This is a genomic window from Acetivibrio mesophilus, assembly GCF_004102745.1.
GTDB lineage: Bacteria > Bacillota > Clostridia > Acetivibrionales > Acetivibrionaceae > Hungateiclostridium > Hungateiclostridium mesophilum.
Genome location: NZ_RLII01000003.1, coordinates 57,672 through 269,563, shown reverse-complemented (window position 1 = coordinate 269,563; position 211,892 = coordinate 57,672). Strand labels below are relative to the sequence as shown.

The following is a 211,892-nucleotide window of genomic DNA, read 5'->3' as shown; positions in this document are numbered from 1 at the left end:
TCACTAATATCCCGGGTGGACATTCCTCTGGCATACAGAGCAATAACTTTTTCTTCAATTCCGGAAACATTCCTCTGATACTTAGGTATAATTTGGGGTTTAAACTCTCCTTTGCGATCCCTTGGTACTTGGATTTCAACTTCTCCAAATTCACTTTTTATGGTCTTTGGTGAATATCCGTTTCGGCTATTATCTGTATTTTTGTTTTCTACATCATCTTTTCCATACCCCAATTTAGCTTCAAGTTCTGCTTCAAGAAGTTCTTGAATAATGTCCTTAAAGATATCTCTTAGGTATGCACTTACATCGGCAACACTTTGGAAATTATTGCCCTTAATTATTTCTTTCACTTGCTCTTTTGATAATGTTGACATAAAAAATCTCCTCCTTGGATATTATTTTGTAATTCTTGCCAAGAAGGAGTCTTTTCATTCTCTTATACACAAAATTTTCAACATTCTCGACAAAAGCCTGAGGTCAACTATAAATGTTTCCAGTCTTATATTGTAGTAATTCAGGAATACATTCACTAAAATGATAAAACTATTGAAATTAAAATGCTGAAATTGCATAAAAAACTTTCCTGTGAGAGTATTAGCAGGGATAATATTCGTGCTTAGCCGTGCTATAAGAACCTTTTGTGATTTACATTGAATTATAGAAATGCTATAATTTATTTATACTTCTGACAATTTTAGCGTTCAAGCATATAGCATTTTACAAAATTCTTCATACTCAATATGAACTTTTTCTCTAAATATTAATCCATACGCTGAAATTTTGCTTTTTTCGCAGTATTTTTCGTAAGTTACATAGAGTAAAGGATGAGGGGGTTCGAATAAAAGTAGAATAAAGGAAGAGTATGGCAATACCAAATACCGAATTTTAATTGAGGAGGCTAATTAGCAATGGAGAACAAAAGACTGATATCATTATTGTTGGTGGTTTTTATTGCTGTTGTATGCTTGCCAGCAGGAGTTGCGCAGGCGGAAACAGTACCGAGCATCGAGCTTAAATTTGACCGTAATACAGGAGAGGTAGGAGATATACTAATTGGTACTGTAAGGATAAATAACATCAAAAATCTTGCGGGATTTCAAGTGAATATCTTATATGATGAAAGAGCATTAAGCCCTGTAGATCCTGAAACAGGAGAAGAATATGATTCCTCAACTTTTCCTTCAGGAGGTACTTTACTTAAAAATAAAAATTATGGGCCTATACAGGTGGCCGTAAATCACTTGGATAAAGGAAGGCTAAACTTTGGAGTTGGATATTCATATCTTAAGGAATACAGAGAAGCAGGAAACGCAGAGGAGAGCGGTGTAATTGCGAAAATTGGATTTAAGGTGCTCGAAAAAAAGAACACTGTTGTTAAATTCCAGAGTGTGGCGAGTATGCCTGATTCTATTTTAGGGACATATCTTTTTGACTGGAACGGAGATACAATTACTGGATATGAGGTAATACAGCCGGATGAACTGAATTCGGATGCTGAACCTGCACCGTCTGAAACCCCTAAAACAGAGACTCCAACACCTGACACATCTTCAGCACCTGTGGAATCCAGTATTCCTACAGTAGCTCCATCGAATATACTGGCAGTGACAGCTTCACCGGTAGTCACAACTTCACCGACAATTAAGCCAACTGAGACACCTGCGCTAACAGGGGGATCTGTGAAAGTAGAATTTGAGCCCGAGATAGATAAGGCAACAGGAGCAGCAAAGGCTGTAATAGATACGGAGGGGTTAAGCAAAGCCATAGAAGAGGCAGAAAAATCGAAAGATACAAAGACGGTTGAACTGAATCTTAAGAAGGTTGAAGATGCCGATACTTATATACAGGAGCTTCCGGGCAAATTCCTTCTGAAAAATAGCGACGAATATAAATTGAAAGTGTCTACAGAACTAGGAACTATAGAGATTCCAGCCAACATGCTTAACAACCCGAATATATCCAAACTTATAAAGGATGATTCCGTTGTTGAATTTATTATTAAAGAAGTAAAAGTCGGGGAACTGAGTGCAGAACTGAAAGAAAAGATAGGCAACAGACCTGTGATTGATATAAGCATAGTTGTAGACGGCAAGAAGGTTGAATGGAGCAATCCTAGCGCAAAGGTGAAGGTATCAATACCATATAAGCCTGATGCAAAAGAGCTGGAAAATCCGGAGCATATTGTTGTATTCTATATTAATGATGCCGGTAATGCCGTTTCCGTACCTAGTGGAAGATATGATGCTTCTTTGGGAATGGTTACATTTGAGACAAATCATTTTAGCTTATATGCTGTTTCATATGTTCATAAGACCTTTACAGATATTGGTTCATATGCATGGGCTAAAAAGCAGATAGAGGTCTTGGCATCCAAAGGCGTAATTAACGGTACATCGGATACAACCTTTACACCTCAGGCAGATATAACAAGGGCAGATTTCATGATACTTCTTGTGAAGGCACTGGGATTAACAGCCGATGTAACCTCTAATTTTGCTGACATATCAGAAAAGGATTACTATTATGAATACGTGGGAATAGCAAAAGAGCTGGGAATTACAACAGGAGTTGGTGACAACAAGTTCAATCCGAAAGCCAAAATTACAAGGCAGGATATGATGGTACTCACAACAAATGCCCTTAAGATAGCGGGAAAAATATCAAGCCCAGGTACTAGTGCCGACGTTGACAGATTTTCCGATAAGACACAGATAGCTTCATATGCAGTTGAGGGTGTTGCAACCTTGGTTAAAGAAGGTATTGTTGTGGGAAGCGGCGACGTTATAAATCCAAGAGGAAACGCTTCAAGAGCCGAACTTGCAGCAATCATATACAAAATTTACAACAAGTAAAACTGATGTTTGGGTTGAGATAAATATGGGGGGCGGCCGTTTGATGCGGGTTGCTCCCCTTAATTTCGTTTTTTCCAAAATATTCCTTCGTTTTTTTTTAGATTTTTGCAAAAAATATCGTTGCATTTAAAAAACATCTGTGTTATAATACTTTTTGCAAAAGCATTGCGGGATTGTGTAATGGTAGCACGAATGACTCTGGATCATTTTGTGAGGGTTCGAATCCTTCTCCCGCAGCCAATTGTATACAAAAGACGTCTATGTTTTATACATTAGGCGTTTTTTTATTCTCAAAAAAGCTTATTAAGTTTTCACCTTTGAAGATTCCTAATGGTTGCACAAAAAAATAGAAGGGCTCGATGGCCCTGTGATTGATGAAAAAAGTATTCTTCTGCGGTTATCTTACGGATTTTTAGGAAGATTGTCAATAATTATAACGGTGCTTCCCATAGGCTCAAACCCTGTTTCGGTAGCTAGATAGAATGTAATAGTGTGCTCTCCAAGCATTTTAAAGTGTACATTATTCCAAATAAGGACATTGGAAAAGGCATTATCCTTTACATCCACTGCATTTATTTTTGTCTCATGCATTATTTCGTTCGTCGGATCCATAATTCGGAACTTAAAGTTGTTTATACCGTTTGGAACGTTTGAGACCATTGTATAGGTTACAAACGACAGAGTAATGGGCGGTGCTTTAAAAAAAGGGTTGAATAATAGGTCACGCCCGTGAAGCTTTGTAATTTCATCAAACACCAGAATATTTACAATTGCTGGGGATATATTCATTATGCTAATCACCACCTTTGCACACAGTTCTTATTTATTTTACTCCATGAAATGGTATTATTCAACCGGTATAAGTAATTAAAGAGGAAAAAAGCATGAAGATGTGAAGTGTATTACAAGGTGGCGAAGATAATCTTATTGTAATGTTTATTACGATATAATAAAATAATATATATTGAAAATATAGAAAGTTTATCTATATCAAATATTTTATAAGAGGTGATTAAATGATTAAAAGAGAAAAGGACATGGTTAAGGAAATAAAGGAGCAGATGAGGGGTGGAAAGGGCTCGGTTGAGCTTTTGCATGTTTTCAAACAGGAAGAGCTTATGGGAAAGGCCAGACTTTGCGCCAGAATTACTTTGAATCCAGGGTCATCAATAGGTCTGCATGAGCATGTTGGCGAGGAGGAGATATTCTATATAATAAGTGGAAAGGGTTCGGTAAATGATAATGGAGCTATTACCGAAGTAGGACCCGGTGATGCGGTAATTACGGGCAACGGTGCCTCTCATTCCGTAGAAGCTGTTGGAGATGAACCCCTTGTAATGATGGCAGTGATTCTCCTTTACTGATATACAGTGATTTTTATTTAGCCTCTTGGAGTGAAATGAAAGAGTCAAAAGCGAAGGAACTTGATGTCCCGAGCTTTTTTCATTGAAAAGATAGAAAAGGGTTCTACTTCAGAACCCTTCAATGTTAAAAAAGCTTTAATTTTTATCCGGGTTTAAAAAAAGAGAATCGTCTTTCAATGACGAATACTTTAATTATACTTTAATTTTACTTTTGTTTTCTTCTCGCGTCAAGGACTAATTACCTATCAATTCCAGCAGTTGTTTGCGATTTTTTGGGTTTGTGTTTAAAAATCGATAAAAAGCACAAATAATATCCTGATTAATCAACAACATTTATTTTTTCCCTGGCATATTAATATTAAGGCAAAATAATATGAACTGTGGTTATTACATACATATCGCCCGACATATTTTATTATAGGCTTATTTTGCCGATATTTATTATGTATAATTCATATAACTAGGCGGTAGGCGAATACAAAAATCCAAAATGAATGGGAGCGATTAATATTGAAAAAAACCTTCGTTCTTGACACAAACGTATTGCTGCAGACTCCATTTGCTTTGTACTATTTCGGGGATAATGATGTTGTAATACCTGAAGTTGTACTGGAGGAACTGGATAAGTTTAAGAAGGACAATACCGAATTAGGTGCCAATGCGCGGCATGCGGCAAGAATTCTGGACGACTTAAGAGCAAAGGGAAAGTTAAATGAAGGTGTAAAGCTTGAAAATGGAGGGCTGTTAAGGGTTGAATTAAACTGCAACAGTGTTGAGCTTCCGGAAAGCTGGGATAATTCAAATAACGACAACAGAATACTTAAAGTTTGCAAGGGACTGGTCGAAAAGGGTGAAAATGTCTTTTTGGTTACAAAGGATATTTTCGAGAGAATCAAGGCTGATATTTTAGGGGTTGTAGCCCAGGACTTCTTTGCAGAACAAGTTCCTGTCTATGAAGATCAATATAAAGGAAGGATGGATGTATATACCACAGAGGATAAATTGAATGAATTCTACAGTAAGGGGTTTTTAAATCCGGGGGACATTTTTTTGTTTAACACCGATTACAGCAAAAAGGTGTATCCTGACCTGGTTGTAAATCAATTTCTTTTAATACACTCTTCTGTAAATAAGAAACAGACGGCTCTCGGACGATTTGACGGCAAAAACATAGTACCTCTGAAGTTTTTGAATGAACATCCTTTTGGGGTTACTCCCAGAAATTCAGGGCAGAAATTTATGCAGGAGGCCTTGATGATGGATGCGGACAGAGCTCCTCTTGTGATAATCAAAGGGCCGGCAGGGACGGCAAAAACCTTCTATTCCCTTGCGGTGGGGCTGCATAAATTACTGGATGACCCAAGCAAGCTATACAGGAAGATTCTTGTGTGCAGGCCAAATGTGAGACTGGATGAGGATATTGGATTTCTTCCCGGAACAGAGCAGGATAAAATAGCCCCATTTTTAAGACCTGTTATAGACAATTTGGAGGTGCTGATTGACAACGATGATAATGAGAGATATTCCAGTGAAAAAGAGCTTAGAGACAAGATTGACGAATTATTTGACAGAAAAATTATTAATGCTGAAGCTATTGCCTTTATAAGAGGAAGATCCATAGTAAAGCAGTGGGTAATAATAGATGAAGCTCAAAACCTTACCCCAAAGCAAGTTAAGGGCATTATAACAAGAGCGGGCAAAGGCACCAAGATAATACTTATCGGAGACCCGGAGCAAATAGATCATCCTTTCCTTGATATCAGGACAAATGGATTATGCTACGCCTCTGAAAGGATGAAGGGAAGTAGTCTATGCTTCCAGGTTTCTTTGTACGACGAGGAATGTGAACGTTCGGAACTTGCATATGAAGGTGCAAAAAGAATGTGAGGTATTAGGAAAAAAGCAGGAATTTTAATTGGCTTGACGAATAATAATAGACTTGTATATAATAATTTTAATTTCTGCATGTTAAAATACGGTAGTTGAATTTACCAAATATTTTTTTGATTAAGTTGAAATCTTTCTCTATAAAAAAGATTATATTGCGTATACTAGATATAAATACAACACAGCAACAATTGCAGAATTTCCGATGGAGGAGAGTTATATGCGGATTCTAATGCTTTCATGGGAGTATCCCCCTAGAATTGTCGGAGGGATTTCCAGAGTTGTTCATGGCTTGGCGCAGAAGCTTGGAGCGCAGGGCTGTGACGTTCATGTTATAACATGTTGGGATATGGGAACTCGAGATTTTGAAAGGGATGGAAATGTCAGTGTACACAGGCTTCATTCTTATGATGTAACCCCGAACAATTTTGTTGACTGGGTTCTTCATTTGAATTTCGCTATTGTGGAGCATGCTACCAAGCTTATAAATCAAACGGGAAAGTTTGATATTATACATGCACATGACTGGTTGGTTGCTTTTGCTGCAAGAGTTTTGAAGCATTCCTATACAATACCTCTTGTTGCAACAATACATGCCACAGAACACGGCAGGAACTGGGGCATACATAATGACACCCAACGATATATAAATAATGTGGAATGGTGGCTGGCTTTTGAGTCTTGGAGGCTGATTGTCAATAGCGATTATATGAAGAATGAAGTTATGTCCATATTTAAGATTCCCAATGACAAAATAAACGTGATTCCCAATGGGGTTAATCTCGAAAAGTTCAGGGGCTACGAGAAGGATATGGATTTTCGCAGGCGGTTTGCAAACGATGACGAGAAAATTGTATTCTTTGTGGGAAGGCTGGTAAACGAAAAGGGTGTACATGTACTGATAGATGCACTCCCGAAAGTATCCCAGTATTATAACAATGTTAAGTTCGTGATTGCAGGAAAAGGTCCGCAACTTGACCATTTGAAATGGAAGGCTAATAGTATGGGGGTAGCGCACAAGGTGTACTTCACCGGATACATAAGCGATGAGGATCTCTTAAAGCTGTATAAGTGTGTTGATATTGCAGTTTTCCCAAGCCTTTATGAGCCCTTTGGAATTGTAGCCTTAGAAGGCATGGTTGCAAATGTTCCGGTTGTTGTTTCCGACACTGGAGGTCTTGGAGAGATTGTAGAGCATGGTGTTGACGGTATGAAGTCCTATACGGGAAATGCAAATTCCCTTGCAGACAGCATTTTGGAAATACTTCATAATCCGGATAAAGCGGAGAGGATGAAGAAAAAAGCATTGGAAAAGGTCAACTCAATTTATAATTGGGATAAGGTCACAGAGAAGACGCTAAGTGTATATAAAACTATTTTGGATGAAAGTAAGCATGTAGAATGGGGCACTCCAATAATGAGGGAAGAAATGGGGAGGCTCAACTGATATTGTAAACTTAGGTTGTTATAATTAAAGGAGCTGGCATGTCATCTGCCGGTTCTTTTCATATATATTTGTCGGTGCTTGCAGCAATTTTAATTAGAAAGTTTTAGTTCTTTTTAAGTAAATTATTGTTTATATTAATTAGAAATATGCTATAATAATAAAGGTTTGGTTAAAGGATGAAATATATACGATATGTTTTAAATATAGTGTAAAGAATATATAAAGTAGGGACAAACAGGGGTTTCAAGGAGTCTTTTCTTCTTGAATTATTTTGTTTGTCTGGAACGGACTATAGGATTTAAATATGAATATGATTTAAATACAAGCTATCAATGGCTCAAATTGCAAACTTGCTAAAAAGCTATATTTTCTATCATATGGCTTTTGGGGCGAAATAATAATAATCAAGCGCTCTATAAAGCACTTGTCTTTTTAGAAATATGCTAAAGCATGAGAACGGATTTTTTGAGTCTATTGTCTGGTTGTTATTTTAATATAATAGAATACAAAGAAAGCGGAGGTTAAATTGTGGCAAAAAAGAAGAAAAAACTAAAGATTATACCCCTTGGTGGACTGGGGGAAATTGGGAAAAACATTACTGTTTTCGAATATGGAGATGATATATTTGTAGTTGACTGCGGTATTGCTTTCCCGGAAGATGATATGCTGGGAATTGATCTTGTTATACCGGATATATCATATTTGACTAAGAACAGGGAAAAGGTAAGAGGTATTGTTCTTACTCACGGACATGAGGACCATATTGGTGCTTTACCCTATGTTCTAAAGGATTTGAATGTTCCGGTATATGGTACAAAGCTTACTTTGGGACTTCTGGAGCAGAAGCTTGGGGAACATGGACTTTTGAGCAGTGTAGATCTTAATGTTGTTCAACATTCTGATGTGATAGAGCTGGGTTGTTTCAAGGTTGAGTTTATCCGTTCAACTCATAGTATAGCAGACTCAACAGCTTTGGCTATTTTTACCCCTGTAGGTACAGTTTTCCATACTGGCGATTTTAAGATTGATTACACGCCTATTGAGGGCGATCCGATCGATCTGGCAAGGCTGGCCGAGCTTGGAAAGAAGGGCGTATTGCTCCTTATGTGCGACAGTACCAACGTTGAAAGACAAGGGTATACGATGTCGGAGAAAACCGTTGGGGAAACCTTTGATGAGATTTTCATGAATGCAAAGAACAGGATACTTGTTGCAACCTTTGCATCCAATGTTCATCGAATTCAGCAGATTGTGAATGCCGCCGTTAAATTCGGAAGAAAAATTGCCATATGCGGAAGAAGCATGGTGAATGTGGTAAATGTCGCTATGGAGCTGGGATATATGAATGTGCCCGAAGGGGTAATGATTGATATAGACCATGTAAACAAATATCCTTCTGATAAGCTGGTCATAATCACTACGGGGAGCCAGGGAGAGCCGATGTCTGCCTTGACAAGAATGGCTTCCGGCGATCACAAGAAGGTTGAAATCATACCCGGTGACCTTGTGATTATTTCGGCCAATCCTATACCCGGAAATGAGAAGCTTGTCTCAAGGGTGGTCAATGACCTCTTTAAGAAGGGGGCAGAAGTTATATACGAATCCTTGGCAGATATTCATGTTTCAGGTCATGCAAGTCAGGAAGAGTTAAAGCTTATCCACAGACTGATAAAGCCGAAGTTCTTTTTCCCGGTGCATGGAGAGTATAGGCATTTAAAGCGCCATGCAAATCTTGCTGTTGAGCTGGGAATGTCGCCGGAAAACATCTTTATTATGGACATTGGAAAGGTTCTGGAGCTTACCAATGATTCCGCAAAGGTAAACGGTAGCGTAAACTCCGGAAGAGTGCTGGTTGACGGCCTTGGAGTGGGAGATGTTGGAAACATAGTTTTGCGGGATAGAAAGCATCTGTCACAGGATGGTCTTATAGTTATAGTTATTACCATAGAGGGCGATACCGGCAATGTGGTCGCAGGTCCCGATGTCATTTCCAGAGGTTTTGTATATGTGAGGGAGTCGGAGGACCTTATGGAGCAGATAAGAGAGGTATGTAAGGCTGCTCTTCAAAAGTGCGAGGATAAGAAAAAGAATGATTGGTCTACGAAGAAGAGTATTATAAGGGATGCTCTGAGGGATTATCTCTATGAGAGAACCAAGAGAAGACCGATGATTCTGCCTATTATTATGGAAGTATAATAATATTATATTAATTTTGCTAATTAAAACGATGAGTCATAAAAAGAGCCTGGCATGAAGAGGTATAATACATGTCGGGCTTCTTTATTTAGCTTTTCTACATAATAATTATATTTTGAGTAAACTCCTGACCGGCTTTTCTAAAGGTAGAATCCTTATAGCACATTACGTAAAGGTCAGTGGAGAGCGACTCTAATTCGAGCTTCCTTTTAAGGACCGGATTGCAGGATTTTATGAAATCTGAGGTTTTTAGCACCAGAGGTATGGAAGACTTTTTCTTTATTTGAGACAGAAGCTGTTTTCCTTTCCGGTTAAAGCCTAAAATCCTGGCATATTGAGGACTGTCAAAGCGGCTTAGAATGTTTATATCCTTTGAGGTCACTCCCATAAGTATGCCCATCAGCATTCTCTGTACTCTGGTTTTGGTGTATCTTCGGGTGCATATGCCTTCTAATAGCTCCTCGTATGTACCTGCGGCATCGGCAGCACTTTTTATCCTGTTTTCAAGCCCTTCTGAAACATAGGCAAAGTCTTTGATCTGTTCCGGCATCATTTTTCGGATAAGGGAAGTGATAACGGGGTAAAAATCCTCTTTAAAAATAGGACCTCTTCCGGCATGAAATTCTTCAAAAAGTACATCGATGCTTGCTTTTGGCAGTGTTGTAGAAAGAACATCGTCTGCAGAGGATAGATTGCCGGTAAAAATATATTTTCTTATGGATGAAGCACTGGAAATGCTACCTGTTATATTCTCTGTATTATAATCATTATTAATGCGCTTTATTGTAAGGGGCATTATACTGCTTTTTATGCGTTTTAAGGCCTTAAGATATTCTATACCTAAGATATTGTTTGACGAACCGATGATTTCTGAAATATTAATGTCTGACAGTGCGTCAGATACAGCGTATTTATTTAGGGCAGATTCGCGGGCAGCAGGGTATGACAATCCCTTGCCAAGTTCCTCCTTTAGAAAGGCTCTATAGGCTTCGGGCTCGTCCACAAGGATTTGGGCTATAAAGTCCAGCTCTGCAACACCTCCGTGTTCGCTTCCAAAACAGATATAGTCCACTATCCCTATGTCATTGAGAATTCTAACGGCCCCGGAAGCAAAATATTCGGCGCTGGCCATGGCACAGGTAATGGGCAGCTCTATTACAAGATCTACACCCGAGGACAAGGCCATCTTTGTCCTTGCCCATTTGTTTACAATTGCCGGCTCTCCGCGCTGAATGAAATTTCCGCTCATAACACATACGACAAAGTCGGCTCCACTTATTTTTTTTGACTCCTCAAGATGATAAAGATGTCCGTTGTGAAAAGGATTGTATTCCGCAATCAAACCCAGAACCTTCATTGGTGCCTATCCTTTCGATTAGTTTATTATTTAGTATATTATACATCAATGTTCCGGACAAAAAAAGATGGGCCAGGCTTTACAAATAGGCTTTTTATAATGTCAATTTGCAAATCCTGACCTTGTTTAGCCTCTTTTTTTACTGCATGGATTCTTCAAGGGCTTGAATATTGGACATAACTACCCTTCCTTTTATGTCGCACAGCGATTGATTCTTATCCGACAAAACCTTTTCAAATTCTTGTATCGAATAGTCCAGTTGGCTGGAAAGTTCCTTTTGCTCTTCAGGTATAATATTTTTATACATATTCCAGATGGTTTTGAGGTTTTTTACGTCACTGTCTGCCTGTTCCCAGTTGGCTGTCATTGCATTAAGCATTGCATTTCGGGTGTAATACCGTACCCTCTTTATTTCCGGCGAGGTTTCGGTTCTATAAAGAGAATAGAAGTCCGGTACATAGGCGTATAAGTAGCTTGCAGCAAGCAGGGTATTGGTTTTATTTTTGCTAATTATAGTATCTGTAAGGCTGTTTAGAGCCGTGCTAAATCCATCTATAAGATCACTGCCGGCATTCTTTTTTGCAGCTAAGGGTGTATAGCTGTTCCACTGGTAGTGTAAGATATTTATAGTTTTATCAATTTCTTTCCAGGGATCTTCCTTTTGTTCTTCCATGCCGGTAGCAGATGGCTCATTTCCTTGGCCTGTACCCTCCTTGTTGCTGCCACCGCTCTCTTTTCCTTCTTTTTCACCGCCTTTATCCTTATCACCTTCATCTTTACTGTCTTCGTTCTGTTTGCCTCCATTGCCCTCTTTAGTTGAACCGTCTTTTTCCTCGGCTTGATTTTTGCCTTGCCCGCCTTGTTCCTTGTCGGTTTCCTTTTTTTCATTTTCCCGATTTTTCTCTTGCTGTTTGCCTTTTTCCAACTCTATTGCCGGTCCGTCCAAAGTCAAAATTATTTTTTCAATACTGTTTTCCAAGCTTTCGAGCTGCTCAGGAATTTCATCACCTTGAGTTTCAGCCCCCAACTGCTGTTGCTTTGGCTCTGGATTTTCAGTATTTTTCTTGTTTTTCTCGTTATTGCTGCAACTGCAAAGGAGTAAGGATATGATTATAGGAGCTATCCAGAGGCTTTTGGCAGTATCTAGTACTTTTCTCATAAGCATCAAGCATTAAAACATAGTTTAACGCTTTTTCCTCCATTCTTTATAGATTTAAGATATTTCAAGAATGCTCAATTTATAGAAATTTAAGTTCAATTTATTTATTAAGCGAAGCTATTATTTATATTATTTCATAATAATAATTAAAAATACTGATATAGCTAAGCTGTGAATAATGAAAAAATTACATAAAGGTTTTTCGTTACTTCTGTTGAAATCAATATTGTATTATGCAATTGTTTTATATTTAAAAATGAAAAAGCGAGGGGAAGTTTCTCAATGTATGTTACTGTAAATCTTTTGTCAAAAAAAACCGGTGAAATCAAAGACTTTTTGGAAAGCTATTATCAAAAGGAGTTGAAAATGGATAATGACATTGAGCAGTGGATTTATGTCTACAACAAACCGCTTCAAGCAATTGATTTGATAAGCACAGTAATCGACAACAGCGACAAATACAAAATGACACTTCTAATACAGGTAGACAGAGGTGACATCCATACAGTAACATACGAAAATTGCAACGATATTATAAAAGCCTTATTATATTTATGCTATAAGGAGAATGATACATATCAGTCCGAAGAAATGTAGAAGTTTCAATGGAATGAATGCATTAACGGTCATTTTCTTGGTAATACTTTGTTAATATAAAGCTGTTGTGGTAAACAGTGAAAATATTAGCAGAGGAGAGGGTGTTATGGAGGAATTTGAACTCAATATTGAGAACAGAACAAAACTGGGAACATCGGCATCGAAAAAGGCCAAACGGAAAGGCAGGGTTCCCGGAGTTCTTTATCAGGGAAATGAAAGCATTCCAATAAGCTTAATAGAAGAAGAGATTAGGCCTATTATCGGCAAAAATAGCAGAGATGTATTGGTGAATGTGAACTTAAATGGAAAGAAAATTAAGACAAAGATTCAGGAGGTTCAGAGAGAGCCAATTAACGATGTGATTCTTCATGTAGACTTGATGCCTCTTGATAATATCAAAGAAGATGCGTCAAAAGTACATTAGCATAAGATTCATATAGAGAGCACAAAAAAAAACACCTTAAAGACATTTTAGGGTGTTTTTTGCGTATTTTTAACCTATATTCAGCTTGCTTGCTTTATCAGGAATATTACAATATAATTTTATTTGCAAGCTTGTAGAATACAAGTGGTCTTTAAAGCTTATAGGAGGAGACATTATTATGCTTTATAAAACATTGGAGTCTATAGGGGAATTATATGCAGAGCCTATGGACGAAGCACAGAAAAGACTCGACAGCCTTACAAAGCCTTTGGGGAGTTTGGGAAGATTGGAGGACATTGTAAAACGGCTTGCGGGTATAACTGGAGAAATTTTCCCATGTGTCGATAAGAAGGCGGTTGTTATAATGTGTTCCGACAATGGGGTTGTAGAAGAGGGCGTGAGTTCTTGTCCGAAGGATGTAACCTCTAAAGTAACCAAAAACTTTTTTAGAGGGATAACAGGGATAAATGCTTTTACAAAACATACAGGTTCGGATATTGTAGTTGTTGATATCGGGGTGGATGATGATATTGATTGCGATGGACTTATACAGCGCAAGATCAGGAAGGGTACATGGAATATCGCAAGAGGACCTGCAATGACCCGAGAAGAAGCTGTAAAGGCCATAGAGGTTGGGATTTCTACTGTGGAGGAATTAAGCAAGAAAGGGATCAATCTGCTGGGTACAGGGGAAATGGGTGTCGGTAATACTACAACCAGCAGTGCAGTTTCTACGCTTCTGACAAATTCAAAAGTAGAGGATATGGTAGGAAGAGGTGCAGGCCTGTCGGATCAAGACCTTATGAAAAAGATTTCAATCGTTAAAAAGGCAATAGAGGTGAACAAGCCTGATTTAAACGACCCTATAGATGTTCTTTCAAAAGTAGGCGGATTTGATATTGCAGGTCTGGCAGGTTGCTTTATTGGTGCTGCCGCCTATAGAATTCCTATCTTGATTGATGGCTTTATTTCTGCAACAGCTGCGCTGGCAGCGGTTAGGATAGAGCCAAAGGTTATAAATTTTATTTTTCCTTCCCATGGTTCGGCAGAACCGGGAAGCAAGAAAGTTTTGGAAGCATTGGGATTTGAGCCTATGTTGAATCTAAAGATGAGGGTTGGGGAAGGCACCGGTGCGGCACTGGCATTTCATATTTTTGATTGTGCTGTAGCAGTATACAAGGATATGGGTACATTTGAAGATGCATCTATTGAACAGTACCGGCCCCAGGTGTGATTAGTATAAATTTAATATGGTGTGAAGGATTTTCATTGGTGTTGAAGAATATTTACTTAGGGCAGTTTAGATGTCAGTATACTTACAAGGAGGATTAGATATGGACAACATTGGTAACAGTAGAAAGATGTGTAATTTCTGTGGCGAAAATATTGCTTCCGATTTTAAGCGTTGTCCTTACTGTGGCAGTTTACTTGAGTTGGATGCAAGCTATTTGGATGCTGGTTCTCAAGGTATAGTTGATACGATAGATGAAGATAGTGAAGTCGATACTGCCGATAGTGCATACAGGTTTGAGAAATCAATCAACGACAGTAACTCTGTTACCGATTTTACTGGAAAGCCGGTCTCTAGTGAGCAGTATTTAAATTATGATGACGATGACTTTGCATTAAGAGAGGCTTTGGCCAACAGAGAAGCTTTGATTAACAAGGCGGATGCCCCTATAGAGAATAATAATCCTGAAAAAAGCAGTAGCATGAAAAAGCCCGAGATTCGACCCGGTAACTTAGCTGCTACTAAGCCTATTAAAGCTGAAGTGAATAACATATATAGCGACAATTTAAAACAGCCCTTAGGAAACGGCATGAAAGTTTTCATGGTTACACTGTCCAATCTTTTACCGGGAATAGGACAGCTTTTTGGAGTGATTGCGGCTATAGTGTTAATGAATACAGAAGGGGATAAAGACAGAAAATCCTTTGGGGTAGCCCTTTTGGTTTCATCTGTTATTGCCTTTGTTGTATCGATTGTCGCTTTTGCTTTTCTGATATTATGTTTTTTCAGCTTAGATTTTAGCTAGTAAAAGGATGAGGTTTATGAAAGATAAGAAGAAGCTTAGAAAGGAAGTACTAAATATTAGAAAAGGACTTTCGGAGGAAGAAGTTATCCGAAAGAGCAAATTGATTACAGAAAAGCTGATATCCTTTGAGGGGTTTAATAATAGCAATTTCATAATGGCTTATATGGATTTTAAAAATGAGGTTATGACTAAGTTCTTGATAGATCACTGCTTAAATCTCGGCAAGACTGTAGTTTTGCCTCTTATTGATTCTGAGGATGGCACGAAGAAAATATTTCCATACGAGTTAAAGGACAGAGAAGAGAGTGTCAAGCCTGGTACTTACGGTATTTTAGAACCGGTAAAGCAGTTTTCAAGAAAAATTGATCCTAAAGAAATTGATTTAGTTGTAGTGCCGGGGGTTGCCTTTGACGTAAAGGGAGGCAGGATTGGATATGGCGCAGGCTACTATGATGTTTTTCTAAGAGAAGTGCGGGATGATTGCTTGAAAGTAGGAATTGCTTTTGACATTCAGGTTTTTTCAAGTATTCCTAAAGAAGAACATGATATGCTAATGGATGCGGTTATTACCGAAAGCAAAATCTATCGCTAATTATCACAGTGGTTGATATCGGTCTATGTTTTAAGAATACGAAGTTGTCCGGATTAAAAATGATCCGGACAATTTTTATAATATTTTCCTTTCGCATATATATTAGTTAGCATCAACAAAACGAGGTACCCGAGGATGGAAAACAGGGACTCAAAATCAAGGGTAATTGTAAAAAGATATAAGGGTCAGAAAAAGGTTGAAGATGTTTTGACTAAAATCATTCAAATGTTTCTACAGAAAATCGGTAGATAATTCAAGCTATAATAATGAATTGGTATAGAAAAGCGAAAGGCAGGGGTGATGTGCTTATTCGAAACGATGAAGTCTTTATTGTCTACAAAGCAGGTATTTATGTTCGGGAGAGCAGGGATGACAATGAGGAAAACTATGAGACCATAGAGACCCAAAGAGATTTGCTCATTGATTATGTAAAGAAAAATGAGTTGGGTGAGATTAAAGGCATTTATATTGATGATAATGTTTCCGGCTCCGGCTTTGAGAGAAAGGGGATTGAAGAGCTAAAACGTGATGTGTTGGAAGGAAGGATAAATCTTCTGGTGCTAAAGGATTTGTCCAGACTAGGGAGGAATAACGCAAAAACCCTTTTATTCCTTGATTTCTTGGAGGAGAATGGAGTGAGGGTGGTTACCTTTGATGGAAGGTACGATAGTCTCAAGGATAATGACATTGTAGGAATTGAGACATGGTTTAACGAGCGTTACATCTTGGATATCTCCAGAAAAATCCGAACCAACTTGAGATTTAAGATACAAAAAGGGGAGTATATTGGGCATGCGCCCTTTGGATATGAGAAGTCGCCGTATGAGAAGAACCGACTGATTGTAAACAAGGAGCAAGCGGATATTGTAAGGAGAATATACAGTCTTTATAGGGAAGGATATGGCTATAGCTACATCGCAGGTATATTGAACAGTGAGGGGATAGCATCGCCTTCAAAGGGGCTTTGGAATTCCATAGCTATAAGAAGGATACTTTTAAGCAGGGTTTATACCGGAGATACTGTACAGGGAGTAAGTGAAAAGATTAGTTTTAAGAGCAAGAAGACCAGACGCCTGCCCGAGAATCGATGGGTGATAACTGAGAATACCCACGAACCTATTGTTTCAAAGGAGGAATATGAAGAGATACAAAGGATAAGGAATAATAAAAATGTAAGAACAGGTCCTCACAAGGGGACTATACATGTATTTCGCAGTAGCATATTTTGTGGAGCCTGTGGAAGCATTATGTTTGCAAGAAAGCGAGATAACCGGCCTATGGGCTATATTTGCAGCAGCTACGGCAAGGATGGACGAGCTGCATGCACAAGCCACAGTATTAGAGAAAAGGATCTTTGTGAAGTTGTTTTAGAGGATATTACAAGACTTTTAAAGGATGAGAAAGCAGTAAAAAAAATAATGCAAAAGCTTGAAAATAATGAGATGATGGAGGATTATGAAGCATTACGAAAAAAACTTTTAAAGCAGCTGGAAACAAAGCAAAAGCAGCAAGAGATTCTCTATCAAGATAAGCTTGAGAATAAGATATCTGAAAGTCTTTTCTTGAGGATGAATCAGCAGATTGAAAACAGAATCTCTGCTATAAAGCAGGAAATTTCTCAATTGGAGGCAAGAAAAACAGAATCCCATGACTTATGCGACAGGGTTTTTGAATTAAAGAATTACATTGCAAATAATGGTATTACAAATGAGATTGTCAAAATAATGATAAACAGGATAATAGTTTTTGATAAGGGTGATAATTATGAGGAAGAAAAGTGGAAATTGAATCTTTCCTCTATGGAAAAAGGGTATATAGAACTGTATGGTGCGGTTTTAATCGAATACAGTTTTTGATATAAAATTCTATTTTATGGAGATTTGCCAAAAAGAATTTTTGCTTTTCATGTGACAGGAAAAAAAACTTTTTTGTCGAATATATTATTTGCAAACTGTATTTTATAAAGAATTCAAAATTCATATACCACCTTGTGTTATCAAAATATAGATAAAGAAGAATATGAACGGAAAGCCATGGATAGGAGGTCCTGGCCTTTAATAATTTTCGTACATGGAGGTAAGCAATGAGACTTGTCGGCGTAAATTCATTAAAACCTGGGGACGAGTTGGCAAGGCCTGTATTAACCGCGAGCGGCAAAATCATCTTAAACTCTGGCATGGTTCTTAAGCAAGCTTATATAGAAAAATTCAAAGAATTGGGAATAAATAGGGTCTATATAGATGATGTCAGGTTTGAAGATGTTAAGGCAGTTCAACCAATTGACATAACGACAAGAAATGATGTTGTTAAGGTATTGAAAAAAGCACATGCAAATTTACACAACTCCGAGGAAATAGACGAGTATACTATAAAGGATGCTGCAAAAAAAATCGTTGATTATGTCAGAGAGTACAGAGACAAGGGCATCAGCATGCTTTCCATGGATGTTGTTGATGAGTATGTTGTCGAGCACAGTGTCAATGTGGCGATAATAACTGCCTATATTGGAAACCGATTGTCATATACATTCAACCAGCTTTGCGATCTTGTTGCAGGGGCTCTGATACATGACTTGGGTCGGGAAAACTGTGAGGAAGAGAAGCCGGAACATGTTGAGATGGGTTTTGAAATGATGCGCAAGCTCAGAGGCATGAGCTTGAATTCTTCCAAAGTATGTTATGAGCATCATGAAAACTTTGATGGAAGCGGCTATCCAAGAAAGCTGAAAGGCACCGGTATTTCCGATTATGCTAGAATTGTGAGGGCGGCAGATTACTACGATAATGTCCTGCATGGTAGCCAAAACAAAGGTGTTTCCATTATGCCGCATCAAGCATTTGAGGTTATTCTGGCTGTTGCGGGGACTATTCTTGACCCTGAAGTTGTGCAGTTGTTTCGCGATACCATAGTGTTTTACCCTGATGGGTGTACTGTGAAGCTCAGCAATGGACTGTGCGGTGTTGTGATACGGCAGAACATGGGAAGCCCCCAAAGGCCTGTAGTGAGGACATATAACGATAATAATAACGATATAATAGGAGATATTGACCTTTTAGAAGATCTCACTCTGTTTGTTGAAGATATTATTCTGACATAAAATAAAAGCTCGGGATATCGAGGCTCTTCACTTTTGCCTCTTTCATTTTATTCCAAGATCCTAGAAATCGCCCGGAAACTTTAAATCCGAGCGATTTCTAGGATTATTCAAAGGAAATATTTAACAGTGATCAATCCAGTATAAAATGATCCATAAGTTTGTAACCTTCATTAATCATGATGCCTGTTTTGCTGGCTTGCAATTCGTCATATCCTGTAACACCGGATTTTTTTGCCCTTGACTTTTGATATAAAAGAAAGGGAACAGGCTCGGAGGTATGGGTCCTCAAGGACAGGGGAGTAGGGTGATCCGGTAAAATTAATATCCTGTAGTCGTCATACTTTTCAAGTCCTTTAATAATCGTACCCACAACCTGATCATCTATTAATTCAATTGACTTAACTTTATTTTCAATTTCATGTCTGTGACCGCATTCATCCGGTGCTTCTATGTGAAGATACACGAAGTCTTGTCCGGATTCAAGCTCTTTTAGTGCTGCCTCGGCCTTGCCGCAAAAATTAGTATCGATGTTTCCGGTTGCGCCTTCAACTTCAACATTTCTAAGCCCGGCCAGAATACCTATTCCTTTAATAAGGTCAACGGCAGAAATAACGGAGCCATTTAGCTTATACTTATCATAGAACTTCGGAATGCTCGGCTTTTTGCCTTCTCCCCAGAGCCATATGGAATTGGCAGGACGAAGTCCTCTACTAACTCTAGCCTTGTTAACGGGATGATCCTTTAAAATATCATAGCTTTTAATCATCATATCCAAAAGTATTTTAGTGCTTTCTCCAGAGGGGAGATAGTCGGTGATTTTCTTTTCCAGTATGTCATGGGGAGGAGTAAGCTTTAATCCCGTAGAACCGTTATTCCACACCATGCAGTGGCGATAGCTTATGCCGGGATAGAAGCACATGCTGTCACTCTTAAAATGCTTGTTTACCTCGCCAATAAGCTCTTTTGCTTCCTCAGAAGATATTTCATCGGAACTGTAGTCAATCATGGTTTTTTGGTCATATTTTTCATCTTCCGATAGAGTGACCAGGTTGCATCTTATGGCTACATCCGTGTCCGAAAGGTCAATCCCCATGCTTATTGCTTCAAGGGGCGAGCGCCCGGTATAATAAATCTTTGGGCTGTAACCCATGACCGAAAGATTTGCGGCATCACTTCCCGGGGGAATACCTTCCGGGATGGTCTTTACCATGCCAACCTCAGCGTTTTGCGCAAGAAAATCGATATTGGGCTTTTTTGCATATTGCAGAGGTGTTTTATTGTCCAGTTGGGAAAGGGGATAGTCAGCCATTCCGTCTCCCAGTATTAATACGTATTTCATAAAATCAATTCCTTTAACATTATTTTATATGGTTTTAGATATATTAACCATTTAATTATAGCAAACTTTAAAACGTATGCAAAGAATTGACGACATAAATTTGTTGTTTGATTTGACGGCAATAATAATCTATAATTACCTTATGGCAATAAAGAAGCAGATGCAATTTTTATAAGTAAAATTCTCATATAGAATAAGAGGGAGTAGTAAGAAATGATAGGTAACTTTACAATTGTAGATGGGCATGTACATACTTTTTCGTCAGAAGAGGTTTCTTCTAAAATATTGCAATCTTTTAACAAGATGTACAGTATAGAGTTTGAAAATCCTGGAACAGGTACTATTGATGATGTCCTAAAGAGCATGGAAAATGAGGGTATAGACTATACCGTTATGGCTAATTTTGCGCCGGCCAAAATTCTTCACAGCAACAACAAATGGACTCTTGAAGAATCACGGAAACATCCCAATCTGATACCTCTAGTAAGCTTCCATCCGGACATGGATGTGTCCTTTGAAAGCTTGCTTAACGAATATATTTTAGATGGGGCAAAGGGTATTAAGTTGCATCCCATGGCCCAAGGCTTTGACCCTAAGGATAGAAAATTGGAAGGCATATATGAGTTTTGCAATGACATTGCTTTTCCTATAGTATTTCATTGCGGCAGGGTGGCAAATGCAAGGCTTAATGAGTTTTCTGATGTAGAAACCCTCGAACCGCTGATAGCAAGGTATGAAAATATACCTTTTGTACTTACCCATATGGCCGACGGCAATGTAAAGGATGTTTTAAGGCTTTCAAAGAGTTATAAAAATGTTTGCTTTGATACATCCATTGTTATTTCCGGTTACCCTCAAATAAGAGAAACAAATGAACCCAGTTGGCTTGATGATAGTATACCCGAGGGTGTCATAAGCGAAATCGGAGCCGATAGACTGGTTTTTGGTTCTGATTACCCATGGGGAAGCCCTGCATGGGACTTAAAAAGATTCATGGGAATGAATCTTACTGATGAACAAAAGAAGATTATTTTAGGGGAAAATGCTATGAAATTGTTCCTAAATAGAGTGTATAACTAAGTTGTTGTAAAGTAATACACTGGTCTACAATAACTTAGAGCTTGTTGGAAATATATTCTTTTCTCCCTACAGTATTCCAAATTGGCGATGTCTCAGGTACACGTCTGAAAGAAGTTACTCTTATTTTTATGTCGGGCCTGTTTCCCATACTTGCAAGTACTGCGGCAGTCAATACCGCTACAAGGGCATCGTCATCGGGAATATTGCTATTGTTTTTTTTAGTCCTGCCTGGGGTGGCGACTAAATTAGCGGAAGGCTGATTGTTGTCAGGTGTGGACGAATCAGACTTTCTGTTTAGAAACATAAACAGACAAATAACGAGAACGAGTGCTACCACTGAAGCTAAAACGATGACAAAAGCTAATCCAATCATTTTTTGACCCCTCCTAAAAAGATAAAATATTCTATTACTATAATAAATTATGCATATCTAAAACTTATCATAACACTGTTGGCAAGTCAACAGATATTCTATGGTAAGAAATAGCTTATATTAAATTTGGTATTCACAAAACAATAAATTTGCTATAATATACAGTAACAAATAATGTATTCTAATATAATAGTAATAGAGATTAAATAATATTATTTTATATGCATTTGTTTCATAAGAATATACATTAATTGATTAGGGGGGGATATCTATGAGACAGGAGGACAGGCTTGCTATCAATGATATCAGGGAAATGATAAAAGTCTTGATTGAAGAGAATGAAAGACTTGTAAATACCATAAACGAGTTAAAAGAGGAGCAAAAAAAGCTTCAAGAGGAAATAAAGATACAAAACATAGTACTGAACAGTTTGCCTATCCGCAATGAAATATTAAACTGACATGTTGTTCATATTAATGTACGATTGTGTATAGGCCTGCGCATTAAAATTATTGGGGTGATAGAATATGAACAATAAAACCAGAGTTCTTGTAATTGACGACGATGTAAATATCTGTGAGCTTATAAGACTGTATATGGAGAAGGAAGGTTTTGAGGTTTCTACAGTATACAATGGCAATAAAGCTCTGGAAGTATTTAGAAGTACTACTCCAAACATAGTTATTCTTGATATTATGCTTCCCGGGGCAGATGGATGGCAGGTTTGCCGGGAGATTAGAAAGATCAGCAATATTCCTGTAATTATGCTCTCGGCCAAGGGGGAAACTTTTGACAAGGTATTGGGACTGGAGCTTGGCGCCGATGATTACCTTGTAAAACCCTTTGAGCCAAAGGAGCTGGTGGCAAGGCTAAAGGCGGTGCTTAGAAGATATGAGCATAAAGACAGTGATGTTCAGGAGATAGTTTATCCGAATCTAATTATAAATAAGACGAATTATACATTGAAAGTAAACGGCAAAGATATGGAATTTCCGCCAAAGGAGCTGGAGCTCCTCTATTTTCTTGCATCAAACCCCAATAAGGTGTTCACGCGGGAACAACTTCTAGAGCAGGTTTGGGGGTTTGATTTCTATGGAGATTCAAGAACTGTGGATGTTCACATAAAGAGGCTGCGGGAAAAACTGGACAGTGAGGGTCAGAACTGGCAGCTTAAAACTGTTTGGGGTGTTGGATACAAATTTGAGGTGAAATAATGCTAAAAACACTATTTAGCAAAATCGTTGTTATATTTATTGCCATTTTGATTGTGAGCACATCCATAACCGGCGCTATGCTCTATATTTTTCTTGGGAATTTTGCATCGGAAGAAAAGGAAGATTTGCTTAGTGATACCGGAGACAGCATAAATAGTATGCTGAACGATTATTTGACAGCTTATTACAATAACTATAATGATCCTATGTTTGCATTCTGGGATGAAATATACCGGAGTATGCTGGATAATGCCCTCGAGAGAGACAGTCAGAGTACCGGTTCCATCATATGGATCGTATCTACCGAAGGGGAAATTGGTGTTATCAAGGGTAATCAGGCGGTGGTCAAGGAGATAATCCAAAAGCTTACCGATAACAACGGCAGGGTAAGGCTGCAAAATCCGGCACAGTATAAAGATGTTTTGAGCGGAAATGTGCCTCTGGTAAAAGAGATGGGCGATTTTTACGGCCTGTTTAAGGATACCAATGTATCGTGGCTGACGATTGAAAAGCCCTTTGTGTATGATGGGAAGGTCTTGGGGGCTGTTTACCTTCATACTCCTGTTCCTGAGGTTCAAAGGGCAAGAAGCAGTGTTTTTAAGTTCTTTATGTTTGCGGTGGCTATTTCTATAATAATATCAATAGTACTGGTTTACATTTTTTCACTAAGGCTATCAAGGCCCTTGAAAAAGATTAATAGTGCTGCAAAGAAGATAGCAAGCGGTAATTTTGACGAGAGGCTTGATATTTCATCGGAGGATGAGATAGGTGAGCTTGCGAAAAGCTTTAACAACATGGCGGGGGAGCTTCAGAATCTGGAGAATATGCGAAGAGGCTTTATCGCCAATGTGTCCCATGAATTGCGGACTCCAATGACTTCAATACACGGGTTTATAGAGGGAATATTAGACGGTACCATTCCCCCGGAAAAGGAAAAGGAATACCTGTTTATCGTCCGGGACGAAATAAGAAGGTTAAACAGGTTGACTACAGACCTTCTTGACCTTGCCAGAATGGAGTCCGGTGAAGTCAGTATAAAACCGGTTGACTTCAACATTAATGAACTCATTAGAAGGTGTATCATAAAGCTTGAAAACTTTATAACACAAAAGGATATTGATGTTGAGGCAAGTTTTGAAGAAGAGGATATGTATGTGAAAGCGGATATAGATTCCATTGAAAGAGTATTGATAAATCTCATGCACAATGCTGTCAAGTTTGTCCGCCAGAACGGAAAAATCAGAGTATCTACATCAAGGTATAGAGGCAAGATACTTGTTTCTGTAGAAGACAATGGTATAGGGATCGACAAGAATGAAATTGACCTTATATGGGAAAGGTTTTATAAGTCAGACAAATCTAGAAGCAAGGAAAAGGGAGGCACAGGACTTGGCCTTGCTATAGTCAGAAACATAATAAACGATCACAGTCAGGAAATCTGGGTCGAAAGTGATGTCGGAATGGGAACAAAATTTTATTTTACCTTGGATAAGGGCAGTAGCAGTGAAAATATATAACGAGCAATCTTAACAATTTATTCACAAGTTTTTAAAATTCATTTTCTATAATAAAAATAACACAAGAAAAAATAACACAAGAAAAAATAACACGAGAAGATAAGTCGAAATGAAAGGAGAGTTAGGTATGGACGAATTTAATTATAACGGTTTTAACAATGAAGAAAATGAAATAAACAGTTTCGGACAGTCAAATAATGTAAATGGTATGAATATTAACGAAAATGTGATTGAAACTATAGCCGAAGATGTTAATGAAAATATGATTGAAAATGTAGCTGTAGATGTAAATGAAAATGTAATCGATAATGAAAAGGTTTATGATAATGGTTCTGCAGATTTGAAGGCGGCTTCGTATTATTCCGAAAGTTATACAAAACCAAAGAAGAAGAAGAGCATTTTGATGCAAATGATACTTGTTGCTGTTATGAGTTCTATATTAAGCGGATCGATAGTTGGAGGGTTCTTCATATTTGGAGTTCCTGCACTCAGTCCTTCGGTTCAATCTATTTTCAGAAACAACACTAACGAGCAGAATGGCGTAAGTGGCTCTGCAAATGGAGTAGGCTCGGATTATTACAGGAAGGTTGTTATTGAGAATTCCGACTCTTCTGTAGTTGTTGCAATAGCTGAAAAGGTTGGTCCTTCCGTTGTTGGAATAAGCGTAAAATCAACAGCAACGGTTAGTGATTTCTGGTTTTTTGCACCACAAGATACAGAATCCCAGGGTTCAGGCATCATAATAAGAAGTGACGGGTATATAATGACAAACAACCACGTTATTGAGTCGGCTCTGAGCGGTTCAACCAATAATCTCATACAGAATGCAAAGATTGAGGTTATTTTACCAAGTGATCCGGATACACCCTATCCTGCTACTGTTGTAGGAAGAGACTCAAGGACAGATTTGGCAGTACTTAAAATCGAAGCAAACAACTTACCGGCGGTTGAATTTGGAAATTCGGATGATATCAAAGTTGGTGAGCTTGCAGTTGCCATAGGAAACCCCGGAGGGCTTGAGTATATGGGTTCGGTTACTGTGGGTGTAATAAGCGGTCTTAACAGAACAGTACCTGTAACCGACGGCAAGGAATTGAAGTTGATACAGACGGATGCCTCCATAAATCCCGGAAATAGCGGAGGAGCTCTTGTTAATGCCGAAGGAAAGTTAATTGGTGTTAATACTGCAAAAATCGGTGGTGGTGGTTATGAAGGTCTTGGGTTTGCAATACCTATAAACAAAGCAAAGGAAATCACCGATAGCCTTATTGAGTACAAGTATGTAAAAGGAAGACCATCCATTGGTATACAGATAAACAGCGGGTTTAATAAGGAAATAGCCGACCGCTACGGACTTCCTGAAGGAGTGCTTGTATACAACGTTGAAATATTCAGCGCAGCTTATAAAGCCGGTATTCAAAAAGACGACATAATTACAGAGTTTAACGGTGTAAGGGTAAAGAATTATGATGAATTGGAAGAGCAAAAGAATAAGTACAAACCCGGAGAAAAAGTTAAGTTGAAAATACACAGGGATGGAAGAGATATCACTGTAGAAGTAACACTGGATGAGCAAAAATAGAATAAAATGCTGCATATGAGGGGAGGCCTTTAGGGTCACCCCTTTTTATGTGAACTCATGCCAAATTTTATTAAGTGGCAGGATTTTTGTGACGATATGTAGAATGATAATATAGCGAGGCCAGAAATGTCCCTCGCAACTGTCAAATCATCTTGTCCTTCTGAATATTGCCCGGAGTGGAGGTTTTTTATGCGAAATAAATCTGTGGCTATATTGATAATTAAGTATTTTCTCATATGCTCTATACTTGTGTTCGCAGCAATTGAATTTGTTCACACTTCAGACTTCAGGTTTATTATTATAATGGGCTTTATTTTGATGCTGATATTTATTGATTACCTCTCAAAGACTATATTCAATAAAAAAAATGAACGAGAATTGCTAATACGCAGTGAAAAAATTGAGAAAATGGAAGCAGAGTTGGACTCTCTTCATGAAGTATCAAAAATTATTACGTCTACTTTTGATGTAAAAATAATAATGGAACATACATATAATGAGCTGATAAGAATCACTGGATGTAAATGGTATCATGTTTGCTTTGTTGACAAAAAGTCTCTCCAACCTGTATTGAATTATGAGTATGGGAATCAAACTTTGAAAAATGCAGAAAATATTAATTATGAACAGTACATACTGAGCCTTATAGATAAGAATTCTTCGTCAGAGCCGCAAATTGAAATGCTTTCCAATGAGAAAAACGGTGAAATTATGGCACTTTCATTAAATGTTTCCGATGAATTAATAGGTGCGATTTTCATCGGCAGCTCAAATCCAGAAACTTTTTCAAGAGTTGATTTGAGTTTTTTGAAAAGTCTTGCATGTTATGTTGCCATAGGTATCAGAAATGCTGAAATGTTTAATAATATATACAGTCAGAAGGAAGAAATAGAAGCTCTATATGAGGAAGCTGCTGCAAGCAATGAAGAACTCAACACCTATATTAAAGAGTTGGATGAGACGAAAGAGGAGCTTAATGTAAAAAATGGTGAGCTGATGAAGCTTTTTGATAATATTCAGTACGGTTATCTCCAGACCGTTATGTGCCTTGCCAATTCAATTGAGGCAAAGGATGCTTATACAAGGGGACATTGCCAGAGGGTTATGGAAATATCCTGTGAGCTGGCAAGGGCATTGAAGTTGACCGAGGAAGAAATAAAAGATTTAAGGTATGCAGCGATATTGCACGATATTGGGAAAATAGGGATTTCAGCAAGTATATTGAATAAGACGGAGAAATTAACGAATGAGGAATTTGATGAAATAAAGAAGCATCCGATTATAGCATATAATATTCTTAAGGATGTTGAATTCTTAAAAAACGGGTTAAACGGTATACTGCAGCATCATGAGAGGTATGACGGAAAGGGATACCCCAATGGAATCAAAGGAAATGAAATTTGCATTTTTGCAAGAATAATGTGTGTGGCCGATGCTTTTGACGCTATGACAAGCGACAGGCCCTACAGAAAAGGTATGGATATGGAATCCGCCCTTAAGGAGATAAAAAGGTGTAGTGGAACGCAGTTTGATCCTGAAATTGCGGATTTGCTTTTGAGGTTGGCCGGTGAGGGTAAAGCTTAGGATGAACATTAAAAATTAATTTTGACATAATGATGTAAACTAATGTTTTGTACACGAATAAAATGGTTATTAATATAAAATGGTTATTAATAATATCTAGTGTTGTTTAAGCTGTATTTTTATTTAACCAAAAAAGACAAGATGGAGGTATATGATGAGAGAGAATGATAACTTGAAGGTGTTATTTGTTTCTGTTGAAGTAGCTCCATTCGCTAAAACGGGAGGATTGGCAGATGTAGCAGGTTCTTTGCCCAAATCACTGCTTTCCATGGGTTATGACGTGAGGGTTGCAATGCCGAGGTATCAGCAGATAGAAACTAATATGAAGTATGTGACAGATTTTCCGGTTGATATGGGAGGCAGGCAGTCAACCTGTATTGTAAGAGAAGGTGAAATTGGCTTTAAATCAGACGGGAAGGATATGAGTGTGCCTATTTACTTCCTGGATAATTATCATTATTTTAACAGGGGAGGAATATACTGCTATTTTGATGATGCGGATAGGTTTGCCTTTTTCTGCAAGGCAGCATTGGAGATGCTCCCCAAAATAGACTTCAAACCGGATATAATCCACTGCAATGACTGGCATACTGGGCCGATGTGCATGTTTTTAAATGAGAAATATAAGACTTATCCTTTTTATAAGAACATAAAGACCATGTTTACAATTCACAATCTAGAATATCAGGGCAATTTCTCAAGAGATGTTATGGGAATTATGGGAATGCCGGATGAAATATTTGTGCCTGAAAAGGTTGAGTTTTATGGAATGTTCAGCTTTATGAAAGCAGGACTGGTTTATTCGGATATTATTACTACCGTTAGCGAAACCTATGCAAAAGAAATTCAGACAGAAAGATATGGTGAGAAACTGGAGGGTTTGTTAAAAAACAGATCAAAAGATCTTTACGGAATAGTAAACGGTATTGACTATGATGTGTTCAATCCGGAGACTGACCCAAGAATTTACAAAAACTATACTGTTGACACATTTAAGCTAAAAGCAGAAAACAAATATGCTCTTCAAAAGGAAATGGGGCTGCCGAAAAAGGATGTGCCTGTTATCGGATTGATATCCAGGTTGACCGGGCAGAAGGGCTTGAACCTCATAATGGATGAGATTGACGAGATGATGAAGGAAGATATTCAGTTTATCCTGTTAGGAGCGGGAGATGAATACTATGAGACAGGATTTAAGAAGATTCAAGAAAAGTATCCTGACAAGGTAGGCGTATTTATCGGGTTTAATGCTCCTTTGGCTCAGCGGATTTATGCGGGCAGTGACATGTTCCTCATGCCGTCAAGATTTGAACCTTGCGGATTAGGACAACTGTTTAGTTTGAGGTATGGTACAATACCTATAGTAAGGTCGACAGGAGGTCTGGCAGAGACGGTAATTGATATCGATAAGGATAAGAAAAACGGAAATGGTTTTTCATACCAAGACTTTACATCTAAGGATATGATGGATACTATTAAGCGTGCAATAAAGTTTTACAATGAAAAGCCTCTTGAGTGGGAGGATATGGTAAAACGCGCTATGATTTCGGATTATTCATGGAACAGCTCGGCGAGCAAGTACTCTGATTTGTATTTGAAGCTTGTGAAAAAGAAGAAGTAATATATGCTCAACGCATATCCTAGGAAAAAAGTCCGGTTTATCTGGACTTTTTTTCTGTAAACTAATATTAAAAAAATAAATTTATTTTTAATCTTTTGCTATGCAATACATGTATTTATTTGTTATAATATAGTGGAGGACAGTATTATGGACAGAAGAAAAAGAGTAAAAGAAATAATAAAGGTCTTTAATCAATTATATAAGGATGCTCAATGTACTTTGGATTACGAGGATCCTCTTCAATTGCTCATATCCACACAGCTTGCCGCTCAATGTACCGATGCAAGGGTTAACATAGTGGCAAAAACGCTTTTTAAGAAGTATAAAAATGCTCATGATTTTGCCAATGCTGATTTAAAAGAGCTGGAGCAGGATATAAAACCAACAGGGTTTTACCACAATAAAGCCAAGAATATTAAGGAAACCTGCAGAATCATCATTGAGAAATATGGTGGTCAGGTTCCGGGAAATATGGAAGATTTGCTAACTTTACCTGGAGTTGGAAGGAAGACTGCGAATTTGGTTTTGGGTGATATCTTTGGTATACCTGGTATTGTGGTTGATACCCATGCAAAAAGATTAAGCAACAGAATAGGTCTAAGCAGCAGCAGCGATCCGAAAAAAATAGAATTCGAATTGATGGAAGTTGTACCTGAAGAAAGCTGGTCTGTGTTTTGCCATCAGATGGTCTACCATGGAAGAGCAGTTTGTAAGGCAAGGAAGCCTGAATGTGACAAATGCGAAATTATTGACTTTTGCGATTATGGAAAAGAGAATTCAAAATGACGTAATGTGAAAAGGAAGTGGGCTTGTGAACAAAGTCGAAAAATATGAGCTGGTGTTTATTCGCTTTACGTGGATTTTTATTACAGTTATTGCTGCTCATATTATAGTCCAGGATATTGGAATGCAAACGGGAAAAAATACGTACTCCAGTACTGTTGTTAAGCTTTGCTTCTTTACGCTTATAACTTTATTGAACCTTATCAAGTATGCGCTAGTGAGAAGAAATTTATTTTTTAGCAAAAAAGTGTATATACCCCTAAGACTGACGGAAATACTCTTAATATTGTCAGCCATAGCTCTTATGGGAATGGGGGAATGGGTGTATATTGTACTCATGTTCCTCATACTGATTACCAGCTTTTATATGGGGAGAAAGTTTTCCCTTGCACTAATGGGATATGCATTTTTTTCGAATGTTATTTTGGAGCTTTTATTCCATCTCTATATAGAGAAAGATAGCTTTATTAATTTTTACAAATCAACGGAAGATATTATTCATATATTTTCAATTTACCTTGTCTTTTTTCTCTTTACAGTTTTTTGTTCTATGCTGTACAAAGACAATTATGAGAATGAGCAGCAGAACAAGAAGCTGTTTATGGAGATTGCAAACAAATATGATCAGGTAGCAGCAGCCCAAGAAGAGATTAAGTCTCAAAACGATAAATTAAGAGAGTGCAATTCGAAGCTGGAAGAGGCAAATAAAAAATTTATGACCAGTCTGGCAGAGCTTTTCACATTGCAGCAGATAACCCAGGCGATAAGCTCAATACTCGATATTAAGGAGCTTTTAAAGAGTGTTAATGACATAATAATTGGAGTTATGGGAGTAAGCAGTTCCACAATAATTCTTTATGATGAAAAGAAGGGAAGGCTCAAAGTACATACTACAAATATTACCAATCGCAAAGAGCTTATTATATTAAATGACAATATAAACTGCCAAAAGCTCCTTAGCACGTTGCAAAATGGAGAACCTATATTTGAGAATTTCGTGGATATGGAGGAGTATCCTTTTGTCGAGGGGAGAGGTATTAATTCTCTGCTATGTGTACCCCTCATTACAAAAGCTAAGAAATTCGGTTTGGTACTTATCGAACATAAGTATTTCAGTGCTTTTGATGACAACAATCTAAGGCTTTTAAATATAATAGGCCAGCAAGTTGGAATTGCCATGGAAAACGTGGAACTGTATCAGAGGATGCACGAGATGGCTACCATAGACAGCCTTACAGGAATATACAACAGGCTCTATTTTCAGGAAAGGCTCAAAGAAGAATTTGCAAACGCCAAGAGGGAGAAATATGATCTATCTCTGGCTATTATGGATATTGACCACTTTAAGCGTTTTAACGACACCTTTGGACATTTGTTTGGCGACAAGGTTTTACAGCATATCGCCAATCTTATGAAAAAGTCCTTGCGAAGCGGAGATATGATTGCAAGGTACGGTGGCGAAGAGTTTGTCATATTACTGCCAAGAACGGGAATTAAAGAGGCATATGATAAGGTAGAAAGACTCAGGAATATTATTGCAAAGACGTCGATAAAGGATGAACTGGTAGTCGCTTCGGTTACTGTAAGCTTTGGAGTTTCATCCTATCCCGAATTCTCAAATAGTGAGTCTGAGCTTTTAAAAATGGCGGATAATGCGCTATATGAAGCAAAGGAATCCGGTAGAAACTGCGTAAGGATTCCATGCTAGTGCTTTTAGGTGGAGCTATTTCTAATTTTGCATACTATCGGTCTTAAATGAGAAGACAATACTCTCAAATAGTTTTGATTCGTTTTTGCTCCAGAGCTCTTCGGGAACAAAATAGCTTATTCTATACATTTTGTCATCCTTCTTCAAAAAAACCTCATTGCCTTTAAAACTCTTATTATCCTGTGTTATGATTGTGTAGTCCCAGAATATACCAGGAACAGAATTCACTGTAACTTCCTTCTCTTCAAACCGCTTATATTGCTGATTTGAAGTTGACTTTGATTTTGAAAGAAAGTCATTTAAGTCATAAGGAAGATTCCACACCTGCACGAATCCATGGTTGATGCCGGTCTTATCTTTAAACCCAACGTGATAGAGAATCTCAGTGCCTTCAAATTCCTGTTCATCCAGCAAGAAGGCAGAGGGATACTTAAAGCTGAATCCGCCTTCTATTGACTCATAAGTAGAGAAATTTTCGGCCCGGGGTTTTTTGAAGTTTTTGCCGGTTTCGACGGAACTGTCTTTAATTATTTCATTCACATACACATTGTCAATATCGTATTTGGCAGGGCATGAAAAGGATAAATAGTTTTCAATTGTAACGTTCATGGTAAGATTGTTGTTGAAAAATAATCCTGTAAGAAAGAATAATGAAATCCAGAGCCCAATAATAATTGAAAGATACACAAGCCTTCTTTTATAGTTGCGAATATAGATTATATACAATTCTAAAACCCCCTGAAAGTTCAAATAAAAAATATATATATATTTTATTCGGCGATTTAGCAAATAAAACATTTTTATGGAAATAATATTTGTGAGAATCTTTTATTTACTAGGAGGAGTTATTAATGGGTGGATTTATTATTACAATTATAATTGCACTAATTGCAGGATGGCTGGGAAATAGTATAACCGGAAAACAGATGTCGGGAGATATCTGGGGAGTTTGTGTTGTTGCACTTCCGGGAGCTTGGATAGGCGCCTATATGCCCTATTTTAATACCTTTGGTCCAAAACTTATGGACATTGCTTTGATACCGGCATTTTTGTGCGCGCTGGTAGCTGCTGTGATTTTCAAAGTTGTACGAAGGGTAGCAAAGCAGGCAAGCTAAAGGTAAAACGGAATAAGTTTTATGGAATAAATGCAAAATCACAAAAAAACGACATTATGAATATACTATGTATTGGGGAGCGTTTTACCGGGGAGGAGTGTTTATATATGAAAATAGTGGTGCTAAAAATGCCAAGGTTTTTTGGAAACATTATCAGAAAGGTTTTTAGAATGGATTAACTTATTTATTGATGGGCAGAGAAATAAAAAAGTGTATCACATAATCTAAAACAATGTGGTACACTTTTTTCGCTATTAGTAATATTCGATAAATCATTATATTGCTCTGGTAACCTTGTTTGAACGTAAACATCTTGTGCAGATATTTGCTGTCTTTGGGGTACCGTTATCAATAATTCTGATTTTCCTGATGTTTGGCTTCCATGATCTATTGGTTTTCCTATTGGAGTGACTGACCTTTAAGCCAAAAAGCATATCTTTACTGCATATATCACACTTTGCCATTTATATTACACCTCCTTTGAATCTGGAGAAATTAATTCTACTATATTTTTTCTTGCGCATTCAAAACAATACCTATTTTAACATATAGATGGCACTGTTCGCAAGTTTTTTTTGCATATATAGCAAAAAAGCTTGATATATATTAAAATTATATGTATTAGATGCATATTACAAGGGATGAGCATAATTATGAATAGCGATATAAAAGAGATGCTGAAAAAATCCATAATGAATATTAAAGGTGTGGGAGAAACAAGGGCAAGACTGTTTCAGAAACTGGGTATTTTCAATATCGAAGATATGATAACCCATTTTCCTGCTGATTACGAAGACAGGAGCAGTTTTAAAAAAATATGCCAGCTCACAGAAGGGGAAAGCTGTACCTTTGAGGGAATTATTATGTCAAAGGTCACGGAAAAAATCCTAAGGCGCGGATTGACTTTATATCAGGTATATATAAAGGACGATTCAGGAACCATAATAGGGACTTGGTACAATCAGCCTTACCTCAAAAAAGTATTGTGTGTTGGCGAAAGCTATATCTTCTACGGAAAAATAGTGCGGGGCTTTAAAACCTTGGAAGTACAGAATCCCATTTATGAGAAGGCTGACAGAGGAGAACATAAAAAAACAATGAAAATTGTACCGGTTTATCCTGCGACAGCGAATCTTTCGCAAAATACCATAAGAGCTGTAATGGAAAAGGCGCTGGAGCAGGTTGTGGGAAATCTGGAGGATGTATTGCCTTTGTGGATTAGGAAAACCTATTGCTTGAGCGATATAAATTATGCTTTTTCCAATATTCATTTTCCACGAAGTGATGAGGATATTAAAAATGCCAGGCATAGGCTGGTGTTTGAGGAACTTTTGTTGCTGCAGTTGGGGCTTCTTAGTATTAAGACTGTGCTTGCCGATGGCAAAGAAGGTATTGCCTTTAAGCCAAACCGGAAAGCTATCCAAGATTTTATAGGTAGCATAGGTTTTCAGCTTACCAATGCCCAGAAAAGGGTATGGGAAGAGATAGAAAAGGATATGGAAAGCAGCAGAGTAATGAACAGACTTGTTCAGGGAGATGTGGGCTCCGGTAAGACAATTGTTGCGGCGCTGGCGCTGATTAAAACAGTAAAGAGCGGATATCAGGGAGCAATGATGGTCCCTACGGAGATTCTTGCAAAACAGCACTATGAATCGTTAAGGGATATTATGGACAAGCATGGGGTAAGCACTGCCTTGCTGGTAGGAAGCCAGACAAAGAGGCAAAAAAGTGAGATTCTTTCAAAAATCGAATCCGGTGAGGTCAATATAGTGATAGGAACCCATGCACTTATTGAGGACAAGGTCAAGTTTTTGAAGCTTGGAATGGTGATAACCGATGAACAGCACCGTTTTGGAGTAAGGCAAAGGACCGTGCTTTCCAACAAGGGATTAAATCCCGATGTTCTTGTAATGACGGCTACTCCTATTCCCAGAACTCTTGCCCTTATACTGTATGGTGATTTGGATATATCCATAATCGACGAGTTGCCGCCGGGAAGAAAGGCTGTAGAAACCTATGCGGTTGATAACAGTATGAGAGAGAGGATAAACAGCTTTATAAGAAAAAATGTACTTGAGGGACGGCAGGCTTATATAGTATGCCCTTTGGTGGATGAATCTGATGAAATAGAAGCAAAATCTGCGCTAAAAACGGCAGAAAAGATAGCGAAAGAGGATTTTAGGGACTTTAGAGTAGGTTTGCTTCATGGAAAAATGCCCTCTAGGGATAAGGAGGATGTCATGCAGCGCTTTTTAGGCAGAGAAATCGATATTCTTGTATCCACTACAGTTATCGAGGTTGGAGTAAATGTACCCAATGCAACGATGATGGTTGTAGAAAATGCCGAAAGGTTTGGACTGGCCCAGCTTCACCAGCTAAGGGGTCGAGTGGGAAGAGGTTCACACCAATCCTACTGTATTCTTTATAATGAGGGTAAAAGCAAGGTCGCAAAAGAGAGAATGAAAGTCATGCAACAGACTACAGACGGCTTTATCATATCCGAAAAGGACCTTCTGCTAAGGGGGCCGGGGGAATTCTTCGGAACAAGGCAGCATGGATTACCTGACCTTAAAATAGCAAATCTTTATAGGGATATGGATATACTAAAAAAAGCCCAGGAAGCAGCCCAGGAGATTCTAAAAAGAGATAAAAACCTGTGTTTGAAAGAAAATCTAAAGTTGAAGGAAAAAATTGCCGAGAAATTCAAGGGAAAGCTAAATGACGTAAGTTTGAATTAAAAGTCGAATTATGATTGACAATTGTATCTGATAATATAAAATATCATTATAAGCGATAATATTCAATATCAACTGGAGGAATTTGTTATTTTAAGGGTTATAGCAGGAACGGCAAAGGGACATAAGCTTAAAACAATAAAGGGACTTACCACAAGGCCGACATCGGACAAGGTAAAAGGATCTGTGTTTAACATTTTAGCCGTTTTGATACCGGAGGCAAAGGTTCTGGACATATATGCGGGCACGGGAAGTCTTGGGATAGAGGCTTTGAGCAGAGGGGCTGATTCTGCTGTGTTTGTGGATAAAAGCAGTGAATGTTCACTCACAATAAGGGAGAACCTCGCTCACACAAAGCTTGAAAGCAAAGCTACAGTTATTGCCGGTGACGTTTTTGTGATATTGAATAAAATTTCGAAAAATAACAAAAAATTTGATATAATATTTCTTGATCCGCCATATGGCAAAGGACTTGTTGGGGAAACGCTTAAGAGCATAGTTGAAAATGATATAATTGTGCCGGAAGGAATAATTGTTGCAGAGCATGATGTTGCAGACATGGTTCCGGAAGAAGTGGGCAGTCTCAAAAGGTACCGTTGGCAGAAATACGGTGATACCGTTATATCCTTTTACAGGTCAAATCCTGTATGAGTGGACAATGATTTAATCTCTACGGCAGGAAGGTATGTATAGTGAGTATATATGTATATCCCGGAAGCTTTGATCCGGTAACAAATGGTCATATGGACATAATTCAAAGGGCAGCAAAATTGTGTGACAAACTTGTGGTTGCAGTACTTGTAAACAGCAGTAAGAATCCTATTTTTACGCTGGACGAGAGGGTAGATTTATTGAAATGTGCCGTTAAGGGTATAGATAATGTGGAGATTGAAAGCTTTTCGGGGCTTTTGATAGATTATATGAAGAAAAAGAATTCTAAGGTTATTATTAAGGGCTTAAGAGCTGTTTCGGATTTCGAATACGAACTGCAGATGGCTCTGTTGAATAAAAACCTTGACTCGGATATCGAGACATTATTTATGATGACCAATATCCACTACTCGTTTTTGAGTTCTAGCTCTGTAAGGGAGCTTGCAAGAAATAAAGGCAAAATTGACGGACTTGTTCCGGACTGTATAAAGGACAGAATTATAGATAAGTTTGGCAAATAGTATTGCTAAAAACCCTGGGAGGGATAAATATGGAAATGCTTTCAATTCTGGAAACGCTTGAGGATCTTGTTGAAAGAAGTGTCAGTGTACCGTTTTCGGGAAAGTGTATGGTGGATAAGGAAGAAATCCTTGAAATTATCAAAGAAATCAGGCTGAAGCTTCCCGACGACATCAAACAGGCAAAATGGGTAAAAGAGGAGAGGCAGAGAATACTCCTTGAAGCACAGAAGGAAGCCAATAATATAATAAAGGATGCGGAGAACCAGATTGCATCCTTGATTGATGAACATGAAATTACAAAAAAGGCATATGAGCAGTCCAATGAGATTATTTCCAATGCGCAGAAAAATGCGAGAGAAATCAGGCTTGGGACCAGGGAATATGCTGACAGTGTCTTAATTAAGGTTGAAGAGATCTTAGAAGAAACATTGGAAGTAATAAGGTCAAACCGGGAAGAACTGAAGTAATAGGCAAAAGTTTCACGCCGCTTTAACCCATGGAGCGGCCGAGAAAAGTCTTGAATATGCATCTTATAAAGTAGAATACCAGTGATATTGCTGTCAAAATTAACAGGATGATAAACGAAATAAATACATTCTGAGCCGAGTATATTAAGGCATTGTACCATGTAAAGTTTGAAAAGGGTGTTATAACACTAAGAACACTTTTGGCTATCAAAGGAGCCGTAAATGGTAGTCTCAATGCGATTGATATATATATTGCGGCAAATACTCCCTGAAGCATTTTACCAATCAAATAAGGCTTTATGCTTATATCGGTTTTGCTGACAATGCTGTAAACTTGAAAGTGCACCGAGAGGCCTGCCCATCCGAGCAACAGGCTCACCGCTGCCAGTTGCCCTTGGAGCGTTGTGCTTGCTGCTTTGCTTATCATACTCGTTCCTGTAGTCATTTCAATAAATCCGCTCAATATGGCTGAAATCATTTCTCTGCTTATTCCTAAAGGTGACAGGAGCTGAGAAACAAAAGCCGACAGGCTGGATATAAATCCGATTTCAATCAAGATATTGATAATAACCGAGAAGAGAATAATAAACCCTCCAATGGAGAGCATTACATTAATTGAGTTTCTTATGGCTTCTCCCAGGATTGTTCCGGGGTTTAGTTTTTGTTTGCTGTTATGAATTACTTCTTTTTTGAATCTCGTCCATAGCTTTTTGTCATCTCTAAACTCCCTGTTGCGATTGCTTCTGCCATAGAATCGGAAGAGAATCCCTACGGTAATACTTGAAAGTATGTGACATACAAGAAGCAGAAGCCCCAGTTCGGGCATTCTGAACATTCCGACTGCAACAGCGCCGATAATAAAGAGAGGGCCTGAATTATTGGTAAAAGATAAAAGCCTTTCGGATTCTATTTTGCTAAGGAGTTTTTCATCCCTCATGCTTGCTGTGATTTTGGCGCCTACAGGATAACCGCTGGTTATTCCCATAGCAAAGGCAAAGGAGCCGCAACCGGGCACGTTAAAGAGAGGACGCATGATGGGTTCTAAGAGGATTCCTATGGCTTTAATGAATCCTGTTCTATAGAGGATTTCGGATACAACGAAAAAGGGGAAGAGGGAAGGAAATACAACATTAAGCCATAGGTTAAGCCCGCTACCGGCGGATTTTACTGCAGTGTCGGAAAAAATAATAAGCAGTAGGATAAAAAACATACAGACCGCCGGAAGTATGAGGGACTTTAGGTAAATAACCCTGGTGGATTTTATATTAATGATTAATACCATTGTAATAAGTACGATTATTGTCAGTGCGTAGAGGTTCATAATTCACCCGCTATAAAAAGTCTGCTTTTTAGATTATATTGTACGGGTGGTAAAATTATACTTGCTGCAAAAAGTAATTTACAAAGGCTACTCAGCTTTAATTCCAATATATGTGGAATCCTTTTTACCGAGATCGTTTTCTATTTCTTCTATATAAATATCAAAATCCCTATGCCTTATATATCTTGAAGGATAATTGAATGACTGAAAAGAAATCATGTTTTCATCAGCCAAACCCGGCACAACTTTAAAAGTTGCATCTTCTTTGTACAAATCCGTATCTTCGTATTTTTTTAGAATAACTTCGAAGTTTTCATGTTTTAAGTAATATCCCGGATAGTTCTTTGACTCAAAGGAAATACAGCTCGGGTCTGCAAGACCGGGAACTATCTTAAACATAGAATCCTCAATAGGCTCTACATATGAAGAGATACAAGCACTAAATGATTTAACACGTATAAAATACCCGCGATAGTTGCTGGATTCAAATCTCATAAACTGTGAATATGCTATTTTAGCAGTAGGTGTCAATGTTGGTGTAGGCGTTGGTGTCGATTTTGGCGATGCCGTTGGTGCTGATGTAGGCGTTGATTTTGGTGATGCTGTTAGTGCAGATGTAGGTGATGATGTCGGTTGCAATGTAGATGAAGGAGTCGGTGCCGATGCTGCTGGAGTTGTCGGTGTAGATGTCGATGCAGGGCTTGACGTTTTTATTGGAATTTCTTCTGGAGTTTCATTTCCTGATTCGTCGTCCAATATACTTTTTATCAGCTCATTGACATTAGCTTCCTTAACTTCTTCAAAAGATAAATCGCTTTCTAGATCTTTGTACGTATTATACAATACGTATCTGCCGGTAGACATCCCTTCAGTGCGCGCAGCTTCTCTTTCCTCCATATCTGCATGCACGATATATACACTGGAGTTACTGCTCTTTTGAATACTATCTTTCAATGAATCTATAATAATATCAAGTTTTTCTTTTTCCCTCTGAAATTCTTCATTATGATCCCTTTCTTTGCTGTTTAATGTACTTGAAATCAATACACAATCTTTTTCGGTGTCACTAATAGCATTGCTCTTTTTTACCTCATTTATTATTTTATCAATAGCCATAGAGACGTTAGTTTTGGTAACCTCCAATTTACTAACAAGTACCTTTGCATCCTCATTTAAAGGAACCAATTTCAAGACATTTCCAGTGCCATCAATTTCAATCTCAAGGCTAGGATTTATATCGACACTAATGTAAGCAAAAACTTTGGGGTTGTATAAAATATTATTTAAATTTATTATTCCTGCAAAGTTTAATAAGCAAGTTATCACAAATAGAAAGCAGGCAACACTTAAAGCCGGTTTTATTAGAACCGTCCTTTTCTGAATAATTTCTTGCTTTGTAAATTCAATTTCCTTTCCTACATAAATTGTAGGTTTCCTCTTGATATAGTAGCACTGAAAATCATCAGTACTTACTATCGCTTTGTTTTTTGTCAGTTTCAATATAACACCTTGATATTTCATTTCCATCCTCCGAAAAGTGTAGATTACACAAATTAAAACTGTATATTTATGAGCTTTTAAATATATTCGTATGTATACGGATTTTTGTGCTTTAATAATACATTAAAATATTTTGCTTAAGTATGCTTTGAAGTTTCCATAATCATTATCAAATATTATACATAAACATATAATAAATGCTCTGTTTCTTTCAACAGTCTTTGGATGTACATCAATTATTTTTGAAAGCTCTTTCATTTGTATGTACTTTTTTGTTTTTAATTTATTATAAATACTCTTGTTTTCAATTATTTTTTTAGCGATATCTATACACATTTGTCTTGAGTCCTTGTGCTTGGGCATGTAGTCAGGTAAATTATTTATACTTAGACCAAAACTCTCTAGTTGTTTTGAAAAATCCTTCAATTCGCAAATAAATTCGTAGCTGCCTGGCGCTTGATCAGCCTCAGCAAAATTTATTATTTTCTCAAATTCGGTTTCACTTTTACTGTTAAAATACGAAAAAGGAATTTCTTTTCTACCAATTGATGATGTTTTTCTGAAATAGTCTATCATTCTCTTTTTTATCACCAATTCTGCGAATTTGAGGAAACTTCTACCCCTATTAATGTCAAACTTCTCAATGGCCTCATTAAATGCCATTAGGCCAACGCTATATTCATCGCTGCTTTTTAAATCTATCGTTTTTGAGGAATAGAAGCCTGATACAATATTTAATATAAATGGGATATAGTCTTTTATAAACTTTTCTTTTAAATGCTTATCGCCATTTTTGATTTTTTGAACAATGTGGGTTGCTGTTTCACTAGTATAATCTACAATAGCAGAAATAAATAGCATATCTCTCTTCCCTCATTAATAATATTCCATAAAGTAAAAAATTGATTTTAACTCGAGCATAATTTTTTATGCCCGAGTTAAAATGTATTGCTTAATAATTACGTATCGATATCAATAATAACTTTCCTTTAGCTTTTAGAATTATATAATTAATATCGGAAAATCTATATCGGGAATGTATCAATTATTTTCAATATATATCGCATAAGCAGTGTAAGATCGGTAGAGGTTACATTTCCGTCTCCATTAGTATCGGCATTGGAAAGATTCTCTCCCGTAAGCGGTGCTATTTTAAGCAAATGTCTCTTCAATACTGTGATGTCCGTCGAATTAACCTTTCCATCACAGTTTACATCGCCTATCTTATTTGTATCACTACCTTTATCGAATGTAAACCAGTCAATATTTACAGCACCTGTAAATACAAGATACAAGTCATGCTTTCCGGTAACTTTGCTAATACTGCAGCTCTGCTCTTCGTAGGCATTAAAGCCATCGGTGGATGCCACCGATAATGTACCTACAAGAGTACCGGTTGGACTATCCAGTCGCAGTTCTATATTAGGAGTACCGGTAGTGGCAACTAATGCTTTAAACGAGTTTGCTCCGGTTCCGAAGTCAATATCTTTATATACCAAGTAGTCACCTTTTTCAATATATCCTATACCGCTTCCTCCACCCGCGGTACCTATTTTTTGCATCGTCGAGGATTTAATGTCATTAAACTCTTCGACCTCTAATCTTGAGAAAGCACTTCTTTCAGTTACGGGTACCGGTGAAGGTCTTGGTGAAGTTGTAGGCGTCGGTTGTGTTGTAGGAGTTGGTTGTATTGTAGGAGTTGGCATTGCATCGGAAGTGAATTTCCACCAGCTGAAATTGAATAAATAATCATTGCCTCCTGTAAATTTAAAAAACAAATCATGAACGCCGGTCGCTCCACTAATTGAACAGGACTTTGTTGTCCATTTCTGCCAACCTCCGGTTCCTTCTACCTTACAGGTTCCAATCAATTTCCCTGTAGGGCTGTCCAATCTCACTTCAATATTTCCACCCTCTGTATTACTTGCTACTCTTGCCTCAAAACTTGTTGCGCCACCACTACCGAAATCAACTCCTTTAACTTGGATCCAATCACCATTTTGTATAAATCCAAGATTACGTCCACCTTCACTGCATTCTTCAGTTTCAATACCGGATTCTTTGTGTATATTTACGGCAGTATTTTTAACGTACGGATTTACATATTTGAGCTGTTTCAAACCATCTGTTGTCGGAACTACCTGCTTAATGGTACCGTCAGAGTTGTAAAACAACTGATCAATAGCTACATTCCTTTGGTATGCAGGTTCTTCTCCACGTTGTTTGGCCAAAGTTCTGTTATGATACACACAATACCAATTGCCGTTAAACTCAACAGTAGTATGATGATTATTGTTATTATAATTATCAGGCGGCTGTGGTAATATAACCCCTTTATATGTAAAACCGGTGGTAGGACTATCACTCATCATATATTCAATCTTAGATGCACCTTGGGAAAAATCGCTGGCATATGAGAAATAATACTTTCCTTTATATTTATGCATCCATGCTGCTTCAAAAAAACGGGGAGCACTCATTGACATGGCAGAGCCTACTGTGCTTATCATATCGTTGCCAAGCTTAATAACTCTGATATTGTTTTGTCCGTTTCCGCCAAAGTACATATATGCCTGACCATCATCATCAACAAAAACACCGGGGTCAAACAACCACATATTGGGTGCAGGCTGTACTCCCGGAGTGCTTCCGGTTATTAATGCCCGCGGTAGAGGATCTTTGAAAGGTCCTGTTGGACTGTCACTTACTGCCACTCCGATTCCGTTTCCTCCATTACCGTAATACAAATAAAACTTATTGTTGCGATACACAATTGAGGGCGCCCAGGAGACCGAGGCCCAACTGGAATCTCTTTTTGCATTAAATACTTCTCCATGGTCGGTCCAGTTTTTCAAATCATCTGTGGATATACAAGTTATATCCGGAATATTGTAGGTTGACTGACCGGGGGTAGCATCCGAATCATGAGAACAGTAAACATAAAGTCTGCCGTTATACACTACTGCGGTTGGGTCTGCTGTATAACGCTGAGTGAAAATCGGATAGTCTGCAAATCCTTTTTCTGGCAGTAACAACATTAAAAAACCAATAGCAAATGCCACCACCCATACCTTACTTATTTTTCTTAACATAACACCACTCCCTCTTAAAATTCATGTTCATTATTAAATTGCTTTTACATTATTTTTTCTCTTCGAATTACTTGTACGAAACATATGCTCAGTTTGGATTGGGAATTTTGATTTTTTTCTTTGCACAACTGCATCAATCGTATACTTGATTTAAGTTTAGATTGACTAAGAAAAAACAGGTATACTCATAAATATATACCTGCTTTCCGATTTATGTATATCTTTTTTGATCAATATTTTTCACAATCATATAGCTTACCCATAAATAGTATAGTACCTGTGATATCCTCGGTTATGAAGAATAAAAACGGTCTATCCGCAATAAATGAAGGCGCGTCAAGCATTGCGGAAGCATCTTTCACTTCAACCAAAGTAATGCCTGCAGCCGTGCTTCCTTCTTCATTAACCTCAATTACGGCTTTATGAAGTACATTGCTTATATACAGATCCTTTTCACTTATTCCGGAAAAATCTGCTTCATTGGAAAATGCCTTTTCCATCCCCATCGAAATAAGACAGTCATTTAAATTTTTAATTCCGTACTCCATCTTAAACCTTGGAATATTTAGCTTTACATCATCAACTTTTGAAACACTGTTTTTTATCTGTTCCCATTTATCTGCATCAAGAGTCTTTATAAAGTCATTTATAGAAATACTTTCGTCGGGTAGAACACAATACATTGATGTTTTGCCATTTCCGTAGGGAAGCCTTACAACCTTAAAGTCATCTCTAGTTCCGTATTCTATTTCACCTTTTCTCTTCATCATCATGACTTCTTTTGTTTGGCCATTTCCTGAGTGAAACTCTGTGCTGAAAGTGTCTCCTTTTTTAAACTTCTCAGTCCATTCTCCTTTAAAATAAATGGCATTTATAAGATACATTGCAGTATTTTGGGGTATCGGTGGTTCAACCACTTTTGTGATCTTTTTGCTTGTTGAGTCCGAAATCCATTTATTAATCTTATCTACTGCATTGGCTTTTGAGAAATCCAGTTCGGTAACATAGGCGTTAAACACATCTTTATTAATATCAATGAAATCCTTTTTAATCTTACTTTCTTGTCTAATCCAGATTGAATTGTTGATATCGAGTTCAACCTTTCTATCAACTTTGTTTAAATAGTCAAGGGTATACCTATAACATTCATTAACCTTATCGAGATCTATACCTTCATACTTCAAAGACTTCATCATGCCGTCTTTAGTCGTAGCTTCTGCACCTTGAACGGTCATGGAAAGTGCGGTCGAAATGCTGAGAGGAGAGATAAAAACATTTTTATCGTGATCCTCTTCATTAAGCCTTGAAAATATATCAAAAGAGAATTCGATATTGCTCTTTACAACATCCATATTAACCTTATTCACATCAAAAGCTGTATCACCTGTGCAACCTGTCAATATGCTTATTAAAGTAAATATGGATACAGCTATACAAATCATTCTTTTCATTTTATCAGCCTCCGATTTAATTCGATTTAATTTATTATATCCTTTTGACGCAAAGGCTGCAATTATGTTCCAGTAATCAGGACTAATTTAGCTTTTTTTATTTCACAAGATTTTCACTTTTTATTCATGTTTTTTGCACTCTTTTTTTTAGAGCATACTCTATAATAGAAATGATTTCTAAAATAATAAGAGGAGGAGTATATATGAAAAAACAAAAAAGAATTTCGATAATGATTGCAATTTCCTTTATTATTCAATGTTTAAGTTTAGTAACTTTTGCATCAAATTCATTTGCATCAACAGCAGGCATAAGTGTTCAGATGTATAATTCAAATACTCAGACATACAGTAACACGCTATCTCCCAATTTTAAAATTTATAACACAGGTACAACTTCAATCGATCTATCAACCATAAAAGTTAGGTACTACTATACTTCGGACGGAATCACGGGACAAACCTATACTTGCGATTATGCAGGACATTATTCAAATATTACTTCCAGTACAAAAGGTCAAATAGTAAGTATGGCTAATCAGACGTCAGACGCGGACACCTATCTTGAAATTTACTTTACAAGCTCTGCCGGTGTTATTGCTCCTAACTCATATGTTGAAGTGAAGGGAAGAATAATAAGTTATAATTATCAAAACTATACACAGAACAATGACTATTCCTTTAATCCGACAGCAACAAACTATGCGGATTCAAACAAAGTAACGATATATGCTGATGGAGTTCTTCAAGCGGGAACAGCGCCTGTAACCGAATCAACACAGGCAATTACTCTCAGATATGAGGCGGAAGACGGTATTACTACTGATAGCTCTATGATAAAGTCAGATCCATATTGCTCAAACGGAGAATATGTCGGTGACATAGGACAAAGTAATACATTGACCATAAATGCAGATATTCCTGAAACAGGTACTTATACTATGACGATATATTATCGCTCTGCTACCAATAAAGCAGTTAGATTCACTCAATCGAATGGCAGAAGTTATGGAATAGTATGTCTTGGAAACGGAAACGTAAGCAATATCGGCAGTGTAAGCACAGAGGTTGAGTTGAATGAAGGTACTTGTGACTTGGTATTTTCAAATCCATCAACCACTGCGCCTGAGATAGATTTTATAACAATAACAAAAGACCTTGTCGCCAATACTAATTTCGAATTGGGTACGAATGGCTCTCCTGTCGGTTGGACTGCACGCAAAGTAGGCAGTGACATTTGCTCATGGGATGCAAATGGTGGCGTGGATAATTCAAAGGCATTATCAATAACCTCCAGTTCATGCAAACCGATTTATGATTGTTCATATTTTGAATCTGAAGAGATAGAACTGGAACCTTATAAGTATTACAGAGCCGAAGTTTTAGTACGTACTGATATAACTTCTTCTGTAGGACATGAAAACTTCCAAGGGGCAAATATTAGTGTGAGGTTTAAAGCTACAAGTAAAAGAAACTATGAAAATTTCTACTGGGGAATGGTAAGTCAAGGTGTAATTAATAATAATAATGGCTGGACGACTGCCGTTATCAATTTCCAGGCTCCTTATGACGGAAAGGTAATATTCAGGTTGAATAACTGCAGTGCTATAGGGACTTGCTGGTTTGACGATTTTAAGGTATATCCTGATGATGAGATGGTTAAAATGGAAAGCAGCAAAGTAATGATTGGCTTGGAAAGATCTGCGATAATAGATAGTGGGATAACAGAACAACGTCTTGATCAGTTTATTAGCGCTTATGATCAATTGGTTAATGAAAATGAAGAATTTACAGGCCTTGATTATGCAGATCATTTCGAAAATGAAAAATTGAAGATTTTATCGAGGATTAACTTACCTTACGGAGGGGAGGCATCCACAAAGGCGTTTATATGGTGGAATGGTGATGGCGTTAAAGATGAGCTTGAACGATACAATAACCTGCGGGCACTCTCATGGACACTTCCTCATGAAATCGGACATCAATTCGATATTGCTAGATGGAACTTTGATGGTGAGTTCTGGGCAAGTTTTAAAGCCTTTGCAACTCTAACGACGACGAGAAGCACTATATATATTGGTGATAGTTACTATGGAGCAAATGGAAGACCCGGTTTGTGGCAATATTTTGAAGATAGAGACTTGGATAAGTTTAATAATAACGAGTATGCAGGAGATTATATAATAGGCGTATTGGGTGTTAAGTCAAATACATCTTGGAGCTCATTTACAAAAGCATTCCAATACTTTGCAGACAATAATAATAGTATCCCATACAGCGGTTACGACAAGTTCTGCTTATTCCTCGATAAATTGGATGAGTATGAAAATAGAGATATAGGCACTACACGTTCTCTCTTTACAAATCAACAGCTTCAGGTTATTAAGAATCAATTAAGATGATAAACATAGCGGCAATGCACTAAGTATAGATTGTATGGAAGTACGGAAAAAATATGCTGGGATTTAGTAGAGTCAGTAAAGATCTACTCTGTCTATAAAATTGATCCTTCTAAGTAGATATGTAGAAGTGATTGCAGATGTAAAGAAATGAATTGATCTGAAGTATTAGCCTCGACTGTAGAGATACAGCTTCGGGGTTTTTTTTATATATTTTAATATCCTACCGGTACAGTATTATGCCGGTAGGATATTAAACAATAAAATTACATTTTACCTAAAAACGATTCTAACCATGTATAAGTTTTCGATATATGGAATAATAGCTTAAGAGCTATAAGTTATTGCTTTTTAACCTTCTTGGCATGAAATTCCGGAGCTTCCTTAATTGCAGTTCCAAGAACCCTGAAAGCCTTGCGCATCATTTTTTTTGTTTCTTTGTCAAGCTTTAGTGGTTTGTCTCCAACATCACTCCAGCCTGGGATGGACAGATCATCGGGAGGTAGTTCCAATTGTTCCCAGTTAGCAAACAGTCGTCCCCAGTCTGAATTTAGGATTTCCCGGACTCGGTTGTAGTTTTTGGGATACCAGTACATATCATGGTAAATAACACTTGCCATGTAGGACCACGGCGCCAAAATTGTTTTTAGTGACCATTCTACCGGCTTTTTCAATGGACCCCAGTAAATTAAATGCTGACATTTGCTGGCGAAGGTCATTTTATCAAAGGGACCGACAAAATTCCACTTTTCATCTAAAGCATCCAGGTCTCCGACAATTTCAATCTGCCTAACATCTCCGCAGCCTAGACCTGCATCATGGGCCAAACGTATATATTTGCAATCCTTTAGCGGGTCGAAACCCATCAGTTTTGCTGCTACGGCGTCGATGGCTACCTGATCCGCTGAAGCCAGAAGAACATTTTTTACGTGAGGAACCATGCAGCGAGGACCCGGTCCGTCTCCGGCGAAAGTTCCGTCCATAACAGCGAAAACCCCGCTGTGGATCTTTTTTTGTATCATAAGTAAATCCACCAAAGTCTCATGTATCACTGGGTGAGTCCAATGCCTTTTTTCATTTAGGAGTCCTCCGAAAGCGTTTTTCATTGCTCCGGTAGTGGTGGTGAATACATGGGTCTTTACAGTAGGGAGGTGTATAATGTTCTCACCAATAAACCTTTTTGGAATGGAAAAGCCTTTTGGATAAACTTCATTCAGGCATAAAAACTTCTTTGAAAGATCCCCGACCGCATCCCTAATATCAATCCATTCTTCGCCCTCATAGAGGTGAATATTTCGAAGATTATGGGAGTTTATAACGTTAATTTGTTTGTTTTCCCTCTCTCCTAGATGAGAGTCAATTACCACTGTTCTATTATGGCAGCCGTGAATAAGTTCGGATTTGAACCCGTCACGCTTTAAAGCACGGATAACACCTTCTAGCTGCCACGGTGTCGTTGAACTTCCCGGATAGAAAAAGTGCCAGCTTATATTTATTTTGAGTGCTGTATCGATATTTTTGGAAATATAGTCCTGATAGTCGGCAAGATTCATCAATCTATGATAATCCTCTAATACTGTAGAGGGAGTGGTTTTAATAATGGCTACTTTTGACTTCATCTTTTGCTTGTCCTTTCTTCTTTTTTTAAAACATTATAACACATTTTATATTAGATAAGTAGGGGAATAAAATGCATTTTGATAAATTGAATTTAATAATGGGGGAATAGGGAGAATATAAATGTTGACGAATTTTCAAAAAAAATCTTATATTAACAGAAAACAACAAAGGATTTTGCGCCTCTATGTAGAATATAAATACTAGTCAAAAATATGGTGAGGTATCGAAGTGGCCAACAATAGAGTAGATACATCTAATTTGGATCAGATAATTAAGAAGACAGTTGAAGCCATAAATAACAGCAAAGCTGAGTTGTTTGATATTGCTGAAGGTGCAAGGAAAGAGTGTGTGAGACTCGAAAAGGAGTTGGAAGAGCTAAAACTTAAAACGGCAGAAGTTATTGAAAGTGTGCAACTGCTAGAGATTGCCCTTAAGGAAAGCAAGAAACAGCTAATGTTTGTAAGTAAAAGTTACGATAAATATTCTGAGGATGAGATAAGAAAAACCTATGAAAATGCTGACAATATCCGTGTCGAGCTTGCCGTAAAGCGAGAACGGGAACAATATTATATCAGAAGAAGAAATGAATTGGAATTACGACTAAAGGAAGCCTATAAGACTGTTAAGAAAGCGGATAATCTTATTTCTCAGATTGGAGCATCACTGAGCTACCTAACGGGAGACCTTGAGAATGTGAGCTTACAGCTTGAAGATTTGAGACAGAGACAGCTTTTGGGCATTCAGATAATCAAGGCTCAGGAGGAGGAGCGTCAGAGGGTTGCAAGGGAAATTCATGACGGACCTGCCCAGTCGATGTCCAATATTGTTTTAAAGGCGGAAATATGTGAAAGGTTGGTTGACTCCGAACCCGAAAAGGCAAAGGATGAACTTAAGATTTTAAAGTCTGTCGTCAGGGACACCCTTGGGGATGTTAGAAAAATAATATATGATTTAAGGCCCATGTCACTGGATGATTTAGGTTTGATACCAACCCTTCAAAGATATATAGAGACCTATCAGGAAGAATCTAAAATAGCAGTATCGTTTAAGACGAGAGGTACTTGTGATCAACTGAAGCCTGTAGTATCGTTAACGGTTTTCAGACTTGTCCAGGAAGCTATCAACAATATTAAAAAGCATGCTCATGCAAGTAAAGTTACTATAAATCTTGAATTTTTAGAAAAGGAACTAAAACTTTATATAGTTGACAATGGAGTGGGTTTTGATATTGATTCTCTAAAGACAAGAGGACATAACAATAACGGAGGCTTCGGTCTTATAAGTATGAGAGAAAGAGTGCAGCTTTTGGACGGTAATTTTGAAATTAATTCTACTATTGGTAAAGGAACCAGACTTTATATTACTGTACCTTTAATACCGGAAGAGGGGGTCTCAGATGGATAAGATACGTGTTGTGATTGCAGACGACCATGCTATGGTAAGAGAAGGACTTAAGCAAATATTAGAGCTTGAGAAGGATATCGTTGTGGTGGCACAGGCATCAAACGGAGAGGAAGCTGTAAAATTGGCAAAGGAGCACCAACCGGACGTTGTTCTTATGGACATTAATATGCCGGGGATGAACGGTTTGCAGGCAATAAAGGAAATAAAGACTGAGAATATCCCTACCAAAATTATTGTGCTTACCATTCACGAAGATAGAGAATATTTGTTTAAGACCCTTCAGATGGGAGCAGAAGGATATGTGCTAAAAGATGTGGATTCTGCAGTGTTGGTTGAGGCTATACGAAGTGTAAACAAAGGACAGTCATATATCCAGTCGAACATGACCAAGGAGCTCGTCAAGGAGTTTAACAGGGTAACGATAAATGAAAAGGGTAGAAATCCGGAAAACAATTTAACAGCAAGAGAACTAGAGGTTTTAGAGCTGATAGCAGAGGGTCTCATTAATAAGGAGATAGCCAGACGCCTTTTCATTAGTGAGAAAACTGTCAAAAATCATGTCTCAAATATTTTCAAAAAACTCAATGTATCGGACCGGACACAGGCTGCGATATATGCCTTCAAGCATAACATTACCAATTAACAATTGAATACCTTCCCCTTATAGAAGTGGGGGATCTCTATCTCTTTGTTATTAATCTCTTTAAATAGAATAACTGAGGAAATAAGTATGATACATGCTGTAATACTTGTTTCCTATTTTATTTAAAGGATTATTTAATTTATTCTTCAATAAATCCAATTTTCTATAAAGTTAATAAAAGTTTAGCACGATAAATCATAATAAATAGTATATGTTGCTATTTGCTGTATATATTATCCCGTTTTAAATATTCTAATATGTTTTAAATTGTTGCATTTCAACACAATTTTTGTATGGTATTTTGCACAAGCATGAATTTCTTTTATGTTAGCATCTTAAAAAAAGCAGATAGAGGTGGGAAACTATGGGGTTTGATTCTTTGGGCAGAATAAAAGCTGTAATTGTTAAAGCAATGAGGAAGGTCAGAAAATTAATCCAATTCAAACCAAAGAGAAAATCAATAAAAACTGCAAATATCAAAGGGAATAAAGAAGAAGTGTCCTATACTTATGCAGTTAATGACAAAAACTGGTTTGAAAAAGTGGTTCGGTTGTCAAAAATGAATAAAATAAAAATAGGTATAAAAATAAACCTTTCCTTTGCCATAACAATTATTCTGCTGTCGGTGGTCTTAGGATATTCCCTTATCACTCTATCAAATACCATGATAGAACAGGCTAAAGAGAGTACTTTGGGACTTATGGAGCAAACGGGTAACAATATAAAAATCGTTCTTGAGGAAATCGATAATTTAGCCATGTCTATTACCAGAGATATTACAATTGCTCCTGCCATAGATGAAATTAACAAGACAGACGATGAACATATGCGTGCTCGCTTGGCCAGCATTATAAAACCCTACCTCAATGCATATTACAGCTACAGGGTTGATACAATTGCAAACCTGACTTTGGTATCTAATACTGGCTATGGAATTATTGGAGGTGAGGGAACCTTTGAAGAATTGAGGTTTGATTACCGTGATTCCATAACGGCCAAGGAATTTGCACAAAGCGGAGTAAACTCATTATGGATTGATACACATATCAGCGATATTGCCTTCTTAAGGAGAAAGGGCGGCAACACAACGATTTCTCTTATGAAGTCGGTTTATACCGCAACGAGCATGAAAAGTGTTGGAAGCCTGCAGGTAAACATCAGGGAAGATTCCATGGAGCGTATACTTGAGAACGTGCAAATTCCCCATAACGGATACTTCTTCATAGTGGGCAATAAAGACAACATGATATTTAATCCTCAGAATATAAAAGATAACGGGCTCTTGATTGAGGACCTCAGCTATGTAAATGGAGAGGGGAAAACCAAGGCTGATTTATTGAAGAAGACGGAGTTGCTTTCTTTACAAGACAAGGACGTGAGAGATCTCTTGTATAAAATGGATACAGAAGTGGAGCTTGATGAAAAAACTCTCAAGGACCTCCATGAAAGGGACGGATATATAAATCTCCGTGTTTTTGAAAAGGTAAAGGAAAGTATAAACAAGATTCAGATGGAAAACAAACAGGCTACTTCCTTTGGTGGTATTATTGAAGAGGATGTTACTATCAATGGTAAAAGAATGCTGGTTACTTTTTACACTATAAGAGAAATTAAGAATACACCCCTAGAATGGACTTTGGTATCTATAACACCTTTGGAAAACATTACCCGAGATGTAAACTCCATAGCCGGGTTTATAGTACTTATCGGTATTGTATGCGTTATAGTAGGGTTACTTCTTTCGGTGCTGATTACCGGAGATATTTCCTTGGGTATTGGGAAGCTGATAAAATCGATGAATAAAATAAAAGAAGGAGATCTTGAAGTAAACAGCGATACCGACAGAAGAGATGAGATAGGAAGGCTCGGAGTAAGCTTCATGGACATGGCAGAAAACTTGAAGAAGCTTATCGGAAGCATAAAAAATGCTTCTGACATAGCAGTTGAATCATCCCAATCGGTATCCGCGACCTGTGAGCAGAACTATTCTTCTATCCAGGAATTTTCGGCAATGCTTGAGGAAATGAAGGATGAAATCAACTCACAAACACAAGAAATTGAGAATAATGATATTGTGGTTAATCAACTTTCGGAGCAAATACAAGTTATTATCGATGATTTCACAAATGTCAATAATATTGTTACTGGGGCAAAGAGGCTAAGTGAGGACGGAAAGGATACTGTCAATACATTAAAGATCAATGCTGATGAAGTAAAAAAGACTATAGTAGAATTCTCAGAGCTTATCGGCAGCCTTAGAAAAGAGTCGGCGGAGATTTCAAAAATTACTTCGGTTATTAAGGGTATTTCCAGTCAAACCAATCTCTTGGCACTGAATGCAACTATTGAAGCGGCAAGGGCGGGAGAGGCAGGAAAAAGCTTTAGTGTAGTTGCATCCGAAATTAAGAAACTTGCCCAACAGTCGAGAGTATCTGCAAATTATATTGAATCCAAGCTTAAAAACATAGGTAAGACTATTGAAAAGACCAATGAAGCTGTTAAATCTTCCAATGAGGTAATCAGTGGGCATGACCATGCTGTTATCGAGACAATAAATAAGCTTGACAACATTGTAGTTTTTATGGATAACATATTCAGCGCAATTACGAGTGTTACCGATTATGTGCACAATATAGAGGATGCTCGCTGCAATATTATTAAGTCCATGGAAAGGTTGAATGGCAGTACAAAGAACAATATTAGGGAGATACAGAATATTTCTGCCGCCATGGATGAACAGGTGGATTTGATAAAGCATCTCCTTTCCCTTTCGGAGGATTTGAGTACGTTGTCTTCAAGGCTTGAACAGACCATTAATATATTTAGAATATAGAAATTTCGATTGTGTTAGCGACTAAAGAGCCACAGGAAAGACTTGGACAATACGCTCATATGCGGCATATCGGTGGAAATAATCTTAGACGGGCTAATCTATGATTAACAAGAAAACAGGATACCCACAATTGGGTGTCCTGTTTTCTTATAGCCTCTTTGAGTGAAATGAAAGAGGCAAAATTTATTCCGGACATTATGTTAAATTTGTAAGAGTAAATTTCACTTGCACAAAAATTGAGGGGATTTTAGTTTTGCAATTAAGGAGTTCATGCCTCAGCTATAATTTTTAACCAAGTAAATTGACATCGGCCCCAAATTTTGTTATGATTTATTTGTTATATATTAGGCAATTAAATGGGTAAGCGTTCATATTGCTTGCATATGATTTGTACTTTGAAATGCAAAAATAGAGTATTATTACTGCTTTATAAACCACCTTAGTTAGAATGAATGGAAATTGCATGGCGAAAAATGTTCGATTTCTTGCTAGGATTAACATGATAGTAATAGGATGTGACACATCTTTTTAAAAGAAGAAAATGGCTGACATTTATGTTAAGCTTCGTTATAATGTTTTTCTTTATAGTCAATCCCAAGCAAATAGAGTTTTGATACACATCTTTATACTGCAGAACAGTATCCTTATCAAATTCATACAATGGTAGAATTTTTTTCAACAGATGGCTTTGATATTCATTCAATAGCTTAGCATTTGCAACGCGTCTAAAATTAAGTAGTCTGGTCAAAAAGGCCAATCCACTTTGATCTTAGAGGTGTTTCAAGAATGCGAAGATTTTAGTAATTGCTTGAATTTCTGGTGGTTTTTAAGGGGTGAGCTAAAAATCAATTTCTGAAATGCGATGATATCAATAAATATGGGTTATTAAAATTACTATATGAAAGAATGAGGTTGAATTGATGGAAACAATCCAAAAAGCCATAAGGGAAAGTAGTATCAGCATTATTTTTAAATTGGCAGGAGTATTGATAATGCTTGCGATTATTTTTTGCTGTCTGATTTTTAGTCCGGCAGCAGAAGGTTATACAAAAGTTCAATGGAATGTCGTTCTTGCGTTGTTTGCTATAATTGCTGTAACTATTTCTATATTTTTAGTAAAAAAAATAATGGAAAGTGTAAATATTAAAAAGAGCAAAGTTTGGCAGGCTTTACAACAAAGGGGATATGCTGATGAGTTTATTTCGTCGATTGATTCTGAATTAAAGAATAATCTTCTTATAAAATTCGAAGATAAGAGGTATAAACTCCATTTATTCGTTACTCCTACTTGGTTCGTATTTATCTCTAGGAATGGTTCAACAATAAGGAAAACTGAGGAAGTAGTTTGGATATATTCTAAAATGCCTCAAGGTGTTACCTCTGCTAATAATAAAGATATACTGATTGTCGGTTTTCGAGATGGAAGCGTCTTTAATAACTTTTGCTTTTTATCTTGCGCTAAAATTATTGAAGTTTGTCAAGATAAGCTACCGAATATTTCTTACGGTTATAGCAAAGAAAAGGAAGTTTTGTTTAACAATGATCCTAACGCATTATTAAAAAACTGATTTTACTGGTAAAGCCATTAAAATACATATTTTTAAAGGAGTAGTGATAGAGAATGAAATTTAAAACACAACGCATAGTGGCAACAATTCTAACTTTATGTATGTTTTTAGCGTTGCTTCCAACAGCCACTTTTGCAAACACAAATTCTTTTGATGAAAGCGAGATTTGGCTGGAAGAAGAACAGCTTGAGGCCATCGTTGACGAAATAACCCAAACGGATGTTACATCGATAGCATCAAATGAAGCTCCCGAGGGATATGTCCCTCAAAATACGCTTATGCAAAAAGCCGTTCGACTATTTGCGGAAGAATCTTCAAAAAAGGTTTTATTGGTCGAAGATGTTCTCCCGTGGAGTTCAACAGCAAATCAAGTGGTATTAGGGTCATTAACCCAATATCAGAAGGTTACAACATCCCAATTTTTATCTGTGGATCTATCCGAGTATGGCGTAATTGTTTTTGCGAATGACCAACCTTTTGCTACATATGAAAATTATAGCATGTTTAAAGAATATATGGAGTTGTTTGCAAGTATTGGAGGCGTTATTGTTTTCGGCGCTTGTGATGCAGGTTGGTCAAACGGTTCTTTGATTGAGAAACTGCCTGGCGATGTAACTAAACAAACACACTATGTGGTAAAAAATCATATTGCAGATTATAATCACCCTATTGTGACTGGATCATTATCTGATAACACAGCTTTATTGGACGGAGATTTGACCGGGTCGTATTGTAGCCATGTTTCTTTTGATGAAGAATCACTGCCGGTAGGTAGTAAAGTAATTTTGAGAGAAGATGATACAAATCGCCCAACATTAGTTGAATATCCGCTAGGAAAAGGTCGAGTTATAGCATCAGGGCTTACTTGGGAATTTACATATGATAGGGCAGGAAAAAGTGGTTCATATGGGCCTATTGGCTATTTTGCTCAGAAAGCAATGGATGATATGTTCCGCTATGCTATTCGCGTAAGTAGCATCGATGTAAATGATTTGAACGCACTTAAACAATATTATATGAACAAAAATGGTCATTACATTGTAGTAGGTGATAAACAGGCACCAAATAATCCTCCAATAGAAAATGCAACTGTATCAGTCGGAACGAAAAAGTACACTACTGATGCTAATGGAATGGTCACGTATACTGATGCTTTTGGTGTTAACACGGTTACAGTTACTGCTGAAGGATACAGAACCAACAAGCAGTATTACGATCTAAAACAAAGAACCTCCCGTATGATATTTATGGAGCCGATTAAAAATGACGGACGTCCTTATATATCTATGGTTGCTGACACTAAGCTGTATTACGACTTAAGAACTCAAACAAGGCAATTTACCGAAGGTGATTCCACAATGCTCAATTTAAAAGTGGATGGAGTTTGGGGCTCACATTTAGGCGGTAAATACATTATTTATCAAGATAGTGTAGCAGGAGGGGCTGCCGGGAAATCAATTTCAAGTTCCACTGGATACTTTGCGTTTGCACCGGGCAAATCATTAAATCCCGGAGTGCCAGTAAAATTGAAAATGGTTTCCAATGGAGGAATAGAATCAGAGCCGATTGTTATCAACCTTGCAATCAATAAAAAGAATAATGTTTCAAATCAATTTAATAATGCCTATAACATTAGCAAAATTAGTAAATTGAAATTAGGTGGAGACAGCAATGCAAGCGCCCCTAACGATGACTTCAAAAAATTGTTCCCTATTGATTTATCTGTAGAGGGCGCGGAAGTTCCTGTTGAGATAAGTATTTCAGAAGATGCTGACGGATATACAATCAAGGGTGTCGTTGGCTTTGCTTCAGGCGAGTACACCAAAGGGCTTTTGAATGGAAAAAGTGAAGATAATAAAAAAGAATGGAGCAATCTCAAAAAAGATATACAAAACGCTAAAGAACGTCTTGGTGATAGATCAAAATTGTTTAATGATAGGAAGGATAAATTGGCAAAAACGCCGTGGAAAAGCAGTGTTTCTTTTAATGTGCAAGTATGCGGATTTTTGGAGGTAAAACTCGATAAAAATGGTAAAATAGTAAATGGTAGCGGTGGAATCATTGTTGACGGCGGTGCGGAATTTAATATTGGAAAAACATTTGCCGCTGGTCCTGTTCCTGTATATTTTGAACTTAAAATAGGGGCTGGAGCCAAATTCCAAGGTGACTTTACTTTCTATACAGCAGATGAAGGTCTAGGCTTTAAGTTGGGAGGTTCAATAAAGATAACACTTCCATCGATATCAGCAGGCGGTGGTGTTGGCGTCCGTGGTGTTGCGACTGTTGGTCTTGAAGGAGGCGCAGAATTAGAAATGGAAATAGTACCCAATTGGGCGGGTGCTATAGAAGCATATGGTGCAGTTAGTATTAAGGTGCTTTTTGTTATAGACTTTAAATGGAAGTTCGCCAAAGGAAATTGGCAACTTTGGCCAAACGCTAATAAAGCTAGAGCATTTTCCTTGTTTGGTAATGAATATGAATATTTGCAACCTGAGCTATTGATAACATCCCGTGATTATAACCAAAAAACGACTATGTGGAATAATGGCCGAAACGCAAAATTATTTCGAATAGTTGATGAAGTTGACATTATATCTTTGCAAGACTGGATTATGCCGAACTCGATGCCGCAAATATCCAAAGTTGAGGATAAAATGGTAATGCTTTTCCATGCAGACGATTCCACAAGAGCTACAGGCGACAATATAGTACTTATGTATTCTGTTTGTGAAAACAATGTATGGAGTGAGCCGGAACCTGTGTGGGCAAGCGATACCGCAGATATGTTCTTTAATCACATAGTAGTAAATGATGAACTTTATGTTGTTTGGCAGAAACAAAAGAGCAAGGTGACAAAAGTTACAGCGGAGGATTTATTGGCGGAAGTAGCGGAGAACTCGGAAATTTGCTATGCGAAATGGAACAAGGACAATAATTCTTTTGAACAGCAACAATTTGTTACTGACAATGCTGTTTTGGATATGTATCCAACATTAGCAGTGAAGGATGATGAAGTTTCTGTTGTTTGGGTTAGCAATAGCGAAAGCGATCCTTTGGGAACTTCAGGGGAGTATTCTGTTATGAAATCTTCTTTGATAAGCGAAAACTTTGATACTCCGGCTAAGTTGTATGAAACAAAGGATTATATCTCAGACATAGCAACTGGATATGTAAATAATAAATTGGCTGTTATAGCTTCAGTTGGATTTGACAGCGAAACAGCTGAGGTTATTTACATCGACGATGATGGCACAAAGAATTTATCAGATTCTGTTTCTGCTAGTGCTCTTAAATTCAACAATGAGAGATTTTATTGGCAATTAGAGGGCGCAATCTATGAGTATGATTCGACGGATAACTCGACAACGAGAATTACTGCCGGCGATGCAAAAGTTATTTCGTCCTCATATAAACTTGTAAAGAACAAAGATAAGTCCGCTATCGTTTGGATAGATGTAACAAATGGTATTTACAGTGTAAAGGCCTCAGTATTATCAGGTAATAGCTGGAGTGCTCCAATTACATTGTTGACGCTTGATGACAGTATCATTCAATATATGGACGTTTGTTTGCTCGATAGTGGGAATTGGCAAGTCATTATGAATAACTTGAAAAAAGACAGTGATATGTATTCGCTTGTGTTTGCCAATATCAACACCAAAACGGATATTGCGTTAGAATCAGTATATGCTGACGAGCATAATAAATCTGGGGATTCTCTGCCAATCAATTATTCGGTCACAAATTTGGGCGAAAATACGGTTGAAAGAGTGAATGTGAAAATTTATGCAGGCGACAATGTCTACACTGATAAATTTGTTGATTGTAAAATTGAACCGGGAGCAACAGTCGAATTTACAGAAAATATTGACACTTCTAATGTAGATTCTGTTACAGATGTAACGGTATTTGTTGAATCCGAAGACGAAAGTGATTTAACTAATAATAGTGAAATTATTAAAATAGGACTTGTTGATGTCTCGGTATCATTGTCACAATATCAAATTGATGAGAACACTATAATTGTAAATGCTCATATAAAGAATGAGTCGAAAACACCAGCCAATGTTGCGATTAGTGTTGTTGAGGATTCATTGGATGGCATCGTATTAGACGTGAAAAATCTTGGGGCGTTGGATGATGAACAGGATTATGTTTATGTTTACACTATTGATGCTACTCAGATAGACTTTGGAGAAGAGGGCAGAAAGTCTTATTTCTTCAATATAAATACCCTTGAACCGAATTTAAACGGCGATACAACAGACCTTATTATTGTTTATCCTGCAGTTGAGGAAAACATCGGAACGGCAGAAATAGAGGAAATTGCTATTGAGCCTGTTACAGGATTATCCCTCGACAGAAGAAACGTTGAACTTACTATTAGTGGAGAAACATATGAAACTGCTCAGCTTTCCGCTTCTATAGCTCCGCAAGATGCTACGTATAAAGATGTTATGTGGGAAGTGGAAAACGCAGATATTGCATATGTTGACAGCGAAGGTAAAGTTACTGCAAGGAGCGTTGGGCAAACAAAAGTAATAGCAACAAGTTATGATGGGGAATTTGTTGATGAAGCTATTGTAACCGTATATGATGGCGATACAAAATATCAGTTAACAATAAACGCGGGTACTGGCGGTTCTATTATAACCGGAGCGACAGGGGAATATTTTGCCGGACAGAGTATAAATATTTCTGCACAAGCCAATAGTGGGTATAAGTTTAAAAATTGGACTTCTTCGGACGGTGGCTCCTTCGAGGATGAAAACAGTGAAACCACTACGTTTGCTATGCCATCAAATGCTACTACTATAACTGCAAATTTTGAGTCAACTGGTAATGGTGATAGTGGTAGTGGTGGAAGTGGTAGTGGTGGCAGTGGCAGTAGTGGTAGTAGTGGTAGAGGTAGCACTGGTAGCAACACAACCACCTGCATCGTAACTTTTGAGACTAATGGAGGTAGCAAGGTTGACAGCCAGCGCATTTCACAAAATGGAAAAGCAACACAACCCACCGCACCGAAAAAAGACGGATTTACTTTTGCAGGATGGTATTTGGATAAGGAATTGACAAAAGAGTATGACTTTGATGCCGGTGTAAAATCTGATATAACTATTTATGCTAAGTGGACAGAAGATACGGTAATGCCGACACCTCCAATTGAGTGGGTAAATCCGTTTGAGGATGTTAAGACCTCCGACTGGTTCTATAGTGATGTAGAATATGTTGTCCAAAATGGATTGTTTAGTGGTACATCTGCTACAACCTTTGAGCCTAATAACAGAATGACTCGCGCAATGCTAGTAACGGTGCTCTGGCGGTTAGAAGGAAGTCCTGTTTTAGGTAATAATCCGTTTGAAGATGTTCCAAGTGGACAATGGTATAGTGAGGCGGTCGCTTGGGCAGCACAAAACGGCATTGTAAGCGGCATGGGTGATGGTCTGTTTGCTCCTAACTCTGATATAACCCGTGAACAAATGGCGACTATTCTATATCGTTATGAGCAATTCAGTGGTAAAATCCCACCTGATATTGTGGCAGATAGAGAATTTTCGGATTGGGACGATATCAGTGATTATGCAAAAAATCCTGTTAATGTGCTTACGGCGCAGGGGATAATAAATGGTAAACCCGGTAACCTTTTTGATCCAAAAGGCACGGCGACAAGAGCGGAAGTTGCAGCAATGCTTCATAGGTTTTTAGAAGTAGTAAAATAGCAAATGTACTAATTTGACAAAGGCTCGGAAAGGATTGGTTTTTCATCCCTTCCTGGCCTTTTAATAATATTTTTTATTTTAAATATGGAACAATCTTGACAAAGTAGCGCATTATTTTTTGCATAATATATATGTTGTAATATGGATAAAATATGTTATACTAGGGAATGAGAAAAATACTTTTAGGAGAAATCTAATTTTAGTCAGTTTTTAATAGAGGGAGAGAAATATATGCAAAGCAGCGAACTTTATAAATTTTGGTTGGAAAATGATTACTTTGATACCGAGACCAAAGAAGAGCTTTTAAGTATTAAAGATAATCCAAAGGAAATTGAAGAAAGATTCTATAAGGATTTGGAATTTGGTACCGGTGGACTTAGAGGAATTATAGGTGCCGGAACCAATAGGATGAATATTTATACCGTCAGGAAAGCTTCTCAAGGACTGGCGGATTATATAAACAGCATGGGACTGCAAGAGAGAGGAATAGCAATTGCTTATGATTCCCGTTACAAATCACCGGAATTTGCTTTGGAAGCAGCAAAGGTTTTTGCAGGAAACGGTATAAAAGCGTTCCTTTTTGACGAATTAAGACCGACACCGGAGCTTTCGTTTGCAGTTAGGCATTTGAAAGCAGCGGCCGGTATAGTTGTTACAGCAAGTCATAATCCAAAAGAGTACAATGGATACAAAGTATATGGAGAAGATGGGGGACAGCTTCCTGTTGAAGCATCAAACGAAGTTATATCATACATAAGCAAGATTGAGGATATGACGAAAATCAGGATCATGGAAAAGGACGAAGCAATAGAGAAGGGCTTGCTCAAAATAATAGGCAAGGAAGTCGACGATGAGTATATTGCAAAACTGAAAACTCTTTCTGTAAACCCTGAACTGGCTGCAGAAATAGGAAGTACCTTCAAAATTGTATACACTCCTTTGCATGGATCGGGTAACAAGCCTGTAAGAAGAATACTTGACGAAATAGGATTTAAGAATGTGCTCGTGGTCAAAGAACAGGAGCTGCCGGATAGCGAATTCTCCACAGTAAAGTCACCTAATCCGGAGGAGAAGGAAGCATTTAAGATTGCCATTGAGCTGGCAGAAAAGGAGAATGTAGACCTTATTATAGGTACTGACCCTGACAGCGACAGGGTGGGTATTGTCGTAAGGAACAAAGAAGGGGAATATGTAGCTCTGACGGGTAACCAGACTGGTTGCTTGCTGCTCGAGTACATATTATCTCAAAAGAAGCAAAGAGGAGAGTTGCCAAGCAATGGCTTTGTTGTAAAGACAATAGTTACAACAGAGCTTGCCAGAATTATTGCTGAGGCTTACAACATAGAGCTCGTAGAAGTTTTGACAGGTTTCAAGTTCATAGGTGAGAAAATTAAGCAGTTGGATGAGTTTGGAGACAAGAAGTATCTGTTTGGCTTTGAAGAAAGCTATGGATACCTTGCAGGAACCTTTGCGAGAGACAAGGATGCTGTTGTTGCCTCTATGCTTATTGCTGAAATGGCAGCTTATTACAAATCAAGGGGCTTGACTCTTTATGATGGATTGATAGAAATACTTGAAAAATACGGATATACCCTTGAAGGAATTACTTCATTTACTCTTAAGGGAAAAGATGGAGTAGAAAAAATTAAGTCGGCTTTAACAAACCTCAGAGAAAAGCAGGTTGTGAAGTTTGGAGAATATGAAGCTGTTGCGGTGAGAGACTACCTAACAAGTGAGCGGTATAAGGTGGCAACAGGTGCAAGGGAGAAACTAACCCTTGTTCAGTCGGATGTATTGTATTATGAATTGAAGGATAAAGCATGGTTCTGTATAAGACCTTCCGGTACCGAACCAAAAATAAAGATTTATTACGGTGCTACAGAAAGCAGTATGGGAGCTGCAAAGGAAAAACTCAAACATCTGCAGGATAATGTACTTTCAGTGATAGAACCGCTTCTTAAAGACTGATTGTAAAATATATCGCATATTTTTACATGACTGATAAATGTGCATGCATCATCCGTTGATTTTATGGTGATGTATGCACATTTTTTGATTTTGGCCTCTTGGAATGAAATGAAAGAGGCAAAAGTGAAGGGACTCGATGTCCAGAGCTTTTATTTGGCCTAATTATTTTACGAAGTAATTTGTGTAGCTTGTCTTATTGTGTGTTATAATAATTAATATATATGTGTATATATGTGTGAAGTTTATACTGTGTTTTAAGGCATAGGTTTTCATGAATGTTCATGAAAATATTTTTTAGTATGCCGAAAGCTAATGATAAGAAGGGTGATAAGGTTGCAGAAGTTTGTACACCTTCATGTCCATACAGAGTACAGTCTCCTTGACGGGGCAAACAGAATAAAGCACCTCATAAAGCGTACGAAAGAACTGGGAATGGACAGTATAGCAATAACTGACCATGGTGTAATGTATGGAGTTATTGATTTTTATAAGGAAGCTGTCAATAATGGAGTAAAACCCATACTTGGCTGTGAAATATATACTGCCAAAAGGTCAAGATTTGACAAGCAGGGAGGCTGGGATTCAGATCCAGGCCATATGGTGCTTTTGGCAAAAAACAACACGGGATACAAGAATTTGATGGAAATTGTGTCTATAGGGTTTACCGAGGGGTTTTACTATAAGCCTAGGGTTGACATGGAAGTCTTAGAAAAGTACAGCGAAGGTTTGATTGCCACAAGTGCTTGTCTTTCGGGAGATATACCCAAAGCGATTTTAAGCAATAATTATGAAAAGGCAAAGGAGATTGCCTTGAAGCTCAACAGTATCTTCGGACAGGATAATTTTTATCTTGAGCTTCAGGTAAACGGTATCGAGGAGCAAAACATAGTCAATCAGCAGATAATAAAGCTTAGCAAGGAAACGGGAATACCCCTTGTTGCCACCAATGACGCCCATTATCTTAGAAGAGAGGATGCGCGTGCCCATGAAATCCTTCTTTGCATCCAAACCGGAAAGAATATTAATGATGAAGATCGAATGAGGTTTTCCACAGACGATTTTTATGTGAAGTCTCCTGACGAAATGGTTAATATGTTTAAAAATATTCCCGAAGCAATTTCCAATACTGTCAGGATTGCAGATATGTGCAATGTTGAGCTTGAATTTAATAAGCTGCACCTGCCTAAGTTTGACGTACCCGACCAAAAAGATCCTTACGAATATTTGAGATTTCTTTGCTATCAGGGCTTTGAAAGAATTTATGACAAAGTAGACCAAGATGAAGACAAGGTAAACAGGCTGGAATATGAGCTTTCGGTAATAAAGCAAATGGGCTACGTGGATTATTTCCTTATTGTAGGGGATTTTATAAGATATGCAAAGGAAAAAGGGATAATGGTGGGCCCGGGAAGAGGTTCGGCAGCCGGCAGTTTGGTGGCCTATTGTCTTGGAATTACAAATATTGACCCAATAAAGTACAACCTACTTTTTGAGAGGTTTCTAAATCCCGAAAGAGTTAGCATGCCCGATATTGATATAGACTTTTGCTTCGAAAGAAGACAGGAGGTTATAGATTATGTTGTCGAAAAGTATGGCAAGGACCGGGTTGCACAAATAATTACCTTTGGAACCATGGCGGCAAGAGCTGTTATAAGGGATGTGGGAAGAGCTCTTGATATACCCTATGGTGATGTCGATGTCATTGCAAAGATGATTCCTTTTCAGATTGGTATGAATATTGAAAAAGCCCTGGAGCTAAATCCTGAGCTTCGCCAGTGGTATAATGAGGATGAAAGGGTAAGGGAGCTGATTGATACTGCAAAGCTTCTTGAAGGTATGCCGAGGCATGCTTCTACCCATGCTGCGGGAGTGGTTATTTCCCGGGATCCCCTGACAGAATATGTTCCCCTTCAAAAGAGTGAGGATAGTGTAACGACTCAGTTTACCATGGGGCTTTTAGAGGAGCTTGGACTTCTCAAAATGGACTTTTTGGGACTGAGGACTCTCACCGTAATAAGGGATGCAGTAGCTCTTATAAATAAGATTCACAATAAGGATATAAAAATTGATGAGCTAAAGATGGATGACCCTAATGTGTACAAGCTCATAGGAGAAGGACGGACAGCGGGGGTGTTTCAGCTGGAAAGCGCGGGTATGACCCAGTTTATGAAGGAGCTTCAGCCAGCATCTTTGGAGGATATAATAGCCGGTATATCCTTGTATCGACCGGGACCCATGGATCAGATTCCAAGATATATCAGAAACAAAAGTAATCCTCAGCTTGTAAGGTATGATCATCCTCTATTGGAAAATATACTGAACGTGACTTATGGCTGCATGGTTTATCAGGAGCAGGTAATGCAGATAGTCCGCGATCTTGCCGGGTATTCGATGGGAAGGTCGGACCTTGTGAGACGTGCAATGTCCAAGAAAAAGATCAGTGTAATGGAGCAGGAAAGAAAAAATTTTATTTATGGAATAGATGACGATAATGGAAATATTATAGTAAAGGGAGCTATTAGAAACGGTGTTGATGAGAGAACCGCAAATAAAATATTTGATGAGATGATGGACTTTGCAAGCTATGCTTTCAATAAGTCCCATGCCGCAGCATATGCAGTTATAGCATATCAAACTGCGTGGCTCAAATGTTATTACCCTGTGGAATTTATCGCAGCATTGTTAAACAGCTTTATGGGAAGTAGTGACAAAATATCCCAGTACGTACATGAATGCCGTAAACTGGAGATCGAGGTACTTCCGCCGGATATAAATGAAAGCGATGTTAAATTCACCGTTGTGAACGGAAAAATAAGGTTTGGACTTGCGGCGGTTAAAAATGTTGGTGAGAATGCAGTTAAGTCAATTATTGATGAAAGGAACAAAAACGGAAACTATAAAGGTTTTAGGGAGTTTTTAGAGAGAGTTGACGGAAAAGATGTAAACAAGAGGTGCATTGAGAGCCTCATAAAAAGCGGGGCCTTTGATTCACTGGGCATATATCGTTCAAGGCTTATGGCGGTTTATGAGAAAATGATGGATGGAATATCTAGTTTGAGAAAAAAGAATATGGAAGGTCAGCTTTCTATATTTGATGTGCCATCAAATGCTGTTGATGCGAAAAAGGGTGAAAAACACCAACTTTATTCGGAAGATAAAGATATTTATCCCGATAGGGGTGAGTATTCGGCGAAGATTCTTTTGTCAATGGAAAAGGAGATGCTGGGATTGTATATATCGGGACATCCTTTAAGTGAATTTGAGGAGGAAATTGGTGAAATAGTTACGCTATACAGCAAGGATATGGCATCCGGTTCGGAGGAAAGCAATGAAGGAATAACGGTTGACGGAACTAAAGATCTAAAAGATGGTATGAATGTGATAGTTGGGGGAATAATTACTGCTAAGAAAACAAAAACTACGAAGAATAATAATTTGATGGCTTTTCTGACGCTAGAGGATTTGTACGGCACAATGGAGGTAATAGTTTTTCCTGCGGTGTTAGAAAGGTTTTCAAAGCTCGTAGAGGTAGAAAATATTGTTTTGATAAAGGGAAGTATAAGTATAAAAGAAGAGGAACAACCTAAAATAATATGCGAAGAAGTAAAACCGTTACGAAAAGGTGATATATCAAGTCCATCAAAGAAGAATGGTCTGGAAAAGCTTTATTTGAGAGTAGAAGAAAACATGGATAGTGGGCTAATGGAATCTATGTTTTGCATGTTGAAGTTTTTTAGCGGAAATACTCCAGTATGTCTGTACTATGAAAATCAAAAAAAGCTTAAAGTATTGGAAAGGGACTGTTGGGTAAGCATTAACGATACCGTAATTAATGAGCTGAAATTGCTAATAGGACAGGAAAATGTAAAAGTCTCGTAAGCTTTACCTAAAATTCATATTGATTTTTGGTGCAAATTAATATATAGTTATGTCGAGGTGGTTCTATTTGGATTGGGATATTGAAAAAGCATTTGGGGATTACGTTATAATAAAGGCTGAAGAAAATGGTGTGAATATTATTGGCCTTACCAGAGGTAAAGATACAAAGTTCCACCATACCGAGAAACTGGATAAGGGTGAAGTTCTCATAGCCCAGTTTACCGATAATACTTCTGCGATAAAAATTAGAGGAAAAGCTAAGATAATAAGTCGGCACGGAGAAGTTTATTCCGGTGAATAACGTAAAAAGGGGCGTGTTTTATATGTGGACAGTGGTGTATATGGCTCAGAGTAAAGAGATCGCCACTACTATGCAGGATTTGTTGACCAGTGAAGGCATTCTGGTTAAATTAAGACCTATAAGTAAAAATCATGAGAATAATGACAACTATTATGAAGTCTTAGTCCCTGAAGCTGAAGTGGAAGAGGCCCATAGTGTTATTATTGAGAAGGGATATTGAATTAAAGTTAATATAGTTTTTTTTATTATCCCGTGTTTAGCCTCTTGAAACACGGGTTTAATACTGTTAAGGAGGTTATCGGGCATGAGTAATATTAGAACAATTGGTGTTTTAACAAGTGGTGGAGATGCTCCCGGAATGAATGCAGCCATAAGAGCGGTTGTCAGAACAGGACTTTATTATGGTTTTAAAGTTATGGGAATAAGAAAGGGCTATAACGGCCTTATTCATGGAGATATTGAAGAAATGACAGCAAGGTCGGTAGGGGATATAATTCATAGGGGAGGTACTATCCTTCAGACAGCTAGATCCCCAGAATTCAAGACAGAGGAAGGCCTGAAAAAAGCTGTATCCATGGCCAAGGTGTTCGGCATTGACGCAATTGTAGTTATAGGCGGAGACGGATCCTACAGGGGCGCTAAGGATATTAGCAAGCTAGGACTTAATGTTATAGGAATACCGGGTACAATTGATAATGACATTGGTTGCACCGATTATACCATAGGTTATGATACAGCCATGAACACTGTTCAGGATGCAATAGACAAAATAAGAGATACTGCTTATTCCCACGAGAGATGCAGTGTTTTGGAAGTTATGGGAAGACATGCCGGGTACATTGCCGTAAATGTCAGTATTTCGGGAGGCGCTGAGGCTGTCGTTCTTCCGGAAAAGCCCTATGATATGGAGACTGATATTCTAAAGCCTATTATTGAAGGAAGAAACAGAGGTAAAAAGCATTATCTTGTTATAGTTGCTGAAGGGGTGGAAGGTAAAGCTATCCAGATAGCCAGAGAAATTACGGAAAAGACAGGCATTGAAGCTAGGGCTACAATACTCGGACATATACAAAGAGGGGGTAGTCCTACTGTATATGATAGGGTAATGGCAAGTCAGATGGGAGCCAAGGCTGTTGAAATCCTCAGGGAAAACAAGAGCAACAGAGTCATTGTCTTTAAGGACAACCAGCTGGGTGACATGGATCTTTATGAAGCTCTGGAATCAAAGAAAACTATTTCTGAAGATTTGATTCAGTTAAGCAAAATGTTATCGCTATAAGTATTAATAAGTTCTACAATGTGGATTTTATTGCATGGAGGACCAGTATATAACAGCAAGGTGGATAAACAGTGTTTACATCAGAGACAGAGATTATTGTAAGATATGCTGAAACAGATCAGATGGGAATAGTTCATCATTCAAATTATCCTATCTGGTTTGAGGCAGCGAGGACGGAATTTATTAAGAGTATGGGAATGCCCTATTCAAAAATAGAAGAAAGAGGTTTTATGCTTCCCCTGATTGAGCTTACATGTAGATATAAAGGCTCGGCGAGATATGAGGACAGGGTCATTGTAAAAACCTGCGTTAAGCAAATATCCTATTCGAGGGTGACGTTTTCCTACGAGGTTTTCAAAGGCTGTGATAATTCGCTTATAACGACGGGACAGACTGTTCATGCATGGACAAACAGGAGTCTTAAGCCTATAAATATAAAAAAACATGCGCCGGATATATTTGAATTGTTGAATAAGGCTATTTTGTAGATTATATAATTTCTTTAAGGTGGTGGATGGGTGAATATTCCAAACATATTAACTGCTATAAGGTTTGTGTTCGTTCCTTTCTTTGCTTATTATCTGTACAATGAACAGTATACGGTTGCGGTAGTTTTATTTCTTTTAGCAGGAATTACTGATGTATTGGATGGATTGATTGCCAGAAAATTCAATATGATAACGTCTTGGGGCAAGCTGGCGGATCCTTTGGCCGATAAAATGATGCAACTAACTGCACTGACTATCCTTACTATGCAGGAGATTATACCGTTACCGGTTTTGATAATTGTTGTTGCAAAAGAGTCTTTTATGGTTGTCGGTAGTATTTTAATATATAAGAAAGTAAATTTCGTTGTGCAGGCTGACTGGTATGGTAAGTTTGCCACAGTTGTTTTCTTTCTTGCAATTGTATTAACTATAGCCATAAGATCAGGAAGATTTATAAATCCTTACACTGATGTCGTAGTAAATATTGCTGTGATAATTGCAGTTGTATCTACGCTGTTTGCATTTTTTATGTACACAATCCAGTTCAGAAAGCTCACAATAAAATCAAAGTGATTAGTTTTTGCTATTAATTATATTGTTAGATATATGATTATGCTGTTTTATTCAAATCTGCCTCGTGTAAAATATGTCAATATAATTACAAAGTGTTGTGAAAAGTTGACTCAATGACCAATTTCGTTATATAATTATTATATGAGGGAAAATGTAACTTTATATTATTAGATAGAATTTTTCAACGTGGTATACATATTTTTTCATTTCTGAGTTACTTCTTTCAATGGTAAGGACATATTCTAGATTTCTAATGCATGTAATAATTTCAAATTATTGAGGTGGAGGAGAATGCTTATGAAAAAAATAGGTGTATTTTTTTCATGTCTGATGATTTTTTGCACTTTAATTGTATTTAATTTCACAGGAGAATTTTCGTTTGCGGCCCAAGACAACTCTTTAGCAGCAAGCGATATAAAGGTTTTTTTGAATGGGCTTGAGCTTAAGTTTGATGTAGCACCGTACATAAAAAACGGAAGAACGATGGTACCTTTTCGTGCTATTTTTGAAGCCCTTGGTGTGGATATAAGCTGGAACGGAGAAAACCGTACTATTATGGCAACCAATGATACTACGCAGATTTATATTGAAATAGGAAAAGCCTTTGCCTATGTCAACGGATACAAAGTAAACCTTGATGCTGAAGCGGAAATATTGGGGGGAAGGACTTTTGTCCCATTGAGATTTGTAAGTGAGAATACGGGAGCTGATGTTTCTTGGGATGGCTCAAGAAGAGCGGTTCATATTTCTTATGTAGACCAAGTACGGGATTTGGGGGAGATATCCTATTTTAGAGAATTGGAGTTTACTGTGGACAGATGGGAAAGCAAGGCTGATGGAAAAATATTGACGGTACACGGAAGGGTAAATTTGGATGATAAGATGCTTATGCTTGAGATGTATGACAGCTCAAGAAGGTATTCGAGCGCCATAGCTCAAATAACAGGAAAAGACGGTGGAATGAATATATATGAAGCTGATATTTATCTGACCTCTTCTTTTAATCCTAAAACTATTCTTGTAAAGACATTGAGTGACTCTAATAAACCAATAAAAATTTCACAGTATGATTTATGATTTGGAATTGACATAATCTACACAAAATTGCTTCGCACCTATCAACGTAATAATGAAGGAGGAAGGATGTAATATGATAAAAAGATTATTATATAAAGAAAGTACATTGCTTCTTATAGTTTGTTTTCTAATGCAAATCATATCAGCAACTGTTATCGGTGGGGATGTCTATGCAAGTTCTGAAGGAATTAGAGTAGAATTTTATAATGGAGATGTTGGTGATTCTGTTGGTGCTTTGTGTACAAATTTCAAGGTCATCAACACAGGCTCTTCAACAGTTGCCCTTTCGGACATTAAGTTGAGGTATTATTTTACTGATGACGGGGTATCGCCAATAAGCGTTTTTATCGATTATGCTGAAAATAGCGGCAGTGGAATTAATAGCTGTATTACATATACCATAAAAGATACCAATTCATCCGATGCAAACAAATATATAGAATTCGGATTTAACACTGCAGCAGGAAGTCTTGCTCCAGATACATATGCATTAGTAAGAGCGAGAGTCTATCAATCCGGCTACAATCAGGTTTTTACCCAAACCAACGATTATTCTTTCTGTAAGAAAAACATTAATTTTGCAGAATGGGACAAGGTTACAGGATATTTGAACGGGGTTCTTTTTAGTGGGAAAGAGCCGGTAGAGTTGATTTCTACTCCTTCGCCGGTGACACCGACTCCGCAAATGAGTCCAATACCTACCATAACACCTTCACCTAGCACGACCCCTGAAGTTACACCTACACCTTCAGATTTAGTGACTCCTACAAATTGGATGGATCAAGCGGTTCCAAATGGAGATTTTGAAGACGGAATGGCATTTTGGAGTTTTTATTTTGACAATGTATCCGGTGCAAATGCCAACAATCTGGTTCATACTGAGCCCTCGGGTAATAAAAGGTCGAAAACTGCTATTAAAAATGTTGGATCGAACAATTGGACTATTCAATTAAAGCATACAGGAGTTGAACTTAAAAATTCTAAAACTTATAGGCTTACTTTTGACGCAAAGTCGACAATTCCAAGGGATATAAGGGTATCGGTACAGGATGCCACAAATAGTCTCATTGAATATTCTGGCAGTGTTGTAGGAATTGATTCACATATGAAAACTTATACCTGTGAATTTGCGATAAGCAGCTCGAAAGATATTACTGCAGCTATTGTGTTTGAAATGGGGAAAGTGGGCACAACGGCAAATCAGCCCCATGACATCATTCTTGATAATGTAGACATAAAGGAGATTGCTGCTCCTCTGACCCCACCATCACCTGGAGGGACAGATGATCCTTTGGGAGTTGGTATTACTGCTTCAAGGAATTCTATAATTGAAGCAGAACTTGGAGAAGAAGGCGATATATTATTGTCCCAAGGCGGTGAAATCTCTGTAGCAGGCACAATAGACACGGAGAAAGAAGTAGTGCTAATATTGGATAACTCAGGGGCATTAAACTCCTATGTGCATGATATATTATCGCCCTTAGACTTTGGAATATATTCAAACCGTGATTTAACTATACAGGGAAATAATGCTACAATTAATGGAAGTGTACATACAAATAATTTATTTACATCCACAGCTGAGACGATAAAAATTTCGCAAACTTGTTCTGCTGCTAGCTTTGATATTACAAGTAAAAAAGTAGATATTAAAACGTTTAAAAATATTACTATTCCGATAGAGATGCCATATTTTCATACAGAACTGCTTGCTGATGCATTGAAGAATTCTATGGTTTTCAACCCCGAGGATTATCCCCCCAGTTGGTTTCCTTATCCAATGCCGGGGCAGAAAGATGTTTTTATAACTTATAACCTATTTGCCAATCGTTTTGAAATATTCGGAATGGGTAAACTTGTCATAAACTCTTCCATGTATTTCAATGGAGATGTTCTAATATCATTGACAGAAACCAATAACGTCAACGATGGATTTATTGTTGCTAAAGGAAATATAATTATACAGGGAGAAAATTTAAAGCCCAAAGGGCCAAAAGACAAGTTGTATGTTTACTCCATAAATGGCAATATAGAGTGCCAGACGAAGGACTCTACTATAAACGGGATAGCTTATGCACCTGGAGCCCCTGGGAACCCTAACTCCGGAAAAATTATCTTTACAGGTGATAACAATACCATTAACGGGGCTATTGCAGGAAACGAACTTAAATTTAATGGTAGTGGTCTTAAGGTAAATCATACAGAGGGACAATTTAATACTATTGAAGAGAAGTATATGGAGAACTCCAGTCATTTGAAAATGGTAAAAGATGCTGCAAAGAGCTTTGTAGATAAGTTTGCAGGTTCTCAAACAAAAGTGTCCATTATTAAATATTCCGACTCTGCAAATGATAATCACTTTACGCAGTATGATTTATCTTTGAGCGACAATGCAACTATTCTAAAGGATAAAATTGATAAAATCGTACCCGGAACTACAGGTTTTAGCAATATGGGAGATGCCATGAGAAGGGCATATCATATTCTTAATAATTCAACAGAAAGTTCGTCTGCAAAGTATATTGTTGTCCTTACAGGCTCCGCACCGAATCGATGGACGGGTATTAGCGATATAACAAGTGAGCCTAAGACAGAGAACGGAAAAGCTGATTACATAAAAGCTGATGATGTGTCCTACAGTTCGTCAGATTATGCAAAGGATATTGGGAAACTCATTACCTCAAGCGGTATAAATCTCATGTTTATAGATTTTTCTGAGGAAAGTATAGGTACTGTGTTGGAGGATATTGCAGCAGTAAGCGGAGCGAAAGTAGTAGAAGCTACCGGCAAGCATTATTACAGGGCAGACAATTTTATGGAACTTATAGATATTTTCGACAGCATACGTTTGAAGATATACTATGATGTTATACTTAATAATGTCTTGTATCAAGAGATTCTTCCTGCAGGAGTGTTGGTGGTAGAGGTTCCTGACGGGATGAGCACTCAAAGTGTTCTGATAGACGGAATAACCAGGACAAAGATTACTGGTGTGATAAATAACATTCCGCTTACATATACTGGCACAGGTTATAGTTTTAATATTGACAATTTCAAAATAAAAGTAAAATTCTTGAAACCGGGTACAATAATATTTGATGGGGCGGATTCCAAGATAAGATACAATATAGATTACATTGATAGTGGAGGCAACAGTCAATCAAAGAGTATTGACAAACACTTTGATGACATGACGGTAAATGTTACAATGACAGTTGATATAAACTGATATGCCGTTGCAAGAAAACTTGCGGTTGGTTTCCACTTTGGGAAACCAGCCTTTTTATTGGAAAGGAGTTTTTATTGTTTGTATTGCCTATAGTTGGTGGTAATATAATACTAGTATTAAATACTAATACTTTACTAGCAAACAATTTTTTGTCTAACTAATTCACATATAAACGCAAAAAAAATGAGGAGGAGAAAAATGACAAGGGACATTAAAAAAATAATAAAGCAGATGACCCTGGAGGAGAAGGCTGGGTTATGTTCGGGGCTTGATGCTTGGTGCACTAAGCCTGTTGAAAGGCTGGGCATTCCATCAATAATGATGACCGATGGTCCCCACGGATTGAGAAAACAGAGGGAAGATGCAGATATGGTTGACATCAACAACAGTATTCCTGCAACATGCTTTCCGTCTGCCGCTGGTTTGGCATGTTCATGGGATAGGGAACTATTGGAAAAAGTAGGTGTTGCATTAGGAGAAGAATGTCAGGCCCAGAATGTTTCAATACTGCTTGGCCCTGGTGCAAACATAAAACGCTCACCTTTATGCGGGAGAAATTTTGAATATTTTTCTGAAGATCCTTATCTTTCGTCGGAGATGGCCTCAAGCCACATAAAGGGTGTACAGAGCCAAGGGGTTGGGACATCTCTTAAGCATTTTGCGGCAAACAATCAGGAGCACAGGAGAATGACCGTCAATGCAGTTGTGGATGAAAGAACATTAAGGGAAATATATTTTGCAAGTTTTGAAAATGCCGTAAAAAAGGCGCAGCCATGGATGGTTATGTGTGCATACAACAAACTCAACGGAGAGTACTGTTCGGAAAATAGATATCTCCTAACGGATATCATAAAGAATGAATGGATGCATGAGGGTTTTGTGGTATCGGATTGGGGAGCGGTAAACGATAGAGTTAAAGGATTGGATGCCGGACTTGAACTAGAAATGCCTTCTAGTTTTGGAATTACAGATAGAAAAATAGTTGAGGCTGTAAGAAGTGGAAAGTTATCCGAAAATATTCTGGATAGAGCTGTAGAAAGAATTTTGAAAGTTATTTTTAAGGCCATTGACAATAAGAAGGAAAACGCGGACTATGACAAAGATGCCCATCACAGACTGGCAAGGAAAGTTGCAGGGGAGTCAATGGTGCTCCTTAAGAATGAGGACAATACACTTCCTCTTAAAAAGAAGGGAACTATAGCTTTGATAGGAGCTTTTGTAAAAAATCCCAGATATCAGGGTGCAGGTAGTTCTCATATTACACCAACAAGACTTGATGATATTTATGAAGAGATAAAAAAGACTGGCGGTGATGGGACAAGCATCATATATTCGGAAGGGTACAGACTGGGGAACGACGATATTGATGAAGGATTGATAAACGAGGCTAAAAAAGCGGCTTCGGGCTCAGACGTTGCGGTAATATTTGCAGGTCTACCGGATGAATATGAATCCGAAGGATTCGACAGAACTCATATGGATATGCCGAAAAATCAAAATAGGCTGATAGAAGCAGTGGCTGAGGTTCAAACCAATACTGTTGTGGTATTGCTCAACGGATCACCAATTGAAATGCCGTGGGTTGATAAGGTAAAAGCTATACTTGAAGCTTATCTTGGAGGTCAGGCACTAGGAGGCGCATTGGCAGATATACTATTCGGTGAAGTTAATCCATCGGGAAAGCTTGCAGAGACTTTTCCAATAAAATTAAGTCACAATCCGTCTTATTTGAATTTTCCCGGGGAAGATGACAGGGTTGAATATAAAGAAAACATCTTTGTCGGATATAGGTATTACGATACAAAGGGAATTGAGCCATTGTTCCCCTTCGGTCATGGATTGAGCTATACTCAATTCGAATACAGCGAGATATCGGTGGATAAAAAGGATGTTTCCGATAATAATGTCATAAATGTCAGCGTAAAAGTTAAGAATACCGGAGAGGTGGCCGGAAAGGAAGTAGTACAGCTTTATGTAAAGGATGTAAAAAGTAGCGTTCTAAGACCTGAGAAGGAGCTAAAAGGATTTCAGAAGATTTTTCTTAATCCGGGAGAAGAAAAGATTGTTACGTTTACCCTGGATAAGAGAGCTTTTGCGTATTACAATACTCAAATCAAGGATTGGCATGTTGAAAGCGGAGAGTTCTTGATATTAATTGGAAAGTCCTCAAGAGACATAGTTCTCAAAGAATCGGTGAGGGTAAATTCAACAGTGAAGTTAAGAAAAAGATTCACTGATAGTTCCACGGTTGAAGATGTAATGGCTGATCCTTCGGCGGCTGTTATTTTTAGTCCGATACTTAAAGGAATAACTGATACATTGGGAATAGATATGAATAATACTCATGATATGATGGTTGCTAATGTAAAGGCTACGCCTTTGCGTGCACTTCCAAACTCGTCTCAGGGAAGATTGAGCGAAGAGATGCTGGATGAGTTGCTTAATAAAATAAATGGCATAGATTAAACAGCAAAAATAAAGGGTAATGTGGGCTGTGTATAAGACAGTCTGCATTACCCTTTAGTATGGGCACAGAAGTTTATTATAGGAGAGATTGAACGGTAGAGGGATTTTGCTTTACGGAAGACACACTAGTTACGGTTAAGGATGATTCAAGGCAGATAAAAGATATTGAGGTTGGAGATGAAGAGATAAAAACTACTCAATAACATCCGTTCTGGGTTGAAGGAAAATATCTTGACGAAGCTATTTTTGAAGAATGCTTAGAAGCACTAGGTAAAGATGCAAAGGTATTATCTGAAGATGATACTACAAAAATCTTCACTCAATTTGAAAGTTGTTTTCCAATGATTTGCGTAGCTAGAATCATATGGAACAGGGTTGGTTGGGGTAAAGTTAACAACAAGTATAGAATAAATGATATTTACAGAATTTTAGAAATACTGAAAAGTAATCTATTGGATATAAATGATAATGTTTTGATATTGTGGAATGAAGCAACTTTGCCTGTAGTAGAAACTAAGTTGAATAAGGTATTAGAAAATATACATGATGTTACTGCTGTTGGCTTTGATACGTGGATATGTGGATCAACGTATTAATCGCGATTGTGCCATCTTTTCAATTTTTATACTATGTGATAAAATATTTGATGCTTACATAATTTTGGATAACAAGGTTACTGAATATAATAATAACCTTTAATTGATTATATATTATTGACAGATTAATTGAAATTTGAACATAAATTATATAATGTTTATCAGTAAATTGTTAGGGGGCGTGAGTGGTGAAACGGATTATATATGGTATCATAAATATATTTCCATCTGTTTTTATTATTTTGGTCACAATAATCTCGTTATATATTACAACAAAAGTTGAACCAGATTCTATAATTCCTGTGGAATATAGAATTTATGTTGTTCTAGGATTGTTGTTGACGTTTGTTTCAGTTATAACTGAATTGGTGTTGATGATTGTATATATAATTCATTCTTTTACTAATAACAATCGTTTAACTATGCCATATAAAATGGCTTGAGTATTATGTTTATGGCTCTTTAATATTTTTGCAATTCCTGTATATTGGTATAAGTATATTCTAAATAAATAAAATTGCATATGCATAATTAAATAAGTAACTAAAACTTTGCACTTGTAATAGTACACCTGTACCTTGGAAATCAATAATTATTGCCAATAAAAATAGCATGAGAGCTTCATTCTTGGTATGTCAGCCTGATTTTTACCAATCGATCGACGTATATGAACATGCTCATGGGTACAAATCAAGTTGGCTTCGGAAAAGATACGGCTTACAGGTTTACTAACTCCATCCACATAAACTGGATTCCATTTACTACTTAGGTCAGCGCAAGATTATTAACGAGACAATTACCAAGCTGACAGATGATAATCGAGTAAATGCTCTTATTGTAGATGATACCTTATTTGATTCTACTCAAGAGAGATTGACTTGAGGAAGATATGAAAGGATGCTGTAATAACTGTTGCTGTAGGCAAGATAGGTCGCAAATTGACTGGTGAATCCGAATTCATAGGTATAGATGTATGCTTTACAGAAGACGCACTGCAAAGGATAAATTTTCAAAGTGTCACAGATGTAAGTGCATACTTAAATGATATTTTTAAAGACAGCATTCAAGAACTTCTGGTAGCAGGCGTGTATGAAGAAAAGTCTGTAAATACAGATCTTCTATGATAATTAATGGTCTGAAGGCATGTTAAAACGCTTTCAGACCTTGTTTATGAGTTATCTATTGTCCTATCCAATACCGGAATATCTGCAGGAGGGACAATCCTCACGCCACCTTTTAGTCTATAACTTTCTATGATATATGCATGATGAAAAGTCTGTCCAGTATTGCTGTTGTTATTACTATGTCGTTCATAAGTTTATCACGATTTCCCAAATATTTATTGTTCATAAGGACAATATTTCCGTTTTCATATTTTGAGTATATAATTTTGAATACCTCAAAAATAATCAAGTTTTAAGCCACGCTATTGATCATAGATATTTGTATATCCATACAAATAGTGAATATGACCATCCTCAAAAGAGGTTGCAGCATAGTAATAATGTGTGTGTCCGCCGTTAACGGGTATACTGGGACCTGTTCGTAAACTATAACGGTGTATATGGCCATCTTCGAAGGTGGTTTGACCAACCATGTAATGTATGTGACCAGGAGTATCGGGATTTGCACTGGTTGTACCTGAATATTCATGAATATGACCATCATTAAGAGTAGTTCTTCCCACGAATCTATGACTGTGCAATCTATTTTGCATAATAATCACCTCAATACATATTATGTTAACTATGCAAAGGTTGCTACTTCTGCAATATTGTATTTTAATGTGAAATTTAGACGGTTAAATACTCTTAAGTTAACACCTATTCTTGTCAAGCGAGCGAGAGGAGAGGCAAACTTGAATTTTTTATGAGGTTTTTTGGTGCTTGTTCTAAGCATTATATAATAATAAATTTAAATAAAATGTTATAATAAATATACATATAAAATAACCTGCTTTTTGAAATTGCTTTTGGCCCGTTTGATAATATACTTGAAGAAAGGAATAAATATAGTTAAATAAACTATACTGGTGGAAGATATGCCGGCTTTTGAAAGGATTAAATCAGGTATACCGAGTTTGGATAAGGCCCTTGACAACATCAGACTTGGAGACAATGTGGTTATTCAGGTAACTTGTTTGAATGATTTTAAAAGAATAGTACATCCCTTTGTAAATCAATCTATAGAAGATAAAAGAAATATCATTTATATTCGGTTTTCCAACCATGAACCTTTATTGGAATACAGGGAAGGTCTTAAAATCTATCAGCTAAATGCCAATCATGGTTTTGAGGCCTTTACGGTTGAAGTTCATAATATAATCAAAAATGAAGGAACAGAAGCCTTTTATGTATTTGACTCTCTCTCTGACTTGCAGGTTGCCTGGTCTACAGACTTGATGATGGGAAATTTCTTTTGTGTAACCTGTCCCTATTTGTTTGAACTTGATACTGTGGCGTGGTTTCCGGTATTAAGAGGACATCACGATTTTGCAACAATTGCCCGAATTCAGGAGACAACTCAATTATTCATCGATGTGCATTCGGATGAAAAAGATACATTTATACATCCTATAAAAGTATGGAACCGCTATTTGCCGGATATGTATTTGCCTTACAGGCTAAATGACGATAACCAATTGGAATCCCTGACTAATAGTGTGGACTTGGCTGATTACTACAACCTAATTCATAATGAGCAAATGGAGCATGCAGAGCAGAATATTGACAGTTATGACAGGTTTTTTAGAGCGGCCAAGGAATCATATTACAGGGGTGAAATTACAGACTGGACTCTTAATAAAATAACCCGTAGTATGATGACCCACGATCATAAAATGGCTGCTTTGATAAGGAGGGAATTTAGTCCGGAGGACTACTTTTATGTCAAAGAAAGAATGATCGGGACCGGAACAATTGGAGGAAAGGCCTGCGGTATGCTTTTGGCAAGGAAAATGGTTGCAAATTACTTACCTCAGTATGTAAAGTATTTGGAGCCTCAAGATTCCTATTATATTGGGACAGACATTTATTATTCATATATTGTTGAAAATAAACTTTGGAAACTGCGTATTTTACAGCGTAGTGATGAGCACTATTTTGACAAGGCAGAGGAATTAAGAAATGCGATATTAAACGGTAAATTTCCTGAGTCAATTCGAGCCCAATTTAGAAGAATGTTGAACTATTTCGGGCAAATTCCTATCATCGTACGTTCCAGTAGTTTCCTTGAAGACGGATTTGGAAATGCCTTTGCAGGAAAATATGAGTCGGTCTTCTGTGTAAATGCGTGTAGCCCGGAAGAAAGGCTGTTGCATTTTGAAAATGCAGTGCGTAGGGTATATGCAAGTACAATGGATAAGTCTGCTTTGGAATACCGCAAACAGCGGGGATTGGATAAAATGGACGAGCAAATGGCTATTTTGGTACAGCGCGTCAGCGGAACGAAATTTGATAAATATTATATGCCTTGTGCTGCAGGGGTGGGTTTTTCTTACAGTATGTACCGCTGGAGTGATGAACTTAGTGCAGATGCGGGACTTTTACGTTTGGTTGCAGGTTTAGGTACAAAGGCAGTTGATAGGACGGGTATCGATTATCCCAGACTGGTAAACTTGGATATTCCTGAAAGCACCACTTTGACTAATTCAAAAGACAAGCATCGCTTTTCACAGCGAAAAATAGATGTTATAGATCTGGAGAAAAATGAAGTAAGGGATGTTTCTGTAAATGATTTGATTCCGGAACTTCCGGATTGGTATTTGAAACTTATCTGTGAGCATGATTATGATACTGAGAGAATGTTTTATGAAAGAGGGCAGCGAAGGAATATTCTTTTTGTTTCGTGTGATGAGATTGTTAAGAAGAAAGAGCTTATGAAGATGATGAAAGATATCCTGTCCACTCTTGAGGAGCGTTATGGAAATCCCGTAGACACAGAATACACAATTAATTTTAGAAAGGACGGAGCGTTTAACGTAAATATTCTTCAGTGCAGACCTATGTTTGTATGGCAGAATGCTATCAATCGGGAAATTCCAAATATTGAAGAAGATAAAACTCTGTTTAAAGTAAATCAGACCTTTATGGGGAATTCTGCAGAGTTAAATGTTGATGTAGTTGTGTGGATTGATTCTAAAAAATATTATTCCTATCCTTATAATCAGAAAAGTTCTATATGCAGTATAGTGTCTAAGATTAACAAATACTATGAGAGGAAGGATAAGAAACTTATGCTTGTAAGTCCGGGACGAATCGGTACTTCATCGCCTGATTTGGGTGTCCCGGTTGTGTTTTCCGATATATCCAATTTCAAAATCTTATGCGAATATGCGGATACGGAAATTGGATTTGTTCCTGAATTATCTTATGGCAGTCATATGTTTCAAGATATAGTTGAGACAGAAATGTTTTATGTGGCAGTAATGGATACCGAACAAAGCGGTACTGAAATATTTAATAAGGAGTTTTTCAAAAGTGATGTTTCAGTTTTAAAGGACATTGCTCCTGATGCTGAAGCATACGAAGATATTATCAAAGTATATGAATTTGATGCTTCAAAATCACTAAATCTTTATGCCGATTTTAAGAAAAGAACTGTTATTTGCGGTATAAGCTCTTAACCGCCGCATGATGTTAATTTTAGTTCCTTTGAAATAATTCTTGGGGAACTTTTTGGATTTGATTTTCGGAAAAGAGGATGAATTCATATAAAAGCCAAAATGTGCTTAGGAATATATGGCAAGACACAACGGGGGAATGAATTAATTATTGAAAAGGTGCTATTAATGTGGTATTATATCAGTCGGTCAAACTGCTGAAAAAACGTCGATACAACTGAAGGGATACGGCTTATCATAAAAACTGTGTATCTCATTGCAGTCTGATAATAATTTGTGGGAGTCTTAAAAATGATCGAAATTCAAAGCCTTACAGAGCAAATACAGACTTTAGTCAATCAAATTTCTATTTTAGTAATTATGGCACTTATAGGGTTCATTGCGGGCAAAACCCGTTATCTTCCCGACAACTCGGGAACAGTGCTTTCAAGGACAGTTATAAAGCTTACAGCACCGCTTCTTATCTTCACGACTCTGGCAGGTCGTAATTTTACGAAAGACATTCTGATAAACGGAATGTTGATATTCCTGTTGGGAGTAGTATTTATAATGTTTTCCTTTGTTATAGGGCATTTTACGGGTAAGATATTGGGTCTTAAAGGAGCAACTGAGAATGTATTCAAAATGCATTTTATGTTTGGAAATGTAATTTACCTAGCCTTTCCCCTTTTAAGATCACTATATGGAGACGGCATTTTAATCTATGCCGTATTTTACAACCTGGCAAATGATGCTATTTTGTGGACTTTAGGAATTTTTCTTGTAAACAGGCATAACAAGGTGAGTGTGAAGGAGAATTTAAAGCACCTTATAAATGCCAATACCATAGCCTTTGCATCAGGCCTTATTATTATGCTAATAAAGTCGAATTTCAAGGGTTTTATAGACAGTATTCCATTCGTTTATGATATAGGCGGCTTTATATCCAGTGCATTTATTCCTATTGGTGAAGCTACAGTTCCTTTATCAATGCTTTTTATAGGTCTGATATTGTCAGAGACGAAAATCAGCAGTGCAAAGGATTTATTGAAGAGATACCCTATATTTATTTTAGCCCTATTTAAACTTATTTTAGTTCCATGCATTGCTTTATTCCTGTTTTCTTTTATAGATTTTGTAGATCCTCTTGTGAAAGCAGTAATTATTCTGCAGCTTTCCATGCCATGTGCTACAATTGTTCCTGCATTGGCGGAGCAGTACGGCTCGGACTACAGATTTGCAACGGAAAACGTTTTTATCACTACAATATTGGGAATTGTAACAATGCCTTTTGTAGTCTATTTGCTAACTGCGATTGGATAGATTTATTGTAAACCTATAATTTCATAAAAAAACGAATATTAACCTCAAAAACTTAAAATAATGTTCGTAATTTTTGATAACTTTCATTGACAACCTGTACTTTGTTTTGATAGTATTATTTATGTGAAAAGCAGGTTTGCTTTGAGCAAAGACTTCGTGTAAACATCAAAGTTTTCTATTTATCGACTTAAAATTATATTTGCGTGATATAATAATATTGTTTCAATTAAGAAGCAGAAGTTTTGGCGGTTAATGGCATCGTTTTGTTGTATCGGTTTGGAAGGCTGGTTCTGCCAGCCTATTTTTATTTCAAACGTTTATAAATCCGAAAGGATGGAGGGGTTTTATGGAAAAGTTTTTTAAGCTTAAGGAAAACGGCACAAATGTCAGGACAGAATTTATAGCAGGTCTAACTACTTTCGTGACAATGGCATACGTTATTTTTGTCAATCCCAATACCCTAGAGGCTGCAGGGATGGATAAAGGTGCTGTGTTTGTTGCGACAATACTTGCAGCAATAATCGGTACATTGATAATGGGATTGGTAGCAAATGTACCATATGCTCAGGCACCTGGTATGGGACTAAATGCATTTTTTGCGTACACCGTTGTTTTAGGACAGGGATTCACTTGGCAACAGGCTCTAGCGTTAGTATTTATTTGCGGATTAATAAATATACTTATTACTGTCACTAGAGTCAGAAAGATGCTTATAAAAGCAATACCGGAAACACTTCAGTATGCGATAAGCGGTGGAATAGGCCTGTTTATAACATACATAGGAATCAAACAGGCACATTTACTGGATTTTACGGTTAGCAGCGGTACTTATACTACACTGCCCAATGGAAATGTAATTTCAGGGGATATTGTTCCGGCTCTTGCAAACTTCACCGACCCGGTGACTCAATTGGCATTGATCGGACTTGTAATCACGGTTGTTTTAATGCTTTTAAAAGTCAAGGGAGCAATACTTTGGGGAATAATATCAACCACTATCGTTGGATTGTTTATGGGAATAACTCCTGTTCCGGAGCTATCGGCATCAAGCTTTTTGCCGCCATCGATGTCAAGCACTTTCTTAAAGCTTGATTTGGCAGGGCTCTTTAGTGAACCAAGCAAGATACTAACGGTTTTGGCAACAATACTTGCCTTCAGCCTATCGGATACCTTTGATACGATAGGAACCTTCCTTGGAACGGGCAGAAAGACCGGGATTTTTGACGAAGAGGATGAAAAAGCTCTTCATGCAGGAAAAGGTTTTAAGTCAAGACTGGACAAGGCCTTATTTGCAGATTCAACAGCTACATCCATAGGAGCACTTTTAGGTACAAGCAATACTACCACCTATGTTGAAAGTGCTGCAGGAATTAGTGTAGGGGGAAGAACCGGTCTCACATCAGTTTTCACTGCATTATTCTTCTTCCTAGCGTTGTTCGTATCGCCGATTGCCGGTATGGTAACAGCTGCCGCAACCGCTCCCGCGCTTATTGTGGTAGGTATTTTAATGATGGAGTCTCTTGCAAAGATAAAGTGGGAAGATTTTGAAGAGGCGGTTTCGGCGTTTTTCACAGTTGTTATTATGCCTTTTACTTATAGCATTTCAAATGGAGTTGCAGCCGGTTTCACATTCTACGTAATAACAAAAATTGTAAAGGGTAAAGCAAAAGAGGTGCATCCAATCCTTTATATAGTAGTACTGCTTTTTGTACTGAATTTTGTGTTTGGAGCTTTAGGTTTCTAAATAGTGAACATAAAAGTTTGGTCCCATGGGGCCAGACTTTTATGTTTTCTACTGGCTAATTTTGGGACACGATAATTATGTAAGAATATATTATGTTAACAATATATCAAATATAGAAAATACAATATAAAATTTTCATGGAGGTTGAACTATGGCTATGACAAAAGTTGAAAAAAAACCAAAAGTAGCTCTCGTGATGGGAAGCGATTCTGACTTTTCAGTTTTAAATGACTGTATCAAGGTTTTAAAGCAGTTTGATGTTGAAGTTTCCGCAATAGTATGTTCGGCTCACAGGACACCTGATAAAGCGGCGGAATTTGCCAAGGGTGCTGAAGAGAACGGTTTTGATGTTATAATAGCTGGTGCAGGAAAGGCTGCTCATTTGCCGGGAGTTCTGGCAGCATTTACGCCTCTTCCGGTTATCGGTGTACCCATTAAATCATCTACATTAGATGGGCTGGATTCATTACTTTCTATAGTTCAAATGCCATCGGGAATTCCCGTAGCTACAGTTGCTATTGATGGGGCAGAAAATGCGGCTCTGCTTGCGGTTCAGATATTATCAACCGCTTATAACGAACTCAGGGATAAGATGAAGGAATATAAGAAGCAGCTGGAAAAGAAGGTTGGAGAGAAGAACGAAGCACTTCAAGAAAAGATAAAGAGTCTATAACAATTCATTTTATTAATTATACAATAAGGAGATTAATTATGTTTGGCATGGAAAGGGAAAAGCATTTTAATAATGTACAAGATGTATTTTTGACCGAAGACAAGTTTGCATTTGACAAGCCAAAAGAGGAGTGTGGGGTTTTCGGCATTTACAATAAAAGCAATTTGGATAGTGCACGCTTGACTTATTATGCTCTGTATGCGCTTCAGCACAGAGGACAGGAAAGTGCAGGGATTGCTGTCAACAATAACGGACAACTGCTTTTTCATAAGGATATGGGACTTGTTCCCGAGATTTTTAATGAAAAAATTCTCAATAGTCTCAAAGGAAAGATTGCAATAGGACATGTGAGATATTCAACTACCGGTGCAAGCAGTAGAGAAAATTCTCAGCCTATGGTTATAAAATACAAGGATGGCCAGATGGCTATGGCGCACAACGGCAACCTTGTGAATGTGCCAAAAATCAGAGAAAAGTTGGAAGAAGAAGGTATAATATTTCAGTCAACAATTGATTCCGAGGTAGTTTTGAATTTGATTTCAAGGTTCAGATTGTCCAGTAAAAATATTGAAGAGGCAATTATAAAGACGATGCGAGAGATAAAAGGCGCTTATTCGTTGGTTATTCTTACGCCAAATAAACTTATCGGAATCAGAGACCCTCATGGTATAAGACCTCTTTGCATTGGTCGTATAGATGATTCCTATATCCTTGCTTCAGAGACTTGTGCTCTTGATGCGATAGATGCTGAATATGTAAGAGATGTAAATCCGGGAGAGATAATTGTTATTGAAGAAAGCGGCATGACTGCAATTCAAACAGAAGCTCATAAAGAGTCGGCGCTGTGTATTTTTGAGTATATTTATTTTGCAAGACCGGACAGTTATATTGAGGGAGTTAGTGTTCACAGGGCAAGAATTGAGGCTGGAAGAAGGCTTGCTCAGGAGCATCCTGTAGAAGCAGATCTTGTTTTTGGAGTTCCGGATTCGGGAATATCTGCAGCATTGGGTTACTCCATGGAGTCGGGAATACCTTATAATTTGGGACTTATTAAAAATAGGTATATCGGAAGGACCTTTATTCAACCGGAGCAAGGTCAAAGAGAAAACGGTGTAAGGATTAAGCTTAATGCCTTGAAGGAAGCTGTTAGTGGGAAAAGAGTTGTTATGATAGATGACTCAATAGTTAGAGGTACTACCAGTAAGAGACTCGTTCAGATTTTGAGGGAAGCTGGTGCGAAAGAAGTTCATATGAGAATTAGCTCTCCGCCTTATGTATACCCATGTTTTTTTGGGGTGGACACATCGAGCAGATCCCAGCTTATTGCAGCAGAATGCTCCATTGAGGAGATTAGAGCGATGACAGGTGCAGACAGTCTAGGCTATTTAAGTCTTGAAGGGCTCTTAAAAACACCTGTTGGAGCAAAATGCGGTTTTTGTACCGGATGCTTCACTGGCAGATATCCGATGGAAGTGCCTGAGGATGCCAATAAGTTTTGCTGCGGATAGTATTTGTTAATTGCTAAAATTTATTATATAATTATTTTATTTGTAATTAGGAGGTACTTTGATGACTACGTATAAAGATGCGGGTGTTGATGTTGAAGCAGGTTATGAAGCCGTCAGGCTTATGAAGGATGATGTGAAAAGGACATTCAGGCCTGAGGTGCTTACTGATATAGGAGGCTTTGGTGGATTATTCAGCTTAAACAAGGATAAATATTCGGAACCTGTTCTTGTATCGGGTACTGATGGAGTGGGCACAAAACTGAAAATTGCTTTCTTGATGGACAAACATGATACCATTGGTATTGATTGTGTGGCTATGTGCGTAAATGATGTTGTGTGCAGTGGTGCAGAGCCGCTGTTTTTCCTCGATTATATTGCTCTTGGTAAAAATCGTCCTGAAAAGGTCGCTCAAATTGTAAAAGGTGTGGCCGATGGATGTGTTGAAGCAGGATGTGCATTAATAGGTGGGGAGACGGCAGAAATGCCTGGATTCTATCCTGAGGATGAGTATGATTTGGCTGGATTTGCTGTTGGAATAGTGGATAAAGCGAAGATTATAGACGGTAAAAAAATTAAGTCGGGAGACAAGCTGATAGGCCTTGCGTCATCAGGTATCCACAGCAACGGGTACTCTTTGGTAAGGAGAATTTTGGCACCAAATCCCAAGAAGCTTTCAGAAGAGGTTAAGATGCTTGGAACCACTATAGGTGAAGAGATTATAAAGCCTACAAAATTGTACGTTAAGACAATCCTTGATTTAAAAGAAAGGTTTGAGCTTAAAGGAATATCCCATATTACAGGTGGAGGATTTATTGAGAATATACCAAGAATGTTGCCTCAAGGGCTGGGAGTTAAGATATTTAGGGGCACTTGGCCGGTGCTTCCGATATTCAACCTTTTGCAGGATCTTGGCAACCTTGAGGAAATCGATATGTACAACACCTTTAATATGGGAATAGGTATGGTAATTGCTGTGGACGCTGAAATTGCAAACAGTATTGTGGATTATTTGAACAAAGATAAAGAGCAAGCCTATATAATTGGAGAAATTGTATCGGATAAGGCAGGGCTTGAACTATGCTGAGAATAGGTGTACTGGTTTCCGGGGGAGGAACCAATCTGCAGGCAATTATTGATAAGATTGAAAGTGGCTTTATAAAGGACTGCTCGATTGTTACCGTTGTATCGAGCAAGGCAAATGTATATGCTTTGGAAAGAGCAAAAAATCATAGCATTCCTGCAGTTTGCATTGCCAGAAAGAACTATGCTTCACTGCATGAATATGGGGAAGCGCTGATAGAGCATTTTGAGAGCTGTGATGTAGGGCTTGTTGTGATGGCGGGATTCTTGTCCATACTGGGAGAGAACTTTGTAAAGCGATTCGAAAACAGGATAATTAATATTCATCCGTCTTTGATACCCGCTTTTTGCGGCAAAGGCTATTACGGTATAATTCCTCATGAGAAAGCACTGGAATACGGGGTCAAGGTGACTGGGGCTACTGTTCATTTTGTTGAGCTCGAGGCCGACAGCGGACCGATTATTTTGCAGAAAGCTGTATACATAAAAGACGATGATACTCCGGAAACTCTTCAAAAGAGGGTAATGGAAGAAGCAGAGTGGGATATTCTTCCTGAGGCCATAAAGCTTTTTGCTGAAGGAAGGCTTGAGATTGAGGGAAGAAGGGTCAGGATTAAGGATAAGTAAGTTTTTGGAAAACTAATATAAGTGAAATAACGATAGGTAAACGATATTAATATAAAAATAATTTTGTTATAGAATAAAAAAAGGAGTGATAATGTGATTAAACGTGTGTTAATAAGTGTATCCGATAAGACAGGAATTGTTGAAATGGCTCGTGAACTTCAGAATATGGGTGTTGAGATTATTTCTACCGGAGGTACTGCAAAGACATTGAGTGATGCCGGGTTAAAGGTAATAAATATATCCGATGTTACCGGTTTTCCGGAATGTCTTGACGGAAGGGTAAAAACTCTTCATCCTAATGTCCATGCGGGAATTCTCGCAATGAGAAGTAATGAGGAACATATGAAACAGCTCAAGGAGCTTAATATAGAAACAATAGACATGGTAATAATCAACCTCTATCCGTTTAAGCAGACTATACTCAAGGAGAATATAGAGCTGGAAGAAGCAATTGAGAATATTGATATAGGCGGACCTACAATGATAAGGGCTGCGGCAAAGAATTATCAGGACGTGGCTGTGATTGTGGATCCTTCAGATTACAGCTCAGTATTAGAAGAGCTCAAGTCCTCAAAGGATATATCGCTAAAAACCAAGTTTAAGCTGGCATATAAAGTATTTGAGCATACAAGCCACTATGATACTTTAATCGCCAAGTATCTGAGGGACAAGATTGGGGATGAGATTTTCCCTGAGACCCTTTCCTTGACCTTTGAAAAGGTTCAGGATATGAGATATGGTGAAAATCCCCATCAAAGAGCAGTATTCTATAAGGAAGTGGGAGCAAACGTCGGCTGTATAACATCTGCAAAACAGCTACACGGAAAGGAACTGTCCTATAACAATATAGGTGATGCAAATGGTGCTATAGAAATCATTAAGGAATTTGACGAACCTACTGTAGTTGCTGTTAAGCATGCAAATCCGTGCGGTGTGGCAAGTGCTTCAAATATATATGATGCATATGTAAAGGCATATGAGTCGGATCCTGTATCCATATTCGGCGGCATTATTGCGGCCAACAGGGAAATTGATGAAAAAACAGCAGAAGAAATAAGCAAAATTTTTGTAGAGATAGTTATTGCACCGTCCTTTACGGAAGGAGCATTAAATATTCTTACTCAAAAGAAAAATGTTAGATTGCTTCAGCTTGAAAACGTTTCTGCAAAGCTTCCTGAAGGAACCTATGACATGAAGAAGGTAGCAGGAGGCTTGCTGGTACAAAATTACAACAATGAACTTCTTAATATGGACGATTTGAAATGTGTTACGGAAAAGAAACCTACCCAGGAAGAGATGGAATCTCTCATTTTTGCCATGAAGGTTGTAAAGCACACCAAGTCCAATGGTATTGCACTGGCAAAGGGTAAGCAAACTATCGGAGTAGGACCGGGTCAGACCAATAGAGTAACAGCTTGCAAGATTGCCATTGAATATGGCGGAGAGAGAACAAAGGGAGCAGTTCTTGCATCGGATGCCTTTTTCCCATTCGCTGACTGTGTTGAAGCAGCTGCGGCTGCAGGCATTACTGCAATTATCCAGCCCGGAGGCTCGATAAGAGATCAGGAATCCATTGATGCATGTAATAAGTATGGCATTGCAATGGTGTTTACAGGAATGAGGCACTTTAAGCATTAATGATGTAGACTAAGGAGGAATAAAATGAAGGTATTAGTTGTAGGAAGCGGCGGCCGTGAGCATGCACTGGTATGGAAGATTGTTCAAAGTCCCAAGATAGATAAAGTGTATTGTGCGCCCGGCAACGGAGGCATTTCTGCAATAGCCGAGTGCGTTCCGATAAAGGCAATGGATATAGATGGAGTTATAAACTTTTCAAAGGAAAAGGAAATCGACATGGTGGTGGTTGCGCCGGATGACCCTCTGGCAGCCGGCATGGTCGATGCCCTTGAGAATGCAGGAATCAGAGCCTTTGGGCCTAATAAGGCGGCAGCTACAATTGAGGGAAGTAAAGCTTTTGCGAAAAACCTTATGAAAAAGTACAATATACCTACTGCCAATTATGAAGTTTTTGAAAACAGTGCCGATGCCATAAGGTATTTGCAGAATCAGCAGTACCCGTTGGTTGTGAAAGCCGATGGTCTGGCGCTTGGCAAGGGTGTAATAATTGCACAGAATTTTTCTGAGGCAAAGGAAGCAGTTGAAAGTATCATGGAGGATAAGGTTTTTGGTGAAGCCGGTAACAAGGTGGTAATCGAAGAGTTCTTGGTGGGGCCAGAGGTGTCAATGTTGGCCTTTACCGATGGCAAAAGCATAAAGACTATGGTTTCATCCCAAGACCATAAGAGAGCCTTGGACAATGACCAGGGACTTAACACCGGTGGTATGGGAACATTTTCGCCAAGCAGAATATATACAGAGGAAATCGACAGTTACTGCATGGAGAAAATCTATAAGCCAACAATTGAAGCTATGGAAAAAGAAGGCAGAAAGTTTAAAGGGGTGTTGTACTTTGGGCTTATTATAACAAAGGACGGCCCGAAAGTATTAGAGTACAATGCCAGGTTTGGAGATCCGGAGACCCAGGTGGTGCTTCCGAGGCTTAATACGGACATAATTGACATATTTGATGCAATTATTGATGAAAGATTGGATGAAGTTGAAATAAGTTGGAATGACAATGCCTGTGTATGTGTAATCATGGCTTCGGGCGGATACCCTAAGGAGTATAAAACCGGCTATGAGATATCAGGGCTTGCAGATGCAGAAAGAGATGCAAACGTTGTAGTCTTCCATGCAGGTACAAAGCGTGAAGACGGTAAATACTATACTGCTGGAGGACGTGTGCTGGGAGTGACAGCCATGGAAAGCAATCTGGACGAGGCAATAAATAAGGCTTATGAGGGAGTCGGAAAGATCCAATTTCAGGATATGCACTATCGAAAGGATATAGGAATAAAGTAGGAGAGCGTAATGCTCTCTTATTTTATTTGCCTCTTGGAATGAAATGAAAGAGGCATGATAAGCAAATAACTGGAGGATGATTATTATGGAAGGCTTTATTAATAAGGCGACAAAAGAAGATTTGATAGATATATTGAATTTACAAAAGAAAGCATTTGAAAGGGTCGCAATAGCAGAAAACAATTTTAATATTTCTCCTATGACACAGACGCTAGAAAGCATTACTGAGGAATATGAAAAAAGATTGTTTCTAAAGTACACATTAGACGGCAAAATCATTGGAACAGTGCGCGCACATTTGGATAATGATAATGTTTGTCATATAGGTAGGTTGATTGTACAACCTGAGTTTCAAAACAAAGGTATTGGAAAAGCCTTAATAAAAGAAATTGAAAACATATTTAGTAAGTGTGAAAGGTATGAAATTTTTACTGGGTTAAATAGTAAAAATACACGAGCTTTATACACAAAGTTGGGATATGTGGAAACGAGCATAAAGAATATCGATGGAGTAGAGATGGTTTTTATGAAGAAGGATAACAAAGGAAGGATATAAATCTTGAGTGTTGAACTTTTTAATTGGAATGGATTGAGATGTTTTATTTATTTCAAAGATAGCAATAATATGCTATAATAAATTCTTGAAAAAGAACTTTAATCACCGTAGCTGATTTTTGCAATGAAGGAATTGATTATGGAAGAGAATATTAAGAGGATAGGCATACTGGGAGGAACCTTTGATCCGATTCATAACGGTCATTTGATAATGGCAGAAATGATAAGAGGGACTTTTGAACTCGACAAGGTGCTTTTTATACCCTCAGGTAACCCTCCCCATAAAAAACAACAGATGGTAACCGATGCACAGCACCGATATAACATGGTCTGTGAAGCTTTAAAGGGCAATCCTTATTTTGAGGAATCAAGGATTGAGGTTGACAGGGAAGGGTATACTTATACCATAGATACCCTGAGCGTTTTAAATGAACAGTACAGAGGAATTGCCACTTTGTATTATATAATTGGTGCAGATGTTTTATATGATCTTCTTACATGGAAGGATTACGAGAAGGTATTTAAAACCTGCAAATTCATTGCGGCCTTAAGGCCGGGGGCCGACAGAGAGGGATTCAGGGAGCGGATAAGGTATCTTGAAGCGACATTTTCAGCAAGCATACTGGAGGCGGAAATGCCTTTGATTGAAATATCCGCAACAATGATAAGAGACAGGGTAAAGGAAGGCAAATCCATAAGATATCTGGTTCCTGATGCAGTAGAAAGCTATATAAAAAAAGAGGGACTATATCTTAAATAGTATCGGATTAAGGTTGCTTAGTACTTTAATACAGGGGAAACAGTAATGACGATTGAAGAAATGAAAAAGAAGCTTGAAGAAGTTCTTTCACTTAAGAGATTCAAGCATTCATTGGGTGTAATGGATACGGCAGTAAGTCTTGCGAAAGAATATGGAGTGAATGAAGAAAAAGCAGCCATAGCAGGGCTTTTGCACGATTGCGCAAGGGAAATAAAGGGACAGGCTCTATTTGAATTGTGTGAAAAGTATCATATAAATGTAGACTATATTACTTTGGCGCAGCCTGAGCTTTTGCACGGTCCTTTAGGAGCGGTTCTGGCTGCTAAAGAGTATGGAGTTGAGGATGAGGATATAATAAGGGCCATTGATTGCCATACTACCGGCAAGGAGAATATGACATTGCTGGATAAAATAGTTTTTATTGCGGATTATATTGAACCGGGCAGAAGGTTTACCAGATTGGATGAAGTAAGGGAGCTGGCTTATCGTGATTTGGACAGGTCCATACTAACTTCTCTGGATAATACAATAAGACATATAATGAACAGGGGAGTGTTTATTCATCCGGACACAATTGGGGCGCGGAATTTTATTATCAAGGAAAAAATGCCGTAGATTTTTGTCACATGGGAGGCTGATTTTTATGGCAAGGAGAAAAATGAGAAGGAAAAAAAGAAATAAAGGCTTTGGGCTGTTTAGTATGATGCTGGTTTTATTACTAATAGCAGGCGGCTATTTCTACTTTTTTAGGAACCCTGGAGACAGTAATGATAATTCCGATGCATCAGTGGCAAGTATCGCAAACACAGTGCCTACACCTTCTGCCACCGTCACTTCCACTCCCGTAAACACTGCAGAAAGCAGCCCCAATACAGAGTCGGTTGTTGCTGCAACACAGAATTTAACCACGGATACTCCGCAGAAAACCGAGGATGTACAGGAAACACCGATTGTTATTCAGCAAAAAGGTGCGAGTATTCAAGTGATAAACTATACCGGACAAAAAAATCTTGCGGAGGAAATCAGAGCGACCCTTGAAGAATATGGATTTATAGTAAGTTCGGGCAATGGAAGCTCTTTAAAATATATTAGTACTGCAATTGTCGAAAAAAAAGAAGATGTTTCAGGAGAAGAATTGGGAAACCTATTAAATATAAAGAAGATAAGAAAAGAAATTGACCACGGATCACGATTTGATTTTATAGTAATACTCGGGGATGACTTCAATCCTTGATTTTTGGTAAGTTTTTATTCACAAAACCATTATTTTAGTGTTATAATTTAAAACATGTAAAGTTGATTTAATTGGATATATTAAGTAAATAATATATAAGAAAAAATATATTAATAATTATGAAAGGACGGAGGATTATTGGAATCTAATGAAATGGCCGCAAAGATTGTGAGTATTCTGGAGGAAAAAAAGGCCAAGGATTTGAACACTATTGACATAAGAGAAATTTCGATTCTCGCAGATTATTTTATAATATGCAGCGGAACATCTACAACGCATATAAAGACTCTTGCTGATGAAGTAGAAGAAAAAATGGAGCAGGCCGGTATAGAACTTATTCATAAGGAAGGCTATAATAGTGCAAGGTGGATATTATTGGATTATGGAGATATTGTAATTCACATTTTCCATGAAGAAGACAGGGGATTTTATAACCTTGAAAGACTGTGGTCTGATGGAGTAATGAAGCACAGGCAGTAGAGGCCAATCCGTCTGTATTTTTATAATTAGATGTAAAAGGACCCCATTAAGGGGACGTTTTTTGGGGTTTTGATATAATATAGCGATTGTTAATTGAATCTGGAGGTTGTATTATGCATTACAATTTTATGGATATTGAAAAGAAGTGGCAGAAAAAATGGGAGGATGACAGGGCCTTTTCTGCTAAAGAAGACAAAAGCAAAAAGAAGTATTATGTGCTTGAGATGTTTCCCTATCCTTCTGGAAATCTTCATATGGGACATGTAAGGAATTATTCCATAGGGGATGTTGTAGCAAGGTTTAAAAAAATGAACGGCTTTAATGTTCTTCATCCAATGGGGTGGGATTCTTTTGGTCTGCCTGCTGAAAATGCTGCCATTAAGAGGGGAGTCCATCCTAATGACTGGACATGGTCCAATATTGACAATATGAGAAGACAGCTAAAAGAGCTGGGTATTAGTTATGATTGGGATAGAGAGGTTGCTACCTGCCATCCTGATTACTATAAGTGGACTCAATGGATGTTCCTTCAACTTTATAAGAATGGCCTTGCGTATAAGAAAAAGTCCTATGTAAACTGGTGCCCATCCTGTGCAACGGTTCTTGCCAACGAACAGGTTGTAAACGGAGCTTGTGAACGTTGTAAATCAACGGTTGGCAAAAAAGACTTGGAGCAGTGGTTCTTTAAGATAACCAATTATGCTCAAAGACTTCTGGACGATATTGAAAAGCTCGAAGGCTGGCCTGATAAGGTTAAAACTATGCAGCAGAACTGGATTGGCAGAAGTGAAGGTGTTGAAGTTGATTTTAAGGTGGACGGAATGGATAAGTCCGTTAGAGTATACACTACAAGACCTGATACCATATTCGGCGTGACTTATATGGTAATTGCGCCGGAGCACCCTATTGTAAAGGAATTGATTAAAGGAACAGAGCAGGAAGAGGCATGCAATGAATTTATAAAGAAAATGCTGTTTTTGAATGAAATAGACAGGACATCAAACGATGTTGAGAAGGAAGGGGTTTTTACAGGAAGGTATGTCATTAATCCATTAAACGGAGACAGAGTTCCTTTATACCTTGCCAATTATGTTCTTGCAGAGTATGGAACCGGTGTTGTTATGGCAGTTCCTTCCCATGACCAGAGAGACTTTGAGTTCTCAAAGAAGTATAACTTGCCGATTAAAGTTGTAATTCAGCCACAAGGCCAGGAGCTTGATCCTTCCAAAATGACAGAGGCCTTTGAAGATATAGGCTATCTTGTGAACTCCGGAGAGTTCAACGGTGTGAGAAGTGATGAGGCTATAGGAAAGATAATTGATTATATTGAGCAAAAGGGCTATGGTGAAAGAAAGATAAACTTTAGACTTAGAGACTGGCTGATTTCCAGACAGAGATACTGGGGCGCGCCCATACCGATAATTTACTGTGATGATTGCGGAGCTGTGCCGGTTCCCGAAGAGGATTTGCCGGTTATTTTGCCGACAGATATCAAATTTTCCGGTGTAGGGGAATCGCCGCTTTCCACAAGTGAGTCCTTCTTATCTGCTCCTTGCCCGAAATGCGGTAAGACGGGAAGAAGGGAATTGGATACCATGGATACCTTTGTGTGTTCTTCATGGTACTTCCTGAGGTATTGTGACCCATGTAATGAGAAGGCTCCCTTTGATAAGGAGAATATAAAGTACTGGATGCCCGTTGACCAATATATAGGCGGTGTCGAACATGCAATTTTGCACCTATTATACTCCAGATTCTTTATGAAAGTTCTTTATGATTTGGGTTATGTGGATTATGATGAACCCTTTACAAACCTTCTTACTCAGGGAATGGTGCTCAAGGATGGCGCCAAAATGTCAAAATCTCTAGGCAATGTTGTAAGCCCTGAGGAGATAATTGAGAAGTATGGTGCCGATACAGCAAGATTGTTCATACTCTTTGCATCTCCACCGGAAAAGGATTTGGAATGGAGTGACCAAGGAGTTGAAGGTTGCTATAGATTTATCAACAGGGTATGGAGGATAGTAACCGAGTTTATTGGTGCGGTGAAGGAAGACGCAAGCATTGATACTTCTGTGTTTACCAAAGCCGATAAAGAACTTTGGTATATGCTGAACAACACCGTAAAGCGTGTGACGGATGATATCGGCCAGAGGTTCAACTTTAACACTGCTATTAGTGCTGTCATGGAGCTGGTTAATTCGCTGTATTATTATAAGGATAAAGTGGCTGACGACAGCAAGAATAAGGCGCTTATGAAGGATTCTGTCGAGAAATTGATAATAATGCTGGCTCCCTTTATTCCTCATGCGGCTGAAGAGCTCTGGGCGGCAACAGGAAAGGAAGGCAGTGTGCACGAGCAAAAGTGGCCTGAATTTAACCCGGCGGCTCTTATAAAGGATGAAATTGAAATTGTACTTCAGATAAATGGAAAGGTAAGAGATAAGCTTGTTATAGCATCGGATCTGACGAAAGAGCAGGTTGAGGAAAAGGCCTTGAATAGTGAAAAGATTAAGGCTGAAATATCCGGAAAAAATGTTGTCAAGGTTATTTCTGTTCCGGGTAAGTTAGTTAATATTGTTGTGAAATAAAGTTTAATTAATAAAGTAAGAGCTATTCATTTGGAGAGGGGTAGTTAATGGATTTCCCTGATTCATATGGATAGCTCTTTATTATTTGAAGATACGGTATAGTTTTAGTTTTTCAAGACAAATCCTTGGAGCTTCTTTCAGTATGATAGAACACTATCTAAGTAATAGTTAAGAAAAATTAACAAAAACCGATAATTATAGTAAACAAATAGGAGGGAGAAATGATGAGCAAATTTGGTGAGCAGACTGGAGATGATTTGGCGAATGCGAAAGCTTATACGGATAGAACTTTACATCCTCACAAAGGGAACTTTGACTCTTTTGGGCCAACCAAAATGCCCCGACTGTAGCCGTACAGTTTCGGGGCATTTATTATTTTATTTATCAATATCTAACTTATACACGGGTTTTTTCAAGATATCGTTTAATCTTCTTTGAGGATGTTTTGGCAAATTCATTTTCACGAATAGTAATATCAACAACTCTTTTATAAATGGGCATATTCTTGTTTATAGCTTTAATCTCTGACTTGATCAGATTGTACACATCTTCAGGAGATGGTTCTGTATCTATTTTTAGTCTTGCTTTAATTGCGTCAATATCCGGCACAATTTGGGCTACTACTATTGTTTCATCGTTTTTATCGTTTTCCCTTCCTGATACTAGGGATTCCTTGATAAACGGGCTTTTGTTAATATAGGCTTCAACTTCCTCAGGAAAAATATTTTTGCCGGTTTTGGTTACTATAATGTTTTTCTGACGTCCGGTAATATAAATGAAACCATTTTCATCCATACGCCCAAGGTCTCCGGTATAGAGCCATCCGTTTTTTAGAACTGCTTTTGTGGCAGCTTCATTATTGTAATAGCCAAGCATTACGCTGTCACCTTTTACTATTATTTCACCGAGGCCGTCTTTGTCAGGGTTACTTATTTCAACATCAAGCCCGGGAATTGGAAGACCGATTGAGTCATGCCTGTATTGCTTATCTCGGTTAACTGCCACTATTGGTGAAGCTTCCGTAAGGCCATAGCCCTGAAGGACTTTTATACCCATGGACTCAAAGCCCTTTGCCACTTCAGGATCAAGAGCTGCGGCACCTGAAATGACCAGTCTTAATTTACCGCCTACATTATCAATTACAGATTTAAACAGCTTTCTTCTTATATCAATTTTAAAAACATTGTATAGCAAATTACTGATAAAAAGTCCGGCTTTTAGTTTAAATTTAAGGCTTTTCTTTTTTGAAGCCTGTTCCCATATTTTATTGTACATGCTTTCCAAAATAAGAGGTACAAGAATAAGAATCGAGGGCTGTGCCTCTTTAAGATTTTTTCCAATGTATTTAAGTCCCTCGTTGAAGGTTATTGTTGCACCATTATATATCATAGTAAGAAAGCCTGCAGTACATTCATAAGTATGGTGCAGGGGAAGTATTGAAACCACTGAGTCGGTGCTGTCCATATAAATAGAAGCTGAAACAGCCATAATATTTGAGCAAATATTTCTATGGGACAGCATGACGGCTTTAGCATGATCTGTGGTTCCGGAAGTAAAAATCATTGCACTCATTGCATTCTCATCAATGGAAGCATTAAGATAGTCCTTTTTTCCTGACTCCAAAAGCTTCTTTCCTTTTCGAAGGAGCGCCCAGAAAGATAAAAAACTTTCATTTTCATGTTCATCAGTATTCATGTTGATAAAGTATTTGATATTGCTTAAGCGAGGGGACATTTCTTTAATCCCGTCATCAAATTTTCCCGAGTATACGACGACATTGGCGTTGGACTGTCTTAATAGATTTTCCAGTTCGGGGAGAGGAAGCTCTTTGTCTAAAGGTACAACTACTCCGGCGCCGTTTATAGTTGATAGATAGGTAACACACCATTCATACCTGTTTTCGCCAATAACGGCAATAAAGCCTTTTCCTATGCCCAATTCAAGCAAGGCGGTTCCAAAGGAGTCAATATCATCCTTGAACTCGGAAAAAGTGATTCCTTTATATAAATTATCTTTTGTTTTCACACAAAAAGCATTTTTGTTGGCAAACAGTTTGCTGCTTTGCTCAATCATGTCTTTTAAGTTTTTAATTGTCCTTACTTCAAGAACCGGGGAAGTTTTCATAAAATACCACTCCTTTAGGGCTAAATAAAGCAAATTTAGTCCCTTGAAATTTGACATATAAATTATACATTAAATTAGGCGCTTTGTAACGATATTTTTACAAAGCAAACCACAAAAAACAGTTATATTATAGTTATATTATAGTTATATTATAGTTATATTATAGTTATATTAAAATCGTAATAGTTTATTATCTTTTTGAACGGAGACTTCGTGAAATTCTACGTAAGGTAAATCGTAGCATAAGAAACATTAACAGGAAGATTAATGCTCCTGTTGTGACTTTTTTCAAAACAGGGTCGTTTATAGTTTTAATAATCACGTTTTGAGGTTCGGATGGAGCCTCAAGTTTTTCAACATCCCTTGAAGCAACTGCATCTATCTTGCCAATGGAAACACCGTTTCTTTTGATTTCTAGAAATCCGAGAACATCCCCTTTTTTTACCGGAGCTTCAATGCTTTCCATAATATATCTCTCAATTTCATAATCCGTATTATTCGAGTCGTTGGGCAGCAAACATTTGAGCCCTTCCGGCGATGCTATAACATCCAGGTTGTAATTACCCGAAGCATTAGAAACGGGTACAGAGGTTATATAGGAATTTGGTGCAACAACAGGCTGAATGGAATAGTTTTTAAAACCGTACTCCAATAGCTTTTTGGAATATTCGAATACCATGTCATAATTCTCCACACCAAGGACTACAGCAATCAATTCTGTTCCTTCATCGTTCATAGCGGAAGAGACAAGATTATTAAGGGCCCTGTCCGTATAACCTGTTTTTATGCCGGTGACTTTGGTAAAATAGTCCGACTTGTATTTTGAACTGCTATAAAGCAGCAATCTATTGGTAGTGCCGACGATAACCTCATCAGAATGCTTATTTGTAGGTGGTATTTTGATAATAGTTTTTTGAACAGTTTCTCTGAAATAAGGTATTGTCATTGCATATTGAGCCATTTTTGCAAGATCCCTTGCGGTAGTAAGATGATTTTTTCCCTTTTCTCCATTATCAATACCACAGGGGTTTACAAAATTTGTGTCAGTGGCTCCGAGCTCTCTTGCTCTTTCATTCATGAGGTTATAGAATTCCTGACGGGAGGAACAGAGATTTTCAGCAATGACGTAAGCTGTTTCGTTTGCGGATCTTACCAGGAGGGCATCCAGCAAATATCTGAGTTCCAACTGCTCTCCGGCCAATAAGCCTATATGCATACCGCCGGGGCCTATATCATCTATGGCAGTCTGATTAACAGTCATTATTTGATCGAGATCTCCAAGCTCGAGTGCTAATATTGCAGTCATGATTTTGGTGGTGCTGGCGGGATAAGTTTTAAAATCAGGATTGTATTCGGCGAGAACCTGACCGGTTTTAGAATCTATCAAAATATATGCTCGTGCATCGATATCTAATGGCTGTGCCTTTACAATTACAATGCTCGAAAGCAAAATGGTAGTCATAATTAAAAATATCAGTAGTTTTTTCATTATTTCCTCCAGTTAATCATGATGTTTTTATAATGGTAATAAAAGAAGAAACCAACATTATTTAAAGTATAACAAAAAAATGTTGAAAAAAGTAGATATGTTTTAAAAAAACTGTAGGTAAATAAAGGAACAAGTATTTACATTTATATGTATAATTATTATTATATATATACAATGAAATAAGTATTTACATATTACGACATTATATGTCATATAAGAATGTGAATTACCATCTTATTAATGAATTTGTTAACAGGGATTATATAGTGGAGGGATGTTTTTGTTAAGGGATATTTTCAATCAGGAAGTAAATATAAAAAAAGGAGTAATTGCGCTCATGATATTGGGACTGGTCGGGACTACTTCGATAACAGGCTTTCTACTTGCGAATGATAATAAAGATATAGTTATAAGCAAGGCGGGAGATAATCAAGATACGAAGGGAGCAGAGACTAGTGGGGAGAAGACCTCCGATAAATCCGATGAGAAGCCGGAGGAAGAGCCAGTGGACGAGATAAAAGTATATGTTGTGGGAGAGGTTAATAGACCCGGTGTCGTTACGCTAAAAAAAGGGCAAATAATAGAGGATGCCATTGAGCTTGCCGGAGGGCCTACACAGGACGCAGATATTGAGAATATAAACTTGGTTTTTGAGTTGGAAGAGAATGTTATGTTAAGAATCAGATCCAAAAGTGAAAAGATACAGCAAGATACTGCTGAAAGCAGCAGTATACAGGCTGTTGCTTCGGGGGGAAATGCTGAGAGCAAAAGTGCTGCTAAAGAAAACAACTCAAACAAGAGTATGCCGGCAAAAAACGTATCGGGTAGCAAAGACAAAAATAATTCGGGCTCAGCTCCTTCGGAGAATAAGCCAGGACAGAACGGTCATGATGAGGCTACTGCAGGAATAACCATTATTAAAGACAGCGGCGGGGCAATAATCGGAGAGAATGAAAATAGCAAAGCTTCGAGCGCAAAAATCAATATAAATACTGCAACTTTGGAGGAACTTGATTCTCTTCCGGGAATAGGTCCGTCCACTGCAGCCAAAATAGTATCCCATCGCGAGCAAAACGGCGATTTTAAAGCAATAGAAGATATAATGAATGTATCTGGGATAGGTCAGAGTAAATTCGACAATATTAAAGAGTTTATTACAGTAAAGTAAGTGACATTTATTGCATTAGTTGAAATGGTCTTACGTAAAGTATAATTTTAAAGTATAATTATTATGCAGTTTTAGTTTTGCCAAAAAGCGAAGGGGGTGAATTGTCAGACTTGAGTATTTATTATAGAGTCTGATGAGAACATTAATGAAAAGAGTTTTGATATCGATTGCAGCTCTTACAATTCTTATATTTGTTGCCGGATGCAGTTTATTTGGAGGTTCGAATACGGGTTCTCCCGGCAATGAACAGCAAAATAGCCCAAATATCAACAATGAAATAAAAGAACCGGATTCGGAGAAAAGCCCGGCAGAAAACGGAACCATGACTGTGACGTTGTATTTTGGTGACTTTCAAGCCGAAAAGGTGGCTCCTGAGACAAGAACTTTGGAAATAAAGGCAGAAGACAATATCGAAAGAGTAATTTTTAATGAGCTGGCTAAAGGACCTGCGTCTGAAGAGTTGGACCCTGTCATTCCTGAAGGTACACAACTATTGTCCATCAAAACCGAAAAGGGAGTCTGTACACTGGATTTATCGAAAGAGTTTGTTGAAAATCATATTGGCGGATCTGTCGCGGAACTAATGACCATTAGCTCTATTGTTGCTTCCCTTACAGAGCTTCCTGAGATAGACAAGGTTCAGTTCCTGATAGAAGGTGATGTCAGGGAGTTTTTTATCCATGAAGCACTGGATACTCCAATTCAGAGAAATGAGAGTATTATTAAAAAGTAAATGTTAAAAAAATATATAGCTGGCGAACAGGCCAGCTTTTTTAATTATTGCCCGTCATTATGGGAATAATAATGATGGTTGTAAATAAATATCCTAGAAGAATAAAAGTAGTTGGCAGAATGAGGGTATATATGATACACTTTTTAATTTTTTTATGTCTGAGTTTTTTGAATCTTCTCGCTCTAGTTGTTCGCATATATAGTTCCCTCCAATCAATTCTAATCCATATTATACCACGAAATATGATTTTTTATTATTTCCAGGAAATGAAGAGGTATTTGGTGGACTTTTACGAAATTTTTTCCGAGGTTGACATTGAGAATATATAAATATATAATTATCTTTAATATGAATTGATATGGCATGTCGACAATGAAGAGAAGAGTAGGCTGAGTTATTCCTTTAAGAGAGAAGGTATCAATGGCTGGAAGTACCTTTAAGGAATTTCGGTTGAAGACCGCCTCGGAGTTGAAACGGTGATTACGTTATAATCATAATGAGTAACAATTAGGGTGGAACCACGGGAGATAGCTCTCGTCCCTTTCGAGGGATGGGGGTTTTTTTATTTAGCTTAAAGGAGGTATTTTTATGATTAAAGTAACACTTAAGGATGGAAGCGTTAAGGAATATGATAAAGGTATTACGGTAAAAGAAGTGGCAGAGAGCATAAGCGCGGGGCTTGCAAGGGTTGCTCTTGCAGGAGAGGTCAATGGACAGGTGAAGGATCTGGACTATCGTCTTGAGGATGATTGTGTCCTCAGTTTGTTGACTTTTGACGATGATGGAGGAAAACATGCCTACAGGCATACTTCATCCCATATAATGGCGCAGGCTGTTAAGAGGCTATATCCTGAAGCGAAGCTTGCGATTGGACCATCAATAGAAAACGGCTTTTATTATGACTTTGATGTAGAAAAGCCTTTTTCTGTCGAAGAACTAGAAAATATTGAAAAGGAAATGCAAAAAATTATTAAAGAGGATCTGAAGCTTGAAAGGTTTACTCTTCCGCGAGATGAGGCTATAAAGTTCATGGAGGAGAGGAATGAACCGTACAAGGTTGAATTGATTCGAGATTTGCCTGAGGGTGAAACAATTTCATTTTACAAGCAGGGAGAATTTGTTGACCTGTGTGCAGGCCCCCATATAGAATCTACTGGCAAGGTCAAGGCCTTTAAGCTTATGTCGGTTGCTGGGGCATACTGGAGAGGTAATGAAAAGAATAAAATGCTCCAGAGGATTTATGGTACTTCCTTTAACAAAAAAAGTGAATTGGATGCATATATTACAAGGATTGAGGAAGCAAAGAAGAGAGATCACAGGAAGCTTGGAAGAGAGCTGGATTTGTTTGATATTTATGAAGAAGGTCCCGGTTTTCCTTTCTTTATGCCAAAGGGTATGGTTTTGAGAAATACCTTAGAGGAGTATTGGAGAGAAGAACACAATAAGGCAGGATATCAGGAGATAAGGACTCCCATAATTTTAAATGAAGAGCTCTGGCATCGTTCCGGGCACTGGGATCATTACAAGGAGAATATGTATTTTACCAAAATAGATGAAGGAGATTATGCTATTAAGCCGATGAACTGCCCCGGAGGTATGCTGGTATATAAAAGAAAGCTTCACTCTTATAGGGATTTGCCTCAGAGAATGGCTGAGCTTGGACTGGTACACAGACATGAGCTTTCCGGAGCTTTGCATGGATTGATGAGGGTTAGATGCTTTACCCAGGACGATGCTCACATATTTATGACTCCGGATCAGATTGAAAGCGAAGTTGTAGCTGTAATAAATCTGATTGATGACTTCTATAAGGTTTTTGGCTTCAAATATCATGTAGAACTGTCCACAAGGCCGGAAAACTCTATGGGGTCGGATGAAGACTGGGAAAGGGCTACCAATGCATTAAAGAATGCCCTTGAACAGAAAGGAATAAATTACAAGATAAATGAAGGGGACGGAGCATTCTACGGACCTAAGATAGACTTCCACCTCGAAGACTCCATTGGGCGTACTTGGCAGTGCGGAACAATACAGTTGGATTTCCAGATGCCGGAGAGATTTGATTTAACATATGTAGGTGCCGATGGTGAGAAGCACAGACCTGTTATGATTCATAGAGTTGTGTTTGGCAGCATAGAAAGGTTTATTGCTATTTTGACCGAGCACTTTGCGGGAGCTTTCCCTGTATGGCTTTCACCGGTACAGGTTAAGATACTGCCTATAGTTGAAAAACAGCACGAGTATGTGGATGAGATTAAGAGGGCGTTAGAAGAAAAAGGCATTAGGGTGGAAGTTGATTTGAGAAATGAAAAGATAGGCTACAAAATCAGAGAAGCGCAGCTTGAAAAGGTGCCTTACATGCTTGTAATAGGTGACAGAGAAATGGAAAACAGAGCTGTTGCGGTAAGGTCAAGAAAAGATGGGGACTTGGGTTCTATGCCTCTTGAAGATTTTGTTAACAAGATTGTTGAAGCTGTCAAAAATAAAGAAAATTAACATAGCTATTAGAAAGAGGGCAAACTTGGGTTTGTCTTCTTTCTTTATGGGCTAATTATTTTAAAATGAACATTACACATTAATCTATATATTGGGAAAATAAGGAGTCTTTTACTTCAAATCCAGATAATCCATATGAATTTCTTTATGTAGATTCTTTTTTTCAGAAAACAGTTATATTATTTTAGATGATATGTTAAAATATATTTTGTATTTTTCAAATCCAAGGGTATTTTTTGTCAAAATTTATGCTGATCTTAGCGAAGACGATTTATAGAATAAAATACTAATATAAACTATAGATGATAAGTGGGGTTAGTTTGCTTATGAGTAAAGCGGATGAGATTTTTATTAGGATGTGTAAGGATATTCTTGAAAACGGGATATCTTCCGAAGGAGAAACGGTAAGGGCCAAGTGGGACGATGGAACGTTAGCCCATACAATCAAAAAATTTGGTGTCATTAACAGATATGATCTATCAGAGGAATTTCCGATTATTACCTTAAGACCGACAAACTTGAAAGCAGCAATTGATGAATTGCTTTGGATATGGCAAAAAAAATCGAATAATATAAAAGAACTTAACAGCCGTATTTGGGATAGCTGGGCTGATGAAGAAGGTTCGATAGGCAAGGCGTATGGTTATCAGTTGAGGATTAAGCATAAGTATAGAGAAGGGGATTTTGATCAGGTAGATAGGATTATATATGACTTAAAGCATAATCCCTATAGTCGAAGGATTATTTCCAATATGTACAATCATAGCGACCTGCACGAAATGAATTTATATCCTTGTGCATATAGTATAACTTTTAATGTTACCGGCAGAAAACTAAATGCAATACTTAATCAGCGTTCCCAAGATGTTTTGGTTGCGAATAATTGGAATGTGGCTCAATATGCAATTCTTGTCCATATGTTTGCCCAAGTGTGCAATCTGGAAGTGGGAGAGCTTGTGCATGTCATTGCTGATGCCCATATATATGACAGGCATATACCATTAATAAAAGAGCTTATACAAAGGACTCCATATCCGGCACCAAAGTTATTGATTAATCCCGATAAAAAAGATTTCTATGACTTTAAGGTTGAAGATTTTGTGTTGGAAGGCTATCAAGCCGGGGCTCAAATAAAAAATATCCCTGTTGCCATCTAAATGAAGGAGGACAAGATGAAAGCCATTGTTGCAGTTGATTTGAACTGGGGAATTGGATATAAGGGTAATCTGCTTCAACGTATTCCGGAAGATATGAGATTTTTCAAGCAGATGACTTTGGGCAAAGTTGTAGTAATGGGAAGCAAAACATTTGAATCGTTGCCTGGAAGAGAACCTTTAAAGGATAGAATAAATATTATATTAAGTAAAAGTAAAGATTTTGAAAAGGATAAATTAATAGTTTGTCCTTCCCTTGATGAACTTTTTTGCGAGCTTAAGAAGTATGATTCTGACGATGTTTTTGCCATAGGCGGAGAAGTGGTGTACACACAGCTGTTGCCATATTGTTCCGAGGCCTATGTAACTAAAATTGAAAATAAATATCCCGCAGATAAATATTTTCCGAACCTGGATGAAATTGAAGAATGGGAGCTGGTATCCATAAGTGATTCAAAAGAATTTAATAATATAAAGTATAGTTTCTTGAAATATGTAAACAACAAACAGAGAATATACTAAAAAATATTATAAAAACTATTGACAAATATACTATCATCTGATAGTATAGAAAAAGCAAAAATAAAGAAGAAGTTATCCACTTCTCACCTTACGGATTTAGTTTTGTAGGGTTAATACTTTAAGATTACGGTATATGAATTACAGTAATGTTTATTAGTGTTGTAAGAGATAAGTGGATCATTTCTATGATTCACTTTTTTGCATTAAATAACGCGAATCTCGAAAAACCCGGAGGTGTTTTCTATTAACAAAAATGAATTAATGATCAATGAGCAAATAAGAGATAAGGAAGTAAGACTAATTGATACTGATGGTTCAATGCTAGGTATTATGTCTTCAAAAGATGCGCAGAAACTTGCGAACTCTAAGAACTTGGATTTAGTCAAGATAGCCCCTCAGGCAGTACCGCCTGTATGTAGGATAATGGACTACGGCAAGTATATGTTTGAGCTTGCTAAGAAGGAAAAAGAGGCCCGTAAGAATCAAAAGGTAATTAATATAAAAGAGGTTAGACTGTCTGCTTCAATTGAAGATCATGATTTTAACTTTAAATTGAAGAATGCGGTGAAGTTTTTAAAGGACGGAGATAAGGTTAAGGTCAGTGTCAAGTTTAGAGGCAGGGAAATGAACTACACCTCATTAGGTCAGCAGGTGCTCGAGAAATTTGCGGAAGCAGTTGAAGATGTCGCAACAGTTGAAAGAAAGCCTAAGTTAGAAGGTAGAAATATGTTTATGATTCTTAATCCTAAACAGTAATATAGAATTTAAGGAGGAAGTCTTATGCCTAAGATTAAAACACACAGCTCTTCCAAGAAGAGATTTAATTTAACAGGTACAGGTAAGGTTAAAAGATCAAAAGCTTATAAAAGTCACATATTGACGAAAAAAACTTCAAAAAGAAAAAGAAACTTGAGGAAATCAACAATTGCATCTACTGCTAATGAATCAGTAATCAAAATGTTGATTCCATACAAGTAAAAAGGAGGCGTGTGACTATGTCAAGAGTTAAAGGTGGGGTAAGAACCCGTGCAAGACATAAGAAAGTATTAAAGTTAGCAAAAGGTTATTTTGGAGCTAAGAGCAAAAACTTTAGAATTGCAAACCAGGCAGTAATGAAATCACTGGTTTATGCATACAGGGATAGAAGAGCTAAGAAAAGAGATTTCAGACAGCTTTGGATTTCAAGAATTAATGCGGCAGCAAGAATGAACGGTCTTAGCTACAGTAAGTTTATGAATGGACTTAAGAAATCCGGTATAACTTTAAACAGAAAGATGCTAGCTGAAATGGCTGTCAATGATGCAAATGCTTTTGCTCAGTTGGTTGAAAAAGTTAAAGCAGCGAAATAAATCTATATGAGAAAAAGGGGAGCTTAAGTAAGCTCTCTTTTTTTAGGTATATTAATTCTGACATTCTAATTTTGAGGTGATGAAATGAACTACATAAGCAGTGCTCAAAACCCGGTTATAAGAGAAGTTAAGGCCTTAAAGCAGAAAAAGTATCGTGAAGAAAAAGGCATGTTTTTTATAGAAGGGATAAGGTTTGTGGAAGAGGCACTAAAAGAAGGAGTCCAAATACACAAAATTCTTGTATCCGACAAGCTAGCCGATACAACTTCCGGTAGTGAAATTTTAGAAAAGGTGAATAACGGCGGATATTCGGTTTTTGAGTTGCCTCATAAGCTTTTTGTGGAAGTATCCGATACTCAGAATCCTCAAGGGATACTGGCGGTATTAGACATAAAAGATTACAACATTGAAGATATTTGGGATAATAAGAATTTTTTTATAATTTTAGATTCAATTCAGGATCCGGGAAATATGGGTACAATAATTAGAACCGCTGATGCAGCAGGGGCAACAGGAGTCATAGTATCCAAGGGATGTGTGGATGTCTATAATCCAAAGGTGCTAAGATCCACTATGGGTTCTGTATTTCATGTTCCTATATGCTTGAGTGAGGATATTTTTAAAGTAATGGACAGCATGAAAAAAAGAGGGGTTAAAATTTGTGCTTCCCATCTTGAGGGCAATTGCGATTATTTTGAGCTTGGATATAAAAAAGATATTGCAATTATTATCGGAAACGAGGCCAACGGCATAAGTGAAGAAGTAAAAAACTATGCCGATGTTTTGGTCAGGATACCTATGCCGGGAAGGGCTGAATCATTAAATGCATCAGTGGCTGCAGGTATATTGATGTATGAAGTTCTGAGAAAAAATATCGGTAAACAATAACTTTTATATAAATTATATTTGTTAAATCATTCTTTAAGTGGTATACTTATCAATAGCAGTTCTTTATCAATATATTTTAGAGTACTTATGTTTTGAAATTTTCTATTTGGCATATAATAAAGTATGCTCCTATAACGAATTCTTTTTTATGTTAATATTTGCAGAATAATAAGCTTCAAAATATAAAAACAGGAGTTGATAGATGCAAATGCAACTACACATTTTATTTGTTTTAGCTTTATCAGCTATAGTATTGTGCTTGTTTTTGCTATTGATTTCAAAATGTAAGGATGGACAGCAACAAATAAAAGTGAGGGATGCGTCTTTGACCTTTGATGAGCTGCAAGCCTATGCAAAGGAAATAGCGATTGAGCATTCCGTATCCGGGAAAAAGAGTATGTGTTTTTGGCCAATACCCAGGCTGAATGATAATTACAGGTATATAATGTCTGTATATAAAGAAATGAATGAAGATGTACAGAAGGGTATCGGCACTACACCTGCTGCAGAATGGCTTTTGGATAATTTCTATATAATCGAAGAACAGGTAAAAAGTGTAAGAAGGGATCTTACGAAGGAGTTCTATGCAAAGCTTCCTGTGCTGAGCAGCGGACACCTAAAAGGCTATGCAAGGATATACTCCATTGCTCTTGAACTGGTTTCCCATACCGACGGCAGGATTGATGAAAAAGTGCTGATCAACTACATAAACGCATATCAATCCAATAATGTGCTCACCGGAAGGGAATTATGGGCTTTTCCGATTATGATCAAGCTTGTGCTTATAGAAAACACAAGATATATCTGCGGGAAAATTGCGAAGGCTCAGCAGCAAAGACGCAAAGTAGAAGAAATACTCAAAAATTTTGATGAAAATATTGAGAATACCTATGAACTGATAACTGCTATAGATAACGAGCTAAAAGGAAAATACGAGGTAAATTCGGCATTTATCGAGTATCTTGCGTACAAATTCAGAAAGATGGGCAGAGCCTATACCCATGTTCTGCGTTATATAGATGAAAGGCTGAGTGAAACCGGTACCACCGTTGATGCCATTACTCACAAGGAGCATAACGAACAGACGGCAAGCAAAGCCTCTATAGGTAATTGCATAGTGAGCCTGAAGTTTATTTCAACTGCCAATTGGGTGGATATTTTTGAACAACTCAGTAAAATAGAGGAGATTCTGAGGGCGGACCCTGACGGTTCTTACTCCTTGATGGATTTTGACTCCAGAAATTACTACAGAAACAGGGTGGAGGAACTGGCCTTAGAACACAATGTTTCTGAGTCTCATGTTGCCAAAAAGGCTGTCGAACTTGCGCGGAACGCTACGGAAGGAGAAGCGGTCGATAAACGTTTGACCCATGTAGGATACTATCTTATTGGAAAAGGCACTTGTGAACTGGAGAAGGAAATAGGGTATGAAAAGAACTTCATCAAGGGAGTCGTTGAAAGGATAAAAGAACATCCTGCATTTTTGTATTTTGGTTTTATAGCTCTTATTACCCTTTTAATGTCGGTATATGGGATGAAGCACTCCTTTTACAATGCTGTAAATTACGGTGCTGCTATGGCAATTATTGCAGGTCTGGCACTGTTTATTCCCGCAACAGACATAGCAGTCAATATTGTAAACTGGGTGCTGAGCCGAGCTATAAAACCCTCGTTGCTGCCAAAGCTTGATCTTCAAGAGGGAATACCTGAAGAGTATGCTGCAATGGTTGTTATCCCTGCTTTGCTTTCGGATGAGAACAGGGCGAGGGAGCTGATTGACAACCTCGAGGTGTATTATCTGGCTAACCGAGAGAAAAATTTGTATTTTTCCATTGCCGGTGATTACAAGGATGCTCCCAATAAAGAAATGGCCGGTGATAAAAAGATAGTTGAGGCTGCGCTAAGTCGAATTACGGAGCTTAATGAAAAGTATAGCGGAAAAAATGAAGACGGTGAAAAGGATACTCCGGATATATTTTATTTTTTCCATAGACACAGACAGTTTAATGAAAAGCAAAATAAATGGATGGGCTGGGAAAGAAAAAGAGGTGCCCTCCTTGAGTTTAATGAGGTCCTCTTAGGTTCAAAATCTACGAGCTACTCAATCATGTCCCATGATATGTCAAAGCTTCCTAAGGTAAAGTATGTTATTACTCTAGATGCAGATACCATACTGCCTTTAGGCACAGCTAAGAAGCTGATAGGTACTATGGCGCATCCTTTGCACAAGCCCGTGATTGATGAGAAAAGGGGAATAGTAACCGATGGCTATGGGCTTTTGCAGCCAAGAATAGGTTTTGATATAGAAAGCGTTAATAAATCGTTGTTTTCCAGAATATTTGCCGGTGAGGAAGGAATAGATCCTTATGCCAGCGCCATTTCGGATGTCTATCAGGATCTTTTTGGCGAGGGTATTTTCACTGGTAAAGGAATATATGACCTTGAGATTTTCCAAAAGCTTTTGAAAGATGCCATACCTGATAATACTGTACTTAGCCATGATTTGCTTGAGGGTTCTTATGTCAGGGTGGGACTTGCGACAGATCTTGAGTTTATTGATGGTTATCCCTCAAAACTAAACTCATATGCCATGAGGCTTCACCGTTGGGTTAGAGGGGATTGGCAGCTTTTGCCATGGCTTCGCAGCAGAACTAAAGACAGAAGGGGAAATATTATTAAAAATCCTCTATCGTTAATTTCAAAGTGGAAAATATTAGATAATCTTCGAAGGAGCTTGGTGGCACCTTCATTAATGCTGCTTATTGCACTGGGATTTAGCGTTTTACCGGGCAACCCGCTTTTTTGGCTGGGAATTGCCCTTGTAACCATATATTTTCCATTGATAACGGGAAGTATAGACTATATTGTATCAAAGCCTTTTGGAGCTATTGCCTCCAAGAAATACAAGCCTGTTATATGCGGGCTGAAGGCTTCCTTCTTTCAATTGACACTGCAGTTTGTTTTTCTGCCGTATAATGCATGGCTTATGGTGAATGCTGCTGCATTGAGCCTTGGTAGGATTTTATTTACCAAAAGGAATATGCTTGAGTGGGTAACTGCGCTGGATGCCGAAAGGGGACTTAAGAATTCGCTTAAGGGCTATATAATAAAAATGAAGGCAGCAGTGTTGCAGGCTTTAATTATTGTTGCTCTGGCTTTTGTGTTTAAGCCTGGTTTTGGCCTGGCAGCAGCCGTTCTTTTGATTGCTGTATGGGTTTTATCGCCCTTTATAGCTTATTGGGTAAGCAAGGAGACGGTTTGCAAAATAGAGCCTTTGAGCGACAAGGAGACGCTGGAGCTAAGGCGTATTGCAAGAAAGACATGGAGATATTATGAGGAGTTTGTAAACAGAAGAAATAACTATCTTGCACCGGATAACTATCAGGAAGACCCGCCAAACGGTATAGCCTATAGGACCTCTCCTACGAATATTGGATTGGGCATGCTTGCGGCCTTGACAGCAAGGGATTTGGGTTATATAGGTACTTTGGAGCTTTGTGATATAGTTTCTAGAACCATGAGTACTATTGAAAAGATGGAAAAATGGAATGGCCATCTTTATAACTGGTACGATACCAGGACGCTGGAAAGCTTACGACCAAGATATATTTCTACTGTTGACAGCGGAAACTTCGTTTGCTATCTCATAACTCTTAAGGAGGGTTTGACAGAGTATCTGAATAGACCCCTTGTGGACAGCTCATTTATTAATGGGATAAGGGATACGGCAAGTCTGATTGCCAAAGAAAGCGACAACCCTTATAAGGATACTTCATGCCTTGAAGAGTGTATTGTAAGTTCAGAGGATAAAAGTTATGTTAGTATTCCGCAAATGCTGAAAGCTCTGTCGAAGCTTTTGGAAAACGGGGATAAAATTAAGGATACTAAGGATGTATGGAAGTCAAAGGTTGATGGCATGATAGAGATGCTAAAAATTGAGCTGTACACCTATATGCCGTGGTGCGACCTGGTTAGGGAATTATCCGAAGAGTTTGAAAAAGGCGAGGTTAAGATTAAGGAGGCCTTTGAAGGCATAATTAGCAAGCTGAATTCCGGCTTTTCCCTTAAGGCTATGCCGACAGTATACAGGGAAGTAATAAAAGAGATTGAAAAGCTCAAAAAAATGCTTAAAGATGGAAAAAAGCAGAGTATAGACGGACTTAATAGACTTAAGGAGGTCTTAGAAGGGGCAGTTGAAAATGCGGACAAACTGGTAGATAGGTATGTGGATTTAATAAACAGGATAAGCAAAGTTGCAGATGAGACAGAATTTGTGCCTTTATATGACAAAAAGAAGCAGCTGTTTTCCATTGGATATAATATTGAAGAAAATGCCCTTACCAACTCATATTATGATTTGCTGGCTTCTGAAGCAAGACAGACCAGCTACATTGCCATTGCAAGAGGAGAGGTGGATCAGCAGCATTGGTTTAAGCTGGGAAGAACACTTACTCAGATAGACCGATATAAGGGAATGGTTTCATGGAGCGGTACTATGTTTGAATACTTTATGCCCCTGTTAATTATGAAGAGCAACAAAAATACTTTGCTTGACGAAACCTATTCCTTTGTAGTGAGGAGCCAGAAGAAGTATGGAGATCAGAGAAACCTGCCCTGGGGAATATCCGAGTCAGGCTTCTATTCCTTTGATATAAATTTGGATTACCAGTACAAGGCCTTTGGGGTACCATGGCTGGGGCTTAAGAGAGGACTTGTTGAGGATATGGTAATATCACCCTATGCCACGATGCTGGTTTTGCCTCTAGTCCCGAGAGAAGCGATGGATAATTTAAAGAGACTGATTAACGAGGGAGCAGATGGGCATTACGGCCTGTATGAAGCGATCGATTATACTCCCGACAGGATTCCTTTAGGTCAGAAAAAGGGTATTGTAAAGAGCTATATGGCTCACCACCAAGGTATGAGTATATTAGCCCTTAATAACTATTTTAACGACAATGTAATGCAAAAACGATTCCATGCTGACCCTGTAGTTGATGCTGCAAAACTTCTTCTTATGGAAAAGGTTCCATCGAATATAGTATTTACCAAGGAAAATAAGGAGAAGATACTTCCATTTAAGGATGTGGTATATGATGAGAGGGATTCCTTGAGAGAGTATAGTATTCCTGACCCTCTGCTTCCAAAAGCCCACATACTGTCAAATGGCAACTACTCGGTTATGCTTACGGACAGAGGTACGGGTTATAGCAGATGGAAGGGATTGGATGTAACCCGGTGGAGAGAAGATGTAACCTTGGACAATTATGGGATGTTCTTTTATATAAGAGATGTAGAGAACAATGAGGTGTGGTCATCTGCCTTTGCACCAGGACAAAAGAAACCCGATGAGTACAAGGTTGAGTTTACTTCGGGAAAAGCCAGATATATTAGGAAGGACGGAAATATAGACACTCTGACGGAGATAATTGTCTGTGCCAGTGAAAATGCTGAAATTAGAAGTGTTACCCTGACCAATCACGGTTCGGAGAGCTGTGTGATGGAGATAACCAGTTATTTCGAGCTGGTTTTATCACCCCACAGTGCCGATATTGCCCATCCGGCCTTTGGAAATCTATTTATAAGGACGGAATTCTTACCGGAACATAACTGCCTGATTGCCAGCAGAAGGCCAAGATCGGAAAAGGAAAAGTCGGTATGGGTAATGAATACTATGGTTTTGGAAGGAGAAGGGGTAGGAGGTTTGCAGTATGAAACCGACAGAATGCAGTTTATCGGAAGAGGCAGAAATGTGTCGGAGCCGGTAGCTTTAGAACCTCACAAGCCGCTTACCAACTCTGTAGGCCCGGTACTGGATCCGGTAATAAGCTTCCGACAGATGGTTAGGATAGAACCTGGAAAGTCAGTGAAAGTATCCTATGCGACTGCAGTGGCTGATAGCCGTGAAGCAGTGATGGAGCTAGCGGCGAAGTTCAAAAGCCCGCAGGTGATAAAGGACGAGTTCAGTATGGCTATTACAAAGAGCCGTGTGGAAGCTAGGTATTTAAATCTTGATACAGAAGAGATTGAGCTGTATCAGGAGATGATTTCCCATATATTATTTATCGGCCCGCAGCAAAGGAACAAGCGGGAATGTGTAATGAACAACAAAAAAGGGCAGTCGGCTCTATGGCCTTATGGTATTTCTGGAGATATACCGATTATACTTGTGGTATTGGACAAATCCGATGACATAGATATAGTAAGGGAGATACTGAGGGCTCATGAGTATTGGCGTTTAAAGAAGTTGGCGGTGGATCTGGTAATACTGAATGAAGAGGAAAACAGCTACACCAATCCGTTAAATAGTCTATTGATGGATATATTGGCCGAAAGCCATGCCCATGACCTGGTAAACAAGCCGGGAGGCGTGTTTGTTCTTAAGAAGAGCAATATGCCGCCGGAGGACATGGATTTGATCTGCGCTGTTTCGCGGATAGTACTAAAGGGGGATGCCGGGGATCTGAGGGAACAGATGAAGGGTATAAAAAACGTTGCCTTGGCGGAGTTTAGGCAATTTGACAGAACATCTGTCAACTATGATTCTATGCTCAAAAAGGATTTGGATCTAAGCTTCTACAATGGTCTTGGAGGGTTTAGCAAGGATGGCAAGGAGTATGTTATTTTCTTGGAAAATGGACAGAATACTCCTCTGCCGTGGATAAATGTAATTTCCAATCCGAGTTTTGGGTTTATTGTAACAGAGTCCGGTTCGGGTTATACATGGTTTGAAAACAGCCGTGAGAACAAGCTCACACCATGGTCAAATGACCCGGTAAGCGACACACCGGGAGAAATACTGTATATCCTCGATGACCACACAGGAGATATATGGTCCGTAACGCCATTACCTATAAGGGAAAAGGAACCATATATGATAAGGCATGGTTTTGGCTATACGGTCTTTAATCATGCAAGTCATGGAATTGAGCAGGAAATGATACAGTTTGTTCCGGTTGATGATTCGGTAAAAATTAGCGTTTTAAAGCTCAAGAACCAATCGAAGGAAAAGAGGGAGCTGAGCCTGACATATTATATTAGGCCCGTCCTTGGAGTCAGCGACCAGTTTACTGCTATGCAGATAAATACGCAGACTGATAATGATATGATTTTGATAAGAAACAACTATAATGATGAGTTCCCCGGTAGAGTAGCCTTCATTGATACATCATTGAAGGCCGGCTCAATAACCTGCGATAGAAAAGAATTCTTTGGGGCAGGAGGTATTGCAAATCCTGAAGGGATAAGACGTACATCTCTTTCCGGAACAACCGGAGCAGGCTTTGATTCTTGTGCGGCCATAAGTGTGAATGTGAGCCTCAAGCCTGATGAGGAAAAAGAGATAGTCTTTCTTCTTGGTGCAGGCAGGGATGAGAAGGAAGCGAAGCTACTTTCAGCAAAATACAAGAAGATAGATGAGGCCAAAAAAGCCTTAAAAAAAGTGAAGGAATTCTGGAAGGTGAAGCTTGGGGCACTGCAGTTCCAAACTCAGAATCCGGCAATGGACATACTGCTAAACGGATGGTTGGTGTACCAGGTTATTTCCAGCAGACTCTGGACCAGATCTGGATTTTACCAGTCAGGAGGAGCCTATGGCTTTAGAGATCAGCTTCAGGATAGTATGTCATTAACTCATATATGGCCGGAAGCTGCCAGAAATCAAATGCTCCTCCACTCGAAGCACCAATTTTTAGAGGGGGATGTGCAGCACTGGTGGCATGAAGAAAAGTACAAAGGAACCAGAACAAGGTTTTCCGATGATCTTTTGTGGATGCCCTATGCTGCGGTTGAGTATATAAGGGTCACAGGAGACTATGATGTGCTTCATGAAAAGACGCCGTTTTTGGAAGACGAACCCCTCAAGGAATTTGAGGATGAGGCTTATCGTGTACCAAGGGTATCGCAGACGGTATCGACCTTGTATGACCACTGTATTAGAGCCATCAACAGATCCCTTAAGTTTGGAGAACACGGAATACCGTTAATTGGCTCCGGTGATTGGAATGACGGAATGAATACGGTGGGCAATAAGGGCAAGGGTGAAAGTGTATGGCTCGGTTGGTTCCTGTACTCCATACTCAAAAGCTTTGCTCCGCTGTGTGAGAGAATGGGAGATCATGATCTTGCTAAAAGGTATCTGGATACAGCAGACAAAATTGTTGAGAATATTGAGAAAAATGCTTGGGATGGAAATTGGTACAGGAGGGCATATTTTGACAATGGATTGCCTTTAGGCTCCATACAAAACAGCGAATGTCAGATTGACTCTTTGGCTCAGTCTTGGGCAGTAATATCCGAAGGAGGAGACAAAGACAGGATTATTGAGGCCATGGACGCCCTTGAAAACTATCTGGTAAAACGGGATGAAGGGCTTATAAAGCTTCTTACACCTCCCTTTGATGAGGGGGAGCTGGAGCCGGGATATATAAAGAGTTATGTTCCTGGGGTTCGTGAAAACGGAGGACAATATACTCATGCTGCTGCCTGGGTTGTTATGGCCTTTGCAAAGATGGGAGACGGAGACAAAGCGGTGGAGCTTTTTGACCTGCTAAATCCAATAAATCACTCAAGAACCCATATTGAATACTCCCGGTATAAGGTTGAGCCTTATGTAATGGCTGCAGATGTCTATTCGGTTCCACCCCATACAGGCAGGGGAGGATGGACCTGGTATACAGGTTCGGCAGGATGGATCTATCGGGTAGGTTTTGAATACATTTTAGGATTTAGAAAGAGGGGAGAAAACCTTGAGATAGACCCGTGCATACCCGGTAATTGGAGTGGTTTTAAGATAAAATATAGCTATTACGATACTGATTATTTGATAGAAGTAAAAAATCCGGAAAGAGTAAATACTGGAGTTATAAAGGTTATTGTTGATGGAAAAGAGCTTGAGAATAAAAAAATACAGCTTGTTAATGACAAAGAAGAGCATAATATTGAGGTTTATATGGGCAAGTTGTAGAGTTTTTAGATGGACAATCAAAGAAAACTAATTTATAATTTAAATATTGAATATTTGATATTTCCATATTTTATTATTCTTATGAAAAGGAGGTCCATATGAACTATTTGGAGAGGATATTCAAGTTTTTAGGTAAGTATTTTGTACTGGCGGTGCCTTTGATTATTGCTACGGCCATACCTGTTATTATTAGCGGAAGCGTAAGTGATGCAGAGATGACACAGGCTATTAATGAATTGAGTGCAAGCATTGCAGCACAGGAGATAGATACTATGCTGGCACTAACCATGATGCTGGAAGTTATGCGGCCCATGCTTGTACTTACGGCTATTGCCAATATTGTATCTTTTGTTTTGAACTTGTTTGTGGCCCCTGCAACTTATGGAATGATCAACAAGGGATTGGAGACGGATAATGCCGGTATTGGCGATTTCTTCCCTCAGATGGGGAAAAATTTGCCGAAGTACATTATTTATACCATATTCAATTTCTTTGTTGATGTGATTTTGGTGCTTGTTTTTGCGCTTATTCTATGTTTATTTGTATTTTTGACCTTTGCGCTCAAAGGGGTTGGAGGCGCAGCTTTTGGTTTGGGAATTGTACTTACCGTAATAGTTGGAATAGTGCTTGGATTAGTAATGTACGGTATAAAATGTATTCTTTCTTACTGGTTCCCGGCCATGGTGGTTGACAACATGAATGTTATTTCGGCATTTAAAAAGTCTATTGAGATTGGAAAGTCATATTTATGGCAAACTATTGGAGTTACCATTCTTATTTCAATAGCAAGTTCAGTCATAACGGGGACGCTTGGAGTATTTGCGGGTATGTTACCATATGTAGGGTATGTATTAATAAGCATACCTGCGGCGTTAGGAAGCTTTATTACGCTAGTGTTCTATATGACAGTATACAGGGATAAGACCCGTAATGTAGAGGATGAAGATGAAATAGGGTTGACCGAGGAGTATATTTAAATTCACTGAATGCAAAAAGTGCTTAACCGGTACGAATCTCGGTTAAGCATTTTTTGGACTTTTGGAGTGAAATGAAAGAGGCTAAAGCGGGTTAGTTACATTACTATTATTGCTGACTTCTGTATTCCGCGATAAGAAGATCCACCATTCTTCCATAGCTTCTTACACCATCCTCCTGCATATTGGCCTTAAGGTAGGTGTTGTTTACCGAGGACGAGAAATCCTGTACGGGAGTCTCGTATTTTTCCCAGTAGCTGTTTGATGCAGTAAGATCACGGATTATTCCCTCACTGAAGCTATTTCTCAATTTAAAGTATTCATCCTGATTGTATCGGTATAGTGCATTGGTGGCATTTATCAGAGCCGATAAAGTGCCGGAATACTGAAAATCCGGTGAGGGATGGTTCCTGCAGGCAATATATGCTATAAAGTTTGCCTCATCTTCTCTGGCAAAACCTATTTGGTGAGCCATTTCGTGGCAGGTTGTAAAAGGAATCGATGTAGAAGGGAGAGATATGTTTATATTTGCCTCTCCGGTAAAAGGAAAATAAACTCCTCCGATACCAAGATAGGACATTACTTCAGACATGATTACCCCCTTCGGCCTTCCATAATTGTGGGACAGCTCCGGATAAACTTTAGAAGCGGTTTCATAACCCATATATGCCCTTTTTAATGTTTCGTTAATATTGGTTGAGAGCTTCATAACCCCGTTGTCGTCTTCCTTCACATATTTTCTAAGCTCGTTTGCGCGTTCCGTTAAATTCTCGCATACCTCGAGCAATTCATCGATAGAGGCAGGACTTGTGTCATAATTGGCAATTTGGGAAAAGGGGAGCCTCTGATAGTTAATTCCCCATAGCAGCATAAAGGAAAAATATATTAGGCTTACGGCGGTAAGGGCATTGACGAGAGAACTGCCTAAGATTTTAAGAGCTTCTGAGCGAGATTTTACCATTTTGATAACTGTTTTTATTATATAAAACAGCGCAAATAAAACAGATAGAATTACCAGTATTTCTGCAATGGATACCGGTATATAACCTGAAATAAGGTTGAGCAGTTTTGCAATTAGCCTGTAGGCGCCCCTTGAGTAAATTCTTTCTGCAAGGTAGGGAGCCCTAGATGAAAGAAATTGCATTAAATATGCTATGGGTATCAAAAGGATAAAAAACAGTTTTTTATTGATTTTCGGTATATTCATATATTCTACCAGCCTTTAGAATGAATTTAATTATTGAGAATCAATGTCGAGATTAAAGACCTCCCAATTTCCTCTCAGCGTCTTATGAGCGAGCCCTCTTTCTAGGTATTTTAAGAATTTGTCGCGATCAATATTTACCGCACCCAAAGATTCAAGATGTTTTGAATGAACTTGGCAGTCAATCAAAAGGAAATCTTTTTCTTCAAGCTTTTGGGAGAGGGTGATAAGTGCAGTTTTTGAGGCATTTTCCATAACCGAGAACATGGACTCACCAAAAAAGCATTTTCCCAGAGAGACACCGTAGAGTCCTCCTACAAGGGCTCCCTCATGCCAAGTCTCAATGGAGTGAGCAAATCCAAGATTGTGTAGTTTGCAATAACTATCAATAATGTCCGAAGTGATCCATGTATTGTCCCTTCTTAGTTCTGCACACATGGTTATTACATCTTTAAAGCACGTGTCGAAGGTAACCTCATAAAGCTGCTTTCTTAGAAATTTCTTCATGGATTTTGATATTTTTATGTCTTTTGGGAAAAGGACACATCTAGGGTCTGGCGACCACCACAATATAGGGTCATCTTCTGTAAACCAGGGAAATATTCCATTGCGATATGCAAGGAGAAGACGCTCGCAAGACAGGTCTCCTCCTACTGCTAATATCCCATCTTCATTGGCCAGTGATGGATGGGGAAAAATCAATTCCTTTGAAAGTCTGAAAACAGGCATAAATCATCACCCTTGAGGTTTATTTCTTATTTTAATTTCTCCGTCCACAACATCAATTACTGCAGTGCCGCCTTTGGAAAGCTCTCCAAAGAGAACCTCATCAACAAAGTATGTTTTTATTTTGTCCTGAACAAACCTTAATATTTCACGGGCACCATAAACCGAAGACAGGCCCTTTTGAGCAATCCATTTATAGCACTTTGCTGTTACCTGGAGCTTGATATTTTTTGCTTTTAGCTTTTCTTTGAATTGGTTTATGGCTTTTTTGGTTATAAGCAATGCCATATCCTCATTGATATGGTTGAATACCACAATTTCATCAAGTCTGTTTCGAAACTCCGGTGAAAATATTCGCTCAACTTCCTTTGTTATAGCAGTTCTGTCGATATTTCTGCTGTCAAAGCCTATCAATGTTTTTCCGACCTCCCGTGCACCGGCATTGGAGGTCATTATAAGTATTACATTTCTAAAATCTGCTTTCTTTCCGTTGTTATCTGTAAGGACTGCATAGTCCATTATTTGAAGCAGTACATTGAAAATATCAGGGTGCGCCTTTTCGATTTCATCGAGAAGCAGTACGCAGTGCGGAGATTTTCTGATTGCATCGGTCAAAAGTCCGCCTTCCTCATATCCCACATATCCGGGGGGAGCACCTATAAGCCTTGAAACAGTATGCTTTTCCTGATACTCACTCATATCAAACCTTAAAAGGGGAATGTCTAGAATCGAGGATAACTGCTTTGTAAGCTCCGTCTTACCAACCCCTGTAGGTCCTACGAAGAGGAGGGAGGCAACAGGCTTCTCATTTTCATTAAAGCCAGCCCTAGACCTCTTTATTGCCCGTACAACAGTCTCAATTGCACTATCCTGACCAAATATTGTGGATTTTAGTTTGGCATCAAGATCCTTCAGTTTGGAAATTTCGTCGCGAGATACACTCTGTATAGGTATTTTTGCAATTGAAGACACTGTACGCTCTATATCCTTATTTTTAATGGAAATTACCTTATCTTCATTCTTGGAATGAAGACGCGCATAGGCTCCTGTTTCATCAATTACATCTATTGCCTTATCAGGTAGATGCCGGTCTTGAATGTATTTTGCCGACAGTTCAGCAGCAAGGCGCAGGGAACTTTCAGTATATTTTACCTTGTGATACTCCTCATATCTGTCCTTAAGTCCATTGAGTATCTTAAACGTGTCTTCAACAGACGGCTCCGTGACATCAATTTTTTGGAATCTTCTGGACAGAGCTCTATCCTTCTCAAAGTACTTTTTATATTCTTCATAGGTTGTTGATCCTATAAACCTCAATGTGCCCTGGGTAAGAAAGGGCTTAATGATGTTTGATGCATCCATGGCACCGTCAGATACAGCACCCGCTCCTACTATTGTATGAATTTCATCTATATATACAATTGCTTTTGGCTGGTTTTGAATTTCATTGAGTACCTTTTTAATGCGCTCTTCAAAGTCACCGCGATATTTGGTGCCTGCCAACATGCTTCCCATATCAAGGTAATATATTTTACTACCTCTTAAGGTTTTGGGAACTTTATCTTCCACAATCATTCTCGCCAAACCCTCGGTAATAGCAGTTTTCCCGACTCCGGGGTCTCCGACATGAATGGGATTGTTTTTAAGTCTTCGGGATAAAACTTGAATCGTGCGTTCAAGGATATCTTCCCTGCCAATAAGGGGATCTATTTTACCCTTTTTTGCTTTTTCAGTAAGCTCGATAGTAAAGTGATGCAGAAAATCACTTTTTGAGGAATTCATCTCCTCGTCCTCATCCTCATATTCAAAATCATACTCTTCCTCGTCCTCATACTGGAAACCCTCGAGATATGCTTCGGGTTCAAAGGATTTTAAGGATGTGTCCGTGTTTTTGGGAACGAGGGATACTCCATGGGAAATATATTTTAGGACATCAATTCTCTTAATGCCGTTCTTTTGGAGTATATAGCTGGCAAAAGACTCTTTTTCTCCATAGAGGGCCACTATAATATCACCAATATATATATATTCCTTGCCGGAAGAAATGCACTGATAGGCAGTAGCTTGCATAACACTGTTGACACCAAGGGATTCTATAGGCTCATGGTTTTCAACAATTGTCATATTGCTGCGGAAAAAATCCATAAGATCATTCTTGAGATCTTCAATTTTTCCGCCACAGTTTTCTATTATATCCTTTCCCTCATCAAAAAACAGAGAAGCATAAAGTATATGCTCCGGAGTAAAATATTCGTGTTTTTGATGTTTTGCCTCATTATATGCTGCAATTAAAATTTTATTAGCTACATCATCCAATCTCATCATGGTGTCACCATCCCTTTTACAGATAAAGAAAGTCATTTTTGGTTTATGTAAAAAATAGAGGCCGCTATTCCGGCTCCATAACCGCTGCAAGAGGAAATTCTCTTTCGGTTGCCATTTTTTCAACCAGCGCTATTTTGGTTCTGGCAATATCATAGGTATATACACCAACAATTCCTCTTCCTTTTTGATGAACATCAAGCATAATTTTTGTCGCATCGGCGGCATTTTTATGAAAAACCGTTATAAGTATCTCAACAACAAAATCCATTGTTGTGTAGTCATCATTAAGAAGAATCACCTTATACATTTTAGGCTTATTAAAATCAAGGTTGGTTTCTCTTTTAAGTATTGTCTTTTCAGCCATAAAAGCAACTCCTATCATATAAAGCTTGTCTTCTATATAAATCCCATGCTGTCTATATACAATAGAATTATAACAAATACGGATACTTCAATACAATAACTATCGGTTCGTAATTCATAGAAAGTTATGGAATTGGATTAAAATGTGGAATATTAATTTGAAATTAATCAAGAATAAATGTTATGAATAACATTTGTTCGGAGTGGTTTTATTGAATAAGGGCAGAATTCCAATATCCAAATATATCAAATTTGCACTAATTGGGCTTGTTACAGGAGTTGCAAACGGACTTTTTGGCTCCGGGGGAGGGACAATTGCTGTTCCCGCCATGGTTTTGCTCCTAAAAGAAGAGGAGCATGTAGCCCATGCAACTGCCATATCAATTATTTTGCCATTAACGTTGGTAAGCGCCTTTATTTATGTCTCTAACAGCTATATTGATTGGAGCCTGACGATAAAAACCATGCTGGGAGGGGTTGTAGGAGGATATTTGGGCGCAAAGCTTCTTAATATCTGTCCTTCGCATATTCTAAGAAAAGTTTTTGCAGTGTTTATGATAGTAGCAGCTGTAAGAATGATAATATGATGAGCAATAATAAGGAGGATAAATGCTTCTTTTTTTGATAGGACTTGCTTCAGGGATAATCAGCGGAATGGGAATTGGAGGCGGAGCAATTCTGATTCCCGCATTGGTGTTCTTTGTTAATCCGGATCAACATATCGCACAAAGCGTAAACCTTTTGTTTTTTATACCAACAGCGGTAATAGCCCTTATCGTACATATAAAAAATAAAAGGGTTAACTTTAAGTTGACGGTGCCAATTGCTATCTTTGGCCTTATTGGCGCATTCTTGGGCTCCAGATTGGCAATAGCATTACCTGGAGGATCATTGAAAAAGTATTTTGGAATATTTCTTTTGATACTGGGTTTTTATGAAATGCTAAGAAGGGATAAGAAAAGAAATAAGGAACAGGGCAAAGAGAATTGATACACTTAAAAAACCCTGTTCTTTATATTGTACTTTCACCTATTAAATTGCTCAGCTGGGTCAATAGGTCTTGGTATGTCAACTTTGGGAAGGTCGGGCTGAGGATTTACTATATCCGGAATTAATGTTCCCTCTTTTCTGTTTAATGATATTTCCAAGTTGTTTTAAATTTCCCATACCATTTTAGCAAAAATTCTACAGGAGAAAAAGCAGTAGATAAATTTATAACTATAACATTAAATAATTTATGCATTAGGGCTTGGCATTTTTTGTGACATAGGGTATAATAAAAATGATAATATAATTAATAGATTTCGCATAATATTATAATTATAAAACACATTAATCTATGCAATAAATATTCTCATCTTATCTGTTTCTCGTTCGTTTATATAAAGGGGTGGTGTTTCGTGGATAATAAAAAGGAAGTATTGGACACAGGTAACGAAGGTGTCAAGGGTCTGATGGAAACTATAGCGTCAAAAGTCTCGGTAGACCAAAGCAAAGAAATGCTGTCAAATTTGAAGGATAGTATAGTGGATAATATTCATGAAAGGACGGAGAGGGCAGCCAGCTTTATTAATTCACTGAAGAAAGATAAGATAAGAAATCTAGAAAGGCTCTTGGATGTTACAAGAAAAGAATTGAAAAAGTCGGACAAGAAGAACTATATTTACATCACTGATGCCGGCAGGATGGTTGTGATAGATAGGGATATGTGGGGAGAACCATGTACAGTTACTGTAAAAGAAGGCAATAGAGTTATGCTAAGACTAGTTAAGTTCTTTAATGATTATCCTTATTTGTTCCCGGTATTCAATGAAAAAAACTTGAACGGTGAGATCATATTCATGACTGACGGTGAAATATGGTATCGCGACAAAGATGTAGCAACCTTAGTTCTGTTTAAAAATGACAAGCCTGATTTTCTCACAATTAATTTAGAAAAAGTTAAGGGTTACAAGGAAAAAGATTTGCTAAAGTATCTGGAAAATTGCAAAATCCTATACCTTGAAAAAAGACTTAATGATTTGCTGTTGGTGGAGAGAAAAATTGCTATCGAGGACATTGTCAGAGTACGTCCGGGCTATGCAATATACAAAAACAGCGAGAGGACATTCACGATACTGCTTTTTGACCAGTTGAAGGCTTTGTGTGATGAGTTTACATTAAGAAAGTTGCCGAATTTAAGCGAAGAGGCGTTGGATGTTCTTTTCACCTTAGATATTGTCGAATACATAAAGTCTAAGGGTTATGCTTTTGAAAACTTTAAGCAGGATAACGATCACATAGAATACTGGCAGGAGATAGGCAGCAAAAGAGTGTGCGTTATGAGGTATAAAATCTGAGTCTGATACAGAAGATTCAAAAAACTACATAACTTGATAAAAATAGTAATGACTAAAGTGCGTCTGATTATCATTAGATGCACTTTTTTATATTAAATACTCTATAAACCAATTATTCTGCTGCATAATACATATCATAAATTTCGTATTTATGTTGATTGTCAAAGTTTTTTCTAGTAAAATATTAATTAATGTTACTAATTTGTGAGGAGAGTTGAGAAAGATGAGTAAAAAGGATGTAACCAAGGTAGTTCTAGATGAGGTAGATATTCCAAAACAATGGTATAATATTGTAGCAGACATGCCTAATAAGCCCGCGCCTTACTTTAGCTCAAAGACTGGTAAATTGGCGACTGTCGATGAACTTCAGGCAATATTCCCATTAGAACTGATTCAACAAGAAAGTTCCGAGGAAAGATGGATTGATATCCCTGATGAAGTTAGAGATATGTACCGTCAATGGAGACCGAGTCCATTGTACAGGGCTAAAGGACTTGAAAAGGTTTTGGGCACCCCTGCAAGAATCTACTATAAGTACGAAGGAACAAATGCGACCGGAAGCCATAAGCTTAACACATCACTGCCGCAGGCTTATTACAACAAGATTGCCGGCATAAAAAGACTTTCTACCGAGACAGGTGCAGGACAGTGGGGAAGTGCGCTGAGCCTTGCATGTAGTTATTTCGGACTTGAGTGTACAGTTTATATGGTTAAGGTTAGTTATGAGCAAAAGCCATACAGGCGTTCGTTTATGAAAACCTTTGGAGCTGAAGTGTTTGCAAGTCCTACCAATCTTACCAGCAGCGGAAGGGCTATTTTGGAGAGAGAGCCTAATTGTACAGGAAGCCTCGGTATTGCAATAAGCGAGGCTGTTGAAGATGCGGCTACCCACAATGATACAAATTATGCATTAGGAAGCGTTTTGAATCATGTATGCTTGCATCAGACTATTATCGGTCTTGAAGCAAAGAAACAGTTGGAGTATCTGGACGAATATCCTGATGTAGTCTTCGCTTGCTGCGGAGGTGGATCAAACTTTGCGGGAATTGCTTTCCCATTCCTTGCGGACAAGCTTAAAGGAACGAATGTTAGAACTGTAGCTGTTGAACCAACTGCCTGTCCTACCCTTACAAAAGGTGTATATGCTTATGATTATTCCGATACAGGTAAGATGGGACCTTTGGCAAAGATGTATACATTGGGTCATGACTTTGTACCTGCGGGAATACATGCAGGCGGCTTAAGATACCACGGGGTTTCATCGATAATCAGTCAGCTTTATGAAGACAAATTGATTGAAGCTAAAGCTTACGGACAGAATTCAGTTTTTGATGCTGCTGTTACTTTTGCAAGGACTGAAGGGATTATTCCTGCTCCAGAGTCTTCCCATGCAATAAAGGCTGCTATCGACGAAGCTTTACTATGCAAAGAATCGGGAGAGTCAAAAGTTATTCTGTTTAATTTGAGCGGACACGGATATTTTGATATGGTGGCCTATGACAACTACTTTGGCGGAAAGCTTAGTGATATAGATTATTCTGAAGAAGCAATCGAGAAGAGCATAAATAACCTGCCGAAGCTTGATTGATTTATTCCGATATATTTTAGATAATAAACCCTGTTTTCAAAGAAAACAGGGTTTATTAATTGTGTGCGCTTACTGTTTGTGGTGTTTTATAAAGTGAAATTCTTGATTTAATGTTATCTTGGCTGAAGCCTCAATTCCATCCAGTCAAAGGCAATCCAATCATTTGGACCTGTATTTGAAGTATTTTCAATTACAACTCTATTGTTTCTTCTCAGATTCGGTACGTTGAAGGTGAGAAGCCTCCAGTTATTAAAACGCTGGCCTGCCGGCGAACCGTGAACTAAAGGAAGCCTGCCTGTATGAACAACAGTACCGTTTATAGTTATTCTGGCAGAGTAGTTTGCTACAGGAACATTTGTGTGGTCATCAAGTACTCCTCGTATAACTAGCTGCGCATTCAAATTGCTCTGTACAAGCAATAAGGGAGGCATATCAAATGTCCATACTCCCCGGTTGCCGGTATATAAAATATCTGCATTGCCGCTGGGGTTTCCGTAGTTTGGATAGCCTGTAAGTTCCTTGAATAGCACAATGGAGGTTTGGACAGGTCTGTTGCTCAATACCGGTTGAGGCTGTCTTTCAATAGCGGGCATGGAGTAAAAGTATAATTCATCAGCGTCCTGAGGCTGCCAGACAGTTGGTGTATATGTTGCGTATGGATCGGATACAAAGGGATAGTAGAAATATGAATCCATAATGATTTCTCCTTTCATATTAAACATAGCTATCTGCTATACATAATATTCGAAAAAGGAGCATTATGTTACTTTACTTACTGATGAGCTTTAACCAGACGTATTGTGTATCTTGTTGTCAAGTCAGGGGAACAATTGATTTCAAAGAGTTCAGGGATTTTGTAATCCTCGGGAAACTTGTCTGGAGAAAATTTTATATTGTAAAGACCCGAAGTAAGCCTAAATACGGCAATACCTTCTTCGTTGGTCACCGAGAAAAACCTGTCGGGATTACTAGATGCTTCCGGATTTTTTGCAGGTGTAGAAGTTGAGACACCTCTATAGGGAGTAAGTTTGCTGTATTGTGTGGGGGTTTCAAAACTGTCTACACAAAGTTCGATGCCTTTTACTGGAAGGTTGTCTTCATCCAGAACTTCAATTTCGGCGATTCCGGTGCTTGGGGTTACTGCATTGTATTTATCAAGATTAACAGTAAGCAGGGTTGTTCCTACTGATTTTAGGTCGTAGAAAAATGGAGACGGCAGAATGTAATCAGTGGACCCGCCCACAGGAGAAAATATTAGGTGGAAGGTTCCTTTTCCCAGTGTAAATTTAACGGTGCCAGCCTCATCGGTTATGCCTGCGATATTATGGTACTTTTCAGGGTTATCTGTTTTGCCGTTTACACTTATTTGAATACCCGAAACTGGGGAATTGTCTTCTATGTCAACAAGTTTAATCTGAAGCGTATAAATTGTATCGTCTTTTGCGGATATTATTTCAGTATAAGAATTTGAATTAGTCAGTCTTGATATCAAATTTGAAAAATTACTAGATTCAAAGTCTTTCTTAAAGGAGTACAGTTCAAAACAAAGAAATGAAAGCGAAAAAACCAGTAATAGTGTTATAACTGTGTATTCCAATAATTTTCTGTGTTTGGCTGAAAGCTTTAATTTAAATATATTTATTAAGCTGAATTTATCCGCAGGACCGTTAAATGAGAGAACTAAAAAAGATACTAGTGTCATGAGGATACCTGAAGCTATGCAAAACACAAATATTGGGATAAGGCAATCCTGAACATAGGATAAAAGGATTTCGGATTTCAGCGGAATGCTTACAGAGAGCATATACATATTCTCGGGAAGGATTTTGTAGGAATACACCATGCAGAATATTGCGGTTATAATATTCAAAATACCGCAAGTCATAAATAATCCGAACAACCATTTTAGCATTTCTTTTAGATTTCTGCTGAATAATAGTGCTTTTAGGAATAACAATACCAGAATCAAAACGCAAAATACCGGTACAAAATCTATGATGAAATAGAGTAGCTTAATAAAAAGTAGCATATCTAAAACATCACTGCGATTTATTGACAACAGTATAGCATTGAGATTGACCCGTTTTATTTTGCTTAAGACATACTCGGAATCTGTAGTATCGGAGATATCTTCTAAAGAATCTTCTTTTACCTCCTTTAGATTTTCTGAAGACAGTGAGTCTGTATCAATAATGATGTCGGGCAAAAAGCTTTTTTCGCCTTTGAAGTATTTGAATAGACCGTCGGCAATTGTATCAATGTTCATTTTAATCATTTCCGGTGAAATGGAGTCCTGAAGTATGGCGAATATTTCTTTTTGTTGGTCGCTAAGTTGTGGCAGTTGGCTGCTTAAATCAATAAATATACTTTGCACCAGATTATTAATCTCACTCTGAGTCTCATAGTAAATATTGTTTTTTTCGAACAAATCCCTGTGAAAATCGGAAGTCATAATGGAGGTACCCAGGTTTATTGACATTACCCAGAGAAAGAGTACCACTCCTGCAAGAGAGGATGTTATAAATAAAACGATGTTTTTTGAATATTTATATAAGTTCTTCATGACATCCTCCTTATTGAAAATTAAAAATGTTTGCTCGTATATAATTATTATCTGAACAATATTATATCATTAAAACAGAAAGATTTGATTAGGTAAAATGTGGGTGTTTCCTTGGTATATAATAAAATGTTTATACTTCATCTACTTGTCTACCATGGTAACAATTTGTATAATATATTTATGCAATTAATTTTAGAAAATAATTTAGAAGTTCCGCAAACTGGCTGAAGTGTAAAAATATTGAGAAATTAAGTAAAAGAAAGTATTAACGGTAGCCACGCTTTTTATAGCTCATTTTTTGTGAAAGGCTTGAAGTTAAGTGTTTGGAGAATAAAATAATATTTGAAATTGAAGGGGAGGAGTTTTATTCATGAAGACAGTAAATCTTAAGAAAGTGATGAAAAAAAGTACTCTTTATTATACCTATGCTGGAGTAGGAATTGGTGTTATATTGTTCTTTGTTTGTACTTTTAATCATAACGTTCCGGTTTATATTAATAAAACGGCTTATTACGGAATATTAGCAGGTTTGTTAGGATTAATATCTTCGCCAATTATATTTGCAATTGTAGGTGTAATCCATTCTATCATACTATGGTATCCTATAATGTGGATATATAGAAGAATCAGTAGCAAAGTAAGGCTACAGAAACAGACTGGTGCATGACATTTTTACATAAGCTTTATCGAACGATATATGGAGTAAATTTAAATTAATAAGTGACGGACATAGATATACGTGATTCTCGCTAATTACGCTGGTGATCAGTTCCGAAATAAATCGAATAGACAGGAGGATTATTATGAAAGCATCTGACTTAAAAGAATATGTAATTGGTTTATTTGATGAAACCAAGCTGACGGTTGAGGGAGAGTTCGGATTCTATGTTGATGATACCCTCGAGATCAAGAAAATCGGTTATGCCACCAATTTAACCCCTGAAACAGTAAAAAGTGCCGTTATGCAAGGTGTTAATCTAATAATTTCACACCATGATGCATGGGAGTTTATATATGGAATGAAGGATTATTGTATTGACGCTCTTAAGAAATACAACATATCTCACTTTTATTTTCATATGCCTTTGGATGATGCAGACTTTGGAACAAACGTCTCTTTTATGAATAGAATCGGTTTATATAATTTGGATAAGGTAAATTTGCAAAGTGGACATTTTTATTGTGGGCGGATTGGAGAACTTGAGAAACCGATAGATTTTGAGGTATTGATATCTAAAGTGGAAGATATATTGGGTGAGAAGGTTAAGAGTTGGAAAAATAACGACAGGAAGATCAAAAAGATAGGTTTTATGTCAGGGGCAGGGCACATGACTTCCGATATAAAGGAACATGTGGAGCATAACTGCGATGTCTTAATAACAGGAGAAAAGACACTGTATACAGTTCAATATTGTGAGTTTGCCGGAATAAATCTTATTGTTGGCAGTCATACATATACAGAAATATTCGGGGTGCAGAGTTTATGCGAAAAAATTAAAGATGGATACCCTGATATCGATATCATAAGATTAAATGAAGAACATAAGGAATGATCGGAGAATTGTGGATTACCGTTGCGTTTTGCTAAGAATTTTAAGCAAATATCAGAAGATAAGAAGAAAAAAGTAATTGATTGTAATATACATATAGCTTACATAAATACCACATAGTTTATTATTGTGTGCTGCTATTAAGGCTGATTTAGTTAAGCAATTTAATAAAAGTGAGGACATAAAATGGCTATAATAGAAACCGATAGATTAATACTAAGGAGATTTTCTCCCGATGATTGGAAGGATTTATATGAATATCTTTCTAAAGAACAAGTAGTAAGATATGAGCCATACGGTATTTTTACGGAAGAAGATTGTAAAAATGAAGCTGTTAAACGTTCATCAAATGAAGCTTTTTGGGCTGTATGCTTAAAAGTCAATAATAAACTGATAGGCAATGTTTATTTTAATCAACAGGAACCAAAGGAATTTTCAAACTGGGAAATTGGATACGTTTTTAATCCTCAGTATTATGGTAACGGATATGCCACAGAAAGCTGTAAGGCAGTTATCGATTATGGATTCAAAAAGTTGAAGGCACGTAGAATAGTTGCTATGTGCAATCCGGAAAACATAGCATCATGGAAGCTGTTGGAACGCTTAGAAATGAGGAGAGAGGGACATTTACTTAAAAATATATTTTTTAAACGGGATGAGATGGGCGAATGCATTTGGGTTGATACATATGAATATGCAATCTTAAAAGATGAATGGTATGGTTTATAGGAACTAAAAGGAGAAAGAATTATGAAAGAAAATTACCCGTTTCGAATTGACGAAGCAACCGGTACTGCTTATGCCTGGTTTACAAGGAGGGCAATATGATAACAAAAGAACCGACCCCAGAAATTCTTGGAGAATGGAAATCTATTTGGATGCAGTATAAAGATATACTAAAACCAAACAGAAAATCAGGGCAGGAGTTACTTGAATATCTGCAAAATAAATATATCTTGACCGAGATACATGAAAAAAGAGCTACGGATGCAATCATTTATAATGTTACCATGAATAAGGTTTATGAAGAAAAACTACCGGAAGGTAAAACTCCAATTCCAAGAGCTTTTTATCTTGAGAACGCAGGTAATGGTGAAGTTTTTTATCGGGATGAGAATAAAGACTCGATGGATATTTGGGGTGGGGATATTACCAAGATTTTTGTTGGCATTGATGAAGTGACAGGTTTTTTCATGGTAGAAGGAAGTACAATGCTTTGGGATGAAATGTGTGCTTTTTGTGGAGTTGACGAAAAAGACCTTCAAAATTTTGTATGTGTTGCAGAATATATTAATGCCTTGAAAAGGTTTGATTTATTGAAGGATATATTACCTGAATAGAATGGGAATACCCCAATGAGGAAAGTTAAAAGCCGCCACTTCCTGAATTCTTTCTGTGAAGGGCGGCAATTGTTGATTATATTGAAACTTCTATCAATTTAGTCTTTTGCGGCATCTCCAGCTTCAACCTTCCTTAGCGAAATAGCGTAGAAAGAAAACGGATAAGCATCAAAACGCTGAATACTGCCTTTACCCTTTAGGATACCGTCACTAAACAATGAATATGCGTATGGGGTGGTTGTAGATCCTTCCCGGTCCACAAGCCATATATTTTCACGACCTTGTATAAATCCCTTGACATCTGACCCATAGGACCCATTAGAAGAGAACGCATCATATCCGCTGTATCCTCCGAAGGTCGGAGGCAAGTATAGATAATGCTTATTGTTGGGATAATAGTAGCAAAAGGTTCCGAAGGTATGTTCATCAGAATGAATAAAAACATCTTCTGAAGTTACACTCTCATTAACATAATCGCAAACTTCTTTCATCGGGCCGTTAAATCTTAGCGAAATAACCATACTGTTTTGTGAAATTGCAACAACCAGTAATGCCAAGCAAACAAATATTGAAGCCCCTTTATTATTCATCATAGATATTCCATATACAAAGGCTAAAACAAACAATCCTACAACAGGAAATATGTATCTTTCAACCAAAAGTGGCCTGATTACATTGGATAGAACAATAGCACCTATCAAAGTTAATGAGTATACCAGTGCTGCAAGCAAAGACATTAATCCTTGCTGCTTGCGTTTTATTATAGAAAATACTAATCCCCATAGTATGAATACTACTGCACAAATAAAATACGTCTTAGCCTCTCTAAATTCCCAAAATTTTGCTCTGAACGGATACATTAAGGTTTGCCAGATAACATTACTTGTGACAGGTGGTATCCAGAAAGATTTACTAACTTTTTTTGCCTGATTGAATAATATAAAAATCCATGGAGAATAACACAATACTACAGCTCCTGCAGTAATTGAATAACTTAGTAAATTCTTTTTTTCTTTTTTTATTATGAATTTGGCAAGTAGCCAAACAAAAAGCAGAGCATTTAAAATAGTCACAGCAAGCAGAGCATAATAATGAGTAAAAGCAGATGCTAACGTAGTTAGTCCAAATTTAACCCAATCGGATGTTTTGCCCTGTTGCACCGCAAGATACCCATATAGAGCACTGGCAGTAACAAAGAAAGCTGCCCATGTATACATTCTGGTTTCTTGCCCAATTGACAGGCTTATGGGGACAGCGATTACACAGAATGAGTATATCATACCTGTGAATTTGTCAAATATTCGCCTTACCGGTCCTGTGCCAAGGGCCGCCAAGGCCAGTACTCCTAATACCGATAAAAGTCTTAAAGCAGATTCTGTGCGTCCAAATACAATACTAAAAATTTTGAGCATTATAAAATATAAAGGTGGGTGACTGTCACTTGCAGTGATTCTAATAATATCAGGTATTGAATTGTTGATAATGGCGGCAGAATAAGATTCATCATACCACAAGGTTTCATGACCGATTCCTATTGTCAGATACCAGAGCCCTGCCAGAAAGATAATGGTCCAGATGATAATAGACTTAAAATCGAATTTAGAAATCTTAGAATTCATAGAAAATATCATCTCCTTTATTATCGATACCTACAAAACTTGAGTTTTGCAAATCTCTGGAAAGTTAATGATTGATAAATTCATTATAGCATAGAATATCATTAAAATATCAATATGGTAAAAATATTTTTTCCATGCTTTCTATTCAAAGATATGGTTAATAAGATACTATTATGTTATAATAAAAATATAGCAATTCTATATAATTCTGCTTTTACATTTGAAACGACAGAATTTAAGTCCATCGTTTTTTGTAAATCAGTTCCGAATCAGAGTATTTTATATTTAATTCAGTAATATATATGGAAATATGAAACTTATACGGTAGTCAACCATATAAAGTAATATCATAATTCTATTTTTCATTATTTAGAATTTAGTGATGGTATCAATATTAATAGGTTGAAAAAGGCTTTGATCATGGAAGGAAGAAACATATTTCAACGAATATTCCAGAAGAAAGAGGGGGAATAAGCATGGAAAAACGAGATTTCTCAAGCATTATACGTAAGGACAGAGAAGAACACAAGAGTAAAAGGTTTGAAGGAACATTCCTTGAGTACCTCGATATTGTGAAAGAAAACCCCGAGATTACAATGCTTGCACATCAAAGAATGTATCAGCTCATCACAAAACCGGGTGTAAGCATAATACAAACCGATGAAAATCCCAGACTTCGAAGGATTTATGGAAATGATGTCATAAAAAAGTATAAGTTTTTTGATGATGAGTTTTTTGGAATCGATAAAACAATCATGAAAATAGTTAGGTATTTCCATTCTGCAGCTATGGCAGGAGAAGAAGCAAGACAGGTGCTTTACTTGGTAGGACCGGTTGGTGCAGGTAAGTCATCGTTGATGGAAGCCATAAAACGTGCGTTGGAAATGAGTCCTTCTATTTATGCATTGAAGGGATGTCCGATGAGGGAGGAACCTTTGCATCTTGTTCCAAAACATCTGAGAAAGGAATTTGAAGACATATTAAATGTCAGGATAGAAGGGGATCTGTGCCCTGTTTGCCGCTATAGGCTAAAAAATGAGTTTAATGGAGAATATGAAAAGTTTCCTGTTGAGACGGTGGATTTTTCTATCAGGTCAAGAAAAGGAATCGGAGTAGTACCTCCCGTTGACCCCAACAATCAGGACACATCGGTTCTTATAGGCAGTGTTGACATATCCAAGATAGATTTGTATCCGGAAGATGACCCTAGAGTTCTTTCGTTAAATGGTGCATTCAATGTTGGAAACCGCGGTATTGTTGAATTTATAGAAGTGTTTAAAAATGAGACGGAGTATCTGCATACGATGATTACGGCTACTCAGGAGAAATCGATTCCATCGCCCGGAAAAGGTTCGATGATATACTTTGACGGTATAATTCTTGCCCATTCCAATGAGGCGGAATGGAACAAGTTTAAGTCCGACCACACCAACGAAGCAATCCTTGATAGAATTGTAAAAATCGAGGTTCCGTATTGTCTGGAACTCAACGAAGAAATAAAAATATATGAAAAAATACTGAAGAAGAGTAAGTTTGACGCTCATATAGCACCCCACACCATTGAGATTGCTTCAATGTTTGCAATACTGACAAGACTTGCGCCCTCAAACAAGGTGGACCCTATAACCAAGCTCAAGATATACAACGGCGAGGAAGTAATTGAAAAAGGTATGACCAGAAAAATAGATATTTTCGAACTGAAGGAAGAGGCGCAGAGAGAAGGAATGACCGGTATTTCCACCAGATTTATTATGAAGGCGCTGGATACAACACTGTCGGAGTCCGATCATAACTGCATTAACCCTATTTCGGTTATGGAGACACTGGTTAAATCGGTAAAGGATCTGGCAATCGGCGAGGAAGAAAGGGAGAGATATCTAAGGTTTGTGCAGGACAGTATAAGAAAAGAGTACAACAAGATTTTAGAAAAGGAAATTACAAAGGCGTTTATTCATGGTTATAGGGAACAGGCGGAAAGCCTCTTTAACAACTACCTTGATCATGCAGAGGCCTTTGTGAACAAGACCAAGATAAAGGATAGGAATACAGGAGAAGAGCTTGAACCAGATGAGAAGTTCCTAAGATCCATAGAAGAGCAAATAGGAATTACGGATACTTCTGCAAAGGGATTTAGAGCGGATGTTACAGCATATATGTTCTACGTTCTAAGAAATGGAGGTAAGCTTGACTTTAGCAGCTACGAGCCTTTGAAGGAGGCTATAGAAAAGAAGCTTACAGCATCAGTCAAGGAGCTCAGCAGAGTTATTACACAGGCAAAGGTAAGGGACAAAGAGCAGGGCGAAAAGTACGATACAATGGTTGAAGAGATGAAAAAGAATGGATACTGCGACCATTGCTGCAATGTTATTTTGAAGTATGCGGCTAACAATTTGTGGAAGGATTAAACCCCTTAATCCAGCAAAAACAAACCGGGGGTGATATAGATGGCTATTTTCAGGGAATATGTCAACAGCGGCAGGGACCGGGCAGCTGAAGACAGGCGGCGCCACAAGGAATTGGTTGAAGAATCTATAAAAAAGAATATTGGCAATATCATTGCAGAGGAAAGCATCATCGGACAGAGCAAGGACAAAAAAATAAAAATACCCATAAAGGGTATTAAGGAATACCAGTTTGTATACGGAAAAAACGGTCCTTCTGCCGGTTCTGGGGATGGAAGTGAAAAGCGCGGAGAAAAAATCGGTGGGGAGAAGGCAGGTAAAAAAGGGCAGGGATCCGGGCAGGCTGGAAATCAGGAAGGGGAAGAGATTTATGAGACAGAGATTACCATTGAGGAACTCATAAATTATCTGTTTGATGATATGAACCTTCCGGATATAGATAAAAAGAAGATTGCAGAACTAGAATCCATCAGAAGCTATAAAAACCTTGGCTATCAGCGAAAAGGCATACCTCCAAGGCTTGCCAAGAAGCGTTCCGTTATTGAAAAAATAAAAAGAAAGCAAGGATATCTAAGAAATAATAGAAGCTTAATCGATTCGGAAGAAGAAAGAGAAGAAGATGATATAGTACAGAACATAGAAGATGACAGCAAAAAGAGATTTCCTTTTAGTGAGGATGATTTGCGATATAGGAGAGTTCGAGAAGATCGCAAGAAGGACTTTAATGCGGTGGTTATCTGTATTATGGACGTTTCCGGTTCTATGGATCAGACAAAAAAATACCTGGCCAGGAGCTTTTACTTCCTGCTGTACCAGTTTATTAAATTAAAATATGCCAATGTTGATGTTGTTTTCATAGCCCATACTACCACTGCGAAAGAAGTCAATGAAAACGAGTTTTTCCATAGGGGTGAATCGGGGGGGACGTATATCAGCAGCGGCTATGAAAAGGCGCTAGAAATAATCGAGCAGAGATATAACCCTAATAGCTGGAATATATATGCTTTTCACTGCAGTGACGGCGACAACTGGTCTGAGGACAATAAAAGAGCTGTTGAACTCGGGCAAAAGCTTTGCGATATTTGCAATTTGTTCGGATACGGTGAAATAGTTCCGGGCTATTATTCTTCCGGCAGTACAATTAAAAATGAGTTCCAGAAAAGTATCAAAAGGAAGAACTTTTCTATCATTACAATGACCAGTAAGGATGACGTGCTTCCGGGATTAAAGAAGCTCCTTGAAAAAGAGGGAGAGTAACGGATGCAAATGGGGGTGAAAAGATGACTGAATACAGCATGCAGGAATTACTTGAATGGAATGAGAAAATAGAAGAGATAGCCCGTGCCGAAGGCCTTGATTATTATGAGCAAGAGTTTGAAATATGTAGCTACGAGGATATGATTGGCTATGAAACCTATGTAGGTATGCCTTCGCACTACCCTCATTGGAGCTATGGAAAGAACTATGAGCGAACCAAAACCCTTCACAAATACAATTTAACCGGATTGCCTTATGAGATGGTTATAAACTCGGACCCGTGCATAGCCTATCTTATGAAAGACAATACACTGCTTTTGCAGATATTGACTATAGCCCATGTTTACGGGCACAACGACTTTTTTAAGAACAACCGGCTTTTTAAACTTGGCACAAGGGCCAAAGACACGGTAGAGATGTTTAAAAACCATGCAAATAGGATTCGAGAGTATATACAAGACCCGGGGATAGGTTATGCCAAAGTGGAAAAAATACTGAACGCTGCTCATGCTATAAAGTATCAGATATCGCGCAATATCGGTGTAAAGGTACTGTCCCAGGAAGAGAAAAGAAGGGAGATGCTCCAAAGGTATAGAAGGCCTAAAAGCGAGTATCCTCTGCTAGAGCCTAGGCCAAAAGATGAGGAAGTGCCTCCGGATTTTAAGAAGATTCCTGTTGAACCCGAAGAGGATATGCTTTTGTTTATTATGAAGTACAGTAAGCTCTCAGAATGGGAGCGGGATATTCTTAGCATTGTTAGAGAGGAGACACTGTATTTTCTTCCTCAGATTGAGACCAAGATAATGAATGAAGGATGGGCAAGCTTTTGGCATTATAACATATTAAATAAGCTAAACCTTGAACAAGGACTTCATTTAGAGTTTTTAAAAAGGCACAATCAAGTTATAAGGCCCCTCTTAGGACAGTTGAATCCTTATTATATTGGATTTAAAATTTTTGAAGACCTAAGAAAAAGGCATGAAGACAACCCGCAGATAATATTTGAAGTAAGAGAAATTGAAAGGGATCAGTCCTTTATAAGAAGGTATCTTACCCGGGAGCTTTGTGAGGAAATGAATCTCTTTGAATATACCAAGATCGGCAGCAGCTATATCATAACAGAAGTATCTGACGAAGAAGGTTGGGAAAGTATAAGAGATACAATAGCAAATAGTGTGGGGCTTTCCGGCATACCTGTTATAAAGGTGTCGGAATGGGTGCAAAAGGACAATACACTGATTTTAGAACATGAATATGATGGCAGGGAAATTGAATTGAGTTATGCATATGAGACCTTGAAACATATAGTTGATCTCTGGGACGGAAAGGTCATGCTCATTACAAACATTGATAATAAAAGAAAGCTCATTATATGTGACGAGGAAAAAAGAGTTGCTTTAATGGACGCTTAAGTGAATTAAAACAGTTCTTTCCGACCTCAAGACTTGGGTCAGAAGGGACTGTTTTTTTTTGGTGCCTTTTGCTTGCATTTTTATTTCTGGACATCGAATTCTTGTAGGTGTAGAATATCTTAATATAAGCTTCTAAAAAATCAAATAAGGGGCAGGATCATTTTGGATAATCTTAAACATTCTGAAAAATACCCGTATTCTTTTATTTTATTCTATTCCTTGCTTTATATGGGATTTGCTGTCTTTAGCGTATTTATGCCTGTGTATCTGGATGAGCTGGGTTACGACAATACTGATATAGGAACATTACTTTCGATAAGCTCCTTTGTCGGTCTTTTTGCTCAACCCATGTGGGGCGTAATAAGTGACCGAGCAAAAGCGAAGAACAATGTACTAAAAACCTTAGTGCTTTTTAGCAGCCTAGGCACTTTGCTGTTTGGTATTTCGGGCAATTACTATTATATATTCGCGGTAATGGTTGTTTATGCCTTTTTTCAGACACCTATTGTTCCGATAGGGGATGCTATTACATTGGAATATATTACTGCTACCCGATGGAAATATGGTCCTATAAGGCTTGCGGGAACATTGGGGTATGCAGTTATGGCAGTTCTTGCAGGGGTATTGACAAAGAAAAATGTCAACGGGATTTTCCTTATATGCTTTGTAATGGGGATTATGACGTTTTTGACAATATTCAGGATGCCGACTGTAAAGGGGCATCAGTCAAATCAGAATAAGCTTTCCATACTTGAGCTTTTCAAGAATCGGGAGCTTGTGCTGCTTATTGGGCTTACAATTGCTGTTCATACTTCCATAGGTTTTTATAATTCCTTCTTTTCAATTTACTACAAAAGCATGGGTGCAGATAACACCATTATTGGATGGGCGATATTTATTGCATCGATAAGCGAAGTACTTTTTCTTATTATTGGCGATGGCATAATAAAACGATTGGGAATTAAACTGACACTGTTCGGGGCCGCATTTGTATCGATTATAAGATGGGCGGCATTCGGTTTGGTTGACAACATTTATGTGATACTTGCACTCCAAATTCTTCATGGTTTTACATTTATAGTTTTGGCCTATTCCATGTCAATCTATATAAATAACGAAGTTCCTAGTGAATTGAAGGCATCAGGACAGACTATAAATGCTGTTGTAGGTGTGGGGTTGTCTAAAATAATTGGAAGTATAGGCGGAGGTGCACTCAGTGACTTTATTGGAATAAGACAGGTATTTTTCGCCAATGCTCTAATTATTCTTGTTTGGATTGTTGTTTTTGGTGCAATATTTTTCGTAAGGTCAAAAAGAGAAAAACTTGCCAGAATGTGATCTATCCGGTTTTGTGCGTCTTTTTTGGAAAAGTAACCTTGTCTTTTTGTGTCAATATATGATACTATAATTTAGTGTATGTTTAATTTATGGTAATAAATAAAACAATAGATTTATAAGAAAAATACATACTGTATAATACTATATCCTCAAGGAGGTTGAAAATGGACAATATCTACGAAAAAGCTTTAGAAACTGCCTCGTTTATTAAAGGGATAATAAAGGAAACGCCGCAGATTGCTGTTGTCCTCGGTTCGGGTTTGGGTCCTTTGGCGGATGAGATTGAAAGCAGCATTGAGATTGATTATAAGGATGTACCGAACTTTCCATTGACTACAGTTGAAGGACATGCCGGCAAATTTGTATACGGACTTTTGGGAAACCGTCGCGTAATTGCCATGAAGGGGCGTTTTCATCACTATGAAGGATATGATGTTTCCCAGATTGTTTTTCCAGTCAGGGTCTTCAAAATGCTGGGAATAGACAATCTTATTGTCACAAATGCTTCTGGTGGAATAAACAGAAATTTTAAACCGGGAGATCTGATGATTATCAAAGATCACATAAGCTTTTTTGCTCCATCCCCATTAAGAGGCAAAAATATAAATGAGTTTGGATTAAGGTTTCCGGACATGAGCAAAGCATACAGTCCGAAACTTATTGAAATATGCAAGAAGGCCGCTTCGGATGTAGGGGTAAATGTCAAAGAAGGAGTCTATGCTTTCGCCCAAGGTCCTATGTATGAGACGCCTTCAGAGATAAAGGCCCTTGGTATATTGGGAGCCGATGCCGTCGGTATGTCTACGGTTCCAGAAGTTATTGCCGCTCGACATGCCAATATGAATGTGTTGGGAATTTCGTGCATAACCAATATGGCAGCAGGAATTCTCGATCAACCGTTAAATCATGAAGAGGTTATGAGAACAGCAAAAGAAGCCGAAAATAATTTCACTCTTTTGGTTAAAAGAGTAATATCTGCCTGGGAGGTATAAAATATGAAAAGTGTTATTCGCGATATTAGCCTTGCAAAATCCGGTAAGCAGAAAATTAATTGGGTAAGGAAAAACATGCCGCTTCTAAGAAGCCTTGAGGAAGAGTTTTCAAAAACAAAGCCTTTTGACGGAATAAGGATTACGGTATCTGTCCATCTTGAGGCAAAAACGGCGTATTTGGCAAAGCTCCTTGCTATAGGAGGTGGAGAAGTCTCCGTAACGGGAAGCAACCCATTATCGACTCAGGATGATGTCGCTGCTGCCCTCGTGGAAGACGGACTCGATGTTTACGCATGGTATAATGCTACAGATGAGGAGTTTAACGAGCACTTGAACCTTGCATTGGGATACAAGCCAAACATCATTATTGATGATGGAGGAGATCTTATACATTTATTGCACACTAAAAGGACCGAGCTTCTGCCTCATGTAATGGGGGGATGTGAGGAGACCACAACAGGTGTTATAAGGCTTAAGGCAATGGAAAAAGAAGGGGTATTGAGATTCCCTATGGTGGCAGTAAATAATGCCTACTGCAAGTATTTGTTTGACAATAGATACGGTACGGGACAATCGGTGTGGGATGGCATAAACAGAACCACCAATCTCATCGTGGCCGGAAAAAATGTTGTTGTAGTCGGCTACGGATGGTGCGGTAAGGGCATTGCCATGAGAGCTAAGGGATTGGCTGCCAATGTTATTGTATGTGAGGTTGATCCTATAAAGGCGGCTGAGGCTATCATGGACGGATACAAGGTTATGCCTATGGAAGATGCGGCAAGGATAGGTGATCTGTTTATTACCGTGACCGGTTGCAGCAGGGTAATACATCGTGACCATTTCAAAGTAATGAAGGATGGAGCTATACTATGCAATGCCGGACATTTCGATGTTGAAGTCAGTGTGGCGGAGCTGGAAGAAATGGCTGTCCGTAAGGAAGAACAGCGCAAGAACATTATGGGATACATGATGGAAGATGGCAGATGGATAAATCTTCTTGCAGAAGGAAGACTTGTGAATCTTGCCGCTGGAGACGGGCATCCGGCAGAAATTATGGACATGAGCTTTGCTCTTCAGGCGTTGAGTGCAGAGTATGTGCTCAAGAATTATTCAAATCTCGGGAAAAAGGTGCTGGACGTGCCTGAGGAAATTGACAGAAGGGTTGCGTTAATGAAGCTGAAATCCTGGGGAGTAACAATAGATGAACTTACCGAGGAACAGAAAAAATATCTGGATAGTTGGTGCTAAATTAACCGGAAATATTAATAGTTGATGTATTAGTATATAAAGGAGACTTATTTCTGTGAATATATTGATAAAGAATGCCGACATTATTACCTGCAATGATTCAAAGAATGTGTTGCACGATGCGTTTTTGGGCATAAAGGATGGTTATATTGACTTTATAGATACTAATGAAGACACTGCGAGGGACTTTAGGGCCGACCAAGTCATTGACGCTAAAGGAAAAGTGGTTATGCCGGGCTTTGTAAATGCCCATACCCACAGCGGAATGACAATACTTAGGAATTTTGGAAATGACCTTGCCTTGGAGGAATGGCTTTTTGGCAATGTGCTTCCCGTAGAAGAAAAGCTTACACCGGAAGATATATATTGGGGCACGTTGTTGGGAATAGCTGAGATGATAAGGACAGGTACCACCACCTTTGCTGACATGTATCTTCACATGGAAGAGGTGGCAAAGGCCGTTTCGGAGACGGGCATAAGGGCGAACCTTTGCAGAAGTCCCCTTAAAGACGGCAATGGAAGTGTGGATGATGCTATTCGCTGTTTTGAATATTTCAAAAAGTGGAACAACAGCTTTAATGGAAGAATAAAGGTCTATGTTGAGGTTCATTCAGTTTACCTTTTTGATGAGCCTTCATTGAGGATGTCGGCAGAAATTGCAAAACAGATCAATACAGGCATTCATATACATGTGCTGGAGACATTGAAAGAGCGGGAAGACAGCATCAAAAAGTATGGAATGAGTCCTGCGGAAATTTGCTATGAGACCGGGATTTTTGATGTTCCGGTAATAGCAGCCCACTGTGTGCATTTGTCCGACAGGGATATGGAGATAATCAAGGAGAAGGGTGTGAATGTAATTCACAATCCCACCAGCAATTTAAAGCTGGGCAGTGGAATAGCGAAAGTAGATGAGATGCTTAAAAATGGTATCAACGTAGCTTTAGGAACGGATGGTGCGGCAAGCAATAACAACCTTAACATGATGGAGGAGATGCATCTGGCGGCGCTGATACATAAAGGGGTTCACATGGATCCTACATTGATTGGCGCTTCCAGTGCACTAAAGATGGCAACTGTAAACGGAGCAAAGGCACTTGGATTTGAAGGTGAGATTGGAGAGGTTTCAAAGGGAATGAAGGCCGACCTGATCCTTATAGATATGGATAAAGCTCATTTGTGTCCCGTAAACGACATTGCTGCGGCTGTAGTATATTCTGCTCAGGCTGCGGATGTTGATACGGTAATAATTGACGGCAATATTGTCATGGAAAAGGGAGAGCTTAAGACTATAGATGAGGAAAAGGTAAAGTTTAATGTAAAGGAAATAGCAAAAAAAGTGCTGAAATAATGAAAAATAATAAGACATTAATGGATGATATGGCGGTTTTGGCTTTGATTAGCGGAAAAAATAGAAAGTATTGTTCTTGACAAAATAATTTTTTGGAATTAATATTTTAATATAAGTCAAATAATGTAATACGCCGATGCCACCATGGCTCAGTTGGTAGAGCAGCGCATTCGTAATGCGCGGGTCGGCGGTTCGAGTCCGCCTGGTGGCTCCATTCATTAAGAAATAAAGACGCTTGAGTTTTTTCAGGCGTTTTTATTTTTTTATATCATTTGTAGGGAACATAATTATATTTATTGTCGTCTATAATATTAGCAATGAAAAATAATGGAGGTTATCTTATGAAAAAGAAAGTTATAGGAAGTTTTATATTACCGATGGCAATAACTTCAGTTTTTACCGCTACATCATTTGCAGAAACAGCAAATATAATGCCCGTATCAGCTAAAGATGTGGAAGTTATGCCCATAAGCTATCAAATGAAGCATTGGTCTGAAGGTTTTATAGATCAATTGTCAAAGAACTACGATGTTATGGAAGTATTTGGCGGGAAGAATTTAAATTCTATTATTGAAGCAAAGGATTTTGACAAACTGGTAAAGCTTGTGTTAGACGAAAACTACAACGGTTCACCGGATTCAGTGACAAGAGAAGCTGTTGTTCATGAATTGATGCAAATATGGGCTGACAAAACAGGAAAGGATCTTGATAAAATACCCGTAATTAAAATGCTTATCTATGTAGATTTGGGAGAAGTGGACACAAAATATTATCAGTCTATTATGGTAGCGTATATGAAAGATGTAGCTAAAGGAAGAGGCGAAGGCATTTTTGACCCCAAGACCAGCGTTACATATGGTGAATTGGCTACCTTGATATTTAATACTGCTGAGTCTATAGAAAAAGAGAAGGAAGCTAATGTTCAGCCAATAGCCAAGGAGAGATTTGAAACCAGAGGAAATTATGAAATAAAGGATGACAAGGTAGTATTTGATTTTGAGTTAATGAGTCATTATACGGAAGCAAAGGAGCTGATGTTTGGTTCCGGTCAGCAGTTTGAAGTGACTATCACCGATGAGAAAGGCAACGAAGTATATAGATTTTCCGAGGGTAAATTCTTTACACTGGCGCTAGTACCAAAAACCATTAACCCGGGTGAAGCTATAAAATGGCAGGATGAATGGGATATGACAGATAAAGAGGGAAACAAGCTGACAACGGGTAAATACCAGGCAAAGATTGAAATTATGGTTATACAGGGCGAAGAAGAAGAAAAGATTGAGGAAAGCCAGCTGTCAACAGTAGTAGAGTTTGAATTGGGCGTTAGTGAAAAGAGTGATATTATAGAATCGGAATTGGCTAAGGAAATTATCAAAGAAACAGCAGACAAGCTCATTAATGCAATAAGTGTGAAGGATGCCAAAACTATTTCAGAACTCACCCATCCGGTTAAGGGCGTGAGGTTTACTCCTTATACTTATGTTTCATTGGAAAATGATTTGGTTTTCAAAAAAGACGAGATTCAAAATTTCTTTGAGGATAAAAAGGATTACTTATGGGGGCAGTATGACGGTACCGGAGATGATATTTCTCTAACTCCCGGTGAATATTATGAAAAGTTCATATACCCGGCAGATTTTAAAGATGCTGAAAAGATAGGATACAATGAGGTGTTAAGCAGCGGAAACATGCTTGAAAACCAGTTTGAAGTATATGATAATCCTATAGTAGTAGAGTATTACTTCTCAGGATTCAACCCCGATTATGAAGGCCTTGATTGGAGAAGTCTTAGATTGGTATTTGAAGAGTATGAGGGCACCTGGTATCTTGTGGGTATCATAAACAATCAGTGGACTATTTAACAGTCAAAATATATAAGAATTCTGTAGCCTGGCGGATATGCATTATCTGCCGGGCTTGTTTTATGTTCCGGTAGATATTTGATGGCAAATTATGCTATTATTTTTATGAAGAATAGAATATAATAAAGGGATGTAGCTTGCTTCTTTTTAATGGATTTTAAGCTGAGGATAGATTATACTTTGAGATTGGAGAAAAGTTTTGAATAAGTCGATAAGATATTAGGGCAATAAGATATGAAAGGCAGTGGAATGATATGGTGAATACACTTATATTTGATTTTGACGGAACAATAGTTGATTCAGTGGGAATAGGAATTGAAATATATAATGAAATAGCTGAAGAATATAATTTCAAAAAGTTAAATCCATCCGATCTTATAGAGTTGGGTAAATTGCCTATTGCTAAGAAATGCAATGTTCTTGGTATAACTTTAGCACAGATACCTTTATTGGCACATAAGGTAAATGAGAAATTTAAAGATAATATATCTAAGATAAAGGTATTTGATAAAATGAAAGAGGTATTGCATACTCTTGACAAAGAAAAATATAGTTTACATATTATATCATCAAATACAGAAAGTACAATAAAAGAGGTATTGCAAAGAAATGACTTGGATATATTCAAGAGTATATATTCTTCAAAAAATATTTTTGGGAAGCATCACGTTATAAATTCCTTTATCAAAAAAAACAGCCTTGATAAAGATGATATATTATATATAGGCGACGAGCTAAGGGATATTGAGGCATGTAAGAAAGCCAAGGTGAAGATAATTTCTGTCACATGGGGGTTCGAATCGCCCGATCTTCTACTGACGGGCAATCCGGATTTTTTAGCCAAAGACCCCACAGATATCATAAGAATAATTAAGAATATAAATAATCAATAACTATACTTTAAGGGGATTGTTCAGCGATTGATGACGGCTTTGTTGCTTCAATCAGTGTTTTGTTTCTGTACATTAAAATGCTCTGTAGAGCCATCAGCGCACCTGTGGCAATAAGCAAAAATTCTATTTTAATTCTGTCCGACAGTGGACCAAAAACAAGCATTGCCATTGGCATCATAATGCTCGATATCATTGAAAGAACTCCAAATACCCTTCCTAAATAATCCTCTTCAACTTTCTCCTGCAATAAAACTGTAGATGTTGTATTAAAGAAAGGCACCGAAACTCCTGTTAAAAGCATGAAAAACAGGTAAATCCACATGATGGGAACAATTCCCAAGGCAAAGGTGCAACATCCTATCACAAGATTTGCTAGCGCCATGGTAAAAAGCTTGTTTTTAAATCCTCCCCAAGATGCAATGGTAATACCACCTAGCATCATGCCTACAGAAAAGGTGATTTCAACTGCTGCAAGATGCAAAACATCATCGCTGAAACTACGTGCCACCTGGAGAGGCGTTAGAAAGGCAGCGGGTGAAATCAATAGAAAGAAGGATGTGCTGTATAAAAAGAATGTCTTAAGAAAACTGTGGTTTTTGATGTACGAAAGACCTTTTTTCATATCACTCCAATAACTGGCTTCCTGTTTGCTTAAAGCCTTTGCATGAACAGGAACGTGTAAAAACAACATAAGTATTATAACAGCTATGGCTGCGGTGAAAACGTCAATAAGGAATATTGTTTCAATTGGAGCATAAGACATGATGGCAGCACTAATCATAGGGGATATTAGCATAACAAGAGATTGTATACTGCTGTTTGTAGCATTTATACTGGTAAGATTGTCCTTAGAGACAAGCTGCGGTATAAATGCATTTATGGCCGGTGTTTGAATTCCCGACCCAAAGGCTCGTATGGCAGACATTACAAAGAGAAGCCCTAAGGAGTCATAGCCCATAAAAAACAATAGAGCCAAAACCAATGTTGATATTGCAATCAATGAGTCTGACAGAATAATAAGAATTTTTCTGTTATAGCGGTCGGCCCATACGCCCCCAAAGGGCGAAAGAAAAAAGGTAGGCAGAAAACCACATATAATTGATATGGTCATCATTACACCGGATTGAGTTTTTAGTGTGATATACCATGTTATTGCATACTGTACCAGCGAAGTACCGAAAAGTGATATGGTCTGGCTGGCCAAAAAAAGTACTATATTCTTATTCCACTTATCTCTCATATTCTATGTTTTCTCCTATACTGCAAAATTTATTAAGTATTAAGGTTATCCTATATTACTATAACATAGACAAGGGTGTCAAGAATTGTATTGCTTATTTACTACTTTATTTATTTTTTGCATATTCAAAGCATATTAAACTATGATAAAATAATATGCATATATCTAAAACATAGATAAACGCATACCGAGAAAAATATGGAGGCGAAGCTAATGGGAAAAGAGAAAAGCATAAACATACTTCGAAAGGAGACAGGCATTAAACCCGAAAATGTCGGTTATTTGTCTAATGCAATTGAAACTATTGACGGGCATTTATCAAACCTTATTGGAAGAAAGAGACTTCAAGCTGCGGCCTACATAATTTCAAAGGACAACAAAATATTTGCACATAACTCTATGGGAAAGCTACTATACAATGATGACAAAAAGGATTTTCAGCCGGACTCCATAAGGTTGATAGCATCAATAACAAAGGTATTTGTAGCGATTTCAATACTCCAACTGGTTGAGAAGGGGAAAATTCGTCTTGACCAGCCGGTTGCTGAAATAATCGAAGAGTTTAGAACTCCTGTGCATGAGAAAATCAATATATTTCATCTTTTGACTCATACATCGGGGATAAGGCCGGATCCCGGGGCATTTTTTGAACCCTATCCGCTGGATTGGCGTTGGTTTGACTCTAAAAATTGGATAAAAGATTCATTAAGAGATTTTTTATTGCTTGAACCTGGCGTAGAGTGGAGATATTCATCTACAGGTTTTACCATATTGTCGGAGATAATAACAAGAGCGTCGGGAGTGTATGCGGAAAAGTACATAATAGACAATGTAGTAAAGCCTCTGGGGATGAATAACACTTTTTTTGACGTTCCTGAAGAGCTTACTGACAGAGTTTGCTTTACAAGTGAAGAGGATATGCATTGGTTTGAAAAAGATAAAAAAAGGCCAAAATGGGCTGCGCCAAGAGGCTCAGGCGGTTTGTATTCTACTCTTGAAGATTTACAGAAGCTGGGCCAGATGCTGATTAATAAAGGTACGTTAAACGGCGTGAGGATTCTTTCTAGAAAAGCTGTAGAGAGCATGACCAGAAACCAGCTCAAAGGTGTTCGCAACTACTGCTGGAGTGCAGGAGGGGTAGAGATGGAGTACGGTCTTGGTATGAATGTTTACTCAAACAATACCTTCCTTTCACCGGGATCTTTCTCCCATGAGGGTGCAGGTCTTAGTGGTTTGTACATGGATCCGGTGGAAAACATGGTGTTTGCGTATATCTGTCCTTTGGAAGAGGATGTTGGCTGGGAGGCAGAAGCAGTTATTAACCTTCGGAATATTGTATGGTCCGGAATTATTTAGAAAGTAAAGAATAAAGTAAGAAGATGTAAAAACGTATATAAGCAATTCGCAATAAAGGCTGCCGGAAATCTTCCGGTAACCTTTTATTGATTATTACAGAATATAAAATTTGTCATTGTGAGGTTCCATAGGCTGACAGCTGGGGCCGGTAATTAGACCTGTATTTAAGGTGTTTCCAGTAGAAAGAAATACAGGAATGTCGGCTGGCTCAAAGCAACCCTTGATTGTAAAGGAGTAAAATCCGTTTACGTTTTCATTATTAAGGTCTTTCCATATTATGGTATTGGTAATACCGGAAAAACATGATGGACAGATTCCCAATTCAACAGTTCCAGTGCCGGTCGATGATATGACATGATGCTTGGGATCAGTGCAGAGAACCAGAACCCAGAGATTTATCTGGGGAAAAGGTTCTCCAATTTTTGTTATGCGGTAGACCCAGGTCTGAGTACTATCACCGGGATTTTCCACCTGACCTGAAAAGCTTATATTGTAGTTAGCCATGGTAACACTGTCGGGCATTAGAATCACCTCTTGCTTCAAAAACTGCCTTGAATATTCTAAAAAATTCTATTACAAGGCAGTTGCGTACTTGTATTGATGGGTTTACATAATATTCTATGTTACCAAGAGGCTTTGAGTTACAGATATTTGCTTGAAAAAACATTTTGCACTCGAAATAAATGTAAAATGTTTTTTGCAAAATATATAAATGAAAAAGTATTATGAATACAGGTCTTTCATTACATCTTCTATTGGAAGCGACTGAACTGACAAATCGTTTATTGTGCTGCTTTTATTTATATAATCAATAAACTTATTAAGCTCCAGTTTAGCGACGTCAAGCTCAAGCTCGACATTGTATTCGGATATTTTGTTTTTCACCAGTATCCCGGGCATTTCCAATGATGGCAATGGGCTGTGGGTGGATACTGATAACACCTTTTTATCTCCAAGGTGATTTTTCAGGGCATCGATGGAGTTGTCAAATACCGTTTGCCCATGATTGATAACTATAACCCTTTTGGCAAGGCGCTCCACATCATCAAGATCATGAGTGGTAAGAATAAAAGTCACGCCCTCTTTATTCATCTGAAGAATGAATTCCCGGATTCTATCCTTCGCAATAACATCAAGTCCTATTGTTGGTTCGTCGAGAAACACAATTTCGGGGTTGTGAAGCATTGCCATAATAAATTCGAATTTCATTCTTTCCCCAAGAGAAAGAAGCCTTGTAGGCTTTTTTATCAAATCCCCGACATCAAGGAGATCCACCATATAGTCCATAGTCTTTTTGAAGCTTTTATCGGGAATAGAGTATATAGCTTTGTTCAGATAAAAGGCATCAATGGGAGGTATGTCCCACAGAAGCTGTGATTTTTGCCCGAATACGGCACCAATATGAGCCACATACTTTTTCCTGTTCTTCCAAGGTATATAACCCATAATATCAACCTTGCCATCGGTAGGAAACAGTATTCCTGTTAATACCTTCAGTGTCGTTGATTTACCCGCACCGTTAGGTCCCAAAAAGCCCAGAAGTTCGCCCTTTTCTATGTTGAAGGAGATACCTTTTAGGGCTTCCACATATTTCGGCTTACGGACAAAGAGACTGTAAACAGCTTCTCTGAATGTGTTTCCCCGCTCATAAGTCTTATAGATTTTTGTAAGGTTTTCTACTTTTATAATCATAACATCAACCACCAGAACTAGTATATTTTTTTAGCGTTGTATTCCAGAACAGTAAGCTTGCAAATAAAAACATGAAACTAATGATCACTGCGTACAAAGTGTTTTCATACGGCTTTCCCAGTAAGGCCGATGCCGGGATAAATCCAAGCATAGCTACAGGAATTACTGAAGTAATGACTGTTTGGAGAGATTTTGAAAAAATTGAAGCAGGATACATACCGAAATTGGCTATTGAGGAGAAAATTTCATATACCCTGTAGTTGCCTATCCACACAATTCCCAAACCCGCAAGTATTAGTGCAAAGCCAAACATTACAACCAGTGATATAACAAATAAGCCAATAAAGGCAACCCATTCAGAAAGGCCCGGACGGGGCAAACGATAAAGAGCAATGCCTGTCAAAGCGAGACCTCCTATGAGCTTTCCCAAGTCCTCTGAATCAAACCCTGTTACAATAACCATCTGGAGTACTGATCTTGGCTTAATGAGGAGAAGGTCAAACGTTCCGTTCTGAACTCTATCTAATGTGTTCCACACAATACCGAAGAAGAAAGGGAAAGAAATACCTTTAGACAAAAGGAATACTCCCTGAATAAGCAATACTTCATACATGCTCCAACCGGGAAGCGAGGCTTCGTTGTTATATATCAAATATGTTAGAAGTGGCCCAAAAAATTCTGATATGAGCATGATAAAGGCGCTGATAATGAAGTCGGCGCGATATGCCATTCTAACTGCCAAGCCAGTTTTTATCCCCTGCAAATGCATTTTTATAGCCGATATCATGCACCCACCCCCGTAAATCTTTTAATACCAAGGAACCATAAAAGCTTATATACTAAAAACATGACTATTACAGCCCCTGCCTGCATCCCAACAACATAGGGAATAGGAAGACTTATACCGGCCAGCTCGTATGAGCCGATGAAAACCCTTGTAGGCACGTATGTGATGAATTGAAACGGAAGAAAAAACAGTATTTTTTGCATAAAGCCCGGAAACAGCGTGAGGGGAACCAGAACGCCCGCACAAAGATCCCTCAAGAGGATAAAAGCTCTTCGCAGTCCTTCTGTCTTTGTGAGCCAGAAACCGGTTATACCTATGCAATAATTCATTAAAAACATTAAAATAAACCCTAAGGTAATAGAAATTAGCGCCCAAAACAGGTCGGCCGGTACAAGGTTTATTTTAAATACAAGTAGGAATAAAAGATAAACCGGTATAAACTCAACCCATAATGCCAGAAGCCTATGGCCTAGTTTCTGACAAAAAGCATAATAGCAGTGGGAAACGGGACGAAGCATAAAAGTAATGAATTTTCCCGTTTGTATCAGCATTTGAAGATTCCAGTCTGCAGAATCATAAGTCAAATAGTTTATAATTGTAACAACTCCATAGTATGTAATTATTTGATTCAAGGTAAGTCCTGATACCGTATTACCGGTGGAATAAACGGCATTCCAGATAAATACTTGCACAAGGAAAGTTACAGGTCCTACAAAAATAGAGATAGCCATGTGGCTTCTATAGGCTGCCCATTCCTTGTATGTAGCCAGTACAGTAGCTTTTAAAATATCAATCTGCCTATATATAATATTTTTAGGTTTATTCTTGTGAACAATCATACTAAGCCACCCTATAATTTAGAATATAAAAATTATATTAATTTAGATAGTTTATGTCAATATTGCAACCAACATAGGGCACTGCTAACTCATGGATGTTATCTCCAACCAAGAATTTGGAAAAGAATTTATTAAAATATGCTATTGCAGCATATGTAGTATACGGCAAGAAGTATTATGCAGTTGAATACACCACTTAGAGCCTTTACCTATGATAGTCATCAAGAAGAGACCAATAAACTAGATTATCTTTTTTTGGAATACATCCATAGAAAAGAGTATAACATTTTGTAAAAATGTGTGTCAAATATAGTTTTTGTGTCCAGTCATTAATACATAAGTTGACAAAGAATACAACATATCATATTATTTTTGTTGAAGTGTTATATGAAATGAAATAAATTGGTTAATAGTGTTAGAAGATGGCGATGATTAGAAGCAAGTCAATAATATGAATTTGGGTATTGAAAATTGAAATCAAAATACTGCAATACAACTTTACGGAGGTGCTTAATAAAAATGTATGTTAAGGTTATAAATTCATGAAAGATCTTTTTTAGGAATAGTTTTAGATATCCAATCAGTTTGCCAGATATACTAAAAAAGTATTGGATTATGAGCGAATGGTTTTAATTTTGCGACAACAAACAAAACTAAAATGTGTTCAACTTTGCTGAACGCGAACTTTTTTATCAATAATTACTTCATTTACTGTTGATTGGTTTGATTTTGACTATGGTACCTATAAAACTATAGATAGGGATGTAAACTATCTTAATAATATATTGTTTGGTAAATCTGTTTCTACTAAATAATCTTTATGTTCTGGTAGCAAAGGATTGGCTGGAGATGATATTCATGCGTTAGCCGTGAATAGATTTGAGGATAATATTTCTGTTTTTTTGAAAAAATGATATAATAGATTATATAACTCTGTGCTAAGTTGTCGTAGAAAGGATATACAAAGGATGAACCGTTATAAAAGGATGGCTTTAAAAGCTTTGTCTTATTGCGGCAATAACCTGAAAAAGAACTACAAAATTTACCGCAAATTCACTAATGCAGTGAGAGTTTGCACCAGACACGGATGCAAGGTAACGGACCGTGAAGTTGTTGCGGGTGGCAGAAAGGTTCCAGTGCGTTTTTTTTATCCCAAAAGAAAGCCAACTTCCGGTATTCTGATTTTTTTTCATGGTGGAGGGTGGGTGACCGGAAATATTGATTCATACACCCATGTTTGCTCCAACATGGCAAATCAAACAAAGAATACCGTTATTTCTGTAGATTATCGTTTAGCTCCTGAGCACCCCTTTCCTGCAGGATTTGAGGATTGCTACAATACAACAAGGGAGTTCTTTAAAAACCTTAATTTATTGAATTGCAAAGCAGAAGATATCACCTTGATTGGTGACAGTGCAGGAGGAAATCTGGCTGCTGCAGTTTCATTGATGGCAAGAGACCGGGGAGAGTTTTTGCCCAAAAGACAAATATTGATATATCCGTCTACGTATAACGATCACTCGGAAGCTTCTCCTTTTCCTTCAATAAGGGAGAATGGAACGGGGTATTTATTGACTTCTGAAAAAATTCGGAATTATATGGATATGTACGCTCCCAATAAAGAGGATAAACTTAGCCCTTATCTTGCACCCTTATTGGCGCAAGATTTGTCAAAACAGCCGGATACTTTGATTATCACTGCTGAATTTGACCCTTTAAGAGATGAGGGTGAGGCATACGGGATGCGATTGAAAGAGTATGGAAACAATGTAAAGCTGTATCGGATGAATGATGCAGTCCATGGATTCTTTTCCTTGCCATGGAAATCTCAATATGTAATCAGAAGTTTTCAGATTATTAATTGGTTTTTAAGCAGCTACAATGGGCAAAGTGAGGAATTGATATGAATCATTCAAAAAGAGTAGAATGGAGCAGACTGGATAATGCCTCTAAATATTTTGCGGCAACATACAGCGAGAAAGATGAAAAGGTATTTAGGCTTTCATGTGAATTTTTTGAAGAGGTGGATCCGGAAATTTTACAACAGGCGCTGGATGAAACGATTGAAAGATTTCCGTATTATAGATCTGTTTTGAGAAGAGGAATATTTTGGTATTATCTTGAAAATAGCGATATTCATCCTTTGGTTGAAAAGGAGGATAAACCGGTCTGCGCACCGATTTACAGAAAATACGAAAGAAAATTGCTATTTCGAGTTTTATATTATAACAAAAGAATCAGTATTGAAGTGTTTCATGCCCTTTCCGACGGGACAGGAGCCCTCAGGTTTATGATGACACTGGTCTACTATTATTTGTTAATTAAATATAGGGATGAGTTTTCAGACCAAATACCGGAGTTAAGTTACAATGCTTCCATCAGTGAAAAAAAGGATGATAGTTTCAACCGGTATTATCAGGGCCGGCATTTTAAAAAGCAAGTAAAGAGCAAGAAAGAAAAAAAGAAGTCTAAAAAAGTGTATCGTCTGAAAGGAACCAGATTTGAAGAAAACAGAGTAAAGATAATAGAAGGTACAATGTCTGCGAAAGCTGTCTTGGATGAAGCACATAAATATAACACAACGATGACCGTATTTTTATCGGCGATATTGCTTCGCTCAATTTATATGGATATGCCGGTACGCAAGAAAGACTATTCCTTGGTGTTATCAGTGCCTATTAATCTTCGGCAGTATTTTAAGTCGGAAACAGCAAGTAATTTTTTCAGTACAATGAATATTGAATACAATTTCGGTAAAGGCAGTATGGATCTTAGTGAAGTAATCGAGAGCTTAAATGAAAGCTTTCGGAAAGAACTGACAGAAGAAAGGCTGAACGAGCACCTTAACTGGCAGATGTCCATTGAAAAAAATCTTTTTGCCAGGGTGTTGCCTTTACCATTGAAAAATCTCTTTGTCCGTATTGCAGATGAAGTGGTAGAGAGAAGAACTACTGCATGTATATCCAATTTGGGAAGGATTCAAATGCCATCCCAGTTTGACGGGTATATACGTCAATTCATTGTTGTGCCCAACGTTAGAAGACCCCAATTGGCGGTGTGCTCATATGGGGATAAAATGGTGGTAACTTTTGGTTCTCCATTTGAGGAAACCGAGGTTCTAAAGAATTTTTTCAAATCCCTTTCGGAAATGGGAATTAAAATTGAAATTTCGTCAAATATGTAGGAGTTGAAAAGAATGATGTACTGCAATTACTGCAAGGTTTATATACGAGACAAAAAAGAAAAATGCCCTTTGTGCGGGAATGTTCTTCCGGATAATGGCAATATCGAAGAGGCAGAGGATATTTATCCTGTAATCCCTCTTACATATCGAAGACATATACTTGTCCGAATTTTGGTTTTTATCTCCGTTGTTGCAATTGTGGCAAGTTACCTTGTTTATAAGATATTTCCCACCAGTGTAAATTGGCCCGGTTTTGTTTTATTGGGCTTGATAAGCGCTTGGCTGAGTCTTGTTTATGTATTGCGAAAAAGGCATAATATTACAAAGACTATTACGTGGCAGGTGATAATTGTATCTGGACTTGTAATATTCTGGGACTTGAAGATAGGCTGGAAGGGTTGGTCATTGGATTATGTCGTTCCTTTTTTGTGTATTGCAGCAATGATTGTTATGTATATAACAGCGAAGGTGCTAAGGCTTAGTGCCAGAGATTATATTTCATACTTTTTGCTGGGGGGGCTGTTTGGTATTGTTCCGATTTTGTTTATTTTGCTTGATCTTGTCAAGGTGACATACCCCTCTATGATTTCGGTGGGTGGAAGTATTGTATTTTTGTCTGCCATAATAATTTTCCAGGGAAACAATATAAAGGAAGAGTTGCGCAAAAGGATGCATATATGAGAGGAAGTCAGTTTTATATAAAAGGGTGTACAGGAAGTATTTTTTTGCTATAATTATTGCTGTAATATCTTCAAGAATTTCAAAGTAATTGGTTTGTATTTCTGTTATGAATACTTCTTATTTTATAGGGCGGTTAAAATTTAAAAAAGAGGTGACGGGTAGATGAGCAGTACCATTAATAGGTTAATAGATAATATTGAGAAGATTATTATTGGTAAGAGATCAGTTATTGAGCATCTTCTGGTTGCGGTATTAAGCGATGGTCATGTATTGATAGAGGACGTGCCAGGCGTGGGGAAGACGCAGCTGGTTGCAACTCTTGCCCGTTCGGTAAACGGTAAATTTAACAGGGTTCAGTTTACTCCCGATGTAATGCCTTCCGATATAATGGGTTTTTCGATGTTTAATCCCGGTACTAGGCAGTTTGAATACCGGGAGGGGGCAGCAATGTGCAACTTCCTATTGGCAGATGAAATCAACAGAACTTCACCGAAAACCCAGTCCAGTCTCCTTGAAATAATGGAGGAGTTTCAGGTAACAGTAGACGGAAAGACATATAAGCTTCCCAATCCTTTTATGGTTCTGGCTACGCAAAATCCCATAGAAAGCTTTGGAACCTACCCTTTGCCAGAAGCTCAGATGGATAGATTCTTTTTGAAACTTACTATAGGTTATCCCAATAGAAGTGAAGAGAAATTAATTATTGACAGGTTCGGAAGTGAAAATCCGCTAAATCGGCTTGAGCATGTTACCACTACCCAGGAGCTTATTGAGCTTAAGGAGAGGGTAAAGGAAGTAAGGGTGGAGGACTGCCTTAAAGAATACATAATTAATATAGTTGATATGACCCGAAAAGACAATAATGTGGTGTTGGGATGTAGTCCCCGGGGAAGCCTGAATCTGTACAAAGCTTCAAAAGCTTGGGCGTTTATAAAGGGAAGGGACTATGTCCTCCCGGATGATATACAGAAGATGGCTGTTCCGGTATTGTCCCATAGAATCATAATAAACCAAGGGGCAAAGATGAAGAACATAAAGGCATCGGATATTATAAGTGATATTATTCAGAAAACAGAGGTTCCCTTTGTGTGATTTAATTATAATAGCATAGAAGGAAGTGTCTGATGAGCTATATAGTGTATCTTTTTATGTTAATAGGTATGTTCTTATATACATATATATTTGGGGATGAAACCAGTATGTTGATGCTTTACATGCTGATTTTTTCGCCCATTTTGTCCTTGATTCTTTCTATTGTATCGCTAAGGAGCCTGGAGATTTCAATTGATGAAAAGGTCCATGCATCGCAGGTGGAAAAGGGTGGTGTTGTGGGAATAAGCCTATTTCTTCGAAACAAATCCTTGATTCCGATATCCCTTATCGATATATCGTTTATTGTTCCGGAAAATCTGTTTCCTCTGGACAATCCAAACCCTATAGTATCGTTGGGGCCGTATAAAACCCAAATAATCAACTTGGAGTACAGGGCAAAGTATAGAGGAATAGCTGAAATTGGAGTTAAGGATATTAAAATAAGAGATTTTCTAGGTTTTTTTCGCTTTTCTGTTTCGAAGAGGCAGAATAAGGTGGAAGGAGCTAGAGAGATAACAGTATTAAATAAAATTTCTCAGCTTAAGATGAACAGCGCTTTTTTGCTTGATTCGGCACAGTTTGCAAACGAAGATGAGGGTACGGCGCTGAGCGATTTTAATTTTCTAAACTGTCTAAATGGAGAACCCGGATATGAATTTCGTGAGTACCAACCCGGAGATCCCCTGCATAAGGTTCACTGGAAGCTTTCTGCAAAAACGGATGTGTTTATGGTGAGAAAGGACGAGGGGCGGGGTATTCCGAGAAAGAAGCTGATACTTGACCCTGTTGTCATAAAGGGGGCAAAACAAAAGGCAGAAAGTGCTGGCGAGAGGGAGGACAAGATTTTGGATGCCCTTATATCTGTTGCCGATATGTTGATAAAAGCCGGAAGAGACGTAGAAGTGTGGCTTTTGGAACATGGGGAGTGGATGAGCTATTTGATTAAGGATAGAGAGCAAATTGTTAGGATGCAGCATCGACTTGCAGCATATAAATTTCTACCTTCGAAGGAGCGACTTAGCAAGGAACGTCTTCCTACCTCGATCATTACCATGCACAGCGGCAACGGCAGGATTTTTGCCGGAGGGGATGCCATAGTGTTTACTGCTTCATTTGACAATGAGCTCTCAGAGATAATGAAGGGAATGCAGGAGCTAAAAATGACAGTGGATTTGGTTGCAATCAAGCATGCCGGGAATATTATTAAGTCCGCAGGATGGGAGAAAGAGCAGCCGAGAGCAGCTAAAATGAACCAGTGGATAATTGGGCTTGGGGACGAGATTTCAGAGGTCTTGGTATAGACTGTATATCAAAGGCCAAGAAGCATTGGACAATTAAGGGGGTAAAATAATGGATAGTACACACAGCCTAAGAAGGCAGATACTACCAATAGCGATATCCGTGGCTTTAATAAACTGGACATCAAGATCAATGTTTGGCTTGTTTGATATAAGAATTCTGATTATGGCAATTGCTTTTACCTGTGTGATTTTTGCAGCCTACAACTTTGCACAAAAGCACAGCAGAATAAAAATATTGTTGTTTTTTGCATTTTCCTTTTTGTATTTGCTTATATGCCAGATTGTCATAACCATGGGAGACAAGGAGCTTCTTGTTTTTCTGTTTGTTGTTTACGGTTATGCCTCGGCAATTTACTATTTCACAATAATTCGCTATCGAGTGGCAGTGGTCTTTCTGACAGGTCTTATTCCTTTTTTAATACATACAGCTAAAACGGCAAAAGGAATAACAATACATTTTGCAATATATATTATACTTTTCTTTTTGTTGTATTTTGAGCGCACAAGAAAGAAAAGAGCGGAAGTAGTGGCTCATAATGCCCCAATCAATCGCTGGTACTATTTCTCAATGGTGATTTTCCTTTCAATTGTATTTTTTGTTTCACTGGTTGCCCCAAAGCCGAATGTTATCCCAAGGCTTGCTTATGTAAATGCAGTAATAGAACAGGCTGTACAGCCTCTAGTCGGAACGGCAGCACAGCAGAACTTGTTCCAGGGTATAAACAACAACCTCTTTAATCCTTTGAGTCTCAAAACACAGAGCCAGTTGGACTCTCTGAGTGCTCCGCTAAGCGACAGGATACTTTTTGAAGTTGAGGCGCAAGAGCCACTGTATTTGAGAATTCAGAGCTGGGACAAATATGAGAATAATATATGGAAGGTTGGAGATAAAGAGTTACAGGAATATAAGCCTATCCAAAATTACTACAATGACGGGATTAAGTACAGTGTGTTTGTAGAGTTGGTGAAGAAGGCAAGGCAAGAAGGAATTGTACTGTCATCACTTCCGGAATCCTCCCAAATTTGGAATTATACTTCAACTTCCCAAGCCAAAAGAAAAGCAACTATAATAAATGTAAACAATTTTTCAACAAGATTAATTCCTGTACCTATAGGAGCAATTGATGTTTATTCGGAATATGACAATTCCGAAAGTATAACTATGAACAAATCGGGAAGCTGCAATATCGGAGAGAGGGGTACGCCAAGCCCATGGAGAAGCTATGATGTAGAATACATGACCCAGAGGATAGGTAAGAATTCCTTTGAGCACAAGCTTATAGAAGTTCTGGATAGAACGAGGGCGGAGTCTTTACTGAACATGGATTCATATAAAAAGGCTACTGGTGAGCCCTTTGAAATAAGCTATAACGATTTGAATGTGTTATACGGTGCGTCAGAAGATTTGAAGAGTGTGTATGAGAATTATACCCAGCTGCCCCAGAAAATATCCGACAGGATTTATAACCTGGCCCAAAGAATAACAGAGGGAAAAGAAAGCCACTATGATAAGGCGCTGGCTATTGAGCAGTATTTTCATAATTCGAACTATGTATATGATTTGAATCCACCGCGTATACCGACCGACGCTGAGGCAGTAGACTATTTCGTTTTTGAGAGCAGAAAAGGTTTTTGCATTCACTATGCGTCAGCCATGGTGGTACTGGCCAGAGCATGCGGTTTGCCGGCGAGATATTCTGAAGGATATGTGGCGGATGAATTTGACAGTAATACCGGACGATTTATTGTCAGGGATAAGGATGCCCATGCTTTTCCTGAGGTTTATATACCTGGATACGGGTGGATGGTCTTTGAACCTACTGTGAGTGTTACGGAACAAGATGCTCTGAGTGTATTTTTCGGCAAAGTCCAATCCGCATTGATAGCTTTTGGAGAAGCATTTATAAATATTATTGAAATCGTGCCGATTTGGGTTAGGATATTGTCTATACCGTTTTTCCTTTTTACACTGATGTTTTGGATAGCCCTTATACGAAAAGTATATATTCACTTATGGAAGAAGAAGATGCAAAAACTTGACGCGAATAAGGCGGTCGGTAGAATTCTCTCGAAGATAATAAAATTATTCAGTGTTGTAAAACTCAATAGGGATCTGCATGAGACTCCTTTGCAGTATGGAAAGAGGATTTATGAGGAAAGTGGAATAGCTGTTTTGGACTTCATTGAGATATTTAATAAATCAAAATATGCCCAAATAGAGCCGTCGGCTGAGGATGTTAAGCTAGGAATCGCTCTTTATAGGGATGTTGTGGTTTATATAAAGGGCCGTTTGAAATGGTTTAATCTTCTCAAGTATTTCTGGTTTGTATAGAATTTCACAAAATGCAGAAAAGTAAATTCTATTCAATAAAAATAAGACTTGTATAATGTGATAAAATGGAGTAAAATATTGGTGTAGTATGTTCTTAAGTTTAAATATTCGTTTTTTCACTTCATAACAGCGCCTTGGTTTATACTCTTTTCAATAGCCTTTGTGAATTTAGTTGTGTATTGCATTTTAATAAGTTTATTCGCTAAGGGAGGTTTTATATGATTATCTTTGGATGGGGATTTCGGACATCAAAAAATTATGGTCCGGTCCGGAAAATTCAATGCAATAACTGCAATAATGAAAGTAGCTGGTATTTGCAGAAAACAACCACTTGGTTTACACTGTTTTTTGTACCAGTAATACCCTATAAAATCAATTATCTTTTGATATGCCCGGTGTGTAGAGCTTATTTGGAGCTTCAAAAGGAGGAATTTGAACAACTCCGGGAGATGATAGGGAATTTAGGAGAAAAAAATAAATCAGCGGATGCTTCTGCACGTATGAATAGCATTGTGAATGGGGCAGGCGGTGTAATAAGGACAGAGACTCAGCTGAATTTTATCAGGGATATGCAAGAGTTTGAAAGAGAAAAGGAAAAAAGAAATGAATTGACTTAAAAAACTCAATTAAAATAAAAGTTTGACTGATACAAAGAAAAATGGTAGAATTATGATACCGAAAGCTTAAAGTTATTGCTCTCACTCCATGGATTTTATCTGGTGGGTGGGGGCTGTTTTTATTGTATATGCAAAATAAAAAACTGTCGCAGAACCAATTCTTTTAATCAGTTCTACAACAGTTTCATGTCGCAAAATTATCTAAATTTGTACCATTCGGCTTGAGCTACAGTCGCAAGTTGACCGACAATAGCGGCTCCAATCAAGAATGCAAAAACTAATTTTGCTTTTAAATTTTTCACAAATATCCCCCTCGAAAAAAGAAATTTCTCTCATTTAATAAAACAAAACTATCTCTCATTTTCTCTCATTTTAAATATTTCTTCAAATTTCTCTCTACAAATCTTTCTATAAATTTTTTTCTCTAAATATCTTTATGAACTTCTTTCTCTAAATTTTTCTCTAACTTCTTCAGAATTATATTTGTGTACGTACACAAAAGTAAAACTGTTCAGTGGTCACGGTCCTCGCCAATCCATCCTCTGAAGAAAATGGATTGGCAAGCTCGTTAAGGACTCCCCTATAAATATTATCTTTTCTTATAAAACTCCCCAAAATACATGGACTTGCCTTTGCGATTCGCACCGGTTCACTTCCTTAGATGAACCGACTTTAGAAAAATAAAACAAAAAACTAACTAATAAAAATAATATAATAGTAAGATCTTACTTATTGAAAACAATTGAAAAAGCAATTAAAACACGGGTCAATGAATCTTCTCTTTAATCTCTTAGATACTACTTTCTAAACTTCCTCCCCATGTCATAATTATACAACACCTTATCCACATAAATGAATATAATAAACTTATTATTTTATAATAAAATATTAAGATGTCAAATAGGCAATAATATAGATTAAGCAATAAATATTCTATATTGCTGTGCTAAATGCTATTATTTAATGCAATTAATAAAAATAAGAAACAGGAGATGATATATAAATGGATGCAACCAGAGCACAACAAATTATTGAGTCGGATCAGGTCATTGAGGTACTTCATCAAGGCTCACCGGTATGGATCGAAAAGGTAATGAACAATAACATGGCTCATGTTTCCTTCATTCAGACAAAGGAGGAAAAGGAAGTACCTGTATATATGTTGGTGGAAAAGGAATTACCAAAAAATAGTTATTAAGCTTTTGCGAAAATCAAATCATCTTTATCGGATTATTAATCTCCCCCTGAAAAATTTTTGTTGACATTGTTTTGATATAGTATTATAATGATAATAACAAATAAATAATAACACTGGGTAATATTTCATAATAATTATAATACCAATACTAATCATAATACCAACAAAAAGAGGGGGATTTTTTATGAAAATTGTGGAAAAGAATGAATTTATACAAAAAAGCAATGATACTCTACTATCAATTTTGGATATGCTTGAAAAGCTGCCTGTTGTAAGGTTTGGTGAAATTGAGGCCGATAAAGCTGCTTTGATTATTATCGATATGACAAACGGTTTTGCAAAAGAAGGGGCTCTAAAAAGCGATGCTGTCGAAGAGCTTATACCCAAAGTATGTGAACTCAGTGCAATTTGTGATAAGCTTAAAATCCGAAAAATTGCTTTTGCAGATTGCCATACCGATGAATCACCGGAGTTTGATGCATACCCTAAGCATTGCCTTAAGGGGACGGCGGAAAGTGAGATAGTGGATGAAATAAAAAATATCGGAGGGTATACTCTCATTGAAAAAAATTCTACCAATGGATTCCTTGAAGAAGCTTTCAGAAACTGGCTTTCGGAAAATCCTGATATCAATACCTTTATATTGACTGGGGATTGTACGGATATCTGCGTACAGCAGTTTGCGACTACGCTTAGAGCATACTATAATAAGAATAACAAAAGAGCAAGAGTTATTGTTCCGTTAAATGCAGTTGATACCTATGACTTGGGTCAGCATGACAGAAACTTGATGAATGTTATGGCAGCGTATAATATGATAATCAATGGGGTCGAGGTTGTAGAAGATATTATTGAATAGGGGGCTTAATAATGAGAAAAATTAATTGGAACCAGAGCGAGAAACTTAGTATGCTCACTGACTTTTATGAGATTACAATGTCAAATGGTTATTTTGAAAACGGATTAAAGGACAAAATTGCCTACTTTGACATGTTCTTCAGAAAAGTGCCTGAGAATGGTGGGTTTGCCATAATGGCTGGATTGGCTCAGGTTATTGAATATATAAACAACCTTAAGTTTGAGGACGACGATATTGAGTTTTTAAGAAGCAAGGGTATCTTTAGCGAAGATTTTTTAAAGTACCTCAAAGAGTTTGAATTCAGTTGCGATATATGGGCAATACCCGAGGGGACTCCGATTTTCCCCAATGAGCCTATTATAACAGTAAGAGGACCGGTTATACAGGCACAGTTTATAGAAACAATGATTCTGCTTACGGTTAATCATCAGAGTCTTATAGCCACAAAAGCCAACAGAATTGTCAGGGCGTCGCAGGGAAGACCGGTTCTTGAATTCGGTACCAGAAGAGCTCAAGGGTATGATGGAGCTGTGTTGGGAGCAAGGGCAGCATATATTGGTGGATGTATCGGGACGGCATGTACTATTGCAGATAAGGATTTTGGAGTCCCAGCATCGGGAACAATGGCCCACAGTTGGATTCAGCTATTTCCTTCGGAGCTTGAGGCTTTCAGAGCCTATGCCAGGGTATATCCTGACAGTTGCACTCTTCTTGTGGACACATATAATGTATTAAAATCCGGAGTACCAAATGCCATCAAGGTATTTAATGAAGAGGTTGTACCAAGAGGATTCAGACCTAAGGGCATCAGAATTGATTCGGGAGATATTGCATATCTTTCAAAGGAAGCAAGAAAGATGCTTGATGAGGCAGGATTTACTGATTGTAAAATTGTTGCATCAAATTCTCTTGATGAATATATAATCAGAGATATATTGCAGCAGGGGGCTCAGGTTGACATTTTCGGTGTAGGCGAAAGACTGATAACATCTAGAACCGAACCTGTTTTCGGAGGTGTGTATAAGCTTGTGGCAGTTGAAGAAAATGGAACTATAGTACCGAAAATTAAAATGAGCGAAAACGTAGTAAAGATAACCAACCCTGGATATAAAAAGGTGTATAGATTGTTTGAAAGGGCAAATAACAAAGCTATAGCGGATGTTCTGGTAAATGCAGATGAAGTCATTGATGATAGCAAGCCCTATGAGATATTTGATCCGGAGCATACATGGAAGAGAAAGACTTTGACAGATTTCTATGCAAAGGAGCTTCAGGTTCAGATTTTTGATAAGGGACGATGTGTATATGAAGCACCGGAAGTAAACGAAATTAGGGATTACTGCATGGAACAGATTAATACCCTCTGGGATGAAGTGCTTAGATTTGAAAACCCTCACAAATATTATGTAGACTTAAGTGAAGATTTGTGGAATGTCAAGAATAGGCTGCTTAAGCAACATACTATATCTATGTGAAAAAACACAAAAATTATTGAGATTTTTTATATATATTTTTTTGATGATTTAAGAAGGAAATTGAACTGTCAGGTCGTATAATAATACTATAGAAAATTTTTCTAACACCTTTATGATAAAAACAACTCATAAATTGCATTTTGCATTTGACCGACCGTAATTGTTTTCATCATAGGTATTCATCTTGGCAGTTCAAATATTTATTGCTTTTACAATTTGACAGGCAATCCCATTATATAAAGGAGTGCAAACAATGGATGTTAAAAAGGCCTTTATAGAAACGACAATGGAAGTATTGTCCGAATTTGGGCTTCCTTCTATGTTTGCCGAAAAGGATGAGAGAGACAGCTTGGTTCAAGCAGAGTATGTAAATGTTGTTATGGGAGTTTATGGTGCACTAAGCGGCAATTTGATTGTAACAGCAAACAGAGAATCTGCTTTGGCTATAGCATCGGCTATGCTGGGAGGCATGGAATTTACAGAAGTTAATGATATGGTTAGAAGTGCAATGGGCGAATTGCTTAATATAATTGCAGGAAACGCTTTTAGCAGAGTGGACATAAAATCGGCGATTTATATTTCTACACCCACGCTGGTTGTCGGGGAGGGAATTTCTGTTTTGCTTCAAAGGTCAAGCACAAATAAGTTCGTTTTTAATATGGATGGGCAATTGATGGATGTATTATTTAGCGTTGAATAGTTTTGGTTGATTCTCTAATTAATTTCATTTGTTTGGGATGCAAGTGCAATACATAACCAATATATACTTATTCCCTCTTTGTGATAGCAGCGGAGCCTGTATGAAGAGTAATCTTTGTGCAGGCTCCGCTGTTTTTTTAGGCCTTTTTGTCCAAAAACACCTTGACATTTTTATTAATACATGCCCTTAGGATATGATTGGAGGACGATGAATAATTCTCTTTTAGAGGAATAAATATTTCATTGATTATATAGTGCTTTTCTCTTATTATAAATAAAGCATAAGTTTTTACCCCCTGTGCATATAATGTGCATATAAAATGTACACGCATTATTATTAGATCTGAATACACTTTTCTAATATGGTTAATAACCAATAATGTCTAACTAAGAGATGGAGGAAGCATATAATGTTTTCTCCATCTTTCTTTATGCTCTTGGGTGAAATGAAAGACGCTGAAGCGAAATGGCTCGATGTCCGCGCTTTTGCTTGAAGTCTATATGATATGAGACAATGAAAACAGCGACAAAAGAAATATTTCAAACATAAGAAGGCGATTTTCTGTTTGACTGTGACTTAATGACGAATAAAGACCAACTATTTTTCTGAGCTCTTTAATTTTGCTTTGCATTATGTTAAAACGATCACTAAGTTCATAATATTCTGAGAGGGCATCATATACTTCATTTGATTTCATGCTATGCTTATCAAATACAGGATACTCAAAAATTCTGATACAGCTCATGCTTTCAAATTCAAACTTCAGGATTTTAGCCATTATCTTGTAGGATTTCCTGGTGAATAACGGAAGTCGCCCTTTTTGAAGGGAAATGAGAAATTTTTCTGAGTTATCCAGCATCGTGTTCAACTGCGTTTCGAAGAAGTACATTTGCGTTGAACGGGCTAAAATGATGGCTAAAATGTGATCTGTATTTTTATTGTAATCCACCTTTGTGTTGCTGTTTTCCCAAAGGATGCAGCTTAAATTGTCATCGATATTGATATTATGACTTAGGTGATATTTATGTATCAGATTGTAGTTTATTTTTGATGTTATTGATTCTATATACTTAAGAAAGCTGTAAATCTCGTTATCCGTTAAATTGACAAAGGAAATGCAGCCGTATTTGAAAAGATAAACGGCCTTATCCTCGCTGTGGTATTTTAAAATAGCATCAAGCTGATTGCTACTTACTAAAATATATTCATTCCATGTAAATTTCATATTGGTTTTAAGGAAGGCAGCAATCTTGTCTATAGGAAGAGAGGCTGCGACCTTATAGCTTATAAAGCGGACTGTTTTCATATCTATCAGTTCCTCATCAAAATTATTTTAACAAGTCAGCTAACATAAGGATTATTTCTACAAATATCAGTATAACTATAACCCACTCGACGAAAAGTCCTCTAATAGAATGACTTATCGAAGAAAAACCGCTCAATACATTGTTTAGAATGTCTGTTTTTTCCTTTAAGGTTATATATCTGTCATTCAGTTCGAAAAACTCTGACATCATGTCATAAAGATATTTGGCGTCACTATTGGTCCAGGTGATGTCCGGTTTGTCGAGTATCATTATGTAAGCTATCGTATTGTACTCATGACGTACAATTTTTGATGTGGTTTTGGCAATTTCCTTGTTTCCGATATTGAGCTTTCCTTTTTCCAGCTTGTCAATCATGCCTTCCAGTTTATCTAAGATTGTGCTGAGGTGTTCCTCGGTTTTTTCTAGGGCCACTGACTTGGCAATAACAGTTGAAACAAGCTCCGGATGAAAAACTTCAAACTTCGGTACTGTCAGATAACTGTCAGTGAGTTCTATTTCTGCATTCTCCGTCATTTGCAGTTCATAATCGTCGGAATACTTTTTGTAGTTTTCGACGTCTATATCACTCTTTTCTTTTTTCAAGTACTCAATAAAAGGCTTCTCGTATTCGGAAGGGCAGTTCATAAAAACAATGCTTCCAAAGGAGAATACAAGGATTTTTTGACCTTCGGGAATATCCTTATTGAAAATTGAGGATAAAACATTTTCATTAAGGATTAGAGGCTCCTCCCAGGTATATTTTTTAGGGATGTTGCATTTGGCGGCAATCTTGTTCAGGTCTATTTCGTTTGTTACCGCATAGGCCTTAAAAATCATTTTATCCAACCACAATCACCTTCAATTTTTAGTATAAACATATTTGCTAGTGTTATTTCTCTTATAGATTGCTTAAAAAACAGTAACAATATCAGTGGTATAATATAACAAAAGGAAAGAAATTTGGTTCTAACAGGAATTATCCGTATTGCAAATTAATTACAAAAGGTAATTCTTGCTATGACAATTATATCACAAGAAAACACCAATGAAAAGCAAAAAGAAGGATTTTTACATGCCTTTGTAGAAAATATAATTCTATGATTTTCTATCAGTGTTACATATGTTTATTAGTCGCACATGTTTAAATGCAGTTCTTTCTATATATCACAGGAGGGGCAAAGAAATATGAAAGTTGGAGAAATAGCATCTATTCGACACTATTCCGGAAAAACGTGGCTTAAAAGCGTGGTACTGCAAATTGAAAAGGATTTGCTTGTTGTGAAGCTTATTCGGGAGTTTGCTGTACTGAATTTTCTTGAAAATGACCCTGTTGTGTTGGGCTATGAGGAGGGGGATGAAGTATTCATAGCAAGTTGTATTGTAACCGGAATAGACCCTGATTGTAGCTATATAAAATTGAAGGTCGAAGCTGTCAGATCTTTGAAGGAAGAGAGGGAGTACGAAAGGTTTCCCGTATCTTTTTACGCAAAGATTAGATGTGACAGCTCTGACAAAATGAATGTTGCTACAATCAAGGATATGAGCCTTGACGGATTAATGATTAACACCAATGCCGACTTTCCATTGAAGAAGAACATCGAAGTCATAATATATCCGACATTTCAGGAAGTAAAAATTGACAAGGATGTTGACAAAACTATTATTTCTCTAAGGTCTGACATTATAAGAAAGGAATCATTTGCGAGGTACTTTGAGTATGGACTTAAAATAACAAATATTGATGCTCAAAATCAAAATTTGATAAGGCTTTATCTTCAGAACATAAAGAGCATGCAGGAAAAGTTTTTAAAGGACCTAAAGGAATAAAAATTGATATGTTGGCATAGTAAGATTAATAAGGGAGTCAGGAAAAACGGAAAACCGTCATCTGACTCCTTTTTGCAATTCTACTCATTATCGATTTAAATGAAGGTTTTATTTTTGGTTGGGCTTGTAAAAAAACTTTCGGATAAATGGAACCTTAAGATGGATTGCGCTTTCAGGACAAAGCTCCTGACAGCAATAACACCTTATGCATCTTCTGTAAATATAGGTTGGAGCCTCCTTTTTGTTCCCATCATGCCAGTCCACAGCTTTGGGCTTCACCGGGCATATGTTTACGCATACTCCGCATTTTATACATTTGGATTCATCGATGTAGGGTTTTGGAACAATGGAGTTTCTAAGAAATTGGATTGTTCCTCCGGGCTTAAAGGGCTTTACAGGCTCTCTTCTTACATCAAAGTCAGGATTTATAAAGCTTTGAATATCGTCGCCAAGGATTTCAATTTCATTCTCAGCATAGGTGCCAAGGCCCGATTCCTTTCCAAATACTATAGTAGGGACAAACTCAGGGTTTAGGTCTATCATCCTGCAGACGGTGGCATCGAGAGCAATTGGATCTGAAGACAACAGTATTGCATTCATTTTTTTAGGGGTTCCACCCCTAGGACCGTTGCCTTCCATTGCCATGATTCCATCCATGACAAAAAGACGCGGTTTCAGATAAACATTGAGATCCACAAGCATTTTTGAAAAGTCGATTATACTGGGGATACGAACGTGGAATTCTCCTTTTAGTGGTCCCGGTATACATCCGAACTGGTTTTTTACGCATCCTGTCATTCTGGCAAATCCATGGGTTTTCAGTTTGGGCAAGCTAATTATGCCGTTGCTCTCAAGAACACCGTTGGCTATTATGAACTTCTTATTTTGAATTGCATCTTCAAAGAAAACTTCCTTGCCTTCTAAAAAATCCGCGAGTTTAATACCAAGTTCGTTTGCGGCCTGCTCCAATCCGGTTTTTTTAGCAGCGGTTATAGGTTTGTGAATACCGGGAGAGTCACCATAGGTGAGATTTGATATTCCTGCTTCCTTAAATATCTCTGCCACAGCTTTAAATACTGAGGGGTGCGTTGTGCTGCATCTTTCCGGCGGGTCTGCCGAAAGGAGATTGGGTTTTAAGAGTATTTTTTCGTCGGGTGCTGCAAATTTATGAGGACCCCCTAAAAGCTCAAGTCCCCTTTTTACAGATGCTTTAACGGCATTGTAGTCATAGCTTTCACATCTGATTAAAGCCACCTTTGACATTATTTTTAACCACCTTTATTTTTCTTTTATTGTTTATGCTAGCACATATTAACGAAAATTTAAAGGGGAATATGGAAATATAAATAGCAAACAAGCTGCACAGCCTGTTTGCTATTTTTCAAGTTATTTCTTGCTGTTTTTCTTGCCGGCTTTTTTGTCCTTAGTCATATCTTCATATCTAGGCTCTATGTTTTCTCCCAATTGGTCGTTTGCAAATTCATATTTGCCTGATGCGTCTTTAATATTTTTTTGCTTCTTATTATTTTTAGACATAATTTCACCTCCCAATTTTAGTTTTCCTGAATAGCAAAAAGAAATGCAGGAAATTTAAGAAGAAATATTATTACAAGTTGTATTAATGAATTTAAAGTACTATAATATTGTTAAAGCAATCTGCCTATAAATTCAAATAAATATTTCGTTGACTATATATACTTTTATTTTGTACTAAAAAAAGGACTAGATGAGGTAGGATATGTATAAAAAAATCTTGCTGCAAATTCAATGCTTAACAGTAGTTGTGTTGGTTTTATTTTCCTTTGTGGGTTCGGCTTTTGGCGTCGGAGAAGTTCCTGAAATCATGGCACCTTCTGCTATTCTGACAGAGGTGCAGAGAGGTCAAATACTCTATGCAAAGAATCCGAATGAAAAGCTACATGTTTCGTCTGCAAATAAAATTATGACCGGACTTATTGCTTTGGAGAAAATGCAGAACCAACTGGACACAAAGGTCACTGTCAGTAAAAAGGCGGTATCCGTTGAAGGGTCTGTGTTAAATCTTGAGGTTGGGGGCAAGTACCCGATTGAAGATCTGATATACTCGGTTTTGTTGGGCTCGGCCAATGATAGTGCCAATGTTTTGGCAGAGCATATAGGCGGAGATGAAAAGGGATTCGTTGAGCTTATGAATAAGAAGGCCAGAGAGCTTGAAATGGAGGACACTTATTTTACAAATCCGACAGGTTTGTATGATGAAGAACAATATACAACAGCGTATGATCTGGCCATCTTGATAAGATATGCAATATCAAAATCGAATATCTTTGACGAAATTTTTTCAACGAAGGCCAGACCATGGGTTGATGGTACACAAATTTTGATAAACAGCAATGAGTTGTTTTGGAGTTATGATGGTGTTGACGGAGGCAAGACCGGATATAATGAGAAACATCGCCAAACTGCAATCACTACAGCCACAAGGAACGGTCAGAGGATGATATGCATAGTGCTTGATTCACCGGAAGAAAGCTTGTATGATGATTCGGTAAAGCTTTTGGATTATGGCTTTTTAAATTATAGGACAGGCATTCTGGTATCTTTGGGACAGCCTTTGAAGAAAGTTTCGGTAGGTGATAAAAGCATAGATTTGGTTAGTATAGGTGACTATTACTATACGTATCCTGCAGGAGAAAATTATATAAAGGATATTGAGTTTAAAGTTGCTGATAACCTCACGCCTCCTGTACTAAAAAGTGATGTTTTAGGTATTGCAAAGTATATTTTAGAGGATGGAACGATTATTGAAGTAAGTCTTCATCCGGCTGTTGATGTGTATTCTTCGGTAGGCTGGTTTGAGTCATTGCTTAACCAGGTGAAGGAGTACAGGGATATAGCCATATTGCTGTGTATTCTTTTGGTAGTAGAAATAATTATTATTCTTAATCATATAGTAAAGTTAATAAAGCGGTTGTTTTTTAAGATTAATAATAAGTCGGGAAGCAATTAAGGGGCGTAAGTATTCGAGCTATATTGCCCGATCATTGTATTGACATATACTTCATGATTTGATATAATGTCATACAATCCATATTTAGAAAACTAGTCAGATAAATAATACAGACATTAGATAATCAATTTATCTTCTCTTGCATATAATGTATTAATGTTTTAATACGTATGAAGGTTTGAAAGTATAATTCAAAAAAATAATATTATAGCGCCTAATCAATTTTGAGCGGGGGAACCATTTTTGGGGTGAATCTTAGCTATTGCTAAGTAGGGTTAATCTCTTTCGATCCAAATCCGTCAGCTAACCTCGTAGGCGTTGATAGAGGAGTGTGGGTACATATATTTTGTGTATTAATTAGGCCGCAGTAGCTTCTCTGCGGCTTTTGTCATATACAAGTGATTATTCCCATTATCAGCTGGACTTAGCAAGTTGGCAGGTGACAATGGAGAGGTTTTCAAAAAAACATATTTACTATATTTCAAATCAGGATAAAATAGGGGGGATTCGATTGATTAGAGTATGCCTGGTGGGGCTTGGCAAGACCGGAAAGGAAATTGCGAAGGTTATTTTAGAACAGAAAAATATGAAGTTGGTTTCGGTTGTGTGTAGTTCCAGAAGTAGAAATTTAGGGAAACCACTGGACGATGTTATTGGGTGCATCAATTCAGGAATAATTATTGATGGTGAAAAGAATCTTGAACAGGTAATATTTAAAACAAAACCTGATGTAGTGGTCGATTTTTCAACCCCGGCAGCAACCATTAGAAATGCAAAGATATTCTCGAAGATGAAGGTCAATATCGTTGTTGGAACTACAGGTTTTACGGATTTCTCTTTAAAAAAGTTGTTTGTGCTTACAAGAAAATATCATAATGCCATTTGTTATGCGCCTAATATAACTTTGGGTGTAAATGTACTTATGCTTTTAACCAATCTTGCTGCCAGTATATTAAATGGTTATGATTTTCAGATTACGGAGGTTCATCATAAGAAAAAAATAGATGTACCGTCAGGTACTGCAGTTAAAATCGCAAGAGAGATTAAAAAAGGTCTTGATTCTGCGGGCGTTAGTGCTAGAGAAAACACAATACCTATCAATGCGGTTCGTGCTGGGGGCGTGGTCGGTAAACATGAGGTTATGATTGTTGGGGAAGATGACAAAATAGAAATTACTCATGAGTCTTTTTCAAGAAGGGCTTTTGCATTAGGAGCGATAAAGGCTATTGAGTTTATTCATGATAAGGTTGGATATTATGAAATGAATGATGTGTTGAATCTTCATAAGGTCCTTGAGGACTATCTTGAGAAAGAACAGACCACAAAGAAAAGGAAATTCAAAAAATACAGAAATGCTGTTGATGATTCACCTGTAAATGTAGTATAGTTTTTGGGAAATAGATATTGCTATGATAATGAAATGAAAGAGAAATAAGCAATGGGGCTTGATGCTCCAAAGCTTTTTTTTTGCTGCAATTTCAATTCTGTAATAATATAGTTTTTTTCTGTATAAAAATAATATAGTAGGTACTGTATGTTTTGCAATAAATATTTTACATCGATTTTAGGTATTGCAACATATATAGGTATTATTTTTATAAGGGGTTTTGCAGCACGTGTTTATTAAACAAGTTCGCAGAAATTTTTCTATTAAAGAAAGACTTTGCAAAAGGCTAGAAGGGAAAATGAGGAATTATCTTATGCTTGCAGTCACATTTTTAACAGGTGTGGCGTTTGTTGTATACAGCAGCAACACGGCAAGTATGAGCAGTGAAAGCCATGAATATCATAGAGAGAGCTTTGAGGCAAATGATGCCGAAATTTACGATTATGATGTAGACTCTTTTTATCTTGATTCTGAATATCTTGAGGACATAGGGGAAGCTATTTATTACGAAGATATGGATTATGATTTTGGCGATATCTTCGAAGAACTGCAGGAAGGAAACGGTTATGCGGCTTTAGAAAGCAAGCTTAAAAAATACATCTCAAAATACAACTGTCAATTTGGAATATATTTTGTTGATCTTGAAAGCGGCAGTGAATTCGGTATTAATGCCGAAGAAGAATATTTTGCTGCCAGTACTTTTAAAATTCCACTAAACTTATATGTTTATGACAGGATAAGGGAAGGAATAATTGATGCTGATACTACCTTAGAGTATACCGAGGAAGATTATGAAGGCGGCGCAGGGATAATTTGGAGCAGAGAGTCCTATGGGAAGACTTATACCGTAAGGGAGCTATTGAGGCTTTCGATAGTATACAGTGATAATGTGGCTGTAAATATGCTGCTTCGCTATGTAGGCAAGGAAAATGTCAAGAATTACATGCGTGAGATGGGTGGGATAGTGGTCGATGACAAAAAAAACTTATCATGTCCAAGGGATATGGCTTTGTACTTAAAAAAAGTGTATGAGCTTTCGGAAAATGGCGATCCTTTAGGCAAGGAACTTGTGAGAAACATGGTAAATACGAAATTTTATGACCGACTTCCGGTATTACTCCCAAAGAACGTAAAAATTGCACATAAAACCGGTAATCTTATCGGTGTTGTGCATGACGTTGGAATCGTTTATGCTAAGAGGCCATATATAATTGTTGTCATGACGAAGAATGTAAAAAATGAAAGGTCAGCCAATAAAGCAATAGCTAATATTTCTAAAATTACTTATGATTATGTTATGACTCAATCGGAAAGGGTAAATGACTAAAAGATTCGGAAACATTATACTTCCTAAAATAAAGTGGTATAAGGAAATATTTAGGACCTATTTCCTCTTTATATTATTCGAAGAGTATAAACAGAACTTTTAATGGCAACCCGGCTATCATTGTATCGATTTACGGTACTTTAGACCCTAGGCTTTGCGTCATTACCTTTCGGCAATTTTGCCCTGTTTCATAAGTCTCTATTTATATCTCCTTATACCAAATATAAAGGGGAGTATAATGTACAATTTTATTATATCAGATACAGAGAATAATGTACAATTCAATATTAGCAAAAATAAGAGATTCAAAGGTAAATGTTGCCGTTTTGGAGAAGTTTGTTTAAAAATTCGTCTTTTTTCGTCATTTTTCAACTAGGGTTATTAAGAGGAAAAAAGGTAAAGAAAAACACTACTATGCAACAGGGGAGAGTCGTTCCATACTAGTGTTTTTATGAGATGTGAATTATTAATTTATTGGTTTTTATTTCTTTTATTAATGATGAGTTTAATAACAAGTTTCATATAAATTCATATTCTACAAAGTAAATTAAATTCCTTCTTAAGTTTAAAAAAATATTAGTTTAATATAATCCTGAAATTGTAAATAATACCATATGTATTTCACTTTTTTGCATAATTTATTATGAATTAAGGTATTTATCAATACGCGAAAATAATATACAATATAGCGTAAGGAATTGAATAAATGTCTATTTTAAATAAACACTATATAGAATGGGATGTGAGATGGCATGAAGAAAAATACCATTAGGGTGATTGCATTTATTATGGTTTTGACATTTTTTCTAACTTCTGTAGGGCTTATGACTGTGTCGATTTTTCTTGGAAGGTAGTGATATAGGTTATGGGAAAAATAATAAGTTCTTATATTTTTCCTCATCCTCCTTTGATTGTGCCTGAGATAGGCAAGGGCGATGAGAATGGCGCTCTTATGACTATTAGAGCCTGTGAAAAAGCAGCCGATGAAATAGGTAAAGAAAAGCCTTCAACCATTATTCTTACAACTTCCCATGCCCCTCTGTTTGAGGATTATATTTACATTAATGATTATAAAACACTACAGGGGGATTTTGGAAGGTTTGGGGCTGGTAAAGTAAAACTTAGCTTTGATAATAATTTTAAGCTGGTAGACTCAATTGTTGAGTTTGCAAAGAAGGAAGGCATTGAAGCCGGCGGAATTAATGAAGGCATAGGGAAAAAGTATGGCATTTCGGGAGATCTGGATCATGGAGCACTGGTGCCTCTTTATTATATAAGCCGGGTGTATTCGGATTTTAGGCTTGTTCATATTGCCATGTCCACTCTTACGCTGGAAGAGCACTATAAGTTTGGAATGTGTATTGGCAAAGCTGTCAGAGATTCAAATGAGGATGTGGTGTTTGTCTCAAGCGGTGATCTCTCGCATCGGCTGACCAGTGACGGGCCCTATGGATACAACAAGCATGCCGGGGAATTTGATGAGCTGTTTGTTAAGAGCATTGAAAAAGACGATATTGACAGGATTCTGGATATAGATGAAAAGCTCCGGGATGATGCTGCGGAGTGTGGACTAAGGTCCTTTGTAATAATGCTGGGGGCTCTGGATGGATATAGTGTAGTTCCGGAGGTCTATTCTTATGAAGGTCCCTTTGGTGTAGGATATATGGTGGCTAGAATTGGAGTTGGAGGGGAAGATCCTTCCCGCAGAATGCTCGATAGGAGAAGAAGAGGAAGAAATAAGAGTGTCGATCCGTATGTTTCTCTTGCCAAAAAGGCCCTGGAGGCTTATGTAAGGGAGGGAAAGGTCCTGGATGATTATGACGGCCTTCCTCAAGAAATGACAGAGGGAAAAGCGGGAACTTTCGTTTCCATAAAGAAGAAGGGCGAATTAAGAGGTTGCATCGGTACAATCGCGCCCACAAGAGAGAATATAGCAAGTGAAATAATTCACAATGCAATAAGCTCCGGCACTGCAGATCCAAGGTTCTATCCTGTGAAGCCGTACGAGCTGGATGAGCTTGAATACTCTGTGGATGTCTTGATGGAGCCCGAAGCTATTGATTCCATGGATAAACTGGATGTGGTAAGGTACGGAGTGATTGTAAGGTCAGGAAGAAGGACGGGACTTCTGCTTCCAAACCTTGAGAATGTTGACGCTCCCGAGCAACAGGTATCAATAGCACTTCAGAAGGCGGGGATCAATCCGGAAGAAAAATATACATTGGAGAGGTTTGAGGTAATAAGACATAAATAAGGAGTGGTGATATGGAAGCAGCAAAGCCGGCAATGTTTTATAACGGAATAGAGGATTTAAAGGTACATTGCTATCTTTGCCCCCATAATTGCATTATAAAGCCCGGAAGGTTGGGAGCGTGCAGAGCACGGAAGAATATTGACGGAGATTTGTATTCTTTAAATTATGGGAAAATTACTTCCATTGCATTGGACCCGATAGAAAAGAAGCCATTATACAGGTTTAGAAGCGGTTTGAAGATACTGTCAATAGGCACTTTTGGCTGTAATCTCAAGTGTTCCTTTTGCCAGAACTGGGCGATTGCCCACGATGATCCCGAGCTTTATGAGATAGGTGCCGAGGAAATTGTCAGTAAGGCCAAGGAGCTTGTGCCCCAAGGCAATATAGGGATTGCATATACCTACAATGAGCCATCTATATGGTATGAGTTTGTGTATGATACTGCGGTACTTGCTAAAAAGGCAGGGCTTTCCAATGTTTTGGTGACCAATGGCTTTATCGGCAAGGAAGCGCTTTTAATGTTGCTTCCTCATATTGATGCTATGAATATTGATGTAAAAGCCTATACAGCCTCCTTCTACAAAGATATATGCGGGGGAGTGTTGGAGAATGTGAGGGAGACTGTGGAGATGGCGGCCGAAAAATGCCATGTGGAAGTAACTACCCTTGTTATTCCCACATTGAATGATGACTTGAAAGAAATTTCCAAGATGGCACAGTGGCTTTTGGCCATATCAAAGAAGATACCTCTGCACCTTACAAGGTATTTTCCGAATTACAGGATGCAGGATGTTCCTCCAACACCAAAGGAGACACTGTTTAGAGCGCAGGAAGAGGCACAGAAATATCTGGATTATGTTTATCTTGGAAATGTGTGGTAAAAAATGATTTTGTAATCAATTATTAATTATATTTTTATTAAAAAAAGCTTACATTTATTTAGAAATAAGTTATAATTCTCTTATAAGATGTTTTTAACCTTAGCATGCAGAGTGAGGTTTTCAGATGAGCTTTTTAATAGGAACAAATTTTTGGGATATTATAATTAATTTATCAACCAATCTGGATATTAAGAATGTCTGGGATTTAATAAAGACACTTATAGATATTGGTATAGTATCCTTTGTAATATACAAATTGATAAAACTTATAAGGGAAACCCGAGCATGGCAGCTGATAAAAGGTATTCTTGTAATTGTGTTTGCAGCTAGATTCAGTGAATTACTGGGTTTTAAAACTCTTTCCTTTATACTAAGGCTTACTATTGAGTATATGGCCATAATACTTGTTGTGCTGTTTCAGCCGGAGTTTAGAAGAGGGTTGGAGCAGTTGGGAAGAAGCCGGTTTAGGAACCTTTTCAGCTTTGAAGAGGAAGACAGGACAATTAAGGTAAAATCGGTGATTGAGGAAATAATAAAGGCTGTGACAGAAATGTCAAGAACCTTTACAGGAGCGCTTATTGTAATTGAAAGAGAGACCAAGATAGGGGAGATTATCAACTCGGGAATTAATCTTGATTCAAACATTACTTCAGAGCTTTTGATAAATATATTCACACCAAACACTCCTTTACATGACGGAGCTGTTGTAATTAGGGACAACCAGATAAAAGCTGCTGCATGTTTTTTGCCCCTTACAGAGAATCCGAATCTTAGTAAGGAGCTGGGAACAAGGCACAGGGCTGCTCTTGGTATAAGCGAAGTTTCAGATGCAATTGTTGTGGTGGTTTCGGAAGAGTCCGGAAGGATTTCTGTTGCCCTAAACGGCGGGCTTACCAGGAATTTGACCTCGGATACCTTGAGAAAAGCTTTAAGCAAAAATCTTTTAGATAAAGAGAATCCGAGTAAGAAGCTGGGGATATGGAAGGTGAAGGCTAAATGAACGATTTACTGAAGAAAGATTTAACATTGAAGATAATATCTTTATTTTTCGCCGTATTTCTCTGGTTTATTGTTTTAGACAGTTCTAATCCGGTAACCTGGGTTGACTTGAATGTGCCTTTAAAAGTCGAAAATGAAAGTTCACTTAAAGAAAAGGGAATAATAATTAAAAATGAGAATTTTCCAAGAAATGTTTCTGTCAGCTTAAAGGGAAGGAAGAATACTTTTAATAATATAGGACTTAATGATATTGAGGCAATTGTTGATCTTTCAAAGGTAGAAGATGTTAACACTGAAATTTTGTATGTTCATGTTTATACAAATAAAGATGGTGTATCTTTTCAGGGGGTAACGCCGAGGGTTGTAGAAATAGAGCTTGAAAGGCTGGGAGAAAATCCTTTCCCTGTAAAGGTAGTTACTACGGGAAAGCCTAAGGAGAGTTATAAGGTAGTAAGGGCAAATGCAATACCGGGGACTGTATCAATTGAAGCGGCTGATGAAATAATAAATTCAATCGGCGAGGTTAGGGCTTATGTGGATGTTGACAACCTCAGCAATGATATTATTGTAAATAAGGAGTGCGTAGTTTACAATAAGGAAGGCGAGAAAATAGTTGAGCTGGATAAGAAGCTGAATGTCGATATCAGTATTGAGATTGCAAAAGAAGTGCCTATAGTACCGGCTGTAAGGGGAAGGCCGGCCAAAAATTACACCGACGGCATACACAGAGTCGTACCGGAAAAGGCATTGATTGCCGGTCCTTCTGATGTCGTTGGTCTTGTTGATAACTTAAAGACTGAGCCTATAGATATCGAGAATGTGTCCGAGAGTATGACAAAAATCGTGAATCTTGTTCTGCCGGATGGAGTTCGTCTTGTTGATACTCCAAGAAGTGTTTATGTAGATGTAGTTATTGAGGAGTTGGCAGAAAAGGAGTTTGTCTTTGGCAAGGAAAGTATTGTATTTGATAATGCAGCAAGGAATAATTCGCTTAGATATGAAGTTTGGGATGAAATAATTAAAATAACTCTAACCGGTACAAGGCAAGAGCTTAATAAGATTGCGCCTGAAAGTCTTAGGTTAAGTGTTGATGTAAATGGCCTATCGGAAGGAGAATATAAGAGGACACTTAATGTGGTTTTGCCGGATACCGTAAAACTTGTTGAAAACTATGATGTTAAAATTAATGTAATTAGGACAGGAAATTAGAGCTTAAGAGGTACAAATGAAGTTAATTGTTCGTAATTTAAAACTTTCTTTAGATGATGATATAGATGCTTTGAGAAGACTTGTTTCTAAAAGAATAAAAGTAAATGAAAAGGACTTTAGGGATTTCAGGATAGTAAAAGAGTCTATTGATGCAAGAAAAAGACCTCATATTAATCTTGTCTATTCTGTCATGCTTGAAATTGAAGGCAAAATAAAGGTAAGGGAAAGCGCAGATATCCAGATATTAAAGCAAGAACCCGAAGATGTCTTGGTTCCAGGCAATGCAAAGCTTCAAAACAGACCTGTGGTCATTGGCACAGGTCCTGCTGGTCTGTTTGCAGGGCTTATTCTGGCGCAAAACGGCTATAAACCGCTGGTTCTCGAAAGAGGTGAATGTGTTGAAAAGCGCACACAAATCGTTAACAGGTATTGGACCACTGGTGAGCTTGATCCGGAAACTAATGTACAGTTTGGAGAAGGTGGTGCGGGAACTTTTTCTGACGGGAAGCTTACTACCAGGATAAACGACAGGCGCTGTAGCATAGTCTTGGAGGAATTCTACAAATCCGGAGCCCATGAAGAAATTCTGTTTAAGGCAAAACCCCATATAGGCTCTGATGTATTAAAAAGGGTAGTCGCAAACATGCGTAACAGGATAATTGAATACGGAGGAGAAGTAAGATTCAATTCAAAGGTTACATCAATAACTGTCAAAAACGGAAGCATAGTCGGAATTGTGGTAAATGACAGGGACGAAATACCCTGTGAGGCTGCAGTTCTTGCAATAGGGCATAGTGCAAGAGACACCTTCAAAATGCTTTTGGATAAAGGTGTTGAATTTGTGCAGAAGCCCTTTTCTATTGGAGTCAGGATTGAACATCCCCAAGAAGTAATTAACAGAGCCCAATATGGTGAAGCCGCAGGGCATCCCAGACTTGGAGCAGCAGACTACCAGTTGTTTCAGAAGCTTGGACGCAGGACTGTGTACTCATTTTGCATGTGTCCCGGAGGTATTGTAGTAGCATCGGCCTCGGAGCCGGGTATGATTGTGACAAATGGGATGAGTGAATTTGCAAGGGACAGGGAAAATGCCAACAGTGCCCTTGTGGTATCGGTGGAGCCGGGAGATTTCGGAAGTCACCATCCCCTTGCCGGCATTGATTTTCAAAGGAAGTGGGAAAGGTTGGCTTTTGTTGCGGGGGGATCCGATAATCGGGCACCGGTACAGAGGCTTGAAGACTTTATTGAGGGCAGAAAATCAACTTTTCTGGGGGCAGTTAGACCGAGCTACACCGGACGAACAAATCTCGCTGATATTCATTCCTGTCTTCCGGTTTTTGTGACGGATTCCATGAAGGAAGCTCTACCTTATTTTGACTCACGAATCAAGGACTTTGGTATGAAGGATGCTGTGATTACGGGAGTGGAGACCAGAACTTCATCGCCTGTCAGAATTCCAAGGGATGACACTCTTGAGGCAATTGGTATAAAAGGCTTGTATCCTGCCGGTGAGGGTGCGGGGTATGCTGGCGGAATTGTCAGTGCAGCGGTTGACGGCATCAGAATAGCGGAGAAGATAATAAGCACCTATTCATATGAATAGCAGTGTGTGAATAATATATTAATGCATTGCATGAACTTTTACAGGCCAAGTTACATAAAATGGTTTTTGCTATTTACTTGATTGTTATAATATAATATAGTTATTATGAATTTAGTATATAAATTTATATATCTTTATTAAATTTTGAGCATTTAATTGCAACACAAAAAAGGTGAATAATTTTAGGGGGATGAGAGTATTGGGACGTCTATTTGGTACTGATGGAGTAAGAGGAGTAGCGAATTCGGAATTAACTGCCGAGCTTGCATATAAATTGGGTCAGGCCGGAGCTTATGTATTGACTTCGGAGACAAAGCACACACCAAAAATATTGGTGGGTATGGATACAAGGATATCGGGAGATATGTTGGAAGCTTCACTTGTAGCGGGATTATGTTCGGTTGGTGCAGAAGTGGTATGCTTAGGAATAGTCCCCACGCCAACGGTTGCTTATCTTATCAGGCATTATAATGCTGATGCCGGTGTAGTAATTTCTGCTTCTCACAATCCTTATGAGTTTAATGGAATAAAATTCTTTAATAACAAGGGCTATAAGCTTTCCGATGCTTTAGAGGAGAGGATAGAGGCTATAATTCTTGATAATGCCGAGAAAATTGAGCTTCCTACCGGAGAGAAAGTCGGGAGGAAAATCGAAATAGAGTCATCTTTAGATGATTATGTCAACTTTGTTAAAAGCACTATTAGCGGTGATCTAAAAGGTCTTAAGATTGCAATTGATTGTGCAAACGGTGCATCGTATCAGGCAGCTCCAATCACTTTTTATGAACTTGGTGCGGAGGTTTGCGTTATTAACAACGAGCCTGACGGTATAAATATAAATAAGAACTGCGGTTCTACACATATTGAACAGCTGCGGAAATTTGTCATTGAAAGCGGGGCAGATGTTGGGCTTGCTTTTGATGGAGATGCCGACAGGGTGCTTGCGGTTGATGAAAACGGCAACTTGGTTGATGGTGATCAGATTATGGCGATAATTGGTCTTGAACTGAAGAAGCAGGGAAGACTTGCAAATAATACAATTGTTGCAACTGTTATGAGCAACCTTGGCTTCGATATAATGGCGAAAAGAGAAGGGATAAACATAGTTAAGACAAAAGTGGGAGACAGATATGTGTTGGAGAATATGCTTGAGAACGGGCATATTTTAGGTGGCGAGCAGTCCGGACATATTATTTTCCTTGACCATAATACTACAGGGGACGGTATTCTTACAGGAACACAGCTTCTTAGTGTTGTGAAGTCTTCCGGAAAGAAGCTTTCGGAGTTGGCTTCAATAATGCAGGTATTGCCGCAGGTATTAATGAATGCCCGAGTAAGTAACCAAAACAAAGAGAAATATCTTGACGACGAAGTAGTATGTGGCATGTGCAAAGAACTTGAAAATGAGTTTAAGGATGAAGGAAGAGTACTTATTAGACCTTCAGGAACAGAGCCTTTGGTAAGGGTTATGATAGAAGGTAAGGATAAGGATTATATAGAAAGAAGAGCTGTTGAGCTTGTAAAAGTTATTGAGGATAGGCTTGGATAGATTTTGTTTTTGTATCGATTATTATATATAAATAATATACTAGTAATAATATAAGTTGCTTATATTGCATGGAAGCATTCTTTTATAGAATGCCCATGCTTATATAAATAAATAGGCTAAGGAGCTTTTTGGCAGGGAAATGTTATTCATTATGTGCAAAGAAGAGGAGGATAGGGAGTTTGGCCATAGTGAATTCATATAGCAAGCGCCAGCACGTGGCTTCCCACGTGGACGAGGAGAAGGAGGTCACCGGTAATTTTTGCAATCGGTGAGTTATCGAAATTTCGGCGGAAACCTTCCGGTTGTCACGATCGTTAAGATCCTACAAAAACTCGCAGGTAACTGCAGAACAAAGTGGATCTGAGTGAATTTTCCTGTCTAAAATATTAGCCATTTCTAATTATTTTTGCTTAATGATATCCAAAAAGGAGTAAAAATGTAAAGGAGAGGTATCAGTGTGTGGAATAGTCGGTTATATAGGTGACAAAAACGCAGCACCTATACTTTTGAATGGCCTTAAAAAGCTTGAGTATAGAGGCTATGACTCTGCTGGAGTGGCAATTTTAGACGATGGTGACATAAAAGTGATAAAGTGCAAGGGTAGGCTTGTAAATTTGGAAGAAAAGGTGGATAACGATACACCGGGGGGAAAGATTGGAATAGGTCATACCCGATGGGCTACCCACGGGGAGCCGAATGATCTTAATTCTCACCCCCATATAAGCAATTCCGGTAAAATTGCCGTTGTGCACAACGGTATAATTGAGAACTATCTGGAATTAAAAGAATTTCTTGAAGCGGAAGGCTATAAATTTGTATCGGAAACCGATACCGAGGTTGTGGCACATCTTATAGATTACCACTATCACGGTGACGTGGTTCAGGCTGTTATTAACTCTATAAATGAAATAGAGGGATCTTATGCATTAGGGGTCCTTTGCAGGGATTATCCCGGCAAATTTGTTGCTGCCAGAAAGGATAGTCCTCTTGTTGTGGGACTTGGAAAAGGAGAGAATTTTATTGCCTCGGATATTCCGGCGATACTTGAATACACAAGGGATGTATATATTCTGGAAGACAAAGAGATTGTACTTTTAAGTGACAAGGAAGTTAAGATATTCAATAATTACGGTTTAGCCGTACAGAAGAAGGTATTCAAGGTAAACTGGGATGTTGCTTCAGCTGAAAAGGCAGGCTACGAGCATTTCATGATGAAGGAAATGTGTGAGGAGCCAAAGGTAATAAGGGACACTGTAAGTCCAAGAATAAAGGATGACAATATAGTACTGGACAACATTAAGATTACTGCTGACGATTTAAAGAATATAGGGAAAATCTATATTGTTGCATGTGGTACTGCGTATCATGCAGGGGTTGTGGGCAAATATATAATAGAAAAGCTGGCAAGGATTCCTGTGGAGGTTGATGTTGCATCGGAGTTTAGGTACAGAGATCCTCTAATATGTGACAGGGACATGGTAATTATAATAAGTCAATCGGGTGAGACCATTGATACATTGTTTGCTCTCAGAGAATCCAAGAAGAAGGGAGCAAGGGTTCTGTCCATTGTGAATGTTGTAGGAAGTTCGATTGCAAGGGAGTCGGATGATGTTCTGTATACTTGGGCAGGTCCGGAAATTGCGGTGGCATCAACTAAGGCATATAACACTCAGCTTTCTGCGTTGTATCTGGTTGCCCTGGATTTTGCATATAAACTAGGCAGGATAGAAAAGGATTATTACAGCAATGTAATAGAAGGGTTAAAAGCAATTCCCGGGGAAATCGAGAAGGTGTTGGCCAATAGGGATACAATACAGAAGTTTGCATCACAGCACTACAATGCAAAGAGTATTTTCTTTATCGGAAGAGGACTTGATTATGCGCTGTCCATGGAAGGGTCGCTCAAGCTCAAGGAAATTTCGTATATCCACTCGGAGGCTTATGCCGGAGGGGAACTGAAGCACGGGACCATTGCCCTTATTGAGGAGGGTACATTGGTAATTTGCCCAATGACTCAAGATAACCTTGTGGAGAAAATGATAAGCAATATTAAGGAGGTAAAGGCTAGGGGAGCTGTTGTCCTTGCGATAGCAAAGGAGAGCAACAAGCAGGTTTGCAAGGCTGCTGATGTAGTCGTTACCATTCCCGATGTTGATTCGCTTATTGCTCCGATAGTGGCTGTGACTCCTCTGCAATTATTTGCATATTATATGGCGCTGCAGAAGGGTTGTGACGTGGATAAGCCGAGAAATCTTGCGAAGAGTGTAACAGTTGAGTAGATAGATGAGGTATTTTGGCTGTAGTGTATAATTCAAATAGAGTTCACTCCATGAAAATAAAGTTCGTTTCTATAAAAATAAAGTTGATTCCAAAATCCCGTAGTCGAAGCAGGAGAAATCCTTAATGGCTACGGGATTTGATTTATTAAGATAAAGGGAAATGGAGCAAGGGTTGAGATTGTTATAGTCAAGGGGTTGAAGACGAGGCTAAATGCATAGGAAAAAGTATTGTTTTGAGTATTGAGAGAAATGTTGATGTTAGTATTGATAAAAAGTAACCTTATACATCTTTACTTTCAATTTACCCTCATTTAGAATCTACTCTATTTTGAAAAAAGTGTTATTAAATGATGGCGTTAATGCTATTAAGTGGATTGAAAATATCAAATCTTAGAGGGAACTTTATCATGTGGAAGATACTATAATATTTTTATTAAGAATATAGAAAAAGATTGAGTAAGTTATATATAAGTTTTTTGAAAAACTTCATTAAATTAACACCCTCAGTTTGATAATATTTATAATGTGTAGTTGTGATTTTAGGACTTGTTTGTATGAAGAGATAGTAGTATAATTTACTTAAAAAATATCATTTTGAAAAGATAGCAATTCTTAGTAATACTATATGATTTAATTACAAAGTTTAGAACCTATATGTGGAAACATGTTGTTTTTTATATAGGTTAATGAACAGATGGGGGAAATAGATAAGACAATGCAACAATAGACAAAAAATAATTTTTTTCTTTCAATTTACCTATCTATAAAGTAGACTTTTTCTAACATTTCCTTTTCGGTGCTGTTTGTAATAGATAATATTGATAATTTATTGGTATATTACAGTCGTTTTATTATATTTGGAGAATTTAGTTCGGTGACGAAATTTTAAAGGTTTTCTTGGGTCAAGCAAATCTTTAGATTTTGTCAATGCTTGTTATGTTCACACTATTAAAACTTTTAAGCCAATAAATCAAAAGAAAAAATACTGTGAAATTAAAATAATGATAATTATATAAATTATAAAAAAGGGGAGTGTTAATAATGAAAAGATTAATCAAGGGTATCTCTTTAGTTTTAGTTTTTGCAATACTGTTTCATTTTACGGCATTTCAGTATGGTACGGGATTAGTGAGCAAAGTATTTGCAAAAGATCAAAATGCTACTAGACCAATACAGTCTGTGAATAGCAGTATAACAGAAAGCATTAAGAACATACGTAATTTGGGAATTATGTACATTACAACATTAGCATTAATACCAACGCCAACGCCAACACCGACGCATAAACCAACGCCGGTAACAACCGCTATCTGTGTACCAACACCAACACCGACGCATAAGCCAACGCCGGTAACAACAGCTATCTGTGTACCAACACCAACACCGACGCATAAGCCAACGCCGGTAACAACAGCTATCTGTGTACCAACACCAACACCGACGCATAAGCCAACGCCGGTAACAACCGCTATCTGTGTACCAACACCAACACCGACGCATAAGCCAACGCCGGTAACAACCGCTATCTGTGTACCAACACCAACACCGACGCATAAGCCAACGCCGGTAACAACCGCTATCTGTGTACCGACGCCGATGCCAACACCGACGCATAAACCAACATCGATGCCAACAACGACACATAAACCAACGCCGATAACAACAGCTATTTGTGTACCAACACCAACGCCGACCTCTTCGGTTGAGATCCTGTATGGGGACTTAAACAACGACAACAACGTTAATTCAACAGATGTTACATATATGAAGAGGTTCTTGCTGGGGAGACTAAATACCCTTCCAAACCCGGAAGTTGCAGATGTAAACCAAGACGGTAAAATAAATTCTACGGACTTAACTATTTTAAGAAGATACATACTGCGTAGAATTAGTAGTTTACCTATATAATATTTGCTGGATACATATTAAATTGCGTTTTTAGGACAGTAATTTACACCGATAATGTAGAGTTCGAGGATGTTTAAAATTTTGTGGCGCGGGCGGGATTTGTTGCAATACTACCAATAATTGTATCTAATGCTTATGAATAAAAAATCGATACTATTTTTGAGGAAAATATTAATATTTCCAAAACTGAACGGGATTCTTTAGAAATCTCTTGGTACTTGAAAAAACGCCCGTTGCTCATTCACAAAGAAGATAGTAAACAATTAGTGAACTGATTTTGCCACATAGAAAATTTCACATAAATTAACCACTCAAAAATCTACTTGAGAAGTAGTAAGAAAGGTGTTAAAATAAGTCTTGTACAAATTTTAATTCCAAATACACCGTAACAAAACATTTTTTATTGTAAAATAGCTAATATATTCATAAATTATGCTTCACAACGAATAGAATTTAGTATAAACTATAATTAAGTCTTTATTTATACAAATTGAATACACTTTTTAGGGATTTCAGAAAAAAATTTATGTTGTAAATAATTACATATGAGATGTGGGGGTACGAGATGCTAGGAGTAGATACAAGAGGTATTGATGAAATACTATTGGAAATGGGAGTTTTGAAAATAGTCGATCTTAAAAAGGCCTGGGATATTCAAAGAGAGGGTAATAGGAGTATTGAGGACGTATTATTAGAACTTGGCCTTGTATCCCAGAAGGATATAATGCATGCCAATGCAGTAAAGATGGGCATATCCTTTGTTGATCTGTCAACTTATAAAATTAGCGATTCGAGTGTTCCATTATTAATTACACGAAATATAGCAAATAGGTATAAGGTTATACCTATAGAAAAAGATAACGGCGTCTTGACAGTTGCAATGTGTGATCCTACAGATATTTTCTGTATAGATGATATACGTCTTGCGACTGCCCTTGAAATAAAGCCTGTTCTTGCGGATGTCAAAGAAATCGAAAGACTTATTGTCGAATATTTCGGAGAAGAGAAAAAACCGCAGCAACCGAAGTTAAAAGTGGTAAAAAATGATGAATTTGAGGAAAACGATCTTTTTGCAAGGGAGCAAGAACTTCTTGAAAGAGATCTATATGATAATATAAAAAGCAATGTAGAAGCGATAGAACCGCAATTAGAAACGCCAAGCAAGAGTTTTGAAAAGGAAGGATATAACGAAAGCGGTATTTTTAAAGATAAAATAGGAAACATTCTTGTACGCTCCGGAGTTATTACACAAGAGCAGTTGGATAATGCACTTAGCATACAGTCCAAAACTGGAGAGCTTATCGGTAAGATATTGGTAGGCGAAGGTTATATCGACAGAAAATCCCTTTATGAATTCCTTCAAAAGCAAATGGGGGTTGAGTTTGTTGATATTGAAGGAATCGAAATCGATGAAGATGTCATTCGATTGGTATCAGTCAATTTGGCGAGAGCCCATAAGGTTATCCCTATTGAAAGTGTAGACGGTAATTTAAAGGTTGCCATGAGCGACCCGATGAATATTTTCTCAATAGACGATTTGAGACTTACAACCGGCCTTGAAATTATACCTTGCCTTGCTGACGAGGAACAGATTTTATTGCAATTAGAAAAATACTATGGAAAAGATGCTAAGAAACGTGATCCAAAAGATATAGAACAGAAGGTTGCAGACCTTGATGAAGAGTTCCAAAAGGTAAAGGAAAAAATTGCGGTTGAAATAACCGAAACGCAAGAGGAAAATGATACTATTGATGTTAGAGATCTCGAGAATGCCCCTATTGTCAAGATGGTTAATATTATTTTCCAGAAAGCTGTAGCAACAAGAGCGAGTGATATTCACATAGAGCCGCAGGAAGACTGCGTCCTGATCAGATACAGAATTGACGGACAATTGGTGGAGATAATGAAGTATGATAAAAAGATTGTTCCATCAATTGTTGCCAGAATAAAAATTATCAGTGGCCTAAACATTGCAGAGAAGAGGGTACCGCAGGACGGAAGAATTGGAATGAAAATCGATGATAGAGACTATGACATGCGTGTATCTGTTTTGCCTACGATGTTTGGAGAAAAGATTGTTATAAGAATAGCTGACAAGGAAGGCTTTAATGTTTCAAAACTGGATCTCGGATTCTTTGAGGACGATATGGAAAAGTTTGACCAGATAATATCAAGTCCTCACGGAATTGTACTGGTTACAGGACCTACCGGAAGCGGTAAGTCGACAACTCTTTATACCGCGCTCAAAGAATTGTGCAAGCCGAATGTTAATATACTTACAGTTGAGGATCCTGTTGAAAGTACTATAAAAGGTATAAATCAGGTACAGGTTAATGTAAAGGCAGGTTTGACTTTTGCAGCAGCATTGAGATCCTTCTTAAGACAAGACCCGGATATAATAATGGTAGGAGAAATACGTGACGGAGAAACAGCCGAAATAGCGATCAGATCAGCTATCACAGGACACCTTGTTTTCAGTACATTGCACACCAATGACGCAGCAAGTTCGGTAACAAGAATGATTGATATGGGAATAGAACCATTCCTGTTGTCATCATCTCTGGTAGGCTTGATAGCACAGAGACTTGTAAGAAGACTCTGCCCTCATTGTAAAGAAGCTGTGCAGCCGGATATGAATGAGAGAGATATTCTTGATTTGAAAGAAGATGAAGAGATTACCATATATCATGCAAAGGGTTGCGACCAATGCAACAATACCGGATATAAAGGAAGAATAGCAGTTTATGAAATATTGACAGTCGATAGGGAAATAAAGGAACTGATATCTAAGAACGTAAGTTCCGATATAATAAAAGAAGCTGCTATTAAGACGGGCATGAAGACATTGAGAATGAACTGTACGAGGCTGGTCAAAAACGGTGTTACAACAATAGACGAAATGCTTCGTATTGCATACTTCAAAGATTAGAAGAGGGGATGTAACATGGATATAAATGATTTGCTTACAAAAACGGTTGAAAATGGTGCATCTGACCTGCATATTTGTGCGGGAGTACCCCCGATTATAAGGGTTCACGGTGATCTAATAAATCTAAATGAGCCGATATTGACTCCGCACGACTGTGTACAGCTTGCCAAGCAATGTTTAAACACTAGATTGTATGAGCGTTTTCTTGACATCGGTGAAGTCGATGCCTCTTACTCGGTTCCTGGAGTAGCACGATTCAGGGTTAACGTCTTCAAACAAAGAGGTACTTGTGCAATCGCATTCAGAACAATACCTACAGAAGTTCCGGTGATTGAAGGACTCGGACTTCCGGGTCTTGTATATGACCTTTCATTGAAGCAGAGAGGCCTTATTCTGATAACAGGGCCTACAGGTCATGGAAAGTCCACTACATTGGCTGCCATGATTAATTACATAAACAGTAAAAGAAAATGCCATATAATTACTATTGAAGACCCCATAGAGTTCTTACATAGACATAACAAAAGTGTTATAAACCAAAGAGAAATAGGTGCCGATACAAAATCTTATGCCAATGCGTTGAGGTCTGTATTAAGAGAAGACCCTGACGTTATACTCATAGGAGAGATGCGTGATCAGGAGACTATTTCAACGGCACTTACGGCTGCGGAGACAGGTCACTTGGTGCTGTCTACTCTGCATACCGTTGGTTCTGCAAAAACCATCGATAGAATTATTGACGTCTTCCCGCCACATCAGCAAGGACAGGTAAGGACTCAGCTTTCTACTGTGCTTATGGGAATTATATCCCAACAGCTTATAAGAAGAGCCGATAACAAAGGACGTGTACTGGCTACTGAGACCATGGTGTGGACACCTGCTATTGCAAATCTTATTCGTGAGAGTCGTACGCCTCAGATAAATACCTGTATTCAGACGGGCTCGCAGTTCGGAATGTATACCATGGACAGTTGCCTTGCCGAACTTTATAAATCTGGGGAAATAGACTACGAAAGTGCGTGCCAGTATTCCATTGATATGGATAATTTGAGAAAATTAATCTCAAATTAAAAAAAACACTAGCATTTTCTTCAAAAATGTATTACAATATTAATAAGTAAAAAATTAAGAATTAGATATAAATTATTAAAGATTATTTTACTGTTTTATTTATTTTTATTTATTGGTATGTATTAATATGGGAGGTTGGGTAGATTGATGGCATATCTGACTTTTAGTTTCGAAAAAAGTTCTTTGTATCAATTTAAAAGAACCATCTATTTATACATATATAGAATTATAAAATTCGTTTTTAAATTGATCATCAATATATCTTCCTATCCCACGTCAAAGCATAATCATCACATAAGGTCAATAAACTATAGGGTTTCATACAGTTTATAATGTAATCAAATATGATATAAAATCATAATAAATATATTGTTTTGCAGACAATATTTTGTTGGGGGTTTAGGGAATGCCACTTTACAGCTACAAGGTTAAAAATCAGGCCGGCAAATTGTTTACCGGGGAAACCAAAATCGACAGTGAAGAGGAACTTAGGCGACTGCTTCTGGACAAGGGATATACCCCGGTGGAAATCGTTGAGAAGAATGTAATAAACGATATAAGCCAGATTAGTCTGTTTAAGCCGAAAGTAAAGGCGAAGGATATGGCTATATTCTGTAGGCAATTTGCTATAGTATTGGAAGCCGGTGTGCCTATAGCCACTTCCTTGGACGTATTAAGGGAGCAGACCACAAACAGCACCTTAAGAGAATGTCTTGATGATGTTTATGATAATATTCAAAAAGGTATAGCACTCTCTAATGCCATGAGGCAACACTCGAAAATTTTCCCGGAAATGCTGATAAATATGGTTGAGGCCGGAGAAATAAGCGGTCAGCTTGATTTGGTTTTTAAAAGAATGGCAGTTCAGTTTGAAAAGGAAAATAAATTGAACCAGAAAATAAGAGGAGCCCTTACATATCCGATTTTGGTATCAGTGGTAGCTGTAGCTGTTATAATGATATTGATGGTTGCTGTTGTACCTACATTTGTTGATGTCCTTGGTGATTTCAATGTTGAGATGCCGATTTATACAAAGATATTGATTGCAGTAAGTGACTTTTTCAAATCTTTTTGGTATATCATATTGGGAGCCTTGGGTGTGATTTCTGCAGCAATAATATACTTTTCGAGAACCTACGAAGGAAAGATATTCTTTGGTACAATGGCGATTAAACTGCCTGTAATAAGAGGCGTTACAAAGAATATTGTGACAGCAAGGCTTACAAGGACACTGGGAACATTAATGTCTAGCGGTGTATTGTTGATTCAATCTATGGAAGTAGTTCAGAAGGTCTTAGGAAATCAGGTAATAAAGGAAAAAATCGATGGTGTAATTGAGGAAATAAAAAGAGGTAAGGGGCTTACAACGCCGCTTGCAGCCTTAAACTACTTTCCGCCGATGGTCATTTCGATGATCCGAATCGGGGAAGAGTCAGGTAACCTTGATTTTGCCCTTGATAAATCCGCAGATTTTTATGATGAGGAAGTAGAGGCTTCCCTTGCAATGCTGACGAGTTTTATTGAGCCTGCAGTTATAATTGTATTGGCTTTGGTTGTTGGTTTTATAGTAATGAGTGTATTGACACCGATGTTCAGTATTTACAATCAGATGTCATTTTAGTTTTTGCTTATACATTTATCTTATTCCAAAAAAGTTTAGGGGGGGATACTGCTAATTTAAATTCTTTTAGGAATAAGATAAAGTACATAGGCAAGTGCAAACAATATAAATAAAACAAAAAATAGGAGGGTTTTGTATGAAAAAAATGTTAAAGAATCAAAAAGGTTTTTCATTGGTTGAGCTGCTTATAGTTATCGCAATCATGGGTGTTTTGGCAGCTGTAGCGTTTAGCATGTTTGCCGGTGTATTGGGCAACAGTAAGAGAAGAGCTGATGAAAGAACTGCAGATCAGATTGCAAAAGCTATAACTGCATATATGGTTGACACAGGAGATATTGATTTGTCTGAAATTAGAGACGATGGTTCCGATGAAGTTGAAAGTGTAATCGAAGGTTTACAGGAAGAAATTTGGTTGGATTCTACTGGAGAAAAAGCAACTGAAGGTGCTGAAGGTGCAAAAAAATATGGTCCATATTTAACTCCAAAAGATGGTTCGGATCCAAGCTATGAGGCTTATGCACCACAATGGGATAAACATAAAGGTTACTATATAAAATATTTTAAAGACCTTATGAAGGCAGATGTAGAACCTGTTGAGGAAGGTGGCAGCCTCGAAGTTAAAGTTGAAGAAGGAACATGATATAGCTACATATAGTATCTTAACTTATCCCGGTCGGCGTGAGCCGGCCGGGAAAGGATTTATAACCTATAGAATGTTATTACAGGGTGAGTGATTATGCTTAAAAATAACTGTAAGGGTACAACGTTAGTGGAGATGTTGGTTGTAATAGCAATAATGGGTATAACAGCCCCCATCATTTATACAATATTTATTGGCGGGCTTAATGATTTTGCACGGGGGTGCAATTTTATTGACCAGCAGCATGATATTCAGGATGTTATACGACAGGTAAGGCATGATGTTCAGGATGCCAAAACTGTTGAAGTGTGGACTACCGGGGAGGTAGCTGCTAAGGGCGAAAAGAAGCTTAGTAGTGTGAGCTTTACTATGAATCTGCCGGAGGAAACCGAGAAAAAAAGAGAGTGGAAGTTTGAGGATGATTCGCTTCAGTTAAGGACTATTAATGCCGGTGTACCGGGTGAATTTATTAAAGCTGTTGATGATGTTGATATTAGTAAGAGTTATTTTGAGTATTATGAAGACGGTGATGTGAAACAATTAATTCTACATATTATGCCAAAACAAAACGATAGAATTCTAAACAAAGCAGGAAATGTTCAAGAGGAGATAATTACAGAGTATTCTGTTAGATATAAAACGATTGAAGTTCATTAATTATTATAGAAACATAAGGGGGTAATAAATCATGAAGGGCGATATAAATTTACTGCCTGAAGACATAATGTCCACGACAACGTATGAGCGACCCAGTTCAGGTTCCGGTGCGTTAAAGTGGATAATAGGTTTGATTTTAGTAGGTGTCGTTGTTGGAGCTTCGCTCGTAGCGCCGTTATTGCACATAAAAATGTTGGAGGGTGAACTTGCTCAACTTGAAAAAGAGATAAACAGTGAAAAATACACCGAAGTAAAGAAGGTTAATTCAGATTTAGACTCCATTAACGGTGTACTGGGAAAGAAAGAGACTGTTTTAAATCAAATCGATAGTGCCAGCTATCCAATAAATGATATAATTGTTGCAATAAGCAATGCTGCACCGATAGGTTGTAAGTTAACGAATCTTGATTTTAAAAATAATAAAATAAAGGTAACCGGTGTGGTTGAGGATAATTTAGTAGTTGCTGAATTCGTGTCTTCTGTCCAGAGGCTGAGTTTTTTGGCTTTAGATAGCGAAGTTAATGTTGAGGAGGGCAACATATTTAACTTTACATTGCTTGTAGGCAGAAAGGATGGGAAATGATGGGGAAGGATAAAGGAAAGGTAGTACTTCTGCTTGTATTGTTGGTAGTTTTATACGGAGTTGTGTATTATCAGTTTATTTGGACTCCCAAATTTAGTCCCAAGATAGAAGATATTAATGTAAAGATTGAGGCTCAACAAAAGAAGAAGCAAAAATTGGATAACGACTTAGCTAATATAGAAACATTAAAAAGAAATCTTCAGATGAAAACCGTACAGAATGAGAGACTTGAGGCGTATTTGCTTAATGATTCCAATGTAACCGACGGAATTGAATACGTTGAAAAGCTTGCTAAACTCTTCAAAAATAAATTGTACAACGTAGACGTTAATAGGCCGGTGGAGAAAAAAATTGGGACCTCTAAGGAGGACAAGAATGCGCAGACATATTATCAGGTTCAAATTGATTTTGATGCAACAATGACTTATAGAGAAATTATGGACCTTGTCGATTATCTTGAAGGCGGTACCAGAAAAGTCAAGATAACAAGATTTGAACTGTCACCATTGGTTGAACGAAAAAATAACACATCAAACCAGCAACCTCAGCAGACTCCGCAAAATACAACAGAACCTCAGACTGAATCCGATGAACAGAGTACTGTTGTAAAGATGGCTTTTGATGATAATGAAGTGTTGCAACTAGGTTTGACTGTTAATATGTATTCACTGAATCGCGGAAATATGGATAAGATTTATGACTTTAGTCGTCAGAATTTCAATAGGTATTATGAAGGAGACAATGTTTTTTTTGAAAATACCGGAATAGCACTTAATTCCGGGGCAGGAAAAGAAAATGTAAGTGCAGATGGAGGTGAAAATTCGTCAAGAGGTGGTTCTACAGGAAGCAGTACAGATACAGTGGTGAGCGGCGGGGCTCAACCCTTTGGAGGGGATATAGGCATATATATGCAGAGCTTTCTCACTGGGGGACAAAATTTTTGTGCTTATGATAATGAAACTGACAAAATGATAAATTTTAAAACAAAGATTACTCCAAAGGTTACAATGACCTTTAATGGTGATACTGTCGATATAAATGTAATAGGTAATGCTGGCAATACCTTCGATATTACCGGACGTGTGCCGAAGGATACTGTGGAGATGCATGTTGTACTTAATTACAATTTGGATCCTATTGAGAATAAGGATTTGGGTGTGAATCTTCAGATTATCAACAACACAGATAAAAAAATAAATATTAAGATGTTTGACAAGGTCAGAAGAGCAAAAATAACCGATAGAAATGGAAACAGCATCTACAGCAACAGTTCGACTGAAAAGGTTACTATTGTCTAGTCAATAGAGAACAAAATGGGTTAGGGCATATAGGGTGATAGATTATGATTAGATTATTCACTAAATTGAATAACAATAAAGGTATGACTCTTATGGAGCTTGTTATAGCACTGGCTTTGTTGGGAATTTTAGTTGTCCCGATAACAATGGGATTTATGAGCACATTAAGAGTGTCTAAGCTTATTGAGCAACAGACAAAGGTAAATGCAGTCAGTGAGGTAGTCAAAGATCAGGTATCGGAGGCTTTGCTTCAGGAGAATTATCCTCTTATGCTGCTTGAACCTACACCAACAGAGACAGAATGGTTTATAAGGCCGTTTATTACTGGGGCAAAATCAACTCCTGATGTGGAAAAGAGTTCCCCAAACCTTGCTGTAGTTTACTCTTCCGGTGCTAGGAATGAGGAATATTTTTATACTGTAAGTTATATGCATAGTAGTTGTTATGATTCAGAATATCCATATACCTACCATGTAATTGTTAAGATTTTAGCCAAAAATGCCAAGGGCAATATAGAAACATTAAATACTTTCAAAATTGGTGCTAACGTAAATACTACGCTTTAGCACGCCATAAAACCGTCAATAACATAGTATATGTTTAAATATATGATTTTTTTGTAACGGGGGTGTTGGAATATGTTTAGGCTAATTAGAAAAGAACAAGGAGCTGCACTTATAACAGTAATAATTATTACTGCAATTCTTACGACCCTTTCTGTGATTCTTTTGAGTTCTGCTCTCCAGGGATTGACATTATCTAAACGCCAGAATAATATCAAGCTTACATATTTTGCTGGTCAATCTGCCATAGAAAAATGGTTTAACATAGTACAAAAGGAATCGGAAGATGTAGATATTGGTGCTGATTTTCCTGATGAAGTGACTGCTGCTAATGTTGATACCTATGTTCAGAAAATTCTTGACAAAGTAAAACTGAAATTGAATGATACCGAGTATATAGATGTTGCTTCAAAAGCGTCAACAGTTGCGGGTCTGTCAGGAGATGATTACTCGGAAATTAAACTGAAGTCGATAGAAATGATAGGTGCTCCGCAGTTTTTGTCAGGAGGAAAAAAGGTAAAGGTTAAGCTTGGAATTCAAGCGGAAGCTTCATTTGATAACCCTGATAATCCTTATGGTAACACACTGCAGCCTTTATATGCCGAGAAAGATTTTATATTCGAGGTTGTTCAAAATGAGTTTAAGCTGTCCTTTGCTATAGCTACAGCAGGTGACTTGTATATAAGCACAAGAAATTACGATAATGAGGGATATGTTATAGCAAATGCAGGTGTAAATAATTTCAGTGCAGATATTAAAGGAGATGTATCGGCTTTCGGTACATTCCCAAAAGATACTCTTTGGCCCGAGCAGTTCTATTACGGTGGAATAATGGCAATGCACGGTGCACGTATGGATGTCAGGGGAAATGCTTACTCAAGGGCATTTATTAGAACAGGACCGTACAGAGGTGTTTCAGAGTCAATTGAATTTGAAGATAGAAGTCAGATAAACGTATATCGCGATGCAGTAGCCCAATGTATACAGGTTTTTGGAAATAATAATATAATATCGGTTTTTAGAAATGCATATACCTTTGATGATATTGAAATGAATGGAGAGGAATCAATAATTGCGATAAATGGGAGCGCTATAGGCTTATCCCACAATTTTGCGAGTAGAAATCATGATGACTTAAGTGCAATTATAAGTAGTGCTCCAGTACATAATATGTTATCCGATAAATCGTTAATGTCTACAATAGCTGTAAATGGTGATGTCATAATTCCGGGAGGAACCTTCAGAGTAGATGACGATGGTATTTTCACAGGACTCTTGGAGGATGCGTCTGTGTTCTGGTATGAAGATACTAGCAGTGGTATAAGGATACCATTTTACAAGATGTATCCATGGAGTGAAGGTGATATAAGTGATCCTGATAAATACCATAAAGAGTTAAGAAAGAAGCTTGATACTCTATCAAGCGATCTTGGTGGACGTTTTAATTTGTTTCAGCTTTGGCCTAGTAGAGAACCGGTGAATGGTATCGGTGATATTGAAACCGGCGGAGGGTTGTCTGATTATGTTCTTGGTGATTTTATAGATAGTATAAGAGCTGTATGGGGTAGAAATAAACTTCCGACAGGGATTACCGCCCCTACGTCAGTTTCTGGAGCGTGGTCATATGAGATAGCCGCAAACTGGGGTTATTATGCTGCGCCTTTAGCTGAGTATGGTGCTGTTGGGACAAAGGCAATTAGCTATGTCAAAAGTGATAAATTTGCAATTGATAACATTTATAAAAAAGATGACTTTGGAAATTTAATTGGTTTAAAGTTTGACAGTGGTCTTTGGGATGATGTTCCGGCAATTGGTGATGCTTCTTATACACATAAGGTTTTTTCCAAGCTGGACACTTCAGGGGTAATTGGAGATCCGGACAATATTAAGAATAATTTATTGGATTATACCCAATTGCTTGCAAACAGAAAATATCCTTCTAGCGGAAGCGAATGGGATATTTCCGGAGAACATGGCATAAGCAAGCTGATAGAGAAGGCCAAGAGCAAATTTAGTGCGTATGGAGATAATGAGTATTATATTAAAGTAAATCCGAGCCTTTCAGAAGGTGAATATAATTTATCTTATTTTTATCCGGATATATATACTGAATGTGCAGCCAGTAGATCAGGGGGAGACTTTGTAAGTGACACAGAATACTTCTTGGTGTTTAATGAAGACCCAAAGATTGATTTGGTTATAGACGGTGTATTCAACGGTATAATACTTACAGCTGGTTCGGTTACATTACATGGTGGTGCTGACATAAGAGGAGCAATAATCAGCGGTGGAGGCGGTACTTGGTCAGGAGGAGAATACCAACCGAAACTTACCCGACTTGATAGAGATACTTCCCAGGCGAGAGATCTTGACCGGGGAAGATATGCAGGAGTCAAGATTGTGCCGGCAACAAGTGCTGCAGGTAATGTAAAAGTTGATTTCTATCTAGGACTCACAACTGAAGCTGATGTCTTAGAGAAAGATCCAAGTGGTAGCCCTTATTTAAATAGGGCAGCCAGAAATAATCTCCTTGATAAATTTGCAGAACACGATATTTATTTATATAATATATTTTAAAAAATTATGGGGTGGAGCTTATGAATAAAAAATTGAAGATATTGACTGTTTCAACTCTAATTGCAGCGACAATTTTTAGCACAGGATGTTCGGTGTTGTTTAACAAACCGCCGGCTACCGATCCCGAGCCGCCTAAGATTGAGACACCGGATACAAGTGCTGAGGAAGATAAAAAGGTTCAGGAGTTTATGACAGAGTACTTTGGTGCTTTGTTTGGGCAGACTGTAGAGAGCTATGCAAAGAACCTCCTTACAGGTGAAATTCCTTCAAGTATTAGCAGTTATATAGCGCAGCGAACTGTTAAAGAGGGAAACAAGAATCCTGAAATTGGTATTCATCTTCCAAGAATTGTTGAAGTCAACGGAATGTCAATGTTAAATTATGAAATACTTAAAGATGCTGATAATAAACCAATTATTGAATCAACTTTTATAGGTAAAAACGGTGATGCTTATCTTTATTATGTAAAAGTAGGTCTTAAGGCCAAAGGGTTGCCAAATAGTTTGTTCATCAAATATTATGACATAAATAATGAGACCAATGCCTATGAAAAGATTAAGGAAAACGGTGTCGAGAAGGTAGTTGCCGAAGAAGATTATGATTATATAAAAGTGACGGCAAAATATGATGTGGAGATTGTAAAGGACGGAGATAGCTACAAGGTGCTTACCCAGAGGGAAGCCGACTATAAATCCCCACTTTCAAAGAGAATTTCAAAACTGAACAATGAATTTGTCGATAAGAGAGAATTTCTTGATGTCAATATTCCTGAGCAAAAACAGCAATATGACAATGAAAAGGCATTGCTAGAACAGTTCTTTAATAATTTATTGTTGCTGGATAAGGAAAGAATGTCTCTTTTGAGAGCTGAATGGTATAAAGGATATTCAGGATTTATGGAGTTTTTGAGTGGGCTGGAAATAAACAAGGTAAATGGTAGTGAAATACTGTTCACCGATGCGAATTACACGCAGAAATTCAATATTATGTCCTTCCCGCTGCAGGTTAATATGGACAGAATAGATAGTTTTGACAATATTAAAGTGACCCAGCATCCGGGCTATACCCAAAAGAATAAGGTATATTTTGTATCCTTTGATGCTTCCGTAGTAAAGGCAAATGGAATGATAGGCAATAAGACAGTGTATAAATATGATTATACCGTTACGCTAAAGGATAAAAACGGTAAGCTTATGATTGATGGAATCAAACTTAATGAATTCTACCAAAAGAATGATGAAAAGCCAAAGGAAAATAAGGAAGAGAAAAAGGATACGGAGACGAAAAAAGACGATATTGATCTTAAATAATCATTTCTGAATATTATTATTAATTTATTAAAAAAAGTTCTGCATGAAAACATATGCAGGACTTTTTTATTGGATGTAATATTTTTTGTGTTAAAAATAATACTAATAGTATTACTTTATACATACTAAGGATGTGGTGATTTGACAAAGGAAAATAAAGTTACGTTTGGTAGTACTTCAGTTGATGAAGCTGTTAATACCGGGAGTGAAAAAAGAACTGACATTGAAGAAATAAAGGAATTGGGAAAGACTTCTATATCAACCTCCAAGGGAAATATTCACTGCCTTACGGTTATAGGGCAGATAGAGGGTCATATGGTGCTTCCGCCTCAGAATAAGACAACAAAATATGAGCATGTGATACCACAGCTTGTGGCGATTGAAGAGAGCGAAGAAATTGACGGATTGTTGCTTATCTTGAACACCGTCGGAGGGGATGTGGAGGCTGGACTTGCTATAGCTGAAATGATTGCCAGCATGTCAAAGCCAACGGTTTCTCTTGTGTTGGGTGGGGGACACAGTATAGGCGTACCTATGGCAGTATCAACCATGTACTCCTTTATTGCTCCATCGGCGACAATGACAATACATCCCATAAGACTAAACGGGATGGTAATTGGAGTACCGCAAACGTACGAATATTTTGATCGAATGCAGGAAAGAGTGGTGCAGTTTGTGACCAAGAATTCAAAGATATCAAAGGATAATTTCCGAAAGCTTATGCTAAAGACTGGAGAGTTGGCCAATGATGTGGGTACCATATTGTTTGGGGATGAAGCTGTTCAGCATGGGCTTATTGATGAAGCAGGAGGTCTACAAGATGCATTAAATAAGCTGTATGAACTGATAGAGGAGAAGAAAAAGGCTGGTAGTAATATTTCTTCAGGAGCAGATCAGGTTCAGGAGGAATTGCAATGATATTGTATTCAATAGTGCCACCGGAAGTTGTATTTGAGAACTTCAGCTGGTCAGAAAATCAAAGCTATATTGAGATGAATTATTCCGGAGAGAGGATTGTTGTTACGCCTCTTTCAAACAACAGATATGTGATAAACAGGGTTATCAGTACTTCTCCAAAGGCTTTTTTGAAGCCGGAGCTGATGCCCGGAAATATAATTTCCGGAACGTTTTAAAGCTTTTATTTGTTTGCAGCATAGCGTGGGTTATGTTATATTAAGTATAGCTTGTTTATTTCAGCTGACAGCTAAAGATGTGTAATTTGTGGGGGTGTCAAATTGAAAGCAAGGAAAACACAAAAGAAGAAATATACCAAAAAGAAAAGCGGTATTGGAAAATATAATAATGAAATAATTGGAATTATAATGCTGGCATTGGGAGTGCTGGCGTTGTTCGGACTTTTTATGGAGGATTCGATAGGCATATTCGGTACGTTTATCAAGAGTCTAATTTTGGGACTTATGGGCTGGCCCGGGTATGTTGTGCCTCCGTTTATAATATTCTATTCGATACTTGTGATATTTAAGAAGAACAGTCAGAAAATAAATTCGAAAATTGCATATTTATTTGTTCTTGTACTTATATTGACTGCGATGTTGCAGACATTATTCTATAATGAACAGGATTATGTTAACAAAGGAATTATTGAATGCATCAAAAAGTTCTACAATGATGGAGTTGCCATGCAGGGCGGGGGTATACTGGGAGGAATTATCAGCATACCCTTCTTGCTGATGTTTAAAAACCTTGGGACAATAATCATTCTTACCACCATTGCATTAATTGATATTATTATCATCACGGATATATCGATAGCAGGAGTAATCCTGAGAATAAAGAATGACGTGACGACAATAACTGCAAAGGTTGAGAACAGTCTTAGGGTAACGGGAAGCGATCTTAAGGAGAAGCTGAGGGAAGAGGATGAGCCCGAGAGTGAAGCAGATCCCGACATTGATATTGTGATGAATGGGAAAAAGCTTCCTAAGATTCTGAATTTTAAAGAAAAGAAGGCTGCTAAGGACAGCACAAACACCAAAGCGGCGACAGAGGCTAGTCCTTTGAAAAATGCCGATGATAACGCTGAAGTTGTAATTCTTAATGAAACCAAGGCCGAAACCGATGAAGTGGACTTTATTGTGCAGGATCTGAAGAAAAATGATATGTCTGCTGCTAAGGTTGAAGAGATTGCGGATAGTGTCAATAGAGAGATTTCATCAAAGCCCCAGGTTAATGTGGAATACAGGTATCCCCACATCAAGCTTTTGGATGATAACAAGACAGGTCCGGGAAATGCGGAAAACTATAGAAGCACTGCCTTAAAAGGGGCAAAAAAGCTTGAGGAAACCCTCAAAAGCTTCGGTGTGGATGCAAAGGTTGTAAATGTAAGTATGGGGCCTGCTGTTACCCGCTATGAGCTTCAGCCCAGTCCCGGTGTCAAGGTCAGCAAAATTGTAAGCCTTTCCGATGACATATCCTTAAATCTTGCGGCATCGGGAGTCAGAATAGAGGCTCCTATTCCGGGTAAGGCTGCAGTTGGTATTGAGGTTCCGAACAAAGAAGTGGTGCCGGTATTTTTAAAGGATGTTTTGGATTCCAAGGAGTTTAAGGAATATAACTCAAAGCTTGCCTTTGCCTTGGGAAAGGATATATCGGGGCAGAATATGGTGGCAGATATTGCCAAGATGCCCCACCTTCTTGTGGCCGGGGCCACCGGATCGGGAAAGAGCGTGTGCATCAACAGCCTTATTGTAAGCCTACTGTTCAAAGCTTCACCCAATGAGGTAAAACTTTTAATGGTAGACCCAAAAGTGGTTGAACTTGGTATTTATAACGGAATTCCTCATCTCCTAATACCTGTTGTGACAGATCCGAAGAAGGCCGCAGGAGCGTTGAACTGGGCCGTGCAGGAAATGGTAAATAGGTACAAGTTATTTGCGGACAAGGGTGTCAGAGACATGAAGGGATATAATGCTATGCTTGCTAAGAACGGCGAGACTGAACTTCTGCCCCATATTGTTATAATAATCGATGAGCTGGCAGATTTGATGATGGTTGCCCCAAACGATGTTGAGGATGCCATTTGCAGACTTGCACAGATGGCGAGGGCAGCAGGCATGCATCTTGTAATAGCCACCCAGAGACCGTCGGTGGATGTAATTACCGGTGTAATCAAGGCAAACATACCTTCAAGAATTGCCTTTTCAGTGTCCTCTCAAGTGGATTCTAGGACCATAATCGACATGGCCGGTGCAGAAAAGCTCCTTGGCAAGGGAGATATGCTCTTTTATCCTGTAGGGGAGTCAAAGCCTATAAGAGTTAAGGGGGCTTTTGTGTCCGATGGCGAGGTTGAGAGGGTTGTGGAGTATATAAAATCCCAGGGAAATGTAGAGTATAATGAGAGTATTATCGATGAGATAAACAGTGAAAAGGAAAGCCGGGACAGTGATCCCGGAGACAATGACGAGCTTCTGCCTCAGGCAATAGAGCTTGTGGTTGACGCCGGGCAGGCATCGGTATCCCTGATACAGAGAAAGTTCAAGGTGGGATATGCCAGAGCGGCAAGGATAGTTGACCAGATGGAGGCCCGGGGAATTGTCGGCCGTTTTGAAGGAAGCAAGCCAAGACAGGTGCTTATAACCAAACAGCAGCTGCAAGAAATGAATATGAAAAGTGGAGAGTAGTACGATAATTTAGGAGTGGAGCAATGGCTTTTTTACCTGTGACAAGGGAAGATATGAATAATAGGGGCTGGGATGAGCTGGATTTCCTTTATATCAGCGGTGATGCATATGTGGATCATCCCAGCTTTGGACATGCAATAATAACAAGAATTTTAGAGAGTGAAGGCTATAGAGTTGGAATTGTTGCCCAGCCTGACTGGAGAAGAGATGATGACTTTCTGGCATTGGGAAAACCCCGGTTGGCGGTACTTGTATCCTCGGGAGTAATAGACTCCATGGTAAATCATTATACTGCAAGCAAAAAGCCGAGAAGCGAGGATTCTTATACTCCAGGAGGAAAGAGTCATAGACGGCCGGATAGAGCAGTAATTGTATATACCAATAAGGCCCGGGAGCTTTTTAAGGATGTGCCAGTGATTATTGGGGGAATTGAGGCAAGCTTGAGGAGATTTGCCCACTATGATTATTGGGATGACAGGGTCAGACGATCTATTCTGGTTGATTCGAAGGCAGACCTTTTAATTTATGGAATGGGGGAAAAACCGATACTGGAGATTGCCCGTTATCTTTCCATGGGAGTGGCAGTAAATAAGATTCAAAATGTAAGGGGCACAGCCTTTTTGACAAAGAAGGAGGACATGAACGAGAAATTAAGACAGTTTATTGATGGGGAAGAACATGATATGCCAAAGAAAGACTATATTGTGTTGCCGTCATTTGAAGAGGTGTCCCGGAACAAAAGAAAATATGCCGAGGCTTTTATGACTCAATATAGTGAGCAGGATGCCTACAATGGAAGTACTTTGATACAGCAGCACGGTGACAGGTTTGTGGTTCAGAATCCACCGATTTATCCTCTTTCGGAAAAGGAAATGGATAGGATATATTCTCTTCCCTATGAGAGGACCTATCATCCTTCCTATGAGAAGGAAGGGGGCGTACCTGCGATAGAAGAGGTGGAGTTTAGTATAACGAGCCACAGAGGCTGTTATGGCGGTTGCTCCTTTTGTGCATTGAATTATCATCAGGGTAGGATAATCCAGAGGCGCAGTCAGGCTTCAATAATTAATGAGGCTCGAAAGATTACATGGCTTCCGGGATTTAAGGGCTATATTCATGATGTGGGGGGGCCTACGGCCAACTTTAGAAACAAAGCCTGCAAAAAACAGGAGTCTTCCGGGGTGTGCAAAAAAAGGCAATGCCTTCATCCCCAACCCTGTAAAAACCTTGAGGTGGATCACAGCGAGTATCTGGAGCTTCTAAGAAAGCTTCGGGAAATACCGGAAATAAAAAAGGTTTTTATACGTTCGGGTATAAGATATGATTATCTGATGCTGGATAAAAATGACGACTTCTTTGCTGAGCTTTGCGAGCATCATGTAAGCGGGCAGTTAAAGGTGGCACCGGAGCATGTGGTGGATCGTGTACTTGAAAAGATGGGGAAGCCTCAGAGAAAGGTATATGACAGATTTGTCAAAAAGTTTTATGAGATAAACAAAAAAATAGGGAAAGAACAATATCTTGTCCCTTATATGATTTCCAGCCATCCGGGAAGTGACCTTAATGCAGCTATAGAGCTTGCGGAATATATCAGGGATATGAACTATACGCCCCAGCAGGTGCAGGATTTTTATCCTACTCCCGGGACATTATCCACCTGTATGTTTTATACGGAATTAGACCCAAGGACAATGAAAAGAGTACATGTTCCAAAGACGGCAAAGGAAAAGGCAATGCAAAGGGCTCTTTTGCAGTTTCGAAAGAAGGAGAATTACAAGCTGGTCTATGAGGCGCTTAAACTTGCCCACAGAGAGGATTTAATCGGATACGGCAAGAAATGCCTAATAAAGCCCTTGAGAAATTCCTCAAAGGACAATTTGGCAAAAGGTAAAGCCCAAAGAAAAGGTATCGCAAAAATCAAATCAAAAAATGCCGGAAAGAGTAGAAGGAAGAATTCAAGATAAGCTGAAAGAAATTGACAAGTTAATAAGAATAAAATAAAATTATAAAGTTGAATGAAATCTGGCGAAAGCTATTTTAATAACAAATTGTTTTGGAAAGGTTGGTTGAAATGGAGGCAAAAGTATTAAACGGCAAAGAATTGTCAACAAAAATAAAGGAAGAGCTAAAACTTGAGGTCGATGAGTTGAAAAAGAGCAATATTAATCCGGGATTGGCTGTAATAATCGTAGGCAATGATCCGGCATCAAGGGTGTATGTTAATTCAAAGAAGAAGGCTTGTGCTGAGATAGGAATGGAATCCTTTGAATATGCACTTGATGAAAATACGAGTGAGGAAGCATTGATTGACCTTATACATAAGTTGAACAAAGATGAAAAGGTTAGTGGAATACTTGTTCAATTGCCGCTGCCGAAGCATATTGATGAGGAAAAGGTTATTTTTGCTATAGATCCATCAAAGGATGTAGATGCTTTTCACCCGGTAAATGTCGGAAAGCTTATGACCGGAAATCCTGATTTTCTTCCGTGTACACCTGCAGGTATAATGGAACTGATAAAGGAGAGCGGTATTGATATTTCCGGCAAGGAATGCGTTGTTGTGGGAAGAAGCAATATTGTCGGAAAGCCCATGGCTATGCTTTTATTGTCAAAAAATGGTACTGTGACTGTGTGTCATTCCAGGACAGCAGATATTGAGGAAGTATGCAAAAGAGCCGATATACTTGTTGTGGCCGTTGGAAAACCGGAATTTATCAAAGGAAGCAGCGTAAAACCTGGTGCAGTGGTGATTGATGTTGGGATTAATCGTCTGGAAAATAAAAAGCTTGTGGGAGATGTGGAGTATGAATCCGCAAGCTGTGTGGCATCGGCAATAACTCCTGTGCCCGGTGGAGTTGGTCCTATGACCATTGCCATGCTCATGAAAAATACTGTGAAGGCAGCAAGGCTTCAGGCAAAATAAAAGAATACGGCTTATGTGTACAAAGGAGAAATGCGAGGTAAAAGCTCCAAGGTGTGAACCTAAGTGATGCAAATGAACAGGAAGGCAGGTTGGAAGTGTGGAGTCAAGTAACCTTTCAAAATATCGTAATGATGTTGAGAATTTCAAACTCAGATATGAGAGAGCAAAGATATACTACTACAACCAGAAAGGCAAGATGGATCAGCTCATAGAACAGAAGACATCATTGGAGACACAGCTTAAGAAAGCTCTTGACAACATAGATATTCTGGAAAAGGTGAGATTGCTCCTTCAAAAAGTATCGGAATTTGCGAGGGAACAATCAAGGGTACAAATTGAGTCACTGGTGACCCATTGCCTTCAATATATATTTGACTCCAATATTGAGTTTAAGATTGAAATAAATGAGGTCAGAGGAAGACCGGAGGCTGAGTTTTATGTTGTGAGCAACTTTGGAGGGACGCAAATAAAGACAAAGCCTCAGGATGCGAGAGGCGGAGGGGTAATTGATATAATTTCCCTTGCTATAAGGATCGCCATGTTGGAATGCAGCAACCTGGAAATCAAAGGGCCGATTATTTTGGACGAGCCTGCTAAGCATGTAAGTGATGATTATATCACCCAAGTGGCGGAATTTTTAAGACAGACCACACAAATGTTCCAAAGACAGGTAATAATGGTAACACACAATAGGCATCTTAGTGAAATGTCTGATCGATGGTATCGTGTGGAAATGGCAGATGGAGTTAGCATTGTTATTGGAGATGAAAGCTAACTGTGCTAATTGATTCTTGACATAAAATATAAAAAAGATTAAAATGAAAAAGTACTAAAATAGTGCCTACGAATTTGAATATTTGAAATTTGAAAATTGACCATTGAAAACTGAATAAGGAGGTGTGTGCTATAGCTTATTTGATTGGATTCTTAATAGGTATAGTAATTGCAGTAATTGCTTCAATTATTGCTTCAGTAATAAGTTACCGAAAGGGTATTGAATTTAGAAAAAGAAAAGCAGAAGCTGAAATTGGCAGCGCTGAACAAGAAGCAGAGAGAATAATCAGTGAGGCACAAAAGATTGCAGAAGGAAAGAAAAGGGAAGTGCTGCTTGAGGCAAAGGAAGAAATTCACAAAAGCAGATTGGAGCTTGACAGAGAGATTAAGGACAGAAGAAATGAAATCCAGCGCCTGGAGAGAAGACTTGTTCAAAAGGAAGAGGCTCTTGACAGAAAAGTTGAATCCTTAGAACAAAAAGATGAAGTTCTTAATAAGAAGACGAAAGAAATCCAAGAACTTTATGATCAGACACTGGAAACGCAGAAACAGCAGTTGGCTGAGCTGGAAAGAATATCAGGGCTGTCTGTTGAGGACGCGAAGGAAGTTCTTTTGAAGAATGTTGAAAGTGAAGTAAGGCATGAAATGGCAATCCTTATCAAGGATATTGAGGCAAGGGCTAAGGAAGAGGCGGATACCAAAGCAAAGAATATTGTGGCCATGGCAATTCAAAAATGTGCCGCTGATCACGTATCTGAAGTTACCGTTTCTGTTGTTCCACTTCCAAATGATGAAATGAAGGGTAGAATAATAGGTCGAGAGGGAAGAAATATCAGAACCCTCGAAACATTGACTGGCATCGATCTTATTATTGACGACACGCCTGAAGCCGTTATTCTCTCTGGATTTGATCCAATAAGGAGAGAAGTTGCAAGAATTACTCTCGAAAAGCTCATTCTTGATGGGAGAATACATCCTGCAAGAATTGAAGAGATGGTTGAAAAAGCCAAGAAAGAGGTTGAAAACACCATTCGCCAGGAAGGTGAAAATGCTACGTTTGATACCGGAGTTCACGGTTTGCATCCAGAAATTATCAGGTTGCTTGGTAAGCTTAAGTTTAGAACAAGCTATGGTCAGAATGTGTTGAACCATTCCATCGAAGTATCTCATCTAGCGGGATTGATGGCTGCAGAGCTTGGCGCAGATGTTAATCTTGCAAAAAGGGCAGGTCTGCTGCACGATATCGGTAAGGCTGTGGACCATGAAGTTGAAGGCTCACACGTTACGATTGGGGCTGACATTGCTAAGAAGTACAAAGAAGGCAATGAAGTTATCAATGCAATTGCTTCCCACCATGGTGATGTAGAAGCTACTTCCATAGTGGCAGTACTTGTACAAGCTGCGGATTCTATTTCGGCAGCAAGACCCGGTGCAAGAAGAGAAACCCTTGAATCGTATATTAAGAGATTGGAAAAGCTTGAAGAGATAGCAAATTCTTTCGAAGGTGTAGATAAGTGTTTTGCTATTCAGGCAGGTAGAGAAATTCGTATCATGGTAAAACCCGAAGATGTATCGGATGCAGATATTTCATTGGTTGCTAGAGATATTGTTAAGAAGATTGAAAATGAGCTTGATTATCCCGGACAGATAAAAGTAAATGTTATCAGGGAGACCAGGTTTATCGAATATGCTAAATAGATTTCCGATATTTTCTGCACAAAAAGCGTGGATTCACGCTTTTTGTGTTATTTGGCCTCTTAGAATGAAATGAAAGAGGCTATTGGATTTTATTTTATTATTTTATGAACTTATCGGGAATAGAATAATTATTAAGTACATATTGTGTTGCCCATGCATTGGAAATGGAGGATATAATTTGAAAGTTCTGTTTATTGGAGACATTTTTGGCAATCCCGGTAGAAAAGCCGCAAAGGAAATGATACAGAAATTAAAGAGAGAAAGACAGATAGATTTTTGCATCGCCAATGGTGAGAACGCAGCAGGTGGGAGCGGAATAACCTATGTAGTTGCCCAAGAGCTGTATAAATCCGGAATTGATGCAATAACACTGGGAAATCATACATGGTCAAAAAAGGAGATAACCAATTTTATTGATTCAGATAACAATATTGTAAGACCGGCCAATTATCCGTCTGAGCTTCCCGGAAAAGGATCAACTATTATCTCAGGTGAGAAGGGGAAAATAGGCATCCTTAATCTCATGGGAAGAGTATATATGGATAGTATAGACTGCCCGTTTAAGGCAGCAGAAAGGGAATTGGAGTATTTAAAGAGCAATTGCAAAATAGTTGTTGTGGATATGCATGCAGAGGCTACCTCGGAAAAGTGTGCTCTGGCATGGTATCTTGATGGCAGAGTCAGTTGCGTTTTGGGCACCCATACCCATGTTCAGACTGCTGATGAAAGGATTTTGCCCTTTGGCACTGCATTTATTTCCGATGTTGGAATGACTGGGCCCTATGATGGCATTATAGGAGTAAACAGAGAAATTGTAATTCAGAAGTTCTTAACCCATATGCCCGTGAGATTTGAGGTAGCTCATGGAACGGTTCAGTTTAATGCTGTATACTTGGAGATTGATGAAAAAACCGGGAAAACAATGAATATAGAAAGAATAAATCAAATACTGGATATGTGATTGGAGAACTCCTTATAATGGCTAGAGCATTACTAATTATTGACTAAAAAAGAGGATTTTCTGATTTTATGTAGAATTATAAATAATATGACTTAGTTAAATTTACTTGGTTATTTACGTGTAAGTTCTGTATGTTAAAGAAGGGGGTAAAAAACCATGAGTATTTTAAAGGTTTCAGCAAAATCCAACCCAAATTCTATAGCAGGAGCGTTAGCGGGTTTTGTAAGAGAAAATGGTACAGTTGAGATTCAGGCAATTGGTGCCGGAGCATTAAATCAGGCTATAAAGGCAATAGCTATAGCAAGAGGTTTTGTTGCCCCATCGGGAATTGAATTAATTTGCATCCCGGCTTTTACTGATGTTGTGATTGATGGTGTTGAAAAAACAGCAATAAAGCTGATTGTAGAGCCGAGGAGGACATAATATCCTAGAAATAATAAATATCTGCCCTTTATAGGGCAGTTTTTTTTGCAATTAATCTATATATTATGCAATAAACATTTTTCATAGATTCTACTATTGTAGCATATATATCTTACGTTTACTTTAAAACCATAATATGCAGAAAGTGTAACCCTTTTTTTATTTTTTAATATACTGATAGTGTAGATGAAATCTTATGATAAAAGAATGGATGAATAGCACAGGAATTGTTAATCAGTATAAGGTATTATGTTAAAAGGAGGATTATGCTATGCATGCACATGGACCTAAAATTGAAGCCGGTCAGATTTTAAATCC

Annotated in this window: 166 protein-coding genes, 2 tRNA genes and 2 riboswitches (1 of these 170 only partly in view); of the genes, 134 read left to right on the top strand and 34 right to left on the bottom strand. The window is 38.0% G+C overall.

The genetic code is table 11. The features are described 5' to 3' along the window. Window positions 1-374, bottom strand: a 374-nt coding sequence (locus tag EFD62_RS04825) for a transposase (protein WP_194087085.1), incomplete at its 3' end; no start/stop codon positions are given. Window positions 375-908: 534 nt separating this feature from the next. Between EFD62_RS04825 and EFD62_RS04820 the strand changes: the two genes are divergently transcribed. After that, entirely contained in the window at window positions 909-2,852 is a 1,944-nt protein-coding gene (locus tag EFD62_RS04820) for an S-layer homology domain-containing protein (protein WP_128705811.1), read from the top strand. 166 nt (window positions 2,853-3,018) lie between these two features. Continuing rightward, window positions 3,019-3,092 (top strand) — tRNA-Gln (locus EFD62_RS04815). Window positions 3,093-3,254: 162 nt separating this feature from the next. Here the strand turns inward: EFD62_RS04815 and EFD62_RS04810 are convergent. After that, window positions 3,255-3,641 (bottom strand): hypothetical protein, encoded by a 387-nt coding sequence (locus EFD62_RS04810; protein ID WP_235832567.1) that lies wholly within the window; start codon window positions 3,639-3,641, stop codon window positions 3,255-3,257. Between the two features lie 227 nt (window positions 3,642-3,868). Here EFD62_RS04810 and EFD62_RS04805 point away from each other — a divergent pair, with 227 nt between their 5' ends. The 4 genes from EFD62_RS04805 (at window position 3,869) to EFD62_RS04790 (ending at window position 9,746) form a co-directional block, all read left to right on the top strand. Beyond that, a complete protein-coding gene (locus tag EFD62_RS04805) occupies window positions 3,869-4,216 on the top strand; it encodes a cupin domain-containing protein (RefSeq protein ID WP_069193252.1) in 348 nt (115 codons plus the stop codon). Window positions 4,217-4,726: 510 nt separating this feature from the next. Beyond that, entirely contained in the window at window positions 4,727-6,103 is a 1,377-nt protein-coding gene (locus tag EFD62_RS04800) for a PhoH family protein (protein ID WP_128705810.1), read from the top strand. A 220-nt stretch (window positions 6,104-6,323) separates the two neighbouring features. After that, window positions 6,324-7,550 carry a glycosyltransferase family 4 protein gene (locus EFD62_RS04795; protein WP_069193254.1) on the top strand — a complete coding sequence of 409 codons (1,227 nt, stop codon included), beginning with the start codon at window positions 6,324-6,326 and terminating at the stop codon, window positions 7,548-7,550. Window positions 7,551-8,078: 528 nt separating this feature from the next. Further along, complete coding sequence (locus tag EFD62_RS04790; RefSeq protein WP_069193255.1) at window positions 8,079-9,746, top strand: ribonuclease J; 1,668 nt, start codon at window positions 8,079-8,081, stop codon at window positions 9,744-9,746. A gap of 97 nt (window positions 9,747-9,843) precedes the next feature. Here EFD62_RS04790 and EFD62_RS04785 read toward each other — a convergent pair whose 3' ends face one another. Continuing rightward, window positions 9,844-11,103: a nucleotidyltransferase gene (locus EFD62_RS04785; RefSeq protein ID WP_069193256.1), complete on the bottom strand. Its 1,260-nt coding sequence runs from the start codon at window positions 11,101-11,103 to the stop codon at window positions 9,844-9,846. 139 nt (window positions 11,104-11,242) lie between these two features. Beyond that, the gene (locus EFD62_RS04780; protein ID WP_235832566.1) at window positions 11,243-12,262 is read right to left on the bottom strand and encodes a hypothetical protein; all 1,020 of its coding nucleotides are present in this window, start codon (window positions 12,260-12,262) and stop codon (window positions 11,243-11,245) included. A 282-nt stretch (window positions 12,263-12,544) separates the two neighbouring features. Between EFD62_RS04780 and EFD62_RS04775 the strand changes: the two genes are divergently transcribed. The 7 genes from EFD62_RS04775 to EFD62_RS04745 all read left to right on the top strand — a co-directional run bounded on the left by EFD62_RS04775 (window position 12,545) and on the right by EFD62_RS04745 (window position 19,008). After that, the gene (locus tag EFD62_RS04775; protein ID WP_069193258.1) at window positions 12,545-12,859 is read left to right on the top strand and encodes a hypothetical protein; all 315 of its coding nucleotides are present in this window, start codon (window positions 12,545-12,547) and stop codon (window positions 12,857-12,859) included. 106 nt (window positions 12,860-12,965) lie between these two features. After that, window positions 12,966-13,283, top strand: coding sequence for a 50S ribosomal protein L25 (locus EFD62_RS04770; protein ID WP_128705809.1), 318 nt, complete (start codon window positions 12,966-12,968; stop codon window positions 13,281-13,283). A 178-nt stretch (window positions 13,284-13,461) separates the two neighbouring features. Further along, the gene (gene cobT / locus EFD62_RS04765) at window positions 13,462-14,517 is read left to right on the top strand and encodes a nicotinate-nucleotide--dimethylbenzimidazole phosphoribosyltransferase (RefSeq protein WP_128705808.1); all 1,056 of its coding nucleotides are present in this window, start codon (window positions 13,462-13,464) and stop codon (window positions 14,515-14,517) included. Window positions 14,518-14,617: 100 nt separating this feature from the next. Further along, window positions 14,618-15,319, top strand: coding sequence for a zinc ribbon domain-containing protein (locus EFD62_RS04760; protein WP_069193261.1), 702 nt, complete (start codon window positions 14,618-14,620; stop codon window positions 15,317-15,319). Window positions 15,320-15,335: 16 nt separating this feature from the next. Beyond that, window positions 15,336-15,911: a 5-formyltetrahydrofolate cyclo-ligase gene (locus tag EFD62_RS04755; RefSeq protein ID WP_069193262.1), complete on the top strand. Its 576-nt coding sequence runs from the start codon at window positions 15,336-15,338 to the stop codon at window positions 15,909-15,911. Between the two features lie 302 nt (window positions 15,912-16,213). Then, on the top strand, window positions 16,214-17,767 hold the full coding sequence (locus EFD62_RS04750; RefSeq protein WP_235832565.1) for a recombinase family protein: 1,554 nt from the start codon (window positions 16,214-16,216) through the stop codon (window positions 17,765-17,767). Window positions 17,768-17,994: 227 nt separating this feature from the next. Continuing rightward, window positions 17,995-19,008, top strand: a complete 1,014-nt coding sequence (locus EFD62_RS04745) for an HD-GYP domain-containing protein (protein ID WP_069193263.1) — start codon at window positions 17,995-17,997, stop codon at window positions 19,006-19,008. Window positions 19,009-19,138: 130 nt separating this feature from the next. Here EFD62_RS04745 and EFD62_RS04740 read toward each other — a convergent pair whose 3' ends face one another. After that, window positions 19,139-20,347, bottom strand: a complete 1,209-nt coding sequence (locus EFD62_RS04740) for a cofactor-independent phosphoglycerate mutase (RefSeq protein ID WP_069193264.1) — start codon at window positions 20,345-20,347, stop codon at window positions 19,139-19,141. 213 nt (window positions 20,348-20,560) lie between these two features. Between EFD62_RS04740 and EFD62_RS04735 the strand changes: the two genes are divergently transcribed. Next, on the top strand, window positions 20,561-21,427 hold the full coding sequence (locus tag EFD62_RS04735; protein ID WP_069193265.1) for an amidohydrolase family protein: 867 nt from the start codon (window positions 20,561-20,563) through the stop codon (window positions 21,425-21,427). Between the two features lie 34 nt (window positions 21,428-21,461). Here EFD62_RS04735 and EFD62_RS04730 read toward each other — a convergent pair whose 3' ends face one another. Further along, window positions 21,462-21,800 (bottom strand): OadG family protein, encoded by a 339-nt coding sequence (locus tag EFD62_RS04730; protein WP_069193266.1) that lies wholly within the window; start codon window positions 21,798-21,800, stop codon window positions 21,462-21,464. A gap of 271 nt (window positions 21,801-22,071) precedes the next feature. Here EFD62_RS04730 and EFD62_RS04725 point away from each other — a divergent pair, with 271 nt between their 5' ends. The 8 genes from EFD62_RS04725 to EFD62_RS04690 all read left to right on the top strand — a co-directional run bounded on the left by EFD62_RS04725 (window position 22,072) and on the right by EFD62_RS04690 (window position 31,809). Continuing rightward, complete coding sequence (locus tag EFD62_RS04725) at window positions 22,072-22,260, top strand: hypothetical protein (RefSeq protein ID WP_128705807.1); 189 nt, start codon at window positions 22,072-22,074, stop codon at window positions 22,258-22,260. A 67-nt stretch (window positions 22,261-22,327) separates the two neighbouring features. Beyond that, entirely contained in the window at window positions 22,328-23,014 is a 687-nt protein-coding gene (locus EFD62_RS04720) for a response regulator transcription factor (protein WP_069193268.1), read from the top strand. Continuing rightward, a complete protein-coding gene (locus EFD62_RS04715) occupies window positions 23,014-24,531 on the top strand; it encodes a sensor histidine kinase (RefSeq protein ID WP_069193269.1) in 1,518 nt (505 codons plus the stop codon). Before EFD62_RS04720 ends, EFD62_RS04715 begins: the two co-directional genes overlap by 1 nt. Window positions 24,532-24,658: 127 nt before the next feature. Next, window positions 24,659-26,113: a S1C family serine protease gene (locus EFD62_RS04710; protein WP_069193270.1), complete on the top strand. Its 1,455-nt coding sequence runs from the start codon at window positions 24,659-24,661 to the stop codon at window positions 26,111-26,113. A 189-nt stretch (window positions 26,114-26,302) separates the two neighbouring features. Beyond that, complete coding sequence (locus tag EFD62_RS04705; RefSeq protein ID WP_128705806.1) at window positions 26,303-27,697, top strand: HD domain-containing phosphohydrolase; 1,395 nt, start codon at window positions 26,303-26,305, stop codon at window positions 27,695-27,697. A 154-nt stretch (window positions 27,698-27,851) separates the two neighbouring features. Next, window positions 27,852-29,318, top strand: a complete 1,467-nt coding sequence (gene glgA, locus EFD62_RS04700) for a glycogen synthase GlgA (RefSeq protein ID WP_128705814.1) — start codon at window positions 27,852-27,854, stop codon at window positions 29,316-29,318. 147 nt (window positions 29,319-29,465) lie between these two features. Next, complete coding sequence (nth, locus tag EFD62_RS04695; protein ID WP_069193273.1) at window positions 29,466-30,104, top strand: endonuclease III; 639 nt, start codon at window positions 29,466-29,468, stop codon at window positions 30,102-30,104. Window positions 30,105-30,129: 25 nt separating this feature from the next. After that, entirely contained in the window at window positions 30,130-31,809 is a 1,680-nt protein-coding gene (locus EFD62_RS04690) for a sensor domain-containing diguanylate cyclase (protein ID WP_069193274.1), read from the top strand. Between the two features lie 21 nt (window positions 31,810-31,830). Here the strand turns inward: EFD62_RS04690 and EFD62_RS04685 are convergent, their stop codons facing one another. Beyond that, complete coding sequence (locus EFD62_RS04685; protein WP_069193275.1) at window positions 31,831-32,535, bottom strand: PsbP-related protein; 705 nt, start codon at window positions 32,533-32,535, stop codon at window positions 31,831-31,833. A gap of 125 nt (window positions 32,536-32,660) precedes the next feature. On the opposite strand from EFD62_RS04685, the gene EFD62_RS04680 reads away from it, so the two are divergent. Beyond that, a complete protein-coding gene (locus EFD62_RS04680) occupies window positions 32,661-32,924 on the top strand; it encodes a transglycosylase (RefSeq protein ID WP_069193276.1) in 264 nt (87 codons plus the stop codon). Window positions 32,925-33,199: 275 nt separating this feature from the next. Here the strand turns inward: EFD62_RS04680 and rpmB are convergent, their stop codons facing one another. Further along, the gene (rpmB, locus tag EFD62_RS04675; RefSeq protein ID WP_069193277.1) at window positions 33,200-33,388 is read right to left on the bottom strand and encodes a 50S ribosomal protein L28; all 189 of its coding nucleotides are present in this window, start codon (window positions 33,386-33,388) and stop codon (window positions 33,200-33,202) included. Window positions 33,389-33,577: 189 nt separating this feature from the next. On the opposite strand from rpmB, the gene recG reads away from it, so the two are divergent. The 4 genes from recG to EFD62_RS04655 are packed head-to-tail and all read left to right on the top strand — an operon-like array spanning window position 33,578 to window position 37,298. Then, window positions 33,578-35,662 carry an ATP-dependent DNA helicase RecG gene (gene recG / locus EFD62_RS04670; RefSeq protein ID WP_083225078.1) on the top strand — a complete coding sequence of 695 codons (2,085 nt, stop codon included), beginning with the start codon at window positions 33,578-33,580 and terminating at the stop codon, window positions 35,660-35,662. Between the two features lie 42 nt (window positions 35,663-35,704). Further along, window positions 35,705-36,310, top strand: a complete 606-nt coding sequence (gene rsmD, locus EFD62_RS04665; RefSeq protein ID WP_328590671.1) for a 16S rRNA (guanine(966)-N(2))-methyltransferase RsmD — start codon at window positions 35,705-35,707, stop codon at window positions 36,308-36,310. A 41-nt stretch (window positions 36,311-36,351) separates the two neighbouring features. Continuing rightward, complete coding sequence (gene coaD, locus EFD62_RS04660; RefSeq protein WP_069193280.1) at window positions 36,352-36,831, top strand: pantetheine-phosphate adenylyltransferase; 480 nt, start codon at window positions 36,352-36,354, stop codon at window positions 36,829-36,831. Between the two features lie 29 nt (window positions 36,832-36,860). Next, the gene (locus EFD62_RS04655) at window positions 36,861-37,298 is read left to right on the top strand and encodes an ATPase (RefSeq protein ID WP_069193281.1); all 438 of its coding nucleotides are present in this window, start codon (window positions 36,861-36,863) and stop codon (window positions 37,296-37,298) included. Window positions 37,299-37,320: 22 nt separating this feature from the next. Here EFD62_RS04655 and ylbJ read toward each other — a convergent pair whose 3' ends face one another. From ylbJ to EFD62_RS04630, 5 genes are all read right to left on the bottom strand, one after another. Then, a complete protein-coding gene (gene ylbJ / locus EFD62_RS04650) occupies window positions 37,321-38,619 on the bottom strand; it encodes a sporulation integral membrane protein YlbJ (RefSeq protein ID WP_069193282.1) in 1,299 nt (432 codons plus the stop codon). 87 nt (window positions 38,620-38,706) lie between these two features. After that, window positions 38,707-40,140 carry an AbfB domain-containing protein gene (locus EFD62_RS04645; protein WP_069193283.1) on the bottom strand — a complete coding sequence of 478 codons (1,434 nt, stop codon included), beginning with the start codon at window positions 40,138-40,140 and terminating at the stop codon, window positions 38,707-38,709. Between the two features lie 102 nt (window positions 40,141-40,242). Then, window positions 40,243-40,980: an RNA polymerase sigma-I factor gene (gene sigI / locus EFD62_RS04640; RefSeq protein WP_069193284.1), complete on the bottom strand. Its 738-nt coding sequence runs from the start codon at window positions 40,978-40,980 to the stop codon at window positions 40,243-40,245. A gap of 164 nt (window positions 40,981-41,144) precedes the next feature. Continuing rightward, complete coding sequence (locus tag EFD62_RS04635) at window positions 41,145-43,211, bottom strand: carbohydrate-binding protein (RefSeq protein ID WP_069193285.1); 2,067 nt, start codon at window positions 43,209-43,211, stop codon at window positions 41,145-41,147. A gap of 230 nt (window positions 43,212-43,441) precedes the next feature. After that, the gene (locus tag EFD62_RS04630) at window positions 43,442-44,662 is read right to left on the bottom strand and encodes a serpin family protein (RefSeq protein ID WP_069193286.1); all 1,221 of its coding nucleotides are present in this window, start codon (window positions 44,660-44,662) and stop codon (window positions 43,442-43,444) included. 203 nt (window positions 44,663-44,865) lie between these two features. Here EFD62_RS04630 and EFD62_RS04625 point away from each other — a divergent pair, with 203 nt between their 5' ends. Continuing rightward, entirely contained in the window at window positions 44,866-47,061 is a 2,196-nt protein-coding gene (locus EFD62_RS04625) for a cellulose binding domain-containing protein (protein WP_162302503.1), read from the top strand. A 338-nt stretch (window positions 47,062-47,399) separates the two neighbouring features. Here EFD62_RS04625 and EFD62_RS04620 read toward each other — a convergent pair whose 3' ends face one another. Then, window positions 47,400-48,677, bottom strand: coding sequence for a DUF362 domain-containing protein (locus tag EFD62_RS04620; RefSeq protein WP_069193288.1), 1,278 nt, complete (start codon window positions 48,675-48,677; stop codon window positions 47,400-47,402). Window positions 48,678-48,906: 229 nt separating this feature from the next. On the opposite strand from EFD62_RS04620, the gene EFD62_RS04615 reads away from it, so the two are divergent. From EFD62_RS04615 to EFD62_RS04530, 17 genes are all read left to right on the top strand, one after another. Then, window positions 48,907-50,082: a sensor histidine kinase gene (locus tag EFD62_RS04615; RefSeq protein WP_069193289.1), complete on the top strand. Its 1,176-nt coding sequence runs from the start codon at window positions 48,907-48,909 to the stop codon at window positions 50,080-50,082. Then, on the top strand, window positions 50,075-50,725 hold the full coding sequence (locus EFD62_RS04610) for a response regulator (RefSeq protein ID WP_069193290.1): 651 nt from the start codon (window positions 50,075-50,077) through the stop codon (window positions 50,723-50,725). Before EFD62_RS04615 ends, EFD62_RS04610 begins: the two co-directional genes overlap by 8 nt. Window positions 50,726-51,089: 364 nt before the next feature. After that, window positions 51,090-53,558, top strand: a complete 2,469-nt coding sequence (locus EFD62_RS04605) for a methyl-accepting chemotaxis protein (protein WP_069193291.1) — start codon at window positions 51,090-51,092, stop codon at window positions 53,556-53,558. A gap of 920 nt (window positions 53,559-54,478) precedes the next feature. Then, window positions 54,479-55,126, top strand: coding sequence for a DUF6709 family protein (locus EFD62_RS04600; RefSeq protein WP_128705804.1), 648 nt, complete (start codon window positions 54,479-54,481; stop codon window positions 55,124-55,126). A 53-nt stretch (window positions 55,127-55,179) separates the two neighbouring features. Then, window positions 55,180-60,846, top strand: coding sequence for an S-layer homology domain-containing protein (locus EFD62_RS04595; protein ID WP_128705803.1), 5,667 nt, complete (start codon window positions 55,180-55,182; stop codon window positions 60,844-60,846). Between the two features lie 231 nt (window positions 60,847-61,077). Continuing rightward, on the top strand, window positions 61,078-62,814 hold the full coding sequence (locus tag EFD62_RS04590; protein WP_128705802.1) for a phospho-sugar mutase: 1,737 nt from the start codon (window positions 61,078-61,080) through the stop codon (window positions 62,812-62,814). Window positions 62,815-63,126: 312 nt separating this feature from the next. Continuing rightward, window positions 63,127-66,693 carry a DNA polymerase III subunit alpha gene (locus EFD62_RS04585; protein WP_128705801.1) on the top strand — a complete coding sequence of 1,189 codons (3,567 nt, stop codon included), beginning with the start codon at window positions 63,127-63,129 and terminating at the stop codon, window positions 66,691-66,693. 67 nt (window positions 66,694-66,760) lie between these two features. Next, window positions 66,761-66,994, top strand: a complete 234-nt coding sequence (mtrB, locus tag EFD62_RS04580; protein ID WP_069193296.1) for a trp RNA-binding attenuation protein MtrB — start codon at window positions 66,761-66,763, stop codon at window positions 66,992-66,994. A 22-nt stretch (window positions 66,995-67,016) separates the two neighbouring features. Next, entirely contained in the window at window positions 67,017-67,214 is a 198-nt protein-coding gene (locus EFD62_RS04575; RefSeq protein WP_069193297.1) for a hypothetical protein, read from the top strand. Window positions 67,215-67,298: 84 nt separating this feature from the next. Beyond that, window positions 67,299-68,273 carry a 6-phosphofructokinase gene (pfkA, locus tag EFD62_RS04570; protein WP_069193298.1) on the top strand — a complete coding sequence of 325 codons (975 nt, stop codon included), beginning with the start codon at window positions 67,299-67,301 and terminating at the stop codon, window positions 68,271-68,273. A 71-nt stretch (window positions 68,274-68,344) separates the two neighbouring features. Beyond that, entirely contained in the window at window positions 68,345-68,761 is a 417-nt protein-coding gene (locus EFD62_RS04565; RefSeq protein WP_069193299.1) for an acyl-CoA thioesterase, read from the top strand. A 30-nt stretch (window positions 68,762-68,791) separates the two neighbouring features. Further along, window positions 68,792-69,334, top strand: a complete 543-nt coding sequence (locus tag EFD62_RS04560) for a CDP-alcohol phosphatidyltransferase family protein (RefSeq protein ID WP_069193300.1) — start codon at window positions 68,792-68,794, stop codon at window positions 69,332-69,334. A 297-nt stretch (window positions 69,335-69,631) separates the two neighbouring features. Then, complete coding sequence (locus tag EFD62_RS04555; protein ID WP_069193301.1) at window positions 69,632-70,411, top strand: stalk domain-containing protein; 780 nt, start codon at window positions 69,632-69,634, stop codon at window positions 70,409-70,411. 73 nt (window positions 70,412-70,484) lie between these two features. Continuing rightward, the gene (locus EFD62_RS04550; RefSeq protein WP_128705800.1) at window positions 70,485-73,640 is read left to right on the top strand and encodes a cellulose binding domain-containing protein; all 3,156 of its coding nucleotides are present in this window, start codon (window positions 70,485-70,487) and stop codon (window positions 73,638-73,640) included. A 198-nt stretch (window positions 73,641-73,838) separates the two neighbouring features. Further along, window positions 73,839-76,106 carry a beta-glucosidase family protein gene (locus EFD62_RS04545; protein WP_128705799.1) on the top strand — a complete coding sequence of 756 codons (2,268 nt, stop codon included), beginning with the start codon at window positions 73,839-73,841 and terminating at the stop codon, window positions 76,104-76,106. Between the two features lie 242 nt (window positions 76,107-76,348). Next, window positions 76,349-76,702 (top strand): CDI toxin immunity protein, encoded by a 354-nt coding sequence (locus tag EFD62_RS04540; RefSeq protein ID WP_456236576.1) that lies wholly within the window; start codon window positions 76,349-76,351, stop codon window positions 76,700-76,702. Window positions 76,703-77,640: 938 nt separating this feature from the next. Further along, window positions 77,641-77,826, top strand: a complete 186-nt coding sequence (locus EFD62_RS04530; protein ID WP_069193306.1) for a hypothetical protein — start codon at window positions 77,641-77,643, stop codon at window positions 77,824-77,826. 127 nt (window positions 77,827-77,953) lie between these two features. Here the strand turns inward: EFD62_RS04530 and EFD62_RS18305 are convergent, their stop codons facing one another. Together EFD62_RS18305 and EFD62_RS04520 are read right to left on the bottom strand one after the other, a co-directional pair. After that, window positions 77,954-78,115, bottom strand: coding sequence for an ATP-binding protein (locus tag EFD62_RS18305; protein ID WP_128705798.1), 162 nt, complete (start codon window positions 78,113-78,115; stop codon window positions 77,954-77,956). Between the two features lie 13 nt (window positions 78,116-78,128). Then, window positions 78,129-78,434: a YmaF family protein gene (locus EFD62_RS04520; protein WP_268919940.1), complete on the bottom strand. Its 306-nt coding sequence runs from the start codon at window positions 78,432-78,434 to the stop codon at window positions 78,129-78,131. Window positions 78,435-78,743: 309 nt separating this feature from the next. Between EFD62_RS04520 and EFD62_RS04515 the strand changes: the two genes are divergently transcribed. The 16 genes from EFD62_RS04515 (at window position 78,744) to EFD62_RS18225 (ending at window position 97,149) form a co-directional block, all read left to right on the top strand. Continuing rightward, entirely contained in the window at window positions 78,744-81,326 is a 2,583-nt protein-coding gene (locus EFD62_RS04515; RefSeq protein WP_069193308.1) for a PEP/pyruvate-binding domain-containing protein, read from the top strand. 288 nt (window positions 81,327-81,614) lie between these two features. Continuing rightward, a complete protein-coding gene (locus EFD62_RS04510) occupies window positions 81,615-82,625 on the top strand; it encodes an AEC family transporter (protein ID WP_069193309.1) in 1,011 nt (336 codons plus the stop codon). Window positions 82,626-82,971: 346 nt separating this feature from the next. Next, on the top strand, window positions 82,972-84,369 hold the full coding sequence (locus EFD62_RS04505; protein WP_128705797.1) for an NCS2 family permease: 1,398 nt from the start codon (window positions 82,972-82,974) through the stop codon (window positions 84,367-84,369). Between the two features lie 151 nt (window positions 84,370-84,520). Further along, window positions 84,521-85,042, top strand: a complete 522-nt coding sequence (gene purE, locus EFD62_RS04500) for a 5-(carboxyamino)imidazole ribonucleotide mutase (protein ID WP_128705796.1) — start codon at window positions 84,521-84,523, stop codon at window positions 85,040-85,042. 38 nt (window positions 85,043-85,080) lie between these two features. Then, a complete protein-coding gene (gene purF, locus EFD62_RS04495; protein WP_069193312.1) occupies window positions 85,081-86,550 on the top strand; it encodes an amidophosphoribosyltransferase in 1,470 nt (489 codons plus the stop codon). Between the two features lie 61 nt (window positions 86,551-86,611). Continuing rightward, on the top strand, window positions 86,612-87,634 hold the full coding sequence (purM, locus tag EFD62_RS04490) for a phosphoribosylformylglycinamidine cyclo-ligase (protein WP_069193313.1): 1,023 nt from the start codon (window positions 86,612-86,614) through the stop codon (window positions 87,632-87,634). After that, on the top strand, window positions 87,628-88,257 hold the full coding sequence (gene purN, locus EFD62_RS04485; protein ID WP_069193314.1) for a phosphoribosylglycinamide formyltransferase: 630 nt from the start codon (window positions 87,628-87,630) through the stop codon (window positions 88,255-88,257). Before purM ends, purN begins: the two co-directional genes overlap by 7 nt. Before the next feature lie 93 nt (window positions 88,258-88,350). After that, window positions 88,351-89,895 carry a bifunctional phosphoribosylaminoimidazolecarboxamide formyltransferase/IMP cyclohydrolase gene (purH, locus tag EFD62_RS04480; RefSeq protein ID WP_069193315.1) on the top strand — a complete coding sequence of 515 codons (1,545 nt, stop codon included), beginning with the start codon at window positions 88,351-88,353 and terminating at the stop codon, window positions 89,893-89,895. 24 nt (window positions 89,896-89,919) lie between these two features. After that, the gene (gene purD, locus EFD62_RS04475) at window positions 89,920-91,179 is read left to right on the top strand and encodes a phosphoribosylamine--glycine ligase (RefSeq protein WP_069193316.1); all 1,260 of its coding nucleotides are present in this window, start codon (window positions 89,920-89,922) and stop codon (window positions 91,177-91,179) included. Between the two features lie 85 nt (window positions 91,180-91,264). After that, window positions 91,265-91,735, top strand: a complete 471-nt coding sequence (locus EFD62_RS04470) for a GNAT family N-acetyltransferase (protein WP_069193317.1) — start codon at window positions 91,265-91,267, stop codon at window positions 91,733-91,735. A gap of 138 nt (window positions 91,736-91,873) precedes the next feature. Next, entirely contained in the window at window positions 91,874-92,494 is a 621-nt protein-coding gene (gene nadD / locus EFD62_RS04465; protein WP_069193318.1) for a nicotinate-nucleotide adenylyltransferase, read from the top strand. A gap of 45 nt (window positions 92,495-92,539) precedes the next feature. After that, window positions 92,540-93,109 (top strand): bis(5'-nucleosyl)-tetraphosphatase (symmetrical) YqeK, encoded by a 570-nt coding sequence (gene yqeK / locus EFD62_RS04460; protein WP_069193319.1) that lies wholly within the window; start codon window positions 92,540-92,542, stop codon window positions 93,107-93,109. 28 nt (window positions 93,110-93,137) lie between these two features. Next, window positions 93,138-93,728 carry a LytR C-terminal domain-containing protein gene (locus tag EFD62_RS04455; RefSeq protein ID WP_069193320.1) on the top strand — a complete coding sequence of 197 codons (591 nt, stop codon included), beginning with the start codon at window positions 93,138-93,140 and terminating at the stop codon, window positions 93,726-93,728. Window positions 93,729-93,866: 138 nt separating this feature from the next. Next, entirely contained in the window at window positions 93,867-94,208 is a 342-nt protein-coding gene (gene rsfS, locus EFD62_RS04450; RefSeq protein ID WP_069193321.1) for a ribosome silencing factor, read from the top strand. 113 nt (window positions 94,209-94,321) lie between these two features. After that, a complete protein-coding gene (leuS, locus tag EFD62_RS04445; RefSeq protein WP_069193322.1) occupies window positions 94,322-96,799 on the top strand; it encodes a leucine--tRNA ligase in 2,478 nt (825 codons plus the stop codon). A gap of 221 nt (window positions 96,800-97,020) precedes the next feature. After that, window positions 97,021-97,149: a hypothetical protein gene (locus EFD62_RS18225; RefSeq protein WP_268919937.1), complete on the top strand. Its 129-nt coding sequence runs from the start codon at window positions 97,021-97,023 to the stop codon at window positions 97,147-97,149. A gap of 46 nt (window positions 97,150-97,195) precedes the next feature. Here EFD62_RS18225 and EFD62_RS04440 read toward each other — a convergent pair whose 3' ends face one another. Together EFD62_RS04440 and EFD62_RS04435 are read right to left on the bottom strand one after the other, a co-directional pair. Next, complete coding sequence (locus tag EFD62_RS04440; protein ID WP_069193323.1) at window positions 97,196-98,923, bottom strand: AMP-dependent synthetase/ligase; 1,728 nt, start codon at window positions 98,921-98,923, stop codon at window positions 97,196-97,198. A 190-nt stretch (window positions 98,924-99,113) separates the two neighbouring features. Next, entirely contained in the window at window positions 99,114-100,412 is a 1,299-nt protein-coding gene (locus tag EFD62_RS04435; RefSeq protein WP_069193324.1) for a D-alanyl-D-alanine carboxypeptidase family protein, read from the bottom strand. Window positions 100,413-100,692: 280 nt separating this feature from the next. On the opposite strand from EFD62_RS04435, the gene EFD62_RS04430 reads away from it, so the two are divergent. The 11 genes from EFD62_RS04430 to EFD62_RS04380 all read left to right on the top strand — a co-directional run bounded on the left by EFD62_RS04430 (window position 100,693) and on the right by EFD62_RS04380 (window position 118,664). Then, window positions 100,693-101,580, top strand: a complete 888-nt coding sequence (locus tag EFD62_RS04430) for a helix-hairpin-helix domain-containing protein (protein ID WP_069193325.1) — start codon at window positions 100,693-100,695, stop codon at window positions 101,578-101,580. A gap of 145 nt (window positions 101,581-101,725) precedes the next feature. After that, window positions 101,726-102,313, top strand: coding sequence for a GerMN domain-containing protein (locus tag EFD62_RS04425; RefSeq protein WP_069193326.1), 588 nt, complete (start codon window positions 101,726-101,728; stop codon window positions 102,311-102,313). A gap of 588 nt (window positions 102,314-102,901) precedes the next feature. Continuing rightward, on the top strand, window positions 102,902-104,809 hold the full coding sequence (gene thrS, locus EFD62_RS04420) for a threonine--tRNA ligase (RefSeq protein WP_069193327.1): 1,908 nt from the start codon (window positions 102,902-102,904) through the stop codon (window positions 104,807-104,809). Between the two features lie 326 nt (window positions 104,810-105,135). After that, window positions 105,136-105,966, top strand: a complete 831-nt coding sequence (gene thyA, locus EFD62_RS04415; protein ID WP_069193328.1) for a thymidylate synthase — start codon at window positions 105,136-105,138, stop codon at window positions 105,964-105,966. A gap of 15 nt (window positions 105,967-105,981) precedes the next feature. Next, complete coding sequence (locus tag EFD62_RS04410; RefSeq protein ID WP_069193329.1) at window positions 105,982-106,485, top strand: dihydrofolate reductase; 504 nt, start codon at window positions 105,982-105,984, stop codon at window positions 106,483-106,485. A gap of 261 nt (window positions 106,486-106,746) precedes the next feature. Further along, complete coding sequence (gene infC, locus EFD62_RS04405; RefSeq protein WP_069193330.1) at window positions 106,747-107,241, top strand: translation initiation factor IF-3; 495 nt, start codon at window positions 106,747-106,749, stop codon at window positions 107,239-107,241. A 24-nt stretch (window positions 107,242-107,265) separates the two neighbouring features. Then, complete coding sequence (rpmI, locus tag EFD62_RS04400) at window positions 107,266-107,463, top strand: 50S ribosomal protein L35 (RefSeq protein ID WP_069193331.1); 198 nt, start codon at window positions 107,266-107,268, stop codon at window positions 107,461-107,463. A gap of 17 nt (window positions 107,464-107,480) precedes the next feature. Continuing rightward, window positions 107,481-107,834, top strand: a complete 354-nt coding sequence (gene rplT / locus EFD62_RS04395) for a 50S ribosomal protein L20 (protein WP_069193332.1) — start codon at window positions 107,481-107,483, stop codon at window positions 107,832-107,834. Window positions 107,835-107,918: 84 nt separating this feature from the next. Further along, window positions 107,919-108,722, top strand: a complete 804-nt coding sequence (gene rlmB / locus EFD62_RS04390) for a 23S rRNA (guanosine(2251)-2'-O)-methyltransferase RlmB (protein WP_069193333.1) — start codon at window positions 107,919-107,921, stop codon at window positions 108,720-108,722. 202 nt (window positions 108,723-108,924) lie between these two features. Further along, complete coding sequence (locus tag EFD62_RS04385; RefSeq protein WP_128705795.1) at window positions 108,925-117,687, top strand: GH36-type glycosyl hydrolase domain-containing protein; 8,763 nt, start codon at window positions 108,925-108,927, stop codon at window positions 117,685-117,687. A 98-nt stretch (window positions 117,688-117,785) separates the two neighbouring features. Further along, entirely contained in the window at window positions 117,786-118,664 is an 879-nt protein-coding gene (locus EFD62_RS04380; protein ID WP_069193335.1) for a DUF7847 domain-containing protein, read from the top strand. Between the two features lie 106 nt (window positions 118,665-118,770). Here EFD62_RS04380 and EFD62_RS04375 read toward each other — a convergent pair whose 3' ends face one another. The 4 genes from EFD62_RS04375 to clpS form a co-directional block, all read right to left on the bottom strand. Further along, window positions 118,771-119,868, bottom strand: coding sequence for a DUF3810 domain-containing protein (locus EFD62_RS04375; RefSeq protein WP_069193336.1), 1,098 nt, complete (start codon window positions 119,866-119,868; stop codon window positions 118,771-118,773). A 30-nt stretch (window positions 119,869-119,898) separates the two neighbouring features. Then, window positions 119,899-120,594 carry a leucyl/phenylalanyl-tRNA--protein transferase gene (aat, locus tag EFD62_RS04370; protein WP_069193337.1) on the bottom strand — a complete coding sequence of 232 codons (696 nt, stop codon included), beginning with the start codon at window positions 120,592-120,594 and terminating at the stop codon, window positions 119,899-119,901. Window positions 120,595-120,600: 6 nt separating this feature from the next. Beyond that, window positions 120,601-122,916, bottom strand: coding sequence for an ATP-dependent Clp protease ATP-binding subunit ClpA (gene clpA / locus EFD62_RS04365; protein ID WP_083225083.1), 2,316 nt, complete (start codon window positions 122,914-122,916; stop codon window positions 120,601-120,603). A 64-nt stretch (window positions 122,917-122,980) separates the two neighbouring features. Continuing rightward, window positions 122,981-123,280 carry an ATP-dependent Clp protease adapter ClpS gene (clpS, locus tag EFD62_RS04360; RefSeq protein WP_069193338.1) on the bottom strand — a complete coding sequence of 100 codons (300 nt, stop codon included), beginning with the start codon at window positions 123,278-123,280 and terminating at the stop codon, window positions 122,981-122,983. A 211-nt stretch (window positions 123,281-123,491) separates the two neighbouring features. Here clpS and EFD62_RS04355 point away from each other — a divergent pair, with 211 nt between their 5' ends. From EFD62_RS04355 to EFD62_RS04340, 4 genes are all read left to right on the top strand, one after another. After that, entirely contained in the window at window positions 123,492-123,866 is a 375-nt protein-coding gene (locus tag EFD62_RS04355; protein ID WP_069193339.1) for a sulfite exporter TauE/SafE family protein, read from the top strand. A gap of 22 nt (window positions 123,867-123,888) precedes the next feature. Continuing rightward, entirely contained in the window at window positions 123,889-124,269 is a 381-nt protein-coding gene (locus tag EFD62_RS04350) for a sulfite exporter TauE/SafE family protein (protein ID WP_069193340.1), read from the top strand. Between the two features lie 410 nt (window positions 124,270-124,679). Then, window positions 124,680-125,618 carry a hypothetical protein gene (locus EFD62_RS04345; RefSeq protein ID WP_069193341.1) on the top strand — a complete coding sequence of 313 codons (939 nt, stop codon included), beginning with the start codon at window positions 124,680-124,682 and terminating at the stop codon, window positions 125,616-125,618. A 223-nt stretch (window positions 125,619-125,841) separates the two neighbouring features. Then, window positions 125,842-127,206: a TrpB-like pyridoxal phosphate-dependent enzyme gene (locus EFD62_RS04340; protein ID WP_069193342.1), complete on the top strand. Its 1,365-nt coding sequence runs from the start codon at window positions 125,842-125,844 to the stop codon at window positions 127,204-127,206. Window positions 127,207-127,319: 113 nt separating this feature from the next. Here the strand turns inward: EFD62_RS04340 and EFD62_RS04335 are convergent, their stop codons facing one another. Further along, a complete protein-coding gene (locus EFD62_RS04335; RefSeq protein WP_069193343.1) occupies window positions 127,320-127,901 on the bottom strand; it encodes a hypothetical protein in 582 nt (193 codons plus the stop codon). A gap of 77 nt (window positions 127,902-127,978) precedes the next feature. Beyond that, window positions 127,979-129,769 (bottom strand): hypothetical protein, encoded by a 1,791-nt coding sequence (locus tag EFD62_RS04330; protein ID WP_128705794.1) that lies wholly within the window; start codon window positions 129,767-129,769, stop codon window positions 127,979-127,981. 370 nt (window positions 129,770-130,139) lie between these two features. On the opposite strand from EFD62_RS04330, the gene EFD62_RS04325 reads away from it, so the two are divergent. The 4 genes from EFD62_RS04325 to EFD62_RS04310 all read left to right on the top strand — a co-directional run bounded on the left by EFD62_RS04325 (window position 130,140) and on the right by EFD62_RS04310 (window position 132,659). Further along, entirely contained in the window at window positions 130,140-130,436 is a 297-nt protein-coding gene (locus EFD62_RS04325; RefSeq protein ID WP_069193345.1) for a hypothetical protein, read from the top strand. A gap of 136 nt (window positions 130,437-130,572) precedes the next feature. Further along, window positions 130,573-131,322, top strand: coding sequence for a Nif3-like dinuclear metal center hexameric protein (locus EFD62_RS04320; protein ID WP_069193346.1), 750 nt, complete (start codon window positions 130,573-130,575; stop codon window positions 131,320-131,322). A 183-nt stretch (window positions 131,323-131,505) separates the two neighbouring features. Beyond that, the gene (locus tag EFD62_RS04315) at window positions 131,506-132,048 is read left to right on the top strand and encodes a GNAT family N-acetyltransferase (RefSeq protein WP_069193347.1); all 543 of its coding nucleotides are present in this window, start codon (window positions 131,506-131,508) and stop codon (window positions 132,046-132,048) included. A 95-nt stretch (window positions 132,049-132,143) separates the two neighbouring features. Beyond that, complete coding sequence (locus EFD62_RS04310; protein ID WP_069193348.1) at window positions 132,144-132,659, top strand: hypothetical protein; 516 nt, start codon at window positions 132,144-132,146, stop codon at window positions 132,657-132,659. Between the two features lie 98 nt (window positions 132,660-132,757). On the opposite strand, the gene EFD62_RS04305 is transcribed toward EFD62_RS04310, so the two are convergent. Then, window positions 132,758-134,278 carry a glycosyltransferase family 39 protein gene (locus EFD62_RS04305; RefSeq protein ID WP_069193349.1) on the bottom strand — a complete coding sequence of 507 codons (1,521 nt, stop codon included), beginning with the start codon at window positions 134,276-134,278 and terminating at the stop codon, window positions 132,758-132,760. A 476-nt stretch (window positions 134,279-134,754) separates the two neighbouring features. On the opposite strand from EFD62_RS04305, the gene EFD62_RS04300 reads away from it, so the two are divergent. From EFD62_RS04300 to EFD62_RS04255, 10 genes are all read left to right on the top strand, one after another. Further along, on the top strand, window positions 134,755-136,683 hold the full coding sequence (locus EFD62_RS04300) for a PrkA family serine protein kinase (protein ID WP_069193350.1): 1,929 nt from the start codon (window positions 134,755-134,757) through the stop codon (window positions 136,681-136,683). 39 nt (window positions 136,684-136,722) lie between these two features. Next, on the top strand, window positions 136,723-137,937 hold the full coding sequence (yhbH, locus tag EFD62_RS04295; protein WP_128705793.1) for a sporulation protein YhbH: 1,215 nt from the start codon (window positions 136,723-136,725) through the stop codon (window positions 137,935-137,937). Window positions 137,938-137,960: 23 nt separating this feature from the next. Beyond that, complete coding sequence (locus EFD62_RS04290) at window positions 137,961-139,349, top strand: SpoVR family protein (protein ID WP_128705792.1); 1,389 nt, start codon at window positions 137,961-137,963, stop codon at window positions 139,347-139,349. A 162-nt stretch (window positions 139,350-139,511) separates the two neighbouring features. Further along, window positions 139,512-140,687 carry an MFS transporter gene (locus EFD62_RS04285; protein ID WP_235832562.1) on the top strand — a complete coding sequence of 392 codons (1,176 nt, stop codon included), beginning with the start codon at window positions 139,512-139,514 and terminating at the stop codon, window positions 140,685-140,687. 164 nt (window positions 140,688-140,851) lie between these two features. Next, window positions 140,852-141,679 carry a purine-nucleoside phosphorylase gene (locus EFD62_RS04280; RefSeq protein ID WP_069193354.1) on the top strand — a complete coding sequence of 276 codons (828 nt, stop codon included), beginning with the start codon at window positions 140,852-140,854 and terminating at the stop codon, window positions 141,677-141,679. 3 nt (window positions 141,680-141,682) lie between these two features. Next, on the top strand, window positions 141,683-142,927 hold the full coding sequence (locus EFD62_RS04275) for an adenosylhomocysteinase (protein ID WP_069193355.1): 1,245 nt from the start codon (window positions 141,683-141,685) through the stop codon (window positions 142,925-142,927). A 55-nt stretch (window positions 142,928-142,982) separates the two neighbouring features. Then, on the top strand, window positions 142,983-144,278 hold the full coding sequence (locus tag EFD62_RS04270) for an amidohydrolase (protein ID WP_069193356.1): 1,296 nt from the start codon (window positions 142,983-142,985) through the stop codon (window positions 144,276-144,278). Window positions 144,279-144,416: 138 nt separating this feature from the next. Then, window positions 144,417-144,492 (top strand) — tRNA-Thr (locus EFD62_RS04265). Window positions 144,493-144,619: 127 nt separating this feature from the next. Then, entirely contained in the window at window positions 144,620-146,140 is a 1,521-nt protein-coding gene (locus tag EFD62_RS04260) for a BsuPI-related putative proteinase inhibitor (RefSeq protein WP_128705791.1), read from the top strand. Between the two features lie 254 nt (window positions 146,141-146,394). Next, on the top strand, window positions 146,395-147,033 hold the full coding sequence (locus EFD62_RS04255; RefSeq protein ID WP_069193357.1) for an HAD-IA family hydrolase: 639 nt from the start codon (window positions 146,395-146,397) through the stop codon (window positions 147,031-147,033). Between the two features lie 7 nt (window positions 147,034-147,040). On the opposite strand, the gene EFD62_RS04250 is transcribed toward EFD62_RS04255, so the two are convergent. Further along, complete coding sequence (locus EFD62_RS04250) at window positions 147,041-148,273, bottom strand: MFS transporter (RefSeq protein ID WP_069193358.1); 1,233 nt, start codon at window positions 148,271-148,273, stop codon at window positions 147,041-147,043. Window positions 148,274-148,486: 213 nt separating this feature from the next. On the opposite strand from EFD62_RS04250, the gene EFD62_RS04245 reads away from it, so the two are divergent. After that, window positions 148,487-149,629 (top strand): serine hydrolase domain-containing protein, encoded by a 1,143-nt coding sequence (locus EFD62_RS04245; RefSeq protein WP_069193359.1) that lies wholly within the window; start codon window positions 148,487-148,489, stop codon window positions 149,627-149,629. A gap of 93 nt (window positions 149,630-149,722) precedes the next feature. Here the strand turns inward: EFD62_RS04245 and EFD62_RS04240 are convergent, their stop codons facing one another. The 4 genes from EFD62_RS04240 to EFD62_RS04225 form a co-directional block, all read right to left on the bottom strand. Then, entirely contained in the window at window positions 149,723-150,151 is a 429-nt protein-coding gene (locus EFD62_RS04240; RefSeq protein WP_128705790.1) for a hypothetical protein, read from the bottom strand. Between the two features lie 201 nt (window positions 150,152-150,352). Next, window positions 150,353-151,321, bottom strand: coding sequence for an ABC transporter ATP-binding protein (locus EFD62_RS04235; RefSeq protein WP_128705789.1), 969 nt, complete (start codon window positions 151,319-151,321; stop codon window positions 150,353-150,355). Between the two features lie 4 nt (window positions 151,322-151,325). Beyond that, entirely contained in the window at window positions 151,326-152,108 is a 783-nt protein-coding gene (locus EFD62_RS04230; RefSeq protein ID WP_128705788.1) for an ABC transporter permease, read from the bottom strand. Then, on the bottom strand, window positions 152,105-152,947 hold the full coding sequence (locus EFD62_RS04225; RefSeq protein ID WP_128705787.1) for an ABC transporter permease: 843 nt from the start codon (window positions 152,945-152,947) through the stop codon (window positions 152,105-152,107). The genes EFD62_RS04230 and EFD62_RS04225 overlap by 4 nt, the downstream gene beginning before the upstream one ends. Window positions 152,948-153,915: 968 nt before the next feature. Between EFD62_RS04225 and EFD62_RS04220 the strand changes: the two genes are divergently transcribed. From EFD62_RS04220 to EFD62_RS04170, 11 genes are all read left to right on the top strand, one after another. After that, window positions 153,916-154,854 carry an alpha/beta hydrolase gene (locus tag EFD62_RS04220; protein ID WP_069193364.1) on the top strand — a complete coding sequence of 313 codons (939 nt, stop codon included), beginning with the start codon at window positions 153,916-153,918 and terminating at the stop codon, window positions 154,852-154,854. Further along, window positions 154,851-156,131: a hypothetical protein gene (locus EFD62_RS04215; protein ID WP_069193365.1), complete on the top strand. Its 1,281-nt coding sequence runs from the start codon at window positions 154,851-154,853 to the stop codon at window positions 156,129-156,131. Before EFD62_RS04220 ends, EFD62_RS04215 begins: the two co-directional genes overlap by 4 nt. Window positions 156,132-156,143: 12 nt before the next feature. Then, complete coding sequence (locus EFD62_RS04210; protein ID WP_069193366.1) at window positions 156,144-156,812, top strand: DUF6320 domain-containing protein; 669 nt, start codon at window positions 156,144-156,146, stop codon at window positions 156,810-156,812. Window positions 156,813-156,974: 162 nt separating this feature from the next. Further along, window positions 156,975-157,904: an AAA family ATPase gene (locus tag EFD62_RS04205; RefSeq protein ID WP_069193367.1), complete on the top strand. Its 930-nt coding sequence runs from the start codon at window positions 156,975-156,977 to the stop codon at window positions 157,902-157,904. A gap of 32 nt (window positions 157,905-157,936) precedes the next feature. Then, window positions 157,937-159,205 (top strand): DUF58 domain-containing protein, encoded by a 1,269-nt coding sequence (locus EFD62_RS04200; RefSeq protein WP_069193368.1) that lies wholly within the window; start codon window positions 157,937-157,939, stop codon window positions 159,203-159,205. 49 nt (window positions 159,206-159,254) lie between these two features. Then, the gene (locus EFD62_RS04195; protein ID WP_069193369.1) at window positions 159,255-161,537 is read left to right on the top strand and encodes a transglutaminase-like domain-containing protein; all 2,283 of its coding nucleotides are present in this window, start codon (window positions 159,255-159,257) and stop codon (window positions 161,535-161,537) included. 218 nt (window positions 161,538-161,755) lie between these two features. Then, a complete protein-coding gene (locus EFD62_RS04190) occupies window positions 161,756-162,154 on the top strand; it encodes a zinc-ribbon domain-containing protein (protein WP_069193370.1) in 399 nt (132 codons plus the stop codon). Window positions 162,155-163,157: 1,003 nt separating this feature from the next. After that, a complete protein-coding gene (locus tag EFD62_RS04185; protein ID WP_069193371.1) occupies window positions 163,158-163,352 on the top strand; it encodes an H-type small acid-soluble spore protein in 195 nt (64 codons plus the stop codon). 184 nt (window positions 163,353-163,536) lie between these two features. Continuing rightward, window positions 163,537-164,211, top strand: coding sequence for a cysteine hydrolase family protein (locus tag EFD62_RS04180; RefSeq protein WP_069193372.1), 675 nt, complete (start codon window positions 163,537-163,539; stop codon window positions 164,209-164,211). Between the two features lie 11 nt (window positions 164,212-164,222). Further along, the gene (locus EFD62_RS04175) at window positions 164,223-165,686 is read left to right on the top strand and encodes a nicotinate phosphoribosyltransferase (protein ID WP_069193373.1); all 1,464 of its coding nucleotides are present in this window, start codon (window positions 164,223-164,225) and stop codon (window positions 165,684-165,686) included. A 253-nt stretch (window positions 165,687-165,939) separates the two neighbouring features. Then, window positions 165,940-166,386: a chemotaxis protein CheX gene (locus EFD62_RS04170; protein WP_069193374.1), complete on the top strand. Its 447-nt coding sequence runs from the start codon at window positions 165,940-165,942 to the stop codon at window positions 166,384-166,386. 496 nt (window positions 166,387-166,882) lie between these two features. Here EFD62_RS04170 and EFD62_RS04165 read toward each other — a convergent pair whose 3' ends face one another. Beyond that, a complete protein-coding gene (locus EFD62_RS04165) occupies window positions 166,883-167,692 on the bottom strand; it encodes an RMD1 family protein (RefSeq protein WP_069193375.1) in 810 nt (269 codons plus the stop codon). 22 nt (window positions 167,693-167,714) lie between these two features. Further along, window positions 167,715-168,539, bottom strand: coding sequence for an RMD1 family protein (locus EFD62_RS04160; protein WP_069193376.1), 825 nt, complete (start codon window positions 168,537-168,539; stop codon window positions 167,715-167,717). A gap of 339 nt (window positions 168,540-168,878) precedes the next feature. Here EFD62_RS04160 and EFD62_RS04155 point away from each other — a divergent pair, with 339 nt between their 5' ends. Beyond that, complete coding sequence (locus EFD62_RS04155; RefSeq protein WP_069193377.1) at window positions 168,879-169,520, top strand: PilZ domain-containing protein; 642 nt, start codon at window positions 168,879-168,881, stop codon at window positions 169,518-169,520. A 108-nt stretch (window positions 169,521-169,628) separates the two neighbouring features. Here EFD62_RS04155 and EFD62_RS04150 read toward each other — a convergent pair whose 3' ends face one another. Further along, on the bottom strand, window positions 169,629-170,783 hold the full coding sequence (locus EFD62_RS04150) for a DUF362 domain-containing protein (protein ID WP_069193378.1): 1,155 nt from the start codon (window positions 170,781-170,783) through the stop codon (window positions 169,629-169,631). Between the two features lie 123 nt (window positions 170,784-170,906). Then, complete coding sequence (locus tag EFD62_RS17735) at window positions 170,907-171,056, bottom strand: hypothetical protein (RefSeq protein WP_170176840.1); 150 nt, start codon at window positions 171,054-171,056, stop codon at window positions 170,907-170,909. A gap of 202 nt (window positions 171,057-171,258) precedes the next feature. Between EFD62_RS17735 and EFD62_RS04145 the strand changes: the two genes are divergently transcribed. From EFD62_RS04145 to EFD62_RS03995, 31 genes are all read left to right on the top strand, one after another. Beyond that, window positions 171,259-172,509: a D-alanyl-D-alanine carboxypeptidase family protein gene (locus EFD62_RS04145; RefSeq protein ID WP_128705786.1), complete on the top strand. Its 1,251-nt coding sequence runs from the start codon at window positions 171,259-171,261 to the stop codon at window positions 172,507-172,509. A 201-nt stretch (window positions 172,510-172,710) separates the two neighbouring features. After that, window positions 172,711-172,841: riboswitch (cyclic di-AMP (ydaO/yuaA leader) on the top strand. 179 nt (window positions 172,842-173,020) lie between these two features. Continuing rightward, complete coding sequence (dapB, locus tag EFD62_RS04140) at window positions 173,021-173,896, top strand: 4-hydroxy-tetrahydrodipicolinate reductase (RefSeq protein WP_128705785.1); 876 nt, start codon at window positions 173,021-173,023, stop codon at window positions 173,894-173,896. A 298-nt stretch (window positions 173,897-174,194) separates the two neighbouring features. Then, window positions 174,195-175,223 (top strand): serine hydrolase, encoded by a 1,029-nt coding sequence (locus EFD62_RS04135; RefSeq protein WP_235832561.1) that lies wholly within the window; start codon window positions 174,195-174,197, stop codon window positions 175,221-175,223. Window positions 175,224-175,324: 101 nt separating this feature from the next. Beyond that, a riboswitch (cyclic di-GMP riboswitch) is annotated at window positions 175,325-175,416 on the bottom strand. Between the two features lie 672 nt (window positions 175,417-176,088). Further along, complete coding sequence (gene amrA / locus EFD62_RS04130; RefSeq protein WP_128705783.1) at window positions 176,089-177,477, top strand: AmmeMemoRadiSam system protein A; 1,389 nt, start codon at window positions 176,089-176,091, stop codon at window positions 177,475-177,477. A gap of 11 nt (window positions 177,478-177,488) precedes the next feature. Further along, window positions 177,489-178,358, top strand: coding sequence for an AmmeMemoRadiSam system radical SAM enzyme (gene amrS / locus EFD62_RS04125; RefSeq protein ID WP_128705782.1), 870 nt, complete (start codon window positions 177,489-177,491; stop codon window positions 178,356-178,358). Window positions 178,359-178,482: 124 nt separating this feature from the next. Further along, a complete protein-coding gene (cdaA, locus tag EFD62_RS04120) occupies window positions 178,483-179,358 on the top strand; it encodes a diadenylate cyclase CdaA (protein WP_069193384.1) in 876 nt (291 codons plus the stop codon). After that, window positions 179,355-180,566: a CdaR family protein gene (locus tag EFD62_RS04115; RefSeq protein WP_069193385.1), complete on the top strand. Its 1,212-nt coding sequence runs from the start codon at window positions 179,355-179,357 to the stop codon at window positions 180,564-180,566. The genes cdaA and EFD62_RS04115 overlap by 4 nt, the downstream gene beginning before the upstream one ends. 16 nt (window positions 180,567-180,582) lie before the next feature. Beyond that, window positions 180,583-182,169, top strand: coding sequence for an NAD(P)/FAD-dependent oxidoreductase (locus tag EFD62_RS04110; RefSeq protein WP_128705781.1), 1,587 nt, complete (start codon window positions 180,583-180,585; stop codon window positions 182,167-182,169). A gap of 199 nt (window positions 182,170-182,368) precedes the next feature. Continuing rightward, on the top strand, window positions 182,369-183,718 hold the full coding sequence (gene glmM / locus EFD62_RS04105) for a phosphoglucosamine mutase (protein ID WP_069193387.1): 1,350 nt from the start codon (window positions 182,369-182,371) through the stop codon (window positions 183,716-183,718). A gap of 455 nt (window positions 183,719-184,173) precedes the next feature. Next, on the top strand, window positions 184,174-185,997 hold the full coding sequence (gene glmS, locus EFD62_RS04100) for a glutamine--fructose-6-phosphate transaminase (isomerizing) (protein WP_128705780.1): 1,824 nt from the start codon (window positions 184,174-184,176) through the stop codon (window positions 185,995-185,997). Window positions 185,998-187,038: 1,041 nt separating this feature from the next. Continuing rightward, complete coding sequence (locus EFD62_RS18010) at window positions 187,039-187,905, top strand: dockerin type I repeat-containing protein (protein ID WP_128705779.1); 867 nt, start codon at window positions 187,039-187,041, stop codon at window positions 187,903-187,905. Between the two features lie 565 nt (window positions 187,906-188,470). After that, a complete protein-coding gene (locus EFD62_RS04090) occupies window positions 188,471-190,834 on the top strand; it encodes a type II/IV secretion system protein (protein ID WP_128705778.1) in 2,364 nt (787 codons plus the stop codon). Between the two features lie 15 nt (window positions 190,835-190,849). Further along, entirely contained in the window at window positions 190,850-191,905 is a 1,056-nt protein-coding gene (locus EFD62_RS04085) for a type IV pilus twitching motility protein PilT (RefSeq protein ID WP_069193389.1), read from the top strand. A gap of 406 nt (window positions 191,906-192,311) precedes the next feature. Next, a complete protein-coding gene (locus tag EFD62_RS04080; RefSeq protein ID WP_069193390.1) occupies window positions 192,312-193,526 on the top strand; it encodes a type II secretion system F family protein in 1,215 nt (404 codons plus the stop codon). A gap of 136 nt (window positions 193,527-193,662) precedes the next feature. Further along, window positions 193,663-194,166: a type II secretion system protein gene (locus EFD62_RS04075; protein WP_128705777.1), complete on the top strand. Its 504-nt coding sequence runs from the start codon at window positions 193,663-193,665 to the stop codon at window positions 194,164-194,166. Window positions 194,167-194,262: 96 nt separating this feature from the next. Next, entirely contained in the window at window positions 194,263-194,823 is a 561-nt protein-coding gene (locus EFD62_RS04070; protein ID WP_069193392.1) for a PulJ/GspJ family protein, read from the top strand. Between the two features lie 31 nt (window positions 194,824-194,854). Further along, complete coding sequence (locus tag EFD62_RS04065) at window positions 194,855-195,406, top strand: PilN domain-containing protein (protein WP_069193393.1); 552 nt, start codon at window positions 194,855-194,857, stop codon at window positions 195,404-195,406. Next, window positions 195,406-196,704, top strand: coding sequence for a hypothetical protein (locus EFD62_RS04060; RefSeq protein ID WP_069193394.1), 1,299 nt, complete (start codon window positions 195,406-195,408; stop codon window positions 196,702-196,704). The genes EFD62_RS04065 and EFD62_RS04060 overlap by 1 nt, the downstream gene beginning before the upstream one ends. Before the next feature lie 44 nt (window positions 196,705-196,748). Beyond that, entirely contained in the window at window positions 196,749-197,270 is a 522-nt protein-coding gene (locus EFD62_RS04055) for a type II secretion system protein (RefSeq protein WP_069193395.1), read from the top strand. Window positions 197,271-197,342: 72 nt separating this feature from the next. Next, window positions 197,343-199,844 carry a hypothetical protein gene (locus tag EFD62_RS04050; protein WP_069193396.1) on the top strand — a complete coding sequence of 834 codons (2,502 nt, stop codon included), beginning with the start codon at window positions 197,343-197,345 and terminating at the stop codon, window positions 199,842-199,844. A 20-nt stretch (window positions 199,845-199,864) separates the two neighbouring features. After that, window positions 199,865-201,154, top strand: a complete 1,290-nt coding sequence (locus tag EFD62_RS04045) for a hypothetical protein (RefSeq protein ID WP_069193397.1) — start codon at window positions 199,865-199,867, stop codon at window positions 201,152-201,154. Window positions 201,155-201,295: 141 nt separating this feature from the next. Then, window positions 201,296-202,072 (top strand): ClpP family protease, encoded by a 777-nt coding sequence (locus EFD62_RS04040; RefSeq protein WP_069193398.1) that lies wholly within the window; start codon window positions 201,296-201,298, stop codon window positions 202,070-202,072. Continuing rightward, a complete protein-coding gene (locus EFD62_RS04035) occupies window positions 202,069-202,287 on the top strand; it encodes a YlzJ-like family protein (RefSeq protein ID WP_069193399.1) in 219 nt (72 codons plus the stop codon). The genes EFD62_RS04040 and EFD62_RS04035 overlap by 4 nt, the downstream gene beginning before the upstream one ends. Before the next feature lie 102 nt (window positions 202,288-202,389). Continuing rightward, entirely contained in the window at window positions 202,390-204,795 is a 2,406-nt protein-coding gene (locus EFD62_RS04030; RefSeq protein ID WP_069193400.1) for an FtsK/SpoIIIE family DNA translocase, read from the top strand. Window positions 204,796-204,818: 23 nt separating this feature from the next. After that, on the top strand, window positions 204,819-206,759 hold the full coding sequence (locus tag EFD62_RS04025; RefSeq protein WP_128705776.1) for a YgiQ family radical SAM protein: 1,941 nt from the start codon (window positions 204,819-204,821) through the stop codon (window positions 206,757-206,759). 107 nt (window positions 206,760-206,866) lie between these two features. After that, window positions 206,867-207,718 carry a bifunctional methylenetetrahydrofolate dehydrogenase/methenyltetrahydrofolate cyclohydrolase FolD gene (gene folD, locus EFD62_RS04020; RefSeq protein ID WP_128705812.1) on the top strand — a complete coding sequence of 284 codons (852 nt, stop codon included), beginning with the start codon at window positions 206,867-206,869 and terminating at the stop codon, window positions 207,716-207,718. Window positions 207,719-207,815: 97 nt separating this feature from the next. Next, window positions 207,816-208,493: an ATPase gene (locus tag EFD62_RS04015; protein ID WP_069193403.1), complete on the top strand. Its 678-nt coding sequence runs from the start codon at window positions 207,816-207,818 to the stop codon at window positions 208,491-208,493. A gap of 122 nt (window positions 208,494-208,615) precedes the next feature. Beyond that, entirely contained in the window at window positions 208,616-210,190 is a 1,575-nt protein-coding gene (rny, locus tag EFD62_RS04010; RefSeq protein ID WP_069193404.1) for a ribonuclease Y, read from the top strand. A gap of 178 nt (window positions 210,191-210,368) precedes the next feature. After that, window positions 210,369-211,151: a TIGR00282 family metallophosphoesterase gene (locus tag EFD62_RS04005; RefSeq protein WP_069193405.1), complete on the top strand. Its 783-nt coding sequence runs from the start codon at window positions 210,369-210,371 to the stop codon at window positions 211,149-211,151. Window positions 211,152-211,307: 156 nt separating this feature from the next. Further along, window positions 211,308-211,574 (top strand): stage V sporulation protein S, encoded by a 267-nt coding sequence (locus EFD62_RS04000; protein ID WP_069193406.1) that lies wholly within the window; start codon window positions 211,308-211,310, stop codon window positions 211,572-211,574. 271 nt (window positions 211,575-211,845) lie between these two features. Beyond that, window positions 211,846-211,892, top strand: partial view of a hypothetical protein gene (locus EFD62_RS03995; RefSeq protein WP_069193407.1) — the 5' portion only. 694 nt of this gene lie beyond the right edge of the window; the window shows 47 of its 741 coding nt (coding positions 1-47); the start codon lies at window positions 211,846-211,848; its stop codon lies off the right edge, out of view.

What these genes read in the sequence shown, in the direction of transcription:
- EFD62_RS04255 (WP_069193357.1), top strand. Translation starts at nt 146,395, where the DNA reads ATGGTGAATACACTTATATTTGATTTTGACGGAACAATAGTTGATTCA.
- EFD62_RS04470 (WP_069193317.1), top strand. Translation starts at nt 91,265, where the DNA reads ATGGAAGGCTTTATTAATAAGGCGACAAAAGAAGATTTGATAGATATA.
- EFD62_RS04220 (WP_069193364.1), top strand. Translation starts at nt 153,916, where the DNA reads ATGAACCGTTATAAAAGGATGGCTTTAAAAGCTTTGTCTTATTGCGGC.
- EFD62_RS04055 (WP_069193395.1), top strand. Translation starts at nt 196,749, where the DNA reads ATGATTAGATTATTCACTAAATTGAATAACAATAAAGGTATGACTCTT.
- clpA (WP_083225083.1), bottom strand. Translation starts at nt 122,916, where the DNA reads ATGATGAGATTGGATGATGTAGCTAATAAAATTTTAATTGCAGCATAT.
- EFD62_RS04730 (WP_069193266.1), bottom strand. Translation starts at nt 21,800, where the DNA reads ATGATTGGATTAGCTTTTGTCATCGTTTTAGCTTCAGTGGTAGCACTC.
- EFD62_RS04350 (WP_069193340.1), top strand. Translation starts at nt 123,889, where the DNA reads ATGCTTCTTTTTTTGATAGGACTTGCTTCAGGGATAATCAGCGGAATG.
- EFD62_RS17735 (WP_170176840.1), bottom strand. Translation starts at nt 171,056, where the DNA reads ATGTCTAAAAATAATAAGAAGCAAAAAAATATTAAAGACGCATCAGGC.
- amrS (WP_128705782.1), top strand. Translation starts at nt 177,489, where the DNA reads ATGGAAGCAGCAAAGCCGGCAATGTTTTATAACGGAATAGAGGATTTA.
- cobT (WP_128705808.1), top strand. Translation starts at nt 13,462, where the DNA reads ATGCTTTATAAAACATTGGAGTCTATAGGGGAATTATATGCAGAGCCT.
- EFD62_RS04630 (WP_069193286.1), bottom strand. Translation starts at nt 44,662, where the DNA reads ATGAAAAGAATGATTTGTATAGCTGTATCCATATTTACTTTAATAAGC.
- EFD62_RS04165 (WP_069193375.1), bottom strand. Translation starts at nt 167,692, where the DNA reads ATGAAAACAGTCCGCTTTATAAGCTATAAGGTCGCAGCCTCTCTTCCT.
- EFD62_RS04645 (WP_069193283.1), bottom strand. Translation starts at nt 40,140, where the DNA reads ATGAAATATCAAGGTGTTATATTGAAACTGACAAAAAACAAAGCGATA.
- EFD62_RS04090 (WP_128705778.1), top strand. Translation starts at nt 188,471, where the DNA reads ATGCTAGGAGTAGATACAAGAGGTATTGATGAAATACTATTGGAAATG.
- EFD62_RS04505 (WP_128705797.1), top strand. Translation starts at nt 82,972, where the DNA reads ATGGAAAAGTTTTTTAAGCTTAAGGAAAACGGCACAAATGTCAGGACA.
- EFD62_RS04745 (WP_069193263.1), top strand. Translation starts at nt 17,995, where the DNA reads ATGAGACTTGTCGGCGTAAATTCATTAAAACCTGGGGACGAGTTGGCA.
- EFD62_RS04080 (WP_069193390.1), top strand. Translation starts at nt 192,312, where the DNA reads ATGCCACTTTACAGCTACAAGGTTAAAAATCAGGCCGGCAAATTGTTT.
- rpmI (WP_069193331.1), top strand. Translation starts at nt 107,266, where the DNA reads ATGCCTAAGATTAAAACACACAGCTCTTCCAAGAAGAGATTTAATTTA.
- EFD62_RS04720 (WP_069193268.1), top strand. Translation starts at nt 22,328, where the DNA reads ATGAACAATAAAACCAGAGTTCTTGTAATTGACGACGATGTAAATATC.
- cdaA (WP_069193384.1), top strand. Translation starts at nt 178,483, where the DNA reads ATGAGCTTTTTAATAGGAACAAATTTTTGGGATATTATAATTAATTTA.
- EFD62_RS04300 (WP_069193350.1), top strand. Translation starts at nt 134,755, where the DNA reads ATGGAAAAACGAGATTTCTCAAGCATTATACGTAAGGACAGAGAAGAA.
- sigI (WP_069193284.1), bottom strand. Translation starts at nt 40,980, where the DNA reads ATGCTATTTATTTCTGCTATTGTAGATTATACTAGTGAAACAGCAACC.
- EFD62_RS04440 (WP_069193323.1), bottom strand. Translation starts at nt 98,923, where the DNA reads ATGAAAACTTCCCCGGTTCTTGAAGTAAGGACAATTAAAAACTTAAAA.
- EFD62_RS04585 (WP_128705801.1), top strand. Translation starts at nt 63,127, where the DNA reads ATGATAAGAAGGGTGATAAGGTTGCAGAAGTTTGTACACCTTCATGTC.
- EFD62_RS04335 (WP_069193343.1), bottom strand. Translation starts at nt 127,901, where the DNA reads ATGGATTCATATTTCTACTATCCCTTTGTATCCGATCCATACGCAACA.
- EFD62_RS04325 (WP_069193345.1), top strand. Translation starts at nt 130,140, where the DNA reads ATGAAGACAGTAAATCTTAAGAAAGTGATGAAAAAAAGTACTCTTTAT.
- EFD62_RS04215 (WP_069193365.1), top strand. Translation starts at nt 154,851, where the DNA reads ATGAATCATTCAAAAAGAGTAGAATGGAGCAGACTGGATAATGCCTCT.
- EFD62_RS04330 (WP_128705794.1), bottom strand. Translation starts at nt 129,769, where the DNA reads ATGAAGAACTTATATAAATATTCAAAAAACATCGTTTTATTTATAACA.
- infC (WP_069193330.1), top strand. Translation starts at nt 106,747, where the DNA reads ATGATCAATGAGCAAATAAGAGATAAGGAAGTAAGACTAATTGATACT.
- EFD62_RS04425 (WP_069193326.1), top strand. Translation starts at nt 101,726, where the DNA reads ATGAAAAGAGTTTTGATATCGATTGCAGCTCTTACAATTCTTATATTT.
- EFD62_RS04000 (WP_069193406.1), top strand. Translation starts at nt 211,308, where the DNA reads ATGAGTATTTTAAAGGTTTCAGCAAAATCCAACCCAAATTCTATAGCA.
- EFD62_RS04575 (WP_069193297.1), top strand. Translation starts at nt 67,017, where the DNA reads ATGTGGACAGTGGTGTATATGGCTCAGAGTAAAGAGATCGCCACTACT.
- EFD62_RS04655 (WP_069193281.1), top strand. Translation starts at nt 36,861, where the DNA reads ATGGAAATGCTTTCAATTCTGGAAACGCTTGAGGATCTTGTTGAAAGA.
- nth (WP_069193273.1), top strand. Translation starts at nt 29,466, where the DNA reads ATGGACAGAAGAAAAAGAGTAAAAGAAATAATAAAGGTCTTTAATCAA.
- nadD (WP_069193318.1), top strand. Translation starts at nt 91,874, where the DNA reads ATGGAAGAGAATATTAAGAGGATAGGCATACTGGGAGGAACCTTTGAT.
- pfkA (WP_069193298.1), top strand. Translation starts at nt 67,299, where the DNA reads ATGAGTAATATTAGAACAATTGGTGTTTTAACAAGTGGTGGAGATGCT.
- rplT (WP_069193332.1), top strand. Translation starts at nt 107,481, where the DNA reads ATGTCAAGAGTTAAAGGTGGGGTAAGAACCCGTGCAAGACATAAGAAA.
- EFD62_RS04290 (WP_128705792.1), top strand. Translation starts at nt 137,961, where the DNA reads ATGACTGAATACAGCATGCAGGAATTACTTGAATGGAATGAGAAAATA.
- EFD62_RS04195 (WP_069193369.1), top strand. Translation starts at nt 159,255, where the DNA reads ATGGATAGTACACACAGCCTAAGAAGGCAGATACTACCAATAGCGATA.
- EFD62_RS18010 (WP_128705779.1), top strand. Translation starts at nt 187,039, where the DNA reads ATGAAAAGATTAATCAAGGGTATCTCTTTAGTTTTAGTTTTTGCAATA.
- EFD62_RS04715 (WP_069193269.1), top strand. Translation starts at nt 23,014, where the DNA reads ATGCTAAAAACACTATTTAGCAAAATCGTTGTTATATTTATTGCCATT.
- purE (WP_128705796.1), top strand. Translation starts at nt 84,521, where the DNA reads ATGGCTATGACAAAAGTTGAAAAAAAACCAAAAGTAGCTCTCGTGATG.
- EFD62_RS04065 (WP_069193393.1), top strand. Translation starts at nt 194,855, where the DNA reads ATGAAGGGCGATATAAATTTACTGCCTGAAGACATAATGTCCACGACA.
- EFD62_RS04610 (WP_069193290.1), top strand. Translation starts at nt 50,075, where the DNA reads ATGGATAAGATACGTGTTGTGATTGCAGACGACCATGCTATGGTAAGA.
- EFD62_RS04225 (WP_128705787.1), bottom strand. Translation starts at nt 152,947, where the DNA reads ATGATTGTTCACAAGAATAAACCTAAAAATATTATATATAGGCAGATT.
- EFD62_RS04755 (WP_069193262.1), top strand. Translation starts at nt 15,336, where the DNA reads ATGAAAGATAAGAAGAAGCTTAGAAAGGAAGTACTAAATATTAGAAAA.
- EFD62_RS04175 (WP_069193373.1), top strand. Translation starts at nt 164,223, where the DNA reads ATGAGAAAAATTAATTGGAACCAGAGCGAGAAACTTAGTATGCTCACT.
- EFD62_RS04680 (WP_069193276.1), top strand. Translation starts at nt 32,661, where the DNA reads ATGGGTGGATTTATTATTACAATTATAATTGCACTAATTGCAGGATGG.
- EFD62_RS04050 (WP_069193396.1), top strand. Translation starts at nt 197,343, where the DNA reads ATGTTTAGGCTAATTAGAAAAGAACAAGGAGCTGCACTTATAACAGTA.
- aat (WP_069193337.1), bottom strand. Translation starts at nt 120,594, where the DNA reads ATGCCTGTTTTCAGACTTTCAAAGGAATTGATTTTTCCCCATCCATCA.
- EFD62_RS04760 (WP_069193261.1), top strand. Translation starts at nt 14,618, where the DNA reads ATGGACAACATTGGTAACAGTAGAAAGATGTGTAATTTCTGTGGCGAA.
- EFD62_RS04455 (WP_069193320.1), top strand. Translation starts at nt 93,138, where the DNA reads ATGGCAAGGAGAAAAATGAGAAGGAAAAAAAGAAATAAAGGCTTTGGG.
- EFD62_RS04810 (WP_235832567.1), bottom strand. Translation starts at nt 3,641, where the DNA reads ATGAATATATCCCCAGCAATTGTAAATATTCTGGTGTTTGATGAAATT.
- EFD62_RS04795 (WP_069193254.1), top strand. Translation starts at nt 6,324, where the DNA reads ATGCGGATTCTAATGCTTTCATGGGAGTATCCCCCTAGAATTGTCGGA.
- EFD62_RS04280 (WP_069193354.1), top strand. Translation starts at nt 140,852, where the DNA reads ATGGACAATATCTACGAAAAAGCTTTAGAAACTGCCTCGTTTATTAAA.
- EFD62_RS04070 (WP_069193392.1), top strand. Translation starts at nt 194,263, where the DNA reads ATGCTTAAAAATAACTGTAAGGGTACAACGTTAGTGGAGATGTTGGTT.
- EFD62_RS04115 (WP_069193385.1), top strand. Translation starts at nt 179,355, where the DNA reads ATGAACGATTTACTGAAGAAAGATTTAACATTGAAGATAATATCTTTA.
- EFD62_RS04185 (WP_069193371.1), top strand. Translation starts at nt 163,158, where the DNA reads ATGGATGCAACCAGAGCACAACAAATTATTGAGTCGGATCAGGTCATT.
- EFD62_RS04740 (WP_069193264.1), bottom strand. Translation starts at nt 20,347, where the DNA reads ATGAAATACGTATTAATACTGGGAGACGGAATGGCTGACTATCCCCTT.
- EFD62_RS04305 (WP_069193349.1), bottom strand. Translation starts at nt 134,278, where the DNA reads ATGAATTCTAAGATTTCTAAATTCGATTTTAAGTCTATTATCATCTGG.
- EFD62_RS04550 (WP_128705800.1), top strand. Translation starts at nt 70,485, where the DNA reads ATGATAAAAAGATTATTATATAAAGAAAGTACATTGCTTCTTATAGTT.
- folD (WP_128705812.1), top strand. Translation starts at nt 206,867, where the DNA reads ATGGAGGCAAAAGTATTAAACGGCAAAGAATTGTCAACAAAAATAAAG.
- glgA (WP_128705814.1), top strand. Translation starts at nt 27,852, where the DNA reads ATGAGAGAGAATGATAACTTGAAGGTGTTATTTGTTTCTGTTGAAGTA.
- EFD62_RS04820 (WP_128705811.1), top strand. Translation starts at nt 909, where the DNA reads ATGGAGAACAAAAGACTGATATCATTATTGTTGGTGGTTTTTATTGCT.
- yqeK (WP_069193319.1), top strand. Translation starts at nt 92,540, where the DNA reads ATGACGATTGAAGAAATGAAAAAGAAGCTTGAAGAAGTTCTTTCACTT.
- rlmB (WP_069193333.1), top strand. Translation starts at nt 107,919, where the DNA reads ATGAACTACATAAGCAGTGCTCAAAACCCGGTTATAAGAGAAGTTAAG.
- EFD62_RS04380 (WP_069193335.1), top strand. Translation starts at nt 117,786, where the DNA reads ATGAACTATTTGGAGAGGATATTCAAGTTTTTAGGTAAGTATTTTGTA.
- EFD62_RS04770 (WP_128705809.1), top strand. Translation starts at nt 12,966, where the DNA reads ATGGAGGAATTTGAACTCAATATTGAGAACAGAACAAAACTGGGAACA.
- EFD62_RS04190 (WP_069193370.1), top strand. Translation starts at nt 161,756, where the DNA reads ATGATTATCTTTGGATGGGGATTTCGGACATCAAAAAATTATGGTCCG.
- thyA (WP_069193328.1), top strand. Translation starts at nt 105,136, where the DNA reads ATGAGTAAAGCGGATGAGATTTTTATTAGGATGTGTAAGGATATTCTT.
- EFD62_RS04805 (WP_069193252.1), top strand. Translation starts at nt 3,869, where the DNA reads ATGATTAAAAGAGAAAAGGACATGGTTAAGGAAATAAAGGAGCAGATG.
- EFD62_RS04410 (WP_069193329.1), top strand. Translation starts at nt 105,982, where the DNA reads ATGAAAGCCATTGTTGCAGTTGATTTGAACTGGGGAATTGGATATAAG.
- EFD62_RS04735 (WP_069193265.1), top strand. Translation starts at nt 20,561, where the DNA reads ATGATAGGTAACTTTACAATTGTAGATGGGCATGTACATACTTTTTCG.
- EFD62_RS04075 (WP_128705777.1), top strand. Translation starts at nt 193,663, where the DNA reads ATGAAAAAAATGTTAAAGAATCAAAAAGGTTTTTCATTGGTTGAGCTG.
- EFD62_RS04545 (WP_128705799.1), top strand. Translation starts at nt 73,839, where the DNA reads ATGACAAGGGACATTAAAAAAATAATAAAGCAGATGACCCTGGAGGAG.
- EFD62_RS04780 (WP_235832566.1), bottom strand. Translation starts at nt 12,262, where the DNA reads ATGAGAAAAGTACTAGATACTGCCAAAAGCCTCTGGATAGCTCCTATA.
- EFD62_RS04705 (WP_128705806.1), top strand. Translation starts at nt 26,303, where the DNA reads ATGCGAAATAAATCTGTGGCTATATTGATAATTAAGTATTTTCTCATA.
- EFD62_RS04635 (WP_069193285.1), bottom strand. Translation starts at nt 43,211, where the DNA reads ATGTTAAGAAAAATAAGTAAGGTATGGGTGGTGGCATTTGCTATTGGT.
- EFD62_RS04775 (WP_069193258.1), top strand. Translation starts at nt 12,545, where the DNA reads ATGTATGTTACTGTAAATCTTTTGTCAAAAAAAACCGGTGAAATCAAA.
- EFD62_RS04510 (WP_069193309.1), top strand. Translation starts at nt 81,615, where the DNA reads ATGATCGAAATTCAAAGCCTTACAGAGCAAATACAGACTTTAGTCAAT.
- EFD62_RS04250 (WP_069193358.1), bottom strand. Translation starts at nt 148,273, where the DNA reads ATGAGAGATAAGTGGAATAAGAATATAGTACTTTTTTTGGCCAGCCAG.
- rpmB (WP_069193277.1), bottom strand. Translation starts at nt 33,388, where the DNA reads ATGGCAAAGTGTGATATATGCAGTAAAGATATGCTTTTTGGCTTAAAG.
- EFD62_RS04725 (WP_128705807.1), top strand. Translation starts at nt 22,072, where the DNA reads ATGAGACAGGAGGACAGGCTTGCTATCAATGATATCAGGGAAATGATA.
- EFD62_RS04260 (WP_128705791.1), top strand. Translation starts at nt 144,620, where the DNA reads ATGAAAAAGAAAGTTATAGGAAGTTTTATATTACCGATGGCAATAACT.
- EFD62_RS04310 (WP_069193348.1), top strand. Translation starts at nt 132,144, where the DNA reads ATGATAACAAAAGAACCGACCCCAGAAATTCTTGGAGAATGGAAATCT.
- EFD62_RS04060 (WP_069193394.1), top strand. Translation starts at nt 195,406, where the DNA reads ATGGGGAAGGATAAAGGAAAGGTAGTACTTCTGCTTGTATTGTTGGTA.
- leuS (WP_069193322.1), top strand. Translation starts at nt 94,322, where the DNA reads ATGCATTACAATTTTATGGATATTGAAAAGAAGTGGCAGAAAAAATGG.
- EFD62_RS04375 (WP_069193336.1), bottom strand. Translation starts at nt 119,868, where the DNA reads ATGAATATACCGAAAATCAATAAAAAACTGTTTTTTATCCTTTTGATA.
- amrA (WP_128705783.1), top strand. Translation starts at nt 176,089, where the DNA reads ATGGGAAAAATAATAAGTTCTTATATTTTTCCTCATCCTCCTTTGATT.
- EFD62_RS04315 (WP_069193347.1), top strand. Translation starts at nt 131,506, where the DNA reads ATGGCTATAATAGAAACCGATAGATTAATACTAAGGAGATTTTCTCCC.
- EFD62_RS04045 (WP_069193397.1), top strand. Translation starts at nt 199,865, where the DNA reads ATGAATAAAAAATTGAAGATATTGACTGTTTCAACTCTAATTGCAGCG.
- EFD62_RS04590 (WP_128705802.1), top strand. Translation starts at nt 61,078, where the DNA reads ATGCAAAGCAGCGAACTTTATAAATTTTGGTTGGAAAATGATTACTTT.
- EFD62_RS04620 (WP_069193288.1), bottom strand. Translation starts at nt 48,677, where the DNA reads ATGAAGTCAAAAGTAGCCATTATTAAAACCACTCCCTCTACAGTATTA.
- EFD62_RS04235 (WP_128705789.1), bottom strand. Translation starts at nt 151,321, where the DNA reads ATGATTATAAAAGTAGAAAACCTTACAAAAATCTATAAGACTTATGAG.
- EFD62_RS04230 (WP_128705788.1), bottom strand. Translation starts at nt 152,108, where the DNA reads ATGATATCGGCTATAAAAATGCATTTGCAGGGGATAAAAACTGGCTTG.
- EFD62_RS04035 (WP_069193399.1), top strand. Translation starts at nt 202,069, where the DNA reads ATGATATTGTATTCAATAGTGCCACCGGAAGTTGTATTTGAGAACTTC.
- ylbJ (WP_069193282.1), bottom strand. Translation starts at nt 38,619, where the DNA reads ATGAACCTCTACGCACTGACAATAATCGTACTTATTACAATGGTATTA.
- EFD62_RS04605 (WP_069193291.1), top strand. Translation starts at nt 51,090, where the DNA reads ATGGGGTTTGATTCTTTGGGCAGAATAAAAGCTGTAATTGTTAAAGCA.
- EFD62_RS04240 (WP_128705790.1), bottom strand. Translation starts at nt 150,151, where the DNA reads ATGCCCGACAGTGTTACCATGGCTAACTACAATATAAGCTTTTCAGGT.
- EFD62_RS04600 (WP_128705804.1), top strand. Translation starts at nt 54,479, where the DNA reads ATGGAAACAATCCAAAAAGCCATAAGGGAAAGTAGTATCAGCATTATT.
- EFD62_RS18225 (WP_268919937.1), top strand. Translation starts at nt 97,021, where the DNA reads ATGATGAGCAAATTTGGTGAGCAGACTGGAGATGATTTGGCGAATGCG.
- yhbH (WP_128705793.1), top strand. Translation starts at nt 136,723, where the DNA reads ATGGCTATTTTCAGGGAATATGTCAACAGCGGCAGGGACCGGGCAGCT.
- EFD62_RS04595 (WP_128705803.1), top strand. Translation starts at nt 55,180, where the DNA reads ATGAAATTTAAAACACAACGCATAGTGGCAACAATTCTAACTTTATGT.
- EFD62_RS04180 (WP_069193372.1), top strand. Translation starts at nt 163,537, where the DNA reads ATGAAAATTGTGGAAAAGAATGAATTTATACAAAAAAGCAATGATACT.
- EFD62_RS04435 (WP_069193324.1), bottom strand. Translation starts at nt 100,412, where the DNA reads ATGAAAAAACTACTGATATTTTTAATTATGACTACCATTTTGCTTTCG.
- EFD62_RS04210 (WP_069193366.1), top strand. Translation starts at nt 156,144, where the DNA reads ATGATGTACTGCAATTACTGCAAGGTTTATATACGAGACAAAAAAGAA.
- EFD62_RS04385 (WP_128705795.1), top strand. Translation starts at nt 108,925, where the DNA reads ATGCAAATGCAACTACACATTTTATTTGTTTTAGCTTTATCAGCTATA.
- EFD62_RS04135 (WP_235832561.1), top strand. Translation starts at nt 174,195, where the DNA reads ATGAGGAATTATCTTATGCTTGCAGTCACATTTTTAACAGGTGTGGCG.
- EFD62_RS04170 (WP_069193374.1), top strand. Translation starts at nt 165,940, where the DNA reads ATGGATGTTAAAAAGGCCTTTATAGAAACGACAATGGAAGTATTGTCC.
- EFD62_RS04200 (WP_069193368.1), top strand. Translation starts at nt 157,937, where the DNA reads ATGAGCTATATAGTGTATCTTTTTATGTTAATAGGTATGTTCTTATAT.
- EFD62_RS04625 (WP_162302503.1), top strand. Translation starts at nt 44,866, where the DNA reads ATGAAAAAACAAAAAAGAATTTCGATAATGATTGCAATTTCCTTTATT.
- EFD62_RS04110 (WP_128705781.1), top strand. Translation starts at nt 180,583, where the DNA reads ATGAAGTTAATTGTTCGTAATTTAAAACTTTCTTTAGATGATGATATA.
- purN (WP_069193314.1), top strand. Translation starts at nt 87,628, where the DNA reads ATGCTGAGAATAGGTGTACTGGTTTCCGGGGGAGGAACCAATCTGCAG.
- purF (WP_069193312.1), top strand. Translation starts at nt 85,081, where the DNA reads ATGTTTGGCATGGAAAGGGAAAAGCATTTTAATAATGTACAAGATGTA.
- purM (WP_069193313.1), top strand. Translation starts at nt 86,612, where the DNA reads ATGACTACGTATAAAGATGCGGGTGTTGATGTTGAAGCAGGTTATGAA.
- purD (WP_069193316.1), top strand. Translation starts at nt 89,920, where the DNA reads ATGAAGGTATTAGTTGTAGGAAGCGGCGGCCGTGAGCATGCACTGGTA.
- recG (WP_083225078.1), top strand. Translation starts at nt 33,578, where the DNA reads ATGAATAGCGATATAAAAGAGATGCTGAAAAAATCCATAATGAATATT.
- EFD62_RS04150 (WP_069193378.1), bottom strand. Translation starts at nt 170,783, where the DNA reads ATGTCAAAGGTGGCTTTAATCAGATGTGAAAGCTATGACTACAATGCC.
- EFD62_RS04555 (WP_069193301.1), top strand. Translation starts at nt 69,632, where the DNA reads ATGAAAAAAATAGGTGTATTTTTTTCATGTCTGATGATTTTTTGCACT.
- EFD62_RS04515 (WP_069193308.1), top strand. Translation starts at nt 78,744, where the DNA reads ATGCCGGCTTTTGAAAGGATTAAATCAGGTATACCGAGTTTGGATAAG.
- EFD62_RS04085 (WP_069193389.1), top strand. Translation starts at nt 190,850, where the DNA reads ATGGATATAAATGATTTGCTTACAAAAACGGTTGAAAATGGTGCATCT.
- EFD62_RS04205 (WP_069193367.1), top strand. Translation starts at nt 156,975, where the DNA reads ATGAGCAGTACCATTAATAGGTTAATAGATAATATTGAGAAGATTATT.
- clpS (WP_069193338.1), bottom strand. Translation starts at nt 123,280, where the DNA reads ATGGCTGAAAAGACAATACTTAAAAGAGAAACCAACCTTGATTTTAAT.
- EFD62_RS04145 (WP_128705786.1), top strand. Translation starts at nt 171,259, where the DNA reads ATGTATAAAAAAATCTTGCTGCAAATTCAATGCTTAACAGTAGTTGTG.
- thrS (WP_069193327.1), top strand. Translation starts at nt 102,902, where the DNA reads ATGATTAAAGTAACACTTAAGGATGGAAGCGTTAAGGAATATGATAAA.
- EFD62_RS04245 (WP_069193359.1), top strand. Translation starts at nt 148,487, where the DNA reads ATGGGAAAAGAGAAAAGCATAAACATACTTCGAAAGGAGACAGGCATT.
- EFD62_RS04320 (WP_069193346.1), top strand. Translation starts at nt 130,573, where the DNA reads ATGAAAGCATCTGACTTAAAAGAATATGTAATTGGTTTATTTGATGAA.
- EFD62_RS04155 (WP_069193377.1), top strand. Translation starts at nt 168,879, where the DNA reads ATGAAAGTTGGAGAAATAGCATCTATTCGACACTATTCCGGAAAAACG.
- EFD62_RS04025 (WP_128705776.1), top strand. Translation starts at nt 204,819, where the DNA reads ATGGCTTTTTTACCTGTGACAAGGGAAGATATGAATAATAGGGGCTGG.
- EFD62_RS04785 (WP_069193256.1), bottom strand. Translation starts at nt 11,103, where the DNA reads ATGAAGGTTCTGGGTTTGATTGCGGAATACAATCCTTTTCACAACGGA.
- EFD62_RS04275 (WP_069193355.1), top strand. Translation starts at nt 141,683, where the DNA reads ATGAAAAGTGTTATTCGCGATATTAGCCTTGCAAAATCCGGTAAGCAG.
- EFD62_RS04340 (WP_069193342.1), top strand. Translation starts at nt 125,842, where the DNA reads ATGAGTAAAAAGGATGTAACCAAGGTAGTTCTAGATGAGGTAGATATT.
- EFD62_RS04710 (WP_069193270.1), top strand. Translation starts at nt 24,659, where the DNA reads ATGGACGAATTTAATTATAACGGTTTTAACAATGAAGAAAATGAAATA.